This is a genomic window from Pseudomonas sp. GM_Psu_1 (assembly GCF_026544185.1).
GTDB lineage: Bacteria > Pseudomonadota > Gammaproteobacteria > Pseudomonadales > Pseudomonadaceae > Chryseomonas > Chryseomonas oryzihabitans.
In genome coordinates this window covers 226,830-452,691 of record NZ_JALNUX010000003.1, presented here as the reverse complement: position 1 = coordinate 452,691, position 225,862 = coordinate 226,830, and the positions used below count along the sequence as shown (strand labels likewise).

General features: G+C 67.7%; 201 protein-coding genes, 2 tRNA genes, 1 other RNA gene and 2 pseudogenes (1 of these 206 running past the window's edge). 100 read left to right on the top strand and 106 right to left on the bottom strand.

Features of this window, described 5'->3' with window-relative positions; translation table 11 throughout:
- Positions 1-105: 105 nt before the first annotated feature.
- The gene (locus OXS31_RS07210; protein ID WP_027599558.1) at positions 106-1,017 is read left to right on the top strand and encodes a LysR substrate-binding domain-containing protein; all 912 of its coding nucleotides are present in this window, start codon (positions 106-108) and stop codon (positions 1,015-1,017) included.
- Here OXS31_RS07210 and OXS31_RS07205 read toward each other — a convergent pair.
- Positions 1,014-1,895 (bottom strand): LysR family transcriptional regulator, encoded by an 882-nt coding sequence (locus OXS31_RS07205; protein WP_267398503.1) that lies wholly within the window; start codon positions 1,893-1,895, stop codon positions 1,014-1,016. The two genes, OXS31_RS07210 and OXS31_RS07205, sit on opposite strands and share 4 nt — an antisense overlap.
- Positions 1,896-2,023: 128 nt before the next feature.
- On the opposite strand from OXS31_RS07205, the gene OXS31_RS07200 reads away from it, so the two are divergent.
- Genes OXS31_RS07200 through OXS31_RS07190 form a run of 3 tightly spaced genes read left to right on the top strand, consistent with a single transcriptional unit; the run spans position 2,024 to position 4,998 of the window.
- The gene (locus tag OXS31_RS07200) at positions 2,024-3,334 is read left to right on the top strand and encodes a citrate:proton symporter (protein WP_027602144.1); all 1,311 of its coding nucleotides are present in this window, start codon (positions 2,024-2,026) and stop codon (positions 3,332-3,334) included.
- Positions 3,335-4,687 carry an acyclic terpene utilization AtuA family protein gene (locus OXS31_RS07195; RefSeq protein ID WP_267398502.1) on the top strand — a complete coding sequence of 451 codons (1,353 nt, stop codon included), beginning with the start codon at positions 3,335-3,337 and terminating at the stop codon, positions 4,685-4,687.
- Positions 4,684-4,998: a hypothetical protein gene (locus tag OXS31_RS07190; protein WP_027599562.1), complete on the top strand. Its 315-nt coding sequence runs from the start codon at positions 4,684-4,686 to the stop codon at positions 4,996-4,998. The genes OXS31_RS07195 and OXS31_RS07190 overlap by 4 nt, the downstream gene beginning before the upstream one ends.
- Before the next feature lie 9 nt (positions 4,999-5,007).
- Here OXS31_RS07190 and OXS31_RS07185 read toward each other — a convergent pair whose 3' ends face one another.
- Complete coding sequence (locus tag OXS31_RS07185; protein ID WP_027599563.1) at positions 5,008-5,289, bottom strand: hypothetical protein; 282 nt, start codon at positions 5,287-5,289, stop codon at positions 5,008-5,010.
- A gap of 214 nt (positions 5,290-5,503) precedes the next feature.
- Here OXS31_RS07185 and OXS31_RS07180 point away from each other — a divergent pair, with 214 nt between their 5' ends.
- The gene (locus OXS31_RS07180) at positions 5,504-5,956 is read left to right on the top strand and encodes a hypothetical protein (protein WP_044342033.1); all 453 of its coding nucleotides are present in this window, start codon (positions 5,504-5,506) and stop codon (positions 5,954-5,956) included.
- A 16-nt stretch (positions 5,957-5,972) separates the two neighbouring features.
- On the opposite strand, the gene OXS31_RS07175 is transcribed toward OXS31_RS07180, so the two are convergent.
- Both OXS31_RS07175 and OXS31_RS07170 read right to left on the bottom strand, forming a co-directional pair.
- A complete protein-coding gene (locus OXS31_RS07175; protein WP_044342032.1) occupies positions 5,973-6,944 on the bottom strand; it encodes an SDR family NAD(P)-dependent oxidoreductase in 972 nt (323 codons plus the stop codon).
- 172 nt (positions 6,945-7,116) lie between these two features.
- Positions 7,117-9,000 carry a sigma-54-dependent Fis family transcriptional regulator gene (locus OXS31_RS07170; RefSeq protein WP_267398501.1) on the bottom strand — a complete coding sequence of 628 codons (1,884 nt, stop codon included), beginning with the start codon at positions 8,998-9,000 and terminating at the stop codon, positions 7,117-7,119.
- 364 nt (positions 9,001-9,364) lie between these two features.
- On the opposite strand from OXS31_RS07170, the gene OXS31_RS07165 reads away from it, so the two are divergent.
- Genes OXS31_RS07165 through OXS31_RS07145 form a run of 5 tightly spaced genes read left to right on the top strand, consistent with a single transcriptional unit; the run spans position 9,365 to position 14,633 of the window.
- Positions 9,365-10,414 (top strand): NAD(+)/NADH kinase, encoded by a 1,050-nt coding sequence (locus OXS31_RS07165; protein ID WP_044342029.1) that lies wholly within the window; start codon positions 9,365-9,367, stop codon positions 10,412-10,414.
- Position 10,415: 1 nt separating this feature from the next.
- Complete coding sequence (locus OXS31_RS07160) at positions 10,416-11,393, top strand: thiamine pyrophosphate-dependent dehydrogenase E1 component subunit alpha (protein WP_007158560.1); 978 nt, start codon at positions 10,416-10,418, stop codon at positions 11,391-11,393.
- A gap of 25 nt (positions 11,394-11,418) precedes the next feature.
- On the top strand, positions 11,419-12,438 hold the full coding sequence (locus tag OXS31_RS07155) for an alpha-ketoacid dehydrogenase subunit beta (RefSeq protein WP_267398499.1): 1,020 nt from the start codon (positions 11,419-11,421) through the stop codon (positions 12,436-12,438).
- Positions 12,435-13,556, top strand: coding sequence for an acetoin dehydrogenase dihydrolipoyllysine-residue acetyltransferase subunit (locus OXS31_RS07150; protein ID WP_267398498.1), 1,122 nt, complete (start codon positions 12,435-12,437; stop codon positions 13,554-13,556). Before OXS31_RS07155 ends, OXS31_RS07150 begins: the two co-directional genes overlap by 4 nt.
- A 12-nt stretch (positions 13,557-13,568) precedes the next feature.
- Positions 13,569-14,633, top strand: coding sequence for a 2,3-butanediol dehydrogenase (locus OXS31_RS07145; protein WP_267398497.1), 1,065 nt, complete (start codon positions 13,569-13,571; stop codon positions 14,631-14,633).
- A 40-nt stretch (positions 14,634-14,673) separates the two neighbouring features.
- On the opposite strand, the gene OXS31_RS07140 is transcribed toward OXS31_RS07145, so the two are convergent.
- The 3 genes from OXS31_RS07140 to OXS31_RS07130 all read right to left on the bottom strand — a co-directional run bounded on the left by OXS31_RS07140 (position 14,674) and on the right by OXS31_RS07130 (position 17,826).
- Positions 14,674-15,252 (bottom strand): glutathione S-transferase family protein, encoded by a 579-nt coding sequence (locus OXS31_RS07140; RefSeq protein WP_267398495.1) that lies wholly within the window; start codon positions 15,250-15,252, stop codon positions 14,674-14,676.
- A 66-nt stretch (positions 15,253-15,318) separates the two neighbouring features.
- On the bottom strand, positions 15,319-16,281 hold the full coding sequence (locus OXS31_RS07135; RefSeq protein ID WP_267398585.1) for a class I SAM-dependent methyltransferase: 963 nt from the start codon (positions 16,279-16,281) through the stop codon (positions 15,319-15,321).
- A gap of 72 nt (positions 16,282-16,353) precedes the next feature.
- The gene (locus OXS31_RS07130) at positions 16,354-17,826 is read right to left on the bottom strand and encodes an iron-containing redox enzyme family protein (RefSeq protein WP_267398494.1); all 1,473 of its coding nucleotides are present in this window, start codon (positions 17,824-17,826) and stop codon (positions 16,354-16,356) included.
- Between the two features lie 269 nt (positions 17,827-18,095).
- Here OXS31_RS07130 and OXS31_RS07125 point away from each other — a divergent pair, with 269 nt between their 5' ends.
- Positions 18,096-19,016, top strand: coding sequence for a GGDEF domain-containing protein (locus OXS31_RS07125; protein WP_267398493.1), 921 nt, complete (start codon positions 18,096-18,098; stop codon positions 19,014-19,016).
- On the opposite strand, the gene OXS31_RS07120 is transcribed toward OXS31_RS07125, so the two are convergent.
- Positions 19,013-19,321 carry a hypothetical protein gene (locus OXS31_RS07120; protein ID WP_267398492.1) on the bottom strand — a complete coding sequence of 103 codons (309 nt, stop codon included), beginning with the start codon at positions 19,319-19,321 and terminating at the stop codon, positions 19,013-19,015. The genes OXS31_RS07125 and OXS31_RS07120 overlap by 4 nt on opposite strands.
- Before the next feature lie 154 nt (positions 19,322-19,475).
- On the bottom strand, positions 19,476-21,095 hold the full coding sequence (locus tag OXS31_RS07115; protein WP_027602129.1) for a methyl-accepting chemotaxis protein: 1,620 nt from the start codon (positions 21,093-21,095) through the stop codon (positions 19,476-19,478).
- Positions 21,096-21,323: 228 nt separating this feature from the next.
- Between OXS31_RS07115 and OXS31_RS07110 the strand changes: the two genes are divergently transcribed.
- A complete protein-coding gene (locus tag OXS31_RS07110) occupies positions 21,324-24,410 on the top strand; it encodes a response regulator (protein WP_267398491.1) in 3,087 nt (1,028 codons plus the stop codon).
- On the opposite strand, the gene OXS31_RS07105 is transcribed toward OXS31_RS07110, so the two are convergent.
- Positions 24,407-25,723 (bottom strand): APC family permease, encoded by a 1,317-nt coding sequence (locus OXS31_RS07105; RefSeq protein WP_267398490.1) that lies wholly within the window; start codon positions 25,721-25,723, stop codon positions 24,407-24,409. The two genes, OXS31_RS07110 and OXS31_RS07105, sit on opposite strands and share 4 nt — an antisense overlap.
- 394 nt (positions 25,724-26,117) lie before the next feature.
- On the opposite strand from OXS31_RS07105, the gene OXS31_RS07100 reads away from it, so the two are divergent.
- Positions 26,118-29,027 carry a PAS domain-containing protein gene (locus OXS31_RS07100; protein ID WP_267398488.1) on the top strand — a complete coding sequence of 970 codons (2,910 nt, stop codon included), beginning with the start codon at positions 26,118-26,120 and terminating at the stop codon, positions 29,025-29,027.
- A 9-nt stretch (positions 29,028-29,036) separates the two neighbouring features.
- Here OXS31_RS07100 and OXS31_RS07095 read toward each other — a convergent pair whose 3' ends face one another.
- Positions 29,037-29,969: a transporter gene (locus tag OXS31_RS07095; RefSeq protein ID WP_267398486.1), complete on the bottom strand. Its 933-nt coding sequence runs from the start codon at positions 29,967-29,969 to the stop codon at positions 29,037-29,039.
- Positions 29,970-30,058: 89 nt separating this feature from the next.
- The gene (locus OXS31_RS07090) at positions 30,059-31,051 is read right to left on the bottom strand and encodes a helix-turn-helix transcriptional regulator (protein WP_267398485.1); all 993 of its coding nucleotides are present in this window, start codon (positions 31,049-31,051) and stop codon (positions 30,059-30,061) included.
- A gap of 277 nt (positions 31,052-31,328) precedes the next feature.
- Between OXS31_RS07090 and OXS31_RS07085 the strand changes: the two genes are divergently transcribed.
- Positions 31,329-32,294, top strand: coding sequence for an alpha/beta hydrolase (locus OXS31_RS07085; RefSeq protein ID WP_267398482.1), 966 nt, complete (start codon positions 31,329-31,331; stop codon positions 32,292-32,294).
- Between the two features lie 15 nt (positions 32,295-32,309).
- On the opposite strand, the gene OXS31_RS07080 is transcribed toward OXS31_RS07085, so the two are convergent.
- The 3 genes from OXS31_RS07080 to OXS31_RS07070 all read right to left on the bottom strand — a co-directional run bounded on the left by OXS31_RS07080 (position 32,310) and on the right by OXS31_RS07070 (position 35,618).
- Positions 32,310-33,476, bottom strand: a complete 1,167-nt coding sequence (locus tag OXS31_RS07080; protein WP_267398583.1) for a D-alanyl-D-alanine carboxypeptidase family protein — start codon at positions 33,474-33,476, stop codon at positions 32,310-32,312.
- Between the two features lie 113 nt (positions 33,477-33,589).
- Complete coding sequence (locus tag OXS31_RS07075; RefSeq protein ID WP_144953598.1) at positions 33,590-34,963, bottom strand: HAMP domain-containing sensor histidine kinase; 1,374 nt, start codon at positions 34,961-34,963, stop codon at positions 33,590-33,592.
- On the bottom strand, positions 34,941-35,618 hold the full coding sequence (locus OXS31_RS07070; RefSeq protein WP_267398479.1) for a response regulator transcription factor: 678 nt from the start codon (positions 35,616-35,618) through the stop codon (positions 34,941-34,943). Before OXS31_RS07070 ends, OXS31_RS07075 begins: the two co-directional genes overlap by 23 nt.
- A 151-nt stretch (positions 35,619-35,769) precedes the next feature.
- On the opposite strand from OXS31_RS07070, the gene OXS31_RS07065 reads away from it, so the two are divergent.
- The gene (locus OXS31_RS07065; RefSeq protein WP_027599585.1) at positions 35,770-36,558 is read left to right on the top strand and encodes a substrate-binding domain-containing protein; all 789 of its coding nucleotides are present in this window, start codon (positions 35,770-35,772) and stop codon (positions 36,556-36,558) included.
- A gap of 157 nt (positions 36,559-36,715) precedes the next feature.
- Here OXS31_RS07065 and OXS31_RS07060 read toward each other — a convergent pair whose 3' ends face one another.
- The 3 genes from OXS31_RS07060 to OXS31_RS07050 form a co-directional block, all read right to left on the bottom strand.
- Positions 36,716-38,029: a citrate:proton symporter gene (locus tag OXS31_RS07060; protein WP_007158580.1), complete on the bottom strand. Its 1,314-nt coding sequence runs from the start codon at positions 38,027-38,029 to the stop codon at positions 36,716-36,718.
- Between the two features lie 114 nt (positions 38,030-38,143).
- Positions 38,144-39,457 (bottom strand): C4-dicarboxylate transporter DctA, encoded by a 1,314-nt coding sequence (gene dctA, locus OXS31_RS07055; RefSeq protein WP_267398474.1) that lies wholly within the window; start codon positions 39,455-39,457, stop codon positions 38,144-38,146.
- 56 nt (positions 39,458-39,513) lie between these two features.
- Positions 39,514-40,593, bottom strand: coding sequence for a 4-oxalomesaconate tautomerase (locus tag OXS31_RS07050; RefSeq protein WP_267398471.1), 1,080 nt, complete (start codon positions 40,591-40,593; stop codon positions 39,514-39,516).
- A gap of 146 nt (positions 40,594-40,739) precedes the next feature.
- Between OXS31_RS07050 and OXS31_RS07045 the strand changes: the two genes are divergently transcribed.
- The 5 genes from OXS31_RS07045 to OXS31_RS07025 all read left to right on the top strand — a co-directional run bounded on the left by OXS31_RS07045 (position 40,740) and on the right by OXS31_RS07025 (position 45,688).
- On the top strand, positions 40,740-41,639 hold the full coding sequence (locus OXS31_RS07045; RefSeq protein ID WP_007158583.1) for a LysR family transcriptional regulator: 900 nt from the start codon (positions 40,740-40,742) through the stop codon (positions 41,637-41,639).
- Positions 41,640-41,759: 120 nt separating this feature from the next.
- Complete coding sequence (locus OXS31_RS07040; protein ID WP_267398463.1) at positions 41,760-42,701, top strand: ubiquinol oxidase subunit II; 942 nt, start codon at positions 41,760-41,762, stop codon at positions 42,699-42,701.
- Complete coding sequence (locus OXS31_RS07035) at positions 42,694-44,757, top strand: cbb3-type cytochrome c oxidase subunit I (protein WP_267398461.1); 2,064 nt, start codon at positions 42,694-42,696, stop codon at positions 44,755-44,757. The genes OXS31_RS07040 and OXS31_RS07035 overlap by 8 nt, the downstream gene beginning before the upstream one ends.
- Positions 44,754-45,383, top strand: coding sequence for a cytochrome (ubi)quinol oxidase subunit III (locus OXS31_RS07030; protein WP_027602117.1), 630 nt, complete (start codon positions 44,754-44,756; stop codon positions 45,381-45,383). The genes OXS31_RS07035 and OXS31_RS07030 overlap by 4 nt, the downstream gene beginning before the upstream one ends.
- Complete coding sequence (locus OXS31_RS07025) at positions 45,380-45,688, top strand: cytochrome C oxidase subunit IV family protein (RefSeq protein WP_058791348.1); 309 nt, start codon at positions 45,380-45,382, stop codon at positions 45,686-45,688. Before OXS31_RS07030 ends, OXS31_RS07025 begins: the two co-directional genes overlap by 4 nt.
- Positions 45,689-45,733: 45 nt before the next feature.
- On the opposite strand, the gene OXS31_RS07020 is transcribed toward OXS31_RS07025, so the two are convergent.
- A complete protein-coding gene (locus OXS31_RS07020) occupies positions 45,734-47,029 on the bottom strand; it encodes a sorbosone dehydrogenase family protein (RefSeq protein ID WP_267398460.1) in 1,296 nt (431 codons plus the stop codon).
- Positions 47,026-47,454 (bottom strand): DUF2231 domain-containing protein, encoded by a 429-nt coding sequence (locus OXS31_RS07015; protein WP_027602114.1) that lies wholly within the window; start codon positions 47,452-47,454, stop codon positions 47,026-47,028. Before OXS31_RS07015 ends, OXS31_RS07020 begins: the two co-directional genes overlap by 4 nt.
- A 262-nt stretch (positions 47,455-47,716) precedes the next feature.
- Between OXS31_RS07015 and OXS31_RS07010 the strand changes: the two genes are divergently transcribed.
- Entirely contained in the window at positions 47,717-48,841 is a 1,125-nt protein-coding gene (locus OXS31_RS07010) for an MFS transporter (protein WP_267398450.1), read from the top strand.
- 55 nt (positions 48,842-48,896) lie between these two features.
- Here OXS31_RS07010 and OXS31_RS07005 read toward each other — a convergent pair whose 3' ends face one another.
- Together OXS31_RS07005 and OXS31_RS07000 are read right to left on the bottom strand one after the other, a co-directional pair.
- Entirely contained in the window at positions 48,897-50,222 is a 1,326-nt protein-coding gene (locus OXS31_RS07005; RefSeq protein WP_042133815.1) for a M20/M25/M40 family metallo-hydrolase, read from the bottom strand.
- Positions 50,223-50,578: 356 nt separating this feature from the next.
- Complete coding sequence (locus OXS31_RS07000) at positions 50,579-51,541, bottom strand: aromatic alcohol reductase (RefSeq protein WP_267398449.1); 963 nt, start codon at positions 51,539-51,541, stop codon at positions 50,579-50,581.
- Between the two features lie 92 nt (positions 51,542-51,633).
- On the opposite strand from OXS31_RS07000, the gene OXS31_RS06995 reads away from it, so the two are divergent.
- Positions 51,634-52,101 carry a helix-turn-helix domain-containing protein gene (locus OXS31_RS06995; protein WP_267398448.1) on the top strand — a complete coding sequence of 156 codons (468 nt, stop codon included), beginning with the start codon at positions 51,634-51,636 and terminating at the stop codon, positions 52,099-52,101.
- Between the two features lie 128 nt (positions 52,102-52,229).
- A complete protein-coding gene (locus OXS31_RS06990) occupies positions 52,230-52,853 on the top strand; it encodes a VOC family protein (protein WP_267398447.1) in 624 nt (207 codons plus the stop codon).
- Between the two features lie 33 nt (positions 52,854-52,886).
- On the opposite strand, the gene OXS31_RS06985 is transcribed toward OXS31_RS06990, so the two are convergent.
- The 6 genes from OXS31_RS06985 to OXS31_RS06960 all read right to left on the bottom strand — a co-directional run bounded on the left by OXS31_RS06985 (position 52,887) and on the right by OXS31_RS06960 (position 60,996).
- Positions 52,887-54,101, bottom strand: coding sequence for an HD-GYP domain-containing protein (locus OXS31_RS06985; RefSeq protein ID WP_267398446.1), 1,215 nt, complete (start codon positions 54,099-54,101; stop codon positions 52,887-52,889).
- Between the two features lie 186 nt (positions 54,102-54,287).
- The gene (locus OXS31_RS06980; RefSeq protein ID WP_267398443.1) at positions 54,288-55,916 is read right to left on the bottom strand and encodes a methyl-accepting chemotaxis protein; all 1,629 of its coding nucleotides are present in this window, start codon (positions 55,914-55,916) and stop codon (positions 54,288-54,290) included.
- Between the two features lie 139 nt (positions 55,917-56,055).
- Entirely contained in the window at positions 56,056-56,697 is a 642-nt protein-coding gene (locus tag OXS31_RS06975; protein WP_267398441.1) for a response regulator transcription factor, read from the bottom strand.
- Positions 56,694-57,752: an ATP-binding protein gene (locus tag OXS31_RS06970; protein WP_267398440.1), complete on the bottom strand. Its 1,059-nt coding sequence runs from the start codon at positions 57,750-57,752 to the stop codon at positions 56,694-56,696. The genes OXS31_RS06975 and OXS31_RS06970 overlap by 4 nt, the downstream gene beginning before the upstream one ends.
- A 26-nt stretch (positions 57,753-57,778) precedes the next feature.
- Entirely contained in the window at positions 57,779-59,086 is a 1,308-nt protein-coding gene (locus OXS31_RS06965; RefSeq protein ID WP_042133801.1) for a nitrate/sulfonate/bicarbonate ABC transporter ATP-binding protein, read from the bottom strand.
- Between the two features lie 155 nt (positions 59,087-59,241).
- Positions 59,242-60,996 (bottom strand): ABC transporter permease subunit, encoded by a 1,755-nt coding sequence (locus OXS31_RS06960; protein WP_267398438.1) that lies wholly within the window; start codon positions 60,994-60,996, stop codon positions 59,242-59,244.
- A gap of 278 nt (positions 60,997-61,274) precedes the next feature.
- Between OXS31_RS06960 and OXS31_RS06955 the strand changes: the two genes are divergently transcribed.
- The 11 genes from OXS31_RS06955 (at position 61,275) to OXS31_RS06905 (ending at position 71,735) form a co-directional block, all read left to right on the top strand.
- The gene (locus OXS31_RS06955) at positions 61,275-62,276 is read left to right on the top strand and encodes a substrate-binding domain-containing protein (protein ID WP_074582685.1); all 1,002 of its coding nucleotides are present in this window, start codon (positions 61,275-61,277) and stop codon (positions 62,274-62,276) included.
- On the top strand, positions 62,273-63,286 hold the full coding sequence (locus OXS31_RS06950) for an ABC transporter substrate-binding protein (RefSeq protein ID WP_150338762.1): 1,014 nt from the start codon (positions 62,273-62,275) through the stop codon (positions 63,284-63,286). The genes OXS31_RS06955 and OXS31_RS06950 overlap by 4 nt, the downstream gene beginning before the upstream one ends.
- A gap of 1 nt (position 63,287) precedes the next feature.
- Positions 63,288-64,145 (top strand): ABC transporter permease, encoded by an 858-nt coding sequence (locus OXS31_RS06945; RefSeq protein WP_267398434.1) that lies wholly within the window; start codon positions 63,288-63,290, stop codon positions 64,143-64,145.
- On the top strand, positions 64,142-64,936 hold the full coding sequence (locus tag OXS31_RS06940) for an ABC transporter permease subunit (protein ID WP_108582672.1): 795 nt from the start codon (positions 64,142-64,144) through the stop codon (positions 64,934-64,936). Before OXS31_RS06945 ends, OXS31_RS06940 begins: the two co-directional genes overlap by 4 nt.
- Positions 64,933-65,964, top strand: a complete 1,032-nt coding sequence (locus tag OXS31_RS06935) for an ABC transporter ATP-binding protein (protein ID WP_169853734.1) — start codon at positions 64,933-64,935, stop codon at positions 65,962-65,964. The genes OXS31_RS06940 and OXS31_RS06935 overlap by 4 nt, the downstream gene beginning before the upstream one ends.
- A 12-nt stretch (positions 65,965-65,976) precedes the next feature.
- Positions 65,977-66,804: a phosphodiesterase gene (locus OXS31_RS06930; RefSeq protein ID WP_027599607.1), complete on the top strand. Its 828-nt coding sequence runs from the start codon at positions 65,977-65,979 to the stop codon at positions 66,802-66,804.
- 179 nt (positions 66,805-66,983) lie between these two features.
- Positions 66,984-67,670 carry a GntR family transcriptional regulator gene (locus OXS31_RS06925; protein WP_027599608.1) on the top strand — a complete coding sequence of 229 codons (687 nt, stop codon included), beginning with the start codon at positions 66,984-66,986 and terminating at the stop codon, positions 67,668-67,670.
- 40 nt (positions 67,671-67,710) lie between these two features.
- The gene (locus OXS31_RS06920) at positions 67,711-68,517 is read left to right on the top strand and encodes an ABC transporter substrate-binding protein (RefSeq protein WP_267398430.1); all 807 of its coding nucleotides are present in this window, start codon (positions 67,711-67,713) and stop codon (positions 68,515-68,517) included.
- A 12-nt stretch (positions 68,518-68,529) separates the two neighbouring features.
- On the top strand, positions 68,530-69,297 hold the full coding sequence (locus OXS31_RS06915; RefSeq protein ID WP_007158607.1) for an amino acid ABC transporter permease: 768 nt from the start codon (positions 68,530-68,532) through the stop codon (positions 69,295-69,297).
- 2 nt (positions 69,298-69,299) lie between these two features.
- A complete protein-coding gene (locus OXS31_RS06910; RefSeq protein WP_007158608.1) occupies positions 69,300-70,076 on the top strand; it encodes an amino acid ABC transporter ATP-binding protein in 777 nt (258 codons plus the stop codon).
- A gap of 42 nt (positions 70,077-70,118) precedes the next feature.
- Positions 70,119-71,735: a gamma-glutamyltransferase family protein gene (locus OXS31_RS06905; RefSeq protein WP_267398428.1), complete on the top strand. Its 1,617-nt coding sequence runs from the start codon at positions 70,119-70,121 to the stop codon at positions 71,733-71,735.
- Positions 71,736-71,776: 41 nt separating this feature from the next.
- Here the strand turns inward: OXS31_RS06905 and OXS31_RS06900 are convergent, their stop codons facing one another.
- Together OXS31_RS06900 and OXS31_RS06895 are read right to left on the bottom strand one after the other, a co-directional pair.
- Complete coding sequence (locus tag OXS31_RS06900) at positions 71,777-73,978, bottom strand: OsmC domain/YcaO domain-containing protein (RefSeq protein WP_267398426.1); 2,202 nt, start codon at positions 73,976-73,978, stop codon at positions 71,777-71,779.
- Positions 73,979-74,075: 97 nt separating this feature from the next.
- A complete protein-coding gene (locus OXS31_RS06895; RefSeq protein WP_267398425.1) occupies positions 74,076-74,954 on the bottom strand; it encodes a LysR family transcriptional regulator in 879 nt (292 codons plus the stop codon).
- A gap of 106 nt (positions 74,955-75,060) precedes the next feature.
- On the opposite strand from OXS31_RS06895, the gene OXS31_RS06890 reads away from it, so the two are divergent.
- The 6 genes from OXS31_RS06890 (at position 75,061) to OXS31_RS06865 (ending at position 78,829) form a co-directional block, all read left to right on the top strand.
- A complete protein-coding gene (locus OXS31_RS06890) occupies positions 75,061-75,924 on the top strand; it encodes an NmrA family NAD(P)-binding protein (RefSeq protein WP_169853725.1) in 864 nt (287 codons plus the stop codon).
- A 154-nt stretch (positions 75,925-76,078) separates the two neighbouring features.
- Entirely contained in the window at positions 76,079-76,375 is a 297-nt protein-coding gene (gene bigR / locus OXS31_RS06885) for a sulfite-sensing transcriptional repressor BigR (RefSeq protein WP_007158613.1), read from the top strand.
- Positions 76,372-76,782 (top strand): YeeE/YedE thiosulfate transporter family protein, encoded by a 411-nt coding sequence (locus OXS31_RS06880; RefSeq protein ID WP_267398424.1) that lies wholly within the window; start codon positions 76,372-76,374, stop codon positions 76,780-76,782. Before bigR ends, OXS31_RS06880 begins: the two co-directional genes overlap by 4 nt.
- Positions 76,779-77,225 carry a YeeE/YedE family protein gene (locus tag OXS31_RS06875; protein WP_267398423.1) on the top strand — a complete coding sequence of 149 codons (447 nt, stop codon included), beginning with the start codon at positions 76,779-76,781 and terminating at the stop codon, positions 77,223-77,225. The genes OXS31_RS06880 and OXS31_RS06875 overlap by 4 nt, the downstream gene beginning before the upstream one ends.
- An 86-nt stretch (positions 77,226-77,311) precedes the next feature.
- Positions 77,312-78,022: an SOS response-associated peptidase family protein gene (locus OXS31_RS06870; RefSeq protein ID WP_027599618.1), complete on the top strand. Its 711-nt coding sequence runs from the start codon at positions 77,312-77,314 to the stop codon at positions 78,020-78,022.
- Positions 78,023-78,271: 249 nt separating this feature from the next.
- Positions 78,272-78,829, top strand: coding sequence for a histidine phosphatase family protein (locus OXS31_RS06865; RefSeq protein WP_267398420.1), 558 nt, complete (start codon positions 78,272-78,274; stop codon positions 78,827-78,829).
- Between the two features lie 9 nt (positions 78,830-78,838).
- Here the strand turns inward: OXS31_RS06865 and OXS31_RS06860 are convergent, their stop codons facing one another.
- The 9 genes and pseudogenes from OXS31_RS06860 to OXS31_RS06820 form a co-directional block, all read right to left on the bottom strand.
- Positions 78,839-80,242, bottom strand: a complete 1,404-nt coding sequence (locus OXS31_RS06860; protein ID WP_074582727.1) for an LLM class flavin-dependent oxidoreductase — start codon at positions 80,240-80,242, stop codon at positions 78,839-78,841.
- Positions 80,243-80,250: 8 nt separating this feature from the next.
- Entirely contained in the window at positions 80,251-81,204 is a 954-nt protein-coding gene (locus tag OXS31_RS06855; protein WP_267398418.1) for an ABC transporter permease, read from the bottom strand.
- Positions 81,201-82,190 (bottom strand): ABC transporter permease, encoded by a 990-nt coding sequence (locus tag OXS31_RS06850; protein ID WP_267398417.1) that lies wholly within the window; start codon positions 82,188-82,190, stop codon positions 81,201-81,203. The genes OXS31_RS06855 and OXS31_RS06850 overlap by 4 nt, the downstream gene beginning before the upstream one ends.
- The gene (locus OXS31_RS06845) at positions 82,174-83,712 is read right to left on the bottom strand and encodes a sugar ABC transporter ATP-binding protein (protein WP_267398416.1); all 1,539 of its coding nucleotides are present in this window, start codon (positions 83,710-83,712) and stop codon (positions 82,174-82,176) included. Before OXS31_RS06845 ends, OXS31_RS06850 begins: the two co-directional genes overlap by 17 nt.
- Positions 83,709-84,638 (bottom strand): sugar ABC transporter substrate-binding protein, encoded by a 930-nt coding sequence (locus tag OXS31_RS06840; protein ID WP_231501027.1) that lies wholly within the window; start codon positions 84,636-84,638, stop codon positions 83,709-83,711. The genes OXS31_RS06845 and OXS31_RS06840 overlap by 4 nt, the downstream gene beginning before the upstream one ends.
- 48 nt (positions 84,639-84,686) lie before the next feature.
- The gene (locus OXS31_RS06835) at positions 84,687-85,043 is read right to left on the bottom strand and encodes a hypothetical protein (RefSeq protein WP_027599625.1); all 357 of its coding nucleotides are present in this window, start codon (positions 85,041-85,043) and stop codon (positions 84,687-84,689) included.
- 4 nt (positions 85,044-85,047) lie between these two features.
- Entirely contained in the window at positions 85,048-86,274 is a 1,227-nt protein-coding gene (locus tag OXS31_RS06830; RefSeq protein ID WP_144944759.1) for an SfnB family sulfur acquisition oxidoreductase, read from the bottom strand.
- Between the two features lie 199 nt (positions 86,275-86,473).
- Positions 86,474-88,504, bottom strand: coding sequence for a PAS domain-containing sensor histidine kinase (locus tag OXS31_RS06825; RefSeq protein ID WP_267398412.1), 2,031 nt, complete (start codon positions 88,502-88,504; stop codon positions 86,474-86,476).
- A gap of 401 nt (positions 88,505-88,905) precedes the next feature.
- Positions 88,906-89,664 (bottom strand): annotated as a pseudogene (locus tag OXS31_RS06820) (helix-turn-helix domain-containing protein); the annotation flags it as partial.
- A gap of 5 nt (positions 89,665-89,669) precedes the next feature.
- Between OXS31_RS06820 and OXS31_RS06815 the strand changes: the two are divergent.
- Positions 89,670-90,152: pseudogene (locus OXS31_RS06815) on the top strand (cysteine hydrolase family protein); the annotation flags it as partial.
- Here the strand turns inward: OXS31_RS06815 and OXS31_RS06810 are convergent.
- Positions 90,149-90,757, bottom strand: coding sequence for a DapH/DapD/GlmU-related protein (locus tag OXS31_RS06810; protein WP_115945495.1), 609 nt, complete (start codon positions 90,755-90,757; stop codon positions 90,149-90,151). The pseudogene OXS31_RS06815 and the gene OXS31_RS06810 sit on opposite strands and share 4 nt — an antisense overlap.
- 80 nt (positions 90,758-90,837) lie before the next feature.
- A complete protein-coding gene (locus OXS31_RS06805) occupies positions 90,838-91,485 on the bottom strand; it encodes a TetR/AcrR family transcriptional regulator (protein ID WP_007158625.1) in 648 nt (215 codons plus the stop codon).
- A gap of 148 nt (positions 91,486-91,633) precedes the next feature.
- Between OXS31_RS06805 and OXS31_RS06800 the strand changes: the two genes are divergently transcribed.
- The 9 genes from OXS31_RS06800 to OXS31_RS06760 all read left to right on the top strand — a co-directional run bounded on the left by OXS31_RS06800 (position 91,634) and on the right by OXS31_RS06760 (position 100,823).
- Entirely contained in the window at positions 91,634-92,053 is a 420-nt protein-coding gene (locus tag OXS31_RS06800; RefSeq protein WP_115945494.1) for a DUF2147 domain-containing protein, read from the top strand.
- 21 nt (positions 92,054-92,074) lie between these two features.
- Entirely contained in the window at positions 92,075-92,959 is an 885-nt protein-coding gene (locus tag OXS31_RS06795; RefSeq protein WP_115945493.1) for a TorF family putative porin, read from the top strand.
- Positions 92,960-92,969: 10 nt separating this feature from the next.
- A complete protein-coding gene (locus tag OXS31_RS06790) occupies positions 92,970-94,604 on the top strand; it encodes an FGGY-family carbohydrate kinase (protein WP_115945492.1) in 1,635 nt (544 codons plus the stop codon).
- Entirely contained in the window at positions 94,601-95,257 is a 657-nt protein-coding gene (locus OXS31_RS06785; RefSeq protein ID WP_027599633.1) for a class II aldolase/adducin family protein, read from the top strand. The genes OXS31_RS06790 and OXS31_RS06785 overlap by 4 nt, the downstream gene beginning before the upstream one ends.
- A gap of 8 nt (positions 95,258-95,265) precedes the next feature.
- The gene (locus tag OXS31_RS06780) at positions 95,266-96,747 is read left to right on the top strand and encodes an aminotransferase class III-fold pyridoxal phosphate-dependent enzyme (protein WP_074582751.1); all 1,482 of its coding nucleotides are present in this window, start codon (positions 95,266-95,268) and stop codon (positions 96,745-96,747) included.
- Between the two features lie 8 nt (positions 96,748-96,755).
- On the top strand, positions 96,756-97,376 hold the full coding sequence (locus OXS31_RS06775; protein ID WP_267398408.1) for a hypothetical protein: 621 nt from the start codon (positions 96,756-96,758) through the stop codon (positions 97,374-97,376).
- A gap of 22 nt (positions 97,377-97,398) precedes the next feature.
- Positions 97,399-98,586, top strand: a complete 1,188-nt coding sequence (locus OXS31_RS06770) for a hypothetical protein (RefSeq protein WP_267398407.1) — start codon at positions 97,399-97,401, stop codon at positions 98,584-98,586.
- Positions 98,587-98,640: 54 nt separating this feature from the next.
- Positions 98,641-100,086: an aldehyde dehydrogenase family protein gene (locus OXS31_RS06765; protein ID WP_267398406.1), complete on the top strand. Its 1,446-nt coding sequence runs from the start codon at positions 98,641-98,643 to the stop codon at positions 100,084-100,086.
- 182 nt (positions 100,087-100,268) lie between these two features.
- A complete protein-coding gene (locus tag OXS31_RS06760; RefSeq protein WP_027599636.1) occupies positions 100,269-100,823 on the top strand; it encodes a ProQ/FinO family protein in 555 nt (184 codons plus the stop codon).
- Positions 100,824-100,877: 54 nt separating this feature from the next.
- On the opposite strand, the gene OXS31_RS06755 is transcribed toward OXS31_RS06760, so the two are convergent.
- Together OXS31_RS06755 and OXS31_RS06750 are read right to left on the bottom strand one after the other, a co-directional pair.
- A complete protein-coding gene (locus tag OXS31_RS06755) occupies positions 100,878-102,047 on the bottom strand; it encodes an ATP-binding protein (protein WP_267398405.1) in 1,170 nt (389 codons plus the stop codon).
- Positions 102,044-102,718 (bottom strand): response regulator, encoded by a 675-nt coding sequence (locus tag OXS31_RS06750; RefSeq protein WP_027602071.1) that lies wholly within the window; start codon positions 102,716-102,718, stop codon positions 102,044-102,046. The genes OXS31_RS06755 and OXS31_RS06750 overlap by 4 nt, the downstream gene beginning before the upstream one ends.
- 96 nt (positions 102,719-102,814) lie before the next feature.
- On the opposite strand from OXS31_RS06750, the gene OXS31_RS06745 reads away from it, so the two are divergent.
- From OXS31_RS06745 to OXS31_RS06725, 5 genes are all read left to right on the top strand, one after another.
- Positions 102,815-104,254 (top strand): TolC family protein, encoded by a 1,440-nt coding sequence (locus tag OXS31_RS06745; RefSeq protein ID WP_267398404.1) that lies wholly within the window; start codon positions 102,815-102,817, stop codon positions 104,252-104,254.
- 11 nt (positions 104,255-104,265) lie between these two features.
- Positions 104,266-105,051 (top strand): MipA/OmpV family protein, encoded by a 786-nt coding sequence (locus tag OXS31_RS06740; RefSeq protein ID WP_267398403.1) that lies wholly within the window; start codon positions 104,266-104,268, stop codon positions 105,049-105,051.
- A 14-nt stretch (positions 105,052-105,065) separates the two neighbouring features.
- Complete coding sequence (locus tag OXS31_RS06735) at positions 105,066-106,163, top strand: efflux RND transporter periplasmic adaptor subunit (RefSeq protein ID WP_267398402.1); 1,098 nt, start codon at positions 105,066-105,068, stop codon at positions 106,161-106,163.
- 3 nt (positions 106,164-106,166) lie between these two features.
- Entirely contained in the window at positions 106,167-109,172 is a 3,006-nt protein-coding gene (locus OXS31_RS06730; RefSeq protein ID WP_267398401.1) for an efflux RND transporter permease subunit, read from the top strand.
- Between the two features lie 142 nt (positions 109,173-109,314).
- Entirely contained in the window at positions 109,315-112,314 is a 3,000-nt protein-coding gene (locus tag OXS31_RS06725) for a chemotaxis protein CheB (RefSeq protein ID WP_267398400.1), read from the top strand.
- Positions 112,315-112,323: 9 nt separating this feature from the next.
- On the opposite strand, the gene OXS31_RS06720 is transcribed toward OXS31_RS06725, so the two are convergent.
- The 9 genes from OXS31_RS06720 to OXS31_RS06680 form a co-directional block, all read right to left on the bottom strand.
- Positions 112,324-113,880, bottom strand: coding sequence for an altronate dehydratase family protein (locus OXS31_RS06720; RefSeq protein WP_150338790.1), 1,557 nt, complete (start codon positions 113,878-113,880; stop codon positions 112,324-112,326).
- 73 nt (positions 113,881-113,953) lie between these two features.
- On the bottom strand, positions 113,954-115,138 hold the full coding sequence (gene uxuA, locus OXS31_RS06715) for a mannonate dehydratase (RefSeq protein ID WP_267398399.1): 1,185 nt from the start codon (positions 115,136-115,138) through the stop codon (positions 113,954-113,956).
- 1 nt (position 115,139) lies between these two features.
- A complete protein-coding gene (locus OXS31_RS06710; RefSeq protein WP_267398398.1) occupies positions 115,140-116,573 on the bottom strand; it encodes a mannitol dehydrogenase family protein in 1,434 nt (477 codons plus the stop codon).
- The gene (locus tag OXS31_RS06705) at positions 116,570-117,847 is read right to left on the bottom strand and encodes an MFS transporter (protein WP_044342545.1); all 1,278 of its coding nucleotides are present in this window, start codon (positions 117,845-117,847) and stop codon (positions 116,570-116,572) included. The genes OXS31_RS06710 and OXS31_RS06705 overlap by 4 nt, the downstream gene beginning before the upstream one ends.
- Before the next feature lie 70 nt (positions 117,848-117,917).
- Complete coding sequence (locus OXS31_RS06700; protein ID WP_169853705.1) at positions 117,918-118,946, bottom strand: Zn-dependent oxidoreductase; 1,029 nt, start codon at positions 118,944-118,946, stop codon at positions 117,918-117,920.
- Positions 118,947-118,960: 14 nt separating this feature from the next.
- Positions 118,961-120,172: a D-mannonate dehydratase ManD gene (gene manD, locus OXS31_RS06695; protein ID WP_027602060.1), complete on the bottom strand. Its 1,212-nt coding sequence runs from the start codon at positions 120,170-120,172 to the stop codon at positions 118,961-118,963.
- A gap of 4 nt (positions 120,173-120,176) precedes the next feature.
- Positions 120,177-121,160 (bottom strand): sugar kinase, encoded by a 984-nt coding sequence (locus tag OXS31_RS06690; protein WP_267398397.1) that lies wholly within the window; start codon positions 121,158-121,160, stop codon positions 120,177-120,179.
- Complete coding sequence (locus OXS31_RS06685) at positions 121,157-122,068, bottom strand: SMP-30/gluconolactonase/LRE family protein (protein ID WP_051398760.1); 912 nt, start codon at positions 122,066-122,068, stop codon at positions 121,157-121,159. Before OXS31_RS06685 ends, OXS31_RS06690 begins: the two co-directional genes overlap by 4 nt.
- Positions 122,055-123,350 (bottom strand): MFS transporter, encoded by a 1,296-nt coding sequence (locus tag OXS31_RS06680; protein WP_235389930.1) that lies wholly within the window; start codon positions 123,348-123,350, stop codon positions 122,055-122,057. Before OXS31_RS06680 ends, OXS31_RS06685 begins: the two co-directional genes overlap by 14 nt.
- Positions 123,351-123,543: 193 nt before the next feature.
- Between OXS31_RS06680 and kdgR the strand changes: the two genes are divergently transcribed.
- On the top strand, positions 123,544-124,326 hold the full coding sequence (kdgR, locus tag OXS31_RS06675; protein ID WP_115945478.1) for a DNA-binding transcriptional regulator KdgR: 783 nt from the start codon (positions 123,544-123,546) through the stop codon (positions 124,324-124,326).
- Between the two features lie 199 nt (positions 124,327-124,525).
- Positions 124,526-126,151, top strand: coding sequence for a methyl-accepting chemotaxis protein (locus OXS31_RS06670; RefSeq protein WP_267398393.1), 1,626 nt, complete (start codon positions 124,526-124,528; stop codon positions 126,149-126,151).
- A 139-nt stretch (positions 126,152-126,290) separates the two neighbouring features.
- On the opposite strand, the gene OXS31_RS06665 is transcribed toward OXS31_RS06670, so the two are convergent.
- From OXS31_RS06665 to leuC, 18 genes are all read right to left on the bottom strand, one after another.
- Positions 126,291-126,367, bottom strand: a tRNA-Asp gene (locus OXS31_RS06665).
- Between the two features lie 38 nt (positions 126,368-126,405).
- Positions 126,406-126,481 (bottom strand) — tRNA-Val (locus OXS31_RS06660).
- 79 nt (positions 126,482-126,560) lie between these two features.
- Positions 126,561-127,328 carry an SDR family oxidoreductase gene (locus OXS31_RS06655; RefSeq protein ID WP_077172631.1) on the bottom strand — a complete coding sequence of 256 codons (768 nt, stop codon included), beginning with the start codon at positions 127,326-127,328 and terminating at the stop codon, positions 126,561-126,563.
- Positions 127,325-128,536 (bottom strand): O-succinylhomoserine sulfhydrylase, encoded by a 1,212-nt coding sequence (locus tag OXS31_RS06650; RefSeq protein WP_044342554.1) that lies wholly within the window; start codon positions 128,534-128,536, stop codon positions 127,325-127,327. The genes OXS31_RS06655 and OXS31_RS06650 overlap by 4 nt, the downstream gene beginning before the upstream one ends.
- A gap of 10 nt (positions 128,537-128,546) precedes the next feature.
- Positions 128,547-130,055: an amidophosphoribosyltransferase gene (gene purF / locus OXS31_RS06645; RefSeq protein ID WP_007158654.1), complete on the bottom strand. Its 1,509-nt coding sequence runs from the start codon at positions 130,053-130,055 to the stop codon at positions 128,547-128,549.
- 81 nt (positions 130,056-130,136) lie between these two features.
- Positions 130,137-130,682, bottom strand: coding sequence for a CvpA family protein (locus OXS31_RS06640; protein ID WP_007158655.1), 546 nt, complete (start codon positions 130,680-130,682; stop codon positions 130,137-130,139).
- A 54-nt stretch (positions 130,683-130,736) separates the two neighbouring features.
- Positions 130,737-131,402 (bottom strand): SPOR domain-containing protein, encoded by a 666-nt coding sequence (locus OXS31_RS06635; protein WP_027599653.1) that lies wholly within the window; start codon positions 131,400-131,402, stop codon positions 130,737-130,739.
- A gap of 3 nt (positions 131,403-131,405) precedes the next feature.
- Positions 131,406-132,698, bottom strand: a complete 1,293-nt coding sequence (gene folC / locus OXS31_RS06630) for a bifunctional tetrahydrofolate synthase/dihydrofolate synthase (RefSeq protein WP_144958998.1) — start codon at positions 132,696-132,698, stop codon at positions 131,406-131,408.
- Positions 132,698-133,567 (bottom strand): acetyl-CoA carboxylase, carboxyltransferase subunit beta, encoded by an 870-nt coding sequence (accD, locus tag OXS31_RS06625; protein ID WP_007158658.1) that lies wholly within the window; start codon positions 133,565-133,567, stop codon positions 132,698-132,700. Before accD ends, folC begins: the two co-directional genes overlap by 1 nt.
- Before the next feature lie 210 nt (positions 133,568-133,777).
- A complete protein-coding gene (locus tag OXS31_RS06620) occupies positions 133,778-134,407 on the bottom strand; it encodes a phosphoribosylanthranilate isomerase (RefSeq protein ID WP_074582808.1) in 630 nt (209 codons plus the stop codon).
- 54 nt (positions 134,408-134,461) lie between these two features.
- Positions 134,462-135,313 (bottom strand): tRNA pseudouridine(38-40) synthase TruA, encoded by an 852-nt coding sequence (gene truA, locus OXS31_RS06615; RefSeq protein WP_007158660.1) that lies wholly within the window; start codon positions 135,311-135,313, stop codon positions 134,462-134,464.
- Between the two features lie 71 nt (positions 135,314-135,384).
- Entirely contained in the window at positions 135,385-138,063 is a 2,679-nt protein-coding gene (locus tag OXS31_RS06610) for a FimV/HubP family polar landmark protein (protein ID WP_267398391.1), read from the bottom strand.
- Positions 138,064-138,186: 123 nt separating this feature from the next.
- Positions 138,187-139,182 carry an aspartate-semialdehyde dehydrogenase gene (locus OXS31_RS06605; RefSeq protein WP_267398390.1) on the bottom strand — a complete coding sequence of 332 codons (996 nt, stop codon included), beginning with the start codon at positions 139,180-139,182 and terminating at the stop codon, positions 138,187-138,189.
- A gap of 76 nt (positions 139,183-139,258) precedes the next feature.
- The gene (asd, locus tag OXS31_RS06600) at positions 139,259-140,371 is read right to left on the bottom strand and encodes an aspartate-semialdehyde dehydrogenase (RefSeq protein WP_007158663.1); all 1,113 of its coding nucleotides are present in this window, start codon (positions 140,369-140,371) and stop codon (positions 139,259-139,261) included.
- 56 nt (positions 140,372-140,427) lie between these two features.
- Positions 140,428-141,510, bottom strand: coding sequence for a 3-isopropylmalate dehydrogenase (gene leuB, locus OXS31_RS06595; protein WP_027599659.1), 1,083 nt, complete (start codon positions 141,508-141,510; stop codon positions 140,428-140,430).
- A gap of 19 nt (positions 141,511-141,529) precedes the next feature.
- Entirely contained in the window at positions 141,530-142,294 is a 765-nt protein-coding gene (locus OXS31_RS06590) for a methyltransferase domain-containing protein (protein WP_027599660.1), read from the bottom strand.
- A gap of 45 nt (positions 142,295-142,339) precedes the next feature.
- Complete coding sequence (gene leuD, locus OXS31_RS06585) at positions 142,340-142,984, bottom strand: 3-isopropylmalate dehydratase small subunit (RefSeq protein ID WP_074582818.1); 645 nt, start codon at positions 142,982-142,984, stop codon at positions 142,340-142,342.
- An 11-nt stretch (positions 142,985-142,995) separates the two neighbouring features.
- Positions 142,996-144,420 carry a 3-isopropylmalate dehydratase large subunit gene (gene leuC / locus OXS31_RS06580; protein WP_027602049.1) on the bottom strand — a complete coding sequence of 475 codons (1,425 nt, stop codon included), beginning with the start codon at positions 144,418-144,420 and terminating at the stop codon, positions 142,996-142,998.
- A 141-nt stretch (positions 144,421-144,561) separates the two neighbouring features.
- Between leuC and OXS31_RS06575 the strand changes: the two genes are divergently transcribed.
- Positions 144,562-145,431, top strand: coding sequence for a LysR family transcriptional regulator (locus OXS31_RS06575; protein WP_027602048.1), 870 nt, complete (start codon positions 144,562-144,564; stop codon positions 145,429-145,431).
- 390 nt (positions 145,432-145,821) lie between these two features.
- On the opposite strand, the gene OXS31_RS06570 is transcribed toward OXS31_RS06575, so the two are convergent.
- From OXS31_RS06570 to edd, 13 genes are all read right to left on the bottom strand, one after another.
- Positions 145,822-145,995 (bottom strand): DUF1289 domain-containing protein, encoded by a 174-nt coding sequence (locus OXS31_RS06570; RefSeq protein ID WP_007158669.1) that lies wholly within the window; start codon positions 145,993-145,995, stop codon positions 145,822-145,824.
- 92 nt (positions 145,996-146,087) lie between these two features.
- Positions 146,088-147,488 (bottom strand): carbohydrate porin, encoded by a 1,401-nt coding sequence (locus OXS31_RS06565; RefSeq protein ID WP_144959002.1) that lies wholly within the window; start codon positions 147,486-147,488, stop codon positions 146,088-146,090.
- A gap of 64 nt (positions 147,489-147,552) precedes the next feature.
- Positions 147,553-148,764: an AGE family epimerase/isomerase gene (locus OXS31_RS06560; protein ID WP_267398385.1), complete on the bottom strand. Its 1,212-nt coding sequence runs from the start codon at positions 148,762-148,764 to the stop codon at positions 147,553-147,555.
- Positions 148,765-148,804: 40 nt separating this feature from the next.
- On the bottom strand, positions 148,805-149,710 hold the full coding sequence (locus OXS31_RS06555) for a carbohydrate kinase (RefSeq protein ID WP_007158672.1): 906 nt from the start codon (positions 149,708-149,710) through the stop codon (positions 148,805-148,807).
- Between the two features lie 128 nt (positions 149,711-149,838).
- On the bottom strand, positions 149,839-150,939 hold the full coding sequence (gene ugpC / locus OXS31_RS06550; RefSeq protein ID WP_267398383.1) for a sn-glycerol-3-phosphate ABC transporter ATP-binding protein UgpC: 1,101 nt from the start codon (positions 150,937-150,939) through the stop codon (positions 149,839-149,841).
- A gap of 11 nt (positions 150,940-150,950) precedes the next feature.
- Positions 150,951-151,781, bottom strand: coding sequence for a carbohydrate ABC transporter permease (locus OXS31_RS06545; RefSeq protein WP_007158674.1), 831 nt, complete (start codon positions 151,779-151,781; stop codon positions 150,951-150,953).
- The gene (locus OXS31_RS06540; protein WP_074582831.1) at positions 151,774-152,691 is read right to left on the bottom strand and encodes a sugar ABC transporter permease; all 918 of its coding nucleotides are present in this window, start codon (positions 152,689-152,691) and stop codon (positions 151,774-151,776) included. The genes OXS31_RS06545 and OXS31_RS06540 overlap by 8 nt, the downstream gene beginning before the upstream one ends.
- A 163-nt stretch (positions 152,692-152,854) precedes the next feature.
- Complete coding sequence (locus OXS31_RS06535; RefSeq protein ID WP_267398380.1) at positions 152,855-154,117, bottom strand: ABC transporter substrate-binding protein; 1,263 nt, start codon at positions 154,115-154,117, stop codon at positions 152,855-152,857.
- Positions 154,118-154,242: 125 nt separating this feature from the next.
- Positions 154,243-154,317: non-coding RNA, sX9 sRNA (locus OXS31_RS06530), on the bottom strand.
- Between the two features lie 65 nt (positions 154,318-154,382).
- Positions 154,383-155,831 (bottom strand): ATP-binding protein, encoded by a 1,449-nt coding sequence (locus OXS31_RS06525; RefSeq protein WP_115945466.1) that lies wholly within the window; start codon positions 155,829-155,831, stop codon positions 154,383-154,385.
- A complete protein-coding gene (locus tag OXS31_RS06520) occupies positions 155,821-156,561 on the bottom strand; it encodes a response regulator transcription factor (RefSeq protein WP_027599669.1) in 741 nt (246 codons plus the stop codon). The genes OXS31_RS06525 and OXS31_RS06520 overlap by 11 nt, the downstream gene beginning before the upstream one ends.
- A gap of 105 nt (positions 156,562-156,666) precedes the next feature.
- A complete protein-coding gene (locus OXS31_RS06515) occupies positions 156,667-157,644 on the bottom strand; it encodes a glucokinase (protein ID WP_007158679.1) in 978 nt (325 codons plus the stop codon).
- Positions 157,641-159,470 (bottom strand): phosphogluconate dehydratase, encoded by a 1,830-nt coding sequence (edd, locus tag OXS31_RS06510; RefSeq protein WP_007158680.1) that lies wholly within the window; start codon positions 159,468-159,470, stop codon positions 157,641-157,643. The genes OXS31_RS06515 and edd overlap by 4 nt, the downstream gene beginning before the upstream one ends.
- Before the next feature lie 136 nt (positions 159,471-159,606).
- Between edd and gap the strand changes: the two genes are divergently transcribed.
- A complete protein-coding gene (gene gap / locus OXS31_RS06505; RefSeq protein WP_007158681.1) occupies positions 159,607-160,611 on the top strand; it encodes a type I glyceraldehyde-3-phosphate dehydrogenase in 1,005 nt (334 codons plus the stop codon).
- Positions 160,612-161,244: 633 nt separating this feature from the next.
- On the opposite strand, the gene scpB is transcribed toward gap, so the two are convergent.
- A complete protein-coding gene (gene scpB / locus OXS31_RS06500) occupies positions 161,245-161,991 on the bottom strand; it encodes an SMC-Scp complex subunit ScpB (RefSeq protein WP_181083594.1) in 747 nt (248 codons plus the stop codon).
- 137 nt (positions 161,992-162,128) lie between these two features.
- Here scpB and OXS31_RS06495 point away from each other — a divergent pair, with 137 nt between their 5' ends.
- Positions 162,129-163,115, top strand: a complete 987-nt coding sequence (locus OXS31_RS06495; RefSeq protein ID WP_267398378.1) for a DJ-1/PfpI family protein — start codon at positions 162,129-162,131, stop codon at positions 163,113-163,115.
- Between the two features lie 16 nt (positions 163,116-163,131).
- On the top strand, positions 163,132-163,326 hold the full coding sequence (locus OXS31_RS06490) for a DUF1272 domain-containing protein (protein ID WP_346659869.1): 195 nt from the start codon (positions 163,132-163,134) through the stop codon (positions 163,324-163,326).
- A gap of 408 nt (positions 163,327-163,734) precedes the next feature.
- Here the strand turns inward: OXS31_RS06490 and OXS31_RS06485 are convergent, their stop codons facing one another.
- The 4 genes from OXS31_RS06485 to OXS31_RS06470 form a co-directional block, all read right to left on the bottom strand.
- A complete protein-coding gene (locus tag OXS31_RS06485; RefSeq protein WP_267398377.1) occupies positions 163,735-164,646 on the bottom strand; it encodes a bestrophin family ion channel in 912 nt (303 codons plus the stop codon).
- A 71-nt stretch (positions 164,647-164,717) separates the two neighbouring features.
- Entirely contained in the window at positions 164,718-165,242 is a 525-nt protein-coding gene (locus OXS31_RS06480; RefSeq protein WP_007158686.1) for a chromate transporter, read from the bottom strand.
- The gene (locus OXS31_RS06475; RefSeq protein WP_027602041.1) at positions 165,239-165,790 is read right to left on the bottom strand and encodes a chromate transporter; all 552 of its coding nucleotides are present in this window, start codon (positions 165,788-165,790) and stop codon (positions 165,239-165,241) included. The genes OXS31_RS06480 and OXS31_RS06475 overlap by 4 nt, the downstream gene beginning before the upstream one ends.
- Positions 165,791-165,803: 13 nt before the next feature.
- On the bottom strand, positions 165,804-167,171 hold the full coding sequence (locus OXS31_RS06470) for a gluconate:H+ symporter (protein ID WP_267398376.1): 1,368 nt from the start codon (positions 167,169-167,171) through the stop codon (positions 165,804-165,806).
- 184 nt (positions 167,172-167,355) lie between these two features.
- On the opposite strand from OXS31_RS06470, the gene OXS31_RS06465 reads away from it, so the two are divergent.
- Positions 167,356-167,988 (top strand): cyclodeaminase/cyclohydrolase family protein, encoded by a 633-nt coding sequence (locus OXS31_RS06465; protein ID WP_007158689.1) that lies wholly within the window; start codon positions 167,356-167,358, stop codon positions 167,986-167,988.
- Between the two features lie 6 nt (positions 167,989-167,994).
- Positions 167,995-169,251, top strand: coding sequence for a DUF2254 domain-containing protein (locus OXS31_RS06460; protein ID WP_144953456.1), 1,257 nt, complete (start codon positions 167,995-167,997; stop codon positions 169,249-169,251).
- Positions 169,252-169,258: 7 nt separating this feature from the next.
- On the opposite strand, the gene OXS31_RS06455 is transcribed toward OXS31_RS06460, so the two are convergent.
- The gene (locus OXS31_RS06455; protein WP_042133664.1) at positions 169,259-170,197 is read right to left on the bottom strand and encodes a cation transporter; all 939 of its coding nucleotides are present in this window, start codon (positions 170,195-170,197) and stop codon (positions 169,259-169,261) included.
- 228 nt (positions 170,198-170,425) lie between these two features.
- Between OXS31_RS06455 and OXS31_RS06450 the strand changes: the two genes are divergently transcribed.
- On the top strand, positions 170,426-172,132 hold the full coding sequence (locus OXS31_RS06450; protein ID WP_074582857.1) for an amidase: 1,707 nt from the start codon (positions 170,426-170,428) through the stop codon (positions 172,130-172,132).
- 204 nt (positions 172,133-172,336) lie between these two features.
- On the top strand, positions 172,337-172,876 hold the full coding sequence (locus OXS31_RS06445) for a nuclear transport factor 2 family protein (protein WP_108580977.1): 540 nt from the start codon (positions 172,337-172,339) through the stop codon (positions 172,874-172,876).
- Positions 172,877-172,892: 16 nt separating this feature from the next.
- Here the strand turns inward: OXS31_RS06445 and OXS31_RS06440 are convergent, their stop codons facing one another.
- Positions 172,893-173,504: a TetR/AcrR family transcriptional regulator gene (locus OXS31_RS06440; protein ID WP_108580978.1), complete on the bottom strand. Its 612-nt coding sequence runs from the start codon at positions 173,502-173,504 to the stop codon at positions 172,893-172,895.
- Between the two features lie 173 nt (positions 173,505-173,677).
- On the opposite strand from OXS31_RS06440, the gene OXS31_RS06435 reads away from it, so the two are divergent.
- Positions 173,678-174,823 carry an MFS transporter gene (locus OXS31_RS06435; RefSeq protein WP_190971377.1) on the top strand — a complete coding sequence of 382 codons (1,146 nt, stop codon included), beginning with the start codon at positions 173,678-173,680 and terminating at the stop codon, positions 174,821-174,823.
- Positions 174,824-174,852: 29 nt separating this feature from the next.
- Here OXS31_RS06435 and OXS31_RS06430 read toward each other — a convergent pair whose 3' ends face one another.
- The 5 genes from OXS31_RS06430 to OXS31_RS06410 are packed head-to-tail and all read right to left on the bottom strand — an operon-like array spanning position 174,853 to position 181,465.
- Positions 174,853-176,394 (bottom strand): APC family permease, encoded by a 1,542-nt coding sequence (locus OXS31_RS06430; RefSeq protein WP_027599684.1) that lies wholly within the window; start codon positions 176,392-176,394, stop codon positions 174,853-174,855.
- A gap of 58 nt (positions 176,395-176,452) precedes the next feature.
- On the bottom strand, positions 176,453-177,199 hold the full coding sequence (locus OXS31_RS06425; RefSeq protein ID WP_267398373.1) for a gamma-glutamyl-gamma-aminobutyrate hydrolase family protein: 747 nt from the start codon (positions 177,197-177,199) through the stop codon (positions 176,453-176,455).
- Between the two features lie 45 nt (positions 177,200-177,244).
- Positions 177,245-178,522, bottom strand: a complete 1,278-nt coding sequence (locus OXS31_RS06420) for an FAD-binding oxidoreductase (RefSeq protein WP_267398372.1) — start codon at positions 178,520-178,522, stop codon at positions 177,245-177,247.
- Between the two features lie 55 nt (positions 178,523-178,577).
- Positions 178,578-180,071: an aldehyde dehydrogenase gene (locus OXS31_RS06415; protein ID WP_074582868.1), complete on the bottom strand. Its 1,494-nt coding sequence runs from the start codon at positions 180,069-180,071 to the stop codon at positions 178,578-178,580.
- An 11-nt stretch (positions 180,072-180,082) separates the two neighbouring features.
- The gene (locus OXS31_RS06410; RefSeq protein ID WP_027599688.1) at positions 180,083-181,465 is read right to left on the bottom strand and encodes a glutamine synthetase family protein; all 1,383 of its coding nucleotides are present in this window, start codon (positions 181,463-181,465) and stop codon (positions 180,083-180,085) included.
- A 202-nt stretch (positions 181,466-181,667) separates the two neighbouring features.
- Here OXS31_RS06410 and OXS31_RS06405 point away from each other — a divergent pair, with 202 nt between their 5' ends.
- From OXS31_RS06405 to OXS31_RS06390, 4 genes are all read left to right on the top strand, one after another.
- Positions 181,668-182,555, top strand: a complete 888-nt coding sequence (locus OXS31_RS06405) for a LysR family transcriptional regulator (protein WP_267398370.1) — start codon at positions 181,668-181,670, stop codon at positions 182,553-182,555.
- Between the two features lie 294 nt (positions 182,556-182,849).
- A complete protein-coding gene (locus OXS31_RS06400) occupies positions 182,850-183,062 on the top strand; it encodes a hypothetical protein (RefSeq protein WP_169742406.1) in 213 nt (70 codons plus the stop codon).
- A 90-nt stretch (positions 183,063-183,152) separates the two neighbouring features.
- Positions 183,153-183,464 (top strand): hypothetical protein, encoded by a 312-nt coding sequence (locus OXS31_RS06395; RefSeq protein WP_267398369.1) that lies wholly within the window; start codon positions 183,153-183,155, stop codon positions 183,462-183,464.
- The gene (locus OXS31_RS06390; protein ID WP_077172604.1) at positions 183,461-183,697 is read left to right on the top strand and encodes a hypothetical protein; all 237 of its coding nucleotides are present in this window, start codon (positions 183,461-183,463) and stop codon (positions 183,695-183,697) included. The genes OXS31_RS06395 and OXS31_RS06390 overlap by 4 nt, the downstream gene beginning before the upstream one ends.
- A 24-nt stretch (positions 183,698-183,721) precedes the next feature.
- Here OXS31_RS06390 and OXS31_RS06385 read toward each other — a convergent pair whose 3' ends face one another.
- Positions 183,722-184,717 (bottom strand): LacI family DNA-binding transcriptional regulator, encoded by a 996-nt coding sequence (locus OXS31_RS06385; protein ID WP_267398368.1) that lies wholly within the window; start codon positions 184,715-184,717, stop codon positions 183,722-183,724.
- Between the two features lie 162 nt (positions 184,718-184,879).
- Between OXS31_RS06385 and OXS31_RS06380 the strand changes: the two genes are divergently transcribed.
- The 19 genes from OXS31_RS06380 to OXS31_RS06290 all read left to right on the top strand — a co-directional run bounded on the left by OXS31_RS06380 (position 184,880) and on the right by OXS31_RS06290 (position 201,891).
- Entirely contained in the window at positions 184,880-186,052 is a 1,173-nt protein-coding gene (locus OXS31_RS06380; RefSeq protein WP_267398367.1) for a Gfo/Idh/MocA family oxidoreductase, read from the top strand.
- Positions 186,053-186,054: 2 nt separating this feature from the next.
- Positions 186,055-187,125 (top strand): sugar phosphate isomerase/epimerase family protein, encoded by a 1,071-nt coding sequence (locus OXS31_RS06375; protein WP_267398366.1) that lies wholly within the window; start codon positions 186,055-186,057, stop codon positions 187,123-187,125.
- Positions 187,126-187,173: 48 nt separating this feature from the next.
- The gene (locus tag OXS31_RS06370) at positions 187,174-188,409 is read left to right on the top strand and encodes a nucleoside permease (RefSeq protein ID WP_042133637.1); all 1,236 of its coding nucleotides are present in this window, start codon (positions 187,174-187,176) and stop codon (positions 188,407-188,409) included.
- Between the two features lie 302 nt (positions 188,410-188,711).
- The gene (locus OXS31_RS06365; RefSeq protein ID WP_267398365.1) at positions 188,712-190,262 is read left to right on the top strand and encodes a sugar ABC transporter ATP-binding protein; all 1,551 of its coding nucleotides are present in this window, start codon (positions 188,712-188,714) and stop codon (positions 190,260-190,262) included.
- A gap of 37 nt (positions 190,263-190,299) precedes the next feature.
- Positions 190,300-191,286 (top strand): ABC transporter permease, encoded by a 987-nt coding sequence (locus OXS31_RS06360; protein WP_027602020.1) that lies wholly within the window; start codon positions 190,300-190,302, stop codon positions 191,284-191,286.
- A gap of 30 nt (positions 191,287-191,316) precedes the next feature.
- Positions 191,317-192,261, top strand: a complete 945-nt coding sequence (locus tag OXS31_RS06355; RefSeq protein WP_027599699.1) for an ABC transporter substrate-binding protein — start codon at positions 191,317-191,319, stop codon at positions 192,259-192,261.
- Positions 192,262-192,275: 14 nt separating this feature from the next.
- Positions 192,276-193,292 carry an aldo/keto reductase gene (locus tag OXS31_RS06350; protein ID WP_267398363.1) on the top strand — a complete coding sequence of 339 codons (1,017 nt, stop codon included), beginning with the start codon at positions 192,276-192,278 and terminating at the stop codon, positions 193,290-193,292.
- Positions 193,293-193,404: 112 nt separating this feature from the next.
- Complete coding sequence (locus tag OXS31_RS06345) at positions 193,405-194,415, top strand: zinc-binding alcohol dehydrogenase family protein (RefSeq protein WP_267398362.1); 1,011 nt, start codon at positions 193,405-193,407, stop codon at positions 194,413-194,415.
- Positions 194,416-194,444: 29 nt separating this feature from the next.
- On the top strand, positions 194,445-194,783 hold the full coding sequence (locus OXS31_RS06340; protein ID WP_027602017.1) for an L-rhamnose mutarotase: 339 nt from the start codon (positions 194,445-194,447) through the stop codon (positions 194,781-194,783).
- Positions 194,784-194,847: 64 nt separating this feature from the next.
- The gene (locus tag OXS31_RS06335; RefSeq protein WP_027599703.1) at positions 194,848-195,555 is read left to right on the top strand and encodes a FadR/GntR family transcriptional regulator; all 708 of its coding nucleotides are present in this window, start codon (positions 194,848-194,850) and stop codon (positions 195,553-195,555) included.
- 157 nt (positions 195,556-195,712) lie between these two features.
- Positions 195,713-196,597, top strand: a complete 885-nt coding sequence (locus OXS31_RS06330) for a MurR/RpiR family transcriptional regulator (RefSeq protein WP_074582913.1) — start codon at positions 195,713-195,715, stop codon at positions 196,595-196,597.
- Between the two features lie 201 nt (positions 196,598-196,798).
- Positions 196,799-197,647: a transporter substrate-binding domain-containing protein gene (locus OXS31_RS06325; protein ID WP_027602015.1), complete on the top strand. Its 849-nt coding sequence runs from the start codon at positions 196,799-196,801 to the stop codon at positions 197,645-197,647.
- Between the two features lie 8 nt (positions 197,648-197,655).
- The gene (locus OXS31_RS06320; RefSeq protein ID WP_074582917.1) at positions 197,656-198,273 is read left to right on the top strand and encodes an urea carboxylase-associated family protein; all 618 of its coding nucleotides are present in this window, start codon (positions 197,656-197,658) and stop codon (positions 198,271-198,273) included.
- A gap of 10 nt (positions 198,274-198,283) precedes the next feature.
- The gene (locus tag OXS31_RS06315) at positions 198,284-198,925 is read left to right on the top strand and encodes an urea carboxylase-associated family protein (RefSeq protein WP_150338821.1); all 642 of its coding nucleotides are present in this window, start codon (positions 198,284-198,286) and stop codon (positions 198,923-198,925) included.
- Between the two features lie 3 nt (positions 198,926-198,928).
- On the top strand, positions 198,929-199,582 hold the full coding sequence (locus OXS31_RS06310; protein ID WP_218125371.1) for an amino acid ABC transporter permease: 654 nt from the start codon (positions 198,929-198,931) through the stop codon (positions 199,580-199,582).
- Positions 199,582-200,241 (top strand): amino acid ABC transporter permease, encoded by a 660-nt coding sequence (locus tag OXS31_RS06305; RefSeq protein ID WP_267398359.1) that lies wholly within the window; start codon positions 199,582-199,584, stop codon positions 200,239-200,241. The genes OXS31_RS06310 and OXS31_RS06305 overlap by 1 nt, the downstream gene beginning before the upstream one ends.
- Positions 200,242-200,260: 19 nt before the next feature.
- On the top strand, positions 200,261-200,944 hold the full coding sequence (locus OXS31_RS06300) for an urea carboxylase-associated family protein (protein ID WP_108580997.1): 684 nt from the start codon (positions 200,261-200,263) through the stop codon (positions 200,942-200,944).
- 140 nt (positions 200,945-201,084) lie between these two features.
- The gene (locus OXS31_RS06295) at positions 201,085-201,354 is read left to right on the top strand and encodes a hypothetical protein (RefSeq protein ID WP_223855445.1); all 270 of its coding nucleotides are present in this window, start codon (positions 201,085-201,087) and stop codon (positions 201,352-201,354) included.
- A 120-nt stretch (positions 201,355-201,474) separates the two neighbouring features.
- On the top strand, positions 201,475-201,891 hold the full coding sequence (locus OXS31_RS06290; protein WP_108580998.1) for an NUDIX domain-containing protein: 417 nt from the start codon (positions 201,475-201,477) through the stop codon (positions 201,889-201,891).
- An 85-nt stretch (positions 201,892-201,976) separates the two neighbouring features.
- Here OXS31_RS06290 and OXS31_RS06285 read toward each other — a convergent pair whose 3' ends face one another.
- Positions 201,977-204,424 carry a DUF2309 domain-containing protein gene (locus tag OXS31_RS06285; protein ID WP_267398356.1) on the bottom strand — a complete coding sequence of 816 codons (2,448 nt, stop codon included), beginning with the start codon at positions 204,422-204,424 and terminating at the stop codon, positions 201,977-201,979.
- Positions 204,421-205,947 carry an NADH-quinone oxidoreductase subunit L gene (locus OXS31_RS06280; protein WP_267398355.1) on the bottom strand — a complete coding sequence of 509 codons (1,527 nt, stop codon included), beginning with the start codon at positions 205,945-205,947 and terminating at the stop codon, positions 204,421-204,423. The genes OXS31_RS06285 and OXS31_RS06280 overlap by 4 nt, the downstream gene beginning before the upstream one ends.
- Before the next feature lie 103 nt (positions 205,948-206,050).
- Here OXS31_RS06280 and OXS31_RS06275 point away from each other — a divergent pair, with 103 nt between their 5' ends.
- On the top strand, positions 206,051-206,950 hold the full coding sequence (locus OXS31_RS06275; RefSeq protein WP_027602005.1) for a LysR family transcriptional regulator: 900 nt from the start codon (positions 206,051-206,053) through the stop codon (positions 206,948-206,950).
- A gap of 68 nt (positions 206,951-207,018) precedes the next feature.
- On the opposite strand, the gene OXS31_RS06270 is transcribed toward OXS31_RS06275, so the two are convergent.
- Together OXS31_RS06270 and OXS31_RS06265 are read right to left on the bottom strand one after the other, a co-directional pair.
- Positions 207,019-207,888, bottom strand: a complete 870-nt coding sequence (locus OXS31_RS06270; RefSeq protein ID WP_267398353.1) for an NAD(P)-binding domain-containing protein — start codon at positions 207,886-207,888, stop codon at positions 207,019-207,021.
- Positions 207,889-207,903: 15 nt separating this feature from the next.
- Entirely contained in the window at positions 207,904-208,524 is a 621-nt protein-coding gene (locus OXS31_RS06265) for an RraA family protein (protein ID WP_144944660.1), read from the bottom strand.
- A gap of 97 nt (positions 208,525-208,621) precedes the next feature.
- On the opposite strand from OXS31_RS06265, the gene OXS31_RS06260 reads away from it, so the two are divergent.
- Complete coding sequence (locus OXS31_RS06260) at positions 208,622-209,521, top strand: LysR family transcriptional regulator (RefSeq protein WP_027602003.1); 900 nt, start codon at positions 208,622-208,624, stop codon at positions 209,519-209,521.
- An 81-nt stretch (positions 209,522-209,602) separates the two neighbouring features.
- On the opposite strand, the gene OXS31_RS06255 is transcribed toward OXS31_RS06260, so the two are convergent.
- Complete coding sequence (locus OXS31_RS06255) at positions 209,603-210,976, bottom strand: MFS transporter (protein WP_267398352.1); 1,374 nt, start codon at positions 210,974-210,976, stop codon at positions 209,603-209,605.
- A gap of 359 nt (positions 210,977-211,335) precedes the next feature.
- Here OXS31_RS06255 and OXS31_RS06250 point away from each other — a divergent pair, with 359 nt between their 5' ends.
- Positions 211,336-213,351 (top strand): U32 family peptidase, encoded by a 2,016-nt coding sequence (locus tag OXS31_RS06250; RefSeq protein WP_267398351.1) that lies wholly within the window; start codon positions 211,336-211,338, stop codon positions 213,349-213,351.
- Positions 213,352-213,409: 58 nt separating this feature from the next.
- Here OXS31_RS06250 and OXS31_RS06245 read toward each other — a convergent pair whose 3' ends face one another.
- Positions 213,410-214,114, bottom strand: a complete 705-nt coding sequence (locus OXS31_RS06245; protein ID WP_267398350.1) for a glutathione S-transferase family protein — start codon at positions 214,112-214,114, stop codon at positions 213,410-213,412.
- A gap of 305 nt (positions 214,115-214,419) precedes the next feature.
- On the opposite strand from OXS31_RS06245, the gene OXS31_RS06240 reads away from it, so the two are divergent.
- Positions 214,420-215,052, top strand: coding sequence for a pyridoxamine 5'-phosphate oxidase family protein (locus tag OXS31_RS06240; RefSeq protein ID WP_027602000.1), 633 nt, complete (start codon positions 214,420-214,422; stop codon positions 215,050-215,052).
- A 41-nt stretch (positions 215,053-215,093) separates the two neighbouring features.
- The gene (locus OXS31_RS06235; RefSeq protein WP_007158734.1) at positions 215,094-215,654 is read left to right on the top strand and encodes a DUF1993 domain-containing protein; all 561 of its coding nucleotides are present in this window, start codon (positions 215,094-215,096) and stop codon (positions 215,652-215,654) included.
- Between the two features lie 80 nt (positions 215,655-215,734).
- Here OXS31_RS06235 and OXS31_RS06230 read toward each other — a convergent pair whose 3' ends face one another.
- Positions 215,735-216,331, bottom strand: a complete 597-nt coding sequence (locus tag OXS31_RS06230; RefSeq protein ID WP_267398349.1) for an NUDIX domain-containing protein — start codon at positions 216,329-216,331, stop codon at positions 215,735-215,737.
- Positions 216,332-216,435: 104 nt separating this feature from the next.
- Between OXS31_RS06230 and OXS31_RS06225 the strand changes: the two genes are divergently transcribed.
- The 3 genes from OXS31_RS06225 to OXS31_RS06215 all read left to right on the top strand — a co-directional run bounded on the left by OXS31_RS06225 (position 216,436) and on the right by OXS31_RS06215 (position 220,516).
- On the top strand, positions 216,436-217,188 hold the full coding sequence (locus OXS31_RS06225; RefSeq protein WP_074582969.1) for a DeoR/GlpR family DNA-binding transcription regulator: 753 nt from the start codon (positions 216,436-216,438) through the stop codon (positions 217,186-217,188).
- Positions 217,189-217,321: 133 nt separating this feature from the next.
- On the top strand, positions 217,322-218,071 hold the full coding sequence (locus OXS31_RS06220; RefSeq protein ID WP_267398348.1) for a BPL-N domain-containing protein: 750 nt from the start codon (positions 217,322-217,324) through the stop codon (positions 218,069-218,071).
- A 786-nt stretch (positions 218,072-218,857) separates the two neighbouring features.
- Positions 218,858-220,516: a methyl-accepting chemotaxis protein gene (locus OXS31_RS06215; protein ID WP_267398346.1), complete on the top strand. Its 1,659-nt coding sequence runs from the start codon at positions 218,858-218,860 to the stop codon at positions 220,514-220,516.
- Between the two features lie 122 nt (positions 220,517-220,638).
- Here the strand turns inward: OXS31_RS06215 and OXS31_RS06210 are convergent, their stop codons facing one another.
- Both OXS31_RS06210 and rlmE read right to left on the bottom strand, forming a co-directional pair.
- Complete coding sequence (locus tag OXS31_RS06210; protein ID WP_027599722.1) at positions 220,639-221,010, bottom strand: hypothetical protein; 372 nt, start codon at positions 221,008-221,010, stop codon at positions 220,639-220,641.
- 352 nt (positions 221,011-221,362) lie between these two features.
- Positions 221,363-221,983 carry a 23S rRNA (uridine(2552)-2'-O)-methyltransferase RlmE gene (rlmE, locus tag OXS31_RS06205; protein WP_007158737.1) on the bottom strand — a complete coding sequence of 207 codons (621 nt, stop codon included), beginning with the start codon at positions 221,981-221,983 and terminating at the stop codon, positions 221,363-221,365.
- A 244-nt stretch (positions 221,984-222,227) separates the two neighbouring features.
- Here rlmE and OXS31_RS06200 point away from each other — a divergent pair, with 244 nt between their 5' ends.
- Both OXS31_RS06200 and OXS31_RS06195 read left to right on the top strand, forming a co-directional pair.
- A complete protein-coding gene (locus OXS31_RS06200) occupies positions 222,228-223,877 on the top strand; it encodes an NAD(P)/FAD-dependent oxidoreductase (RefSeq protein ID WP_267398344.1) in 1,650 nt (549 codons plus the stop codon).
- Entirely contained in the window at positions 223,877-224,602 is a 726-nt protein-coding gene (locus tag OXS31_RS06195; RefSeq protein WP_027601994.1) for an RNA methyltransferase, read from the top strand. The genes OXS31_RS06200 and OXS31_RS06195 overlap by 1 nt, the downstream gene beginning before the upstream one ends.
- 181 nt (positions 224,603-224,783) lie before the next feature.
- Here the strand turns inward: OXS31_RS06195 and OXS31_RS06190 are convergent, their stop codons facing one another.
- Positions 224,784-225,176, bottom strand: coding sequence for a helix-turn-helix domain-containing protein (locus tag OXS31_RS06190; RefSeq protein WP_144953373.1), 393 nt, complete (start codon positions 225,174-225,176; stop codon positions 224,784-224,786).
- 103 nt (positions 225,177-225,279) lie between these two features.
- Between OXS31_RS06190 and OXS31_RS06185 the strand changes: the two genes are divergently transcribed.
- A protein-coding gene (locus OXS31_RS06185; RefSeq protein ID WP_144944636.1) for an SDR family oxidoreductase crosses the window boundary here: on the top strand, positions 225,280-225,862 show its 5' portion. The gene runs 143 nt beyond the window's last position; only the first 583 of its 726 coding nucleotides appear in the window; the start codon lies at positions 225,280-225,282; the stop codon falls past the right edge of the window.

The window sequence follows — 225,862 nt, the reverse complement described above, 5'->3', positions numbered from 1 at the left end:
GCAGCCTGCGTCAGACCGTGCTGAATAAAATTCATGCCTGCGGCTTGGCAGTCGGGTCTTACCACCTGAGAATCGACCTCGAACTGGCCACAGGACCCGCAACTCATGGATTCCGGCAAGACGCTTTCCCTGCCACCCCTGAAAGCCCTTCAAGCCTTCGAGCAGACCGCCCGCTTCGCCAACGTCGCCCGCGCGGCCGAGCAACTGGCGCTGACGCCCTCGGCGGTCAGCCATCAGCTGGCCAAGCTCGAAGCCCTGGTGGGGCGCGCCCTCTTCGTCCGTGGCGCGCGCGGCATGACCCTGACCCCGGCCGGGGAGCAATACCTCGAAGAGGTCAGCGAGGTGCTGCACCGGCTGGCCATGGCCACGGATCGCGCCGCCAGCGATGCCGGCCTGGAATGCCTGCGCCTGCACTCGGCGCCGAGCTTCGGCCTGCTCTGGCTGATGCCACGGCTGGAACAGTTCCGCCAGAGCCATCCCGACCTGCAGATCAATCTCTCCTGCTCCTACGAATCCCTGCACTTCAGCCGCGACAAGGTCGACATCGACATCCGCCACGGCCTGCCCAGCTGGCCGAACCTGGAGATCCGCACCCTGCAGCGCGAGCGCCTGGCGGTCCTGGCCGCGCCGCAGTTGCTGGAAAAACGCCCGATCCAGTCGCCGGCGGATCTGCTGCACAGCGAGCTGATCCTGTCCGAGGCCACCCTGATGAAGTGGCCCAACTGGTTCGCCCAGCAAGGCCTGGCGCTGCCGGAACGCCCCTACACCCTGAGTTTCGATCGCTCCTACATGACCCTGGAAGCCGCCCGCCATGGCCTGGGCTTCGCCCTGGAGAGCACGGTGCTGGCAGCGGACTATCTGGCCCGCGGTGATCTGGTGCGGGTGCTGCCTCAGGATGACGACCTGCCGGTGGCCGCTCACCACCTGGTGTTTCCCCGGGCGCACTCGCGCTACGCCCGGGTGCGGCGCTTTCTGGACTGGCTGCAACAGGAGCTGGGCCAGCCCTTCGAGTACTAGAGCACCTGCAGCCGCTCCCTGAGCAAGTCGACGAAGGCCTGGGCCGTCGGGGTCAGGCTGCGGCCGGTGGGGGTCAGGATGCCCAGCGGCCGGGCCAGGCTCTCGCCGCGGACCGGCAGGGCCACCACCGGGGCCTCGCCACCCGCCGATTCCGGCAGCAGGGCCAGGCCCTGCCCGGCCGCCACCAGGGCCAGCAGGGTGCTCATGTAGTTGGCCTCCAGGGCCGCCACCAGGCGCAGGCCGGCGGCGGCGAAGGCGAAGTCCAGGCACTCGCGCACGCTGCTGTCACGCCCCGTGAGCAGCAGGGGCACGGCGTCGAGTTCGGCCAGGGTGATCTCGGTGCGGCCTGCCCAGGGATGGTCGCGGGGGACGAACAGCTGCAGGTGATCGACGTACAGCGGCTGGAAGTCCAGGCCCACGGCCCGTGGGCGGACGCCAATACCCAGGTCCACCTGCCCTTCCCTGACCAGCGCCTCGACCCGGCCGGCCACCACGTCCTGCAGGCGCACCTCGATGGCCGGATGACGGGCCTGGAAGGTCTTCAGCAACTCGGGAAAGGGTCCCATGAAAAAGGACGGCAAGGCCGCCAGGGTGATCCGCCCGCGGCGCAGGCCGGCCAGGTCCCGGGCGTGGGTCTGGACATCGCCCAGGTCAACCAGGATGCGCTCCAAGGGTCCGCGCAATTCTTCCCCGGCGGTGGTCAGCTGGACCCGCCGCGGGGTGCGCTCCAGCAGTTGCACCTCCAACCAGGCTTCGAGTTGCTGGATCTGCACGGTGAGCGCCGGGGGTGACAGGTGCAACTCCTCCGCCGCCCGGGCGAAGGAGCCCTGGCGGGCCACGGCGAGAAAGGCCTGCACATGCTGGAGCAGATTCTTCATTTTGTTTTTCTGAACGCTGCTTCGGAAGATTCCAATTTACAGGACATCGGACGTCTTCGAATACTGGACCCACAACAACAAAACCTCCCGTGCGCCCGCCTGCCGCGCCACGGTCCAAGGAGTCCGCCATGCTCGCCCTGCTCGGTGTCGTCACCATTCTCGCGTTACTCGTCGCGGTCATGAGCAAACGCGTCTCGCCCCTGGTCGCCCTGATCGTCATCCCCATCGCCGCGGCCCTGATCGGTGGCTTCGGCCTGGGCACCAGCGCCTTCATCATCGCCGGCATCAAGGGTGTCGCCCCGGTGATCGGCATGTTCGTCTTCGCCATCCTGTTCTTCGGCATCATGACCGACGCCGGGATGCTCGATCCCATCATCGACCGCATCCTGCGCACCGTCGGCACCCGGCCGACGCGCATCGTCTGCGGTAGCGCCCTGCTCGCCCTGCTGGTGCACCTGGACGGCTCCGGCGCGGTGACCTTCCTGGTGACCATTCCCGCCATGCTGCCGCTCTATACCCGCCTGGGACTGGACCGGCGCATCCTCGCCTGCGTGGCGGCCATGGCCGCCGGGGTCAACTTCCTGCCCTGGACCGGGCCGGTGCTGCGCTCGTCGGCCGCCCTGCACGTGCCGGTGGCCGATCTGTTCCAGCCGCTGATCCCGGTGCAGCTGGTGGGCCTGGCCTTCGTCTTCGCCAGCGCCTGGTGGCTCGGGCGGCGCGAGGAGAAGCGCCTGACCCTGGCCGGCCAGGCGCCCTGGCTGGCCGGCGGTGGCGCCGGTGCCGCGCCGGAGCGGGTGCTCAGCGAGGCCGAGCGTGCCTTGCGTCGCCCGCAGCGCTTCTGGATCAACCTGCTGCTGACCCTGGTGGTGATGGGCGTGATGATCGCCGGCTGGGTCGATCCAGTGGTGATGTTCATGCTTGGCACCGTGGCCGCGCTGTGCCTGAACTACCCCTCGGTGGACGCCCAGAAGGCGCGCATCGACGCCCATGCCAAGACCGCCCTGACCATGGCCAGCATCCTCTTCGCCGCCGGGGTCTTCACCGGCATCATGCAGGGCAGCGGCATGCTCAAGGCCATGGCCCAGGTGGCGGTGGCCGGCATCCCCGCCGGACATGGCCAGCTGATCCCGGCGGTGGTGGGTTTCCTCTCCATGCCGCTGAGCCTCCTGTTCGATCCGGATTCCTTCTACTTCGGCGTCATGCCGGTGATTGCGGAGGTCGGCCGCAACCTGGGCGTCGATCCGGTGCAGGTGGCCCAGGCCTCGCTGCTCGGGGTGCACACCACCGGTTTCCCGGTCAGCCCCCTGACCCCGGCGACCTTCCTGCTGGTGGGCCTGTGCAAGCTGGACCTGGCCGATCATCAGCGCTTCACCATCCCCTTCCTGTTCGCGGCCTCGGTACTGATGACCCTGACCGCCCTGCTCCTGGGAGTCTTCTAGATGAGCCGTCTTCTTCGCATCGGCTGCGGCGCCGGCTATTCCGGCGATCGCATCGAACCCGCCGTGGAACTGGCCGAGCATGGCCGGCTCGACTACCTGGTCTTCGAATGCCTGGCCGAACGCACCATCGCCCTGGCGCAACAGGCGCGGCTGGCCGATCCCGAGGCCGGTTTCGATCCGCTGCTAGAAGCCAGGATGCGCCGTATCCTGCCGCTGCTGAATAAGGCCGGACGGCCGCGCCTGCGAGTAGTCACCAACATGGGCGCCGCCCATCCCTCCGCCGCGGCGCGCAAGGTCGCGGCCCTGGCGCGGGAGCTGGGCGTAACCGGTCTGAAGATCGCCGCCGTGGCCGGCGACGACGTGCTGGCGCAATTGCCCGCCGACGCCCGGCTGGACAACGGCCAGACCCTGGCCGAACTGGGCGACCGATTGATCTCGGCCAACGCCTACCTGGGCGTGGAAGGCATCGTCCAGGCCCTGCAGGCGGACGCCGATGTCATCATCACCGGGCGGGTGGCCGATCCCTCGCTGTTCCTGGCGCCGCTGGTGCATGAATTCGGCTGGGCGGCAGATGACTGGGAGCGTCGCGGACGCGGCACCCTGGTCGGCCACCTGCTGGAATGCGCCGGCCAGGTCACCGGTGGCTACTTCGCCGACCCTGGCTACAAGGACGTCCCCGACCTCGCCCGTCTGGGCTTTCCCCTGGCCGAGGTGGACGCCGACGGCCAGGCGACCCTGACCAAGGTCGCCGGCTCCGGCGGCTGCGTAACCCCGGCGACCTGCACCGAACAACTGCTCTATGAGGTCCACGACCCGGCGGCCTACCTGACGCCGGACGTCACCGCCGACTTTTCCGGCGTCGCCCTGGAGCAGTCCGCACCCGACCGGGTCGCGGTCAGCGGGGCCCGGGGCAAGCCGCGCCCGGAACAGCTCAAGGTCTCGGTGGGCTATCGCGACGGCTGGCATGGCGAAGGCCAGATCTCCTACGCCGGTCCAGGTGCCGTGGGCCGGGCCAGGCTGGCGGCTGACGTGGTGCGCGAACGCCTGCAACTCTGTGGTGTACCGGTCGAGGAATTGCGCTGCGAACTGATCGGCTGCGACGCCCTGCACGGCGCCACCTTAGCGGGCCGGGCCAGCGGCGAACCCTGGGAGGTGCGCCTGCGCGTCGTCGGCCGCTGCGCCAGCCGGGCGGCGGCGGTGCAGATCGGCAACGAGGTGGAAACCCTGTACACCAATGGCCCGGCTGGCGGTGGCGGCGCCACCAAGGCGGTCCGCGAGATCATCGCCGTGGCCTCGCTGCTGTGGCCGCGTGCGGCCGTCACCCCTGCCCTGGAGCTGGAGACGCTGCCATGAAATTGCGCGAGATCGCCCACGTCCGTACCGGCGACAAGGGGGACATTTCGAACATGGCGGTGATCGCCTATCGCCGCGAAGACTTCGACCGCCTGCGCCAGGCGCTTACCGCGGAACGGGTCGCCGCCTGGTTCGCCGACAGTCGCCCGGCCGATGCCGCGCCGGTGCGCCGCTACGAATTGCCGGCCCTGGGCGCGCTGAACTTCGTGCTGCCCGGTGCCCTGCGCGGCGGCGTCACCCGCTCGCTGGCGCTGGACGCCCACGGCAAGGGCCTGGGTGCGGCGCTGCTGGATCTGGAGCTGGAGGACTAGAGACGCCGCTCAACCCGGAGTACCGACCCCCGCGCAGGGCAGCCGCGTCAGCAGAACGGTATCCTTGTCGAGGGGCACCTGGGCACCCTTGCGTCTGAGTTCGTTGATGGCGTGCAGCAGGATCAGATTGACCTGTTCCACCTCACGCATGTCGTCCGCCTTCAGCAGGCGCGACACCCGCACATTGCGATCGGCCTCGATGAGGGTGATCAGCAAGCCGTCGCTGCGCCGCTCCAGCTCGTGGCGCACGGGCGGATCGAGTTGGGCCAAGCGTTCATGCAACCTGTCCATCAGCAGGGCTCCCGGAGGAACGTCACCCTGTTCAGGCTAGCCGCCTCGGTGGAGAACGCAAGGCCTCTACTCGGGACCTGTCCGCCGACGGGAGATACCAGCGGGTTCTGAGCAGGCGCTGGCGCGGAAGCAGGACGCAAGGCTGTCACGAAGCTGCCATCCACTACCGGCACGCTGGACCTCTTGACCACCACGCCGTGGCAGAGGCCCATCCATGGATACTCGTCCCGCCATCCGTCCGCTCGATCCTTTCGCCACGCCATCGCAAAGGCTGGCGCTGGCTAACGACCTTGACCACTGCCGCTCCGCCGAGGCGCACGGCCAGTGCATCGCGCTGGCCACCCAGCGGCTGATCGTGCTCGGGCATCGGCGAATCCTGCTGGTCACCGCCGGGGAGCCGCCAATCGCCGACTTGCAGGCTCACAGTCAGATCATGCTGGCGGAGGGGTTGCCCCTGCTGCCCTGTATGGAGCTCGATCCGGCAGCCATCCTGTGCTGGCCCGAGCTCGCCATCCGCCTGCAAGGCGCTGCTCCGACCGCCCTGCTCTGCACCCGGGCCATCCTGGCCCAGACACTCCAGACCGCCCTATACCCTGGCGCGCTACCCTCGCTGACCATCACCGGTCCTGAAGCGCGTACAGGGGCAGATAGCGCGTCCTGGCACTAGCTGGGACGTCCATGCCTTAGAAATTCGAACCCCTGATCGTCCGTCCCGCCTGATCGGGCTGCTGCAGATTACCCGAGGTGGCGGCCTTGGCCGGATTCCAGTCGATCTCGGCGCGCTGGACCGCGGCCGCGGTGAAGCGCTCGTTGAGCTCCGGCGCCAGGCGATGCCCCCAGTAGGCCAGCTTGGCCTTGTAGCCCACGGTGATTTCCTTTTGTGGCTGCAGCAGCGCGCCGACGATGGCCTGCACCGCCTTGTCCGGCGAATCCTTGGTGGGCAGGTCGGCGCGGTGCCCGGTGTAGGTGGCGGCATGGCCCCAGATCGGCGTATCCAGCGCCCAGGGCAGCACTGTCGACAGCTGGATGTTCGGCTGGCGTCCACGGCGCAATTCCTGCTGCAGCACCCGACCGAGACTGAGCACCGCGGCCTTGGATGCCGAATAGGACGCCTGGTAGGCGTGGGGAATCTCGCCGTCCACCGAGGCCACGTTGACCAGCCGGCCGTAGCCCTGGCGGCGGAAACGCTGCAGGGCCAGGTGGCTGCCGATCACCACACCCTTCACATTGGTATCCAGCAGGCGCAGGTGGTCTTCCAGGGGCACCTCTTCGAAACGCCCCACCGCCACCACGCCGGCATTGTTGATCCAGCCGTCGATGCGGCCGAAGCGCTGCTCGGCCTGCTCGGCCAGGGCGGTCATCTGCGCCACGTTGGCCACGTCGGTGGGCACTGCCAGGGCGGCCACGCCCAGGGCCTGGACCTCGACCGCGAGGGCTTCCAGCGCCTCGCTGCGCCGCGCGGCCAGCACCAGGTTGGCACCGTGCCGGGCCAGCGCCAGGGCCACGCCGCGGCCGACGCCACTGGAGGCGCCGGTCACGACGATAGTCCGGCCATTCAGCTGCTGGTGATCGATCTGCGGCGAACGCCGGGACGAGGTGCGATTCAGCAGAGCCAGGGCGGCAGGCAGGGCAAGCAACAGCGGCAGGGTACGCATCAGGGGGGCTTCCTCAGGGTCTGTGTCTGAGGTGTGACTCCTGGGCGACCGCGCTGACGTCCCGCAGCGAGACGATCGGGGCCAGCGTTGCCGGCGCCCGCCGTTTCGGTTGTCTGCGGTAACCACCGTGCCAGGGCAGCCCCTGCTGGCCATGACCGTTCGGCGGAACGCCTCAGCCCTCGGACTGGCGATGCGGCATGGCGATGCCATGCAACTTGAGCCGCCGGTAGAGGGTGGCCCGGGACATCCCCAGCGCCCGGGCGGTCGGAATCGCCTTCCAGCGATGGCGGACAAGGGCCGCCAGGATCGCCCGCCGCTCGGGGCTGTCGATCTCGGGTGGCGGCTCGGCGGCCGGCGCGTCACCCATCCGCAGACTGACCGGCAGATGATCGAGGGTGATAAGGGCGCCATCGCACAGGGCGCAGGCGTAGCGCAGCACATTGCGCAATTCGCGCACATTGCCCGGCCAGTCATGGGCCAGGATGGCCTCCTGCACCTGGGGCGCCAGCTCTGGCGCCGGACGCTTGCCGCACTCTTCTTCGAGCAGCCGCCGCGCCAGCGCCAGGCGGTCGGCACGCGCGCGCAGCGGCGGCAGCTGAAAGACGGCACCATTGAGGCGATAGAGCAGGTCTTCGCGAAACAGCCCGGCGGCGACCTGCGCCTGGAGGTCGCGGTGGGTGGCGCAGACCAGCCGCACATCCACTCGCCGCGGCTGGGCGCTGCCCACCGGCAGTACCTCGCCCTCGGCCAGCACCCGCAGCAGCCGGGTCTGCAGCGCCAGGGGCATGTCGCCGATCTCGTCGAGAAACAGGGTGCCGCCATCGGCTGCCACGATCAGACCATCGCGACCCTGGCGCTGGGCGCCGGTAAAGGCCCCCGCGGCATGGCCGAACAATTCGCTCTCGATCAGGCTTTCCGGCAGCGCCGCGCAATTGAGGGCGACGAAGGGTCGCCCGGCACGATCGCCACCCTGGTGCAGGCCGCGGGCAAAGACCTCCTTGCCGGTGCCGGTCTCGCCGGTCACCAGGATCGGCAGGCCATGGCGATAGAGCCGCAGGGCGGTCGCGAGCGCCTGGCTGACCCGGGGCTCCTCCTCGGGGTCCGCCGCACGCGGCTCGCGGACCAGCGGGATCACCATCCCAAGACGCTGACGCGGCGCCCGTACCCGGGCGTGGAAATGCGCATCGCCCAGGCGCAGGGGTTCGCCATGGTCCTCCTGCAACCGCGCCGGGGCATCGCGACCGAAGAGCTCGTCCAGGCGCTGCGGCAGATAGCCCAGCTGAGCGAGGCAGAGTTGCCGGGCTGGGCGGTTCAGACCGGTCAGGCGTCCGCTCTGATCCCAGGCCAGCAGCAATTCCGGCTGGGTGTCGAGATAGCTGGCCTGGGCGTGGCCGCAGAGCACCCAGTCGCCCCGGGCGCTGTGCATGAAGTAGGCATTCTCGATGCGCTGGGCGCTGTCGCGGGTGAACTGCTGGATCAGCAGCTGGCTGCGGCGGTCGTCCGGCGAACGCGGCGCCGAGACGTCCAGTACCCCGAGCAACTCGCCGCTCGGCGCGAACACCGGCGCGGCGGTGCAGGTCAGGCCGGTAAAGGCCACGCGGAAGTGATCGGCCTTGTGCACCGTCACCGGCGCCCGGTCGGTGAGCACCGCGGCGACCCCGCAGGTGCCCTCCTCCTGCTCGGACCAGCAGGTGCCCAGGTAGAGCCCGGCGCGGCGGCATTCGTCGTCCAGCCGATCGCTGACCCGGTAATCCAGGGTATGGCCCTGGGCGTCGGCCAGCAGCACGCAGTAGTCGGCCGCCTCGACCCGCGCATGCAGGGCGCCCAGTTCGCCGTCGGCGACGCGCAGGAAGTCTTCCGCCGCCTGCTGGTGCTGGCGCAATTCGTAGCGCGAGAGGATGCGCGGACCGCGCAGGCTGCCCGGGTCGAGTTGATACTGCTCGAAGGAACGACGCCAGGAATCGAGGATGCGCCCGGGCGGACTGGCCGTGCGCAAGGGCGCGCGCAGGGCCTGGTCGATGGCGCGGGCGTGATAGCGGGCCTGGGTAGACAACATGGGCGTCTCTCCCTGAATTCCGGTCATGGCATGGAAGGCCGGTCATTGTTCTGCCCTTCATTTAGCGCCCCCTGGCCCCGGCCTTCAAGTCCGCCGCGCCGTGAGACGAATCGTCTCAGCGTCTCGCCCTGCCGTCGCAGCCCTGAGACGCCCCGGCGCAAAGCGCCCGTCCCGCCGGACCTTGCCATCCCCTGCAAAGCCGCACCCAGCCTGGCCTGCAGCGAAACTATAGCGACCTGGCACCCGCCTTGCTCAGGGCTCTGCGACGCTCCCAAGACAACGACAAGAGGGCCAGACCCATGAGCGCACCCCGGCATCGCCGCACGGCTGCCCTGACCGATGGTCCAGGCCTCGGGAGTCAGCCATGCCCATAACCGTCGGCATCCTGCCCAACCCCGCCTCGGGGCGTGACCTGCGCCGGCTGACCGGCAATGCCGCCCTCACCTCCAGCACCGACAAGGCCGGGGTGGTGATGCGCCTGCTGGCGGCCTTTGGTGCCACCGGGGTGGAGCGGGTGCTCCTGCCGCCGGACATGACCGGTATCGCCGCCGCCGTGCTCAAGGCCAGCGGCAGTCGCCAGGCCCGCGAGCAGCGCTGGCCGGAGCTGGTGTTTCTTAATCTGCCGCTGACCCAGACCGTGGACGACACCCGCCGCGCCGCGCGGCTGTTGCTGGCCCAGGGCGCGGCGGTGATCGCCGTGCTCGGCGGCGACGGCACCCACAAGGCGGTGGCCGCCGAGGTGGGCGACCTGCCGCTCTTGACCCTGTCCACCGGCACCAACAACGCCTTTCCCGAATTGCGCGAGGCCACCAGCGCGGGCCTGGCCGGCGGCCTGGTGGCGAGTGGTCGGGTCGATCCGGCGCTGGCGCTGCGGCGCAACAAGCGGCTGCGGGTGGAGGTGCCGGAGCGCGGCATCCGTGACTGGGCGCTGGTGGACGTGGCGGTCTGTCGCCAGGCCTATCTCGGCGCCCGGGCGGTCACCCGGGTGGAGGATCTGGCCGAGGTCTTCACCACCTTTGCCGAACCCTGGGCCATCGGCCTGTCGGCCCTATGCGGTCTCTGGCATCCGGTCGCCCGCAGCGCTCCCCATGGCGGCTGGGTGCGGCTGGAGCCCGAGGCGCCGGCGCAACTGACCATCCCCCTCGCCCCCGGCGTGCTGGCCCAGGCCGGGATCGCCGCCAGCGGCCTGCTGCTGCCAGGCGAGCCACGCACCCTGTCGCTGGCCGCCGGCACCCTGGCGCTGGACGGCGAGCGGGAAATCGAATTCGGCCCCGAGGCGCGTCCACAGGTGACGCTGGACCTCGACGGCCCCCTGAGCATCGACGTGGAGCGGGTGCTGGAACTGGCGGCGCAGCAGCGCCTGCTGGTCCGCCGCTGGCCCACGTCGGCCCTCGGCAATCCTGGAGAACAATAAGATGAGCGAGACCCCAAGCGTCGAAAACCTGAGCCATGCCTACCGGGTGATGCGCACCATCCGCGCCTTCGAGGAGCGGCTGCACGTGGAATTCGCCACCGGCGAGATTCCCGGCTTCGTCCACCTCTATGCCGGTGAGGAAGCCTCGGCCGCCGGCGTCATGGCCCACTTGGGCCACGAGGACAGCATCGCCTCCACCCACCGGGGCCATGGCCACTGCATCGCCAAGGGCGTGGACGTCTACGGCATGATGGCCGAGATCTACGGCAAGAAGACCGGGGTCTGCCAGGGCAAGGGCGGCTCCATGCACATCGCCGACCTGGAAAAGGGCATGCTCGGCGCCAATGGCATCGTCGGCGCCGGCGCGCCCCTGGCCGCCGGCGCCGCCCTGGCCGCCAAGCTCAAGGGCAGCGACGCCGTGGCCGTGGCCTTCTTCGGTGATGGCGGCTCCAACGAGGGCGCGGTGTTCGAGGCCATGAACCTGGCCTCGGTGTGGAATCTCCCCTGCATCTTCGTCGCCGAGAACAATGGCTATGCCGAGGCCACCGCCTCCAACTGGTCGGTGGCCTGCGACCACATCGCCGACCGTGCGGCCGGCTTCGGCATGCCCGGGGTGACGGTGGACGGCTTCGACTTCTTCGCCGTCCATGAAGCCGCCGCGGCCGCCGTGGCCCGCGCCCGGGCCGGCGAAGGCCCCTCGCTGATCGAGGTGAAGTTCACCCGCTACTTCGGCCACTTCGAGGGCGACGCCCAGACCTATCGCGATCCCAACGAGGTCAAGCAGGCCCGCGAGCAGCGCGACTGCCTCATGCAATTCCGCGAGCGGGTGACGCGCTCCGGCCAGCTGCAACCCGCCCTGCTCGACAGCATCGACCAGGAGGTGGAACAGCTCATCGAGGACGCCGTGCGCAAGGCCAAGGCCGATCCCAAGCCTGGCCCGGAAGACCTGCTCACCGACGTCTACGTCACCTACGCCTGATCGGAAAACAACAAGGAGCGCCACCATGGCCAGAAAGATCAGCTACCAGCAAGCCATCAACGAAGCCCTGGAACAGGAGATGCGCCGCGACCCCACCGTCTTCCTCATGGGCGAGGACAACGCCGGCGGCGCCGGCGCGCCCGGCGAACAGGACGCCTGGGGCGGCGTGCTCGGCGTCACCAAGGGGCTCTATCACAAGTTTCCCGGGCGGGTGCTGGACACCCCGCTGTCGGAGATCGGCTACGTCGGCGCGGCGGTGGGCGCCGCCGCCCGTGGCACCCGGCCGGTATGCGAACTGATGTTCGTCGATTTCGCCGGCTGCTGCCTGGACCAGATCCTCAACCAGGCCGCCAAATTCCGCTACATGTTCGGCGGCAAGGCGGTCACCCCGCTGGTCTTGCGCACCATGGTCGGCGCCGGCCTGCGGGCCGCGGCCCAGCATTCGCAGATGCTGACCTCCTGGTGGACGCACATCCCCGGGCTCAAGGTGGTCTGCCCGGCCACCCCCTACGACGCCAAGGGGCTGCTGATCCAGGCCATCCGCGACAACGACCCGGTGATCTTCTGCGAGCACAAGCTGCTCTATGGCATGCAGGGCGAGGTGCCGGAAGAGTCCTATGCCATCCCCTTCGGCGAGGCCAGCTTCCTGCGCGAGGGCGACGACGTCAGCCTCATCACCTATGGCCGGATGGTGCACCTGGCCATGGACGCCGCCGCCAACCTGGCGCGCCAGGGCGTCTCTTGCGAGGTGCTCGACCTGCGCACCACGAGCCCGCTGGATAGGGACAGCATCCTGGAAAGCGTGGAAAAGACCGGTCGCGCGGTGGTCATCGACGAAGCCAATCCGCGCTGCTCGGTGGCCACCGACATCGCCGCCCTGCTCGTCGAACAGGCCTTCGACGACCTGCGCGCCCCGGTGCAGCTGGTGACCGCGCCGCACACTCCGGTGCCCTTCTCCGACGCCCTGGAAGACCTCTACATCCCCGACGCGGCCAAGATCGAGCGCGCCGTGCTGAAGATCACCCAAGGGAGGCAGGCCGCATGAGCCAGATCCATACCCTGACCATGCCCAAGTGGGGGCTATCCATGAGCGAGGGCCGGGTCAACGCCTGGCTCAAGGCCGAAGGCGACCCCATCGCCAAGGGCGATGAGGTGCTCGACGTCGAGACCGACAAGATCAGCAGCAGCGTCGAGGCGCCCTTCTCCGGCACCCTGCGCCGCTGCCTGGCCCGCGAGGACGAGACCCTGGCGGTGGGCGCCCTGCTGGCCATCGTAGTGGAAGGCGAGGCCAGCGACGAAGAGATCGACGCCGTAATCGCACGGTTCGAGGAAGACTTCGTGCCCGGCGGCGAAGACGCCGCCGAGGCCGGTCCCCAGGCCCAGCGCATCGAACTCGACGGCCGGCCGCTGCGCTATCTGGAGCGCGGTGAAGGTGGCTTGCCCGTGATGCTGATCCATGGTTTCTCCGGCGATCTGGACAGCTGGCTGTTCAACCACGAGGCCCTGGCCGCCGAGCGCCGGGTGATCGCCCTGGACCTGCCCGGCCATGGCCAGTCCGGCAAGACGCTGGCCACGGGCGACCTCGCCGAGCTGGGCGCCGCGGTGCTGGCGCTGCTCGACCATCTGGACATCCCCCGCGCCGTGCTGGTCGGTCACTCCATGGGGGGCGCCGTGGCCCTGCACCTGGCGCAGGTGGCGCCGCAGCGGGTCGCCGGCCTGGTGCTGATCGGCAGTGCCGGGCTGGGTTCGGAGATCAACGGTGACTACCTCGAAGGCTTCATCGCCGCCACCAGCCGCAACCAGCTCAAGGGCCCGGTCAGCCTGTTGTTCAGCGATCCGGGCCTGGTCACCCGGCCGTTGCTGGAGGATCTGCTGAAGTACAAGCGGCTGGAAGGCGTGGACCAGGCGCTGCACCAGCTGGCGGGTAACCTCTTCGCCAATGGCCAGCAGGCCCAGGTAATGCGCCAGGTACTGGGCGGTGAAATTCCCGCGCTGCTGATCTGGGGCAAGGCCGACGCCATCATTCCGGTCCAGCATGCCGAAGGCCTGCCCGCGGCCGTCCAGGTCGAGATCCTGGAGGGCCAGGGCCATATGGTGCAGATGGAAGCCGCCGACCGGGTCAACGCCCTGATCCAGGCCTTTCTGCCCCGCTGCGAACGCTAGAGGAGCCTCGTCATGAAAGCAGCCCGTTTCCATGCCGCCCGCGACATCCGGGTGGAAGACGTCCCGCCGCCCGGCGAACCGGGCCCCACCCAGGTGCTGGTCAGAAACCATTTCTGTGGCATCTGCGGCACCGACCTGCACGAATACCTGGGCGGGCCCATCTTCATTCCCACCGCGCCGCACAGCTACACCGGCGGCCAGGTGCCGCAGATCCTCGGCCACGAGTATTCCGGCGTGGTGGAGGCCGTGGGCAGCCAGGTGACCGCGGTGAAATCCGGTGACCGGGTCTCCATCCAGCCCATGGTCTCGCCGCGGGACGACTACTACGGCCGCCGCGGCCAGTACCAGCTCAGCGAACAGCTGGCGATCATCGGCCTGTCCCATCCCTGGGGCGGCATGGCCGAGTACTCCCTGGTGGAGGACTACAACGCCATCCCCATGCCGGACGACCTCAGCACCGCGCACGCGGCGCTGATCGAACCCACGGCGGTCACCGTCTACGCCACCCACAGGGGCGGCGTGAAACCCGGCGACAGCGTGCTGGTGGCCGGTGCCGGACCCATCGGCCAGTTGCAGGTCATGGCCGCGCGCGCTGCCGGGGCCACCCGGATCTTTCTGGTGGATCTCAACGACAACCGCCTGGAGATGGCCCGGCGCCTGGTGGACGGCCTCATCACCCTCAATCCCGGCAGCACCGATGTGCTACGCGAGGTGCGCGCCCACACCGCCGGTGGCGTCGGCGTGGACGTGGCCTTCGAATGCGTCGGCGCCGAGGCCCCGCTGGGGCTGTGCCTGGAAGCGGTGCGCCGCCAGGGCGTGGTGGTGCAGGTGGGAATGCAGGGCAAGCCGCCAGCGCTGGACGGCTTCACCCTGACCTACAAGGACGTCGACCTGCGCGGCTCCTGGTGCTACTCGACGCTGATGTGGCCCCAGGTGGCGGCCCTGATCGCCAGTGGCCAGCTGCCGGCGGAAAAGGTGGTGACCCGCCATATCGCCCTGGACGACGTGGTGGAACAGGGCTTCGAGGCCTTGCTGGACAAGGCCGGGACCCAGTTGAAGATCCTGATCGAGTTGTAGGCCTTTCCCACGCGGCCGGCCGCGTGGGGTTTTTCTCGCCCTACTGGAAGGTCGTCGCGCTAAAGCTCGGGCGTGCGGTGAGGCGCTGGTGGAAGGCCACCAGCCGTCGGTGCGCGGACCAGTCGATCTCCGGCAGGCGAAAGCTCAGGTAGTCCAGGCCGACGGCCACCAGGTAGTGGCTGAAATCGAGGTCCTGTGCATCCAGCGTGGACGTCTCCACCAAGCGCGCCAGCAGCCGGTCGATGGCCGCCAGTCCGCGGGCACCCAGCACCGAGTCATCCTGAGCCGCACCGCCATGCTTGCGGGCGATCACCGTGCCGAAGGCGGCGTCGATCAGGCCCTGGCCCAGGCCGGCCAATTGCAGGCGTTCGGCCGCGAGCGGACTGCCGCCACCCAACTGGTGCAGATGGACACAGATCAGCAGGGTCTCGCTGAGGGCGATGCCCTCGTCGGTGATCAGGACCGGGACCTTGTTGCCCGGGTTGGCTGCCAGCAAGGTCGGATCGTCGTTCCAGGGATCGCTCCACACCAGTGTCAGTCGCGCGCCGAAGCCGGCTTCGAGGGCGGTGACGCGCGCAGCGCGGGCATAGGGCGAGGCCTGGTTCAGCAGCAGTTGCATGGCGGACTCCGGGACACGGGTGGGCAATAAAGACGTGCCCGCAAGTGTAGCCGCTGGCGTACGCCCTCAGTGCGGTCGGGTCACCGTTAGGACCACGGCGGCGATGCGATCGGTATGGGCATAGACGCCGCTCTCCAGTTCTTCACCGAAGACATCCGGGTCCAGCTCGCGATAGCGCCAAGCCACGTCCTGGTCGGCCAGACGCGTGCGGACCTCTTCCAGGAAGGGATCGCGCCCCTCGACCATGGCGACGCCGGTATAGAGCAGCAGGGTGCCACCCGGGGCCAGGCGCTCCAGCGCCGTGTCGAGGATGGCCAGCGACAGGCCAGCGCCCAGCGCGCCGCCGCCATGACGATAGGCGCGCTCGCCCGGATCGACCAGATAGGGCGGATTGGACAGGATGAAGTCGAAGTCTCCGTCCACGTCCTTGAGCAGATTGCTGTAGCACGCTTGCAGATTGTCGGCTCCGGCCAGCGCGGCATTGACCCGGGTCAGTGCCAAGGCGCGCTGGTTGATGTCCACCGCCAGCACCTCGGCATCAGGCCGCGCCAGGGCGACCAGGATGGCACCGGGACCGGCGCCACTGCCGATGTCCACCGCCCGGCGGATGGTGCCGGTCTCGAAGCGCAACTGGGCTTCCAGGGCATTGGCATAGCGATAGGTATCGGGGCCGAAGAACACCGCATCGGCTTCTTCGGTGGGATAGGCGGAATGCACGAACAGCTGATCGCCCAGGCTCGATACCCGCACCCGACTGCGCCAGCCGCCGGGCACCGGGGTCAGCAGCTCGGCCGCGGCCAGGGCGTCGATGAGGGACTCCGGCAGCACCTCGCGGGAAAACGGCCGGCTCCAGCCGAAGACGCCTTGCAGATCCCGCGCCCAGGCATTGCCGGATCGGGCATTGACCCGGGCGTGAGAGGCCGGGGTCGGGGTGATGAAGTGATAGTCGGCTGCACGCAGCGTCTCGACCAGCAGCTCCAGCGCCTTGGTCGGGTCCGGGGTCGTCGCGGGGTGTTCGGGGTGTTCCATGGCCGTCACGGGCAGGTCCTTAGGTGGCAATCGAAATGGAAAAAAGGACCCTCGCGGGTCCTGGCCTGGGCGTCAGCCCAACAGCGAGACGAACAGCCGCGTCGCCAGCAGGCCTGCGCGGCTGTGATGGCGCGCCGGCGACAGCTGCTCCACCAGCAGCGCCATGGCGGCAGCGCGACTGGGTTGGCTCGCCAGCCGTTGCTCCAGTGCGGCTTCCTCGCTGTCGAAATCGCTGCTCTGGGCCCTGCTCGCATTGGCCGCCCCGCCCTGCTCCGCTTCCAGCGCCGGGCACAGGCGTTCCTGCTGGCGCTGGCGGGCGCGAAAGCTCACCTCGCGGCGCGGCAGCACGGCCACTCGCTCGCCAGTGGCCTGCTTGCGGGCGCCGTTGTGCACGAAATCGCCGGCGATCCAGTCGTGGATCAGTTGCTGCTCGTAGGCGGTGAAGACGCCGAACATCTCCGCGCGTTCGCCCTGGATCAGCCGCCAGAAGCGGCTGTTGGTGGGGTCCTCGTGGCGCTTGATCCAGCCCTGTTCCTGCATCACCTGGAGGAAGTCCGGAATCTGCAACGGATCGTATAGCCAGTCGCTGACGCTGCGCCCGCCGATGCGGCAATAGTCGGAATGCACATAGCGGCCGACGCTGCTCTTTTCCGCCAGCACCTCGATCACCGCCTGCTCCAGGTCGAAGCCGGCGATCACCGAGGTGGTGCTGGCGCCCAGTTCGTTGAGCAGATAACCCTGCACCACGCGCTGGTAGAAGGCCGCGCGGCCTTCAGCGGGCATGGCGTCGTGCACCGCCTGCAGGGCCTTGCGCGCATGGCCGGTGCCGGCGTTGTCGACGGTCACGTGCAGGGTGAAGTAATAGGGGTCGATGCCCAGTTCGTTGAGCTCGTAAGAGGTGATCAACAGGTGCAGCGGCAGTTGCTCGTAGCCCAGGTTGAAACCCAGCACCTCGGGCAGGTAGTGATCGGCGTTATGGGCCAGGGCCAGTTGGATGGCGCCCTGCACATAGTGGTCGTCGCTCAGGTCGGCGAAGTCCTCGCAGCCGTGGCTGGCCAGCAGCTTGCGATAGAGCACCACGTGATTCTTGTCCGGTTGGCCGTCGCCCAGTTCTTCGAGGTAGATCTGGATGGCGGCGCGATAGCGCAGGTCGTCCCAGTGGGCCAGGGTGCCATAGAGCCAGGCGCCATCCACCAGTTTGGTCGGCGCCACGCCGCGCAGGAAATACAGCGCATGGGCCTTGCTGCCGAAATAGCGGCGCGGCGCCCCGGCCTTGCGTGCGGCCAGGTAGTCGCGGTACTGGGCGCCGACCCGGGCGTTGTTCTCCAGCACCCAGGCCTCCAGGCCGTCGGAGTCTTCCGGCAGGTCGGCGGTCATGCCGGCTACCGCCTGCAGCTGGTCGTCGAGAAAGAGACGGGCCCGCTCCTGCGCCTGGGCACCCGGGTGGTCTACCAGCAACGCCTGGTAGAGCGCCTTGGCGGGTTCGAGAGTGACCGGGTTCGAGGCGGCGTGCTGGCCGGTAACGGCTCTTGTCGTGGTCTGCATGAGGGGCACATCTGGCAGCTGATGAATACCTCATTCGGCCCATGGGAGAGACCTAGGTTCCTGACCGAACCCGCGCTGTAGCGTGCCGCCTCGCTTGTGGCCGTCAAAGGCGCAGGCTCGGGAACACTGCCATTCGTCGGCGGCCGGTCCGCGCCGCTTCGCCTGTTGCCACCTTCCTGGCCAGGCGACGGGTGACCCGACGAGGGACCTCATTTCCCACCCTGACAGGCCGATAGCCTGGAAACCCATGCGACCGCCAGGCCCTGCCCATGTCCCCCGCCGATTCCGACGTCGATCTGCGCACCCTCCTCGATTCGATCCAGGAGTTCATCGTCGCCAAGGACGGCCAGGGGCGCTGGCTATTCGTCAATCGCATCGTGCTCGAAGCCTATGCCATGGTCGGCTTCGACTATGTGGGCATCACCGATGTCGAGTTGATCGAGCTGTTTCCGACCCATGCCGAGGCCTTCCGCTACAACATCGACACCGACGAGCAGGCCTGGCAGAACGGCGCGCCCACCCAGATCGAAAAGTCCTTCCTGGGCCCGGACGGCCGCATCAACACCTGGGAAGTGGTCAAGACCCCGCACTTCGATGCCCAGGGTGGACGGCGGCTGCTGACCATCGTCAGTCGCAACGTCACCGAGCGCAAACTGGCCGAGACCGCCTTGCAGGAAAGCGAAAGGCGCTTCCGGTCACTGGCCTACCTGGACGCCCTGACCGGCATCGCCAACCGCCGCAGCATCCTCGACCAGATCGCCCATTACCGGGCTGGCGCTGCTGGCCACCTGCCCTGCGCCCTGTTCTATCTGGACCTCGACCGCTTCAAGGCCATCAATGACGAATTCGGCCACGAATTCGGCGATCTGCTGCTGGTGGCCTTCGTCGCCCGGGTCAGCGCCTGCCTGCGCACTGGCGATCTGCTTGGCCGGATCGGCGGCGACGAATTCATCGTCTTCCTGCGCGAGACCTCCGCCGATGCGGCCCTGGCCCTGGCCGAGCGCCTGTGCAGTGCCCTGCAGCGACCCTGGCAGCTGCAGGGCATCAGCCTCCAGACCACCTCCTCCATCGGCATCGCCCATTGCACCGATGGCAGCCTCAATGTCCATGAACTGATCCGCCGCGCCGACGGCGCCCTGTACCAGGCCAAGCGCGCCGGCCGGGCGCGGGTGGTGCTGGCCGAGGCCTAGAGGCGTTCGGTCGGCTGGGCGCGGATCAGGATCTCGCGCTGGCGAAAGGCCGTTTCCAGCCGGCGCCGATAGTCCGCCCACCAGGCCCTGTCCAGGGCCTCGGTCATGACCTCGTAGACCAGCAACTCGTCGTCCTCGACGCGCTCCGCCTCGTCCTGGCACAGGCCCTCCACCGGCGCCCGGCTGAAGGCGGTCAGCCCGCCGAAGCGCGCCACCAGTTCCTCACGGACCTCCTGGAACAGCGCCCCGGGCAGGCGCTGGCCGTCGTTGGCGTTCAGGGGTAGCAGCAACTGGATGAGGTACATGGCCGTCTCTCCTGGGATCTTTCGCTGCAGACCCCTTGGCACCCCGGACCGGTTCCCGGCCGTTGGTCCCGCCATGCCTGCCTGCTGGTAGGCAGGCAACAAAAAGGCCCTGCCGAGGGGCTCTCGGCAGGGCCTTTCCAGGCGTTCAGCTGGATCAGACCGAGAAGCGACCGACCAGGCGATTCATGTCCACCGCCAGGCGCGAGACCTCATGGGCGGCCGCGGCGGTCTGGTGGGCACCGGCCGAGGTCTGGATCGACAGATCGCGGATGCTGACCAGATTCTGGTCCACCGATCGGGCGACCTGGGCCTGCTCTTCCGACGCCGTGGCGATGAGGAAATTGCGCTCGTTGATCTCGGTGATGGAGCGGGCGATCTCCTCCAGGGCGGCACCGGCTTCGTGGGCGATCTTCAGGGTGGCGGTGGCCTCGTCGCGGCTGCGTTGCATGGCCTGCACGGCGCCTTCCGAACCGCTCTGGATGCCGCCGATCATCTGCTCGATCTCGCGGGTGGATTCCTGGGTTCGGTGGGCCAGGGCGCGCACCTCGTCGGCGACCACGGCGAAGCCGCGACCCTGTTCACCGGCCCGGGCGGCTTCGATGGCGGCGTTCAGCGCCAGCAGGTTGGTCTGCTCGGCGATGCCGCGGATCACATCGACCACGGTGGCGATGCCTTGCGCCTGTCCGGCCAGAGCGACGATCTGCTCGCTGGTGTGGGACACGGTACTGGTCAGGGAGTTGATGGCATTGACGGTCTCGGTGACGCGGGCCGCGCCCAGGCCGGTGGAGCGCTCGGATTGCTGCGCCGAGGTCGAGGCCGAGGCGGCGTTACGCGCCACCTCCTCCACGGCGGCGGTCATCTCGTTGACCGCCGCGGCAGCCTGTTCCACCTCGCCGTTCTGGCGTTGCAGGCCACGGCTGGCTTCTTCGGTCACGGCATTCATCTCTTCGGCGGCGGACGCCAGCTGGGTCGAGGCTTCGCCGATGTGGCTGACGGTGTCGCGCAGGGTCTGCTGCATCTGCACCGTGGCCCGCATCAGGTCGGCCATCTCGTCGCGACCCTCTGCCACAACCGACACCCGCAGATCGCCTTCGGCAATGCGCTTGTTGATGGCCAGCACCTGGCGCAGCGGCTGCAGGATGCTGCGGGTATAGAGCACGGCCAGCACCACGGTAAGGACCACGGCCACGGCGGAGATGACCCCGAGCAGCCAGAGGTTACGGCTATAGGTCTGGTTGGCCAGCTCGCCCGCCTGCTTGGCGCCGCGTTGGTTGAAGTCACCCAGGGCGACGATCTTCTCCTGCAGGTCGTTGGTCAGCGGACGGATGTTGGCGTTGACGTAGGCGGTCCCTTCGCTGGCCGGACGCGTCCGGGCGATGGCAACGATCTCGTCGAGCCGGGCGTCGTAGGCCTTGACGCCGGCGGACACGGCATCGGCCAACCGCTGCTCCTCAGGCGAAGCGACCAGGGCCTGATAGGCCGCCACCTCCTTCTGCAGCTGGCCGCGCGTCTGGGCGATGGTCGCCGCGGCGGTCTGCTTCATCTGGTCGTCCTCCGAGGCCACCATGCGCAAGGTCTCCAGGCGCAGACGGAGCACCAGGGTATCCATCTTGGCGGTCTGGGCGATGCTGGCCATCCAATTGGTCTCGACGTCCTGCTCCGCTTTATAGAGCGAATTCAGGCCGACGGCCGAGGTGACCGCCAGGACCAGCAGCAACAGGGTGACGGCGGCAAAACACACGGCCGAACGGGCCGACAATCTCAGGGTACGCATGGAATGACTCCGGGCAGACAGGGCAGATTCACCTCCTTCTGTTCGGCGTCACCGTCCCTTGACTGAATAGCCACCCATCGCCGATCAGCGGCACCCTCTCGATAAGCTGCAGGCTAGAGCTGGCGCGGCCTGCAGCGATATGCACCGGCCCGACGACGGGAGCTCAAGCCTGGCAAAGGACCACTCTAACTCAGGCTAGAATGAGCCTTCTCCACCATCGAAATGCCCATGTCGCCTATCAAGTCCCGCCCTGCGCACCTGGTCCCGCTGCGCAACCGCCTGCTGGCCATCGCCTTCGCCGGGATCGTGCCCCTGGCGCTGATTGCCGGGCTGGGGCTGTGGCTGCTCGTCCATCACCAGCAGCATGAAGCTGAACAGCGGGCGCTGGAATCCAGCCGCCAGGCCGCCACCACCATCGAGAGCGAACTGCGCCGTTCGGTGACCATCCTCCAGGCCCTGGCCGAGTCGCCCCTGCTGGCGGCGGGCGACCTGGAGGGCTTCGCCACCCTGGTCGAGCGGGTCCTGCCGCTGGCGCCGGGATGGCGCTCGGTGCTGCTCGCCACACCGGATGGGCAGGTCATCAAACGGATATCGAGCTTCAAACGGGCGCCGGGGGGGCCTGTCGCCGAGCCGGACAGCTTCGCCGAGGTGATCGCCCAGCGCCGGCCAGTGGTTGGGCAACTGGGCCGTGGCCCCTCCGGCCTGCTCGCCTTTCCGATTAGGGTCCCGGTGTTGCGTGAGGGTCAGCTGAGCTTCGTGTTGACCGCGGTGATGACACCGGAAAGCATCCGCGCGGCGCGTCTGGCCCGCGCCCTGCCCAAGGACTGGGTGGGCTCGGTATTCGATCGCCACGGCCTGCGCATTGCCCGTACCAGTCTGCATGAGGAAAGCCTGGGCGAGCCCGCCCTGCCAGGCCTGGCGGCGATCCTGACGCAACCGGGTGAGGAAGGCGTCGGCACCGCCCGTACCCGCGAAGGCCGCCAGGTCTATACCGCCTTCGTGCGCCTGCCCGATTCCGGCTGGACCGTGACCACCGCCATCCCCACCGAAGAGGTGACCGCGGCCGCCAATCGCTCCTTCGCCCTCTATGGCGGTGGCCTGGTGCTGTCGGTGGCTTTCGCCTGGGCGATGGCCCTGCTGCTGTCGCGGCGCATCAGCCAGCCGGTACAGGCGCTGCAGGCCGCCGCCCAGGCGCTGGGCCAGCGCCAGCCACCCGTGCTGCCGGACAGTGACGTCCTGGAGATCCGCCAGGTCGGCGAAGCCCTGCTGGCCGCAGCCGACGCCCGCCGGCTGCTGGAAGAGGAGCGGGACGACTACCTGCGGGGCCTGCAGCGGAGTCAGGAACAGTTGCAGCTGCAGGTCGCCGATCTGGAGGTCCTGCAACGGCTCAATCATCGCCTGCTGCAATTGCCCTCGCTGTCGCAACAGTTGCAGGAGATCCTCGAGGTCCTCTGCCACTTTCATCAGACGTCCCTGGGCTGCGTCTCGCTGCTGGAAGACGGCAAGCCGCCGCAACTGTATTTCGCGCCGGGCTTCGCGGCCGAGGAGCAGGACCAGTTGGCCGCCCTGCAGCCCGCAGACAGCGCCTGTGCCGCCGCCCTGCGCAGCGGTACCCGCGTGGTGATACCGGAGCTGGCGACCGCGCCGGAGTTCGCCGCCCTGGCCACGCTTGGCCGCCGCCTGGGCTTTGCCGCCCTGCATGCCGTGCCCTTGCGCAGTACCCTGCACGGCACCCTCGGCGCGCTCACCGTGCACCTGCCGGAGGCCGGGGAACCCACGCCGCGCCAGCAGCGCCTGGCCGATCTGTGCGCCTCCAAGGCGGCGCTGGTGATCGATCGCGCCCGGATCCAGGAGGCCGCGCTGCACTCGCAACGCCGCCTGCGGGTGGCGCTGGAGAGCTCGCAGGTGTCCTTTGGCATCGCCGTGCCCGCTGCCGAAGGCGGCTTCGTCTGGGACTATCTCAACCCCATCGGCGCCGCCACCCTGGGCCACGACGGCAGCGCCGCGCATCCCAGCCTGCCCTGGGCCGGTCCGCGCATCCTGCAGGCCTGTGGTGAGCACCAGGCCGACGAGGCGGCCTGGTCCGTCGAACTACAGGGCGCCGATGCCAGTGGCACCAGCCGCTGGCTGCAGATCAGCGCCACGCCCTTCGACGGCAACGTGGCGGTCTGGTTTCTCGACATCACCGAGCGCAAGCGCCAGGAACAGCAGCTGCGCGACAACGATCGGCAAAAGGATGAATTCCTCGCCGTGCTGGCCCATGAGCTGCGCAATCCCCTGGCGCCCATCCGCCATGCGGCGGCGCTGATCGCCGCGCCCCAGGCCTCGCTCGAACAGCAACAGCGCAGTTGCCAGACCATCGAGCGGCAGGTGGAACGCATGGGCGCCCTGCTCAATGACCTGCTGGACATCTCACGCATCACCTTTGGGCGCATCACCCTGCACAATGCCTTCGTTACCCTGCAGACGGTGCTCCAGGCGGCGGCCGACGCGGCCCAGGCGCCGATGCAGGACAAGGGTCAGAGCTTCATGCTGCAACTGCCCGAGGCGCCGCTCTGGCTTTACGCCGATACGCTGCGCCTGGAGCAGATCTTCATCAACCTGCTGGGCAACGCCGCCCGCTACACCCCGGCGGGCGGTCGGATCATCCTCTCCGTACAGGCGGGCGCCAAAGAGGTGCGGGTGGAGATCGCCGACAACGGCATCGGCATCGCGCCCGAACGCCTGACCGATCTTTTCCAGATGTTCGGCCAGATCGATCCGCGCCTGGCAGAACGCTCGCCGGGCCTGGGTATCGGCCTGGCGCTGTCCCGCGAACTGGCGCGGCTGCAGGGTGGCGACATCACCGCGACCAGCGCCGGCCTGGGTCAGGGCAGCCGCTTCACCGTGAGCCTGCCGCTGACCGTGGCGCCTCCGGCGACCGTTGCGGAGCCCGTCGCAGCGGCGCCAGCGCTGCCGGCCACCCGGCGGATCCTGGTGGCGGACGACAACCCCGACATCGCCGACACCATCGCCGAATTGCTGGAGCTGGATGGCCACGAGGTACGGGTCGTCTACGACGGCCAGGCGGCGCTCACGCTGTTCCAGAGCTATGGCCCCGACATCGTCATCTCCGACATCGGCATGCCGGGGCTCACCGGTCACCAACTGGCCCGGGCGATCCGCGAGATCCCGGCCGGGCAGGCCGTCAAGCTGATCGCCATGACCGGCTGGGGTCAGGCCCAGGACAAGGCCGAGGCCTTGGCGGCGGGCTTCGATCATCACCTGACCAAGCCGGCCGACATGCAGACCCTCTATGCGCTGGTGGGCGGCTAGGCGGTGACCCGGCGCGCGCCGGCCAGCCGCGTCAGCCCATAGAGCGCGGCGCCGACCAGCAGCATCAGCGCGGCGCGCCACCAGGTCGCCGCGCCCTGCTGGGCCAGGAGCAGCGCACAGGAGGCCAGGGCCAGCACCGGAAAGAGCCAGTGGACGCGGAAATGCGCGTGTTCGACCCGGTCGCGCTTGAGCACCAGCACCGCCAGGTTGGTGCTGATGAACACCACCAGGAGCAAGAGCACCACGGTCTCGGCCAGCACATCCAGGGTGCTGGTATAGGTCAGGGCGATGGCCACCGCGGTGGTGGCGAGGATGGCGACCCCCGGGGTCTGTCGCCGCGGCAGTACCCGACCGAGCACCGCCGGCAGCAGCCCCTGGCGGGCCATGCCGTAGGCCAGGCGACTGGCCATGATCATGGTCAGCAGCGCGCCATTGGCTACCGCGATCAGGGCGATGACGGCAAATAGCCGGGTCGGCACGCCCAGCCCCGAGGCGCCGAGGACGTCCATCAGCGGCGCGCCCGAGGCCTTGAGCTGCGCCACCGGCAGCACCAGCGCGGCGCCCGCCCCCACCAGCATGTAGACGATGCCGGCGATGACCAGGGCGCCAAACAGCGCCCGCGGATAGACGCGGCTGACATCGCGTACCTCCTCGGCCAGGTTGGCCGAGGTCTCGAAGCCGACGAAGGAATAGAAGGCCAGCAGCGAGGCGCTGAGAATGGCCACCGTGGCCGAGGGCGCATCCACCTCCAGCAGCCGCGCGGGCTCACCTTGCCCCTGGGCGACGAACCAGGCCGCCGCCACGATGACGATCACCAGGCCCGACAACTCGACCAGGGTCATCACCAGGTTGACCGACAGCGATTCCTTGATGCCCCGGGCATTGAGCAGGCCGATGAGCACCAGGAAGGCCAGGCAGACCCAGCCGGCCGGCCAGGGCACCAGGGCCTGCAGATAGCCACCGGCAAAGGCCACCGCCAGCCCCGCGGCACTGGTGACGCCAGCGGCCAGCATCGAGAAACCCACCAGAAAGGACAGCCAGGGCCGGCCGAAGGCGCGTTCGGCAAAGACCGCCGCGCCGCCCGCCCTCGGGTACTTGGTGACCAGCTCCGCATAGGAGGCGGCGGTCAGCAGGGCGAACAGCAAGGCGATCAGCAGCGGCGCCCAGATGGCACCGCCGACCCGCCCGGCGATCGTCCCCGCCAGGGCATAGACACCCGCGCCCAGCACGTCGCCGAGGATGAAGAACAGCAGCATGGGCAGGGTGATGGCGCGTTTGAGCGTGGTGGTTGCGGGAGAAGATTCCGTGACCATGGCGTGGTGCTCCTGGAGCGGTCGAAGAGACGGACGCGGGCCCTTGCCGAACCCGTCGCGTGCAACCGTAGAGAGCCCACGCGCCGACCGGGTTCCAGCCCCTGACCGTTCGTCCCCCGGGCCGGACGGTCAGGGGCGCGGGCACAGCGCGATCCTGGGCCCCGGCTGCCGGCCAGCCGCCGCTGCGCTTACCCTCGTCTAGCCCGGGAGCCCGCGCGAGCGTACCGTTTCGCTGGCAAGCAGCGGTTTTGCCCGGCCACCGGCAAGCCACCGATCCGCCGGGTTTGCCGATCAGCGGCAGGGCCTTTTCGCCCTCGCGGGCCCTTGCCACACTCTCCGACTTTTTGCGGTCGAACGACCCTGAAGATTCCTTCCCCCGAGGATGCCCAGCAAGATGAGTGAGGGACCCCTGGCCACGCTCACGCGCGCCGAACTCGAAGCCGAGGTGCTGCGCCTGCGCGCCGCCTTGCAGGAGGCCCTGCCGGACAAAGACGCCCCCCGCCGCCCCAGCAAGGCACGCAGCCGCGCCGTGCTGGAAAGCACCACCCAGTTCGCCATCGTGGTCTGCGACCGTGAGGGGCTCATCACGGACTGGAATCCGGGCGCCGAGCAGGTCATGGGCTGGACCGCCCAGGAGATGATCGGCCAGGATGCCTCGCGCTTCTTCACCCCTGAGGACCGGGCCAACCGTCGTGCCGCGTACGAGATGGCCAAGGCGTTGCGGGATGGCAGCGCCATGGACGAGCGCTGGCACCTGCGCAAGGACGGCCAGCGCTTCTGGGCCTCGGGCGAGATGATGGCCCTGACCGACGACGACGGCGAGCCCCTGGGGTTCGTCAAGATCCTCCGCGATCGTACCGTCGAACACCTGGCGGGCCTGGCGCTCAAGGAAACCCAGGAACGCTACCGGCTGGTGGCCGAAGCCACCAACGACGCCATCTGGGACTGGGACTTCAGCACCGGCCAGGTGCGCTGGAACGAAGCCCTGACCACGGCCTATGGCCACGCCCCGGAAGCGGTGGACTCTACCGGCAGCTGGTGGCTCGCCCAGATCCATCCGGACGACCGCACGCGAATCGACGCCTCAATCCATGGGGTGATCGATGGCGACGGCCTGGTCTGGACCGACGAATACCGCTTTCTGCGTGCGGACGGCTCCTATGCGCTGGTGTTCGACCGCGGCCGGGTGATCCGTGATGTCTACGGCCGCCCCACGCGGATGATCGGCGCCATGCTGGACATGAGCCAGCTGCAGACGGCGGAAACCGCCCTGCGCAAGAGCGAAGAGCGCTTTCGCGCCATCATCGAGACCATCGGCTCGGCCTTCGCCATCGTCCAGGTCAAGTTCGATGCCGACGACAAGCCCATCGACTACCGCTTCCTGGAGGCCAATCCGGCCTTCGAACGCCAAGCCGGGGTCAATCTGCGCGGCAAGTGGGTGACGGAGTTCGCCCCCAACCTGGAGCAGTTCTGGTTCGACACCTATGGCCATGTGGCCAAGACCGGCGAACCGGCGACCTTCGAGAATTACGCCAATACCTTCGAACGCTGGTTCGACGTGCGCGCCGTGCGGGTCGGCGACCCGGACGAGCGCCAGATCGCCATCCTCTTCAGCGACGTGACCGAGCGGCGCAACGCCGAGGAACGGCTGCGCGTCAGCGAAGCCCTGGCCCGGGAGAACATCGAGCGGGTGCAGCTGGCGCTTTCCGCGGGCGCCATCATCGGCACCTGGCACTGGGACCTGCCGACCGACAGATTCACCGTGGACGAAGCCTTCGCCACGGTCTTCGGCCTCGACCCGCAGCTGGGCCGCGAGGGCCTGAGCCTGGCGCAGGTGGTCACCAACGTCCATCCCGATGACAAGGAGGGCCTCGCCCGGGCCATCGAGGTGGTGATCGCCCAGGCCGGATCCTTCGCCCATCAGTACCGGGTGCGCCGCGCCGACGGCCACTACTACTGGATCGAGGCCAACGGCCGGGTCGACCATGCCGCCGACGGCACGCCGCTGCGCTTTCCCGGCGTGCTCATCGACGTCGAGGAGCGGCGCGCCATCGAGGCCGAGCGCGACAAGGCCCTGGCCGCCCTGCGCACCCTCAACGACACCCTGGAGGTGCGCGTGGCCGAACGTTCGGCCGAGTTGATGCAGGCCGAGGAAAAGCTGCGCCAGGCGCAGAAGATGGAAGCCGTCGGCCAGCTCACCGGCGGCCTCGCCCACGACTTCAACAACCTGCTGGCCGGTATCTCCGGCGCGCTGGAACTGATGGAGACGCGCATCGCCCAGGGTCGGCTGCGCGAACTCGATCGCTACCTGGTGGCCGCCCAGGGCGCGGCCAAGCGCGCCGCCGCCCTCACCCACCGGCTGCTGGCCTTTTCCCGGCGTCAGACCCTGGCGCCACGACCGGTGGACGTCAACCAGCTGATCGATGGCCTCACCGACCTCATCCAGCGCACCGTGGGTCCGAGCATCCAGGTCGAGACGGTCGGTGCCGCCGGCCTCTGGCCCGCCCTGGTGGATCCCAGCCAGCTGGAAAATTCGCTGCTCAACCTGTGCATCAATGCCCGCGACGCCATGCCCGACGGCGGCCGCATCACCATCGAGACCGCCAATCGCTGGATGGATCGCGAGACCGCCCGCGCCCAGGATCTGCCGGAAGGCCAGTACCTGTCGCTGTGCGTGACCGATACCGGGGTCGGCATCCCGCCCGAGGTGGCGGCCCGGGTGTTCGAGCCCTTCTTCACCACCAAGCCCATCGGCCAGGGCACCGGCCTGGGCCTGTCGATGATCTATGGCTTCGCCCGCCAATCGGGCGGCCAGGTGCGGCTCTACTCCGAAGTCGGCCAGGGCACCACCCTGTGCATCTATCTGCCGCGTTACCTGGGCGAGGCGCCGGCCGACGAAGACCTGGCCACGCGCCTGGACATGGCCGGCAGCGCCCAGGGCGAGACGGTGCTCATCGTCGACGACGAGCCAACGGTACGGATGCTGGTGGTGGATATCCTCGAAGACCTCGGCTACGCGGTGATTGAAGCCGCCGACAGCCTCACCGGCCTGAGGATCCTGCAGTCCGATGTGCACCTGGATCTGCTGATCACCGACGTCGGTCTGCCCGGTGGCATGAACGGCCGGCAGATGGCCGATGCGGGGCGTCAGTCACGCCCGGGGCTCAAGACCCTGTTCATCACCGGCTATGCCGAGAACGCCGCCATCGGCAACGGCCACCTGGACCCCGGCATGGAGATCCTGACCAAGCCCTTCGCCGTGGACACCCTGGCGGCGCGGGTGCGCGAGATGATGGGCGGCTAGCCCGCCCCGCTAGAAGCTGGCGCCGATCTTCAGCGCCACCGTATAACCCTCCGCCCGGTTGCGCGTCTCGAATTCCTTGTAGGCGTGCAGCCAGATGGCCGGCAGCCGCGAGGCGGGGTCGAAGTAGCTGAGCGCCGGCCCCAGCGCCAGGGTGCGGGCGCGGTTGCCACGGGTCAGGCCGGGGGCGTCGTCGTCGCTGAGCTGGCGGTAATAGTAGCCGCCCAGCCCCGCCGTCCAGGGACCGACGTGCTGGCCGACGGCGAATTCGTGGCGATACTCCACCCCGCTGCGGTAGTCGGTGGCCGAGTTGCGCGCATTGATGTCGACCTGGAAGCTGGACGACAGCTCCAGTCCGCTGGGGCTGATGTAGCTGGCGTTGAAGATCGGCGAGACCGTCCAGTGGTTGGTCCCGGGACTGACCAGGCGATTCTTGTCGTAGTCACCGGTGGGCGCCTGGATCGACAGCTGGGTGTTGATGCCGACGCCGGGCGCCGGCTCCCAGGCGAGGATCAGCGGAATCAGCTGCAGGTCGGCCGGGCGGAACAGCTCGGCGCTGTCGCTGAACACCCGCTGCCCGCCGGCGTTGATACCGAGGTCCGCATCCATGCGAAAGAACACCGAGACCGCGCCGAAGCCGTAGCGCGCCCCGAACAGCTGCTGATCGGTCATGCGCAGATAGGCCAGGCCGATGGCCAGGACGTTGATGTTGAAATCGTTGCCATCGTCCCGGCCATGGCTGTCCTTGATCACTCGCGCCTGGTAGTCGCTGAAGCGCATGCCGATCGTACCGACGGGCGTCGACGGCGGCATGAAGCCGGCGCCGAAGTCCTGTACCCCGGCGGCGGTGGTAGGCATGCCCTTCTCGGTGGCGTGGGTGGTGGCGGCCAGCGCCGCGAGTGACAGGACGGCGGCGCGGGTCAGCATTCCGGGCAGAGACGGCATGGCGGGATTCCTCAGGGCTTTCGAGCGGGCGAGCGAGGCCTCACCGGGCGCGCGAGGCGCCCGGTCTTGGCGTAGGGATCAGGGGGAGATCAGTCCGGCGCGGCGGCGACCTGTTGCGCGATCTGCGCCTTGCGGTTGACGCCGAGCTTCTCGTAGATGCGCCTCAGGTGATGACGGACCGTGGCCGGCGCCATGCCCAGGTTGCGGGCGACTTCCTTGTAGGTCTGGCCGAGGGCGAAGCACTGGGCCACTTCCAACTCGCGGGCACTGAGGCGTTCCGCCGAACTGCGCCGGCGCGCCTTGAGCAGCAGCAGATCGCCCAGCGGCTGGGCATCGAGCTGCAGGGTACGGCCCTGGTAGGTGCCCTGGGGATCGCAGGCGGGCGGCAGGCGATTGCCCTGCCAGCCCTCCCACTCCCCCGCCAGCAGGGCGGCGAAGCCGGGCTCCATGGACAGCAGCACGCCATAGCGATCGCACACCGCCAGGGCCAGCTCGTCGAAGCTGCCCTGGCTGTCTCTCAGGGTCGCCAGGGTGCGCAGGCAACTCTCACGCTCGGCATGCAGCAGATGCGGCATAAGCCACTCCACCAGCTGGCATTCCAGGGCGGTGAAGGGGGTGGCGGGATCTTCGCGGAACAGCGTGAGATGGACACCGAGGCGGGTCTGGTCGTCGGTGAGCACGATGCGCAGGCCATGGGCCAGGCCATACCGCTGCCCCAGGGCGGCCAGGCTCGGCGAGGCCGTCAGGTCCTGGCAGTCGAACACCTGGCAGCGTCCCTGCCCCAGGTGCAGGTCGCCAAGGGTGCGGTCGTCGGCCTTGAGGGCATCCCATTCGCGGGTATAGCTCCCGGGCAGCCCCAGCAGAAAGGTGCTGTGCGCCACGGGGACGCCGTCGCGCCAGGCGGAGTTGCCCCACCAGGCCTTGTCGAAGGCGACCAGGCGTTGCAGCTGCGCCAGGGCCTGGGCATGGAATTCGGTGATGGCCCCGCCCCGCAGGCGGGCTTGCAGCGCCAGGACGACCTGGCTGAAGCGGGCGACCACGTCGCTGGGCACACTGCAGGAAACGACGGCTGACTGATCCATGCTACCCCCATTGTTTTGATTGTCTGGGTAGGATGCCGGCCCCCTGACGGGGCCTGGCTTGGGTCCGAGTCTACCGTACCGCGGCGGCGCGCCTATCGTTCAGATGCAGGATAGGCCGCCCTCAGCCACGGGCGCGACCGCGCAACGGCCGCGGGCTAGCCGAGGTCCAACAGCCGCCGCCATCGTTCATCTGATCGATAGACCCGCCCCAAGCCTGCGGCGAGGCTGGCGGCGACCCGGCGTCCATCCTGGCGCCTGGGACCACAGGAGAAGCCCCATGCCCGACGTCTTCGCGCGCCTCACTCCCGAGGTGGCCGGCCTGCTGGCGCAGCTGGCCGCCCACCCGCAGCCGCCGCTGGACAGCCTCACCCCGGCGCAGGCGCGCGCCGCCTATGTGCAGCTAAATCGCGCCCTTGGCCTGCCGCCGGCGCCGGTGACGCGGGTGGACGAACTCAGCGCCCCCGGTCCGCTCGGCCCCATCCCGCTGCGCCTCTACCGCCCCTATGCGGAAGACGATCGACCGCGCCCGCTGGTGGTCTATCTGCACGGCGGCGGCTGGGTGATCGGCGATCTGGACAGCCATGACTCACTCTGCCGCCAGATCGCCCTGGGCACCGGCTTCGCGGTGCTGGCGGTGTACTATGCCCTCGCCCCCGAGCATCCGGCACCGGCGAGCCCCGACGATGTGCTGGCCGCCCTGCACTGGCTGGCCCAGGCCGGCAGCGCCTTGAATCTCGATCTCGACCGCGTCGCTGTGGCCGGCGACAGCGCCGGCGGCGGCCTGGCGGCCATGGCCGCGCTGCACCTGCGCGAAGGACCGCTCAGGCTCAAGGCCCAGGTGCTGATCTACCCCGGCGTCGACAACACGCCCGAGGCCTGGAACCACCCCTCGCGCATCGAGAACGCCCAGGTCCCGCCGCTGACCCGGCCGATGATGGATTACTTCTCGGGGATGTATCTCCAGGATGTGGACACCCGCGACCCGCGCGTCTCGCCGCTCTATGCCCCCTCCCACGCCGACCTGCCGCCGGCGCTGATCTTTGGCGCCGAATGCGACGCCCTGCGCGATGACGCGCGCCTCTACGCCCAGGCGCTGATCGGCGCCGGCAACGCCGTGGAGTACCACGAGTTGCCGGGCATGATCCATGGCTTCATCGAGATGCTCGGGGTGCTGCCAGGCGTGCGCTGGACCCTGGAAAGGATGAATGCCTTTCTGCGCGAGCACCTGCAGCAGGCGGCCTGAGGCCGCCCGCGCGGGTCAGACCCGGCCGAACCAGTTCAGCACCAGCCGGTAGAGGTGCTCCGGCCAACGCGACCACCAACCGCCCTGCGCCGCCGCCTCCAGGGCCACCAGCGGGCGGGTCTGCAGGACGCGGTCGCCCTCCACCAGCTCCAGGCGGCCGACCACCGCGCCCTGGGCGATGGGCGCCACCAGCGGCTCGTTCAGTACCAGGCGGCGCTCGGGCGGTTGCTGGCCCTTGGGACGGGTCAGCACCACGTCCTCGGTCACGCCCACCGGCAGGGTCGCCTGCTCGCCCTCCCAGATCGCCGGGGTGCCCAGGGCGACGCCGGCCTTGTCGAGGCTCAGGTTGTCGAAGAAGCGATAGCCGTAGGTCAGCAGCTTCTGGGTGTCCGCCGCGCGGTTGTTGATCGAGTTGGAACCGAACACCGCGGTGATCAGCCGGCGTCCGTCGCGCAGCGCCGAGGTGACCATGCAGTAGCCAGCCGCCTCGGTATGCCCGGTCTTGAGGCCGTCCACGGTGTGGTCGCGCCACAGCAGCAGGTTGCGATTGGGTTGGCGGATGCCGTTCCAGGTAAAGTACTTCCTGGCATAGAGCTCATAGTAGGCCGACTCGTCCTGGATGATGGCGCGGGCCAGCAGCGCCATGTCGTAGGGCGAGGAAAAGTGCTCGGGGTCGGGCAGCCCGGTGGGATTCATGAAGTGACTGTCGTGCAGGCCCAGGCGCTGCGCGGTGGCGTTCATCAGGCTGGCGAAGCTCTCGTTGCTGCCGGCGATGTGCTCGGCCAGGGCCACGCTGGCGTCGTTACCCGAGTCGATGACGATACCCTGCAGGAGATCGTGGACCGACACCTGGCTGCGCGGATCGAGAAACATCCGCGAGCCTTCGGTGCGCCAGGCGTGCTCGCTGACGGTGACCGGGTCGTTGGCCTTGAGCTGGCCGGCCTGGATGTCGCGGGTCGCCACATAGACGGTCATCAGCTTGGTCAGGCTGGCCGGCGGCAGGTGCTCGTGGGCATTCTCTTCGGCGATCACCTGGCCGGTGGTGGCATCCATCAGCACCCAGGCCTTGGCCGAGAGCTGGGGCGGCGAAGGAATCAGCACCGTGGTGGCGGGCGCAGCGGCGGGCGCGGCCTCGACCTGGCCGAGCCAGGCGAGACCCAGGGCGGCGAGGCCCAGTAGCAAGGGGTGTTTCACGAGCGGCAGATCCGGTGTGGCAGGAGGGGCCCGCCATCCTGGGAGAGCCCTGCCCCGGTCTCAAATGAAGCAAAATGAAGAAAAATTTAGGAAGGCGCGTCTCAGCCGGCGCTGGTGATGATGACCCGCGCGCCCACCGGTTCGGCCGCCTCGATGCTCAGGCTGAAACCATGCAACCGCACGATGGCCGCTACCAGCGACAGGCCCAGGCCATAGCCCGGTTGCTGGCGACTGGCATCGCCGCGATAGAGCCGGCGCAGCACGCTCTCGCGCTCGGCCTCGGGAATGCCAGGGCCGTCGTCGATCACCTCGATGCGCACCGCCAGGCCGACGCCACGCGCCACCAGCCGCACCCTGCCCCCCTCGGGAGCGAACTTGAGGGCGTTGTCGAGCAGATTGACCAGCGCCTCGAACAGCAACTCGGCGTCGCCCTGCACCTCTGGTAACCCCTCGCCCAATTCCAGGCTCAGGGTCTGGGCCTTTTCCTGGGCCAGGGGTTCGTAGAAGTCATGGGCCTGGCGCAGCAGCGCGGCCAGGTCCAGGGGCGCGAAGGCCATGCGCCGCCGGGTGTCCTCCAGCTCGGAGATGCGCAGCAGGCCCTGGAAGCGCGACATGATGGCCTCGGTCTCGGCCAGCGCCTCGCCGAGGCTGTCGGCCTGGGGTTCGGCCAGCGGCAGTTGCTGCAGCTGGTGCAGGCGCGCCCGCAGCCGCGTCAGCGGGGTGCGCAGGTCATGGGCGATGCCGTCGCAGACGCCCTTCACCTCGTGCATCGAGCGCTCCAGCTGCGCCAGGGTGGTATTGACCGCATCGGCCAGCATGTCCAGCTCGTCGTGGCGCGGCGACAGTGGCAGGCGTTCCTCCAGGTGACCGGCGACGATCCGTTCCAGGCTGCGTTGCAGTCGCTCGACGCGCCGCAGCGGTCGTCGCCGCAACAGGTGCCAGCCGACCAGGCCGGGGATCAGGGTCAGCGACAGGCCCCAGAACAGCGCCTGGCCGATGATGCCGCCCACCGCCGAAATGGAGCCGCCGTCGCGGGCCAGCACCAGGATGCGGCCGTCGGCGCGGCGCTGCAGAAAGGCATGGCTGCTGCGGGTCTCGTCCAGGGCGTCGGTGGTCCTGAGGCCGCGCTGCAGGTAGTGCACCCGGCCGTCGTCCGGCAGGTTGCGCAGGAGCTTGACCAGGTTGCCGGCCACATAGCGCCCATCGGCCTCGAACAGGCCGTAGGCGTCGATACCGGGCATGGAATAGACCTCGCTGGCCTGCAGCTCGCCCAGCAGGTCGGCATCGGCCACCTTGCCGTAGTAGTGCGCCCGCTGCAGCAAGGTGCGCTCCGCCACGGCGCCCAAGTAACCGGAGATCTGCCAGTAGAGCACCCCGGTGAAGACCGCGCCCCAGGCCACGAAGAGCAGCGCATAGAGCGCCAGCAGGCGGCTGCTGCCCGAGCGCCAGCGCCTAGTCCGGGACGACGAGGACATAGCCGGCTCCGCGAACGGTATGCACCAGCGGCCGCCCGGCCCGCTCGATCTTGCGTCTGAGCCGCCCCATGTGCACGTCGATGATGTTGGTGCCCGGATCGAAGTGATAGCCCCAGACCTGCTCGAAGAGCATGGTGCGGGTCACCAGTTGCCCGGCGTTGCGCATCAGGTAGGTGAGGATCTTGAATTCGGTGGGCAGCAGGGCGATGGCCTCGCCGGCCCGGGTCAGGGTGTTCTCGATCAGGTCCAGGGTCAGCTCGCCGACCCGCAACTGGTGACTGGCGGACTGCGCGCCCGGCCGTCTGAGCAGCGCCTCCAGGCGGGCCATCATCTCCACCAGGGAAAAGGGCTTGGTCAGGTAGTCGTCACCGCCGCATCTCAGGCCGCGCACGCGCTCGTCGACATCGGACAGGGCGCTGAGCATCAGCACCGGGGTGGCGATGCCGAGGCCACGCAGGGTGCTGACGATGGTCAGGCCATCGAAGTCCGGCAGCATGCGGTCGAGGGTGATGATGTCGTGGCCGCCGGCGATGGCCGCGGCCAGGCCCTCGCGGCCGGTGCTTTCCCAACGTACCTGATAGTCTTGCGCCCGCAATTCGCTGGCGATGGCGTGGGCGGTCACCTGGTCGTCTTCGATGACCAAAGCCTGGGTCATGATGGCCTCTGGATCTGGCGCCCGGTCTGGCGGACCGGACACCCTAGGGAAAACGACCAGGTCGGTAAATTAAATTTTTCTTCATTCGGACTAACGCGCTTCCGCCTCGCCCGCGGTCTATCGTCGGTCTTTTCACCCTGGAGTCTTCACCATGTTTCGACGTCTGCCCACCCTCGCCCTTGGCGCCCTGCTGCTGGCCTCCACGCCACTGCTGGCCGCACAACCCGTCACCACCCTCACGGTGCTGAGCTCGGGCGGCATCATGGGCGCCATCCGCGAAGTCGCCCCGGCCTATGAAAAGGCCACTGGCGTGAAACTGGACATCGCCGCCGCGCCGTCCATGGGCGACACGCCCCAGGCCATCCCCCAGCGCCTGGCCCGCAACGAGCCGGCCGACGTGGTGCTGATGGTGGGTTCGGCGCTGGACAAGCTGGTCGCCAACGGCCAGGCGCTCAAGGACAGCCGGGTCGACCTGGGGCAATCCTTCATCGCCATGGCGGTGCGCAAGGGCGCGCCCAAGCCGGACATCTCCACCATGGAGGCCTTCAAGCAGAGCCTGGAAAGCGCCCAGTCGGTGGCCTATTCCGACAGCGCCAGCGGTGTCTACCTGGCCCACATCCTGTTCCCGCGCATGCAGCTGAGCGATGCCTTCAAGGCCAAGGCGCGCATGATCCCCGCCGAGCCGGTGGGCGAAGTCGTCGCCCGCGGCGAGGCGCAGCTGGGCTTCCAGCAACTGAGCGAGTTGAAGCCGGTGCAGGGCATCGACATCGTCGGCCTGATCCCTGACCAGGCGCAGAAGATGACCCTCTACTCCGGCGCCGTGGTCAGCAAGAGCACGCACCCGGATGCTGCGCGCGCCCTGCTGCAGTACCTGGCCTCGAAAGACGCCGCCAAGGCCATCGAGGACAGCGGTCTCAAGCCCATTCCGGCGCAGCAGTAATAAGGCCGCTCCCACAGCGGATGATGCTTTTGTAGGAGCAACTGTCTTGATCGCATATCGCGGCCATGGGCCGCTCCTACAGGCACGGATGCCACCGTAGGAGCGGCCGCTACGGCGCACCGGCATGGCCGCGATAAAGACAGTTGCTCCACCGGCTTCAGACGAAGAAGGAGATGGCGCCGGTGAGCAGGGCGATGGCGGTGATGACCAGGGAGGTCAGCACCGCCCATTTGACGGTGGCCTTCTGGAAGTCGCCGATGTCGCGGTCGACCATACCCACCAGCAGCAGCGTCGAGGCCACCAGCGGACTCATCAGGTGCACCGGCTGGCCCAGCACCGAGGCGCGGGCGATCTCCACCGGATCGATGCCGTAGGCCGCGGCGGCGTTGGCCAGGATGGGCACCACGCCGAAGTAGTAGGCATCGTTGGACAGCACGAAGGTCAGCGGCATGCTGGTGATGGCCACCACCAGCGGGAACCAGTGGCCCCAGGCCGGCGGAATCCAGTCGACCAGGGTCTGGGCCAGGGCGTCGACCATCTTGGTGCCGGAAAAGATGCCGGCGAAGATGCCCGCGGCGAACACCAGCAGCACCACGGTCATGGCATTGCCGGAGTGGGCCAGGATGCGCTCCTTCTGCAGCTCCAGTTGCGGATAGTTGATCATCAGCGCCAGCACGAAGCCGATCATGAACAGGATGGCGGCGTGCATCACGCCCATGACCAGGGCGGTCATCACCGCGATCACCAGCACCAGGTTGACGTAGGCCAGGCGCGGCCGCTTGGTCGGCGAATCACCGAGGATCTCCTCGATGTAGCACTTGCCGCCGGCCGCCCCGCCGCTCTCCAGGGCGACGTTGCCGATGCGCGCGCGCTCGCGGCGACCCAGCAGGTAGGCGGTGAAGACCACCCAGGCCGCTCCGCCGATCACCGTGGGCAGCATGGGAATGAAGTAGGCGGTGGCGTCCAGCCCCAGCGCGGCGATGGCGCGGGTGGCCGGGCCGCCCCAGGGACTCATGCCGCTCATGATGCTCAGCGAGAGCATGGAGACGGTCGCCAGCACCATGGGATTCATGCCGATGCGCTTGTACAGCGGCAGCATGGCCGCGCAGGTGATCATGTAGGTGGTGGTGCCGTCTCCGTCCAGGGCCACCAGCAGCGAGAGCAGCGCGGTGCCGATGGCGATCTTGACCGGGTCGCCGTTGACGCGCTTGAGGATCTTGCGGATCAGCGGATCGAACAGCCCGGCGTCGATCATCAGGCCGAAGAAGAGGATGGCGAACAGCAGCAGCGCCGCCGAGGGCGCCACCATCTTCAGGCCGTCGAGCATCATCTTGCCGGTGGTGGGGGCGAAGCCGCCGATGAGGGCGAAGACGATGGGCACCACGGTGAGCGCCACGATGGGCGACAGACGTTTGCTCATGATCAGGTAGGTGAAGGTCACCACCATGATCAGACCGAGAAGCGCGAGCATAGGCATATCCCTTGTTCTTGTTGTGGGTCTGGCCGGCCGCGGGCCAGCCGATCCCCGCCTCCGGCCAGCTGACGGCGCGGAGGTGGGATTGCAGCGGTAGCGGGGTTGGAACGATCAGGCGTGGGGACGAACGTCCGGTGCCGTCCACTCGGCGGCCTCGGGCACCGCCACGGGTTCGGCCTTGCCACTGGCCAGGGTGCGCATCAGCTTGTCGCGATCGCAGGCGCCCTCGCCCAGCGCGATCACCACGGTGGCCACGGCGTTGCTGGCCAGGCTGGTGAGAGCGCGGGCCTCGGACATGAAGCGGTCGATGCCGATGAGCAGCGCCAGCCCGGCCAGGGGGATGTCGTGGATCACGGTGAGGGTCGAGGCCAGGGCGACGAAGCCGCTGCCGGTCACCCCTGCCGCGCCCTTGGAGGACAGCAGCATGATCGCCAGCATGGTCAGGGTCTGGCCGACGGTGAGGTCGATGTTGCAGGCCTGGGCGATGAAGACCGCGGCCAGCGACAGGTAGATGGCGGTGCCGTCCAGGTTGAAGGAGTAGCCGGTGGGCAGCACCAGACCGACCACGCCCTTCTTGCAGCCCAGGCCCTCGAGCTTCTGCAGCATGCGCGGCAGCACCGGCTCGGTGGACGAGGTGCCCAGCACCACCAGGAATTCCTCGCGGAAGTAGCGCAACAGCTTCCACAGGCTGAAGCCGCGCGAGCGGCACAGCGCGCCCAGCACCACGAAGACGAAGAAGGCACAGGCGATGTAGAGGGTGGCGATCAGCTTGGCCAGGGAGCCCAGCGAGGTGATGCCGTACTGGCCAACGGTAAAGGCCAGGGCGCCGAAGGCACCCACCGGGGCGAAGCGCATCAGGTAGCCGAAGATGCGGAAGACCATCTGCGACGCCGACTCCAGCACGTCCAGCACCGGCCGGCCGCGCTCGCCCATGGCGGACAGGGCGAAGCCGCAGAGCACGGCGATGAACAGCACCGGCAGCACCTCACCCTTGTTGAACGCCCCCATGAAGGTGTCCGGGATGATGTGCATGAAGAAGTCCACCACGCTGAGCTTGGCCGCCGACGCCGTGTACTGGGCGATGCTGGCGGTGCTCAGGGTCGCGGGATCGATGTTCATGCCAACGCCGGGCTGGAACAGATAGACCGCGCCGAGGCCGATGAACAGGCTGATGACGGTGAGCACCAGGAACAGCAGCAGCGTCTTGCCCATCAACCGGCCCAGGGTGCTCTTGTCGGTCATGCCGGCGATGCCGGTGACGATGGTGCAGAACACCACCGGGGCGATCATCATCTTGATCAGTTTGATGAAGGCGTCACCCAGGGGCTTGAGCGCGACGGCCTGTTGCGCCCAGAAGTGACCGACCAGCACCCCGAGGACCACGGCGCAGAGGATCTGGAAGTACAGCGATTTGGCAAGTTTCATGGGGCATCACCGTTTATTGAAGTTGTGCGGATGCGCTGGTGGTTGGGGGTGTCGCGTTAGCCGGCGAGCCTCCGCGCGGTAGGCGCATAGACATGACCGGAAAACAGACGGCGCGCGGTCCGGACGACCGAGGCCTGGATGGTAGTGCCGTCCGCGCCGCCGCGCGACAGCACCACGTCGATCCCGCCGCTGGGATGCTCCAGGCGGACGTGGGTCAGGTCACGCGCCGACTCGCCGAGCAGCGCCATCACCACGGTCTCCGGGGTGACGCAGGCGGTGGCCAGGCCGATGGAGCCGGTGATGGCCAGCGCCCGGTGGCAGCTGTGCGGCATGAAATAGCGCACCTGCAGGGTGCCGCCCTGCTGGGGCGCGGAAATCAGCACCGGCTTGGGGATCACCTTGCCGCTGACATCGCCCAGGCCCATGGCCCGACCCGCCTGCAGCCGCAGGGCTTCCAGCCGGGCCAGCAGCGCCGCGTTGGCGTCCAGTTCGGTCGGCCGCTCGCTGCCGGTCACGCCCAGGTGGCGGGCCTCGACGATCATCATCGGCATGGCCATGTCGATGCAGGTCACCGGCACGCCGTCGAAGACATCCGTGGCCTGGCCGGTGGGAAACAGCTGGCCGGTCTTGCTGCCCACGGCGTCGAGAAAGGTCAGCTGCACCGGCGCGGCGGTGCCGGGCACGCCGTCGATGGCGGTGTCGCCTTCATAGCGCACCAGGCCGCCGGGCGTATGCACCAGGGAATCGACGAAACTGTTGGTGTTGAGGTTGCGGATGCGGACCAGGGTCTTGCCGTCTCTCGCGGCAACCAGCCCCTGCTCCACCGCGAAGGGCCCCACGGCGCAGAGCATGTTGCCGCAGTTGGGTGCGGTATCGACGCGCCGCTCGGCGACCATCACCTGGACGAAGAGGTAATCCACGTCGGCATCGGGATGACTGGACGGGCTGATGATGGCGACCTTGCTGGTCTGCGGACTGCCGCCGCCGATGCCGTCGATTTCCAGCTCGTGGCCGGCACCCATGAGGTCGATCAGCATCTCGTCGCGCGCGGCGGGATCGCTGGGCAGGTCGCTGGCGTGGAAGAAGGGGCCCTTGGAGGTGCCGCCTCGCATGAGAACGCAGGGAATACGTTGCATGACTGCTGACTCTTGTTGATCAATAGCGGTTATTGATGTTCTGGGAACAAGATTGGCAGCCGGATATAAATCTATCCAATGCAAATATCAGCGCTATTATTCCACTTGGATAATCAATAAAGCCGGCTTTCCGAAACGGGGCGTTCATGGACTACGAGCTGCAAGACATTCGATCTTTCGTGAAAATCGCCGAACTGGGCAGCTTCCACGAGGCCGCCGATGCCCTGCACCTGTCGCAGCCGGCGCTGAGCCGGCGCATCAAGAAGCTGGAAGACGGCCTGGGTACGCCCCTGCTCGAACGCACCACTCGTCGCGTCGGCCTCACCAGCGTCGGCCGCGATTTCCTGCCCAAGGCGCGGCGGCTGCTGGACGACTTCGAGGACTCCATCCTCAGCATTCGCGAACTGGCCGAGCGCCAGACCGGCCAGGTCACCCTGGCCTGCATCCCCACCGCGGCCTTCTACTTCCTGCCCTCGGTGATCCGCCAGTACAACGAGCAATACCCCAAGATCCGCATCCGCCTGCTGGACCTCAGCGCCAACGACGGCCTGGAAGCCGTGCTGCGCGGCGAAGCCGACTTCGGCATCAACATGCTCAGCGGTCAGCACCCGGACATCGAATTCGTGCCCCTGGTGCAGGAGCAATTCGTGCTGGCCTGCCGGCGCGACCACGAACTGGCCGGGCGCCCGTCGATCAGCTGGGCCGAGCTGGTCGAGCACCGGCTGATCGGTGTGGGGCGCCTAAGCGGCAACCGGGTGCTGCTCGATCATGCCCTCTCCGCCCGCGGCATTCGCCCCAAGTGGTTCTATGAGGTGCAGCACCTGTCCACCTCCCTGGGCATGGTGGAAGCCGGCCTCGGCGTCTCGGCCATGCCCAGTCTGGCCATGCCGGATGCCGACCACCCGACCCTGGTCAGCGTGCCCCTCAGCGATCCGGAGGTGACCCGGACGCTGGGCCTGGTCTCGCGTCGCGGCGCCTCGCTGTCGCCCGCCGCGGAAAAATTCGTCGCCATCCTGCTCGGCCAGTGGAAGACCGAACAGCCCTAGCTCGCGGCCTGTACGCCAGCGCGTCCTGAGGCGGGGCGGCCAAGCGCCAGTATCCAGTGAACGGCTCGCCTGCTCGGGCGGTCTGTTGGCTGCAACAACTGGTTACGGTCGAGTCCGCTCATGTCCCTTGCGCGAAAGTCGCGTCCTTCTTCTCCCTGCCCGGGGAGCACCTCGAGGCGCCGCCTGGCGGTCGGGTCCCTGGCTGGCCTGCTGCTGGCCGCTTCGCTCACTGGCTGTTCGCCGCTACAGCACGGCTTTCTCGCCCCGGCCGGTCTCGCCGCCAGTGGCGAACGCGACCTGCTGCTGTGGATCGTCGGCCTGGCGCTGGTGGTGGTCCTGCCGGTGATCCTGCTCACCCCGCTGATCGTCTGGCGCTATCGCCACGGCAACACGCGCGCCGCCTACCGGCCGCGCTGGGAGTTCTCCTGGCTGCTGGACATCTTCGCCTGGGGCGTGCCGGCGCTGATCGTCGCGGTCCTGGCGGTGCTGGTCTGGACCCGCACCCACAGCCTCGATCCCTATCGCTCGCCGACGCCCAGCCTGGCGCCGCTGGAGGTCCAGGTGATCGGCCTGGACTGGAAGTGGCTGTTTCTCTATCCCGAACAGGGCATCGCCACGGTCAATGAACTGGTCCTGCCAGCCGGACGCCCGGTGCAGCTCAGACTCACCAGCGATACGGTGATGCAATCCCTGCTGTTGCCGCGCCTCGGTGGCCAGATCTACGCCATGGCCGGCATGCAGACCCAGCGCTACCTGCAGATTCCCGCGCCCGGCCAGTTCGAGGGCCGCAACGCCCAGTACAGCGGCGAAGGCTTCCAGGACCAGCATTTCCCGATCCGGGTGCTGGATGCGCAGGACTTCGCCAGCTGGACCCAGGGCGTCAGCCAGACCCGCGAGGCGCTGGATTGCGCCCATTACCAGGTGCTGTCCCGCCCCGGCACCCTGGAGCAGGCCGCCGCGTTGCGCCTGACCCAACCCGCCCTCTTCGCCTGGGTGCTGGCGCGCTATCGCCAGGATCCGGTACCCGCCTGCGCCACCTTCCAGGGAGCCACCCATGACTGATTCCTCGGCCCTCTGGCACCTGCTGTTCGGTCGCCTGGGCTACGATGCCCTGCCCTTCTACAGCCTGGTCGCCACCTGCGGCGCCAGCGTGGTGATCCTTGGCGCCCTGGCCACCGCCGGGGTGATCACCTGGCTCGGCAAGTGGCGCTATCTCTGGCAGGAGTGGTTCACCAGCCTGGACCACAAGCGCATCGGTATCATGTATGTGGTGCTGGCCCTGGTGATGTTCAGCCGCGGCGTGGTGGAAGGCGTGATGATGCGCACTCAGCAGGCTCTGGCCATCGATGCCCCGGGCTATCTGCCACCGGAGCACTTCGGCCAGCTGTTCAGCACCCACGGCACCATCATGGTGTTCTTTGTCGCCATGCCCTTCCTTACCGGGCTGATCAACTTCGTCATGCCGCTGCAGATCGGTGCCCGCGACGTGCGCTTTCCGCTGCTCAACGCCATCAGCCTCTGGCTGACCGTGGCCGGTGCGGCCCTGGTGATGGTCTCGCTGGTGCTGGGTCGCTTCTCGACCGGTGGCTGGAGCGGCTATCCGCCCTATACCGGCGCCGAATACCAGCCCGGCGTCGGCCCCGACTACTGGATCTGGGCGCTGACCCTCAGCTCCATTGGCAGCACCCTGACCGGCCTCAACTTCGCCGTCACCCTCTACAAGGAGCGGACGCCGGGCATGCGCCTGTTCCATATGACGCTGTTCAGCTGGACGGCGCTGTGCACCAGCATCCTGATGATCTTCGCCATGCCGCCGCTGACCGTGGCCACCCTGCTGCTGGCCCTGGACCGCTACCTGGACTTCCATTTCTTCACCAACACCCAGGGCGGCAACCTGATGAACTACATCAACTTGTTCTGGCTGTTCGGCCATCCGGAGGTGTACATCCTGATCCTGCCGGCCTTCGGGGTGTTCTCCGAGGTCTTCGCCACCTTCTCCACCAAGCGGCTCTATGGCTATCACTCCCTGGTCTGGGCCACCCTGGTGATCGCGGTGCTGTCCTTTACCGTCTGGCTGCACCACTTCTTCACCATGGGCCAGAGCCCGAGGATCAATGCTGCCTTCGGCATCGCCACCATGCTCATCGGCATTCCCACCGGGGTGAAGATCTACGACTGGATGGCGACCATGTTCCGCGGGCGCATCCGCCTGACCACGCCGCTGATCTATGCAGTGATGTTCATCATGCTGTTCGTCATCGGCGGCCTTACCGGCATCACCCTGGCCACACCGCCGGTGGACTATCAGGTGCACAACACCGTCTACCTGGTCGCCCACTTCCACAACATGCTGATCCCCGGGATGCTGTTCGGCATGCTGGCCGGCTATCACTTCTGGTTTCCCAAGGCCTTCGGCTTTCGCCTAGACGAGCGCTGGGGCCGCATCGCCGCCCTGAATTTCGGCCTGGGCTTCCTGCTCGCCTTCATGCCGCTGTACGTGCTGGGCGTCTCCGGCCTGCCGCGGCGCAGCCAGGCGATCCACAATCCCGACTTCGCCCCGCTGCTGTGGGTCGCCGAGCTGGGCGCGGTGATCCTGCTCGCTGCCCTGGCCAGCCTGGTGATCCAGCTGGTGGTGAGCATCCGCCGGCGCGACAGTGCCCGGGTGCCGGTGGGCGACCCCTGGAATGGCCGCACCCTGGAATGGGCCGTGACCGCGCCGCCGCCGGAATACAACTTCGCCGTGCCGCTGCCGATCAACGACCGCGACCCCTTCACCTGGCTCAAGGAGCACGACCTGGCCTATGACCGGCCGCGCACCTATGCCGACATCGAACTGCCAAAGAACAGCGCGGTGCCGGCCATCGTCGGGGGCGCAGGCTTTGCCTGCGCCTTCGGGCTGGTCTGGCACATCGGCTGGCTGGCCGTGTTCGGCCTGGGGGTGGCCTGGGGCGCGGTGATCGCCCGCAGCTTCCAGCGCGATACCGAGCGGCTGATTTCCGCTGCAGACATCCGGCGCGAGCACGAGGCCTGGCTGGATTTGGTCGCTGCGACGCGGGCGGTCAATCGGGACGAGGAAACAGGGCCGGGTAACCGTGGCCTGGCGGAGATGGGCCCATGAGTCCGCGCGACATGAACCACGCCGGCCTCAATGTCGGCGCCACCGATCACGCCACCCACGCCGAGGCCGAGTATTCGCTGTTCGGGTTCTGGATCTTCCTGATGAGCGACGCCCTGGTGTTCGCGCTGCTGTTCGCCATCTACGCGACGCTGCAGCACGCCACCGCCGGGGGCCCGGTCGCCCGGGACGTCTTCGAGATCGGCAGTGTCACCCTGCAGACCCTGGTGCTGCTGGCCAGCAGCTTCACCTATGGCCTGGCGTCCCTGGCCATGAAGTACCACGAGGGTCGCCTGCGGCCCCTGGTGACCTGGCTGCTGGTGACCCTGGCGCTGGGCCTGGTCTTTCTGGGTCTGGAGGTGCACGACTTCCTCGGCATGGCGGACAAAGGCGCCCTGCCCCAGCGCAGCGCCTTTCTCTCGGCCTTCTTCGCCCTGGTGGGCATGCACGGGGTGCACGTCGCCAGTGGCTGTCTGTGGCTGGTGGTGATGCTGGTGCAACTCAGGGTGTTCGGCCTGGATACGCCGGTGAAGACCCGGCTGATGCGGCTGGGCCTGTTCTGGCATTTTCTCGATATCGTCTGGGTAGCCATCCTCTCGGTGGTCTACCTGCAGGGGCTGCTGCCATGAAGAGAGATAACTATCGTCGGGAGCTGACGAGCTACGTGATCGGCCTGCTGCTGGCGGTGACGCTGAGTCTGATCCCCATCGGCCTGGTGCTCTTCCCGAGCTGGCCGCGCGGCACCACCCTGGGGGTCATCTTCGGCCTGGGTCTGCTGCAGATCCTGGTGCACCTGCGCTGCTTCCTGCATATCAGCCTGGGCCGCTCGCACCGGCACGACCTCTATCTGCTGCTATTCACCAGCCTGATCCTGGTGCTGATGGTGGTGGGCAGCCTGGTGGTGCTCGGCGATCTGCAGCATCGCATGCATTGATCGGCTTGCCGCCCGACTGCGCGGCAAGCCGATCTTTCTCGCACCTTACTGGGTACGCGTCACGCGCCAGACGGTGTTGGCCAGGTCGTCGGCGATGAGGACGCCACCGCGCTGATCCACGGCCACCCCGACCGGGCGGCCGCGGGTCTTGCCGTCGTCGCCGAAGAACCCGGTAGCGAAGTCGATGGGCTCGCCAGCCGGACGGCCCTGCTGGAAGGGTACGAAGACCACGCGGTAGCCCACCGGCTTGTCACGGTTCCAGCTGCCATGCTCGCCGACGAAGACGCCATCGGTGAATTGCCCACCCACCGCCGCGGTGGAAAAGGTCACGCCCAGGGCGGCGACGTGGGAGCCCAGGCTGTAGTCGGGCTTGATGGCGGCGGCCACCTTGGCCGGATCCTGCGGCTGGGCGCGGGTGTCGACGTTCTGCCCCCAGTAGCTGTAGGGCCAGCCATAGAAGCCGCCTTCGCGGATGGAGGTCAGGTAGTCCGGCACCAGGTCCGGGCCGATCTCGTCGCGCTCGTTGGCCACCGCCCAGAGCTGGCCGCTGTCGGGCTGTATGGCCAGGGCGGTGGGATTGCGCACCCCGGTGGCATAGTTCTTGTGCGCACCGCTCTGGGCATCGATCTGCCAGATCACCGCGCGATCCACCTCGACGTCCATGCCGCGCTCGCCGACGTTGCTGTTGGAGCCGATGCCCACATAGAGATAGCGACCATCGGCACTGGCAGCGAGGGACTTGGTCCAGTGGTGGTTGATCGCCGCCGGCAGCTCGACCAGCTTGTCCGGCGCGCCGCTGGCCTGGGTCTGGCCGTCCTGATAGGGAAAGCTGACCAGGGCATCCTGGTTGGCCACGTAGATCCGGCCGTTGGCGAAGGCCAGGCCATAGGGCGCGTTGAGATTCTCGGCGAACACCGTCTTGAGTTCGTACTTGCCGTCGCCATCGGCGTCGCGCAGCAGGGTCAGGCGATTGCCGCCCTTCACCTGGGTATTGCCCTGGGCCTTGATGTAGCCGGCGATGACGTCCTTGGGCTTGAGCTTGGGCGCATTGCCGCCGCGGCCCTCGGCCACGAGGATGTCGCCATTGGGCAGCACCAGCATCTGTCGCGGAATGCGCAGGTCGGTGGCGATGGCGGTGATGGTGTAGCCCTGGGGCACGCTGGGGGTGCGATCGCCCCAGGGGGCAGGCTCGGCGATCTTCATGCTCGGCAGGAGGCCGCGCTGAGGTTCGGGCAGCTTGGGATCGGGACCGCGGGCCTGGGTGTCGGCGCCGCCCTCGTTGCCGCAGGCGGCCAGCAGCACGGCCAGACCCAGGACGCTCAAGACTCGTGGAGTGCTCATCGGACCACCTCCGAACGCAGGTTGGAGAGACCGATCCAGGCAGCCACCAGGCTCAGCACCGACACGATCACCGAGAGGATCAGCCCGGCGGGCATCACCGCCCAGGCGTCCTTGGCATGTTCGAAGGCATTGACTAGCCCCAGCACCCAGGCCAGCAACAGCAGGAGGAAATAGGCCGCCGGCCGGCGACCGCGGAAGCGCGCGCCGAACAGATTGCCGAGGGCGAACAGCAGCGCCAGCCCGGACAGCAACAGCGCCCCGGCGATCAGCCAGGCGGCGAAGTTGGCCCACTGGATCTGCTGGGTCTGGTAGTAGGCGATATCGCTGAGCAGGCCGCCGATGAACAGCGGGACGGAGCCGGCCAGCAGCAGCGCGTGCAGCGGGCCGGGCCGGACAGGGTGGTAATGATGGGCAGCTACGGTCACTGACGACTCCTTTTCATGACGGGACGTGGCAGGGCCGGGCAGCCACTGCGCGGCGCAAGACGCACTGAAAAGGATTGCGCGCGCCCGCGGTTAGTTCAGCCGTTTCGCCTGGCGGACACCTCTTGCAAAAGAAGAGATAATGACAGTCTCGTTGCAGCCACGGCCTCTGCCTGGCGCCTGTAGGGCCGAGCCGTCACTGCAATCCGCTGTCCAGTCGCCGACCGCCGGGCTGGACGTCACCTCCCACAGGAATCTCTTGCGCATGACCTCTTCCCGGTCCGTCGACCAGGCCTCCCGGCGCGCGGCCATCGTCCTCGCCTGCTGCCTGCCCAGTGACGTGCTGCTCTATCTCGTCCTGCCCATGTACGCCCCGGTCTTCGGCATCACCCTGATCGAGGCCGGCATCCTGCTGGCCGCCAACCGGGTGATCCGCATCGTCGGCTACCGCTATGTGGTGCAGCTCTATGCCCGCTTCGGCGATCGCCGCAGTCTGGTGGTGGCTTCCGCAGTGGCCGCCCTCTGCGCCCTGGGCAACGCCAATCTCTCGGGTTTCTGGGCACTGGTGGGGTTGCGCCTGGCCTGGGGCCTGAGCTTCGCCACCTTCAACCTGTCCACCCAAGTGCTGGCCACCGCCGATCCGGCCGGCGCCGCCCGGCGCACCGGTACGTCCCGGTCGCTGATCGCCATCGGTCCCATGCTGGCGCTCTCGGTGGGCGCCTGGCTGACCCTGCAGTACGGACCGCGCGCCGTGCTGCTGCTGAGCAGCGGACTCTGCCTGATCGGCCTGCTGCTGGCCCTGGCGCTGCCCCGCGCCGGGCACGAATTGCCGGCGCCCGGACGGCGCCTGCGCTGGCCGGATCGCATCGTCACCTGGTCCTTCATCGAAGGGGTGACCCTGGACGGCCTGTTCATCTTCGGTCTATCGGCCTTTTCCCAGGCGGTACTGGGCGGCAATGCGGTGCTGGTCGCTGGCTTGCTGATGGCGCTGCGTTATCTGTCCGACATGCTGCTCAGCCCGCTCGGCGGGCGGGCGGCGGATCGCTATGGCGCGGCGCCCATGCTGGTGGTCTGCTCGACGCTGACCGCGCTGTTCCTGATCGCCTTCGGCTTTCACTGGCTGATCCTCGGCGCCGGCGGGGTGCTGATCCTGCGCGCCCTGCAGATCCCCCTGGTGGTGACCCTGGTCGCCACCCGCCATCCCGGTCAGGCCCGGCTGCCGGCGCTGGCCTCCAACGCCATGTGGCGCGACGTGGGCGCCAGCGTCGGTCCGCTGCTGGCCGGGGCGCTCATTCCGCTGGTGCCCTCGACCCTGCTGTATCCACTGTCCGGCCTGGCGATCCTGGTCAGCTCCCTGGCCTGCCTGCGACTGAAGCCGGCGAGCGAATGAACCCGCTGGCCCTGGCACCGCTCCCGTGCGGGGCGGTGCCAGGGCCGGCTGCGGGCTACTTGCCCTTGGCCTGCAGCACCGGCTCGCTGACGCCCTTGACGCCGACCAGGGTCAGGCTGGTCAGCAGCACGTTCTGCGGGCCTTGATAGGCGTCCACCGGCTTGTACCATTCCGCCAGCGAGTGGGCACTGCCACCCTCCCCCCCACCGCTGATGGTCATGGCCGGAATACCCAGCGACATGGCGGTGTTGGAATCGGTGCTGCCACCGCTGAGGGTGACCTTGGCGCCCTTGGTGACCGCCGCAATGGAGCGCTGCGCCGTCTGCACCATGGGCGAATCCTCCGCCGTACCGCCGGCCGGACGATCGCCGATCAGCTTGATGTCCACCGAGATCTGGTCGGTCTCCCAGCGCTGGTTCTCTTCCTTCACCGCGTCCTGCACCAGGGCCAGAATCTCCTTCTCTTCGGCCAGCAGCGCGGCCTCTTCGTTGGATCTCATGTCCAGGGTCAGGCGCGCCTCGCCGGCGATGGCATTGACCGAGGTGCCGCCCTGCACCGTGCCCACGGTGAAGGTGGTCTTGGGCTCCTTGGGCGGACGGACCTCGGCGATCTTGGCAATGGCGCGACCCATGGCGTGGATGGCGCTGGGCCGACCGAACTCGGCGAAGCTGTGGCCACCCGGTCCCTTGAAGGTCATCTCGTATCTGTGGCTGCCGGTACCGCGATTGACGATGCGGCGCACGTCGATGCCATCCACCGAGATGAAGCCGTCGATGCCCTGGCGATCCTTGAACAGCGCCTTCACCCCGCGCAGGTTGCCCAGCTCTTCCTCGCCCACGGTGCCGACGAAGACCAGGTCGCCCACCGTCTCGATGCCACTCTTGTTCAGGGCGTCGATCACCGACAGCAACGCCGCCAGGCCCCGGGCGTCATCGCCGATGCCGGGGCCGTAGGTCCTGCCGTCCTTTTCCTTGAGGGTCAGGTCGGTGCCCTCGGGAAACACCGTGTCCAGGTGCGCCGACACCACCAGCTGCGGCCCCTGGCCAGTGCCCTTGCGGGTAGCGATCACATAGCCTTCCGGGGCGATGCTGGCGTCCTTGAGACCCAGCTCCTGGAAGCGCTTGAGGTAATACTCGGCGCGCACCTTTTCCTTGAACGGCGGCGCGGGAATCTGGGCGATGTGCTTCTGTTCCGTGAAGGTCCGACCATCGTCGGCGCGCAGCGCTTCCAGCGCCTTGGCGACCCGGGCATCGCCCTGGACGGCGGACAGGGAACCCTCGACCCCCGGCGCGGCGGCCAGGGGCAGCGCCAGGGTAGCGGTTGCGGCGGTGAGCACTAGAGCGGAAAAGCGGTTGGCCAAGGCCGAACGAGCAAAAGACATCTGACACTCCCATTGCCTGAATTGGTATTCCGATCGAGCACAATCGTCAGACGAATGCGCCCTGCCTGACCCTAGGTGTCCGCGCACGAAAGGTCAAAGCACGGGACGCTCTCGGATATGTGGCGTCGTTCAGGGTGCTCTGCGCGACTCATGCGTCCAGAAACCTGCGCCCCTCGTCCGCCAGTCGCCGCTGCCGGGGGCAGATCTCGGTGCCGCGTTCGGCCAGGGCGGCATGCGGAAGGGTCGGCACAGGCAGAAGCGACGGGTAAGGCGTTATCGGAAATACCCGAAGCCGCCCTACGTCTTTAGTGAATCTTGGCGATGCAGGAAAGGAATGACCCGAAGTCCTGCATGCTTCACTCGGCCCGTCCGGCCTCGACCAGGTGCTCCCGCGCCCACTGCTCAGCACTGGTCACCGCGATCCCGTGCCGAGCATTGAAGGTGGTCTCCATCGGCCAGGCGACGCCGCGGCCCTGGGCGAAGACGGCGCGATACTTCCAGATGTGCTTGAGCTGCTCGTCAGGCTCTTTCTCCAGCTCATCGAGCAGCTGGGGAAGCGTCCACACCCGGGTGCTGAAGGGCCGCTGCAGCACCCGCTCCAGCAGCCCGGCCAGCTCGCCATAGGCCAGGGTGTCACCGGAGAGATAGACGATCTCGTTACGAAAGCGCGGCTCGAAAAACACGATCTCCGCCGTCAGCCTGCCGATATCCTCGGGCGTCGTCAGGGTCACCTGGGTATCCAGACTGCCCAGCGCTCTGACGGTATCCGTCACGAGATCGACGACCTCGAACGCGGGTTCGAACAGGAAGCTGGTAAACATCCCGGTGGAAATGATCACCCACTCGGTCTGGGTCTGGGCGCGCAGCAATTCGCGCACCTCGAGTTGCGCATCGAACAGGTCCTGGGGGCTGCCGCGGCCGATGACGTCGTAGTCCACCCCGAATTGCCAGGGGAAGTAGCGCTTCACACCCGAGGCGAGTGCCGCACGCGCCAGCTTCATGGGGGTTTCCCGGCCAGCGACCATGCCGGCGCAGCCAATGACGGTATCGAATCGCGCGAAGACCGCCGCCACTTCGGCGATGGAATCCTTGACCAGGTCGCCCGCCACCAGGGTGATGCCAAGCGCGCGCAGCTCGTCCAGCTCCCTTTTCTTGCCAGCGTCCTGGCTGTCGAGGGTGGACTGGCGCAGCAACACGCTCACCTTCGAACCAGGTTTCTCCTTGGCAAGCCGGGCGAGATTGCGCAGTACCGGCAAGCCGAGTTCACCCGCGCCAAGCACTAGAATGGATTGGGTAGCGGTAGGGAATGGGTTAGTCATCATGACTCCTGACGTCAGGTATAAGATGAGCGAATGCTGGCAGACGCCAGCGGCGCTCAGAAGAAGGCACACGCGTGATACCAGGGGACGAGATGACCGATCTGGAACTCCTCCAACAGTCCGAAGCCATCTGCCAGACACTCAGGCGGGACGAAGACGGCGTACGCCGCGAGGTGCTGACCCATGCGGGCAGTCGTTGGTCCCTGGGGGTCCTGCATGCGCTGGGGGTCTATGGCGTCATGCGGCACGCCGAACTGGCGCGGCAACTGTCGGGCATCACTCAGCGGATGCTGACCAAGACCCTGCGCGCCCTCGAACGCGACGGCCTGCTGCTGCGGCACGACTTCGACGAAGTCCCGCCCCGGGTCGAATACGAGTTGACGCCGCTGGGCATGAGCCTGCTGCTCCGGATGACGCCCATCTGGACCTGGGTTATCGAGAATGTGGAAGATTTTCGGGCCGCGCGCCGCGCCTTCGATGAGCGAGGCCCGGAGAAGCCGGCGTGGCAATCGCCCAGACCGTTGCCGAACGAGCCTACTGGCGAAGACCCTCGGACCTGAGTGGGACCGCCAGGACCACCGACCGCGCTCCACGGCAGCTGGTGTCCTGAGTCGGGCCCACCAGTGAGCCCTGGGCGGATCATGCCGCTTCTCTCGTGCTCCACCTTGTCCGCTCAGGAGCCTTCCCCATGAGACATTCCCGCCTGGATCACCTGGTCATCGTGGCCCCGACCCTGGCCGCGGGCGTCCGGTATGTCGAGGAGCGCCTCGGCGTGGCGCTGCAGCCCGGCGGCCAGCATGCGCGCATGGGTACCCACAACCTGCTGCTGGGGCTGGGGGACGGCTATCTGGAAGTCATAGCCCCGGACCCGGACGCGCCGCCGCCGACCAGACCGCGCTGGTTCGAGCTGGATCAGCTGGCACCGGACGCTGCGCCCCGCCTGGCCCACTGGGCGGCCGGGACCCAGGGCTTGGCGCAGGCGAATGCGCACCTCACGCGGACCTTCGGCCGCATCGAGTCGATGAGTCGCGGCGCGCTGGCCTGGCAGATCTCGATCCATGCCGATGGGCAGCTGCCACTGGGCGGGGTCCTGCCCAGCCTGATCGACTGGGGCAACGCCCGGCACCCGGCGGCTGGGCTGGTCGATCAGGGCTGTCGCCTGCAGCGCCTGGAGCTCAGGCATCCCGATGCCGCGGGGCTCGGGCAGCAGCTGGAGGCGATCGGCTTCTCCGGACCCGTCGCGGTGCTGCCTGGGGAGAGACCCGGCTTGTTGGCCTACCTGGAGACGCCGACGGGTCTGAAGACCCTCTGACGGTCGGCCCCCAAACGGCGACCCCTCATCCGTTCAGCCAGGCACCACCAGTCCCTTGGCGCGGTAGGCGTCGATGTCGATGCCATAGGCACCCGAGGGTTTCACCTCGCGAACGCTGACCAGGCGGCCCTGCTCATCGAGCGGATTGCGCGCCAGGTCGAGCACCCGCTCCGGGCGCGGCTGCTTGCTGGCGTCCAGCACGATCAGCACGCGCGGCTTCAATTTGCTGCCGGCATCGAAGCCGATGATGATGCCTACCTCGCCGGTGCTCAGCTCGACGATCTCGCCCGGCGGATAGACGCCGATCAGCTGGATGAAGGCCAGCACGACGACTTCGTCGAATTGCGTGCCCCGGGCTTCGAACAGTACGCGCAGGGCTTCCAGGCTGGAGCGGCCCTCGCTGTAGGGGCGATCGCTGGTGATGGCGTCGTAGGCGTCCACCACGGCGATGATCCTGGCCTTGAAGGGGATGCGGTGCGCCGGCAGCTGGCGGGGATACCCCTTGCCATCCATGCGCTCGTGGTGGGTATGGGCGACGTCGACGGCGGCCGGCGGCACCTCGCTGTTGGCCATCAGCAACTGATAGCCGTAGGTGGTATGGGCCTGCATGATGCGAAATTCTTCGTCGGTCAGGCGGCCTGGCTTGTTGAGGATCTCGTCGGGCACCTTGATCTTGCCGACGTCGTGCAGCATGCCGCACACCCCCAGTTCTTCCAGTTCGAGAGGCAGCAGGCCCAGCGCCTTGCCCAGGGCGATGGCATAGAGCGAGACGCGCAGGCAATGCTCCGCGGTGTAGTGGTCGCGCTGCTTGATGCGCGCCAGCCAGAGGCTGGCCGCGGGGTGCTTGAGCACGCTTTCGACGCACTCGCCGACCGCCCGGCGTACTTCGCCGACGTCGAGTTCCTTGCCGAACTTGACGGCGTCGAGCATGCGCATCGACACGGCCCGGGCTTCACGCCACACCGGTTCGGTGGTCTTGACCTCATCCCGGTAGTCGATGGCATAGGTCTTGGCCTGAGCGCCTGCCGACAGGCTGGCGGACAGCGGCGTCACCGTATGGCTCTGGCGGCGATCCACCCAGACGAATTCGCAGGTCTCCTGCAGGGTGCGCAGGTCGTGCGCGTTCTGGATGGGAAAGCCCTGGAACAGGAAGGGCGTGCCCGCCCAGGGTCGATCCAGTTCGCAGACGTACATGCCCAGCTGCAATTGGGAGACAGGTACTCTGAGACTGTATTGGGACAGCGCCATGGTTTCTCTGCGAGAGCGTCGAGGGACGAAACTAAATAGGTATTACAATAACCATTGATACCAAAAAGCCACTACTCGGGAAAGCGCCCGGCGGGTTCGGGCCGATGAGCCGGCGAAACAGGGTGGCCAAAGGTAACCGAATGTAAGAAGAGCGGGCGCGCGACCGCCGTCAGCGCGCCCTGCCCCTTACGCCAGCTTGAAGCGGCGCACCAGCGTCTGCAGTTCACCGGCCAGTTCCGACAGCTGCTCGCTGGCGCCCACGGTTTCGCGGTTGCCATCGCTGGTCTGCACCGACAGATCGCGGATGCTGATGAGGTTGCGGTCCACCTCGCGGGAGACATGGGCCTGCTCTTCGGAGGCGGTGGCGATCTGCAGATTGCGCTCGTCGATCAGGCGCACGGCCTGGAGGATGTCGCTCAGGGCCGTGCCGGCTTCCTGGGCGATCACATAGGTGGCCTGGGCCTGGGTAGTGCTGAGCTGCATGGAATCCACGGCTTCGGCTGAGCCCTTCTGGATCGCCTGGATCATCTGCTCGATCTCGCGGGTCGAGGTCTGGGTGCGGTGCGCCAGGGCGCGGACCTCGTCGGCGACCACGGCGAAACCGCGGCCCTGCTCGCCCGCGCGGGCGGCCTCGATGGCGGCGTTCAGCGCCAGCAGGTTGGTCTGCTCGGCGATGGCGCCGATCACGCTGAGCACCTGGCTGATGTCCTGGGCCTGCCCGGCCAGACCTTCGACCTGGACCGAAGTCGACTGCACCTGCTGGGTGAGACGCTGCATGGCGTCGAGGGCCTGGCCGACTTTGGTGTTGCCGTTTTCCGCCGCAGCACTGGATTCCCGCGCGGCCTGGGAGGTGGACGAGGCGTTGCGCGCCACCTCTTCCACGGCGGCGCTCATTTCGGTGACCGCGGTGGCGGCCTGGTCGATCTCGGCGTTCTGGCTGGCCAGGGCGCGACTGGCCTGGTCGGTGACGGCGTGCATGGTGCGGGCGGTATCGCTCAGGCGGTCGGACGAACGCGAGATGCCATGCAGGGTGTCCTTGAGATTGTCCTGCATCTGCGCCAGGGCGCGCATCAGGCCGGCGGCTTCGTCCTTGCCGGTGGGATCTATCCTGCCGGTCAGCTCACCCTGGGCGATGGCATTGGCCACGGCCAGGGAGTCGCCGATCGGCTGGGCCAGGCTACGGGTCAGACGCCAGGCCAGCAGCAGGGTCACCAGCACCGCCAGCAGCATGATGCCGACCACGATGCTGACGCTGCGGTCATAGATGCCGGTGGCCGCCTCCCCCGCGTGACGGGCGCCTTCGCCGTTGAAATCGCGCAGGCGGGTCAGTTGCTCCTGATAGCCTTCGGCCCGCTGGCGCTGCTCGCCATTGGCCAGCCTGAGGGCCTCGGCGCGATCGCTGGCGGCCAGGGTGACGATGCGATCCAGCCCGTCCAGGTAGCCTTTCATCTGCAGCGCGGCCTGGTCGAAATTGGCGCGCTCTTCAGCGGTGGAGATCAGATGGTCGCGGTAATAGGCCGTGCGCGCATTCATCAGATCGCGATTCTGCTGGATCTTCCGCGCTGCCATGGCCATGGCGGCGCTGTCCTCAGTGGCCAGCAGCCGAATGCTCTCCAGCCGGGTGTGCATCAAGGCGATCTGGATGTCATCGGTGGTCTGGACGCTTGCCAGCCACTCGGCCTCCATCGCCTGCTCGGTGGCGCGCAGGGCCTTGAGCTGGACCAGGGCGAAGGCCCCCAGCAGCATCACGAACAGGGTGACTGCACCGAAGCAGAGGATGGCGCGGGGGGCGATGCGTAGCTGACGAAGGTTCAAGACGGGCTCCTTGGATCGGCGAAAGGCGATCCTCTAAAACCCGTATCGACTGACTATTGCCTTTCTTTAGCGCGCAAGTGATTGGCGCGACAACCAGACTGCGGAGTCTGTCCAGCGGCTGTACGCCCGACAGGAAGGCCTAGCCGCGCGACGCCTCCAGCCGCTCGACCATCTTCACCAGTTCCGCCAGGGAACCGGCCTGCAGCTTGCGCATCAGGGCGGCGCGACGCACCTTGACGGTGATCTCGCTGACCCCCAGCTGGGCGGCGATCTGCTTGTTGAGCAGCCCGGTCACCACCCGCGCCAGCACCGCTCGCTCGCCGTCGTTGAGGGTGTCGAGGCGGCTCTGGAGGTCCTGCAACTGGCGGCGCTGGGCATGGGCGTCCTGCGCCTTGCGCAGTGCCTGGTCGATGGCATCGAGCAGGTCCTGGTCGCGAAACGGCTTGGTGAGGAATTCCAGGGCGCCCTGCTTCATCGCTCGGACCGACATGGGGATGTCGCCATGGCCGGTGATGAAGATGATCGGCAGCGCCAGGCCGCGGCGCTGCAACTCCTGCTGCAGATCCAGGCCGTTCATGCCGGGCATGCGCACGTCCAGCACCAGGCAGCCCGGCGCGTCCAGCCGGGCCCGCTCGAGAAAGTCGGCGGCCGAGACATAGCTGCGGGTATCGAGCCCCACGGACGCCAGCAGGTCTTCCACGGCGGCGCGCACCGAGGCGTCGTCGTCCACCAGGTGGACCAGGGTGGGCTGAGTTTGGTCGGTCATGCTCGCTGAGGTCATGGTTGTGGATCCTTGGGCAGGCTGCAGTAGACCCCAGTGCCGCCCTCCGGCAACGAGGTGGCCCAGATCCGCCCGCCGTGGGCTTCGACGATGGAGCGACTCAGCGCCAGGCCCAGGCCCATGCCCTGCGCCTTGGTGGTGTAGAAAGCCTCGAACATCTGCTCGCGCGCCACGGACGTCAAGCCACGACCGCTGTCTTCCACGCCGAGGCGGATGGCGCCGGCGGTGTCCTGCCCCACCTGGATGACCACCCGCCGCTGTTCGGGCGGTATCCCTTCGAGGGCGTCCAGGGCGTTGAGCAGCAGATTGAGGATGACTTGCTGCAGCTGGCTTTCGTCGGCCAGCAGCGGCGGCAGGCCCTCCTGCAGGCGCACCTCCACGGCGACCTGGCGCTGGCTCAATTCGGCGCGGACGAAATCCAGCACCTTCTCCACGGTATCGGCGACGTTGAGCCAATCCTTGGCCACCTGCGCCTGGCGCACCAGACTGCGCACCCGGGCGATCACCGCGCTGGCGCGGTGGGCGTCGTCGATGACCCGTTGCGCGGCCTGCACGGCACGCTCCACCTGCGGCGGCTGATTGCTCAGCCAGCGCTGGCAGGCGTTGCCACTGGCGGCGATGGCGGTGAGCGGCTGATTCACCTCGTGGGCGATGGACGCGGCCAGTTCACCCAGCTGGCTCAGGCGCCCGGCCTGCACCAGGCGCGTCCGGGCCGCATCGGCGGCGCGCTTGGCGGCCTCCAGGCGCAGCGACAGGGCGGCGACCGCGACGATGGCCAGCAGGCTGATGATGCAGTTGACCAGCCCCGCCTCCTGGTCGCCGCTACGGGTGGCGACATAGCTGCAGAGCACCAGCAGCGTGCAGCCCAGGGCGGTGACCGTGACCCCGCGCGCGGACAGAAAGCCGGCCGCCAGGAGCACCACCACCACCTGGAAGACGCCGATGGCGATCTCCCGGTCGGTGAGGGTGTCCAGCAGGGCGATGCCCAGCGCCAGGGCGCAGTGGCCCCCTAGCCGCAGCCAGTGGGTGGTGGTGGCGAAGGGTCGTCGATCCATGGCCAGTTTCTCGTTCGTGGTCGCTCTTAACCTGGATTTTCCAGGCTGAACATATCGGCCGCTTGATCATAGGCGAAGAGCTCACCATAGCGCCCCCACTGGATGGCGCTGCCCAGGGTGCGGGCGGCGTCGGCTTCGTCCATGAAGTCCTCCAGTTCGTCGCGGAAGCGCCGCGCCGGCGCCGTGTGGCCCTGGCGATCGTCCAGCACCCGGCGGATATGGGCCACCAGCGGCACGAAGTTGAGCAACTGGCGGGCGAACAGCTGCTTGCGCACGTCCACCCCCGCCTCGACGTAGGCGCGCCCGGCCGGCAGCAGGCGCAGATCGCCGCCTTCGAGGACCGCCAGGCGCAGCAGTTGCAGCACCTCGGCCAGGGGAAAGAGCTCGTCGAGCGCATAGCCCAGCCCGCCGGCCAGTTCCGGCAGGTCGGCGCGACCGTCGTAGGGCGCGGCCTGGACCGCCTCCAGCAGGCCGGCCAGGGCGTTGGTCGAGACCGTCGGCAGCCGCATGCCCAGGCCATTGCCGGGAACCCCTGCGTCGTGGGGTGCCGGGGTGGTCTCGCCGGTCATGCGCACATAGATCTCCTCCACCAGTTCGCGAAAGGCCGGATCGTGGCGATTGCGCGGCTGCGGCAGGTCGATGCGGATCTCGCTGGCGACACGCCCGGGATTGCTGGAAAAGATCAGCACCCGATCGCAGAGCAGCACCGCCTCGGCGATGTTGTGGGTGACCATGAGGATCGAACGGATCGGCATGCGCCCCTCGACCCAGAGGTCGAGCAGGTCGGTGCGCAGGGTCTCGGCGGTGAGCACGTCCAGCGCCGAGAAGGGTTCGTCCATCAGCAGCACGTCCGGGTGCACCACCAGGGCACGGGCCAGGCCGACGCGCTGGCGCATGCCACCGGAGAGCTCCTTGGGATAGGCGCTCTCGAAGCCGTCCAGGCCGATCAGGTCGATGGCGGCCAGGGCGCGACGACGGCGCTCGTCCAGCGGCACGTGCAGGGCTTCCAGGCCGATCTCGACGTTCTGCAGCACGGTCAGCCAGGGAAACAGCGCGAAGCTCTGGAACACCATGCTGACCCGGGCGCGCTGGCCGTCGTCCTTGGGCGGGAAGTCGACGGTGCCGCCACTGGGGGTGAGCAGGCCGGCGATGGATCTGAGCAGGGTCGACTTGCCCGAGCCGGAGCGCCCCAGCAGGCCAACGATCTCGTTTTCGTGCAGGGTCAGGGACACTTCGTCCAGCACGACCCGGGCCGGGCCGCCGGCGTTGCCATAGAGCTGGCGGACGTTTTGGACGTCGATGAGGGGACGGGCATTCAGCGCGGTCAGGTTCATGGCATTTCTCCTCTGGAGCCTGTTTAAAGGCTAGCGAGCTAGAGACAGACAAGGCGGAAATGGCTGAGGAAGCGGAGTTTACGAGTGGTAAATGAGCATTCCGAAGCCATTTCCAACGCAGTTCGGCCGACGCGCAGCAGCCTTTGAACAGGCTCTTAGTCGAGCCGTAGGCGCCGCGCGGCGTAGGCATACAGGGGCCGCCACAGCAGCCGGTTGAATCCGAGTACGAAGATCGACATCACCACGATGCCCAGGGCGACCCGCGGGAAATCGCCGGCGGTGGTCATCTGCGCGATGTAGGCGCCCAGGCCATGGGCCTGCAGGCGTTCATTGCCCCAACTCACCACCTCGGCGACGATGCTGGCGTTCCAGGAGCCGCCCGCGGCGGTCAGGGCGCCGGTGACGTAGTAGGGAAAGATCGCCGGCAGGGCCAGCTGCCGCCACCACTGCCAGCGCTTGAGACCGAACAGCCGGGCCGCTTCGCGCAGGTCGTTGGGCAGCACGCTGGCGCCGGCGATGACGTTGAACAGGATGTACCACTGGGTGCCCAGCACCATCAGCGGCGACAGCCAGATGTCCGGATTGAGGTGGAAGCTGACGATGCCCACCACCGCCACCGGGAACAGCACGTTGGCCGGAAAGGCGGCCAGGAACTGGGCCACCGCCTGCAGGCGCTGCGACCAGCCGGGGCGCAGGCCGATCCAGACGCCGATGGGCACCCAGATCAGGCTGGCGACGGCGATCAGCAGCAGCACCCGGGCCATAGTCAGCAGCCCCAGGCCGAGCACCGCGACCGCTTCCACCCAGTAGACGTCGGCGGCGATGAAGCGGTACAGCGCATAGACGCCATAGGGCAGCACCACCAGCAGCGCGCCGTACCAGAGCACGTCCAGCCCGCGCTGCAGCCAGGCGCGGCGGTGCGGCGCCAGGTGCCAGTGCGGCCAGGCGCGGCGGATCCGCGGGGTGGCGAGCTGGGTGCAGAAGCTGCCGAAGCCGCCCAGCATGCGTCCCAGGCGCGCACGCCGGACCAGGTCGTAGACCCAGGAGCGCGGCACCTGCTGGCTGGCGGTCTGCTCGACGCGGAAGCGATCGGCCCAGGCCACCACCGGGCGGAAGAACAGCTGGTCGTAGACCAGGATCACCAGGCCCATGGCCAGCACCGCCCAGCCGATGGCGGCGATGTCCTGCCGGGCGATGGCCAGCGCCAGCCAGGAGCCGATGCCCGGCAGGTTGATGGTGTTGTCGCCCACGGTGATGGCTTCCGAGGCCACCACGAAGAACCAGCCGCCGGACATGGACATCATGGTGTTCCACACCAGGCCGGGGATGGCGAACGGCAGCTCGAGGCGAAAGAACCGGCGCCAGGGCGACAGCCCGAACTGGCGGCTCACCTGCTGCAGGTCCTCGGGCACGGTGCGCAGCGACTGGTAGAAGCCGAACGCCATGTTCCAGGCCTGGCTGGTGAAGATGGCGAAGATGGCCGCGCACTCGGCGCCCAGCTGGCGACCGGGAAAGAGCCCCAGGAAGAAACTCACGGTAAAGGTCAGGAAGCCGAGGATGGGCACCGACTGCAGGATGTCGATGGCCGGCAGGATCAGCAGCTCCGCCTTGCGACTCTTGGCCGCCAGGGTGGCGAAGACAAAGGTGAACAGCAGCGAGGCGCCCAGGGCGATGAACATGCGCAGGGTGGTGCGCAGGGCGTACTCGGGCAGTCGCGCCAGGTCGAGGGTCATGGGATCGGCGTCGAGCACGGCCAGGGGCGCGCGCATCTCGGCGACGCCATGCCAGATCAGCGCCAGGGCGATCAGCCCGAGGACGAGGCAGAGGGCATCGGCCCACAGGGAGGTGGAACGTTGCCGCAGCGAGCGCGGCGCCACGGCGGGGGTGTAGAGGCCAGGAAGGGTCTTCATGGCGTACCTCTTTGAATGGGGGCCTTGGGAGAGCGGCCGGCCCTGCCGCGCAGGGTTCGGACACCGGGCTAATCTAGGCGCGCCATCCCGTCCCAGCCATCGAAACGATGGACGTTTGGCTATACCAAGGTATATCCCGCCCTCGCCTGCTGCCCTGCGCGCCGGAGGACCTACCGGCGCGCAGGGCCAGAGCAGAAGCTTCATGTCGCTGTCATCGTCCCGACATCTGCCGCCGGCATTGTCTGCCCCCAATGAGATCGATCTCAAACGAGGCCGGCATGACCGATCTGAAACAGGTAGCGCAACAGGCGGGAGTCTCCCGGGCCACCGCGGCACGTGCCTTCGCCACGCCCGAGCAGGTGCGCGAGAGCACCCGGCAGCGGGTGCTGGACGCCGCGCGCAGTCTCAATTTCCGCCCCAACCTGCTGGGCCGCCAGCTGCGCCAGCAGAGCACCCGGCTGATCGGCGTGGTGGTGCCGAGCCTGCTCAACCCGGTGTTCGCCGAACAGCTGCAGGCCATGGAGCGCACCGCGCGCAGCCAGGGCTATTCGCTGGTGATCGCCACCACCGACTACCAGCCGGAGCGCGAGGCGGCGGTGGTGGAGGAACTGCTGCGCCAGCGCGTCGCCGGTCTGGTGCTGACGGTGGCCGATGCCGACCGCAGCGAGGTGCTGGCCGAGCTGAGCCAGGAGCAGACGCCCTTCATCCTGGCCTATCACGAACCCCAGCGCCCCTATGCGGCGGTGGCGGTGGACAACCGTCAGGGCATGGCCATGGCCACCGAGCACCTGCTCGGCCTGGGACACAGCCGCATCGCCCTGGTCTCGGGGCCGGCCCAGCAATCGGATCGCAGCGAGCGCCGGTTCGCCGGCTATTGCCAGGCCATGGCCGCCGCCGGTCTGCCGACGCTGCCGCGCCTGGAACTGGCCAGTCACACCGACGCCGACTGGGCGGAGCTGGCGCCGCTACTGGAGCGCCACGCCCCGACCGCCCTGCTCTGCACCAACGATCTGCTGGCCATCAGCGTCATCGCCGAATTGCAGCGCCACGGGGTGCCCGTGCCCGCCGACCTCTCGGTGGTGGGCTTCGACGGCATCGCCATGGGCGCCCGCCTCGAACCCAGCCTGTGCAGCGTCATGCAGCCCTTGCAGAGCCTGGGCGCCGTGCTCGTCACCGAATTGCTGGCGCTGATCGCCGGCAGTGCCACCCACCAGCAGTGTCTGCCCTGCCTCGTCCGTCCCGGCACCAGTGCCGGCCCCTTGAAGGAGCCCTACCGATGAAATCACTCTTCCCCGTGCGTCGCCTTCTGGCCGGCGTGGCCCTGGCCTGCGGTCTGGCCAGCGCCCAGGCCGCCGAAACCGCCATCTGCTACAACTGCCCGCTGGAGTGGGCCGACTGGGGCGCCCAGCTCAAGGCCATCGCCGCCGACACCGGCATCGAAGTCCCCCAGGACAACAAGAACTCCGGCCAGTCGCTGGCCCAGCTGGTGGCCGAACGCGAAGCCCCGGTGGCCGACGTCGTCTACTACGGGGTGACCTTCGGCATCCAGGCCGCCAAGGCCGGGGTGCTGCAGCCCTACCAGCCCAAGCACTGGGACCAGGTCCCGGCCGGCCTCAAGGACCCCAAGGGTGAATGGACCGCCATCCATTCCGGCACGCTCGGCTTCATGGTCAATACCCAGGCCCTGGGCGGCAAGCCGGTGCCGCAGCGCTGGGCCGATCTGCTCAAGCCCGAGTACCGCGGCCTGGTGGGCTACCTGGATCCGTCCAGCGCCTTCGTCGGTTACGTCACCGCAGTGGCGCTCAACCAGGCCCTGGGCGGCAACCTCGACGACTTCGGCCCAGCCATGGCCTTCTTCAAGAAGCTGGCCGCCAACGATCCTATCGTGCCCAAGCAGACCGCCTATGCCCGCCTGCTCTCCGGCGAGATCCCGATCCTGGTCGACTACGACTTCAACGCCTACCGCGCCCGCTACAAGGACAACGCCCCGGTGGCCTTCGTCATTCCCCAGGAAGGCAGCCTGACGGTGCCCTACACCATGAGCCTGGTGAAGGGCGCGCCGCATCGCGCCAATGGCGAGAAGGTGCTGGACTACGTGCTCTCGGACAAGGGCCAGGCGCTCTGGGCCCAGGCCTATCTGCGCCCGGTGCGGGACGTGCCGTTGCCGGCCGAGGTGAAGGCGCGCTTCCTGCCCGACGCCGACTATGCCCGCGCCGGCACCGTCGACTACGGTCACATGGCAGCGGTCCAGGAAGCCTTCGCCAAGCGTTATCAGGCCGAGGTGCGCTGAGATGCAGGGCCTCGCCGTCTCCCTCGGGCGCCGCCGGGTGCCGCGCCGGCTGCCCTGGCCGGTGCTCGTCGCCCTGGCACCGGCGAGCGCCTTTCTGCTGGCCTTCTGGCTGCTGCCGCTGGCGCAGCTGCTGGTACTCGGTGCCCGTCCGGACGCTGCCGGCCGCTCCGGCTACTGGCAGGTGCTGACCAGCGCCGGCTACCTGTCCGGACTCGCCCAGACGGTGGCCCTGGCCGCCGTCACCACCCTGGCCACCCTGCTGGTGGCCGGCATCGCCGGCTGCTTCCTGGCGCGGCATGCCTTCGTCGGGCGCAGCCTGCTGGTGGCCCTGCTGACCTTTCCGCTGGCCTTTCCGGGCGTGGTGGTGGGCTTCCTGATCATCCTGCTGGGCGGCCGCCAGGGGCTGTTCGCCGGTCTCGGCCGCAGCCTGGTCGGCGAGCCCTGGGTGTTCGCCTATTCGCTGTTCGGGCTGTTTCTCGGCTATCTCTATTTCTCCATCCCGCGGGTGATCCTCACGGTGATGGCAGCCTGCGAGACCCTCGACACCAGCCTGGAAGAAGCCGCCCGCTCCCTGGGCGCCGGCCTCTTCGCCGTGGTACGCGACGTGCTGATCCCGGGCCTGACCCCGGCGCTGCTGTCCAGCGGCGCCCTGTGCTTCGCCACCGCCATGGGCGCCTTCGGCACCGCCTTCACCCTCGGCACGCGGCTGGCGGTGACGCCCATCGCCATCTACGACACCTTCACCAACTTCGCCAACTTCGGCGTGGCCGCGGCGCTCTCGGTGGTGCTCGGCCTCGTCACCTGGCTGGTCCTGCTGCTGGCGCGGCGCCTCGGCGGCGTCCAGGGAGACCTGCGATGAATCGACCCCTGCGCTTCTGGCTGCAACTGCTGTTCACCCTGCTGGTGGCAGCCTTCCTGCTGGTGCCGGTGCTGCTCTCGGTACTGGCCGGCCTCACCCGCAACTACTTCCAGGGCCTCGCCAGCGGCCTCACCCTCGACTGGGTGCTGCAGGTCTGGCAGGCCTATGCGCCCACCGTCTGGCTGTCGCTGCAACTGGCGCTGGGCACGGCGGTGCTCGCAGTCGTACTCGGCGTCCCGGCGGCCTATGCCCTGGTGCGTCTGGACAACCGCTTCGCCCGCGCCTTCGAGGAATTGCTGGTGTTGCCGGTGGCCATGCCCGGCTTCGCCTCGGCGCTGGCGCTGCTGCTGACCTACGGTCACCTGGGCGGCTTTCGCCGCAGCCCGGCGATCATCCTGGTGGGCCACCTGCTGTTCACCCTGCCCTTCCTCATCCGCCCGGTGATGGCGGTGCTCAGACGCAGCCAGCTGCCGCTGCTGGAGGAAGCCGCCGCCAGCCTTGGCGCCGGTCCCTGGCGGCGCTTCTTCGGCGTGGTGGTGCCCAATGCCCGCGCCGGCATCCTGGCCGGCAGCCTCATGGTGATCACCCTCTCGCTGGGTGAATTCAACCTCACCTGGATGCTGCACACGCCCCTGACCAAGACCCTGCCGGTGGGCCTGGCCGACAGCTACGCCTCGGCGCGGCTGGAGGTGGGCTCCGCCTACACCCTGATCTTCCTCTTGCTGATCGTGCCGCTGCTGGTCGCCCTCCAGGCCCTCAGCGCCCGCCTGTCCCGTGGAGCCCTGCGATGACCCAAGGTACCGCCGTCCGCCTGCGCCACTGCGCCAAGACCTTTGCCGGAGGCCGCCAGGTGCTGCAGCCCCTGGACCTCGACATCCACCCGGGCGAGACCCTGGTGTTCCTCGGCCCGTCCGGCTGTGGCAAGACCACCACCCTGCGCCTGATCGCCGGCCTGGAGCAGCCCGATGCCGGTGGCCAGGTGCTGTTCGACGACCGCGACGTCACCGGCCTGCCCATCGAGCGGCGCGACGTCGGCATGGTGTTCCAGAACTACGCCCTGTTTCCCAACCTGGACGTGGCCGGCAACATCGCCTACGGCCTGAAGATCCGTGGCCTGCCGCGCGCCGAGCGCGATGCCCGGGTCGCCGAGCTGCTGGCCATGATGCACCTGGAGCCCCTGGCCGAGCGGCGCATCCAGCAGCTGTCCGGCGGCCAGCGCCAGCGCGTGGCCCTGGCCCGGGCCCTGGCGCCGCGCCCCCGGGTGCTGCTGTTCGACGAACCCCTGGCGGCGCTGGACGCCCAGCTGCGCGAGCAGTTGCGGGCCGACATCGGCGCCCTGCTGCGCGAACTCGGCACCACCGCCGTCTACGTCACCCACGACCAGCAGGAAGCCCTGGCCCTGGGCGATCGCATCGTGGTGATGGGCGAAGGCCGCATCGCCCAGATCGGCACCCCGACGCAGATCTACCAGCGCCCGGCCAGTCGCTTCGTCGCCGGTTTCGTCGGCCAGCTCAACCGCTTCGAGGTGCGCGCCCACAGCGGCGCCGAGGTGGCGGTCGCTGGCGGGCGGCTGCCCTGGACCGGCGCGGCCAGCACCCTGTTCTGTCGTCCGGAGCACCTGGAGCCGAGCGCGACGCCCGCGCACCTCACCGGCATCCTGGTCGGGCAGTTCTTCCAGGGCGCCCATTCGCGGCTGCTGGTGGAGGTGGGCACCGGCCAGCCGCTGCTGGTGGACACCGCCCAGCCCCTGCGGGCGCAACCGGGCGACCTGCTGCACCTTAACGTGCGCCCCGACGCCCTCTTCACCCTGGCTTCCTGACTGGAGACCCTAATGCACGCGCCCTTCCTGCTGGCCCAGCTCAGCGACCTGCACATCAAGGCCGGCGGCCGGCTGTCCTACGGGGTGGTCGATACCCTCGGCGCCCTGCGCCTGGCGGTGGACCGCCTCAACGCCCTGCAACCGCGCCCGGATGCCCTGGTCATCACCGGCGACCTGGTGGACTTCGGCACCCCCGAGGAATACGCCACCCTGCGCGAGGTGCTGGCCGAGCTGGCCATGCCCTTCTTCGTCATCCCCGGCAATCACGACGACCGCGCCGCCCTGCGCGCCGCCTTCGCCGATCACCCCTATCTGCCTGCCCAGGGCACCCTGGACTGGCAGCAGGACTGCGGCCCGCTGCGGCTGATCGGCCTGGATACCCATATCCCGGGCGAGCACGGGGGGCGTCTCGACGCCAGGCAACTGGCCTGGCTCGACGACCAGCTCGCCCAGGCACCCGACCAGCCGACCCTGGTGCTCCTGCATCACCCGCCGTTCCCGGTCGGCATCGGCCATATGGATCGCATCGGCCTGGCCGGCGGTGCCGAACTGGAAGCGGTGATCCGCCGCCATCCCCAGGTGGAACGCCTGCTCTGCGGCCATCTGCATCGGCTGATCCAGCGCCGCTTCGGCGGCACCCTGGCCTGCGTCTGCCCTGGCGTGTCGCACCAGGTCGACCTGGACCTGCGCGAGGCGGCGCCCTCGCGCTTCCGCCTGGAGCCGCCGGGCCTGCTGCTGCATCGCTGGGCGGACGAGGCGCTGGTGACCCACCATCTGCCGCTGGGCAACTATCCCGGGCCCTATCCCTTCTTCGCCGCCGATGGCCAGTTGCTGGACTGACACCGCCCCGTTTCGGGTCCTGGAGTAGCAAGGCGGCGGCGACTGCGACCCAGGCTGGTGCAAAAGGTAACGCCGGCGCCGGACCGCCCTGACCCGCGGCCCAGCGCTGGCAAGCATTTAGCTCCCTGGCATGGGCCTTGCCTTGGCAGATTGGATACAAAAATCCAGGAAGCCAGCCCATGCCGCTCTCCGCCCTTTCCCGCTCCACCGCCCTGAGCGCCGAAGAAGAGGCCTATCGCCATCTGCTGCAGGCCATCTGCGCCGGGCACTATCGCAACGGCGAACGCCTGATCGCCGAGGACATCGCCACCACCCTGGGCATGAGTCGCATGCCGGTGCGCAGCGCCTTCCAGCGCCTCGCCGCCGAAGGCCTGGTGATCCTCCGGCCGCATCGCGGCGCGGTGGTGAGCGGCCTGGACCTGGACGACATGCGCGAGGTGTTCGAGATGCGCAGCGCCCTCGAAGGCCTGGCCATCCGCCTGGCCACGCCCCATGTCGGCCCCCGCGAGATGACGCGCCTGGAGCGTCTGCTGGAAGACCTGGACGACGAGCAGGAACCCGGCGCCTGGGTCGCCCAGCACCGCGCCTTCCACGAATACCTGTGCAGCCTGGCCGGCCGGCCGCGGCTGCTGCGCCAGATCAACGGCCTCTATGCGCTGATCGAACCGCACATGCAGCTCTGGCTGCACGCCGATCGCCCCCAGTCGGCCCGCGACGAACACGCACCCATCCTCGCCGCCCTGCGCGCCGGCGATGCCGCCGAGGCCGAGCGGGTGCTGCGCGAGCACATCGAGGGCACGGTGCCCGACCTGCTGACCTTTATCGAACGATCGGGCGACCAGACCCGAAGTGCGCCCCCGCGCTGAGCCATCCGCCCTGCCCACCCCCGTCCTTCCGGAGAAGACCATGACCCGCCACCGGCTTTCCTGCAGTCTGCTCGCCCTGACCCTCGCTGCCGGCTTCACCCAGGCCGCTCCCCAGATCCCCGAGCGCCTGGCCAAGGCCTCCAAGATCACCTATTGCGGCGCCCTCGATACCCCGCCGATCGGCTTCTTCGACGAAGCCCAGAAGCCCAAGGGCCTCACCGTCGACCTCGGCGCCGAGATCGCCAAGCGCCTCGGCGACAAGAAGGTCGACTGGCGCGTGGTGCCCTTCTCGGGCCTGATCCCGGCGCTGCTGGCCGGTCAGTGCGACCTGCTGATCGACCAGCTGTTCGACAAGCCCGAGCGCCGCCAAGTGATCGACATCGTCAACTACATGTACTCCAGCCAGGCGGTGGTGGTGCCGGCCGGCAACAAGGCCGGCATCCATACCCTGGATGACCTCGCCGGCAAGAAGGTGGCGGTGCTCAACGGCTCCACCATCCGCACCCTGCTCGACGCCCACAACGAAGAGCTGAAGAAGGCCGGCAAGGCGCCCATGAAGCTGGTGGCCTACAACAGCGACACCGATGCCTTCCAGGCGCTGCGCCTGGGCCAGACCGACGCCTACGGCACCACGGTGGAAACCGCCGCCTACTACCAGGGCGTGGCGCCCGGCCAATTCGAGACCGGCGTGCCGGCCTTCGCCCGCATCCTCACCGGGATCGGCGTGCGCAAGGACGACAGCCAGCTCAGCGCCGCCCTCACCCAGATCCTCGCCGACATGAAGGCCGATGGCAGCTACGCCGGCCTCATGGCCAAGTGGCACCTGGAAGGCGACAAGCTCGATTAAGGGACGGTCACGATGAACTTCAGCTGGGATGTGTTCTGGCAGTACCTGCTGCACCCGAGCGACGTCTACCTCTACGGCCTCGGGCTGACCTGCGTCATCGCCGTCGGCGCCATGCTGCTGGGTTGCGCGCTCGGCCTGCTGGCGGCGCTGGCACGGCTGTCGCGCTACCGGGCGCTGCAATACCCGGTGCGCTTCTATGTCTGGCTGATGCGTGGCACGCCGCTGCTGGTGCAGATCGTCTTCCTCTACACGGCCCTGGCGGCCGGCGGCATCTTCCGCTTCGAGGACCTGGACCTGGGTTTCCTGGTGATCCCGGGCAACATCCAGGCGGCCATCATCGCCCTGGGTCTCAATGAAGGCGCCTACATGGCCGAGATCATCCGCGCCGGCATCGGTGCGGTGGATCGCGGCCAGTATGAGGCGGCGCGCTCCCTTGGCATGACGCCGGCCAAGCTGATGCGGCGCATCGTGCTGCCCCAGGCGCTGCGGGTGATCATTCCGCCGCTCGGCAACGAGTTCAACGTGATGCTCAAGAACACCACCCTGGTCAGTGTCATCGGGGTGCAGGAGCTGCTGCTCAGCACCCAGATGATCACCTCGGCGACCTTTCGCGTCTTCGAGCTGTACCTGGTGGTGGCCATCTACTTCCTGGTCCTGACCACCCTCTGGGGCTTCTTCCAGGCCTGGCTGGAGCGGCGCTTCGGCAAGGCCGACGGTCACAGGCCCACCGCCACCGGCCGGCTGTTCAGCCTGCAGGGCTTCAAACTACGGGGACGCTAGCCATGACGACCACGCAAGAACCCGTGATCCAGGCGCTGGAGGTGCACAAGGCCTTCGGCGAGCTGGACATTCTCAAGGGCGTGAGCCTGGAGGTGCGCCGCGGCGAGGTGGTGGTGCTGATCGGCGCCTCCGGCTCCGGCAAGACCACCTTCATCCGCTGCCTCAACCACCTGGAGGACATCCAGGGCGGCACCATCCGCGTCAACGGCGAGCTGATGGGCTTTCGCGAGCGTCCCGACGGATCGAGGGTCAGGGACTCCGAGCGCAACATCGCCCGCCGCCGCCGCGACATCGGCATGGTGTTCCAGAGGTTCAATCTGTTCCCGCACATGACGGTGCTGGAAAACATCATCGAGGCGCCCATCCAGGTGCTCGGCGTGGCGCGCGCCGTCGCCGTGGAGCAGGCCCGCGCCCTGCTCGCCCGGGTGCGGCTGTCCGACAAGGCCGACCACTATCCGGCGCAACTCTCCGGCGGCCAGCAGCAGCGCGTGGCCATCGCCCGCGCCCTGGCCATGAAGCCCCAGGCCATGCTGTTCGACGAACCCACCAGCGCCCTCGACCCGGAAACCGTCGGCGAGGTGCTGCAGGTGATGAAGGAACTGGCCGAGGACGGCATGACCATGGTGGTGGTGACCCACGAGATGGGCTTCGCCCGCGAGGTGGCCGATCGCGTGGTGGTGCTGCACCAGGGCGAACTGATCGAGGAAGGCCCGCCCGCCCAGGTGTTCGGCAATCCCACCCATCCGCGCACCCGCGAATTCCTCAGTCGCGTGCTCTGAGCCGACGCACGCCGCTACCCGATTGAAGACGAAGAGCCTGCCATGCTGAATTTCTCCGCCCACGACTACCCCTATGCCTCGCAACGCCAGAGCGTCTTCGCGCGCAATGGCATGGTCGCCACCTCCCAGCCGCTGGCCGCCGAGGCCGGCATCGCCATGCTGCGCCAGGGCGGCAACGCCATCGACGCGGCCATCGCCACCGCCGCGGCCCTGACCGTGGTGGAACCCACCGGCAATGCCATCGGCGGCGATGCCTTCGCCCTGGTCTGGGTCAAGGACAGGCTGCACGGCCTGGACGCCAGCGGTCATGCCCCGGCCAGCCTGGACATCGCCACGGTCAAGGCCGCTGGCCACGAACGCATGCCGGTGCACGGCTGGCTGCCGGTCACGGTGCCGGGCTGTCCGGCGGCCTGGGCCGAGTTGTCGCGGCGGTTCGGCAAGCTGCCCTTCGCCACCCTGTTCGAGCCCGCCATCGCCCTGGCCCGCGATGGCTTCCCGGTCTCGCCGGTGGTCGCCCACCAGTGGCGCATCGCCCAGGCCGAGTACCAGGCCAGCCGGGATAAGTCGCCCGAACTGGAAGCCTGGTTCGACACCTTCCTCATCGACGGCAAGGCCCCGGTCGCCGGCCAGCTGTTTCGCAATCCGGCCCAGGCGCGCACCCTGGAAGACCTGGCGCAGACCCGCTGCGAAAGCTTCTACCGCGGCGCCCTCGCCCAACGCCTGGCCGCCCATGCCGCCGCGACCGGCGGCCACCTGACCGCCGCTGACCTGGCCGGCTACCAGCCGCGCTGGGTCGAGCCGATCAAGGTCGACTACCGTGGCTATCAGGTGTGGGAGATCCCGCCGAGCGGCCAGGGCCTGATCGCCCTCATGACCCTGAACATCCTCCAGGGTTACGACTTCGACCAGCGCGACAGCCAGCTCACCTGGCACCGCCAGCTGGAGGCTATGAAGAAGGCCTATGCCGACGGCCTGCACTACATCACCGATCCCGAGCACATGAGGGTCGCCGCCAGCGTCCTGCTGGACGACGCCTATGCCGAGCGCCGTCGCGCCGAGATCACCGACCGGGCCCAGCCGCCGCTGCACGGCGATCCCCAGGCCAGTGGCACCGTCTACATCGCCACCGCCGATGGCGAGGGCAACATGGTGTCCTTCATCCAGAGCGCCTACCACGGCTTCGGCTCCGGCGTGGTGCTACCCGACAGCGGCATCGGCCTGCAGAATCGCGGCTCGGAATTCAGCCTGGATGCCGCGCATTCCAACGCCTTGGCGCCGGGCAAGCAGACCTTCCACACCATCATCCCGGGCTTTTTGACCCGGGGTGACGTGCCCATCGGACCCTTTGGCGTCATGGGGGGCTACATGCAGCCCCAGGGGCATGTGCAGATGGTGATGAACCTGGTGGACTTCGGCCTGAATCCGCAGGCGGCGCTGGATGCGCCGCGCTGGCAATGGCTGGGGGAGATGAAGGTCGGCATCGAGCAGGCGGCTTCCCGCGCCCTGGCCAGTGGCCTGGCGCGGCGCGGCCACCAGATCGAGATCGCCCACGACTCCACCGACTTCGGTCGCGGCCAGATCATCGTCCGCGATCCGGAAACCGGCGTGCTCTGCGGCGGCACCGAGCCGCGCGCGGATTCCCATATCGCGGTCTGCTGACCGCTGGGAAGGCCCCGCCCCGCTACGGGCGGGGCGCTACCTCAGAGCGCGATGCCGGCAGCCCTGGCCCGCGCCGCGTGCAGCTTGCGATAGCTGTCGATCAGTCGCAGGTGCTTGTCGATGCCTTCCAACTTGAGGCTGGTGGGCGTCAGGCCGTGGAAGCGCACCTCGCCCGAAACCGAACCCAGGGCGGCGTCCAGTCGCTCATTGCCGAACATGCGCCGGAAGTTGACCTCGAAGTCGGCCAGTTCCAGTTCGTCGTCCATCTCCACTTCCAGCACCGCATTGAGCGCCTGGTAGAACAGGCCGCGCTCCAGGGTGTTGTCGTTGAACTGCAGGAAGGTCTCGACCTCTTCCTTGGCCTCTTCGAACTGCTGCAGCGCCAGGTGGATGAGCAGCTTGAGTTCCAGCAGGGTCAACTGGCCCCAGACGGTGTTCTCGTCGAATTCCACGCCGATCAGGGTGGCGATGCGGGTGTAGTCGTCCACCTGAGTATCGTCCAGGCGTTCGAGCAGGGATTCCAGGGCCGCATCGTCCAGGCGGTGCAGGTTGAGGATGTCCTCGCGCACCGGCAGGGCCTTGTTGGTGTTGTCCCAGATCAGGTCCTCGACCGGATAGATCTCCGAGTAGCCCGGCACCAGGATGCGACAGGCCGGCGCGCCCAGTTCCTCGTACACCGCCATGTAGGCTTCCAGGTCCCGCTCGGCGAGGATGCCGAACAGGGTGGCGGCCTCCTGGGCGGTGGCGTCTTCACCCTCGCTGGAAAAGTCCCAGTCGACGAACTCGTGATCGGCCTTGGCGCTGAAGAAGCGCCAGGAGACCAGGCCACTGGAATCGATGAAGTGCTCGACGAAGTTGTTGGGCTCCATCAGTGCCTGGCTCTCGAAGGTCGGCTGCGGCAGGTCGTTGAGGCCCTCGAAGCTGCGGCCCTGCAACAGCTCGGTGAGGCTGCGCTCCAGGGCGATCTCCAGGCGCGGATGGGCGCCGAAGGAGGCGAACACCCCGCCGGTGCGCGGATTCATCAGGGTTACGCACATCACCGGGAATTCACCACCCAGGGAGGCGTCCTTGACCAGTACCGGGAAGCCCTGGGCTTCCAGGCCGCGGATGCCCTCGACGATGGCGGGATAGCGGGCCAATACCTTTTCAGGCACATCCGGCAGCGCCAGCTCGCCTTCGAGGATCTCGCGCTTCACCGCCCGCTCGAAGATTTCCGACAGGCACTGCACCTGGGCTTCGGCCAGGGTGTTGCCGGCGCTCATGCCGTTGCTGAGGTAGAGGTTCTCGATCAGGTTCGAGGGGAAGTACACCACCTCGCCGTCGGACTGGCGCACGAAGGGCAGCGCGCAGATGCCGCGCGCCACGTTGCCGGAATTGGTGTCGTGCAGGTGCGAGGCGCGCAGTTCGCCTTCCGGGTCGTAGAGCTTGCGGCAGTAGCGGTCGAGGATCTCCCGGGGCAGCGCGTCCTTGGGCCCCGGCTGGAACCAGCGTTCGTCCGGATGGTGGACGAAGGCGGCGTTGCCGATGGCCTCGCCCCAGTACTGGTCGTTGTAGAAGAAGTTGCAGTTGAGGCGCTCGATGAATTCACCCAGCGCCGAGGCCAGGGCCGCTTCCTTGGTCGCGCCCTTGCCATTGGTGAAGCACAGCGCCGACTGCACATCGCGCAGGTGCAGCGACCAGACGTTGGGCACGATGTTGCGCCAGGAGGCGATCTCCACCTTCATGCCCAGCTCGGCGAGGATGCCCGAGAGCTTGGCGATGGTCTCTTCCAGCGGCCGGTCCTTGCCGGGAATGTAGGTCTGGCGGGTGCCATCGCTGGGCAGCAGCAGGGCCTGGGCATCGGCGTCGAGGCTTTCCACCGCCTCGATGATGAAGTCCGGACCGGCCTGCACCGCCTTCTTCACCGTGCAGCGGTCGATGGATCTGAGGATGCCCTGGCGGTCCTTGTCGGACAGCTCGGCGGGCAGCTCGACCTGGATCTTGAAGGTCTGCTTGTAGCGATTCTCCGGGTCGACGATGTTGCTTTGCGCCAGGCGGATGTTATCGGTGGGGATGTCGCGGGTCTGGCAATAGAGCTTGACGAAATAGGCCGCGCAGAGCGCCGAGGACGCCAGGAAATAGTCGAAGGGCCCTGGGGCCGAGCCGTCGCCCTTGTAGCGGATGGGCTGATCGGCGATCACCGAGAAGTCGTCGAACTTGGCCTCGAGCCTCAGGTTGTCGAGAAAATTGACCTTGATTTCCATGCACAGCATTCCGGTTTGGAGACAGAGTGGCCGCCATTATCCGGACAAAGGGCGGCGGGTGATACGCAGGCTGTCGTCTCGCCGCCAGCGGTGTCCGCTAGTCCAGCCGAAAGATGCCGTCCGGATAGAGCGCGCAGAGGAAATCGACGAAGGCCCTGACCTTGGGGCTCTGCAGTCGCCGCGAGGTGTGCAGCACCCAGAGTTCGGTCTCGCCGGCCTGGGTGCCCCAGCGGCTCAGCGCACCCTCATCCAGCTGCCGTTGCACCAGGGACAGCGGCAACAGCGCCGCGCCCGCCCCGGCGAGCACCGCCTCACGGATGGTCAACAGCGAGGTCAGCTGCACCACCGGCTGGGGCAGGAAGCGCGCCCCGTCCTCCGCGAGCGTCCAGACCTCGCCGTCGCCATGGCCGGGCATGACTACCGCCGGCAGGGGCATGGGTTCGGCAGCGGATTCCGGGGGGCGATCGAGGCCAGGTGCTGCCACCAGCACCCTTCGATCCCGGGCGAAACAGCGCCCCACCAGGCGGCTGTCGGCCGCCGGATTGATGCGGATGGCCAGGTCGAAATGCTCGTCCACCAGATCGGCCAGGCGATCCTCGCCCACCGCTTCGATCAGGATCTCCGGATACTGCCGGCGAAAATCCGCACTCAGACGTCCCAGCGCCACCTGGGAAAACAGCAGCGGCGCCGCGATGCGCAACCGCCCACGCGGCACCGCCACCCCCTCCTGCACCGCCGCCACCGCCTCCTGCACTTCGCGCAGCGGCCCCAGGGTCCTGGCCGCCAGCTCGGCACCGGCCGGCGTCAGCAGCAGGCTGCGCCCACCCCGCTCGATCAGCCTGACGCCCAGGGCCTCTTCCAGCTCGGCCAGCCGCCGCGACAGGCTGGCCTTGGGTCGGCCACTGGCGCGACTGGCCTTGCCGATGCCGCCGTGGGTGGCGATGAGCTGGAAGTCAAAGAGCAGACTGAAGTCCAAGGCAGTGTCTCGATTATGGAACGAAGTGTTCCTATTTTAGCGGCTATTGGCTCAAGGTGAGACGACTTAAGGTGGCTCCACCCCTCACCCACCTGGAGTTACCGACATGACCATCCTCGTCACTGGCGCCTCCGGCCGCGTAGGCCGCCACCTCGTGCAACAACTCGTGCAGCGCGATGCCAAGGTGCGGGTACTGACCCGCAATCCGGCCAGCGCCGATTTTCCTGCCACCGTCGAGGTCATGCAGGGCGACCTGCTCGATCTCGCCGCCCTGCGCCGCGCCTTCAGCGGCGTTTCCACCCTCTTCCTGCTCAACGCCGTGACCGGCGACGAATTCACCCAGGCGCTCATCACCCTCAACATCGCCTGGGAGAGCGGCGTCGAGCGGGTCGTCTATCTCTCGGTCTTCGGCGCCGACAGCGCGGTCAACGTGCCGCACTTCGCGGTGAAGTTCGGCGCCGAACGCATGCTCGCGGCCATGGGCTTTGGCGCCACCATCCTGCGGCCCAGCTATTTCATCGACAACGAAGCCATGCTCAAGGACGTCATCCTGCAGCACGGGATCTATCCCATGCCTCTCGGCGGCAAGGGCGTGGCCATGGTCGATGCCCGGGACATCGCCGAGGTCGCCGCCCTCGAGCTCATCCGCCGCGATCAGGCGCCGGGCAGGCTGCCCAGCACGACGCTCAACCTGGTCGGCCCGGACACCCTCACCGGCGAGGGCGCCGCGGCGATCTGGAGCGAACTGCTGGGTCGCCCCATCCTTTACGCCGGCGACGATCCCCAGGGCTTCGAGCAGAACATGGCGACCTTCATGCCGGCCTGGATGGCCTACGAGATGAGGCTCATGGCCGAGCGCTATGTCAGCGACGGCATGCTGCCGCAACCCGGCGACCGCGAGCGGCTGGTGCAGATGCTGGGGCGCCCGCTGCACGGCTATCGCGACTTCGCCCGGTCACTGATCGGCTGACGGGTACCACCCTGGCGCGGATCAACGCGCCACATCACGCTTGCCGGAGAGACAATATACATTATATAAATATGTATATTGTCCTCGCTCAGGCGTGCTTATGACGACTCTTCCTGCCCAACCCTCCCCCGGCGCGGCCCTCTCTGCCCAGGATATGCAGGTCCGCGCCCGGGAGGTGGCCGCCCTGCTCAAGACCCTGGCGCATCCGGTTCGCCTGCTGCTGGCCTGCGCCCTGGCCGAAGGCGAGTACGCGGTCGGCGAACTGGAAGCCCGCCTGGACATCCACCAGCCCACCCTTTCCCAGCAACTCGGCGTGCTGCGCGAAGCCGGCCTGGTCACCACCCGCCGCGAGGCCAAGCAGATCTTCTACCGCCTCACCGAAGACAAGGCCGCCCAGCTGCTGCAGGCGCTCTACCAGATCTTCTGCCAGGCGCAGGACACGCCAGCATGACCCTCGCCGCCTATCTCCCTGCCCTGGCGGGCGGACTGCTGCTGGGTGCGGCGGTCAGCCTGCTGTTGCTGGTCAACGGCCGGATCGCCGGCATCAGCGGCATCTTTGGTCGGTTGCTGGGCGGCCAGCAGGTCGGCACCGGTCTGGTTTTCCTGCTGGGCCTGGTCCTGGGTCCGCTGCTGATGCGCGGTCTGCACGACTTCCCCCAGCCGACCGTGAACGCGACCTGGCCGACAGTGCTGCTGGCCGGGCTGCTGGTGGGCTTCGGTACCCGGCTGGGCTCGGGCTGCACCTCGGGTCATGGCATCCTCGGCGTGGCTCGCGGCTCACGCCGTTCGCTGGCCGCCACCGCGGTATTCCTGGCCGTTGGCCTCGCGACCGCCAGCCTGACGGAGCTGCTGCGATGACGTCCTGGCGGCTGGTCGTCACCCTGCTGGCCGGGGTGATCTTCGGCAGCGGTCTGGCCCTCTCCGGCATGCTCGATCCCGCCCGGGTCCTGGGCTTCCTCGATCTCGCCAGCGGTCACTGGGATGCCAGCCTGCTGTTCGTTCTGGGCGGCGCCCTGCTGGTGGCCATGCCGGCGGTCCAGCTGCAGCGTCGCCTGGCCCGCTCCCTGCTCGATAACCAGTTTCATCTCCCACCTATCAGCCCCGTCGATCGCCGCCTGGTGCTGGGCGCCGCACTCTTCGGCCTCGGCTGGGGTCTGGCCGGCCTCTGCCCAGGGCCGGCGCTGGCGGCGCTGGGGTTGGGTATCGCGAAGATCTATGGCTTCGTCGCAGCCCTGGTCGCGGGGATGGTGCTGCACGACCGTGGTCTGGCCGGACGCGAGACGGCGGCGCCCAAGGCCTGAGCGCCAGGTACTTCACGCGTGGGGCGCGGTCCAAAGTAGGGACGCGCGGCGCTTCAGCCTGTGTCTCCCTCGCCCAGGAGCATCCCATGTGTGGCCGTTTCGCCCAGTACCGCTATGCCCTCGACTACCTGGACGCCCTGGGCGCCCAGCCCGCGGACGTCCGCACCGGCCTTGAGCCCCGCGCCCTGGGTCGCTACAACGTGGCGCCCGGCACCCGGGTTCAGCTGCTCCACCAGCAGGCCGATGGCCTGCACCTGGATCCGGTGCGCTGGGGCTACCAGCCCGCCTGGGCGCGCCAGGCCAAGCGGCCGCCGGTGATCAACGCGCGCGTGGAGACGGCGGCCACCAGCCGAATGTTTCGCGGCCTCTGGCAAAGAGGCCGCGCCTTGGTCATCGCCGATGGCTGGTACGAATGGAAGAAGGATTCCGCCGATCCCAAGCTCAAGCAGCCCTACTTCATCAGGCTGAAATCCGGCGAACCGCTGTTCTTTGCCGCCATCGGCCACTTCCGCCCGGCCGACCAGGCACCTCAGGACGATGACGGCTTCGTCATCATCACGGCTGCCTCCGACGCCGGCATGGTCGACATCCACGACCGCCGCCCGCTGGTCCTGCCACCCGCCGTGGCGCGCGAATGGCTGGACCCCGAGCTGCCAATGGAACGCGCCAGCGAGATCGGCGAGGTCGAGGGTACGCCGGTGGACGCCTTCGACTGGTACCCGGTGGGCAAGGCCGTGGGCAGCGTGAAGAACGATGGACCCGAGTTGCTGGAGCGGATCGCCGAACCGCTGGTGTAGGCGCTGCCCCAGGTCCGCCTCGTCCCCCAGCCGGCGGCACAGTGGGTTCGCCCCTGCGGCCTCCTGCCCTTGGCAACCGGACCAGCAAGGCGCCCGGAGCAAAGCTGGCGCAGCCTCGCCAACGCCGGAGTGCCCAGCGCACGATACGCTGGGAGTCGCCGTTATAATCACGGGATAGCCCTTGCCATGACCTAGTTGCAAGAGGCGTTCATATCCAAGCGTTTTTCTTCCGGCAACGACCCAGGTCCCATGAAAATCATACTGATGCGCCACGGCAAGCCGGCGCTGGAGAACTACCGTGCCGTCGCCGCGCGAGACATGGTCGACTGGATCGCGGACTATGATCGGTCCGATATAGGCACGGATGCCGCCACTCCGGAGGCGATAGCCGCGGCCAGGGATATCGGCCTGGCAGCCACCAGCACTGCACCACGCGCCCTGACTTCTCTCGCCGCATTGGGCAAGGCGCCAGCCATCGAGGACACGACCTTTCGCGAGGCGGCACTGCCCGTGGTGAGCGTTCCGCTGCTAAGCCTGTCACCCTTCACCTGGGCCCTCGTCTTTCGTCTGCTGTGGCTGTGCGGAGTGGCGAAAGACTCCGAGTCCTGTGCCCAGGCGAAACAGCGGTCGAGACAGGCAGCAGACAAGCTCGCCGCCCTGGCCGGTGGCCCGGACAGCATATTGCTGCTGGGCCACGGCTTCATGAATCGACTGATCGCCAGGCAGTTGCTACGCCAAGGCTGGCTAGAAGTCAGCAAGACCGGCAGTGGCTACTGGGGCTTTGCCGTCTATGAAAAGGCGGTATAACGGGGCGGACTAGGCCGGCACCCGTATCACGCTTTCCTCCCGCTGCCGCGCCAGGTCGCGATAGCCGGCGGCCGGGTGCTCCGCCGGCAGCCGCGGGCCGGCGCTGCCGAGCTTCTCGCGTAGCGTGCCCGGCTGATAGGCGCGCTTGTAGACCCCGCGCCGCTGTAGCTCCGGAACCAGCAAGTCCACCACGTCGGCGAAGGTCTCGTGGGTCACGGCATAGGCCAGGTTGAAACCATCCACGTCGGTCTCCTCAACCCAGCTCTGCAACTCGTCCGCCACCGTCGCCGGACTGCCTACCAACAGCGGCCCGAAGCCGCCGATGCCGACCCAGTCGGCCAGTTCCTGCACCGTCCATTGCTTGCCGGGATCGGCGGTGGAAAAGGCCTCCACGGCGGACTGGATGGCATTGGTGTGCAGGTGCTTGAGGACCTGGTCCGGGCGGTAGGCGGCGAAGTCGATACCGGTCCAGCCGGAGATCAGGGTCAGGGCGCCTTCGTAGCTCACGTAGCCCTTGTAGTCCTGCCACTTGGCCCGCGCCTGGGCATCGGTTTCGCCGACGATGACCGTCTGCAGGTTGAAGATCAGCACCTGGCGCGGATCGCGACCGGCCTCGGCAGCCCGGCGGCGGATATCGGCCACGGTTTTCTTCAGCACCGTCTTGGACGGGGCGGCGACGAAGACGCATTCGGCGTGCTCGGCGGCGAATTGCCGGCCACGGCTGCTGGCGCCGGCCTGGTAGAGCACGGGCGTGCGCTGCGGCGAGGGTTCGCAGAGGTGATAACCGGGCACCTGGAAGTGCCGACCGTGGTGGCCGATGGGATGCACCTTGGCCGGATCGGTGAAGCGGCCGGAGGCGCGGTCGCGCAGCACCGCGCCCTCTTCCCAGCTGCCTTCCAGCAGCTTGTAGACCACCTGCAGGTATTCCTCGGCGTAGTCGTAGCGGGCATCGTGATCGGCCTGCGCGGACTGGCCGAGGTTGCGCGCGCCGCTTTCCAGATAGGAGGTGACGATGTTCCAGCCGATGCGCCCCCGGGTCAGGTGATCCAGGGTGGAAAGCCGCCGGGCGAAGGGATAGGGATGCTCGAAGCTCAGGGAGGCGGTGAGGCCGAAACCCAGGTGACGGGTCACCGCCGCCATGGGGGTGATCAGCGCCAGGGGATCGTTGACCGGCACCTGGGTGGCCTCGCGCAGGGTCGCCGCCGGGCCGCCGCCATAGACGTCGTAGAGGCCGAGCACATCGGCGATGAACAGGCCATCGAACAGCCCGCGTTCGAGCAGTTGCGCCAGCTCCGTCCAGTATTCGAGGTCCTTGTACTCCCAGGAGCGGTCGCGCGGATGGCGCCACAGTCCGGGCGACTGGTGGGCCACGCAATTCATGTCGAAGGCATTGAGGCGTATTTCGCGGGACATGGGGACTCCTAGCGCGACGCGTCGCGGCGCCGTGCCAATTGGTTGAGGGTCAGCACCAGCAGGATCAGCAGCCCGGTGGCCACCTGCTGCCAGTAGAAATTCCAGCCCACCAGCAGCAGGCCGTTGGCGGCCACCGCCAGCAACAGCACGCCCAGCAGGCTGCCAGGGACATTGGGCCGGCCGTGGCGATTGAGGCTGGCGCCGATGAAGACGGCGCCGATGCCGTTGATGAGGTAGGCATTGCCCGAGAGCGGCACATAGGCATCGATACGCAGCGCCAGCAGGATGCCGGCGACCGCCGCCGCCAGGGCCGTGGCCAGGCAGGTCCAGAGCGCCAGGCGGCGCAGCGCCAACCCCGAATGACGCGCCACCAGCGGCTGGCTGCCCAGGGCCAGCAGGGCGCGACCCAGGCGGCCGCGCGCCAGTACCACCCCGTAGAGCAGTGCCAGCAGCGCCACCGCCCAGACCGCCGCCGGTGCGCCCAGCCAGCTGCTCGCAGGGGGTCGGAATTCGGGTTTGAGGTAGAGCGGCAGGCCGCCCTCGGACAGCAGCTGTTGCAGGCTGGTACCGATGAACAGCACGCCCAGGCTGGCCAGGAACGGCGACAGCCCCACGCCGGCCACCAGTAGGGCGTTGGCCAGCCCCACCAGCAAGCCCAGCCCCACCCCACCGGCGAGCGCCACGGCGAGCGGCCAACCGGCGTTGAGCAGGGCGATGCAACCGAAGGCCGCCAGATCCAGGGCGATGCCCACCGAAAGATCGATGCCGCCCCCGGCGATGGCGTAGGTCAATCCCAGGGCCACCAGCGCGGGGACCAGGCCATTGTTCAGCAACAGGCTGAGCAGGTTGCCCTGGCTGAGAAAGCCGGGCGCGGCCAGGGCGAAGACCACCACCAGCGCCAGGAACAGCAACGGCAATGCCAGGCGCAGACCGGACCGGCCGAGGGCAAGGGTCGCGTTCATCGATGGCCCTCCTGGCGCAGGCTGGCCGCGGCCACCACCAGCAGGATCAGCGTGCCCTGGACGCCATTGACCAGGAAGCTGCTCACCCCGAGCAACTGAAAGCCATTGCCGAGCATCCCCACCAGCAGGGCCGCCAGCAGGGTGCCGCCGACGCTGGGTTGCGAGCGCCAGGAGAACACCGTGCCGAGAAAGGCGATGGCCACCACCGGCAGCAGCAACTCGCCCGAACCCGGGGTGCTGCCGCTGAACCAGGCGACCGACAGCAGCGCCGCCAGGCCCGCGCAGCCGCCGGCCAGCAGATAGCTGGAAAACACCAGCCCGCGCACCGGTAGACCCGCCGCGCGGGCCGCCTCGGGATGGTCGCCCACCGCCGCCAGGCGCAGCCCATAGGGGGTGCGCTGCAGGAGCACCGCCAGCGCCAGAGCGGTCACCAGCAGCACCCAACCCGCGGCCGGTATGCCCAGCCAGCTGCCGAGGCCCAGCAGATCCAGCCAGGGCGCACTGGCCGGCAGCACGGTATTCTCGCTCAGCACCAGTTCCAGACCGGCTACCACGTTGAGACTGGCCAGGGTGGCCAGCAGCGGCGGCAGGCCCAGCAGGGTCACCGTCAGGCCGTTGAGCGCTCCGACCAGCAACCCGCAGACCAGGGTCAGGCCAATGGCCAGCGGCGCGCCGTAGCCGGCGTTGACCAGGGTCGCCTGTAACGCCGCGCAGAGTCCGAGATTGGCCGCCAGCGACAGGTCCAGGCCACCGGCAAGAACGTTACCTCCGCCGCCGACGATCACCAGGGTCAGGCCCAGGGCGAGAATGCCGGGAATGGCGGCCTGGGCCACGATGTTGGCCAGATTGCCGGCGCCGAGAAAGCCCGGTGCGCGCCAGGCGAACAGGACCGCGATCACTGCGAAGGCCAGCAGCGCGCCATGGCGCCAGAGGTCCGGGCGCCAGGTCAAGACCGGGATCGACAACCGCTCAGGAGGCGAGGCCAAGATCTGCCCTCCGCTGCTGTCTGGCGTGCCACTCACGGGCGCCGGTGGCGGCGGCCAGAAGCTCCTCCGCCGTCAACTCGGCCGCCGGGCGTGCCGGCAGCAGGCGGCCGCGGTGCATCACGTGGATGCGGTCGCAGAGATTGAGCAATTCGGGCAGATCCACTGACAGGATCAGGACGCCGGCGCCCTGCTCCACCAGCCGGGCGACCTGGCGATAGAGTTCGGCGCGGGCGGCGAGATCGATGCCCACGCTGGGTTCGTCGAGCAGATAGAGCCGCGCGTCCCGGGCCAGCCATTTGCCCAGGGCGACCTTCTGCTGGTTGCCGCCGCTGAGATGACGCACCGGCGTCTCCAGATCCGGGGTACGGATGTCCAGCGCCTCGCGTAGCCGTAGCGCCGCCTGGCGTTCGGCGCCTGGCCGGCGGAGACCGAACCAGCTGAAACGTTCCAGGGCGGCCAGCGTTAGATTCTCGGTCACGGTGAGATCAAGTGCCACGCCCTGCTGGCGGCGATTCTCCGGCAACAACGCCAGTCCTGCTCGCACCGCCGCGCGGGGACTGGCGAAGCGGTGCGGGCGACCGTCCAGCAGCAACTCGCCCTCGGCTACCGGCAACAGACCGAACAGCGTCTTGAGCAGCTCCTTGGCACCTGAGCCCACCAGGCCGGCGATTCCGACCACCTCGCCACGGCGCACCTGCACGTCGACCTCGGCGAAGGCCCCCGGACGGCCCAGCCTGCGGGTCTCCAGCAGCACCTCGCCCGGCGCGGTCCGGGCCTTGGGATAGGCCTCGCCCAGCTCCCGGTTGATCATCAACCGCGCCATGGCCGCTGCCGGCGTCACGCTGGGCGTCACCTCCGCCACCACCCGGCCGCCACGCAATACCGTGGCGCGATCGCAGAGGCGCTCGACCTCCTGCAGGTAGTGGGACACATAGAGCAGGGCCAGCCCCTGGTCGCGCAACTGGCGCAGCAGGCTCAGCAGGCGCTCCACCTCGCCATGGGCCAGGGCCACCGTGGGTTCGTCGAGCACCAGCACCTCCGGCGTGCCGAGCAGCGCCCGGCTGATCTGCAGCAGCTGCTGTTCGGCGCTGCTCAGCTCCGCCACCCGGGTTCGCGCGCGGCAGTCCAGGCCGAAACGCTCGGCCAGCAACCGCTCCGCCGCCCGTTCCTGCCCACGGCGATCCAGCAGCGGGCCGAGGCGCCGCTCCTGCCCGAAGAACAGCGCCTCGGCCAGGGTGAAGTTGGGCGGCAGCAGCCGCTCCTGGTGGATGATGGCGATGCCACGGCGGGCCAACTCGCGCGGCCCGACGCCCGTCAGGACTTCACCATGCAGGCGCAGCGCCCCGGTGTCGGGCGTCACCAGGCCGCCGAGCACCTTGATCAGGGTGGACTTGCCGGCACCGTTCTCGCCGATCAGGCCGTGGATCTCGCCGGCCCTCAGGGTCAGGTCCACACCGTCCAGCGCCCGGGTGGCGCCATAACGCCGGGAGATACCCTGCAGTTCGAGGATCGCCCTGCTCATGGATCACCTCGCAGCGCCGCGACCTGACTCAGGTTGCCAGGGGTGGTGAGCAGGGTCGCCACATGGGTCTCCCTGGGCAGGTCGCGCGCACCGGCCAGATAGCGGGCGACGTTCTGCACCGCGGTCCGGCCCATCAGCGCCGGTTGCTGGGCGACCACCGCGCCGACCGGACTGTCGCCGCGCTTGAGCAACTCCAGCACCTCGGGCGTGCCGTCGACGCCATAGGTCTTGATCTCGGTGCGGCCCGCTTCGATCAGCGCCTGGCTGGCGCCGAGCTGGGGAATGTCCCAGGCCGACCAGATGGCGGCGATCTGCCCCTTGGGATACTTGTTGAGTAGCGCCGCGATCTGGCCACGGGCGTCCTGCACGGTGTTGGGAATCACGTCGCGCAACTCGGGCTGGATGATCTTCAGTCCCGGATGGGCGTCGAGTACCTTGCGCAACTCGGCGTAGCGGATGGCGCAGACCGGCACGCCCTGGAAGCCGTTGAACACCAGGATGTCACCCTTGGCGCCGGTGTCCTTTGCCAGTTGCTCGGCCAGCTCCCGCCCAGCGGCGGCGTTGTCCGAGGTGGTGTTGTTGAGGCTGTACTGGGAGGGCGCATCGATGGTGAACAGCGGGATGCCGGCCGCCTGGATGCGGCGCAGCCAGGGGTCTATCACGCTCAGGGTGCCCAGGGTCTGGATCACCGCGTCCGGCTTCTGGGTCACCAGGGTCTGCAGCTGGGTCACCAGATTCTTGTCGTTGCGACCGGCGTCCAGGGTGATGGGCGTGCCGCCCAGCCGCTTGACCTCTTCCACCTGGGCCTGGAAGGCCTTGAGATCGAAGTAGTGACTGGTGCCGGTCATGCTGATGGCGATGCGCTTGCCGGCCAGCGACGGGATCTCGTCGGCAGCCGCCAGCGCGGTCGTGGCCAGCAGCGGCATTAGCAGGAGGGAACGAAGCAGTGTACGCAGTGACATGGCAGTCCTTTTCTAGTCGGTGATCGTCAGGTGGTGCTCGCCCAGCAGGCGCCGGAGGTCGCGAACGCTCGGCCCGGGCTGACGGGGCGCCGGGGCGTCCGTCAGCCATTCGCGCTTGAGTTCGGCCGCAAGCTGGCGGGCATGGTCCGCAGCCAGGCGCGCCTGGATCTGGCGTACCGGGGCGTCTTCGCTGCGGTGCGGTCGCTGCAGGGCGCGAGCGGCGGCCAGGCGCACCTGGAGGTCACCCACCGTGGCGATCACCAGCGGATCGCGGGCGCGGGCGTCCAGGGGCAGCGCCTCGCGCAGGTCAGCGAGTACCTGGTCGGCGAAGGCGAGTTCGGCTTGGATGGCAGGGGCGAGATCGGTCATGGCATCAGTTCCAGGCGTGACGGGGCGGCTCGACGCCGTTGAGCAGGTGGTTGCCGATCAGGTGGTACTTCCAGCGCACCGGATCGTGCAGGGTATGGGTGCGGGCATTGCGCCAGTGGCGGTCATGGCCGAAGCGCGCCGAGACGCTGCGGGTGCCGCCCAGCTCGCAGAGGCGATTGGCGGCGGCCAGGGCGATCTCGGTGGAGGCGATCTTGGCCTGCCCCACCACCACCGAGGCCTCGGCGACGCTGGCCGCGGAGGGCGCCGCCAGAGCCCGGTCGACGGCGGCGCCGGCGTCTTCCAGCAAGGCCTCGGCGGCGGCCAGCCGCCAGCTCAGGTCGCCGATCAGCGCCTGGCTCAGCGGATCCTGCCAGCCGTGCTCGAGTCCGCTGTCGGTCCAGGGCCGCGCCACCCGGGCAGCCGCCAGGGTGGCGGCAAAGGCGCCGCGGGCGATGCCGACGTCCACCGCCGCCTGGATGATCTGGGACACCGGGCCGTCCGCCGTCGGCCGTTCGAAGGCCTTCCAGGCCGGCAGCACCGCGCTGCGCCGGACACTGACGCCCTTGAGTTGCACCCGGCCACTGGCGGTGGTGCGCTGGCCGAAGCCGTCCCAGTCGTCGATCACCGTCAGGCCACCGGCATCGCGCGGGACCAGGGCGAGATGAGCCAAGCCCTCCTCGTCCAGCGCCACCGTGGGGACCACATGGGCGAACAGCGCGCCGGTGCAATAGGCCTTCTCGCCATCGATCCAGGCGGTGTCCCCGGTAAAGCGGATGCGCGTCTCGAACTGGGTAACGGTCTTGCTGCGCGCCTCGGAGAAGGCATTGCCGAAGCGATAGCCCTGGAGCACCAGGCCGAGGTAGTGACGCTGCTGGTCCGGGCTGCCGGTCAGCAGCAGGTTGTTGACCACGCCCAAGTGATTCTGCGGCAGTTGGCCCAGGGAGGGGTCTGCCGCGGAGATCCGAGCGATGACTTCCGCCACGGTGCCGAAGCCCACCCCGGCGCCGCCGAACGACCGCGGCACGGTGATGGCCCAGAGACCACTGGCCGAGAAACGCTCGATCTCGGCCCAGGGCAGGCGCCGCTCCTGATCGCGACTGAGCGCTTCGCGGGCGAAATCCTCCGCCAGCGCCGCCGCGGCATCGAGGGCCTCGGTGGCGTCGCGCAACACGGTGGCGGGACGTTCGGGTAAGGCGCGGGTAACGGCAGTGAGCGAGGGGGCGACGGCCATGCAGGGACTCCCTTAAAGGTGGCCCCTGAGCTGGAGCACATGCCGTGCCAGCGCGAAAATCTTGCTATATCAGTGACTTAAGTGAAAACCTCGCCGCCTGGAAGTCCCTGACCGAACAGTTCCCCGGACAACTGTTGCGCGGGGAACAGCCCGGATGGCCGAACGCGGGCAGTCGCGCAAGCCCGTCCCCGGGCTCTCCTCAACCCGCCGGATTCAACATCTCGCTGATCTTGTTCGCCAGCGCATCGATGGCGAAGGGCTTGGTGATGATCTGCATGTTGGCAGCGAGATAACCCTCCACGTTCGAGCCTTCCGCATAGCCGGTCGCCAGCAGCACCTTGAGCTCCGGGCGGTTGGCCTGGGCCAGATCGGCCAGCTGGCGGCCATTCATGCCGGGCAGGCCCACGTCGGAGATCATCAGATCGATGCGCTGGGGATTTTCCAGGAACGGCATGGCTTCCTGGGCATTCCCGGCTTCGAGGGTCTGATAGCCGAGTTCGCCCAGCACTTCCACGATCAGCGACCGCACCACGGCCTCATCCTCGACGACCAGCACCACCTCGCCGACGCCGAGGGGTGCGCTGCGGCTTTCTTCGCTGGGCAGGATGTCCAGGTCACCGCCCAGGCACGGCATGTACAGTTGCACCTGGGTGCCCTTCCCCGGCTGGGACAGGATGCGGACCCCGCCGTTGGCCTGACGCATGTAGCCGTACACCATGGACAGCCCCAGGCCCGTCCCCTGCCCGATCGGCTTGGTCGTATAAAAGGGCTCGAACACCTTGGCCAGCACCTCGGGCGTCATTCCCACCCCGGTATCGGCCACGGTAAGCGTCACGTAATCACCCTCGGCCAGATCCATCGCGGCACCCTCTTCCGGCGTGAGATGCACGGCTGCAGTGGTGATGGTGATGGTGCCGCCATCCGGCATGGCATCGCGGGCGTTGATGGCCAGGTTGATCACGGCGCTTTCCAGCTGGTTGGCGTCCATCCGCACCAGCGCCAGGCCCGCGGCCAGGTGCGTGGTGACGGTGATGTCTTCCCGGGTGGTGCGGTGCAGCAGGTCCTCCAGCGACGCCACCAGGGGATTGACCTCGAGCGGTTTCAGATCGAGGGTCTGGCGTCGGGAAAAGGCCAGCAGCCGCTGGGTAAGGGCCGCCGCGCGTTGCGCCGAGGTGACCGCCGCCGTGATGTAGCGCTCGTCATTCGTCTCGTCACCGCTGCGCCGACGCCGCTGCATCAGCTCCAGACTGCCGATGACCCCGGTGAGCAGATTGTTGAAATCATGGGCGATACCCCCGGTGAGCTGACCCACGGCCTCCATCTTCTGCGCCTGGTGCAGGGTGTCTTCCACGCGGGAACGCTCCGCCACCTCGGCCGCGACCCGCGCCTCGAGCGTTTCATTGAGGTCGGACAAGGCCTTTTCCGCCTGCTTGCGCGCGGTGATGTCCGCGCAGGTGCCGGTGACGTAGGACGGGTTGCCGGCGGCATCCCGGAAGACCTTGCCCTTGCTCAGGAGCCACTGTCTGCCTGCGTCGCGCTTCAGGCGAAACTCCACGACGAAATCCTTGCCATGGACGCATTCCGCCAGCGCCGCTCTGACGATGCCCCGGTCAGCGACATGCACATGGTCGAGGAAGCGCTCGACGGGTTCCGAGGTCAGGACGTCCGGCAAGCCGAACAGCTGCTGCAAGGCACTATCGCAATAGAAGCTGTGTTCATCGATGTACCAGTCGAAAATGCCTGCCTCGGAGGCCAGAAGGGCAGCGCGAAAGCGCTCGTCGGCAAGCTTCAGATGGGTGCGGGAATGTTGCTCGGCCAGCACCTGGTCAGTGACGTCTTCGGTCTGGTGGATGATGTAGCGAACCTCGCCCCGGTCATCCAGCACCGGGACATTCAGCGGACTCCAGTAACGGACCTCGAAACCACCCCCCTCGCTGGCTGGCCGGGGAATGTCGTACTTGGTGATCGCCATGCGATCCGGTCTGCCGGTCTGCACCACCCGCTCCAGCGAGGCCCGCAGCACACCGGCGCCGAACTCCGACTGCCCGTCCGGGTTGCGGCCGAACACCTCGAAAATCGAGCGACCTATGCAGTCCTCCCGTCGGGTATTGGTACCGCGAACCCGCCCTTCGTTGGCCGCCACCATGATGAAATCGGGACCAGGCGTCAGTACCAGGACCAGGTGAGGCAGCGCCTCGAACAGCAGCTGAAAGTTTGGATCTTGACTCATTGTTACCTGCATGGGGCTTGTCATCTCTGAGCGCGCGGCGCTCGGATCGATGCCTCGCGGAAGCTGGAGGCACCGTCATCTGTACTCTTTCTGTGGAGGAATGGATCAGGGCTCAGTTCAAACAGGGAGACGAATCGCCCGTTCCGCGCACCGGGCATCCGTCGGTAGATAGAGGGTGAACACCTGAGACCGGGCCTGCCCTACCGCTCTCGGCAGCTGCCCCAAAAGGATCGGTACCGGCAGATTCTACCGTTGCGCTTGGCGACAACGGATTCCTGCAGGCGGGCCTTTCCGATCACAGCTACGGCTTTCTGGACGAGCTGCGCTCAGCGGGTCCTTGGCCGTCCGAAAACCGCCCGTGGGACCGCCGGGGTGGCGGTCGGCTGGCCCCGCCCTCGCCCTCAGCGTCCGCTTCCCGCCAATCCGCCAAACCGCCGCCGGTAATCCCCCGGGCTCAGCCCCACGACCCGGGTAAAGACCTTGCGGAAGGCGCCTGGATCGCTGTAGCCGACCTCCCAGGCGACCCGTTCGAGCGGCAGGCGGCTGGCCTGGAGCAACTCGCGGGCACGGCCGACGCGCAGTTGCTGGCCGTAGGCGGTGGTGGTCATGCCGGTGGCCTGGCGAAAGCGGCGCAGAAAGGTACGAGGTTCCAGTCCGGCGCGTTGGGCCAGGGTGTCCAGGGCGAGGTCCTGGGCGCCGGTCGCCTGCAGCCATTCCTGTACGGCGAGGATGGCGCTGTCGCCGTGGTTCAGGCGCGGCGAAAAGGCGCTGTAGTAGCGCTGCTGTCGGCCAGGCGGGTCGATGACCAGGGTCCGCGCGGTGTCGAGCATCCGCCTGGCGCCGAGGTAGCGATCGACCAGACGCAGACCGAGATCGGTCCAGGCCATGAGACCGCCGGCGGTGACCAGATCCTCGCCGTCGATGAGCAACTGGTCGGCGTCCAGACTCACGCGGGGGAAACGGGTGGCGAAGCGCTCGACATGCAGCCAGTGGGTGGTGGCGGTACGGCCATCGAGCAGACCGGTTTCCGCCAGCAGGAAGGCACCGGCACAGATCGAGGCCAGGCGCACGCCTTCGCCATGCTGCTGGCGCAACCAGTCACGATAGGGCGCGGCGGCGGCCGGGGAAATCGGCTCGGCCAGACTGGGCGGCAGGATCAGTCGCCAATGCCGCGCGGATCATCGCCCACGCCCGCGACCAGGGCGTGCCGGTGATCCATGTGCAGCATCTGTCGCTGAGCGCCGAGGCGCCGATCTTCGTGCCCGGCAGCGATGACGTCGAGATCCAGGCCGCCGTCGTGCCCCGCGCCGGCGAACCGGTGGTGGTGAAGCACTATCCCAATGCCTTTCGCGAAACCAATCTCAAGCAACTGCTGGACGAGCGCGGTATCGAATCGCTGGTGGTGGTGGGTGCCATGAGCCATATGTGCATCGACGCCGGCGTCCGCGCCGTGGCCGATCTGGGCTACGCCGTGACCGTGATCCATGACGCCTGCGCCACCCTGGATCTGGACTTCAACGGGGTCCGGGTGCCGGCGGCCCAGGTGCATGCCGCCCTGATGGCGGCGCTGGCCTTCGCCTATGCGACGCTGGAAGCCACCGACGCCTATCTCGCTGGCCAGGGCACTGCGGCGCCCGACTCGCCTTAAGGCACGCCCTGGTCAACCAGCTCCAGCCGCGCGACCCGGGTGCCGGGCGACAGCAGCGCGCCCGGCGCGATGACCGCATTGGCGCCCAGCCGGCAATTGTCGCCGATCAGGGCGCCGAACTTGATCACCCCGGTGTCTATCACCCGGTCTCCGTGGCGGATGCGGATGACCGCGCCGTCACTTTCATTGCGGTAGTTGGCGACGATGGCGCCCGCCTCCAGATTCACCCCGCTGCCGATCAGCGAATCCCCGACGAAATTGAAGTGGGCGAGCTTGCTGCCGTCCAGCAGCAGGCTGCTCTTCAGCTCGCAGGCGGGCCCCACCACGCAGTGGGCGCCCAGATGAACACCGCCGCGCAGATAGGCGCCCGCCGCCACCAGGGTGCCGGGCCCGATGATGACCGGCCCCTTGAGCACCGCGCCCGCCTCCACCACCGCGGTCTCATGGATAGCGCTGTCGCCCTGGCGCCGATAGCCGGGACCGAGCCGCGCCAGTAGCAGCCTGACCTGGTGCTCGCAGGCACCGGTTAGCGTCCAGGGCGGGGCAGCTTCCAGGCGCAGGCTGGGCCAGGCGGCGATGTAGGTGGCGATATCCAGATCAGGCATGACGGGCCTCGACAGTGGTGAAACGCCTGCCGATTCTGACCTGAGTCCCCCACTGATGCTCGCTCCGGCGGGCGAACGGCTCAGCCGTCGCGCAGGCGCCCCAGATGACCGCTGAGCATGGCGGCGACGGTGCGGCAGGTGCTTTCCGCCGGCAGCTCTTCATCGAACAGCAGCTCCACGGTGGAGTGGATCAGCTCGACCACGATCCGCGCGACCTGGGCCACGGCGGCCGGCGGCACGCTGGGCAGCAGCAGCACCAGCAACTCCGTCTGCTGCGCCGCGACCCGGCGGTGCGAATCCAGGCGCACGTGCTCCAGCGAGGGCACCGCGCGCAGCGCCTTGAGGATCCACATGCCACCGGCGGTCTCGGCGGTGACCCGGTAGGTATCCAGCAAAAGCCCGGTCAAGACGTCTTCCACCCGCTCCAAAGGACCGGCCAGCAGCTCGGCATTGATCCGCCCGTCTATCTGCGCATTCTGCTTTTCCAGCAGGCGCCGACCCAGTTCCTCCAGCAGGGCGTACTTGTTGGGAAAGTAGCGGTAGAGCGCCGGCGGGGTCAGCCCGGCGCAGTCGCAGACCAGATTGGTCGACAGCCGCTCGATGCCGACCTGACAGAGCACCTCCGCCGCCGCGGCCAGGATGCGTTCGTAGGTTTCCGCTGCCCGCTGCTGGCTGGGGCGGGCCTTGGGCGTGGCGCGGGAGGATGGAGCGGACTCTTTGGCGACCATGAAAAAGCTCTCGTTTAGACGAAAAAACACCTTGATGGGCAGTAAAATGATAGTTATAACTATCGTGTAGCGATAACTATCATATCAGCAACCGCGTTGCCCTTACTGCCTCCAGCCACAACCACAACAAACAGCAGGAGCCACCTCCATGAAAACACCCCTCGCGCTCGCCGTCGCCCTCTGGGCGCTACCCCTGGCGCCCGCTCTGGCGGCTGACGCCGCACCGGTCCAGGGCCTCTGGCTGACCGCCGACCAGGGCGCCGCCGTCAGGGTCACGCCCTGCGCCGACAACGCCAGTGCCCTGTGCGGCACCATCGTCTGGGACAAGGACGCCGGCAAGGCCAGCGATACCTGCGGCACGCGGGTCTTCCAGATGACGCGTGACGACGGAGGTACCTGGCGCGACGGCTGGGTGTTCGATCCGCGCGATGGCAAGAAATACAAGGGCTACGTCCGCCGCAAGGGCGACGACCTCAACATCCGCGCCTATGTCGGCACCGAGGTGCTCGGCAAGACCGAACAGCTCACCCCGCTGAGCACCCTCCCCGCCACCCCGCACTGCAGCTAAGCCACCGCAAGGAGCGACCCCATGAACCGGATTCTTCACCGCACCCAGGCGGCGGCCCTGCTGTGCCTGAGCGTTCTCGGCAGCGCGGTCCAGGCCGATGACGACCTGGCCAGCTATGCGCTGACCATCACCCCGCGCCTGCTCTCGGACGTGCGCAACCGCGGCATCTCGGACTCGCTCAATCGGCCAGGGGCCAAGGTCACCGTGGAATTCGCCCATGAAAGCGGCCTGATCGGCCTGGCGGAAATCGGCAGCGTGAGCAAGAAGCAGTTCCTCGACGGCGATGGTGCCAACGTCCTGCTGGCTGGCGGCTACCGCTTCGGCGATCCGGAAGCCTGGCACTTCGGCGTGGGCCTGGCAGGGGAATTCTTTCCCGGCGCCCACTTCAAGGCGCCCAGCCGCATCGATCCGGAGACCGGCGCCCCCGATGGCTTTCGCAACACCAACTACAACAGCCAGTTCGCCGTGCTGGAGATCGGCTACGGGGCCCTGCAGGGGCGCATCCTCAACGTGCTCTCGGAAAACTACCGCGGCGCCAACACCGCCGGCGTCTGCGGCGCCCAGCTGCAATTCAACCCCGATCCCACCAAGGGCCTGGAGTGCTATGCCAAGGGCGAGCACAACTCCCGCGGCAGCCTGCTCTACGACCTGGACTATCGCTACGAGCTGACCCCGCGCACCAGCCTCAAGCTGCACGCCGGCTACCAGCAGATCCGCAATTTCTCCGAGGCCAACTTCAGCGACTACGGCGTCGGCCTGGTGCATCGCCACTGGGGCTTCGATTTTGGCCTGGACTACCTGAGCCCCCACACCCGGGCACGCGAACTCTACATCGCCGAAGACGGCGACCATCAGCGCGCGACGGACGAGGCCCGCTGGGTGCTGTCCGTGGCCCGTCCCTTCTGAGCCGACGCCCATGAAACCTCACGTCTTCGCCACGCCGCCCGCCCCGGCCCAGGCCACCGCCCTCGACGGCCTGGTGCTGGTGGTGGACCTCGGCACCTCCGGCTGCAAGAGCGCGCTGGTCACCCTCGGCGGCGAGGTGGTCGCCTGGACCTTCCACGGCGTCACCCTGCACGTCGAAGGCCACAGCGCCGAGCAAGAGCCGGAGGACTGGTGGCAGGCCTTCCTGCGCGGCGCCGGCGAATTGCTGGCGGCGGATCCGGCTCGGCGGCGGCGCGTGGTGGCGGTGTGCTGCTCGACCCAGACCGAGGGTACGGTGTGCGTGGACGCCAACGGTCAGGCCCTGGGCCGGGCGCTGCTCTGGCTGGACATGCGCGGCGCCGAATCGGTGGTGCGGCGGGTCGGCGGTGGCCGGCTGAAGGTGGCCGGGTATTCGCCCTTCAAGCTGTGGCGCTGGATCCGCCTCACCGGCGGCGCGCCCTCGCTGTCGGGCAAGGATTCCGCCGGGCACATCGCCTATCTGCAGGACCACCAGCCGGAGCGCTATGCGCGCACGGTGAAGTTTCTCAATGTCCTCGACTTCATGAATCTGCGCCTTACCGGTCGCTGCTGCGCCACCGCCGATTCCATCTGCACCGCCTGGATCACCGACAATCGCGATTCGCGCCAGGTGAAGTACGACGCCGGGCTGATCCGCACCCTGGGCTTCGACCGCGACAAGCTGCCCGACCTGGTGGATTCGGCGGAGGTGATCGGCACCCTGACCGGCGCGGTGGCCGACCAGCTCGGCCTGCCGCGCAGCACCCCGGTGGTGGCCGGCTCGGTGGACACCTCGGCGGTGGCGGTGGGTTCGGCGGTAGAAGACTTCGCGCCGCACCTCTATCTCGGCACCTCCTCCTGGCTGGGCGCCCATGTGCCCTTCAAGAAGTCCGATGTCTTGCGCCACATGGCCGCCGTGCCCAGCGCGGTCAAGGGCCGCTACCTGGCCATGGCGCTGCAGACCGCGGCGGGCGCCAACCTGTCGTTCCTGCGCGACAAGGTGCTCTACCACCCGGACGAACTCCTCAGCGACGAACAGCACCCGGATCTCTATGCCCTGCTCGACCGCATCGCCGCCCGGGTGCCGGCCGGCGCCCGCGGGCTGCTCTACACCCCCTGGCTGTATGGCGAGCGCAGCCCGGTGGACGATCCCAGCCTGCGCGCGGCGCTGATCAACCTGTCGCTGGAGCACACGCGGGAAGACATCATCCGCGCCTTTCTCGAAGGGGTGGCGCTCAACACCCGCTGGATGCTGGAACCCTTCGGCCGCTTCCTCGGCCGCCGGCCGGAGCGGATCACCGCGGTGGGCGGCGGCGCCCAGTCCAATCTCTGGTGCCAGATCATGGCCGACGTCACCGGCCAGGTGATCGCCCAGCCCGATGCGCCGATCCAGGCCAATGCCCGGGGCTCGGCCTATATCGCCGCCGCCGGCATCGGCGCCCTGGCCTTCAGCGACGTGCCGGCGCTGCAGCGACCGCCGCGGCTCTACCAGCCCTGCCCCCAGGCGCGGGCGCGCTACGACGACAGCTACGCCACCTTTCTCGAAGTCCGCCGGCGCCTGGCGCCGCTCTATCGCCGCCTCAACCCCAACCAGGGAGCCCGACCATGAGCGATACCCTCGAAGCGCGCGAACAGGTGGTCGATCTCTGCCTGCACCTGGTGCGCCGCGGCTTCTTCGCCGCCACCGGCGGCAACCTGGCCCTGCGCCTGGACGCCGAGCGCATCGCGGTGACCCCCTCCGCCCTCGACTACTACCAGATGGGCGCGGAAGACGTCTGCATCCTGCGCCTGGCCGATCTGCACCAGCTCGAAGGCGATCGCGCGCCCTCGGTGGAAACCGGGTTGCACGCCCGGGTGCTGCGGCGCTTTCCGGCGGCGGGCTGCAGCCTGCACACCCACCAGCCGCTGGCCAGCGCCTGCACCCTGCTGGGCGAGGCCCTGAGCGTCGACGATCCCGAGCGCTGGCCCGAACTGGGCCGCCGCCTGCCGCTGGTGGGCTATGCCCCCTCCGGTACCGGCTGGCTGGCCAAGCGCCTGGATCGCGCCCTGAGCGCCGAGAGCCCGGCCTATCTGCTGCGCAACCATGGAGTGCTCTGCTACGGCGCCAGCGCGCGCCAGACCCTGGCGGTGCTGGAGCAGCTGGAAGCCTTCTGCGAGCACTACCTGGTCGGTCGTATCGCCAGCCGCCCAGGTGTCTCCGCAGCCGACAGCCTGGCGCGCCAGCGCCTGCTGACCACCCTCACCGCCTCCCTCCCGTCCTGAGGTCCGCCATGAATCAGCCCCTGACCACCCCGCCGCCCCTGGTACCCACGCCTCCGGCGATTTCCGCCTGGCCGGATACCGAGACGCTCTATCGCCGTTTCGACGCCCTGGTCAAACAGCCCATGCGCCCGCTGCGCCGCGAGGCGCTGGCCAAGGTCATGGGCTATTTCGACGAGCGCTGCCAGGGCTCGCGGCGGCTCGCCGAAGAAGCCAAGCGCTTCATTCCCGGGGGCATCCAGCACAACCTGGCGTTCAACCATCCCTTCCCCCTGGCCATCGCCCGGGCGGAGGGCGCCCACCTCACCGACGTCGACGGCAACCAGTACATCGACTTCCTGCAGGCCGGCGGCCCCACCCTGCTCGGCTCCAATCATCCCGGCGTGCGCGACCAGGTGCAGCGCATCCTCGCCGAGTGCGGCCCGGTCACCGGCCTGCTGCACGAATACGAGGTCAAGCTCGCCGAACTGGTCTGCCAGAGCGTACCCGGCATCGACCAGGTGCGGCTGCTCGGCTCGGGCACCGAGGCGGCCATGGCCGCGGTACGTCTGGCGCGGGCCTATACCGGGCGCCGCTGGATCATCAAGATCGGCGGCGCCTACCACGGCTGGAGCGATCAGCTGGTGTACGGCATGCGCCTGCCCGGCACCGGGCGCATGGAGGCCCTCGGCATTCCCCGGGGCGCCACCGCCCACACCCAGGAAAGCCCGCCCAACGACCTCGAGGCCCTGCGCCGGCGGCTGCAATTCAATCGCCTGCGCGGCGGCACCGCGGCGGTGCTGCTGGAACCCTTCGGCCCGGAGAGCGGTACTCGCCCGGTGCATCCGCACTTCAACCGCGAGGTGCGCAAGCTCTGCGACGAATTCGGCGCCCTGCTGATCTTCGACGAGGTGGTGACCGGTTTCCGCGCCGGCATGGGCGGGGCCCAAGGCTACTTCAAGGTGCTGCCGGACCTCACCGTGCTCGGCAAATGCCTGACCGGCGGCTATCCCATGGCCGGGGCCCTGGGCGGCAAGGCCGAGGTCATGCAGCTGCTGGTGGGCGGCATCGGCACCTCGTCGAAGCGCGCCTTCGTCGGCGGCACCCTGTCGGCCAATCCGCTGTGCTGCGTGGCCGGCTACTACGCCCTCAAGGAGATCCAGCGCCTCGACGCAGCCGGCCAGGCCGGCCGCGCCGGCGATCGACTGCGCCAGGGCCTGGAGGAGATCATCCAGCGCCGCAACCTGCCCTATGTCGCCTACAACCTGGGCTCCATCGTCCACCTGCAGACCTCCGGGGTGCTGCTGCTCGACACCGGCAATCCGCTCAAGCTGCTGCGGGTGCGCAACGAGGCCAAGGCGCGCAAGCACATGATGGAAGAGATGGGCGCTGCCTACACCGCCCATGGCCTCATCACCCTGGCCGGCAGTCGCATCTATACCAGCCTGGCCGACACCGACGCCGTGATCGACGACGCCCTGGAGCGTTTCGACCGGGTCTTCCAACTGGTATGAGGCCGCCCATGAAAGCCGAATCGCGCCAGCAATGGCTGGATCTGCAGCAGCGTCTGGCCCGCCAGGGCGAGCGCTCGGCCCTGGCCCTGTCGGTGCGCATACCGGGGGCGGCGAGTCTCTGGTACGGCACCCTGGGCGATGCCGCACCCTGCGAGATCGAGCTGGCCCGCCGCAGCGGCGCCGCCCTGGATCATGCACTCGTCTACCGGTCGCGACCGGATGTCGGCGCCATCATCCAGGGCGCGGGGCGCTACGGGCAGCATGTGGCGGACTTCGGCGGCCAATTGCCGGAGCTGTTCGACGAGCAGGCCCGGCACCTGGGGCGGATGGCGCCCGCGGTGGCCCAGGGCGATGCCCTGGCGGAGGCCCTGGCCGCGCGCGGCAACGTCCAGCTGCTCGGCGGCCAGCCAATGTGCCTGGGGACCACCGCCAGTCGCGCCGCCCTCAATGCCGAGCTGTTCGAGAAATGCGCCAAGGCCTACACCCTGGCCCAGGCCACCGGCGCGGTGCTCACCCGCCTGCCCTGGTGGGTGGTGCTGATCGCCACCCGCCGACTCCAGCGCGACCAGCGCGCCGCCGCCGAGGCCTTTCGTCAGGGCCGGCTGCCGGCGGAAAGCCGTGGTTACTAGCCACTCTTCGAAGGTAGACCCCATGACCGTCACCGCGCCCGCTCCGCCTCGCCAGGTCCAAGCCGCGCTGCTGCTGGGCTCCCTGGCGCTGCTCATCCTCGGCCTGCAGCCGCTGCTGCTCGGCGAGCTGTTCACCAGTGGCCGGGCCAGCCTCGACGGCCTCGGCCTGGTGGCCATGGGCGAGATCGTCGCCCTGGGCCTGGGCGTGATCGCCGGTGAGGCCCTGGGCCCGCGCCTGGGGCTGCCAGCCGTACTGTGGCCGGCGACGCTGCTGGCGGTCGCCGCCGACCTGGCCAGCGCCCAGGCCAGCGGTGATCTGCCGTTGCTCGGCCTGCGCGCCCTCGCCGGCCTTGGCGAAGGCCTGCTGCTCTGGGCGGCGGTGGCGCTGATCGTCCGTCAACCCACCGCCGAGCGGCTGTCCGGCCTGTTCATGGCACTGCAGACCTTTTGCCAGGGCCTGCTGGCCGCCCTGCTGGCGCTGTGGATCCTGCCCCGGCTGGGCAGCGCCGGCGGCTTCCGGCTGCTGGCCGGCGTCACCGCCCTGGCCCTGCCGCTGACCGTCGCCCTGCCACGCCGGCTGGCGGCAGTGGACGTCCCTGGCAGCGCGCCGGTCCGCCATAGATGGCGACTGCCCCAGGCCCTGCTGCTGGCCTTCGTCGGTTGCCAGCTGGCGGCCATCGGCGCGCTCTGGGCCTATCTGGAACCCTATGGCGAAGCCCTCGGACTGGACGCCAGCCAGGCCCAGACCCTGATCGCCGCCAGCTTCGCCGCCCAGTTGCTCGGCGGCCTGGCCGGCGCGGTCCTGGTGGCCTGGCTGCCGGCCGCCACCACCCTGACCCTGGCGACCCTGACGCTGGGCAGCCTGGCCGCGCTGATCTATGGCCTGGCGCCGGGAGCGCACCTGAGCTTCGTGCTGCTGTGCCTGACCTTCACCTTTCTCTGGCAGACCCTCACCCCCTTCCAGATCAGTCTGGCCCTGCGACTGGACGCCAGTGGCCGCGTCGCCACCCTGGTGCCTTCGCTGCAACTGCTCGGCTGCGCCGCCGGCCCGGCGCTGGCGTCGCTCTGGCTGCAGGGCGCCGCGGTCCGACCGGCCGCGCTCACCAGCGCCCTGCTCGCCCTGCTGGCCCTGGGGCTGGCGGCCGTGCTCGCCCTCAGTGCCCGCCGCCCCCGGCCGGTACCGCGCTGGCGCTGGCAGCGCCCAGGCTGAATACTGCCGACGTCGCCGTATCGTCCCCTTCCTGCCCCCTTGCGGACTGCTGCCATGAATGCGCTCCTCCCCGATCCCGCTCCCGCCCTGGTCGACCCCGAGATGCTGCAGCGGCTGTTCGCCGCCCAGGGACCGCGTGCCCTGGCCCTGCGCGGTTCCAGCGCCGCCGAGCGCCTGAGCCTGCTGCAGCGCCTGCATGGCGCCCTGGTGGCGCGGCGGGGGGCGCTCTATGCCGCCTTTCGCCAGGACTTCGGCAAGCCCGAGGTGGAGGTGGAACTGTCGGAGATCATGCCGGTGCTGGAAGAGATCCAGCACGCGCGCCGCCACCTGCGCCGCTGGATGAAGCCACGGCGGGTGCGCCCGACCCTGACCTCCTTTGGCTGCCCGGCGCACATCCACAGCCAGCCGCGCGGGCGCTGCCTGATCATCGGCCCCTGGAACTACCCGGTCTCCACCCTGCTCGGCCCCCTGGTGTCGGCGCTGGCGGCTGGCAACAGCGTGATGCTCAAGCCCTCGGAATTCACCCCGGCGGTCAACGCGGTGCTGCGCGAACTGCTGGCCGAGGCCTTCACCCCGGACACCGTGGCCTTTTGCGAAGGCGATGTCTCCACCGCCCAGGCGCTCTTGGCGCTGCCCTTCGACCACTTCTTCTTTACCGGCTCCACCGCCGTGGGCCGCCTGGTGATGCAGGCCGCCGCCCGGCACCTGGCCTCGGTGACCCTGGAGCTGGGCGGCAAGTCGCCGGCGATCATCGACGCCAGCGCCGACCTGGACGCCGCCGCCGAGCTGCTGCTCTGGGGCAAATTCCTCAATGCCGGCCAGTCCTGCGTGGCGCCCGATCATGTCTTCGTCGCCCGCCGCCTGCTGCCGGCCTTCAAGGAGCGCTGTCGCGCCCTGCTGGTGCAGCGCTACGGCACCGATGCCGCGGCCAGCCCGGACTACGCCCGACTCATCCATCAACGCCACGCCAGCCAGCTGATCGGACTGCTGGAACAGGCCCGGGCCGCCGGTGCGCAGCTGATCCATGGCGGCGCGCACGATGTGGCCGGGCGCTATCTCGCCCCGACCCTGCTGGATTGCTCGGCCATCGACAGCCCCCTGGACAGCCAGGAGCTGTTCGGTCCGCTCCTGCCGGTGATCGCCTACGACGACCTGGAAGAGGTGCTGCAGCGCATCGACGCCGGGCCCAAGCCCCTGGCGCTCTATCTCTGGAGTCGCGACCGCGACATCCAGCAGCGAGTCATCGCCCGCACCAGCTCCGGCAGCGTCGGCCTCAATCTGTGCATGCAGCAGTACACCCAGCTGCACCTGCCCTTTGGCGGCGTCAATCACTCCGGCAGCGGCAGCGCCCATGGCCAGGCCGGTTTTCGCACCTTTTCCCACGAGCGCAGCGTGCTCGCCGCCGGTCCGCTGCTGGCCGTTCGTCTGCTGCTGCCGCCCTATTCGCCCTTCAAGCTGCGACTGGCGCAATGGGTGTCGCGCCTGACCGGAGGCGGCTAGAAAACGCCCAGCAGGGCACACCATCCGCCGGGAATGACGCCGCCAAGGATGCACGAGCGGCAAACCAGCCTTTAGAATGACGGGCCGCCAGCCTTGGACGTGCCGATCTGCGATTGGCGCGGTCCAAGCCCGGCATGGGTTACCCTTGCACGTGAATTCTATTTGGAGCGGTGAGCTGAACGATGGGCTTTGAGCAACTAGCTGAACTACGCGACCGCCTGCGGGCCGAAAAAGCGCAGGTAAAGACCGAGAGCAACGAGCGGCCGGCGCGGAGACCTTCACCGAAAGCCAAGCCCCGCGAGCAGAAGCCCCGCGAGCAGGATCCGGTGGTCGAAGGCATCCGCCGTCTGCAAAAGCACTTCCCGCTGGCCTTCCCGGTCAATCCGGCACCCAAGGTGCCGCTCAAGGAAGGCATCCTGAAGGACGCCGAGCAGCACCTGGAGCGCCTGGGCATCACCGGTGACCAGCTCAAGCAGTCGATCGCCACCTGGTGTCGCGGCACCCGCTACTGGGCGGCCATGACCGAAAACGCCCCGCGCCTGGATCTGGATGGCCAGCCGGCTGGCACCGTGACCGCCTCCCAGGCGGTCTATGCCAAGCAGCAGGCACGCCGCCAGCGCGCCCAGGCCCGCCGTGAGCAGGCCAAGGCCAAGGCGGACACCGCCGCGCCTGCCGAAGCGCAAGCGCCTGCAGCGGCCGAGACCGTTGCCGCTCCCGCAGACGACGCCTCCGCCTGAGCCCCGCTGCCCCTGTCGCCCAGACAGGGGAAGTCGTTCCAGACGTCCGCCGCGTTAGGACAGCCGTCCCGGCAATTCGATGCGCATGACCGTCCCCCCACCCTCGCGCCCCAGGGCGACGATGCGGCCCTGATGCGCCGCGCAGATGGCGCGGGCGATGGACAGGCCCAGGCCACTGCCGCCAAGGTGCCGTGCCCGGGAGCTGTCGGCGCGCCAGAAGCGGTGAAAGACCCGCTCGCGATCGGCTTCGGCGATGCCTGGGCCGCGATCCCGGAATTCCAGCACCAGGCCCTCGGCCAGGGCCAGCTGGACGATCTCCAGTTCGCCGCCGCTGGCGCCATAGCGCAGGAAATTTTCCAGCAGGATGTTGAGCAACTGGCCGATGCGATGGCGGTCGGCGTACAGCCGTTGGCGGGGATCCAGCTCCAGGCGCAGCTGGATGGCCTCGGCCTGCAGCTGGGGCGCGAACCAGGCCAGCCGCTCTTCCACCAATGCCGCCAGGGCGAAGGGCCGCTGATCCAGCGCCAGTTGCCCGGCCTCGGCCAGCGACAGGGTGTGCAGATCGCCCACCAGGGTGTTGAGCAGGTCGAGCTGGCGCTTGACCATCTGCAACTGGCGGGCATCGGCGGGAAAGACCTCGTCGAGGATGCCCTGCACCCGCACCGAGGCGGCGTTGAGCGGGGTGCGCAGCTCATGGGCGAGGATGGCGCTGGAATCCCGCACGTCGCGCTCGTATTGCTGCAGCCGCGCGGTGAGGCTGTTGAAGTCCAGCGCCAGGCGGCGCAATTCCGCCGGCGCCGTCTCGGCCACCTCCAGGCGGGTCTCCAGATCGCCGGAGGCCACCCGCCGCGCCGCCGCGGCGATGGCGGAGAACTGGCTCGACAGCGGGCGTGACAGCCGAAAGCCGGCCAGCAGGATCAGCGGCACGGCCGCCGCCAGCAGCCCCGCCAGCACCCACCAGTCGCGGCTGGCGATGCCGGGCAGGAAATAGCGCACCGGATAGTAGTGGCTGAACAGCGCCCAGAGTCGCGCCTCGTTTTCCTGTGGATCGGCGCGCAGCTGGAGGATTTCCGCCCGCGCCGCCTGGGGCACCTGGCGCAGCACCCACCAGTCGCCGAAGAGAAACCAGAGGTACATGCCGGCAGCGATCAAGAGAACGGCGCCCAGGGCCAGCAGGCTCATGCGCCAGCCGACCCAGCGCCCCAGCGGGGCCTGGCGCTTCATGAAAAGCGATAGCCGATGGCGCGCACCGTCACCGGCACGCCGGGAAGGCCCGCCGCTTCCAGCTTGCGCCTGAGGTTGTGCAGGTGGGTGTCCACCACCCGCGCCAGGGCTTCGCTTTCCGGCAGGCAGCGCTCCAGCAATTCCTCGCGGGTAAAGGCCTTGTGCGGAGTGCGCATCAGGGTGGCGAGCAGGCCGAATTCGGTGGGCGTCAGCTCCAGGGCCCGTGCCTCGACAGTGGCGCTGAAACGTTCCAGATCCACCGTCAGGGCGCCATGGCGCAGCCAGCGGTCATCGCGCGGCGCCTGGTGGCAGCGACGCAGCACCGCGTGCACCCGCGCCACCACCTCCTTGGGGTTGTAGGGCTTGACCACGTAGTCGTCGGCGCCATAGCGCAGGGCGCCGAGCTTTTCCGGCTCGTCGCCGATGGCGGTCACCATGATCACCGGGGTATCCCCGGCGCGGCGGATCTGTGCCAGCACCTCGGTGCCACCGAGGCGCGGCAGCATCATGTCGAGCAACACCAGATCGGGTCGCTCGCGCTGGAAGAGTTCCAGCCCCTGGCGGCCGTCTTCGGCGAGGACGACCGCGAAGCCATCGCGCAGCAGATAGGCCTCCAGCACGCTGGCGCTGTCGGCGTCGTCTTCGACGATGAGTATGAGTTTGTCGCCCACGTCCGCTCTCTTGATCGAATCTAGACAATTCGCCGAAGGAATCTTGATTCGGCGTCCCTAGGCTGCGACCCATGCCTTGCACCTGGTCCGCCTGCCATGCCTTCACTCGCCGCTTCCATCACCTGCCAGTTGCTGCTGATCGGTCTGCTGGGCCTCAGCGGTTGCTCGCTGATTCCCGACTACCAGCGGCCGCCCCTGCCGGTTCCCGCGCACCAGGGGCTGTGGCAGCGGCAGGACGCTGCCCCCGCGGCGGGCGTTGACCTCAGCCCTGACGAGCGCCAACTGCTGGCCGCGGTCAGCGCTGACGCTCTCCTGCCAGAGCTGGTGGGCCAGGCGCTGGCGGGCAATCGAGACTACCGGATAACCCAGCTCAGGGTCGAGCAGGCGCGGGCGCAGCTGGGCGCGCGCCAGGCCGACCGCTGGCCCACCCTGGGCCTGGCGGTGCAGCGGCCGCGCCAGCGCTTCGCCGACCAGGCGCTGGACGAGCGCTACCAGCAGGACCTGGCCACCGCCACCCTCGGCGTGGACGCCTTCGAACTGGACTTCTTCGGGCGGGTAGCCAGCCTCGGCGAAGAGGCCCGCCACCAGCTGTTGGCCAGCGCCTATGGCCAGCAGGCCGCGCGCGGCGCCTTGGTAGCCGAGGTGGCGCGCCTTTTCCTGCTGGCCCGCGAGGCCGATGCCCAGGTCTTCAGCGCCCAGGCCATGGCGGCCCTCAGCGATGAGCTGGTGCAGCGGACCCGGGCACGCATCGCCGCCGGCGACCTGGCCCCGGCTGCCCTGGAGCCCCTGACCCAGGCCGCCCTGGACGCACGCCAACTGGAGCAACAGCGCCTGAGCCAACGCACCCAGGCCTATGGGGCGCTGGCCTGGGTCACCGGCTACCGGCTGGCGCCCTCGCCCAGCGCTGCGCCTGCCCCGGCCGGTCCGCCGCCGGAACTGCCGGGCGAGCTGGCCGACCTGCCCTCCAGCCGCCTGCTGGAGCGTCTCGACGTACGCGCGGCCGAGGAGCGCCTGCAGGCGGCCAACGCCAGCATAGGCGCGGCCCGTGCCGCCTTTTTCCCGAGCATTCGCCTGAGCACCGCGGTGGGCCTGGCCAGTCCGCAATTGCAGGACCTGTTCAGCGCCGGTCAAGGGCTGCGCCTGCTGACGCCGTCGCTGTCCCTGCCGCTGTTCGACGGCGCGCGCAACCAGGCCAACCTGGACGCCGCCAGGACCGCTCGCGACCTGGCCCTGGCCGCCTACGAACGCACCCTGCAGGACGCCTTTCGCGAACTGGCCGAAGGCCTGGAAGAGCGCCGCCTGCTGCTCGCGCAGCGGCAGACCCTGGCCGCCCAGCTGCAGTTGAGCCAGGCGCGCCGACAGCGTCTGGCGCGCCAGTGGCAGGCCGGGGCCGGCGATCCCGGCGCCAGCCTGCAGGCCGGTCTCGACGGGTTGCGCGCAGGCGAGGCGCTGCGCCAGACCGGCCAGGCCCTGCGCCTCAATCGCCTGCGCCTGTACCGCGCCCTGCACGGCCTCGACCACCCTTCCGCCACCTGAGAGGACTCGCCATGACCCGCACCACCCTGCTGCCGCTGCTGCTTTGCCTGACACCCCTGGCCGGCCAGGCGGCCGACGCCTCGCCCTGGGGCGACCACACCGACGTCAGCCTCGGCCTGGTGGCCGGCGCGGTCAGTCGTTACATGGGTTCGGCTGCCTACCGGCCGCAGTTGCTGCCGCTGGTGGTGGTGCAGCATGAACCCTTCTTTGCCGACACCAGTCGCGGCCTCGGCCTGCAATGGCAGTCGGCCCAGGGACTGACCCTCAGCGGCGCCCTGAACTACGACTTCGGCCGCGATGACCGCGACAACGCCTCGCGGCCAGGCGCCGACCGCTTGAAGGGTATGGGCGAGGTCGACGGCGCCACGGTGCTGGACCTCAATCTGAGCCAGGCCCTGGCGCCCTGGCTCAGCCTCAACGCCGAGGGCGAATGGCGACTGGCCGGGGCCCAGCGCGGCAATCGCTATCGCCTGGGCGTGGAAGCCATCGGCCTGCACACCGACCAGGACACCCTGGCGCTGGATCTCGACGCCCACGCCGGTGACCGCCGCTTCAACCAGACCTATTTCGGCGTCACCGCCGCCCAGAGCGCCGCCAGCGGCTTCGCCCCGGCGCGGCTCGACCGGGGCATCTATGCCTATTCCGCCGCGCTGAACTGGTTGCACGCCTTCGATCCGCACTGGAGTTCGGTGGCGACCCTGACCACCACCTACTACGGCGACCAGGCACGCGACAGCCCGCTGCGGCAGCGCGCCACCGCCACCACCGCCCAAGTCGCCCTGACCTACAGCTTCTGATCCTGGAGCCCGCCATGCCCGGCCCGCGCCTGACCTCCGCCCTCACCTTCCTCTTGCTGCTGCCCCTGCTGGGCGGCTGTTCACCGGATGAACGCCCCGGTCCGGTGCCCCTGCGCACCGTCAAGCTCGCGCCGGTCGCGCGGCTTGCGGCCCAGGCCCCGCTGCTACCCGGCCTGGTGCGACAGCGGCACAGCTCGGCGCTGGCCTTCGAAAATGGCGGCCGGGTGCTGAGGGTGGCCGTAGACGTGGGTGCCCGGGTCGCGGCCGGGCAACTGCTCGCCGAGCAGGACGCCGAACCGGCACGTCTGCGCCTGGCCCAGGCCAGCGCTCGGGTGCAGGCCGCTCGGGTGGAGCTGGACCAGCGCCGCGCCGGGCAGCGGCGTGCTCGGCAGCTGTTCGCCGACGGCAACCTGGCCAAGGCCGAGCTGGAAGCCGCCGACGCCGCCCTGGGTGCGGCCCAGGCCCAGCAAGGAGGCGCCGAGGCGGAACTGGCCCTGGCGCGCCGCGCCCTGGCCCAGACCCGGCTGATAGCGCCCTTCGCTGGCCAGATCGTCCTGCGCGCGCCGGAGCCGCTGCGGCTGGTGGGCGCGGGCGAGACCCTGTTCGGGCTGCAGGCCGACGGCGAACGTCAGGTGGTGGTGCAGGTGCCGGCCGCCCTGGCCCAGGGGCTGGCGCCCGGCACTCAGGCCCAGGCCTATGCCACGCGCGACGGCGCGCCCCTGCCGCTCCGGCTGGTCGGTCTTTCGCCGCGTGCCGAGCAGGGCCTGCTGCAGGAAGCGGTCTTCGCCCTCGACCAGGAAGCACCGGCCCTGCCCAGCGGCAGCCTGCTGGACGTGCGTCTGCCGCTGCCGGCCCAGGCGCAGCTAGCGGTGCCCCTGGGCGCGCTGCTGCCCGGTCAGAGCGGCAGCGCCGGTCAGGTCTATGTCTACCAGCCGGAGACCCAGCAGGTGAAACCGCGCCCGGTCACGGTGGCGGCCCTGCAGCAGGGCCAGGCGCTGATCGCCAGCGGTCTCGCCGAGGGTGACCAGATCGTGGTGGCCGGCGCCGCCTTCCTGCGCGCGGGCGAGCATGTGCTGCCCTATCGGCCCGGCACCGTGCTCACGGGGGAGTAAGTTATGTCCCTGACCGCTTTCGCCCTGCGCCGGGGTCGCCTGGTGCTCTTTGTCGCCCTGGCCCTGCTGCTCGGCGGTCTCTATGCCTTTCTCGGCTTTCCCTCCCAGGAGGAGCCCAGCGTCACGGTGCGCGACGCCCTGGTCAGCGTCGCCCTGCCCGGCCTGCCCAGCGACCGGGTGGAAGAGCTGCTGGCCAAGCCGCTGGAAGACCGGCTGCGCGAATTGCCCGAACTCAAGACCCTGGTGACCACCCTGAGACCCGGCCAGGCCATCGTCCAGCTCACCGCACGGGACGAGATCACGGACCTGCCGGCGCTCTGGCAACGGGTGCGCAACAAGGTCGCCGAGGTGGCGCAAGAGCTGCCCGAAGGCACCCAGGGGCCGGTGGTGGACGACGACTTCGGCCGGGTGGCGGTGGCGTCCATCGCCGTGACCGCGCCCGGCTTCAGCCCGAGCGAACTGCGCAACGAAGCCGAACGGCTGCGTCGGGCGCTCTATGATCTGCCCGGGGTGGATCGCATCGCCCTCTATGGCCTGCAGGAAGACCGCGTCACCCTCGACCTGGACGCCACCGCCCTGGCGCGGACCGGTCTTTCGCCCCAGGCCCTGCTGGCGCAGCTGCGGGCGCGCAACGCACTGGTCAGCGGCGGCAGCCTGCGCCAGGGCGACCGTACGCTGAGCCTGGCCATCGGCGGCGAACTGGCCGATCCCGCCGCGCTGCGCGCCGTGCCGATCCAGCTGGCCGACGGCCGCGCCGTGCCCCTGGCCGAGCTGGCCCAGGTGCGGGTCGAACCCGCGCAGCCGGTGCGCAGCGCCGCCTTCTATCGCGGCGAGCGCGCCCTGGTGCTGGGCATCGCCATGACCCCGGGACGCAACGTGGAAGCCTTCGGCGCTGCGCTGCACGACCGGCTCAAGGCCCTGGAGGCCAGTCTGCCCGCCGGGTTCGCCCTGCACCGGGTGACCTTCCAGGCCGAGGTGGTCCATCACGCCATGGCGCGCATGCAGCACGTGCTGATGGAAACCATGGTGATCGTCATGGCGGTGGTCATGCTGTTCCTGGGTTGGCGCCTGGGACTGATCGTCGGCGCCATCGTGCCGCTCACGGTGCTGGCCACCCTGCTGGTCATGCGCGCCCTGGGCATCGAACTGCAGACGGTGTCCATCGCCGCGCTGATCCTGGCGCTGGGACTGCTGGTGGACAACGGCATCGTCATCGCCGAAGACATCGAACGACGCCTGCGCGCCGGCGAAGAGCGGCGCGCCGCCTGCGAGGCCGCCGGCCGGACCCTGGCCATCCCGCTGCTGACCTCTTCGCTGGTGATCATCCTGGCCTTCTCGCCGTTCTTTCTCGGCCAGACCAGCACCAACGAATACCTGAGGTCCCTGGCCGTGGTGCTGGCGCTGACCCTGCTGGGCTCCTGGGCGCTCAGCCTGACGGTGACGCCGCTGCTCTGCCTGCGCCTGGTGCCGGATCCCACCCATACCGGCGCCAGCACCGACAGCGCCCTGCACCGCGGCTATCGCCGGGTGCTGGAAGCCCTGCTACGGCACCGGCTGGCCTATCTGCTGGCCATGCTCGGGCTGCTGGTGCTGGCCACCCTCAAGGTGCTCAGCCTGCCCTACGACTTCCTGCCGCCTTCGGATCGCAATCAGTTCCAGATCCCCGTCCAGCTGGAACCCGGCACCTCGGCCGAGCGCACCCTGGACCTCATGCAGGGCTTCAGTCGCTGGCTGGGCGCGGATGCCGATATCGTCGAAAGCATCGGCTACGTCGCCGACGGCGGGCCGCGCATCGTGCTGGGACTCAATCCGCCGTTGCCCGGTCCCAATGTCGCCTATTTCACCGTGACCACTCGCCCGGACGCCGATCTCGCCCAAGTGATGACGCGCCTCGGGAATGAGCTGACGCGCGGCTATCCCGAGGTGCGCGCCCAGCCCAAGCGCTTTTCCCTGGGCACCACCGAGAGCGGCCTGGCGGTCTATCGCCTGAGCGGGCCGGACGAGGCGGTCCTGCGTCAGCTGGGCAGCGATCTTGCCGACCTGCTCGCCGCCGTCCCCGGGACCCGCGACATCCAGGACGACTGGGGTCCGCGGCTGCTGCGCTATCAGGTCGAGGTCGACCCGGCCCGGGCCCGCGCCGCCGGACTCGACCGGCGCGACCTGGCCCAGACGCTGCAACTGGCCGGCGACGGCCTGAGCGGCGCCCGGTTGCGCGATGGCCAGTATGCGGTCGAGATCGCCGCGCGCAGCCCTGCCCCTGACGGCGATCCAGGCAGCCTGCTGGTCTATCCCCAGGGCGGCGGCGCGCCGCTGCCGCTGGCGGCGGTGGCCCGGATCGAGCTGGCCAGCGAGGCCGGGGTCAAGGTCAGACGCAATCTGCAGCGCACCCTCACGGTCAGCGCGCGCAATCCCGGCATGACCGCCGCCACCCTGGTCGCCACCCTCGCGCCCCAGTTGCCGACCCTGCAGTTGCCGCCCGGCTACCGCCTGGAGCTGGGCGGAGAGAGCGAGGATTCCGCCGCCGCCAACGACGCCCTGCTGCGCTACCTGCCGCTGGCCGCCGTGGCCATGCTGCTACTGTTCCTCTGGCAATTCGACTCCTGGCGCAAGGTGCTCATCATCGTTGCCAGCATCCCCTTCATCCTCATCGGCGTGGCTCTGGCGCTCTGGCTGAGTGGCCATCCCTTCGGCTTCATGGCCACCTTCGGACTGCTGTCCCTGGCCGGCATCATCGTCAACAACGCGGTCTTGCTGCTCGAACGCATAGAAGCCGAACGCCAGGCCGGCAAGCCCCTGGTGCCGGCGCTGCTCGACGCCGCCGGCGAGCGCCTGCGGCCGATCATCATGACCAAGCTGACCTGCATCCTCGGTCTCATCCCGCTGATGCTCTTTGCCGGTCCCCTGTGGACGGGCATGGCCATCAGCATGATCGGCGGCCTGGCGCTGGGCACCCTGGTGACCCTGGGGCTGATCCCGGTGCTCTATGGCTTGCTCCATGGGCGCCGTTAGCGGGCAACCGGGCGCGAGAAGGCGCCGCTTCGCTGGCGCAAAGGCGGGGTGACGGTATGCTGGTAGGGATCCGGCGCCACCCGCTCCTGTGGCCGCCCCTCGCCCCGATGCCCCCGCCCGGGGCACCGCCAAGGACTCTCCCATGACCAGACTCCAGTCCCCATCGGAGGCTGTCGCGCTTCCCCCGCTCATCGTGATCGGCGCCTCCGCCGGCGGCATCACCGCGCTGCAGCAGCTGTTCGAGGCCATCGGCACCCAGCTGCCCTTCGCCTTCGTCGTGCTGCAGCATCTACCGCCCAGCAGCTCCAGTGGTCTGCGCAGCCTCCTGCAAAACTGGTCAGCCATGCCGGTCGAGACGGCCGCGAGTGACACCCACCCCAAGCCCGGCACTGTCCATCTGCCCTCGCCCGCCGCCATCCTGACCCTGGAAGACCAGCGTTTTCACACGCGCCCAGCCGAAGGTGGGCAGCGACGGCCGGAAACCGACGCCATCGATGCCTTCCTGGAGAGCCTTTCGCCGCAGGCGGCCGCCCGTACCATCACGGTGATCCTGTCCGGCAGTGGCATGGACGGCACCGCCGGGGCTATCCACATCCGCCAGTGCGGGGGCACGGTCATCGTCCAGGATCCGCTGACGGCCGCCCATCAGGGCATGCCCAACGCCATCGCCCAGCGCGGTCTGCATCATCTGGCCCTGCCCATCGCCGCTATCGCGCGCTATCTGATCGGCTGCGCCGCGCCGGAGTACCGCTGGCCGGAGCCCACGACCCAGCCGACCCCCCTGGCAACGACCCTGGAGCAGATCCTGGAACTGATCCGCCGCCAGGCGGCGTTCGACTTCAGCGGCTACAAGACGTCCCCCCTGCTCTGGCGCATCCAGCAGCGCATGGATGTACGCCGGGTCTGGGCCTTCGGCGACTATGCCGCGCTGCTGGAGGACGACCCCGCCGAGCTGGTGGCCCTGGTCAAGGGCATCCCTATCCATGTCACCGAATTCTTTCGCGATCCGGACGCCTGGGACGTACTCGGCGAAGAGGTGCTGCTGCCGCTGCTGAAGCGTCCGGCGACCGAGCCCCTGCGCATCTGGATCCCCGCCTGCTCCACGGGGCAGGAAGCCTATTCGATGGCGATGTTGCTCGACGAACTGCGTACCGCCCATGGCTGCACCACCGGAGCCCAGCTGTTCGCCACCGAGCCGGCCCCGGAGATGCTGGCCCAGGCCAGCCGTGGCGCCTATCGCGGCAGAGAGCTGGCGACGCTATCACCCGCACGTCTGGAAAGATTCTTCTATGCCGTCGATGGGGCCTATCGGGTTCGGCGCTCCTTGCGCGAGCGCATGGTCTTCGCGGTGCAGGACCTGCTGCTCGATCCGCCGTTCGCCGCGATGGATCTGATCAGCTGTCGGAATCTGCTGATCTACCTCGAACCCGAGACCATCGACTTCGTGCTGCAGCTATTGCACGGCGCGCTTCGGCCTGGCGGCTATCTGCTGCTGGGCAAGAGCGAGGCCTATCCCCTGCATCGCTTCGGCTTCGAACCCGTGGCCCTGCGCTGGAATCTCCATCGCAAGGCAGGGCCCTTGCCAGGCCCGCCGCCCACCCTGCCCCGGCGACGATCCGGCCGGACAGCGCGCGCCCTCGAAGCCGAGCGCACGGCCCTCGAACATTTCGAGCTGCCCTCGGTGCTGATCGACGTCGAGGGGCAGGTGCTGCGCCTGTACGGCAACACCGAGGCGTTTCTCGGCCTGCCGGTCGGCGAACCGAGTTACCGACTGCTCGATCTGGTGCCCCGCCCCTGGGTCGCCACCCTGCGCCATCACCTCACCGGCGCCCTGCACGGTGGCGAGCCAACGCTGGTCGCGGGCTTGCCGGATCGCTTCGACGCCACCTTGAGCGTCACCTTGCGCATCACGCCCCTGGACGGTCCGGGTCAACAGGATCAGGTGCTGGTGTCCTTCATCCGTCAGTCAGGGAGCGCGGGGACACCCGCGTCTCCAGACGTTTTCGATGACACCCGGGTGGTAGAGGAAGCGGACTGGCGTGAAGCGATCCGTCTTTCCCAGGAAGAGCTCGAAGCCTCGCGCGAGGAGCTGCAGGCGCTCACCGAAGAACTCAAGGCCTTGAACAACGAACTCAAGGACACCAACGACCAGCTGCAACTGAGCAACGAGGACCTGAACCGGGCGAACGATTCGCTGCAGGACCATATCGGGCAGTTGCAGATGCAGCGGCGGGTCCTGTCCTCCGGCGCCGTGATGACCCTCTGCCTGGATGCCGAGCTGAAGATCCTCTGGTTCACCCCGGCCATGACCGACCTGCTGCCGCTGCAACAGGCCGATACCGGGCGGCATGTGCGGGATCTGGTACCGAAATTCCAGGATCCCGAGCTGTTCGAGGACATTCGGCAGGTGTTGCAGGATGGCGAGCCCCGCACGGCGGTGGTGCAGTCCCGGGACAGCCGCTGGTTTTTGCGGCGAATCTACCCGGATACGGGCAATCCGCGAGCCGTCGCCGGTGTCGCCGTCACCTTCGCCGATATCACCCTGCGCACCCAGGCGGAGCTGGCACTGCGTGAACGCGAACGCCAGCTGAAACGCAGTCAGCAATGGCTTACCGCGCAGAAGGACGCCTTCCAGTCCGCCATGAGGGGAGAAGGCCTACGCCGGTCGCTGGGCATTCTGATCCAGGCCCTGATCGCCGAAGCGGGTGATCAGCGCCGGTGCGCCTTCTTTCTCTCCAAGAGCACGGGTCTGAGCCATGTGGTGGGTATGACGGAGCGCTACGCCCGGGACGTGGAGGGTTGCCCGATCTCCCTTGATTCGCTGGCCTGCGGGCTGGCCATCGCGCTGGGTGAGCCGGTCATCACCCGCGATGTGCTGGAGGAGCCGCTCTGGGAATCCCGGGCGTGGATGGCACGTCAATACGACTTCCGTGGCTGCTGGTCCTTTCCGGTCAAGACTGCGGACGGTGAGAGCCTCGGTTCCCTGGCGATGTATTTCCAACATCCCCGACTGCCGGATGCGATGGATCTCGAACTGGCCGCGGCCTTCACCCACACCGCGGCGATCATCATCTGGCGGCACCTGCAACCGGATGGCGAGGCCGTGACCAGCGGCATCGACACCGGGCTGGCAGAGCCCTGATCCCCCCACTCAGGTGGTGGCGCCCAGTTGCCAGGGGACGAATTCGTTCTGCCCGTAGCCGTGCAACTCGCTGCGGCTGCGCTCCCCCGAAGCCAGCGCCAGCAGGCGCTCGAAGATGAAGGCGCCCCGCTCTTCCAGGGTGGTGCTGCCGTCCACCAGGCCCCCGCAATCCACGTCCATGTCGTCGCGCTGGCTCTCCCACAGCCGGGTGTTGGTGGCGATCTTCAGCGACGGCGTCGGTGCGCAGCCATAGGCCGAACCCCGGCCAGTGGTGAAGGCGATGAGGTTGGCACCGCCCGCCACCTGGCCGGTGGCCGAGACCGGGTCGTAGCCGGGGGTGTCCATGAACACCAGGCCCGGGGTGCGCACCGGCTCGGCGTAGCCATAGACCGCCATCAGATCGGTGGAACCGGCCTTGATCACCGCGCCCAGGGATTTTTCCAGAATGGTGGTCAGGCCGCCGGCCTTGTTGCCCGCCGAGGGGTTGTTGTCCAGGCTGGCGCCGAAGCGGGCGCAATAGTCTTCCCACCAGCGGATGCGTTCCACCAGGCGCTCGCCCACCGCCGGGCTGGCGGCGCGGCGGGTGAGCAGGTGTTCGGCGCCGTAGATTTCCGGCGTTTCCGAGAGGATGGCGGTGCCCCCGGCGGCCACCAGCAGGTCCACCGCCCGGCCCAGGGCCGGATTGGCGCTGATGCCGGAATAGCCGTCCGAGCCGCCGCATTGCAGGCCCAGGACCAGATGCCGCGCGCTGACCGGTTCGCGCTGCACCGCATTGGCCGTGGGCAGCAACGCCTCGACCGCGGCGATGCCACGGGCCACGGTGGCGGTGGTGCCGCCGCTGTCCTGGATATTGAGGGTCTGCAGTCCCGCATGCTCGGCGAGGCCCTGGTCGGCCAGCAGTGAGGGGATCTGGTTGGCTTCGCAGCCGAGGCCGATGAACAGCACGGCGGCGAAGTTGGGGTGGGCCGCATAGCCACCCAGGGTGCGGCGCAGCACCGCCATGCCCTCGCCCTGAGTGTCGATGCCGCAGCCGACGCCATGGGTCAGGGCGACCACGCCGTCGACGTTGGGATAGGGCTCCAGCGCCGCGGGACGGACGTCGCGGCGGAAATGGTCGGCCACCGCCCGGGCCACCGTGGCCGAGCAATTCACCGAGGTGAGGATGCCGATGTAGTTGCGGGTCGCCACCCGGCCATCCGGGCGGACGATGCCGAGAAAGCTGCGCTCGATGGGCGCCGGGGCGCCACGCGCCTCGATGCCGAAGGCGTGTTCGCGGGTGAAGTCGCCCATGGCCAGGTTGTGCACGTGCACATGGCTGCCGGCGGCGATGGCCGCGCGGGCGAAGCCGATGATCTGGCCATAGCGGCGTACCGGCGCACCTGCGGCGATGGCGCGCACGGCGACCTTGTGCCCGGCGGGCACCGGTTCCCGGACCTGCACGCCCTCCTCCGGCAATTCCAGGCCGGGCACCAGCGCCTGGCGGGCGATGAGCACATCGTCTAGCGGGTGCAGACGCAGGGTGGCGCGGGCAGCGGCCGCGGCGCCGCTGCGGGTGATCAATTCCATAGGGGTCTCCATGTCAGCCTTCGAATTTGATCTGGACCACGCCCGAGGGGGGCCTGATAGCTGCCGATCCACATCAACCGCGCTCCTCTTCCAGTTGCCGCACGGCCTGTTCCACGCCGCGCAATTCCGCCAGGCCCTTGAGCCGGCCGATCAGCGAATAGCCCGGATTGGTCCGCCGCCCCTGGTCATCCAGCAGCTGATGACCATGGTCCGGCCTCATGGGCAGGCGCGCTCCGCCGTCGCGTGCGCGGCGATGCTCCTCGCGCACCAGTTCGCGGATCACCCCGACCATGTCGACGTCGCCATCCAGATGATGGGCCTCGTGGAAGCTGCGCGGATCCGCCTCGCGCCGGGTCGCCCGCAGGTGGACGAAATGGATGCGCGGCGCGAACTGGCGGGCCATGGCCACCAGGTCGTTGTCGGCGCGCACGCCATAGGAGCCGGTGCAGAAGGTGAGGCCGTTGGCCGGGCTCGGCACAGCATCCAGCAGCCACTGGGCATCGGCGGCGGTGGAGACCACCCGGGGCAGACCCAGCAGCGGTCGCGGCGGATCGTCCGGATGCACCCCCAGGCGGATGCCCACTTCTTCCGCCACCGGCACCACCGCCTGGAGAAAGGTCGCCAGGTGCTCGCGCAGCTGCGCGGCGTCGATACCGGAATAGGTGGCCAGCAGGGCCCGCAGGTCGGCCACCGTGTAGCCCTCCTCGGCGCCCGGCAGACCGGCGATGAGGGTGCGCACCAGTTCGTCGCGCCCGGCGTCGTCGAGCCCGGCGTGATAGCGGCGCGCCCGTTCGATCTCCGCGGTGCTGTACTCGGCCTCGGCGCCGTCACGCTGCAGGATGCAGAGATCGAAGGCGGCGAAGGCGTCCTGATCGAATCTCAGCGCCCAGCCGCCGTCGGGCAACCGATGGGCCAGCTGGGTGCGGGTCCAGTCGAGCACCGGCATGAAGTTGTAGCAGACCACGTCGATGCCGCACTGGGCGAGGTTGCGCAGACTCTGGCAGTAGTTCTCCAGATAGCGCTCGCGACCCGGCAGTCCGCGCTTGATGTCTTCGTGGACCGGGATGCTCTCCACCACCGACCAGGACAGCCCCGCCGCCTCGATCAGCGCCTTGCGCTCGGCGATGGCGGCCACCGGCCAGACCTCGCCATTGGCGATCTCGTGCAGCGCCGTGACGATGCCGGTGGCCCCGGTCTGGCGGATGTCGGCGAGAGAGATGGGATCGCGCGGGCCGAACCAGCGCCAGGTGTGTTCCATGTCAGACTCCTTGCTCGGTCAGATCGGCGATGGCCGCTTCGATACCCGCCGCGGCGATGCGCGCGTGGGCCCGTTGCACCGCGGCGCGAAAGACGGGGTGCGCGGCCAGGTCAGGGGGAAAGACCTCGGCCAGCGCCAGCACGGCGTCCACCCGCGCCGCGCCCGTAGGCAAGGCGGCCAGGGTGGCGCGCAGGGGATCGTCCAGCGCCTCGCCCTCGCCTTCACCATAGTGGATCCAGGCCGCCACGCCGAGGGCGGTGCAGGCCGGATCACCGCCCTGCTCCAGCAGCTGCCGGGCGCCCAGCAGCCAGCGTTGCGGCAGCTTCTGCGAGCCGTCCATGGCGATCTGCCGCAGGCGGTGCTGCAGGGCATCGTTGCGGAAGCGCGCGACCAGCGCCTGGGCATAGCCCGGCAGATCCACGCCTTCCGGCATGTCCTGGGTCGGCGCCGCCTCGCGACTCATATAGCGGTGCACCAGGGCCGCCAGGCGTTCATCGGCCATGGCCTCGGCCACGGTGCCGTGACCGGCCAGGCTGCCGACATAGGCCAGCAGCGAATGGCTGCCATTGAGCAGGCGCAGCTTCATGGTCTCGAAGGGGCGGACGTCCGCCACCATCTGCACCCCTTCCCGTTCCCAGTCCGGGCGCCCTTGCGGAAAGCGGTCCTCGACCACCCACTGGCTGAAGGCCTCGCCGACCACGGCGGCCGGGTCATCGCAGCCGAGATCGCGCAACCGCGCGAAGGCGGCTTCGTCCATGGCCGGAACGATGCGATCCACCATGCTGCAGGGAAAGGCCACCTCGGTAGCGATCCAGGCCGCCAGCCCGGCGTCCTGGGCCTCGGCGAGGGACACCACCGCCTGGCGGGTCCGCTGGCCGTTGTCCGGCATGTTGTCGCAGCAGAGGACGGTGAAGGGCGCGATGCCGGCCGCCCGGCGCCGGCGCAGGCCTTCCACCAGCAGCCCCGGCGCGGTGCGCGGCGCCCGCGGTTCGATTAGGTCGTGGACGATGCCGGGATCGTCGCGGCGCAGCGCGCCGCTGGCCGGACTCAGGCAATAGCCCTTTTCCGTCACCGTCAGAGTGACGATGCGCACCCCGGGATCGGCCAGCCGGGCCAGCAGGGCCTCGCGCCCGGCCCCGCCGTCGCCAGCGTAGAGCACCTCGCGCAGGACGCCGATCTCGCGCAGCACCCCTTCGCGCCGGTTGCGGTATTCGGCCACGTGATAGCGACCCTGCTGGGCGCTGAGGGTCTCCACCAGCGCCCGCCCCGATCTGAGGTTGGCGCTGCACAGGCCCCAGGCGCCGCCGCCATGGCGGGCCAGGTTGCGCTCCAGGTAGACCGCCTGGTGGGCACGATGGAAGGCGCCCAGGCCCAGGTGGACGATGCCGATGGCGGGCGCCGGATAGCGCGAAGGAATACGTTCGAAATCGCTCATCGGGCGCCTCCGGTGGCCAGCTCGGCGGGTGCGTCCGCCGGCCGCTCGGCCAGCGGCTTGACGAAGCGCGCCACGCACAGCGAACCGATCACGGTCAGGGCGCCGGCTAGCAGGAAGGCGCTGGTGAAGGCCCCGGTGAATTGCACCAGGTAGCCGGTCACCGCCGGGCCGATGATGCCCGAGGTGTTGGCCAGGAAGTGCATGAAGCCGCTGACCCCGCCCACCCGCGCCGCCGGCACCGTGTCCTGGATGATCGCCCAGTAGATGGCGCCGGTCAGGTAGAGGAAGAACACCGAGAGCGCCACCAGGGCCACCGCGGCATAGAGGGTGCTGACCAGGCCGGCCACGGCGATGCACAGGGCGCAGGCCAGCAGGCAGGTCACCAGCACCACCTTGCGCGAGAACATCAACCGGCCGGTCTTGCGGAACACCCAGTCGGACAGATAGCCGCCCACCGCCAGGCCGATGAAGCCCAGCACCCAGGGGATCACCGTGGCGATGCTCATGTCCTTCACGTTGAGGCCATAGGCCTGGATCAGGTAGCTGGGAAACCAGGTGAGGAAAAAGAACAGGGTGTAGTTGTAGGCGAAGAACGCCAGGGCGGTGAAGAGCACCGTGGGCTGGCGCAGGTAGTACTTGAGCGGCCTGACCTCGGTGTCCACCACGGCCACGGCGCGCTCCTCGGCGGCGATGTCGGCGGCCAGCTGGCCGGTTGGCTTGTCCTTGATCCAGAGGTACCAGACCACCGCCCAGACGAAGCCGATCAGCATGATGACGACAAAGGACACCTTCCAGCCGTAGGCCACCGCGATCACGCCGACGATGGGGCCGGAGATGGCGCCGCCCAGGGGGGTGCCCGACATCGACAGGCCCAGGGTGCGGCCGCGGTTGTGCGGCGCGTACCAGTTGTTGACCATCTTGCTGGTGGAGACGCTCAGGGGCCCCTCGGCCATGCCGAACAGCACCCGGATCACGATCAGCGCGGCAAAGCCCGAGGCCAGCACCGTCAGGCCGCTGAACGCCGACCAGAGCACCATGGCCAGCAGCAGCGTGGTCTTGGCGCCATAGCGGTCGGCGGCCCAGCCACCGATGAAGTTGAACGCCGCATAGCCGACGAAGAAGGCGCTGAACAGCAACCCCATCTCGCCGGCGCTGAGCGCGAAGTCCTTCTGGATCAGCGGCGCCGCCACCGACAGCGCCGAGCGATCCAGATAGTTGACGACCCCCGCCAGGAACAGCATGACGAGTACCAGTCCACGACCTTGTCCAGCCATTTGTTACCTCCCGCTCATTGTCTTTATTCGGTAAGGCATCGCAGCGGCGCCCCTTGGGGAGCCCGTGTTGTCAGGCGTTGCCACCCCATTGCACCAGCACCTTGCGGGTCTGCTCGGGGTGCCTTTCGATCAGCTCGATGGCGCCCGGCATCTCCTGGCTGGCCACCTGGTGGCTGATCAGCGCCGCGGCATCCAGCCGGCCCGTCGCCAGCAGCTCGATGACCCGCGGAAAGCGGCCGTTGTTGAGCCGCGAGCCCACCAGCGTCAGTTCCTTCTTGATGATCTCCAGCTGCACCAGCTCGCTGGGCGTGGCGCTGAAGCCCAGCAGGCCGATGCGCCCGGCCGGCGACGCCAGCCGGACGATCTCCGGCAGCAAGGCCGGATGGCAGGCGGCGTCGACGATCAGCGGCACGCCCTCGCCGCCGGTGGCTTCGCGCATGGCCGCCTCGACATTGGTCTCGCGACCATTGAGGGTGCGGGTCGCGCCCAGGGTCCGGGCGGTGGCCAGGCGATCGTCCAGCACATCGGTCACCGTGATGTCGGCGATGCCCAGCGCCCGGGCCATCTGCACCAGGGTCAGGCCGATCACGCCGGCGCCGTAGATCAGCAGGCCATCGCCGGGCAGGAACTGCATCCGCTCCAGCACATTGAGGGCGATGCTGTAGGGCTCGACCAGGGCGGCCTGGGCCAGCGGCAGACCGGGCGGCAGGCGATGGGCGTTGCCGGCGGGTACGCAGACCTCTTCGCTGAAGCCGCCATCGCGGTGCACCCCCAGCACCTGCAGGCGACTGCAGACATTGGGCCGGCCGATGCGGCAGGGATAGCAGCTGCCACAGGCGATCACCGGATCGACGCAGACCGGATCGCCCACCGCCAGGCCGCTCACGCCCGCGCCCACCTCGCGCACCACGCCGGCGAACTCGTGGCCGGTGACGCGGGGAAAGCGCACGAAGGCGTTCTGCCCATGGATGATGTGCATGTCCGAGCCGCAGATGCCGGCATAGGCCACTCCGACGCGGACCTCACCGGGCGCCAGCGTGGGTACCGCGACCTCTGCGATGCTGAATTCGTGGGGCGCTCTGACCTGAAAGGCTTTCATCCTGGACTCCTCCTTCACCAGTGCCACAGGGTGCCATCCACCAGCCGGTTCACCGGCAGGCTGGCGCGTTTGTACGGATAACGGGCGGCGAGGTCTTCATCGATGTCCACGCCATGGCCGGGCACCTCGCCCGGGGTGAAATGGCCGTCCGCGAAGCGATAGGCGTGGGGAAAGACCTCCTCGATGCGCGCCTCGTGGGGCATGTGCTCCTGGATGCCGAAGTTGGGCACCCAGGTGTCGAAGTGCAGCGCCGCGCCCATGCACACCGGCGACAGGTCGGTGGCGCCATGGAAGCCGGTGCGCACCTGGTAGAGCGCGGCCAAATCGGCGATGCGCCTCATGTGGGTGATGCCGCCGGCATGCACCAGGGTGGCGCGGATATAGTCGATCAGCTGCTCCTGGATCAGCTCACGGCAGTCGTGGATGGAATTGAACACCTCACCCACCGCCAGCGGCGTGGTGGTGTGCTGGCGGATCAGGCGGAAGGCCTCCTGGTTTTCCGCCGGGGTGCAGTCCTCCAGCCAGAACAGGTTGTATTCCTCGACCCTCTTGCCCAGCCGTCCCGCCTCGATGGGCGTCAGCCGGTGGTGCACGTCGTGCAGCAGGTGCAGGTCGTCGCCAAAGCGCTCGCGCACCGCGGCGAACAGCTTGGGCACGTGATTGAGGTACTTGGCGGTGTCCCAGACGTGCTCGGCCGGCAGGTCGCTGTCGGCCGGCTCGTAGCGCTCGCCCTCGCGCTTGGCCACGCCGTAGGTGGTGGGAATGCCCGGCACCCCGCACTGCACCCGCACCGCGCGATAGCCCTGCTCCACATGGCGGGCCACCTCGTCCAGGCAGCTCTCGATGTCCTTGCCGGTGGCGTGGCCATAGACCATCACCCGCTCGCGACTCTTGCCGCCGAGCAGCTGGTACAGCGGCATACCGGCGGCCTTGGCCTTGAGATCCCAGAGCGCCACGTCCACCGCGGCGATGGCGGTCATGGTGACCGGTCCGCGCCGCCAGTAGGCGCCGCGATAGAGGTACTGCCAGATGTCTTCGATGCGATGGGCGTCGCGACCGATCAGCGCCGGCAGCACGTGCTCTTCCAGGTAGGCCACCACCGCCAGTTCGCGGCCGTTGAGGGTGGCGTCGCCGAGGCCATAGAGGCCTTCGTCGGTGACGATCTTGAGGGTGACCAGGTTGCGACCGGGACAGGTGACGATGACGCGGGCTTCGGTGATCTTCATGGCTTCAGGCCTGGGCAGTGAGCGCGGGAATCAGGGGCGGCAGCGCCGGCATGGCGGCGCGCGGGATGAGTGCACCGGGATGCTGGATGACCGTGGCGGCGAGGCGATGCCCCCAGGCGGCGGCCACCTCGGGCGCCCCGCCCTGGAGGCGGCAGGCCAGGTAGGCGGCGCTGAAGGAATCCCCGGCGGCGGTGGTGTCCACCACTCGGGCCACGGCTTCGCCGGCCACCTCCTGGCGCCCCTGGCGATGCTGCAGCAGGCAGCTGCGCGCGCCGCGCTTGAGCGCCACCTCGGCCACGCCCCACTCGGCGTACTGGGCAAGCAGCGCCGCCTCGTCGGCGAAGCCGAACAGCGCGGCGTCGTCCTCCCAGGTCACCAGCGCCAGGTCGGCGAGCTGCAGCAACCGGTGATAGGCCGTGCGCGCCGCCTGCAGATTCGGCCATAGCCGCGGCCGGTAGTTGTTGTCGAAGACGATGCGGGTGTCGGCAGCGCGCGCCTGGCGCAGGGCCTCCAGCAGCCGCTCGCGACCGGTATCGGTCAGCACCGCCAGGCTGATGCCGCTGAGATAGAGCAACTGATACTCGGCCAGGGCCGCCAGCAGCGGCTGGGCCTCGGCGCCGTCGAAACACTCCCGCGCCGCCGCCTCGCCGCGCCAGTAGAGAAAGCGCCGCTCGCCGTCGGCATCGGTCTGGATCAGATAGAGTCCCGGCAGACGCCCGGGCAATACCCGCACCCGCGCGTCACTCACCCCCTCCTCCCGCCAGCGTGCGCGCATGGCCTGGCTCAGGCTGTCGTCGCCCACCGCGGTAAGGTAATCCACCTGCACCGGGTCGTCGCCGAGCAGCCGCCGCAGATAGACCGCCGCATTCAGGGTATCGCCGCCAAAGGCCTGGCCCAGCTGGCCATCTTCCTGACTGCGCAACTCGACCATGCATTCGCCGATGAGGCCGATGCGGGTCAGGGGGGACGAAACGAGGGGTAGCGTCATGCAGACTCCTGAGGATGGTCCGGAACCCGGACGCGGCAGGCGGACACTGCCAGGCCGGTCACGCCGGGATCGAGGCGAAAGCTGCGCCCGGCCAGGGGTTGCGCCTGGCGGGCGGAATCATCGAGACCCACCCGGGCGGTGGTGATCAGCAACTGCTCCAGGCGCGCGCCATAGAAGGCGCAGGAGGTGACCCGCGCCACCGGCAGCTCCACCCAGGCGAGCAATACGCCCTCGGCGCTCCAGCGACTCAGGCGATAGCCGTCCCAGTGGGCGATCCACAGCGCGCCCTCGCTGTCCACGGCCAGGCCATCGGGCACGCCGGGCTGCTCGCCGAAGTCGATGAGGGTGCGTCCGCGACCGAGCTGGCCACTGGCGAGATCGAAGTCGAAGGCCTGCACCCGGCGGGTGGGCGAATCTATGTAGTAGAAGGTCCGGTTGTCCGGGCTCCAGCCCAGGCCGTTGGACACGGTGATGCCGTCGAGGCGTTGATGCAGCTGGCCGTCCAGGTCCAGGCAATACAGCCGGCCGCCACCGGGCGCCTCGTCGAGCAGCGTGGTACCCAGCCAGAAGCGGCCGAGCGCATCGCACTTGCCGTCATTGAAACGGTGCTGAGGCCCATGGACCGCACGGGGCGGCTGCGCAACGGGCGTCGGCTGGGCGGCCCCGGCGGCCAGGCGCCAGACGCCGTCGCTCAGGGCCAGCCAGGTGGAACCGTCGACATGGGGCACGGCGCAGCCCAGCGGTCGGCCGAACTCCAGCACCTCGACCGGAGCCGCCGGCTGCGGCGCCGCGCGCAACAGGCGACCGGCCAGGATATCCACCCACAGCAGGCGCTGCTGTCGGGTATCCCAGACCGGGCCTTCGCCCAGTTCATCGCCATGATCGAACAGGCACTCAGGTGGCGCCATGCTGGGTCTCCTCCACGAAGCGCAGCGGTATCAGCACCAGCAGGCAGCTCAGGGCGAGCATGGCGTAGCTCCAGTGCCAGCCGAAATGCTCGATCACGTAGCCGGCCACCGGCCCCACCAGAAAGCCCGCCAGGCCCAGGCCCACGCCAATCAGCAGACCCAGGCCGCTGCCGGCCGCGCGGGGCGAGGAATCCACCGCCAGCGAATAGAGCACCACATAGGGCGAGTTGCGGAACAGGCCCCAGGCCAGCAGCAGGGTCCAGGCCATGGCGCGGCTGTCGATGAACATGCACAGCGCCACGCAGATCGAGAAACCGACGGTCAGGATGCCCAGCGCGAACTTGCGGCCGCGGTGATCGCTCAGCGTCCCCCAGAAGATCTGCCCCGCCCAGCCCACCAGCCCCGAGGCGCCGGAGATCACCGCGGCCTCGGCCAGGCTCAGCCCCAGCTGGCTGGTGAGCTGGTAGGTCAGAAAGGTGGCCACGCCCATCTCGGTCCAGAGAAACAGGAAGTTCATCACCAGGCAGAGGCGCACGTTGCGCTCGGCGAAGGCCTGGCGCAGGTTGCTCAGCGGATTGCGCGAGACCGGCGCGGCGGTGTCGACCGGCACGGTCAGCCGTTGCTCGCGGATCCAGGCATAGACCTGTTCCTCGTTGCGGCGGCGGCCCAGGTAGAGCTGCAGCAGGATGATCGGCAGACCGATCAGGGGAATCCAGAGAAAGGTGGCGCGCCAGTCGCCATTGGCCAGGATCAGCCCCATCAGGACCGGGCCGACGAATTGCCCCAGGGGCATGCCGGTATGGTGGACGCCCAGGGCGAAGCCGCGATTTTCCTTTTGCCAGAATTCGCTGGCCACGGCGATGTTGACCGGCTCCATGGCGCCGGTGCCCAGGCCCATGGTGAATCTCAGCACCTGCAGGGCGCCCAGCGAGCGCGCGTACACGGTGGCGAAGGCCGAGCCTATGGTCAGGGCGCAGGCTCCCACCCAGCTCCAGGCACGGCGGTGGCCGGTACCGACGCTGTCGGCCAGCACCCCCACCACCAGGGCGCCGACCAGGGTGCCGACGAAACTCAGCGAACTGAGCCAGCCGCCCTGGGCGGCGTCCAGTCCGAATTCCTGCATGATCGCCGGCAGCACGGTCGGCAACAGCTGGCGATCCACCGAAATCATCAGCATCGCCAGGGTGGTGATGCCCAGCATCTGCCAGGACACCGGATGGGCGCGGGGCAGCCAGCGGGGAGTATGAGCGGCAGGCGCCAATGCGCCCGGGGCCTTGGTCATGGATTTCATCGTCGCGGGTTCCGTTGTTGTTTTTGTTCGCACCGCCGGCGACTGCCAGCGGTGAGAGAAGACCCTTACGCGCGAAATGCTTTGGAACGTTGTTCCATTCGCTGGCGGACAGTGTTGCTGGCCTTTCCCGCATCCGTCAATCAGAATGGAACAGTGTTCCGGCAACCAGGCGACCGGCGGTCCCATGGAAAAGAATCAGCAACTCGGCAATGACATGGTCAGCGCCGTCGGGCGCACCCTGGCGGTGCTCGAAGCCCTCGGCGAGCGCGAGGACGACTGCGGCGTCTCGGAGCTGGCGCAGCAGCTAGACCTGTCGAAGAGCACCGTCCACCGCTTCCTGCAGACGCTCAAGGCGCTGGGCTATGTGGTCCAGGACGCCGAGGACCGCTACCGCCTCAGCGTCAAGCTGTTCGAACTGGGCGCCCGCGCCCTGCCCCAGCTGGAGCTGGTCCGCGAAGCCGAACCGGGCATGCGCCTGCTCAACGACCTCACCGGCGAGACCGTCCACCTGGGCATCTTCGACGAGGGCGCCATCGTCTATGTGCACAAGCTCGATTCGCGCTACACGCTGCGCATGTATTCGCGCATCGGTCGGCGGGCGCCGCTGTATTGCACCGGGATCGGCAAGGTGCTGATGGCCTGGCGCCCCGAAGCCGAGGTGCGGCAGATCCTCGCCCAGGAAACCTTTGTCCGTCGCACGCCCAACACCCTCGACAGCCTGACCGCCTACCTCGCGGAACTGGCGCGGGTGCGTGAGCTGGGCTTCGCCGAAGACCACGAGGAATTCGAGGCCAACATGAGGTGCCTGGCGGCGCCGATCCGCGATCGTTTCGGCCAGGTCATCGCCGGCCTGAGCGTGTCCTTTCCCTGCTTCCGCTTCCGAGAAGACCTCAAGGCCGAGTACGTCGAGCAGATGCTCGCCACCACGGCGCGCATCTCGGCGCAGATGGGCGCCCCGGCCAGCTAGCACCGCCCGGGATCGCCGCGTCTGAAGCGGCAGGCGCCGCTCCCGCGAGGTTACTGATTCGAGCGTCCAGCCATAGTCAGACCAATGGTCCTATGGCCGGCTCGGCCTTAAGCCGCCGCTAAGCCACCCCCTATAGCGTGTGATGCACATCACAACTCCAACCCGGTGTCCCGCCGGGGCTACCCTCACGGTGACTGTCATGATGATGCGCACACTCAAGGTAGGTCGCCGGTCGGCCTTGGCCTTCTCGGTTATCGTAGTAATCGTCATCGCGCTCGGGGCTATCGCCCTGATCCAGATGCGGCAACTCAGGCAGTCGGAAATCGAGGTGGAAACGGACTGGATGCCCAGCGTTCGCCAGGCCGGCCAGATGACCGCGGCGCTGCTCAGGTTGCGCCTCGAAAGCCTGAGAGCCCTGGGCACCCGGGACCCCGCGCGCCATCCGGAAATGGCCACGGCCCTGGTCGATCTGCGCAGCCGCTTCGCCACCGGGGTAAAGGACTATGCACCCCTGGTGTCCAGCGATGCGGAGCAACGGCTGTACCAGGCGGTGCAGGACGGGGCCACGGCTTATCTGGGCCTGCTGGACAGCTTCGAGACCCTTTACCGCACGGGGGATCTGCCAGGCGCCGAGGCCCTGGCCAACGGTGGCATGCGCGCGGCCGCCGACCAGTTGCAGACGCAGATCGAAAACCTGGCCGCGCTGAATGACCGGGGCGCCGTCGCCTCGGGCATCGAAGCGGGACGGATCTACGACCACGGCCTGGCCTGGGTCGTGGGGCTGATCCTCGCCACCCTGCTGGCCACCATCGCCCTGGCCTTCCTGCTGACGCGCAGCATCACCCTGCCCATCGGCGAAGCCCTGCGCATCGCCCAGCGGATCGCCAACAAGGATCTTGCCGAAGACATTCAGGTCACGGGTCGCGACGAGGCCGCCGGCCTGCTGACCGCCCTGGCCGGCATGCAGGCCAATCTGCGCGACACCGTGGCCCATCTGGCGGACAGCTCCAGTCAGCTGGCCGCCGCCGCCGAGGAGATGACCGCGGTGATCGACGCTGGCAATCGCGGCCTGCTCAGGCAAAACGACGAGATCGGCCAGGTGGCCACCGCGGTGACGGAAATGAGCGCCGCGGTGGACGAGGTGGCGCGCCACGCGGAGGAAAGCGCCGGCGCCTCGCAAAGGGGCAGCACCCTTACCCAGGCCGGCCTGCAACACGTAGCCGCGACCCTGACCGCCATCGAACGGCTGGCCACCCAGGTCGATCAGAGCAGCGGCCAGATCCAGACGCTGTCGGGGCGCGCCCAGGCCATCAGCAACGTGGTCGACGTCATCCGCGGCATCGCCGAGCAGACCAATCTGCTGGCGCTCAATGCCGCCATCGAAGCGGCACGCGCAGGCGATCAGGGTCGCGGCTTCGCCGTGGTCGCGGATGAGGTTCGCGCCCTCGCCCACCGCACCCAGCAGTCGACGCGGGAGATCGAGGCCATGATCGGCACCATCCAGCAGGATTCGACGGACGCGGTGAAGGCCATGCAGCAGAGCAGCCAGACCGCCGAGCAATCCCTGGCCGTTGCCCGGGAAGCCAATGGCGCCCTGCTGGCCATCGCCGGAGCCATGGGTGGCATCGACGAGCGTACGGCGCTGATCGCCACGGCCGCCGAAGAACAGGCCCTGGTGGCCAAGGACATCGACCGGGGGCTGATCAGCATCAAGGACCTGTCCGACCAGACCGCCGCGGGCGCCAGTCAGACCTCCAGCGCCAGCAACGAGGTGTCGCGCCTGGCGGCCGGTCTCCGTCAGATGGTGGCGGAATTCGTGATTTGACCGGGGCCGGCGCTGGCCGCCAAAACGGCGCCAGTCCGCGAAGGATCGGCCGGCCTTTTCTCCAGGCACAAAAAAAGCTGCCCTAGGGCAGCTTCTCTTGCGTCGTTCGGGCAGTTCAGAGGACCCGGAACGACTCGTATGGCGCGGCGGACGGGACTCGAACCCGCGACCCCCGGCGTGACAGGCCGGTATTCTAACCGACTGAACTACCGCCGCGCATTGCGTGTACCTTGCGGAACACTTCCCGAAGAGTTTGGTGGCTGATGACGGGATCGAACCGCCGACCCCCTGCGTGTGATGCAGGTGCTCTCCCAGCTGAGCTAATCAGCCATCCCCTTCGGGTGACGCGCATTCTCCTCGTAGCCCCTTGATCCGTCAAGGATTTTTCCAATTTTATTTTCTACGGGCGCTATTCCAGGTAGATCATCTTGCGGGTCATGCCGCCGTCCAGGGTGATGGCCTCGCCGGTGAGGAAACCGGCGTTGCCGCCGAGCAGCCAGGCCACGCAGGCCGCCACGTCCTCCACCGTCCCTACCCGTCCGACCGGATGCTGCTCGTGGTCGGCGGCGGACAGGGGTTCGGCCGCGCGGACATGGGCATCGCGGGCGTCGATCCAGCCCGGGCAGAGGGCATTCACCCGCACTTCCGGGCCCAGGCTGATGGCCAGGGCATGGGTCAGGGCCAGCAACCCGCCCTTGCTCGCGGCATAGGCCTCGCTGTGGGGCTCGGACTGCCGGGCGCGGGTCGAGGCGATGTTGACGATGGCGCCCTGCTGCTCGCGCAGATAGGGCGCGCAATGCTTGGCCATCAGCATGGGGCCGTCCAGATTCACCCCGAGCACCTTGCGCCACTCGGCCAGCGCCAGGCTTTCCAGCGGCTGGCCCTGGGCGGTGGCGAGACCGGCGTTGTTGACCAGGGCGTCCAGCCGACCGAACTGGCCGATCACCTGGGCCACGGCGGCCTCCACCTGACCCTCGTCAGCCACGTCCAGAGCCACGAACCAGGCGCGCTCGCCGAGTGCGGCGGCCACCTTGGCGCCGCGCTCCTGCTCGATATCGGCCACCACTACCCGCCAGCCTTCGGCTATTAGCCAGGCGGCGATACCCAGCCCGATCCCACGCGCCGCGCCGGTGACCAGGGCGACACGCAGCTCTACCGGTGCGAACGTCAGACTCATAGCGCCGCCAGTCCGCGGGCCAGGTCCTGGCGCAGATCGCCCAGGTCTTCGAGACCCACGGCGATGCGGATCAGGCTGTCGCTGATCCCGGCATTGGCGCGCTCGGCCGGCGACAGCCGCCCGTGCGAGGTCGTCGCCGGGTGGGCGATGGTGGTCTTGGTATCGCCCAGGTTGGTGGTGATGGAGATCATCCGGGTGGCGTCGATGAAGCGCCAGGCGGCGTCGCGCCCACCGGCCACCTCGAAGCTCACCACGGCGCCAAAGGCGCTCTGCTGGCGGCACGCCAGCTCATGCTGCGGATGGCTTTCCAGGCCGGCATAGTGGACCCGCTCGACGCCGGGCTGGCCTTCCAGCCACCGTGCCAGCTCCAGTGCGGTCTGGCTGTGCGCCTGCATGCGGATCTTCAGCGTCTCCAGGCCCTTGAGGAACAGCCAGGCGTTGAAGGGACTCAGGGTCGGGCCCGCGGTACGCAGGAAACCCACCACCTCTTTCATCTGCTCGGCACGACCGGCGACCACGCCGCCCATGCCACGACCCTGACCGTCGATGTACTTGGTCGCCGAATGGATGACGATGTCGGCACCCAGCGCGAGCGGCTTCTGCAGCGCCGGGGTGCAGAAGCAGTTGTCGACCGCCAGCAGCGCGCCCCGGGCATGGGCGATCTCGGCCAGGGCGGCGATGTCCACCAGCTCCGCCAGGGGATTGGACGGCGACTCGACGAAGAACAGCCGGGTGTTGGGCTTGCAGGCCGCCTGCCAGGCGTCCAGATCGGCCAGCGGCGGATAGTCCACCTCGATGCCGAAGCGCTTGAAGTACTTCTCGAACAGGCTGATGGTCGAGCCGAACACGCTGCGCGAGACCAGCACATGGTCGCCGGCGCTGCACAGACTCATGACCATGGCCAGGATGGCCGACATGCCCGAGGCGGTGGCCACCGCCTGCTCCGCGCCTTCCAGGGCCGCGATGCGGGTCTCGAAGGTACGGACCGTGGGGTTGGTGTAGCGCGAATAGACGTTGCCCGGCACCTCGCCGGCGAAGCGCGCCGCGGCATCCGCGGCGGTCCGGAACACGTAGCTGCTGGTCAGGAACAGGGCTTCGCCATGCTCGCCTTCCGGCGAGCGCTGCTGCCCTGCCCGCACCGCCAAGGTCTCGAAGGCCGCGCCCTCGAGATCACTGTCCAGGCGTCCGGCATCCCAGTCTTGGCTCATGTGCAGCTCCTTAGTCGTTGTAGAGATCGATGATGGCGCTGACCGCCTTGTGCTTGACCTTGGCCGCGTCGTTGCGCGCCTGCTCGATCCGGTTCAGATAGGCGGCATCGACATCGCCGGTGATGTACTCGCCATCGAACACCGCGCAGTCGAACTGCTCGACCTTGGGTGCCTTGCGGGTACGCACGGCTTCCTGCAGGTCCTGCAGATCCTGGTAGATCAGCCAGTCGGCGCCGATCAGTTCGCCGACTTCCTCGGTGGTGCGGCCGTGGGCGATCAGCTCGTGCACGCTGGGCATGTCGATGCCGTAGACGTTGGGGAAACGCACCGCCGGAGCCGCCGAGCAGAAGTAGACCTTCTTGGCGCCGGCTTCGCGGGCCATCTGGATGATCTGCTTGCAGGTGGTGCCGCGGACGATGGAGTCGTCCACCAGCATCACGTTCTTGCCGCGGAATTCCAGCTCGATGGCGTTGAGCTTCTGGCGCACCGACTTCTTGCGCGCGGCCTGGCCGGGCATGATGAAGGTTCGGCCGATGTAGCGATTCTTGACGAAGCCCTCGCGGAACTTGACGCCCAGGTGGTTGGCCAGCTCCAGCGCCGCGGTACGGCTGGTGTCCGGAATCGGGATGACCACATCGATGTCATGCTCGGGGCGCTCGCGCTGGATCTTCTCGGCGAGCTTCTCGCCCATGCGCAGGCGCGCCTTGTAGACCGAGATGCCATCGATGATGGAATCCGGACGGGCCAGGTAGACGTGCTCGAAGATGCAGGGCGCATACTGCGGATTCTGCGCGCACTGGCGGGTGTAGAGGCGACCGTCTTCGGTGATGTACACCGCCTCGCCCGGCTCCAGATCACGGATCAGGGTGAAGCCGAGTACGTCGAGGGCGACGCTCTCGGAGGCGATCATGTACTCCACGCCGTATTCGGTGTGACGCTGGCCGAAGACGATGGGACGGATGGCGTTGGGATCGCGGAAGCCGACGATGCCGTAGCCGGTGATCATGGCCACCACGGCGTAGCCGCCACGGCAGCGCTCATGAACCTCGGAGACCGCGGCGAAGACGTCGTCCTCGGTCGGCTGCAGCTTGTTGCGCACCGCCAGCTCGTGGGCGAAGACGTTGAGCAGCACCTCGGAATCGGAGGTGGTGTTGACGTGGCGCAGATCGGATTCGTAGATCTCGCGGGACAGCTGCTCGACGTTGGTCAGGTTGCCGTTGTGCGCCAGGGTGATGCCATAGGGCGAGTTGACGTAGAACGGCTGCGCCTCGGCGGAGCTGGAGCTGCCGGCGGTGGGATAGCGCACGTGGGCGATGCCCATATGGCCGACCAGGTGCTGCATGTGCCGCTGCTGGAAGACGTCGCGGACCAGGCCGTTGTCTTTGCGCAGGAAGAGTTTACCGTCCAGGCTGGTGACGATACCGGCGGCATCCTGACCGCGATGTTGAAGGACGGTGAGCGCGTCGTACAAAGACTGGTTGACGTTCGTCTTGCCCACGATACCTACGATGCCACACATGTGACGCGACCCCACTGTTTCAAGTGATGCGACGGCGGACCATCGCAGGATGACCCCGCAAGGCGAGGCCTGGAAAAGCGTTCAAGGAGCCTTGGGCCCCAGCTGCGGCAGCAGTTGCAGACTGGGCATGGGCGTCGCGCCCAGCCACTGGCCGGCAAAGCCCAACAGCAGATTCTTCGACCAATCGGCCACCAGCAGAAAATGTGGAACCAGCACCGACTGCTGCCACCAGCCATCCTGCTGGACCGGCCCCAGGCTCAACAGCCCCACGGCCACGGTGATCAGCAAGGCACCGCGGGCGGCGCCAAAGGCCATGCCGAGAAAGCGATCGGTGCCCGACAATCCGGTGACGCGGATCAGTTCGCCAAGCAAGAAGCTCACCAGGGCACCCACCAGCAGCGTCAGCACGAAAAGAATGACACAGGCGGCGATCACTCGCCCGGACGGCACCTGAATATAGTCGACCAGATAGGTGGACAGTGCCCCACCGAAGACCCAGGCCACGCCACCGGCAACGATCCAGGTGGCCAGTGACAACGCTTCCTTGACGAAGCCGCGCCTGAGACTGATCAGGCTGGAAACGATGACAACGGCGACGATCGCCCAGTCCACCCAGGTGAAGCCCACGGCAAGGTCCACTTACAAAAAGGCCCTGCATTCTAGCAGAGCCTTGTGACCGGGTTAACCGCGCTCCGGCTGAAAGCGCACGACGAAACCCTTGACGCCATTCTGCTTGTTGAGCTGATCGCGCAGCCGATCCGCCTCGCTGCGCTCTATCACCGGTCCGACGAAGACGCGATTCATGCCGTCGGCGGTGCGCACATAGGCGTTGTAGCCCTGGCTGCGGAGCTTGGCCTGCAGGGCGTCGGCGCTGGGCCGGGACGACAGGCTGGCGAGCTGGACCGACCAGCTGTTGGGCAGATTGGCCGCGCCCAGCCGCGAGTCCGGCTTGGCCGCCGGCGCCGGTGTAGCTGCGGGTGCCGCCGGCGCGCTTGCGACGGGCGCAGGGGTGGCGGGCGCCTTGGCGACCGGCGCGGCAGGCTGGGATTGGGCAGGCGCGGGACTTACCGGCGCATTCTGCGTCGGCGCCTGGCCGGCGGTACCGGCAATGGGGGTCTGCGGCTTGCCGAGCGGCTTGGCCGGCTCGTCCGGTACCACCACCACGGGCGGCGCCTCGGGCGTCTGCACCGGCTGCACCTCGGTCGCGGGCACCGTGGGTGCGGCCGGCTGGGGCGGCGCCTCGACCGCCACCTTGCGGGCGTCGTCCTGGCGATTGAAGAGCATGGGCACGAAGATGATGATCAGCGCCAGCAGCACCAGCGCTCCGATGACTCTTTGCTTGAGCATGGGTTATGCCTCCGCGGATTCGGATGGGGAAGAGAGCTGCGCGAGCACCTCGGCGACGCTGTAGAAGGAGCCGAACACGACCACCTCGTCGTCGGCCGCACTGGCGGCCAGTTGCGCCTCGAAGGCGGCCAGCAGGGAGGCATGGGCCTCGGCCTGGACACCGCGTGCAGCCAGGCGTGCGGCCACCTCGGCCCCGTCGCGACTGCGCGGGGTCGGCAGGGTCGCCACCGCCCAGCTGGCGAACAGGCCCTCCAGGGGCGCCAGGATGCCGTCCAGGTCCTTGTCGGCGAGAACGCCGAATACCGCGCGACGCACGCCGGCGATTGGCTTCATGGCCAGGCGCCGGGCCAGGTACTCGGCGGCGTGGGGATTGTGGGCCACGTCCAGCAGGACGCTACGGGTCTCCCCTGCCCGCTCGACCTGGCGGCGATCGAGTCGTCCGGTCATGCGCGTCGCCTGCAGGGCCGCGGCGATCTGCTCCGGCAGCCAGGGCTGGTCGAGCAAGGCGTAGGCCTGCAAGGCCAGGGCGGCATTTTCCATGGGCAGGTCGAGCAACGGCAGACCGGGCAGCGTCAGGGCGTTGCCCTGGGCATCGCGCCCGCGCCAGAACCAGCCGGCGCTCTCGATCTGCAGGTCGAAGGCTTCGCCGCGCAGCAGCAAGGGAGCACCCAGGCGCTCGGCGACTTGGATCAGTGGCGCGGGGGGCTCCAGATCGCCACAGAGGGCCGGCTTGCCGGCGCGGAAGATACCGGCCTTTTCCACGGCGACGCTTTCGCGGGTGTCGCCCAGCCATTCGGCGTGGTCGAGGCCGATGCTGGTGACCAGCGCCAGATCGGCGTCGATCAGATTGACCGCGTCCAGGCGTCCGCCCAGACCGACTTCGAGGATGGCGACGTCCAGCCGGGCACGCTCGAACAGCCAGAAGGCCGCCAGGGTACCCACTTCGAAATAGGTCAGGCTGATCTCGCCCCGCGCGGCTTCCACCGCGGCGAAGGCGGTGCACAGATCGCTATCGCTGGCCAGGGTGCCGTCCACATCGACGCGCTCGTTGTAGCGCACTAGATGCGGCGAGGCATAGACGCCGACCCGCTGTCCGCTGGCGCGCAGCAGACTGGCGAGAAAGGCGCAGGTGGAGCCCTTGCCGTTGGTGCCGGTCACGGTCACCACCCGCGGGGCCGGCCGGGTCAGGCCCAGCCGCTGCGCGACCTCGCGCACCCGGTCCAGGCCCATGTCGATCGCCGATGGATGCAGCTGCTCGAGATAGGCCAGCCACTGCGCGAGGCTGCGCGAAGCCATCAGGCCGCCGGTACCGGCTGGTGCTGGAAGGTCGCCAGCAGACGCGCCAGGCGATCACGCAATTCCTTGCGCGAGACGATGATGTCGACGGCGCCGTGCTCCAGCAGGAATTCGCTGCGCTGGAAGCCTTCCGGCAGCTTTTCGCGCACGGTCTGCTCGATCACGCGCGGACCGGCAAAGCCGATCAACGCCTTGGGCTCGGCGACGATGACGTCGCCCAGCATCGCCAGACTGGCGGAGACGCCACCATAGACCGGATCGGTCAGCACCGAGATGAAGGGGATGCCCTCTTCGCGCAGACGCGCCAGCACCGCGGAGGTCTTGGCCATCTGCATCAGCGAGATCAGGGCTTCCTGCATCCGCGCACCGCCCGAGGCGGAAAAGCAGATCAGCGGGCAACGCTCTTCCAGGGCCACGTTGGCCGCGCGCACGAAGCGCTCGCCGACCACGGCGCCCATGGAGCCGCCCATGAAGGAAAACTCGAAGGCGCAGACCGCCACTGGCATGCCCTTGAGGGTGCCGCGCATGGAGATCAGGGCGTCTTTTTCGCCGGTTTCCTTTTGCGCCGCGGTGAAACGGTCCTTGTACTTCTTGCTGTCGCGGAATTTCAGGCGGTCCACCGGCTCCAGCTCGGTGCCCAGCTCTTCACGACCCTCGGCGTCGAGGAAGATGTCCAGGCGGCGTCGCGCATTGATGCGCATGTGGTGACCGCACTTCAGGCACACGTCCAGGTTCTTTTCCAGCTCCGGACGGTAGAGGACCGCTTCGCAGGCCGGACACTTGTGCCAAAGACCTTCCGGCACCGAACTGCGCTTCACCTCGGACCGCATGATGGAAGGAATCAGTTTGTCGACCAGCCAATTGCTCATGCATCTCTCTCCACTTGCATGGGCTCCCAGCGCGACCGCGGCCGCGCCTTCCTTGAGCATCTGTAATAGGTTCGGCAGCGCCCGCTGTTGCCCGGGCCGCTACCCTGTTGTCTCATGCCGACTCCCGGGGAGTCGGACGGCAGGCCCACCAGGGCGGATCTGCTTGAATATGTCGCAGGTGTGGACGGCAACCACCCGACGAGGGTCACATCAGGCGACCGGCGCACCCCGCACGGCCGCCACGAAACGCACGATCTCGGCGGCATCCTTGATGCCCTTGGCCTGCTCTACGCCGCCGCTCACGTCCACGCCATAGGCGCGGGACGCGGCGATGGCGGTGGCGACGTTGGTCGCGTCCAGTCCACCGGCCACGATCAGCGGCAGCGACAGATCCCGGGGTACCCGCGTCCAGTCGAAGGCCTGCCCTGTCCCACCGGGTACGCCGGCGACATAGGTGTCGAGCAGCAGCCCGCGCGCGCCGGCATGGTCCCGGGAGATGGCGGCGAGGTCGATATCCTCGCGCATGCGCAGGGCCTTGATATAGGGACGGCGATACCGGGCGCACTGCGCCGGGGTCTCGTCGCCGTGGAATTGCAGGAGGTCCAGGGGCACGGCGTCCAGCGTCTCCTCGATCTCGCAGGGCGAGGCATCGACAAAGAGCCCGACACTGGTGACGAAGGGCGGCAGCGCCGCGACGATCTGGCGCGCCTGGGCAGCGCTCACCGCCCGTGGGCTGCGCGCATAGAACACCAGGCCGATGGCATCGGCGCCGGCGGCCGCGGCGGCCAGCGCATCCTCGACCCGGGTGATCCCGCAGATCTTCACTCGAACGTTAGCCAAACCGGAATGACCTCGTTCCAAATCGATGGATGTTAGCAGACCACCCGCGCAGCGTCAGCCTTGGGGGTCATCCAGCTCGGGGATGTGCCCCAGAAACAGCGGACCCAGCGGCCGCTTGGGCACCGGCGTGCTCTCGGGATATTCGGCGTCCACCAGGTAGAGGCCGTATGGGTGGGCGGTTACGCCACCCAGGCGCCGCTCCCGCGCCGCCAGGACCTCGGCGACCCACTCCACCGGTCGCTCGCCACAGCCCACCGCCATCAGCACCCCGGCGATGTTGCGCACCATGTGATGCAGGAAGGCGTTGGCGCGGATGTCCAGCACGATCAGCCGCCCGCTCTGCCAGAGGCGCAGGTGGTGGATGGTCTTGATCGCCGACTTGGCCTGGCAGGCCTTGGCCCGGAAGGAGGTGAAGTCATGGGTACCGAGCAGCACCTGGGCTGCCTCGCGCATGGGCTCGATGCGCAGCGGACGGTGATTCCAGGTGACCTCCTCCGCCAGGTGCGCAGGCCGGATCGGATCGTTGTAGATCACATAGCGGTAACGCCGCGCCATGGCGCTGAAACGGGCATGGAATTCGTTGCTGACCGGCTTGACCCAGGTGACGCTGATGTCGGACGGCAGATTGGCGTTGGTGCCCATCACCCAGGCCTTGAGTGGCCGCGCGACCGGCGACTCGAAATGCACCACCTGGCCGGTGGCGTGCACGCCACAGTCGGTACGCCCGGCGCAATGCAGCGCGATGGGCGCCGCGGCGACCTCGGACAGGGCGTCTTCCAGGGTCTCCTGAACGGAGCGCACGCCCGGCTGCTGGCGCTGCCAACCGCGATAGCGGGCGCCCTTGTACTCGACGCCGAGCGCGATGCGCTGCGGCGGGACGATGATGGTGGGGTCTAGAAAATCCAAGGCGACGGCCAGGCGAAAAAAAGGGGAGGCAGCTTATAGCGCCTCCCCTCCTCTGCCAAGTCCGGCCAGCCTCAGCTGAGCTGGGCGATGATCTCGCGCGCTTCCTGCTGTTGCCCGGCGTTACCCTCGGCCAGCACCTCGTCGAGGATGTCCCGGGCACCTTCCGGATCGCCCATGTCGATGTAGGCACGCGCCAGGTCCAGCTTGGTGGCGGTCTCGTCTTCGCCTGACAGGAAGTCGAAATCGTCCAGACCATCGCCCCCGGTGGTGCCGCTGGTGGTCTCCGCATCGAACTGGCGGGAGGCCTCCTGCAGGCGGGCGGCGAATTCCTCGTCGCTTTCGCGCTTGGGCGCCGGCTGCTCGTCGTCGAAGTCGGACAGATCGAAACTCGCGGGCAATTCGGCGTCGGTCGTCGAGGCCGCCGGCGGCGCCAGCGGCTCGTCGAAGGCCGAGACCGCACTGGAATCCGCAAGGGGCTCCTCGTGCGCCAGGTCGCCCTGCCGTTCGAATTCGCTGAAGTCCAGGGCGAAGTCGTCGTCCTTGGCGGCGGGAGTCGCCGCCGGGGTGGCCGCGGGTTCGGCATCGAAATTCAGATCGAAGTCGAAATCGTCGCGCGGGTCGGCCGCCTTGGCCTGAGCATCGGCGAAGGCCTCGCCGAACAGCGGCTCCTCGGCCGGACCGGCAGGCTGATGACCCTGGGTGTCCTCGCTGCCGAAGTCATCCAGGGACAGATCGAAGTCCTGGCTGTCTTCGGTGGCCGAGAAGCCCTGGTTGCGGGATTGCTCCTCGCTCAGTTCGTGGGCGGCGGCCAGGGCAGCCGCGCCGACCGCAGCGGAGGCTACCGCGACGGTGGCCATGGCCGGATATCGCGACTTCAGGTGCTCGACCGCCGGCTGGGCGCCGCCGATCTCCTTGAGTTCGCGCTCTTCGCGCTGGAAGCCGTCCTTGTCGCCCATCTCGGCATAGACTTCCATGAGCTTGAGGCGCAGATCGGCGCGATGGGGCTCCTGGTCACTGGCCTTCTTGAGCACCTCGGCCGCCTGGCTGAAGCGACCATAGGCCATGTAGATGTCGGCCTGACCCAGGGCATCGTCCTGGGCATCGGCGTCTCGTGCGGCGTCCTGGGTACCCTGGTTCAATTCCAGGCCGGCGAGCGCGTGGTGATCACCGAGTTCGGGATCGGCGTCGAACACCGTATCGCTGCGCGCGGCTTCGGCGTCGCGCTCACGCTCGGCCTCCTTCACGGCATTGCGGCGCGAGTTGATCATCAGCAGCACCAGCAGCGCCAGTAACGCGCTGCCGCCGATGATGCCCAGCCACAGCGGATTGCTGAGGATCTCGTCGAGGAAACTGTTGGTGGCCTCGGTCGGCTCGGTGGCCGGGGTGCTCGGCGTGACCGGAATGACCTTGGGCTCGCTGGCCGCGGGCGGCGCCGAGCCGGTACCCGCCTCGCTGGCCGGCGGCGTGGTGGCGGGCGCAGGGGTGGCCTCGACCGGCGTGGTCGGGGTCGCTGCCGTCGGCTCCTGGGGCGCCGGCGTGGCGGTGTTCTCGGTCGGCGCAGGCGCGACCGGCGCCGCGGCTTCCGGGGTCGCCGGCGGCTGGGCCGGCTGGCCCGCAGCCTGCGGATTGGCCATGTTGGCCTGCATCCGCGCCAGCTGGGCATCCTTGAGCTGCATGATCTTCTGCAGCTTGTCGAGCTGCGACTGCAGATCGCCCAGGCGGCTCTTGAGTTCTTCGTTCTCGCGGCGGGTGGTGTCCAGGCTTTCCTGGGTCACCGCCAGGCGATCGACGAGGGACTGGTCACCGCCCTTGCCACCGGCGGACTCGCCTGCGCGCCCGGCCGGCTGACCGGAGAGCAGCTTGAGGTTGTCCCTGGGGGCGGCGGCGGCCGGCGCCTCGTTGCCGCTCGGCTGGGCGGAGGCATCCACCTGACGGCGCGGCGTACCGGCTGGCGCGGCGGTGCCGCCCTGCTTCCAGGCGCGGGTCTGGCGAGCGATCTCGGCGACCGCCTCGCGCTGGGGTCGCGTACCGGCCTGGGCCTGATCGGGCAGGCGCAGCACCTGTCCGCTCTTCATCAGATTGATGTTGCGATCGATGAAGGCGTCGGGATTCAGATCCTGGATCGCCAGCATGGTCTGGTCGACGCTGACGCTGGAGGCCGGGCGATTGCGCGCCGCGACTTCCCAGAGGGTGTCGCGCGGCTCGGTGGTGTAGGTGCCAGGCGTCTGGGTCGTACTCGGCGCCGGCGCGGCTGGCGGCGTGGCCGGACGCGGTGCGCTCGGCGTGTTGACGCGTGCTCGCGGCGTGGCCGGGACCTGGGGTGCGAACGGCGCGGCGGCGGCCTGCGGGGTATAGAGCGGCGGATCCAGCAGCACGGTGTACTCGCGCAGGATACGGCCGCTGGGCCAGTTCACTTCCAGCAGGAAGTTGAGATAGGGCTCGCGCACCGGACGCGCCGAGGTCACGCGGATGACGGTGCGCCCGTTGCGCACCTCCGGGGTGAACTTGAGGTCGTTGAGAAAGAAGGCACGGTCGACGCCGGCCTTGCCGAACTCTTCGACGGACGCCAGATTGGGGCGCAAGTCGGCGGTGCCGAGGTCACGCAGGTCCGACAGATCGATGGTGGCATCGAAGGGCTGATTGAGGGCGGAGTTGAGGTGGATCTCCCCCAGGCTGAGCGCCTGGGCCGCGCCAGACATCAAGGCGCTCGCCGCTGCAATTGCCCGCACCAGTTTCTGAACTCGAACCATGACCGTCCCTTTTTAGAAGCTGTCGATCGCGCCACCGTGCGGGCGCCTGTGTCCATCGCTGCGTGCCACGTCCACTGCCCTTTTACTCAAGCCAAAAGGGCGAAGCATTTCACGAAGTATCTTTTAGGCCGACTGTTTAAGCAACAATTCGGCCAGCTGAACGGCCGTCAGTGCCGACAATCTGACATTGTCCGCCACCAGCCAGCATTCCAGCCGTCGCGCATCCCGCGGATGTCGCCGTACTCGCCCCACCAGCACCTCTTCCCGCCCCAGGGCATCGCCGACCGCCGACGGACAATCGACGTCTTCGTCGAGCGCCAGACCCGGCTCGTCACCCAGGGCCTCGAGCACCTGCTCCAGCTGCCATTGCTCCCTGCCCCTCAGACTCAGCGCCAGGCTGTCGCCAAAGAAGACCGGGGCCTGCAGGGCCGTGACATCCAGCACCGGCAAGGTCGCTCCCAGCACCTGCTGACATTCGTCCAGCAGGCGATGTTCCTGGGCAGTATAGCCATCCGCGGCCGGTGCACCGGTGCGACCGAGCAGATTGAAGGCTAGCTGGCCTTCGAACAGCCGGGCCTCCACCGGGCGACCATTGAGCAATTCGGTGGCCTGCCGCGCCAGTTCCTCGACGCCGCCACGGCCGGCGCCGGAGGCCGCCAGGCAAGCGGTCAGGGACGCATCGGTGAGCGCATTCAGGCGGGCCAGCACGGCGCCCACGCTGGCGGCGGCCTGGGCAGCCGCCAGGGGAACGCCGAGCCAGGCGTTCGCCGCGAGGCTGTCCAGGCGTTCGCCATTGATGCGCGGCAGTACGGACAGCGCGGCGGAGGCGCCGCTGAGATCGAGCACGGCGCAACCAGCGGCGGCCAGTTGCGGCCTCAGGCTTTCCACCACGGCGGCGGGCACGGCGAGGATGGCGATGCCGACCTGGGCGAAATCGAAGCCTTCGAGCCCGGTGACGCGCAGGTTGCTGCCTCGGAAGGGCAGATTCTGACCCGCCGACTCACCGCTGGCGAGCAGGTGCAGCCGCCCGAGGGGCACGTCGCGCTCGTCGAGGAGTTCACGAATGGCTTCGCCGTAGGCGCTGGTGGCGCCGACGAGGGCGATATCTCTGGCAGTCATGATGAGGCGTCCGCAACGAAAGAGGGCCGCACTTTACTGGCGGCCCTCCTCCCTAAGCAAACGTTTAGCCGTCGACCTACTGTTCCAGCAGGATCCGAAGCATGCGCCGCAGCGGCTCCGCGGCGCCCCACAGCAGCTGGTCGCCCACGGTGAAGGCGCCCAGGTACTGGGAGCCCATGTTCAGCTTGCGCAGGCGGCCGACCGGCACGCTCAGGGTGCCGGTGACGGCAGCCGGAGTCAGGTCGCGCATGCTGACGTCGCGGTTGTTCGGCACCAGCTTGACCCAGGGGTTGTGCTGGCTGATCAGACCATGGATGTCGGACAGCGGCACGTCCTTGTTGAGCTTGATGGTCAGCGCCTGGCTGTGGCAGCGCATGGCGCCGATGCGCACGCAGATGCCGTCCACGGGAATCGGATTCTTGAAGCGACCGAGGATCTTGTTGGTCTCGGCCTGGGCCTTCCACTCTTCGCGGCTCTGGCCGTTGGGCAGTTCCTTGTCGATCCAGGGAATCAGGCTGCCGGCCAGGGGAACGCCGAACTGCTCGGTGGGGAAGGCTTCGCTGCGCAGGGTCTCGGCGACCTGGCGATCGATGTCCAGGATGGCGCTGGCCGGATCGGCCAGGCTGTCGGCGACGGCGGCGTGGGTGGCGCCCATCTGGCGGATCAGCTCGCGCATGTTCTGCGCACCGGCGCCGGAGGCAGCCTGGTAGGTCATGGCGCTCATCCAGTCCACCAGACCGGCTTCGAACAGGCCGCCCAGGGCCATCAGCATCAGGCTGACGGTGCAGTTGCCGCCGATGAAGTCCTTGCGGCCATCGGCCAGGGCCTGGTCGATGACGCGACGGTTGACCGGGTCCAGCACGATGACGGCGTCATCCTGCATGCGCAGGCTGGAGGCCGCGTCGATCCAGTAGCCTTTCCAGCCGGCCTGGCGCAGCTTGGGGAACACCTCGCTGGTGTAGTCGCCGCCCTGGCAGGTGAGGATGACGTCGAGGGTCTTGAGCTCGTCGATGCTGTAGGCATCCTTGAGCGGCGCCACGCCCTTGCCAATGGCCGGGCCTTCGCCGCCGACGTTGGAGGTGGTGAAGAACACGGGCTCGATCAAGTCGAAATCCCGCTCTTCGAGCATGCGCTGCATGAGCACGGAGCCCACCATGCCACGCCAACCGATCAGACCTACACGTTTCATCGCTACTGCACCTTTGTTGTCTTGAGGACGGCCGCCTCCCCTGGCGGCCGATCAGATTAACGCCTAACGAGCGCCGCTACTACTGCTTCGCCCATCTCGCGGGTACCGACCCGCTGCTTGCCTTCCGACCAGATGTCGCCGGTCCGCAGGCCCTGGTCCAGCACCTGGCCCACAGCCGCCTCGATGGCCTCGGCCGCCGCGGCGGCACCGAAGGTGTATCTGAGCATCATGGCCACCGAGAGGATGGTGGCCAGCGGGTTGGCGACGCCCTGGCCGGCGATGTCGGGCGCCGAGCCGTGGCAGGGTTCGTACATGCCCTTGTTGTGCGCATCCAGGGACGCCGAGGGCAGCATGCCGATGGAACCGGTCAGCATCGAGGCCTCGTCGGAGAGGATGTCGCCGAACATGTTGTCGGTGACGATGACGTCGAACTGCTTGGGCGCGCGGACCAGCTGCATGGCGGCGTTGTCGACGTACATGTGGCTGAGTTCGACGTCCGGATAGTCCTTGGCCACCTCCTCCACCACTTCGCGCCACAGGCGGCTGGATTCGAGCACGTTGGCCTTGTCCACCGAGCACAGCTTGCGGCCCCGCAGGCGGGCCATGTCGAAGCCGACGCGGGCGATGCGGCGGATCTCGCCTTCGCTGTACGGCAGGGTATCGAAGGCCTGGCGCTCGCCGTTCTCCAGCACCCGGGTCTCGCGCGGCGAGCCGAAGTAGATGCCACCGGTCAGCTCGCGGACGATGAGGATGTCCAGGCCGGAGACCACTTCCGGCTTGAGGGTCGAGGCTTCGGCCAGTTGCGGATAGAGGATGGCCGGACGGAGGTTGCCGAACAGGCCCAGGGCGGAACGGATCTTCAGCAGACCGCGCTCGGGACGGATGTCGCGCTCGAGCTTGTCCCACTTGGGACCGCCCACGGCGCCCAGCAGCACGGCGTCGGCGGCGCGGGCACGCGCCAGGGTCTCATCGGCCAGGGGCACGCCGTAACGGTCGATGGCGGCGCCGCCCAGGTCGTCATGAACCAGTTCGAAGCCGAGGTCATGGTCGCGGTTGACCGCTTCCAGCACCTTGACCGCCTCGGCCATGATTTCCGGACCGATGCCGTCGCCCGGCAGGATGAGGATCTGCTTGCTCATTGTCTTTTCCTGTTCCAAATCAGATGGGCTGGGCCCAGAGAACCATGACGTCGACGGTGAAGGAGCCGTCGCGGTCGATTTCGAAATACTGGCGCACTTCCTGGCCGATCTTGCTCTGCAGGCTGCGGATGGCCTGGCACTGTGGCTCGGGGGTGCGCATGCGCGCAGTCCAGCTGGCGAAGTCCAGGCGCAGGCGCTGGCGACGGCAACGGGTCACGCCGAGGCGCGCCATGTCCAGCAGGCGGTGCCACTCGGCGAAGGAATAGTTACGCACGTGGCTGATGTCGCGCAGGATCTCCACCGTCTGCAGGTAGGTATCCAGGCGCGGGTTGGCTGGCGAGATCACGTCGATGATGGCCATCTCGCCGCCATGGCGCAGTACCCGGCGCACTTCGCGCAGGGCAGCACCGATGTCGCGCCAGTGGTGCGCCGAATAGCGGCTGAAGACGAAGTCGAAGCTGGCGTCGCCAAACGGCAGGTGCTCGGCCATGCCGGGCTGGACGCTGATGTTGTCCAGGCCCTGCTCGGCCGCGCTGCGCTTGACCACCGAGAGCATTTCCTCCGCCAGGTCCAGGGCGACAACCTGCCCGGCCACGGGCGCCACGTTGTAGCTGACGTGACCGCCACCGCAGCCGAGATCCAGCACCTTGGCGCCTTCGCGCTGGGCCACGGCGTCGCGCAGTTCGAGGAGTTCGGCGCCCTGCGCATGGACGGCACTGGTCAGATAGGCCTCGGCGGTGGCGCCGAATTGCTGCTGTACGTGTTGCTCGTGGTCACCGCTCATGGAGCCTCCGGAAAGAGCGCCGACCTCGCGGGCCGGCGACTGGGTTCAGGCGCTGGGGAACATCCAGGGACTGCTCTGGCGATAGCGGTCTTCGAAACTCGCGATGGCGTCGGCATCCTGCAGGGTCAGGCCGATGTCGTCCAGGCCATTGAGCAGGCAGTGCTTGCGGAAGGCATCGATCTCGAAGGACAGCGCCACGCCATCGGGACGGCGCACGGTCTGGCTCTCGAGATCGACCACCAGCCGGTAGCCCTCGCTGGCTTCGACCTGGCGGAACAGCTCGTCGACGTCGGCATCGCTGAGGATGATCGGCAAGAGGCCGTTCTTGAAGCTGTTGTTGAAGAAGATGTCGGCGAAGCTCGGCGCGATCACCGAGCGGAAGCCGTAGCCATCCAGCGCCCAGGGCGCGTGCTCGCGGCTGGAACCGCAGCCGAAGTTCTCGCGGGCCAGGAGGATGCTGGCGCCCTGGTAGCGCGGCTGGTTGAGCACGAACTCGGGATTCAGCGGACGCTTGCTGTGGTCCTGGCCGGGCTGGCCGACGTCCAGGTAGCGCCACTCGTCGAACAGGTTGGGGCCGAAGCCGGTGCGCTTGATCGACTTCAAGAATTGCTTGGGAATGATCTGGTCGGTGTCGACGTTGGCGCGATCCAGGGGTGCGACCAAACCGGTGTGCTGGGTAAAGGCTTGCATGGTCAGGTTCCTCAGGCGTTGGCGAAGTCGCGGACGTCGACGAAACGACCGGCGATGGCGGCGGCGGCGGCCATCGCCGGGCTCACCAGGTGGGTACGGCCACCGGCGCCCTGGCGGCCTTCGAAGTTGCGGTTGGAGGTGGAGGCGCAGTGCTCGCCACTCTCCAGGCGGTCGGCGTTCATCGCCAGGCACATGGAGCAACCCGGCTCGCGCCATTCGAAACCGGCTTCGATGAACACCTTGTCCAGGCCTTCACGCTCGGCCTGGGCCTTGACCAGGCCGGAGCCCGGCACCACCAGCGCCTGCTTGAGGGTGGCGGCGACCTTGCGGCCCTTGGCCACGGCGGCGGCGGCGCGCAGGTCTTCGATGCGGGAGTTGGTGCAGGAGCCGATGAAGACGCGGTCCAGCACGATGTCGGTGATCGGCTGGTTGGCCTTGAGGCCCATGTACTTCAGGGCGCGCTCGATGGAACCGCGCTTGACCGGATCGGCTTCGCGAGCCGGGTCCGGTACCTGCTGGTCGACGGCCAGGACCATCTCCGGCGAGGTGCCCCAGCTGACCTGCGGCTTGAGCTGGGCGGCGTCGAGTTCGACCACGGTGTCGAAGTGGGCATCGGCATCGGACACCAGGCCGCGCCACTGGGCGACGGCGGCTTCCCAGACGGCGCCGGTGGGCGCGAAGGGACGGCCCTCGACGTAGTCGATGGTGGTCTGATCCACCGCGACCATGCCGACCCGGGCACCGGCCTCGATGGACATGTTGCAGATGGTCATGCGGCCTTCCATGGACAGGGCGCGAATGGCGCTGCCGGCGAATTCGATGGCATGGCCGTTACCGCCGGCGGTGCCGATCTTGCCGATGACGGCGAGCACGATGTCCTTGGCGGTGACGCCGAAGGGCAATTCACCCTCCACCAACACCCGCATGTTCTTCATCTTCTTGGCCACCAGGCACTGGGTGGCGAGCACGTGCTCGACCTCGGAAGTGCCGATGCCATGGGCCAGGGCACCGAAGGCGCCGTTGGTGGAGGTGTGGGAGTCACCGCAGACCACGGTCATGCCGGGCAGCACGGCGCCCTGCTCCGGGCCGATCACGTGGACGATGCCCTGGCGGACGTCGTTCATCTTGAATTGAGTGACGCCGAAGTCGTCGCAGTTCTCGTCCAGGGTGCGGACCTGGATGCGCGAGATCTCGTCCTTGATGGAGTCGAGGCCTTCCTTGCGATCGGGGGTGGTCGGCACGTTGTGATCGGGGGTAGCCAGGTTGGCGTCCAGACGCCAAGGCTTGCGGCCGGCCAGACGCAGGCCTTCGAAAGCCTGGGGCGAGGTCACTTCGTGGATGATGTGGCGGTCGATGTAGAGCAGCGCGGAACCGTCGTCGCGCTGCTTGACCAGGTGCATATCCCAGAGTTTGTCGTAGAGCGTCTTGCCAGCCATGGATCGATTCCTCATCAGGCGTGGAACGGCACGGGCCTTTGCATGCCCTTGGTGCTTGTGGGGTCAAAGATACCGCGCTAGGCTCGCATGAAACAAATTCATCTTTTTCATGAAGCGCATAACCAACAGGAATTCGACGTCTTGGATCTCGCCAATCTGAATGCCTTCGTCGCAGTGGCCGAAACCGGCGGCTTTTCCGATGCGGGCGAGCGGCTGCACCTGACCCAGCCGGCGGTGAGCAAGCGCATCGCCGCCCTGGAGCTGCAGCTGGGGCTGCGGCTGTTCGACCGCATCGGGCGCGAGGTCAGCCTGACCGAGGCGGGACGCGCCCTGCTCCCCCGCGCCTACCAGATTCTAGGCGTGATCGATGACACCCGGCGTGCCCTGACCAATCTCAATGGTGCCATCGGCGGCCGGCTGACGCTGGCGACCAGTCACCACATCGGCCTGCACCGGCTGCCGCCGATCCTCAGGCGCTTCACCCGGGACTATCCCGACGTCGCCCTGGATATCCGCTTTCTCGATTCGGAAGCGGCCTACGACGAGATCCTGCATGGGCGGGTGGAGCTGGCGATCATCACCCTGGCACCCCAGACCGCGGCGCCGATCAAGGCGGTGCCGGTGTGGAGCGATCCGCTGGATTTCGTGGCGGCGCCCGAACATCCGCTGGCGAACCAGGCGGAGGTCACCCTGGCCGACGTGGCGCGGCATCCGGCGGTGTTTCCCGGTGGCAACACCTTTACCCGGCTGATCGTGCATGGGCTGTTCGATGCCCAGGGGCTGACACCCAATATCGCCATGAGCACCAACTACCTGGAGACCATCAAGATGCTGGTGTCCATCGGCCTGGCCTGGAGCGTGCTGCCGCGTACCCTGCTGGACGACCAGGTCCGTCGCCTGCCGTTGCCGGGGATACAGCTGGAACGCCGGCTGGGGTACATCCTGCACACTGAGCGCACCCATTCGAATGCGGCGCAGGCGTTCATGGGGTTGCTGGATGAGGCGGGTTGAGCCGTGATTGGGGACTAGCCGTGCCTGAGATCGCGGCCATGGGCCGCTCCTACAGGCAGGCTCTGTACTCATAGATACGTAGCGTGGAGACGGCACAGCCTTTTCCGCAAGGGGGGGTTTGATGGCGAGGAGCGCCCTCACCCCAACCCTCTCCCCAAGGGAGAGGGGGCTATCCGAGTAGGTGTTCAACTCCAGCAGCGCGGGCTCGACCTGGGCTGGATGTCTTCATCGCGGCCATGGCGGTCCGCCGATTCGGCCGCTCCTGTAATTCGGCCTGTGCTGTAGGAGCGGCCCATGGCCGCGATCAGCCGGCACTCGCATAAGGCACGCGGCCCGGCATTGTCGAGCTTCGCGGCGCTCAGACCAACCTACGGCGCCGTCAGGAACGCATCAGCCCTTCTTGAGCTTCTTCAGGCGCTTCCTGGACTTGTCGATGACTTCCTTGCGCTCCTTGTCCTTCAATTCCTTCCATCCCTTGATCTCTGAGCGTTTGCGGCCACATCCCTGGCAGACTTCGTCCTTGATCTTGCATTGGCTGATGCAGGGACTTTCGACCTTACCCACGGCAACCTCGGAAATGAAAAAGGCCCTGCAGTATAACCACTGCAGGGCCCTGTCCAGCGCCATCCGGCAGGATGGCGGGCTATGGGGGCGATTTAGAAAACCGCTTGAACCTTCAGGCCGCCGACCACGGCATTGTCGACTTCACGCACGCCACCCGGGCTCTTGATGTACTGGATGTTGGGGCGCACGGTCAGCCAGTTGGTCACGTGCACGCCGTAGTAAAGCTCGGCGTCGTACTCGTTGTGCTGCAGGGGCGTGTAGGCCGGATCGTCGTAGTCGGTGGCACCGGCGGCCTGGTTGAGGGCGCGCTGGTTGTCGCGGAAGTCGCTGTTGGTGCTGATGCGCGCGACGCCGAAGCCGATGTCATCCTTGGGACGACCATCGAAGGGGCCCTTGTACACCAGGCCGGCCTGGACGTAGTTGCTGACCTTGTTGACGTCCTTGGCATGGGCGGTGAAGTTGGCGAAGACCGACAGGCCGCGACTCGGGTCATCGTTGTGCGCGGTGATCTGCTGACGCGCCACGACCCAGTAGCCGTGCTTGCTGGAGTGCTCCTTGTAATCCAGCCCGGTGAGGGCGGCGGAATTGCCGTTGACGTCTTCGTAGACGTCGTTGGCCTTGGCGGTGCTGTAGTAGTAGCCGACGCGGTATTCGCCCGGCAGGCCGTTGACCTTGGGCGACCAGACCATTTCTACCGGCAGGACCGCACCCTTGGTGCCGCTGCCGTTGAGCTTGAAGCCGTTGCCGGTTTCCAGCAGCGACGGATTCTGCTCGTAGGCGCCGACCTGGACGAACAGCTCGGGGGTCAGGCTGTACTTGACGCGCAGGGCCCACTGGCTGACCGGCCAGTTGTACCAGACGCCTTCCCAGTTGCCGACCTGGGAGCCGCAGAACGCCAGGTTCTGGAAGTCGCACTCGAAGGAGTTGAAGTCCTCGCCCTCGCCGAAGCGACCGGCCTTGATGTCCAGACGGCCATCGAAGAAGCCCTTGGACAGCCACAGCTGGGTCAGACGCCAGGTCTGACCACGGCCATAGACTTCCTGCACCGAGGAGTAGCCGCCGACGCGCGGATCGGTGATGCGGTCGTCGGTCAGGTTACGGCCGTCACGGGAGGTGATGGCCAGCTTGAACACCGAGTTCTCCCAGCCGGCGATCTTGTTCATGTCGCCCCAGAGCCCGAACATGTACTGGGAGCTCCAGCGCCCGGTGCGGTCGTCGTCGTAACCGCCACGCAGGTTGGTCGCGCCCTCGCCGACGTATTCGAGCTTGATGTCCCAGCCCTTGTCGCGCAGGTCCTTGCGCACGCCACCCCAGTCACCGGTCATGGTGTTGCCCAGCGGCTCGAAGGCGGCCTCGGTGTTGTTGACGCCACTGAAGTTGCCACCCGGGTTGGCCTGGGGCGCCGCCTGGGCACCCGCGGCGACCGCCAGGGCCAGCAGCGACACCAGGGGCAGTGCGCGCCCCGGACGATTCTTGTGGTTTTGCTTGTTCATTACTGAGATCCCTTTTTATTGAAGTGATGACACCCCGGGTGCCCGAAACCCGCGTCTCTAATACTTACGGCAGGACGTTGAGGACTTCGTAACAGGCACCCATGGTGTGATAGTCGACCTTGCCGGCCGGACTCTTGTCGTCGGAGTACTTTTGGTTCCGACGGTCGAGCAGGCGCCACCACGCGCCGTGCTCGTGATCGATGAAATGCGTCCAGCTGTAGCGCCAGAGCGCCTCATAGTGTTCCCAGTAGCGCGCCTCGCCACTGCGCTCCGCGAGCAGCGCCGCGGCGGCCAGGGCTTCGGCCTGCACCCAGAAATACTTGTCCGGATCGCAGGGCGAGCCGTCCGGGGCGAAGCCGTAGTAGAGACCGCCGTGCTCGCTATCCCAACTCAGGCGCCAGGAGATGTCGAACAGCGCCTGGGCGCGCGGCAGCAGCCAGGGCTGCGGGCGATGACGCTCGAGGATGAGCAGCAGCTTGGCCCATTCGATCTGGTGCCCCGGCTGGAAACCCCAGGGCCGGAACAGGTTGGCCGGATCGTCGCGGTTGTAGTCCCAGTCGATGGACCAGTCGCTGTGGTAGTGCTCCCAGACCAGGCCGCCGGGGACCTCGTCGGCCACCCCGCCCTGCCCCAGGGTCAGTGCGGCCTGGCGCTGGGTCATGTTGCGCGCCAGGGTCTCGGCGCGGTCCAGGTAGCGCACCTCGCCACTGGCTTCGAAGGCGGCCAGGAGGGCTTCGCAGGCGTGCATGTTGGCGTTCTGGCCGCGATACGGCGCCACGGTCTGCCAGTCGGCGCTGATCTCGTCGACATAGAGGCCATCGGCTTCGCGCCAGAAATGGGTCTCCAGGGATTCCCAGGCTTCGCTCAGCCAGCCGCGGGCTTCCTCGATGCCGGCCTGCAAGCCGTGGGCATAGGCCAGCACCACGAAGGCCAGGCCATAGCAGTGATTGGTGCCATCCACCACGGTGTCGCCGTCGAGCAGCCAGGCATAGCCGCCATTGGCCTGGCGATGCCGCTCGCGCAGGTATCTCAGGCCATGGCGGGTCGCGTCCAGAAAGGCCGGATCGCCATAGTGCCGGTAGGCCATGGCGAAATCGAAGACGAAGCGGGTGCTGGAGACCAGATGGCGGGTCTGGCTGTCGTAGACCGTGCCGTCGTCCTTGAAGAAGTGATAGAAGCCGCCTTGCCGATCGACACAGCGGGGATGGTAGAACGCCAGGGTGTGGCGGACGTGCTCCAGCAGGGTGTCGCGACGACGAAAATCGGGGAAGTCCATCGGGTTTCCTTGGCGGCTATTGTTGTTGTGGGAACGCGGTCTAGAGGGGGCTCACCTGCAGCAGGGCTTCGACGTCGGCGCGGGTCGGCGCATAGGCGCCGGCATGGCGGCAGGACACCGAGGCACTGGCCGCGGCGAATCTCAGGCGCTGCTGCAGATCGGTCAGGCCCAGCAGGCCGGAGGCCAGCCAGCCGGCCATGCAGGCGTCGCCGGCACCCACGGTGTCGGCCACGTCCACGGCGATGGCGGCCTGCTGCCACTCGCCTTCCGGCGTATAGAGCACCAGGCCGTGTTCGCCGCGGGTGAAGAGGATGCGGGCGTGGGGATTGAGGGCGCGCAATTCGTCCAGCGCGGCACGCTCGTCCAGGCCCGGATAGATCTGGCGGATGTCTTCGTCGGACAGCTTGATGTCGTCGGCCAGGCGCACCAGCTCGGGAAAGGTCTGCTGGCGATAGCGATCGTCCATCAGGTTGCGCCAGTTGGGGTCGTAGCTCAGGCGCTTGCCGGCGGCCTTGGCCTGACGGGCCAGGTCCAGCAGGGTGTCGGCCAGCGGATAGCGGGCCAGGCTGATGCAGCTGAAATGGCAGACCTCGGCGGCCTCCAGCCAGCCTTCGGGCAGCAGCGCCGGATCGAACTGGAGATCGGCTTCGCCAGCGAAGAAATAGCGCGGCGGACGACTCGACGGCACGATGGCCACCAGCGGATCGGCGGCGACGCGCTGCAGGAAGCGGGTATCGAGGCCGGCGGTTTCCGACTGCCAGGCGATCTCGTCACCCAGACCGTCCTGGCTGATGGCGCCGCCAAAGGCGCTTTCCACGCCCAGCCGGGCCAGGCCACGCGCCACGTTCCAGGGGGCACCGCCCGGGTAACCCCGCCATTCGCCAGGATTACCCTGGACGATGTCGGTGAGGGCTTCGCCAAAGACCACAACGCGGGGTAGTGCCATTGTTGTTCTCCTGTCTGTCACGGCGGCCGGAGCTGCACTCCTGGCCTCTGGTAGGGCCGCGACCCGACGTCAGGCGCGGCGGCGGGCGGACCTTACCATTGCTGTAACGTTTCAGCCATGAGCTCCGTTCAAGAAAGTCGGCGACCGCTCGCAGGATCGAACAGCACCGCCCGTCGCGAATCGATCCGCCACAGCACCTGGTCGCCGGCCCGCGGCGCTTCACCCGGGGCCACCCGGCAGCAGACCTTGGTGCCGTTCCACTCGGCATACAGCAGGGTATCGGGACCGGTCGGCTCGACCACCTGGATCCGCGTCAGGATGCCTGGCACGGCGTTGTCCGCCGGATGCGCCGACTGGATCTGCTCCGGGCGCACCCCAAGGATAGCCTCTCGCCCCGCGAGCGCTGGATCCAGATCGGGCAGGTCCACCTGGCTGTCGCCGATATCACCGGTGACGCGGGCGACCACCCTGCCCTCGCGCGCTTCCAGGCGCACCGGCACGAAGTTCATCGGCGGCGAACCGATGAAACTGGCGACGAACAGATTGGCAGGGTCGTTGTAGATCTCCTCGGGGGTGCCGAATTGCTGCACCTCGCCGTCCTTCATCACCGCGACGCGATCGCCCAGGGTCATGGCTTCGATTTGGTCGTGGGTGACGTAGACGGTGGTGGTCTGCAGGCGCTGGTGCATCAGCTTGATCTCGGTGCGCATCTCCACCCGCAACTTGGCGTCGAGGTTGGACAGCGGCTCGTCGAACAGATAAAGCTTGGGCCGGCGCGCCAGGGCGCGGCCCATGGCCACCCGCTGCTGCTGGCCACCGGAGAGCTGCGCCGGCTTGCGCTCGAGCAGATGCTCGATCTGCAGGAGCTTGCTGACCCGCGCCACCTCGGCGTCGATCTGCTCCTTGGGCGTCTTGCGGATCTTCAGGCCGAAGGCGATGTTCTCGCGCACGGTCATGGTCGGATACAGGGCGTAGGACTGGAACACCATGGCGATATCCCGGTCCTTGGGCTCGACCTGGGTGACGTCCTCGCCGTCCAGGCAGATGGCGCCGCTGCTGATTTCTTCGAGGCCGGCGATGGCGTTCATCAGGGTGGATTTGCCGCAGCCGGAGGGCCCCACCAGGATGAGGAACTGGCCGGCGTCGATGCGGATGTCGATGCCCTTGAGGGCTTCCTGGGCGGCGTTGCCGTAGGTCTTGCGTACGCTTTTGAGTTCGAGAGCTGCCATGGTGGCCTTCCTTATCCTTTGACCACGCCCGAGGTCAGGCCCCGGACGAAATACTTACCCGCGAAGATGTAGACCAACAGCGTCGGCAACGCGGCGATCATGGCGGCCGCCATGTCGACGTTGTATTCCTTGGCGCCGGTGCTGGTGTTGACCAGGTTGTTCAGGGCGACGGTGATGGGCTGCGACGAGCCGCTGGCGAACACCACGCCGAACAGGAAGTCGTTCCACACCTGGGTGAATTGCCAGATCAGGCTGACCATCACGATGGGCGTGGACAGCGGCAGCAGGATCTTGAAGAAGATGGTGAAGAAGCCCGCCCCGTCCAGCCGCGCCGCCTTGATCAGGGCATCGGGGATGCCCACGTAGTAGTTGCGGAAGAACAGCGTGGTGAAGGCCAGGCCGTAGATCACGTGCACCAGCACCAGGCCGGCGGTGGTGTTGGCCAGGCCCAGCTGGCCGAGGGTGAAGGACATCGGCAGCAGGATCACCTGAAAGGGAATGAAGCAGCCGAACAGCAGCAGGCTGAACAGCAGATTCGACCCGCGGAACTGCCACTTCGACAGGGCGTAGCCGTTGAGCGCGCCGATGAAGGTGGAGATGAGCACCGCCGGGACGGTGATCATGAAGGAGTTCCAGAAGTAGCTGTGCACCACGTCCCAGGCCTTGAGCCAGCCGATGATCGTCCAATCCAGGGGCAGGCTCAGCAGGTTGCCGGTGCGGACGTCGTCCGGGGTCTTGAAGCTGGTCAGCAGCATCACCAGCAACGGCACCAGATAGACCGCGCAGGCGATGATCAGGGTGGCGTGGATGGCCACGCGATTGACGTTCAGAGCCTTAGCCATTTCGCTTGCTCCGCAATTCCGAGTAGAGGTAGGGCACCAGCACCGCCAGCACTGCGCCGAGCATCAGCACCGCACTGGCTGAACCCAGGCCCATCTGGCCACGGGTGAAGGTGTGCTGGTACATGAACACCGCTGGCAGGTCCGAGGCGTAACCGGGGCCGCCCGCGGTCATGGCCATCACCAGGTCGAAGCTCTTGATGGCGATGTGGGCAAGGATCATCACCGCGCTGAAGAACACCGGCCGCAGGCTGGGCAGGACGATGCGCAGGTAGATGGTCGGCAGCCCTGCCCCGTCGACCTGGGCGGCTCTGAGGATGGAGGAATCCACGCCGCGCAGGCCGGCGAGGAACATGGCCATGACGAAGCCCGAGGCCTGCCAGAGGGCGGCGATCAGCAGGCAATAGATGACCCGGTCGGGATCCACCAGCCAGTCGAAGCGAAAGCCCTCCCAGCCCCAGTCGCGCAAGAGCTTGTCCAGCCCCATGCCGGGGTTGAGCAACCACTTCCAGGCGGTGCCGGTGACGATCATCGACAGCGCCATGGGATAGAGGTAGATGGTGCGGATGAAGCCTTCGCGGCGGATGCGCTGGTCCAGCAGGATGGCGAAGAAGACGCCGATGGCCAGGCTGAGCAGGATGAACAGGCCACCGAAGATCGCCAGGTTCTTGCAGGCCACCAGCCAGCGATCGTTTTCCAGCAGCCGCGCGTACTGGGCGAAGCCGGCGAAATTGTAGCTGGGCAGGAAGCGCGAGTTGGTAAAGGAGATCACCGCCGTCCACAGCATGTAGCCATAGAGGCAGACGACCATGGCGATGGCCGTGGGCGCCAGCACCAGCTTGGGCAGCAGGCGCTGCAGCCGGTCCGGACGTCGACTGACGGTCGCGACGGGAAGGGTTTCGGTAAGAGCCATGGGGCGCTCCCAAGGGGTGGTATTATTTTTATGGAGCTGGCCGGTCTCAGAATGCATCGCGGCACAGCACCTGGGCTTATCGCGGCCATGGGCCGCTCCTACAGGCAGTTCGGGCGCCTGCAGGAGCGGCCGCAGCGGCGGACCGCCATGGCCGCGATTGGCCTTACTTGGCGGCCTGGATGGCGGCGACCAGTTGCTCGGTGGCCTTCTTCGGATCGGCGTTGGCGTCGTTGAAGAAGTTGGTCACCACGTCGAAGATCGCACCCTGCACATAGCTGGTGTTGGCCATGCTGTGCGCCATGCTCGGCTCGGCCTTGCCGTCGGCGTTGGCCGCCTGGAAGTCCTTGGCGGACTGCTGGGCGCAACTGTCGAACTTGGCCAGGTCGATGTCGTTGCGTACCGGGATGGAGCCCTTGTTGAGGTTGAAGACCTCCTGGAAGGGCTTGTCGATGACGGTGCGCACCAGGTCGTCCTGGGCCTTCTGGTTGTCCTTGTTCTTGATCTTGAACATGGCCAGGGAGTCGATGTTGTAGATGAAGTCGCCTTGGGTGCCCGGCATCACCACGCATTCGTAGTCGACGCCCGGCTTCTTGCCGGCAGCGGTGAATTCGGCCTTGGCCCAGTCACCCATGATCTGCATGCCGGCCTTGCCCTCGATGACCATGGCGGTGGCCAGGTTCCAGTCGCGACCGGCGGCATTGGGATCGACATAGCCCTTGATGCGCTTGAAGGTCTTGAACACCTCGACCATCTTGTCGCTGCGGATGGTGTCGGCATCGGTCTGGACGAAGACCTTGTCGTAGCCTTCCGGGCCCATGATGGCCATGACCAGGGATTCGAAGATGGTGCCGTCCTGCCAGTTCTGGCCGCCATGGGCCAGGGGCACGACGCCGGCGGCCTTGAGCTTGTCGGCGGCCTCGAAGAATTCGTCCAGGGTGGTGGGGACCTTGGCGCCGGCCTTCTTGAAGACGGCGGGGTTGATCCACAGCCAGTTGATGCGGTGGATGCCGGCCGGTACCGCGACGTATTCGCCATCGTGCTGCATGGTCTGGGCCACGCGCTTGGGCAGGATCCCGTCCCAGTTGCCCTGCTTAGCGATGTCGCTGATGTCGGCCAGGAAACCCATGCCCGCCCATTCCTGGATGTCGGGGCCTTTCAGCTGGGCGGCGGACGGCGGATTGCCGGAGACGGCGCGGGTCTTGAGCACGGTCATGGCGGCCTCGCCGGCGCCACCGGCCACGGCGAAGTCCTTCCAGGTATCGCCCTGCTTCTGCATCAGTTGCTTGAGGACATCGACGGCGCGAGCCTCGCCACCGGAGGTCCACCAGTGCAGCACCTCGACCTCACCGGCATGGGCGGTCAGGGGGGCGGCGAGCGCGGCGCAGGAAAGGGAAACGGCGAGAGCGAGACGATTCAACGCATTCATGAGGGGGTCGTTCCTTGTTGTTTTTTTATTGGAGCTGGGCCGAGTCTAGTCAGACGACTGCGGCCGTGGGTAACGAAGGGAAGGAGATTTGTCACGGGCTGGTGACATAGCGCAGGAGTCAGAGCGGTGAGAAAACGTAGCGAGCGGTTGGCAGGCGGGCGCGCGCGGCGCGCAGGAACCGCAGTGTACAAGCGGTACATGAGGATTCCGAGCACTGCACGCGCCTGCCTGGCGGACGCGCAGTAGTTTTATCAGCCGCTCTGACCTAGCTGCGCGGCAGGGTCAGGGTCACCCGCAGACCGCCCTCGCGGCGGTTGCGCAACTCCACCTCGCCACCATGGGCATGGGCCAGGTTGCGGGCGATGCCCAGGCCCAGGCCGTAACCCTGGCGGTCGGTGGCCAGACGGACATGGGGCTGGAACACCTGCTCCAGCTCCCGCTCCGGCACTCCCGGGCCTTCGTCGTCGACATGCAGGACGAAGGCCTGGCCGTCGTCTTCCACCTGCAGGTGGGCGCGATAGCCATACTTGAGGGCATTGTCCAGCAGGTTGCCGATGCAGCGTTTCAGCGCCAGCGGCTTGCCCAGCAGGGTGCCCCGGGCTTCTCCGGTGAGGCGCACCCGCGGTGGCTGCTCCTGGGTGAAGGGCTCCACCAACTGCAGCAGCAGCGCCTGCAGGTCGACCGGCTCCAGATTCTCGTGGATGTCGGTGTCCTTGACGCACTGCAGGGCGCCCTTGACCAGCAGGTCCAGCTCGTCGAGATCGCGCACCAGCTTGGCCTGCATCACCTCGTCGTCCACCAGCTCGGCGCGCAGGCGCAGCCGGGTAATGGGCGTGCGCAGGTCGTGGGAGATGGCGCTGAACAGCTGGGCGCGCTCGTCCAGGTAACGGGCGATGCGTTCCCGCATGGCGTTGAAGGCGCGGGTGACCTCGCGGATCTCCTGGGCGCCCTCCTCGCGCACCGGCGGCGTATGCACCTCCAGCGACAGCTCTCGCGCGGCACGCGACAGCCGCTTGAGCGGGCGACTCTGCCAGCGGATCAGCAGGCCGATGAACAGCAGCAGGAAGGCACTGCTGAAGACCATGAACAGCAGCTGCTGCAGCGGCAGCCAGGACTCGTCCAGGCTGTAGTAGGGCGCCGGCATCAGGGTGGCGAGATACACCCACTCCCCTTCGCCGATGCGGATCTGGGTCACCAGCACCGGCGGCTCCAGCGGCTCCAGACTCAGGGCGTAGTGCGCCCAGGAGCGCGGCAGTTCGTCGAGCGCCACGGCGCCGTTGAACAGCCGCAGCTGCTGCGGGCCGATGAATTCGACGTACATGGGCATGGCCGCGCCCAGGCGTTCGCGCAGTACCGCCTCGACCCCCTGGAGCACCGCCCGGCGGCCGGGCGTATCCGGCAGCGCCTGCATGGTCAGCGGCTTTTCGTTGAGCGAGACGAAGAAGCGCGTGCCGCCCATGTTGCGCAACTGCTCCAGCACCAGCGGCCGATAGGCCGGCGGCAGCAGGCTGAAGTAGCGCACGCTGGCGGCGATGGAATAGCCCAGGCTGCGGGCCGCCGTCTGCAGGCCCTGGTTGCGGTCGCTGCGCAGGGAGGCGGACCAGAACAGTGCCGAGGCACCCTGGGCCAGGAGCACCGCCAGCAGGGTCAGGAGCAGCATCCGCGCCAACAGGGAACGCGGCACCAGCCGCGCGAGCAGACCGCTACACCGCATCGGCGACCAGTCCGCTGACCTCGGCGGCGAGCAGGTAGCCGGAACCCCGTACGGTGCGGATCAGCCGCGGCGACTTGCCGGTGTCTCTCAGGCGCTGGCGCAGGCGACTCACCGCCATGTCGACGATGCGCTCCAGCGGCAGCACCTCGCGGCCGCGGGTGGCATTGGCGATGGTGTCGCGATCGAGGATCTGCTGGGGATGGTCGAGAAACAGCTTGAGCAGGGTGAAATCGGCGCCGGAGAGGATCACCTCCTCACCGTCGCGATGGAACAGCCGGTGGCTGACCGGATCCAGGCGCCAGTCGTCGAAGGTGAGCAGACCGGTGGCCGCCGGGCGCGTCTCGCCGAAGCCGGCCCGGCGCAGCAGCGCCTTGATGCGCGCCAGCAATTCACGCGGACTGAAGGGCTTGCCCAGGTAGTCGTCGGCGCCCAGCTCTAGGCCGATGACCCGATCGGCTTCGTCGGAACTGGCGGTGAGCATGATGATGGGCACCTGGCGGCAGCTCGACTGCTCGCGCATCCAGCGGCAGAGGGCGAAGCCGTCTTCGCCGGGAAGCATGACGTCGAGGATCAGCAGATCGGGGACGAAGTCGCCCAGCGCCCGGCGCAGTTCGCGGCCGTCGCCGACGGCGCGCACCCGATAGCCGGCACGGGTGAGATAGGCGTCGAGAAGCTCACGGATTTCCCCGTCGTCATCGACGACCAGGAGGGATTTGCCCAGGGTGGACATGGCGATGTTCGCTCTTGTTGTCTTGGCCGGAGGCCAGCTACCGGTAGTGCCGGCAGCATACCGGGGTCGGGCGACCTTGAGTAGTCGCCCGTCCCCGGGGATGGATCAGGCCTGCCGTGCCTCGGCGATGGTCTGATCCAGGGCGACGCCGGCACCGAACAGGCCCGGGTACTCGGCGGTCACCAGCCAGGCCGGGATGTCCTTGAGGTAGGCGCTGCTGGTCTTGCCCTTGTCGGCGAAGGCATGGGCGAAGGCCCCGCTCTGGAAGCGCTCGACGAAGCGCGGCAGGATGCCACCGGCGATGTAGACGCCACCCAGGGCGCCCAGGGTCAGGGCCGCGTTGCCGGCGACCCGCGCCAGCCAGATGAAGAACTGTTCCAGCACGGCGTCGGCATAGGGATCACCCTTGAGCGCCAGCTCGCAGATGTCCGCCGCGCTGTGCAGGGCGGCGGTCCGGCCGTCCAGTTCGCAACTCGCGTGATAGAGGTTGACCAGGCCGCTGCCGGACACCACGCGCTCGGCGGAGACGTGGTTGCCGAACTGGCGCTTGAGGATCTTCCAGATATCGAATTCGCGCTGGGTGTTGATCGGCAGGTCGACATGACCGCCCTCGCTGGGCAGCACGATCCAGCGATCCTTGCCGCTCGGCACCAGGCTGGCGAGACCCAGGCCGGTGCCCGGCCCGATCACCAGGCGCGGGCGGGTCGGCAGGGCAATGCCGTCGCGCACCTGGACGGAGTCCGCCGGATCCAGGCGGGCGATCGCCCAGGCCATGGAGGTGAAGTCGTTGATCAGCAGCAGATGGGTCAGGCCCAGCTCGCGGCAGAACTGCTCGCGCTTGATCACCCAGTGATTGTTGGTGAAGCGGAAGTCACCCTCGCCCACCGGGCCCGCACAGGCGAGGCACACGGCGGTGATGTCGTCCAGCGCCACGCCGGTCTGCGCCAGGTACTTGCGCACGGCGTCTTCCGGGCAGGCGTAATCCGCACAGGCGAAGACCTCGATGGCCTCCAGGCGACCGTCGCGCCACAGGGCGAAGCGGGCATTGGTGCCCCCGATGTCGCCAACCAAAGCCAAACTCATTTCAGCGCCTCCAGGCTGGAAGTAAATGCACTGGCACCCGATTCGGCCGTGCTCATGGCGCCGCGCATGAAGGCGAACAACTCACGACCACAGCCTACCCCGGTACCCTGGGGCGCTTCGACCGCCTGGCGGGCCATCCATTCGTCCGCCGGGACCAGAATCTTCAGCTCTCCGGTACGCCCATCGACGCGGATGAGATCGCCATCACAGACCTTGGCCAGCGGACCGCCATCGATGGCTTCCGGGCAGACGTGAATCGCCGCCGGAACCTTGCCCGAGGCGCCGGACATGCGGCCGTCGGTGACCAGCGCCACCTTGAAACCGCGATCCTGCAGCACGCCCAGGTAGGGGGTGAGCTTGTGCAACTCGGGCATGCCCAGGGCCTTGGGTCCCTGGAAGCGTACCACCGCGACGAAATCGCGCTCCAGCTCGCCGGCCTTGAAGGCGGCCGCCAGTTCGCTCTGGTCATGGAAGACCCGCGCCGGGGCTTCCACCAGCTGGTGCTTGGGCGCCACGGCCGACACCTTCATCACGCCGCGACCGAGGTTGCCCTGCATGACGCGCAGACCGCCCTCCTCGTTGAACGGGCGGCTGGCCGGACGCAGGATGTCCTCGTCCAGGCTCTCGGCCCGGCCGGTGCGCCATTCCAGCTTGCCGTCCACCAGGAAGGGTTCCTGCAGGTAGCGCGACAGGCCACGGCCCATGATGGTGTTGACGTCTTCGTGCAGCAGCCCGGCCTCGAGCAGGGTGTGCACCATGAAGTTGACGCCACCGGCGGCGTGGAAGTGGTTCACGTCGGCCTTGCCGTTGGGATAGACCTGGGCCAGGGTCGGGGTCACCGCCGAGATCTCGGCCATATCGTCCCAGGTCAGCTGGATGCCGGCGGCCTGGGCGATGGCCGGGATGTGCAGGGTGTGGTTGGTCGAGCCGCCGGTGGCGCTCAGGGCCACCACCGAGTTGACGATGGACTTCTCGTCGACGATCTCGCCCAGCGGCATGAAGTTGCCGCCCTGGTGGGTGATGCGGGTCACCTGGCGCGCCGCCTCGCGGGTGAGTTCGTCACGCAGCGGGGTATAGGGATTGACGAAGGAGGAACCCGGCAGGTGCAGGCCCATGACCTCCATCACCACCTGGTTGGTGTTGGCGGTGCCATAGAAGGTGCAGGTGCCGGGGCTGTGGTAGGACTTCATCTCCGATTCCAGCAGCTCTTCGCGGGTCGCCTTGCCCTCGGCGAAGGCCTGGCGCACGCGCGCCTTCTCCTTGTTGGAGATGCCCGACGGCATGGGGCCGCCCGGGACGAAGATCATCGGCAGATGGCCGAAGCGCAGCGCGCCGATCATCAGGCCGGGAATGATCTTGTCGCAGATGCCGAGCAGCAGCGCGGCGTCGAACATGTTGTGCGACAGGGCCACGGCGGTGGACATGGCGATGACTTCGCGACTCGCCAGACTCAGCTCCATGCCGGCCTCGCCCTGGGTCACGCCATCGCACATGGCGGGTACGCCACCGGCGAACTGACCGACGGAGCCGATCTCGCGCAGGGCCTGCTTGATGATCTCCGGATAGTGCTCATAGGGCTGGTGAGCCGACAACATGTCGTTGTAGCTGGAAACGATGGCGACGTTGGCTTGGTCCATCAAACGGAGGCGCTGCTTATCCGTCGAGGATCCACACCCGGCGACGCCATGGGCGAAATTGGCGCATTGCAGTTTGCCGCGCTGCGGACCGTCGCTGGCGGCGGCCCGGATCATGGCGAGGTAACGCTCACGGGTCGGACGACTGCGTTCCACCAACCGCTGTGTGACTTCGAGGACGCGAGGATGCATGGTTTCGATTCTCCACCGGGCTAAATTTGTTGTTATTTAAAACATTCACAGCCAAATTGGCGCTATTATTCCGCTTAGCACGCGTCATGTGTAATGTTTTTTACAACAAAACCCAGCTATCGCGAGGTTTCTCTCAATGAGTATTCGTATTGCCATCAATGGTTTTGGACGCATCGGCCGCAACGTGCTGCGGGCGCTGTATACCGAAGGCTATCGCCAGGACCTGGAGGTCGTCGCGATCAACGACCTGGGCGACGCCGCCATCAATGCGCATCTCCTACAGTATGACAGCGTTCATGACCGCTTCCCTGCCGAGGTGTCCGTCGAGGGCGACAAGCTGGTGGTCAATGGCGATCGCATCGCCGTGACGGCCATCCGCAATCCGGCCGAGCTGCCGTGGAAAGAGATGAAGGTCGACGTGGTGTTCGAGTGCACCGGTCTCTTCACCAACCGCGACAAGGCCGCTGCCCACCTGGAAGCCGGCGCCTCCAAGGTGATCATCTCGGCCCCGGGCAAGGACGTGGACGCCACCATCGTCTATGGCGTCAACGACAACATCCTGCGCCAGTCGCACCAGATCATCTCCAACGCCTCCTGCACCACCAACTGCCTGGCGCCCGTCGCCCAGGTGCTGCAGCGCGAACTGGGCATCGAGAACGGTCTGATGACCACCATCCATGCCTACACCAACGACCAGAACCTGTCGGACGTCTATCACTCCGACCCCTTCCGGGCGCGTTCGGCCACCCAGTCGATGATCCCGACCAAGACCGGTGCCGCCGAGGCCGTGGGCCTGGTACTGCCGGAGCTGCAAGGCAAGTTTAGCGGCATGGCCGTGCGGGTGCCGACCATCAACGTGTCACTGGTCGATCTGACCATCCTGACCGCCAAGGAAACCGACGCCAAGACCATCAACGCCTTCATGAAGGCCGCGGCCGAAGCCTCGCCGGTATTGGGCTACAACGACAAGCCGCTGGTCTCCATCGACTTCAACCACAACCGCCTGTCGTCGATCTTCGACGCCAACCACACCAAGGTGAGCGGCAAGCTGGTGAAGATCATGGCCTGGTACGACAACGAGTGGGGCTTCTCCAACCGTATGCTCGATACCTGCAAGGCGCTGGTCAACGCGCCGGCCTGAGGTCTGTAGGACTCAGCTGAAAAAGCGCCTTCGGGCGCTTTTTTCGTTTTCGTTTGCGGCAAGGTCGGTCCACGGATGCGGCCGCTCCTACGGGGGAGTTCCGAGGATAAGAGCCACTGTCTTTATCGCGGCCATGGGCCGCTCCTACAGCAGCTGGATCTTCTGTAGGAGCGGTCGCTACGGCGCACCGGCATGGCCGCGATACGAATCGGAGCCTGTTCCGGTCAAGCACCCATGGTGAGCCCTGCCCTCACCCCAACCCTCTCCCTAGGGGAGAGGGGTTGTTCGAGCGAGCGGTTGGTCTTCCGCGGCCAGGAAAGCACCGTAGCGTGGAAAACGGCGCAGCCTTTTCCGCCTGGGCCTTCATCGTGAAGCGTGCCCTCACCCCGGCCCTCTCCCAGAGGGAGCGGGGTTGTTTGAGCGAGCGGTTGGTCTTCCGCGGTCAGGAAAGCACCGTAGCGTGGAAAACGGCGCAGCCTTTTCCGCTTGGGCCTTCATCGTGAAGCGCGCCCTCACCCCGGCCCTCTCCCCGAGGGAGAGGGGGTTGTTCGAGCGAGGGGTCTGCTTTCGGCGGGAAAGGGGCGGTTCAGCGTGAAGGTTGGGTTGAGCAACGCGAAGCCCAACGGGCCCGACTCAACCCTGGTCTTCCTCGTCCGCCGCCTGCTGCAGATCATCGAAATCGGTCTTGAGGCCGGTTTCCATGGCGTCCAGCTCGGTGAGCAGGGTGCGGAAGCTGGTGCGTTCGGGAAGCACCAGGGTGCCCTCCTCCACTTCTTGCGCATCACCGACGCCCAGGGCCGCCAGACTCAGTTCGGGGTCTTCCAGCACCGAGGCCGGCTCGGGCTCCAGTTGGCGGACTTCGGCCAGGGGCGGCAGTTGGTCCAGGCTGCGCAGGTCGAAATAGTCGAGAAAGGTCTTGGTGGTGGCGAACATGGCCGGGCGCCCGGGCACGTCGCGATAGCCGACCACGCGGATCCAGTCGCGCTCCAGCAGCGTCTTGACGATCTGGCTGTTGACCGCCACCCCGCGCACCTCCTCGATCTCGCCGCGGGTGATGGGCTGGCGATAGGCGATCAGCGCCAGGGTCTCCAGCATGGCGCGGGAATAGCGCGGTGGGCGCTCTTCCCAGAGCCGTCCGACCCAGGGCGCGTACTTTTCGCGCACCTGTAGACGATAGCCGGAGGCCACTTCCTTGAGTTCGAAGCCGCGCTTGCGGCAGGAGCCGCCGAGCACCGCGAGACCAGCACGCAGGTGGGCGGGCTCGGGGCGTTCGTACTCTTCGAAGAGTTCGGCCAGGCGCTCCAGGGTCAGGGGTCGGCCGGCGGCGAGCAGGATGGCTTCCAGCAGCGGCGCCAGTTGCTTGGGATCGGTGTAGTTCATGGGCGGCGATGATAAGGCCGGGCGCGGGTGCCGCCAAATCCAACCTGTCGCAGGATGGCCAGATTCGTGGGGTGTTTGACCTTGTCGCCAGCCTGGCGGCCAGGGCATCCTCGGCAGATCGCTACGGAGAGCCACCCATGCCGCTGATCGCCGCCCTGCTCTATCCCGATGTCATGAGTCTGGACGTCACCGGTCCGCTGCAGGTGTTCGCCTCGGCCAATCTGGAACGGGAGCGCCAGGGGCTGCCCGCCCACTATCAGTTGCGCCTGCTGGGCGCCGCCGAAGGGCTGGTGCGTACCTCCGCCGGGATCGGCATCCAGGCCGAACAGTGCTGGTACGACCTCGACGTGGGCGAGGTGGACACCCTGCTCGTCCCCGGCGGCCTGGGCATCGAGACGCTGCGCCAGGACGCCGGGCTGCTGGCCTGGCTGCGCGACTTGGAACCCCGGATACGACGACTCGGCTCGGTATGTTCCGGCGCCCTGCTGCTGGCCAGTGCCGGGCTGCTGGACGGCCGGCGCGCCACCACCCACTGGGCCTATGTCGACGAACTCGCGACCTTTCCGGCCATCGCGGTGCAGGGCGATCGCCTGCATACCTACGATCCCCAGGGACGCGATGGCGATCCCCATGTGTTTACCTCGGCCGGTGTCACCGCCGGCATCGACCTGGCGCTGGCGCTGGTGGAAGCCGACCTGGGGCGTCCTCTGGCCCTGGCGGTGGCGCGCCGGCTGGTGATGTTCCTGCGCCGCCCCGGTGGCCAGGCGCAATTCAGCGCCTGCCTGGCCCCTGACCCGGGGCGGACGCCGCGACTGGCCGCCCTGCTCGACTGGATTCCCGGTCACCTGGGGGAAGACCTGGGCCTGGAGCGACTGGCCGAGCGCGCCCATATGGCGCCGCGCACCCTGTCGCGCCTGTTCAGCCGCGAGGTGGGCATGGGACCGGGGCGCTATGTCGAGCAGGTCCGCCTGGAGACGGCGCGGGTGCTCCTGCAGGACGGCCAGGCCTCCATCGCCACGGTCTCACGCCTGTGCGGCTTCGGCCATCCGGAAAATCTCCGGCGCACCTTTCACAAGCACCTGGCGGTCAGCCCCCAGGACTACGCGGCGCGTTTTGGCGCCTGATCAGGGAGAGACAGTCATGCTGGACATGCGTACCTCGTGTGAACACTGTGCCAAGGCGCTGCCGATGGAGAGCGAAGAGGCGCTGATCTGCTCCTATGAGTGCACCTTTTGCGCGGAATGCGCCGTGGGGCCGTTACAGCAGCGCTGCCCGAATTGCCAGGGGGAGTTGCTCAGGCGACCGCGGCGGGTACCAAAGGACACAATGGACTGAGTCGACGCCAGGAATATCGATAGCCGTAGCGTGGAAAACGGCGCAGCCTTTTCCACTGGGCGTCCGCGGTGAGGCGTGCCCTCACCCCAACCCTCTCCCACAGGGAGAGGGGGCTATTCGTGCAGGCGTTCGGCGCTTGCGGAACCGGTAGCTGCCGATCGGTCATCGGGCTATCACCGTGGGCGCACTGTCGTGCCCAGTGTCAGCGGTGAGGCGTGCCCTCACCCCAACCCTCTCCCACGGGGATAGGGGGCTATTCGTGCAGGCGTTCGGCGCTTGAGGAACCGGTAGCTGCCGATCGGTCATCGGGCTATCACCGTGGGCGCACTGTCGTGCCCAGTGTCCGCGGTGAGGCGTGCCCTCACTCCAGCCCTCTCCCACGGGGATAGGGGGCTATCCGCCCTGCCCTCACCGCAACAACCCCGCCTCCGCCCGGATCGGCTCGGGCGTAGGCTCGCCCAGCAGGTCCAGCACGGCGATCTCCAGGCCGCGGCTGAGGGCGTCCAGCGGCAGGTGGTTGGGCTGGGTGCCGAAGGGATCGGCGATCTGGTCGCCCAGGGCGTCCAGGCCGAAGAAGGTGTAGGCCAGCACCAGCACCGCCAGGGGCGTGAACCAGCCCAGGCTGTCCACCAGACAGAACGGCAGCAGGAAGCAATAGACGTGCACCACCCGGTGCAGCATCAGGATGTAGGGATAGGGAATGGGCGTCTGGCGGATGCGCTCGCAGCCGCTGAGCACCGCGGTCAGCCGGTCCAGCTGGCGGTCGAGGTTGGCGATCAGCGGATCGCCGAGGCCTTCTTCGCGGGCCCTGGCGACCAGGCGGGTGCCCAGCCGGCGGATCAGCGCGCTGGTTCGGTGCGGTGCCGCGAGCAAAGCATCCTCTCCCACCAACACGCGCTGCAGATCGGCCGACGGCGCTTCACGGCGCAGGTGGTCACGCAGGGCATAACCGAAGGCGAGCAGCGGAGTCAGCAGTTGGCGGCGCTCGGTCGAGCTCAGCCCCGGCAGCAGGGTCTCGACCTGGCGCGCCAAGTTGCGCCCGGCGATCAGCAATTCGCCCCACAGACCGCGCGCCTCCCAGAAGCGCTGGTAGGCGGTGGTGTTGCGAAAGCCGAGAAAGATCGCCAGGGTCAGACCCCAGAGGGTCAGCGGCGTGGTGGTCAGGCCGAAGTCGAAGCGCAGGAAGACGCCATGGCTCAGGGTCACCGCCAGGCTCAGCAGCACCACATAGAGCAGCTTGGGCCAGATCGCCTGGACGATGGAGCCGCGCACGGTGAACAGCAGCTCGCGCAGCGAGGGATTCTGGGGACGGGTGATCACAGCGGTGTTCTCGATTGAGGTAAGGACTTCGACGCTATCCGCGTCCGGCAGTGCCTGGGGCCCCTCGCGGTTCAGGGTCCGAACAGCACCCCGACCAGGGCCCCGCCGGCCAGCAGCCACAGCGGATGCCAGCGGGTGAACAGCGAGCCCAGGGCGCCTGCGGCCAGGATCAGCACCCACAGCGGCGCGGTGGCCACGCTGCTGCCCACCAGCCAGGCGCTGGCCGCCACCAGGCCGACGGTGACCGGCACCAGCCCGGCCTGCAGATGCCGCCGCCAGGGGCGATCGGCGAAGCGCTGCCAGAGGTGTAGCACGCCCAGGGTCAGCAGCGAGGACGGCACGAACTTGGCCAGGGAGGTCACCAGCAGCCCGGGCCAGCCGGCCACGTGCCAGCCGATCAGCGGCACGATCATGAGGTTGGGACCGGGCGCGGCCTGGGCCAGGGCGAACAGGGCGGCGAAGTCGGCAGCGCTCATCCAGCCGTGCACCGTCACCACCTGGCGCTGCATCTCCGGCAGCACCGAGTTGCCACCGCCAAAGGCCAGCAGCGAAAGCTGGGTGAAGATCAGCGCCAGGGCCAGCAGGGTCGTGCTCATAGGCCCTGCCGATAGCTGAGCAGCACGCTGATGGGGGTGAGCACCAGCATGGTCCAGAGCAGCGGCAGCTTGAGCAGCGCCAGGGCGAGAAACGCCAGGCAGGCGATGCCCAGGGCCAGCCAGCGACCGCGCAGGGGCTGGACCAGCTTGACGGCCATGGCCACCAGCAGCCCGGCCGCCGCGGCGGCGAGTCCGGCGAAGGCGCGCCCCACCAGCGGATCGTCGTGGTAGCGGTCATAGAGCACGCCCAGGCCGACCACCACCAGGGTCGGCCCCACCAGCAGTCCGGCGGCAGCGGCCAGAGCGCCGCTCCAGCCGGCGAATCTCATGCCCACCGCCACCGAGAGATTGATGATGTTGCCACCCGGCAGGAACTGACAGAGACCGAGCAACTCGGTGAATTCCTCCGCCGACAGCCAGCGACGCTTCTCCACCAGGTAGCGCCGCGCCAGCGGCAACACCCCGCCGAAGGCCGTGATACCCAGGCCGAAGAAGCCCAGGAACAGATCGCGGCGGCGCGGGCGGTTCAGGGTGGGAGCGGTCTCCATGGGCACCTCTCAGCTAGAGCCAGAGCGACAACAATAGCGTACCCGCGAGGCCGGTGACGGAAACCAGGGTCTGCAGCACCGACCAGACCCACAGCGTCTGCTTGAGCTCCAGGCCGAAGTATTCGCGCACCATCCAGAAGCCGGCGTCGTTGACGTGGCAGAAGAACACCGAACCGGCGCCGATGGCCAGGGCGATCAGCGAAGCCTGGGGACCGGCCAGCCCGGCCACTACTGGCGCGAGGATCCCGGCCGTGGTGGTGGTGGCCACCGTCGCCGAACCGGTCGCCTGGCGCAGCGCCACGGCGATCAGCCAGGCCAGCAGGATGTAGGGCAGATGGGCGCCTTCGGCCACCTTGGCCACGGTATGGCTGACGCCGGCGTCGAGCAGTGTCTGCTTGAGGCCGCCGCCGGCGCCGATGGTGAGCAGCAGCGCGGCGATGGGCGCCAGGCTCTTGCGCAGCACGCCACCGACGCGCTCGCGCGGCATGCCGCTGCCCCAGCCGAGCAGCACCGTGGCCGCCAGCACGGCGAGACCCAGGGCGATCAGGGGTTCACCAAGAAACTTCAGCCCCTCCGCCAGACCGCTGTGGGGATCCAGGGCGACCTTGGCGAAGGTGCTGCCCAGCATCAGCAGCACCGGCAGCAGGATCACCAGGAGCGACAGGCCGAAACCCGGCTGGCGGGCGTGCTGGTCGCGGGCGCTGAACAGCTCGCCCAGCTCCGCCGGCGGCTGGATGGTCATGCGCCGCGACAGCCAGCCGCCGTACAGCGGCCCGGCCAGGATCACCGCGGGGATGGCGATCGCCAGTCCCAGGAGCATGGTCAGACCGAGGTCCGCGTGCAGCGCCCCGACCGCAATGAGCGGACCGGGATGCGGCGGCAGCAGAGCATGCAGGGTGGTCATGCCCGCCAGCGCCGGAATGGCGATGCGCAGCAGCGGCTGCCCGGAGCGCTGCGCCATGACGAAGATGATGGGCACCATCAGCACCAGGCCCACTTCGAAGAACAGCGGCAGGCCGATGACCATGGCCACCAGCGCCATCACCCACGGCAGGCTGCGGCCCTTGCCCAGCCCCAGCAGGGTACTGGCGATGCGGTCGGCGGCGCCGGACTCGGCCATCAGCGCGCCGAGCATGGAGCCCAGGGCGATGATGATGCCGGCCTCGCCGAGGATGCCGCCCGCGCCCTTGCTGAAGGCCTTGGCCACGGCCTCGGCGGGCAAGCCGGCGCCCAGCCCGGCGATGAAGGTGCCGATGAGAATGGACAGGAAGGGGGGCAGACGGGTGACGCCGATGAGCAGGACGATGGCCAGGATGGCGGCCAGGCAGCAGAAGATCAGCCGGGTGTCATGGGCGACCCAGGCGAGCGCAGCAGGATCCACAGGTGACTCCTTGTAACTTATTGTTTCAGGATTACCTTAACCGAACGCCGGCCGAGGTACGACGTAAATCGAAATAAAGCCTGTCGCTTATTGCACTTAGCTTGCGAACCCCAGCCGTTTCGCACGATCCAAACAGCGTTCGGTCGTGACCGAATCCCTTACCCTTTGCTTGCAGGCGGTTGGCATGAACGAAACCTCTACTCTCTGGCAGCAGACCCTCGCCCAGTTCCGCGACGGCACCGGCTCCACCCTGCCCACCCCGGGCAGTGGCGCGGCGGCTACCGTGGCGGCCTGCCTGGGTGTCGCCCTGATCCTCAAGGGCCTCAAGCTCAGCCAGCAGCGCCAACCGGTGACCCGCCACGCCGACCTGATCACCGTCGGCGAGCGCCTGCAGGAAGCCCTGAGCACCTGTGCCGATGCCGATGTGCAGGCCTTCGCCAACTACCTGGAAGCCGATCGCCAGGCCAGCGGCGCCAGTGTCGAGGGCGAACGCCGCCAGCAGGCGCTCAATCTGGCCGCAGCCAATGCCGTGCAGATCCCCATCGCCACCGCCCAGCTGTGCCTGGAGGCCCTGGACCTGGCCGTCACGGCCACGCCGCTCACCGTCGAGCCGCTGCGCAGCGACACCCTGGCCGGTGGCCGCCTGGTGCATGGTGCCCTGGGCGCGGTGCTCACCACCGTGGACGCCGACCGCAATGGCCTGAAATCCGGCGACGCCCGCGAAGCCGCCCGGCAGATGCGCGACAAGCTCCAGCAGCAGGCCGACCAGCGTCTCGCCCAGCTGAGCGCCACCCCCGTACCGCCGGCCATGGGCTGACGCGCGGTGCTGGCCCGCCTGGGCTGGGTCCTGCGCGGACTGCAGCGACGCCTGTGGTTTCGCGCCACCCTGTTCTCGGTCGCCGGGGTGGCGACCGCCCTCCTCGCCCTGCTCCTGCGCGACCATATCCCGACCTCGCTGCCGGCCAAGGTCGGCGCCGATGCGGTCGACAAGATCCTCACCATCATCGCCAGCAGCATGCTGGCGGTGACCACCTTTTCCCTCAGCACCATGGTGACGGCCTACAACGCCGCCGCCAGCAGCGTGACGCCCCGTGCCTATCCGCTGCTCCTGGAAGACAGCACCACCCAGAACGCCCTGGCCACCTTTCTCGGCTCCTTCCTGTTCAGCCTGGTCGGCATCATCGCCCTGAGCACCGGGCTCTACGGCGACAACGGCCGGGTGGTGCTCTTCGCCGTGACCCTGGTGGTGATCCTGCTGATCGTCTTTACCCTGCTGCGCTGGATCGACCATCTCTCACGATTGGGCCAGCTGGATGCCACCAGCGACAGCATCGAGGACGCCGCCAGACACAGCCTGCAGCGCTGGCTGGCCCAGCCCTACCTGGGCGGGGTGGCGGCGCCCGTCGATGAGCCCGCCCGTGGTCGCCCGGTCATGGCCGATCGCACCGGCTATCTGCAACGGGTGGACATGCCGCTGCTGGCGGACCTCTGCGGCGACCAGGGTCGCCTGCGTCTGGCCGTTCTGCCCGGCGCCTTTCTCGATCCGGCGCAACCGCTGCTCTGGGTCGAGGGCCTGCCACCGGAAAAGGACCAGCGCCTGACCGCCGCCTTCACCCTGGATGCCCGCCGGGTACACGACCAGGATCCGCGCTTCGGCCTGACGGTGCTGGGCGAGATCGCCACCGGGGCGCTGGTGCCCTCGCGCAGCGACTCGGGTACCGCCATCGCCATCCTCGGTCGCGCGCAACGGCTGCTGACGGCGCTCACCGAGCCGCGGGAAGCGGTCGAGCCCCGCTATCCGCGGATCGAGGTGCCGGAGCTGTCGCTGGATGACCTGTTCGACGACTTCTTCCTGCCGGTGGGTCGCGATGCGGCGCCGCTGGTGGAAGTGGGCATGCGGCTGCAGAAAGCCCTGGCGCGCCTGGCGGTCCAGGGCGATGCCCGGATCAGGCGCGAGTGCCTGCGCCATTCGCGCCTGGCGCTGGCCCGCGCCGAGGCCACCCTTGGCCAGGCCGAGGACCGCGTCATCCTCCAGCAACTGGCCGCGGACGTCGAACGCCTCTGCACGGCGCGCCAGTAGTGCAGCGCTAGCGCGACCAGGCCGGATCGGTGGTGAAGGCGATGGTCAGCCAGCGGTCCGGCCCCTCGCCGCCAATGGCCTCGCCGATCTGGTCGCGGATGGCGTCCCATTCGTCCAGGGTCTTGGCCGGCCACCCCAGGGGCACGATGAAGTACAGCTCGATCTGCCGCGCCCGGCCGACCTTGGCCACATAGGCGCGATAGTCGAGAAAGCCGAAGCGCGTGACCATGCCCCGGGCGACTTCATCGACCTGCCGCTTGAGCTCCGGCGGGGTCACCATGAGGATCTCCCTGACGGCCTGCCAGACCAGCCTGAGCGGTATGGGGATGATCAGCACGCAGATGATCGACAGCACCAGGGGATCGATGTAGGGCGTGATCCAGGCATAGGCCGTGCCCTGGGCCAGGGCGCCGATCAGGAAGGCCACCACCAGGGCAGCCGAGATGCTGCCCGACATGATCCAGCTCTTGATGTCGAGCCTGAGGAAGTCCGACTGGATGTCGCGGTTCAACCGGTGCACCAGGGCGGCGAATCCAAAGCAACTCAGGGCCGCGACCAGCGCATAGAGCAGCGCCATGCCGAATGCCAGTGCCTTGCCGCCACTCATCAGGCTGATGATCGAGTTGACCAGCGCGTAACAGGCCACGATGCACAGCACGCTGCCGTTGAGCGCCAGGACCATGGGTTCGAGGTGCCAGAAACCCATGTTGAAGCGCTCGGCCAGTCGCCGATCGCCCTCCGGTTCCTGCGCATGCCGGTGGATCAGCATGGCCACCAGCAGCGCCACGCCGCTCATGAAGGCGTCGGTCAGCGAATAGAAGCCGTCGAAGACGATGGCATAGGAACCGGACAGCACCCCGAAGGCGATACCCACGGCCGCCAGCAGCACCGTGACGGCAATGGAAAAGCGCAGCACCCTGCGCTCGTTGCTCAGCCATTTCAGCATGATCGACTCCGGCCACGGGATCGCCTCCAGGCGTGGCCAACGGGTTGAGTTAACGCCAAGCATAGAGGCCGACAGCTCAACCTGCATGGGCGGTCCGGCAAGGCTTCCATGCACGGACGCAATCAAAAGGCGGTGGGCTTCGGGTGTACACTGCAGCGGTGCTTTTTTCTCCCGGGATCTCTGGCAGCCGCCTGTCCCGTACCGTGGAATCCTCAACGGCGACCCACCATGATCGAAGTTACCGAACGCTCCATCGCCGAGTTGCGTCGCGCACTCGAAACCGGCCAGACCACTGCGGTAGCGCTGGTCGAGGCCTACCTGGCCCGGATCGACGCCTACGATCCACCCACCAGCGCCACCGCGCTCAATGCCGTGGTGGTGCGCAATCCCGAGGCCCTGGCCGAAGCGGCCGCGTCCGATCGCCGGCGCGCCCGTGGCGAGACCCTGGGGCCGCTGGACGGCATCCCCTACACGGCCAAGGACAGCTACCTGGTCAAGGGCCTTACCGCCGCTTCCGGCAGCCCGGCCTTCAAGGACCTAGTCGCCCAGCGCGACGCCTTCACCGTCGAGCGGCTGCGTGCTGCAGGCGCCATCTGCCTGGGCAAGACCAACATGCCGCCCATGGCCAACGGCGGTATGCAGCGCGGCGTCTATGGCCGCGCCGAAAGCCCCTACAACGCCGGCTACCTGACCGCGCCCTTCGCCTCCGGCTCCTCCAATGGTGCCGGCACCGCCACCGCAGCCAGCTTCGCCGCCTTCGGTCTGGCCGAGGAAACCTGGTCCAGCGGCCGCGGCCCGGCGTCCAACAACGGCCTCTGCGCCTACACCCCCTCGCGGGGAATCATCTCGGTGCGCGGCAACTGGCCGCTGACGCCGACCATGGACGTGGTGGTGCCCTATGCCCGCACCATGGCCGATCTGCTGGAAGTGCTCGACGTGGTGGTGGCCGACGATCCCGATACCTCAGGCGATCTCTGGCGCCTGCAACCCTGGGTGCCGCTGCCGCTGGCCTCGGCGGTACGTCCGGCGTCCTACCCGGCCCTGGCCACCGGTCCCAATGCTCTGGCCGGCAAGCGCCTGGGCGTGCCGCGCATGTTCATCAACCAGGATCCGGACGCCGGCACCAGCGAGAATCCCGGCATCGGCGGTCCCACCGGTCAGCGCATCCAGACCCGCGACTCGGTGATCGCCCTCTGGGAACAGGCCCGCGCGGCGCTGGAAGCGGCCGGCGCCAGCGTGATCGAGGTGGACTTCCCGCTGGTCTCCAATTGCGAAGGCGACCGCCCCGGCGCACCCACGGTGTTCAACCGCGGCATCGTCTCCCGGGAATTTCTCCATGACGAACTCTGGGACCTGTCCGCCTGGGGCTTCGACACCTTCCTGCGCGACAACAACGATCCCAGGCTCAATCGCCTGGTGGACGTCGACGGCGAACTGATCTTTCCCCACGAGCCCGGCACCCTGCCCAATCGGGAAGGCGACCTGGCCGCCGGCATGGCCGAATACGTGCGCATGGCCGAGCGGGGGCTCAAGACCCTGGAGCAGATCACCACCCTCCCCGACGGCCTGCGCGGCCTGGAACGGACGCGCAAACTGGATCTGGAAGACTGGCTCGAGGCCCAGGGCCTGGACGCGGTGCTCTTTCCCACCGTGGCCGACGTGGCCCCGGCGGATGCCGAGATCAATCCCGCTTCGGCCGACATCGCCTGGAGCAACGGCGTCTGGGTCGCCAACGGCAACCTCGCCATCCGCCACCTGGGCGTGCCGACCGTGACCGTGCCCATGGGCGTGATGGCCGACATCGGCATGCCGGTGGGCCTGACCTTCGCCGGTCGCGCCTATGACGACGCCAACCTGCTGCGCCTGGCCGCCGCCTATGAGGCGACCGGCTCCAAGCGCCAGATACCGCCGCGGACGCCGCCGCTGGTGGGTTGAGACAGAAGGCGTGGACGCTGGCCGCCAGGCTTCACCCGACGGCCGGAATCGGAGGGTGACCCTGGCGTCAAGGCGCGCTAACCGGAGTGTCCAGCCCCGGGCCGGTTATGCGGACGCCGTCAGCGGCCTAAGGTGGGTTCCAGGCAGGTGCCGTTTGCCGGCGCCGCTGCCCACCTCCACTCCGTCCTGCACGAGGCTACCGCCATGAATCCAGCCAAACGTCTGACCGGAAGCGCGCTGCTGGCGCTCGCCCTTTTGAGTGTTCTCTGGAGCGGCGGCGCAGCCGCCGAATCCACCGCTGAACGCAACCAACGCCTGGTCGAACGGGCCTTCGCGAACTGGAGCGCGGGCCGCGGCAGTCTGTTCGACGACCTGCTCTCGCCCACGGTGGTCTGGACCATCCGGGGCAGCGGTCCGGCAGCGGGCACCTACCATGGCCGCGAGGATTTTCTGCAACGCGCCGTACGCCCCTTCGCGCAGCGCCTGGCCACGCCCATCGTGCCCCGGGTCGAGGGCATCTGGGCACGCGAGGATCAGGTCGTGGTGCGCTGGATGGGCACGGCCACCGCGCGCGATGGCGCGCCCTATCGCAACGAATACGTGTGGATCTTCAGGATGAACGGGGCACGGGCGACCCAGGTCGAGGCCTTTCTCGATCTCGTCCCCTACCAGGACGTCATCGACCGCATAGCCCTGGCAGCCCCCTCGCCAGCCATGCCCAGCGCAGAACGGCAGGCGCCCTGACGCCACCCCCGTGCGATCACGGCCGATGAGCGTCCCAGAGCGTCAGCGCCAGGGTGATGGCGCCCTCGATCACGGGCAACGCCACGCCATCCCGCGCCATGGGTGAAATGCCCAGCAGCAAGCCTTCGAACAGCGTCGCCAGGACAGGCGCTTCGGTGCCCGCCGCGAGATCGCCACGGTCGATACCGCGCCTGACGCAGGCCAGCAGACCGGCGCGGATCCGGGCACGGGCCTCGCGCAGGGGCAGCGGAATGCTGGAGTCTTCATCCGCATAGGAGCCCAGGGTGCCGAGCGCCACCAGGCAGCCCTTGGGCAGGCGCTCGTCGCACTGCATCCGCGCCGAGCGAGACAGGGCCGAGGCAATCGCCTCCCGCGGGGCCAGGGTCTCGTCGAACAGCGGATCGTTCACCCGGCCATGGGTCTCCATGTAGCGGGCGACTACCTCCTTGAACAGCGCCTCCTTCGAACCAAAGGCCGCATAGAAGCTGGGCGCGGTGATGCCGCCGCCGATCGCCGCCTTGAGCCGACTCAGGGAGGTCGCCTCATAGCCATAGCGCCAGAACAGCAGCATCGCGTCATCGATTGCCTGGGTGCGGTCGAAGGACCGCGGACGCCCCACCTGAGCCACAGCCGTACTCCTCGTCAAAATCGATTTTTATACTAGACGATACAGAATTCATTGACCAGCCCGAGGACCTGCTGCTTAGATATATACCGATCGATACATATCTAAGGAGCCTAGCCGTGACCGCGACCCCCAACCCTGAACGCCTGCCAGTGGCCGCGCTGCTGGCGCTGGCGATGACCGGCTTCATCTGCATCATGACCGAGACCCTGCCCGCCGGCCTGCTCCCCGGGATCGCCCAGGGACTCCAGGTCTCCAATGCCCTGGCCGGGCAGACGGTGACCGCCTATGCCGCCGGCTCGCTGACGGCCGCCATCCCCCTCACCCTGGCGACGGCGCACTGGCGGCGTCGCCGGGTGCTGCTGGCGACCATCCTGGGCTTTCTGCTGTTCAACACCCTCACCGCGCTCTCTTCCAGCTATCCGCTGACCCTGGTCGCCCGCTTCGCCGCCGGGGCCGCGGCCGGCCTCGCCTGGAGTCTGCTGGCCGGCTATGCCCGGCGTCTGGTAGTGCCGCGCCTGCAAGGGCGGGCGATGGCCATCGCCATGCTCGGCACGCCGGTCGCCCTGTCGCTGGGCGTACCCCTGGGGACCTGGCTGGGCGGGCTGCTGGGCTGGCGGCTGGCCTTTGCCTGCATGTCCGCCCTCACCCTCGGCCTGATCGTCTGGGTGCTGGCCAAGGTGCCCGACTATCCGGGGCAGACCGAGGGCCAGCGCCTGCCGCTGCGCCAGGTGTTCGCCACGCCCGGCATTCGCGCCATCCTCGGCGTGGTCTTTACCTGGATGCTGGCCCACAACCTGCTCTACACCTATATCGCCCCCTTCCTCGCCCAGGCCGGGCTGGGCGACCAGGTCGATCGAGTGCTGCTGACCTTCGGGGCGGCGTCACTGGCGGGGATCTGGATCACCGGGCGGATCGTCGACCACAGCCTGCGGCGAGCGGTGTTGCTGAGTCTCCTCGGCTTCGCCGCGATCGCGCTGCTGCTGGGACTCAATCGTGACTCGGCGCCGCTGCAGTACCTGGGCGTCTTTGGCTGGGGCCTGACCTTTGGCGGTGCGGCCACCCTGCTGCAGACCGCCCTGGCGGATACCGCGGGGAGTGGCGCCGATGCTGCTCTGGCGATGAACGTGGTGACCTGGAACAGCGCCATCGCCGGGGGCGGCATCCTCGGCGGCCTGTTGCTGGACGGCATCGGCCCCCAGGCGCTGAGCTGGGCGGTGGTGGCGCTGTCACTGAGCGCCCTGGCCATCGCCGCCAGTGCCCGGCGCCACGGCTTTCCCGCCGGCACCCGGGCGAGCGGCTCAGCGGTCATGGGTCACTGACCCTGGGTGCGGGCGCCCTGCCCGCCTCCTCAGCCCTGGTGCGGCTGTGCCTCCAGGGTCTCGCCCTGGAAGAACGCCGGCGCGCGCCAGCGGGCGAACAGCATCAGCACCAGGCCCAGTGCCAGGATCGTCACGGCGATGATGAACACCAGGCCGATGCCGCCGAGGTGGGAGCCGCTGCCGAAGTCCGGCGAGAGGCTGGCGATGGCGGTCTGCCAGAAGATCACCGAGAGGATGATGGCGCCCAGCAACGGGCAGAGGCCACGCAGCAGCGCATGGCGCAGGCTGTCGAACAGGCTGCGGCGGAAGTACCAGACGCAGGCGTAGGCGGTCAGCGAGTAGTAGAAGCAGATCATCATGCCCAGGGCGGTGATGGTGTCCGCCAGGACGTTGTCGCTCAGGGTGCGCATGACCACATAGAAGCCGCCGGTGGCGATGCCCGCGGCGATGGTGGCATAGCGCGGCGTGCGCGATCTCGGGCAGATGTGGGCGAAGCGCCGCGACACCGCGCCGTAGTACCCCATCGCCAGCAGGGTGCGCGCCGGGGAGATGAAGGTGGACTGCAGCGAGGCGGCGGTGCTGGCCAGCACCGCGATGGACATCAGGATCGCCAGCGGCCCCATTACCGGACCGGCCAGGTGGGCGAAGACGTTTTCCTGGATCTCCGGATTACCCAGGCCCAGGCCGGCTTCGCTGATGCCGGCGAATTGCAGGGTCGCCGCTGCGGTGAAGAGGTACAGCAGCAGGATCAGCAGCACCGTGACCGTGGCCGCCCGCCCCGGCACCTTCTGGCTGCCCACCGATTCCTCGCTCACCGTGAGGCAGACATCCCAGCCCCAGAAGATGAAGATCGACAGCGACAGCCCCGCCGCGAAGGCGGAAAAGGATTCGACGTTGAAGGGATTGAACCACTCCGGGTGGAAGACCACCGGCGCCGCCTCGGGCGCGGCATTGAAGGCCGCCAGGGAAAAGCCGATCAGTACCAGCAGCTGCAAGGCCACCAGGCCGTACTGGACGCTCATGGTCATGCCGATGCCGCGACAGCTGATCCAGACCGCGATGGCGATGAAGACGCAACAGGTGACGACGTTCACCAGCAGGTGCTGCGACAGCGCCGCCAGCTCCGCCCGGCCGCTAAGCTGGGCGAGGAACAGGTAGAAGAAGTCCACCGCCACCCCGGCGAGGTTGGACAGCACGATGGTGGTGGCCGTGACCAGGCCCCAGCCGCCGATCCAGCCGATCATGGGACCGAAGGCGCGGGTCGACCAGGTAAAGGAGGTACCGCTGTCCGGATCAACCGCGTTCAGCTCGCGATACCCCAGGGCCACCAGCAGCATCGGCAGGAAGCCGACGATGAAGACCGCCGGCAGATAGACGCCCACCTCGCGCACGGTGGGGCCCAGGGCGCCGGTCAGGGTGTAGACGGGGGCGATGGTGGAGATGCCCAGCACCACGCAGGCGAGCAGGCCGAGGGAGCCGGCGGCCAGGCCCTTGGCGGACGGATCGGCCAGGGCTGCCGGCCCGGCGGTGTCCGAGCCGCCGGCCGGCGTGCCCTTGCGCTGTTCAGTCATAGGTCTCTGTCCTGCTGTTGGTCTTGTTATTCAGAGTGCGGCGTGTGCGGCAAGGTGCCTAGCGCGCGGCGGCATGGCGCTGGCAGGCGTCGCGGAACGCGTCCAGCAGCGCCAGGGATTCGGGGTTGTCGCGGAAATTCCACTCGGGATGCCACTGCACCCCGACGACGAAGCCCGGAGCATTGGCCAGGGATACCCCTTCCACCAGCCCATCCGGCGCATGGGCCTCGATGCGCAGCCCGGGCGCCAGGCGCGCGATACCCTGGCTGTGCAGCGAATTCACCTGGAAGCTGGCCGGCAGGCCGAGGCGCTCGAACACTCCCCCAGGCGGCACGGTGACCGGGTGCGTGGGCGCGTACTGCTCGGCGAGCAGCTCGCTCTGGGGCTCGCGGTGATCGGCATGCCCGGGCAGCTCCTGGACGCGCTGATGCAGGCTGCCGCCCAGGGCCACGTTCAGCTCCTGAAAGCCGCGGCAGATGCAGAACACCGGAATGCCGCGGTCGATGGCCAGGCGCAGCAGCGGCAGGGTGTAGGCGTCGCGCGCGGCATCGTGGTGGGTGCCGGCGAGACTCGCCGGTCCCTGGTAGTGATGGGGCTCGACATTGGAAGGCGAGCCGGTGAACAGCAGGCCGTCAAGGTGCGCCAGCAGCGCCTGCGGATCGCTCGGCACGCTGCGCGCCGGCAGCACCACCGGCACGCCGGCATGACCCGCCGCCTCGACGTACTTGTCGCCGACGGTATGGGAATCGTATTTGCCGAGCGTCTGCCGGCACGCCGTCACGCCAATGAGGGGCATAGGGGACATGGCTTATCTCCAGAGTGGCCGCCGGTACGCGGCGGGCGGACAGGGTCAGATACCGAGGCGATCGCGCAACTGGTAGTAGGTCGCGCCCAGAGCGGTGAAGGGCACGCGCAGGAGCTGCCCGCCCGGGAAGGGATAGTGCGGCAGGCCGGCGAAGGCATCGAAGCGCTCGGCCTGGCCGCGCAGGGCCTCGGCCAGTACCTTGCCGGCCAGGTGGGTGTAGGTGACGCCGTGACCGCTGCAGCCCTGGGAGTAGTAGATGTTGTCGCCGAGGCGGCCCACCTGGGGCAGGCGCGACAGCGTCAGGAGGAAGTTGCCGGTCCAGGTGAAATCGATCTTCACGCCCTTGAGTTGCGGAAAGGTCTGCAGCATCTTCGGCCGGATGATGGCCTCGATGTCCGCCGGATCCCGCGCGCCATAGACCACGCCCCCGCCGTAGATCAGCCGGCGATCGGCGCTGAGGCGGAAGTAGTCGAGGAGGTAGTTGCAGTCCTCGACGCAATAGTCCTGGGGCAGCAGGCTGCGCGCCAGCTCCTCGGACAGCGGCTCGGTGGTGAGCACCTGGGTGCCGCAGGGCATGGACTTGGCGGCCAGTTCCGGCACCAGCCCGCCCAGGTAGGCGTTGCCGGCGACCACCACGAAACGCGCCTTCACCTGACCCTGAGCGGTATGCACCACAGGGTTGGCGCCGCGGTCGATGCGGGTGGCCGCGCTCTGCTCGTAGATCTTGCCGCCGAGGGACGCCACGGCCGCCGCCTCCCCAAGGGCCAGGTTGAGCGGGTGGATATGGCCGCCGCTCATGTCCAGCAGGCCACCCAGGTAGCGATCGGTGCCGACCACCCTGCCGATGCCGGCCTTGTCGAGCAGCTGCAGCTGGGTATGGCCGTAGCGCTCCCAGAGCTTCTGCTGGGCTTCCAGGTGACCGAGCTGCTTGCCGGTCAGGGCCGCGAACACGCCACCATCCTTCAGATCGCACTGGATGCCATAGCGAGCAATGCGCTCACGAATGATGCGACCGCCCTCGAAGGCCATTTCGCCCAGCAGTTGCGCCTGCCTGGGTGGCAGCTGGCGCTCGATGGTATCGATGTCGCGGCTGTAGCTGTTGACGATCTGGCCGCCATTGCGCCCGGAGGCGCCGAAGCCGACCCGCGCCGCTTCCAGCACCGTCACGCTGAAGCCGTGCTCCAGCAGGAACAGCGCGGTGGAAAGCCCGGTGTAACCGGCGCCGATGACGCAGACGTCGCTGTCGACATTGCCCTGGAGCACCGGGTATTCGGTGTGGATGTTGCGCGAAGCCGCGTAGTAACTGCCGACGTGTTGTTGCATGGTGAGATTCCTCTGCCTGCGGCTCCGGCGTGAACGCCCGGGCCGCCGCGCCTGTTCAGAGCTTGATCCAGGTCGCCTTAAGTTCGGTGTATTTGTCGAAGGCGTGCAGCGACTTGTCGCGTCCGTTGCCGGACTGCTTGAAGCCGCCGAAGGGCGCCGTCATGTCGCCGCCATCATACTGGTTGACCCAGACACTGCCCGCACGCAAGGCGCGGGCCACGCGATGGGCGCGGGAGAGGTCGCTCGTCCAGACGGCGGCGGCCAGGCCATAGGGGGTGTCATTGGCGATGCGCACGGCCTCCGCTTCGCCATCGAAGTCGATCACCGCCAGCACCGGGCCGAAGATCTCTTCCCGAGCGATGCGCATGGCGTTGTCCACGCCTTCGAAGATAGTCGGCGTGACGTAGCTGCCACCGGTTTCGCTCAGGGCCCGCTCGCCGCCGCTCACCAGTCGCGCCCCCTCGGCGCGGCCGGCCTCAATAAACTCCAGCACGGTGCGCAGATGGCCCTCGTCCACCAGGGCGCCGACGCGGGTATCGGGATTCAGCGCATGGCCGGGCGTCCACGCCTGCAGCGCCTCCGCCACCAAGGCCAAAAAGCGCGTCTTGATCGAGCGCTCGACCAGCAGCCGCGAGCCGGCGATGCACACCTCGCCCTGGTTGAAGGCGATGGCTGCGGCGGCTGCCTCGGCTGCGGCCCTAAGGTCCGGGGCGTCGGCGAAGACGATGTTGGGGCTCTTGCCACCCGCCTCCAGCCAGACCCGCTTCATGTTCGACTCGCCGGCATAGACCAGCAGCTGCTTGGCGATGCGGGTGGAGCCGGTAAAGACCAGGGTATCCACGTCCGGGTGCAGCGCCAGCGCCTGGCCGACGGTGTGGCCGTAGCCGGGCAGCACGTTGAACACGCCCGCCGGGATGCCGGCCTCCAGCGCCAGGGCAGCGATGCGAATGGCTGTCAGCGGCGACTTCTCGGACGGCTTGAGGATCACCGAGTTGCCGGTGGCCAGCGCCGGCCCCAGTTTCCAGCAGGCCATCATCAGCGGGAAATTCCAGGGCACGATGGCCGCGACCACCCCGACCGGTTCGCGGGTCACCAGGCCGAGCTGGTCGCGCGGCGTGGGCGCCACCTCGTCGTAGACCTTGTCGATGGCCTCGGCGCTCCAGCGGATGGCATTGGCCGCCGCCGGCACATCGATGGCGAGCGAATCGCTGATCGGCTTGCCCATGTCCAGGGTTTCCAGCAGCGCCAGCTCCTCGGCATGGGCCAGCAAGAGATCGGCGAAGGCGATCAGCACCCGCTTGCGCTGCGCCGGTGCCCGATGGGCCCAGTCGCCTCGCGCGAAGCTCGCCCGCGCAGCCTGCACGGCGAGCTCGGCATCCTCGGCCATGCAACTGGCCACCCGGGCCAGCGGGCGACCATCCACCGGACTCAGGTCGGCGAAGGTCGCGCCGCCCTGGGCGGCCTGGTAGCGGCCGTCGATGAAGGCACGGGCTTCGATGGTCAACGCCTGGGCACGCTGCTCCCAGTCCTGTTGCGTCAGCACGGTCATGATCAGGCCTCCTAGACGGTATGCAGGTACCAGTTGTATTCGAGGTCGGAGATGGTGGTCTCGAACTCCTCCAGCTCGGCTTCCTTGCAGGCGACGAAGATGTCGATGTACTCGGGGCTGATGTACTGGTTCATCACCGCGCTGTCGTCCAGCCGGCGCAGGGCGTCGCGCAGGTTGTTGGGCAGGCTCTGTTCGAGCTGCTCATAGGAGTTGCCACTGACCGGGGCGCAGGGCTCCAGGCGCTGGGTCATGCCGTGGTGAATACCGGCGAGGATCGAGGCCATCATCAGATAGGGATTGGCATCGGCCCCGGCGACCCGGTGTTCGATGCGGATCGCCTCGCTGCTGCCGGTGGGCACGCGCACCGCCACGGTGCGGTTATCGAGGCCCCAGCTCGGCGCATTGGGCACATAGAACTGGGCGCCGAAGCGGCGGTAGGAGTTGACGTTCGGGCAGAGAAAGGCCATCGACGCCGGCAGGGTTTCGAGAATGCCGGCGATGGCATGGCGCAGCGGCGCATGGTGCTCGGGATCGTCGGTGGCGAAGATGTTCTGCCCGGTCTGCTTGTCCAGCAGCGAAATGTGCACGTGCAGGCCGTTGCCCGCCTGGCCGGGATAGGGCTTGGCCATGAAGGTGGAATCCATCTCATGGTCGTAGGCGATGTTCTTGATCAGCCGCTTGAGCAGCACCGCGTAGTCGCAGGCCTTGATGGCGTCTTCGACGTGATGCAGGTTGACCTCGAATTGCGCCGGCGCGGATTCCTTGACGATGGCATCGGCTGGTAACCCCTGCTCCTTGGCGCCTTCCAGCATGTCCTGCAGGCAATCCACGTATTCGTCCAGGTCGTCGATCAGATAGACCTGGGTGGAGACCGGCCGCTTGCCGGAGATCGGCGAGCGCGGCGGTTGCGGCCGGCCGTTCACGTTCTCCTGGTCGATCAGATAGAACTCCAGTTCGAAGGCGGCGCAGATGGTCAGCCCCAGGTCGTCGAACTTCTTCACCACCCGGCGCAGCACCTCGCGCGGATCGGCGAAGAACGGCGAGCCGTCCTGTTCGTGCATGGTCATCAGCAGTTGCGCGGTCGGGCGCTTCTGCCAGGGCTCGTAGCTCAGGGTGCCGGGAATCGGAAAGCAGGTGCGGTCGGCGTCGCCGATGTGCAGGCCCAGGCCGGTGCTTTCCACCGTGGAGCCATTGATGTCCAGGGCGAACAGCGAGGCCGGCAGATTGATGCCGCGCTCATAGACCTTGGAGAGACTGGCCCGCTCGACGCGCTTGCCCCGGATGACGCCGTTCATGTCGGTGATCAACAGATCGACGTACTGGATCTCGGGGTGCTCCTTGAGAAAGCCGTTGGCTTCGGTGAGCTGGACGACGCGGGGGGATATCGAATTCATGGGAGGCATCCTTGACGCTGGCCCGCTTCGTTGTGCTTGCTCGTGCGGGTCTGGCAGCGTGGCTGTGGGCGGTGGTTGCTGCAGGCGCCGACCCTGTCTGCAAGGTCCGCCCTTCCACCTGATTGCCCTTGGAGGGCCGGGCCAGTATAAATTGGCATGAGCGCAACCCATATCGGCGAATCGGCAAAGGAAGAATGCACCGATGCAATATCAGATAGGTCATGCCGATCTCAAGCTGATCCTTGCCCTGGTCCGCGGCAGGACCCTGGCCCGCGCGGCGGAACAGTTGCAGGTGGACGTCTCCACGGTCTTTCGCGCCATCCGCAAGCTCGAAGCCAATCTGCAGGTCGCGCTGTTCGACAAGACCCGCCGCGGCTACACCCCGACCCAGAGCGCCAAGGCCCTCGCCGAACAGGCCGAGCGCGCCGAACAGGCGCTGGACGCGGCGCGCATCGCCCTCACCCAGGGCGAGAACGTCATCAGCGGCACGGTCCGCCTGACCTGCACCGATGCCGTGCTGCGCAGCCTGCTACTGCCCGGCCTCGCGGACCTCATGCCGCGCTATCCCGCGGTCGCCCTGGAAGTCGCCACCTCCAACACCTTCGCCAGCCTGAGTCGGCGGGATGCGGACATCGCCCTGCGCCTGTCCAACGCCCCGCCCGAACACCTCATCGGCCGCCGCCTCGGTCGCAGCTCGTATTTCGTTTGCGGTCACGAACGCTATCGCAGCGGTTACGGCCAGCTGGCCACCGAGCTGCCCTGGATCGCCCCGGACGACTCCCTGGCCGATCACGTCTCGGTGACCTGGCTGCGCCAGGCCTATCCCAGCCTCACCCCGCGCTATCGCTGCAGCAGCATGTCCTCGGTCGGCAGCCTGGTCGGCGCCGGTCTCGGGGTGGGCGCCCTCCCCGATTTCATGATCAGCAGCCTGGAGGGCGTCGAACGCCTGGGTCCGGCGCTGCATGGCTGCGACACCGATATCTGGCTGCTGACCCGCCCGGACAATCTGTCGCTGCGCTCGGTGCAGATCCTCTTCGATGAGTTGGCGAATCTGTTGAAGGCGCGGATAGCGGATGTCTGTCAGGCCTGAAACGAAGCGTTCGTTCGTCCGTTTTGCTGCCAACTTGCCTAAAACTTTTGAAACACCACGTCCCACTTAAACAACCACCTAAAAAGGTTTTAACGAATTTTTCACGCATTCTTCACGAGCTTTTTGAAGATAAGGTCGCTAATGCGACCAAGAGCCCTCAAGCGCTCTTCCGACAACAAGAGTCAAGCACCCAAGGCGCTCTTTCCAAGTAGATCGTCGGCGACGAATTGCCTTAAAAAACAAGCGGGTTAGGCGATATCGATGGGCGTGAGGAACCTGTCCATGGAGACAACGATGAGCCGCCTGTTCGTCATCCCCGAGAATCCCGATCGCGACTGCCTGCTGCAGATCCACAGATTGCTGACGTTGAGAATCGATCAACTGCGCAATGTGGATATGGGCAGTCCGCAACTACAGGACATGCTCTTTCAGTTCGAAGCCCTGACGGCGGAAACTATCCAACTGGTGGAGGAAGTCGCAGTTCGACTTGCCACGGAAACAAGCTAGCTGACGACTGACCGTGCAAGTCCGGACGGCGCGGCACTCCTAGGCGAAACGCCTCCTGGTGATCCGTGCCGCTGCCGGCAAAAGCAGACCTTGGGTAACGTCGCCCTCAAGGAGGAAGGCGCGCACGATCAGGCTCCGTCCAGCATGAGCGTCCATTCGCAGATCAAGAGCTACCGGCTCGATTCCGTTCTCGAAAAGCTGAACGACACGACCGGCAGCCGGCAGCCACCCGTCTTCGCCAGCGCCCTGGCGCGGCGCCACCCCGCGAGGCGTCCGACGCTGTCCAGACTGCTGGAGCGACTGCGCCGCACGGCTGGCTCGAGCACGTCCGGCGAGCGCGATGCCGAGCGGCGCCGAGCCCCCAATGAAGTCATCACCCAGCATCCAAGGCCAGACCGATGAAGAACGCCAAACTCGCCACGCTGCCCACGCAAACACTGATGCAGCGCCTGACGCGTGAACTGGACGGCTGGACCGTGCTGGTCAGCCCGACCTGCCCTGACGGCTCGATCTTCGCGCGCCTGTATTCGCGCGCCGACCGGCGCGCGATCGCCATCCCCTTCGATGTCCAGGCGATCGATAACGACAGCTATATCCGCGAACGGCTGGCGCTGGTGCGCGCCTCCCGCGACTGACCGGACCTCCGCGCAACCGACCTCTCAGCCAGGGCGGCAGGGGCCGGTACTGCCCCGCACCACCAGTTCGAAGGGCAGCACCACCTCCCGGCGGGGCGGTGGTGAACCGGCAAGGGTCTCCAGCAACAGGGCGACCGCGCGCTGGCCGAAGGCTTCCGCGGGCTGGGCGATGGTGGTCAGCGGCGGATCGCTGTAGGCGGCGAAGGCGATGTCGTCGAAGCCGGCCAGGGACAGATCCTCGGGCACCCGCAGTCCGGCGCCGCGAAGGGTCTGGAGGGCACCGATCGCCATTTCGTCGCTGCAGCAAAACAACGCCGTCGGCCGCTCCGAAAGCCCCAGCAGTGCCCGCGCCGCGGCGGCGCCGGCGGCCAGGGTGAAATCACCCGGGTGCAGCAGGTCAGGATCCAAGGGGACACCGGCCTGGCTGAGCGCCTCCTGATAACCCGCCAGGCGTTCCAGGGTCAGCGGACTGCGTTCCGGTCCCTTGATCAGGGCGATGCGCCTGTGACCGAGCGCCAGCAGGTGTTCGGTCAGGCGGCGGGCGGCGGCGCGATTGTCCAGCCGCACCTTGGGCCAGGAATGCTCGGCGAGCACCTCGCAGGCATTCACCGCCGGCGGTGCGTCGGGGTCACCGGCGAAGGGATCGAAGGCGCGCAGCTGGATCACCCCATCCGCCTGCCGCGCATAGACCAGTTCGGCGTACTCGCGCTCGCGGGCCTCGTCCCCCGCGGTATCGCACAGCAGCACCCGATACCCCGCCGCCTGGGCCGCCTGCTGAATCCCGGCGATGACGCGGGCGAAGAAGCTGTTGGCGATCAGCGGCACCAGCACCACCAGATTGCCGGTGCGGCGCGAGCGAAACTGCACCGCCATACCGTTGGGCCGGTAGTTGGCCGCGGTCACGGCGGCCTGCACCCGTTCGCGGGTCGCCGGCGCCACCACCTCGGGATTCTTCAGGGTGCGCGATACGGTCGCGACCGATACCCCGGCCAGTTCGGCGACCCTGCGGATATTGGACATGCGGCCTCGGTTGGCGTGGGAAAGGGTGCAACTGTGCGCAAAGCCCGGCGTGCGGGCAAGCCGTACGTCCGCCGGGCGCTTGACTAAAGCCCGGCGCAGGCTCCAAATACCCGCATATGTAACCGGTTACACTCAGCACAATAACAAACCGAGGGTAAGAGGATGCAGGCTGAAACCGACGGCAAGGTCCGTTACGGCATGATCGGTGGCGGCCAGGGCGCCTTCATCGGCGCGGCCCATCGGCGCGCCGCGGCCCTGGATGGCGCGCTCGAACTGGTCTGCGGCGCCTTCAGCCGAGATCCGGCCAACAACGAGGCGACCGGCCGCGAGCTGGGTCTGGCGCCCGAACGGGTCTATGCCTCCTGGGAGACCCTGCTGGCCAGCGAAGCCCGGCTGCCCCCCGAGCAACGGGTCGAGTTGCTGGTGATCGTCACGCCCAACGATCTCCATGTACCCATCGCCCAGGCGGCCCTGAGCGCCGGCTTCCACGTCTTTTCGGAAAAGCCCGCCGGCATCTCCCTGGCCCAGGTGCAGCGCCTGGCGGAAACGCTGGCCGCCCTGCCCCGGCCCCTGCGCTATGCGCTGGCCCATACCTACCTCGGCTATCCGCTGGTGTGGGAAGCCCGCGAGCGCGTCGCCCGCGGCGAGCTGGGGGCACTGCGCAAGATCCATGTGGAATACCCCCAGGGCTGGCTCGCCCAGGACCTGGCCGCTACCGGCAACCGGCAGGCGGCCTGGCGCGACGATCCGGCCCTCTCCGGCCCGGGCGGGTGCCTGGGCGACATCGGCACCCATGCCTTCAGCCTCGCCGAATTCATCGGCGGCCAGCCCATCACCCGCCTCAGTGCCCACCTGCGCAGCCACCTGCCCGGTCGGCGGCTGGACGACGATGTCATGGTGCTGTTCGAAACCGCCGCGGGCGCCAGCGGCAGCCTGCTGGCCAGCCAGGTCTGCATTGGCGAGGAGAATGGCCTGCGCATCCGCCTCTACGGAGAGCGCGGCAGTCTGGAGTGGCAGCAGCAGGCACCCAACAGCCTGCTGCAGCGCAGCCTCGACCAACCGCCACAGACCCTGCGCGCCGGCCTCGGTCTGCCCTGGCTGAGTGCCGGTACCCAGCAGCGCCTGCGCCTGCCCGCCGGGCACCCGGAGGGCTATCTCGAAGCCCTGGCCAATCTCTATCGCGAGCTGGCCGCGGCCATTCGCGATCCCGCCGATCCCGCGCCGGGCCTGCCCGGCATCACCACCGGCTGGCGCGGCCTGGCCTTTATCGAAACCGCCCTGGCCAGCCATCGGCGCCAGGGCGCCTGGACCCCCTTACCGAACCTAGGAGCCTGAACATGGCCGCCAACGCTCGTCCCGGCCTCAAGGGCCCGGCGATCTTTCTCGCCCAGTTTCTCGACGACAAGCCGCCCTTCGACACCCTGCCCAACCTGGCGCGCTGGGCGGCGGACCTCGGCTACCGCGGCCTCCAGCTGCCGACGCTGGGCCCCCAGTGCCCGAATCTGGAACGCGCCGCCGCCAGCCAGGACTACTGCGACGAACTGCTCGGGCAGTGCGCCGAAGCCGGAGTGGCCATCAGCGAACTCTCCACCCACCTGCAGGGGCAACTGGTGGCCGTGCATCCGGCCTTCAGCGAGGCCTTCGACGGCTTCGCCCCGCCGGCGCTCCGTGGCCGCCCGGACGAGCGCCAGGCCTGGGCGGTCAAGCAGCTCAAGCTGGCCGCCAAGGCCAGTCGCCGCCTCGGTCTCAAGGCGGTGGCGAGCTTTTCCGGTGCCCTGCTCTGGCCCTATGTCTATCCCTGGCCGCAGCGGCCCGCCGGCCTGGTGGACGAGGGCTTCACCGAACTGGCCCGGCGCTGGCGACCGATCCTCGACGTCTACGGCGAAGAAGGCATCGACCTCTGCTTCGAATTGCATCCGGGCGAGGACCTGCACGACGGCGCCACCTTCGAGCGCTTCCTGGCGGCCGTGGACGACCATCCCCGCGCGCGCATCCTCTATGACCCCAGCCATTTCGTCCTGCAGCAACTGGACTACCTGGGCTTCATCGACCGCTATCACGCGCGCATCGGCATGTTCCACGTCAAGGACGCGGAATTCCGTCCCGATGCCCGCAGCGGTGTCTATGGCGGTTACCAGGACTGGGCCGAGCGGCCGGGACGCTTCCGTTCCCTGGGCGATGGCCAGGTCGATTTCGGCGCCATCTTCAGCAAGCTCACCCAGTACGGCTTCGAAGGCTGGGCGGTGCTGGAATGGGAGTGCTGCCTCAAGGACGCGGCCCAGGGCGCGGCCGAAGGAGCGCCCTTCATCCAGCGCCACCTGATCCAGCCGGCCACCCGCGCCTTCGACGACTTCGCCGGCAGCGACGCCGACCCGGCGCGCAATCGGCGGATGCTCGGCCTGGAGTAAGGATCCGCCTCGTTTTTTCGTCACATAACCCACAACAAGGAATCGACGATGAACGCACTTTCGCTACGCCTGAGCACCCTGATGTTCCTGCAGTTCTTTATCTGGGGCAGCTGGTTCGTCACCCTGGCGACCTTTCTCGGCAATACCCTGGGCGCCAATGGCGGCCAGATCGGCCAGGCCTTCGCCACCCAGTCCTGGGGCGCGATCCTGGCGCCCTTCGTGATCGGCCTGATCGCCGATCGCTACTTCAACGCCGAGCGCATCCTCGGCCTGCTGCACCTGGCCGGCGCGGTGCTGCTCTACCAGCTCTATGCGGCGGCCGACTTCACCACCTTCTATCCACTGGTACTGGCCTACATGCTCTGCTACATGCCGACCCTGGCGCTGGCCAACTCCGTGGCCTTCCGCCACCTGGCCGATCCAGCCCGGCAATTCGCCAAGATCCGGGTTTGGGGCACCCTGGGCTGGATTGCCGCCGGCCTGGCGATCAGCTTCGTCTTCGCCTGGGACAGCCGTAGCGGCATCGCCGCCGGGGCCCTGCGCAACACCTTCCTGCTCGGCGCCGCGGCCTCGCTCATCCTCGGTCTCTACAGCTTCAGCCTGCCGCGCACCGCGCCGCTGCCGGCCACCCGCGGCGGCCTGGGCGCGATGCTCGGCCTGGACGCCCTGCGCCTGCTCAAGGACCGCAGCTTCGCGGTGTTCTTTGCCGCCTCGGTGCTGATCTGCATTCCGCTGGCCTTCTACTACCAGAACGCCAACCTCTTTCTCGCTGAACTGGGGGTGGCCAATCCCACCGGCATGATGACCCTCGGCCAGGTGTCGGAGGTGGGCTTCATGCTGCTGCTGCCGCTGTTCATCCGCCGCTTCGGCCTCAAGCGCACCCTGCTGGTGGGGATGCTGGCCTGGGCGGTGCGCTATGGCTGCTTCGCCCTGGGCGCCCAGGGTGACGCCCTCGCCTACCTGCTGCTGGGCATCGCCCTGCATGGCGTCTGCTATGACTTCTTCTTCGTTTCCGGGCAGATTTACACCGACGCCAAGGCCGGCGAAGCGAACAAGAGCGCGGCCCAGGGCCTGATCACCCTGGCCACCTATGGCGTGGGCATGCTGGTCGGCTTCCGGGTCGCCGGGATGGTCTCGGACCACTATGCCAGCGCCGCCGGCCATGACTGGCAGGGCATCTGGCTGTTCCCGGCGCTGTTCTCCCTGGGCGTGCTGCTGGCCTTCCTGGTTACCTTCCGCGACGCCCGCCCGACGCGCGCCACGGCGGCTGCGCCCGTGCGCTAGTACATTGCCATCGGAGGCCCGACTCGACTTGGGTCGGGCCTCCGATCAGCGCCTTCCTCCCCGACGATCCAGCTAGACCCGTGGCGCAGGCGCTGCGCCTGCCGGTCTGCGCTTTTGTGCTCTCTCCCGCGCCCATCGCCTGCCTTGGGCCGTGAGGCTTTCACCAACCAGACCGCAGTCTGGCAAGACCAATTCGAAAAAATCCAATTGGTCTTGCCAGCTATCCAGACTGGGGTGTAGCTTTCCCTGCCATGGATCTCACATAGGGCAGCGACCCTAGAACAACAACAAGAGAGAGCACCATGCTGGATACCCCATCGCCCCGCGGCGAAGGTGGCGGCCCCGTACCGGCTGCGCCCGCGCCCTGTCTGACGCTCGAAAACATCTCCAAGCGCTTTCCCGGCGTCGTGGCCCTCAACGATGTCAGCCTCAGCCTCTACCCGGGTGAAGTCCACGCCATCTGCGGCGAGAACGGCGCCGGCAAGTCCACCCTGATGAAGATCGTCAGCGGCCAGCAGCCGCCGGACGAGGGGCGGATCCGCTACCTGGGCGAAGAGCGGCAATTCAAGTCGGTGTCGGAAGCCGAGCAGGTGGGCATCGCCATCATTCACCAGGAGCTCAACCTGGTACCCCACCTCACGGTGGCGGAAAACATCTTCCTGGCCCGCGAGCCGGTGCGCTTCGGTCTGATCGACAGGCGCAAGATGCAGGCGGACACCGAAGCCTGCCTGGCGCGCCTGGGCGTGGCCATCAGCCCCCGCGCGCCGGTCTCCAAGCTGTCGGTGGCCCAGCAGCAGATGGTGGAGATCGCCAAGGCGCTGTCGCTGGACGCCCGGGTGCTCATCCTCGACGAACCGACCTCCTCCCTGACCGAAAGCGAGACCCAGGCGCTGTTCAAGGTCATCCAGGACCTCAAGGCGCGCGGCGTCGGCATGCTCTACATCTCGCACCGGCTGGACGAGATGCGCCACATCGTCGACCGGGTGACCATCCTGCGCGACGGTCGCTACGTCTCCACCCAGCGCTTCGCCGAGACCAGTGTCGACGCCATCGTGGCGGGCATGGTCGGACGCTCCCTCGACGAGAAATTTCCGCCACGCACCGCCGTGCCCACTGGCGAGGTGCTGCTGCGGGCGCGGGGCCTGACCCGCAAGGGGGTCTTCCAGGACATCAGCTTCGAGCTGCGCCGCGGCGAGATCCTCGGCTTCGCCGGCCTCATGGGCGCCGGGCGCACCGAGATCGCCCGGGCGATCTTTGGCGCCGAGCGGCTGGATGCCGGCGAGGTGGAGATCAACGGCCGCGCGGTCAGCATCCGCAGTCCGCGCGACGGGATCGATGAAGGCATCGCCTACCTGTCCGAGGACCGCAAGAAGGACGGCCTGGCGGTCAAGATGACCCTGGCGCACAACCTGACCCTGGCCAATCTGGACGCCCTCTGCGGGCCGCTGGGCTTCATTCGCTTCGGCGAGGAGGCGCGGGTCGCCCAGGACTACGTGCGGCGGCTGGACATCCGCACGCCCTCGATCGACAAGGTCACCCGCTATCTCTCCGGCGGCAACCAGCAAAAGATCATCATCGGCAAATGGCTGTTCCGCGACGCCCGGATCATGTTCTTCGACGAGCCCACCCGGGGTATCGACGTCGGCGCCAAGTACGCCATCTACGAAATGATGGACCAGCTGGCGGCCCAGGGCATCGGCGTCGTCCTGATCAGTTCGGAGCTGCCGGAATTGCTCGGCATGAGCGATCGGATCCTGGTCTTTCACGAAGGTCGCCTGACCGGCGATGTCGAGACCCGGGCCACCTCCCAGGACCAGATCATGCACTACGCCTCCGGCTGCACGTCGCACTGACGGCAGCTCGCCCACGCGTGTCGAGCGAGACAGAGAAATGACCGAAAAACAAAAAGAATTCCTGCAGAAGTTTGGCGCCCTGGTCAGCCTGCTGGCACTGATCGCGGTGTTTTCCTCCATGAGCAGCGCCTTCCTGACCATGGGCAATGGCATGAGCGTGGCCTTGCAGGTCACCTCCATCGCCTTTCTCGGCCTCGGCGCGACGGCGGTGATCATTACCGGCGGCATCGACCTCTCGGTGGGCTCGGTGCTAGCCCTGGCCGGCGTGGCCAACGCCATGGCGGTCAAGGCCGGCGCGTCCATCGAGGTGGGCATCCTGGTCGGCCTGATCGTCGGCGGGATCTGCGGGGCGATCAACGGGCTGTTCGTGACCCTGGTCAAGCTGCCGCCCTTCATCGCCACCCTGGGCATGATGCTGGTGGCCCGCGGCCTGGCGCTGAGACTGACCGATGCCCAGCCCATCTCCGGCCTCGGCGCCGCCTTCGGCGTGCTCGGCAACGGCACCCTGGGGCGCATCGAACGCATCGGCGACGACGGCTTTCCCAACGTGATCTTTCCCGGCATCCCCTACCCGGTGATCATCATGATCGTACTGGCCATCGCCCTGTGGCTGGTGCTCAGCCGCACCCGCCTGGGCCGCCACATCTACGCCGTGGGCTCGAACGCCGAAGCGGCCCGGCTCTCCGGGGTCAAGGTGCGCGCGGTCACCCTCTTCACCTACGTGCTGTCCGGCGTGCTGGCCGGCCTGACCGGCGCGGTGCTGATGTCACGCCTGGTCACCGCCCAGCCCAACGAAGGGGTGATGTACGAACTGGACGCCATCGCCAGCGCGGTGATCGGCGGCACCTCCCTTTCCGGTGGCATCGGCAGCGTGTCGGGCACCCTGATCGGCGCCTTCACCATCGGCGTCTTGCGCAACGGCCTCAACATGCTCGGCGTCTCCAGCTTCACCCAGCAGATCATCATCGGCCTGGTGATCCTGCTGACCGTCTGTATCGACCAGCTCCGCAACCGCAAGAAGTGAACCCTCGATAACAACAACAAGGAACGACCGATGAAAAACTTCAAGAAAGTGGTCCTGGGTGTCGCCCTCTCCGCCGCGACCTCCCTGGCGCTGGCCGGTAACGGCGAGATCGCCGTCATCGTCAAGAGTGCCAACTCCAACTACTGGCAGAACGTGCAGAAAGGCGTCCAGGAAACGGCCAAGCAGCACGCCAACTACAAGGTCACCTTCCAGGGACCGGCGTCGGAATCGGCGATCGCGGACGAGGTGAACATGGTGGTCAACGCCGTCAACCGTGGCGTCTCGGGCATCGTGCTGGCGCCGTCCGACCCCGATGCCCTGGTCCCGGCCATCAAACAGGCCTGGGAAGCCCATATCCCGGTGGTGCTGATCGACTCCTCGGTGGCGGAAAGCGGCGCGCCCTACTACCAGTCCTTTCTCTCCACCGACAACAACAAGGCCGGCGAGCTGTCCGCCCAGCGCATGATCGAAAAGGTCGGCAAGACCGGCAAGATCGCCATCATGTCCTATGTGCCGGGCACCGGTTCGGAAGTGGGCCGGGTCGGCGGCTTCCGCAAGTACCTGGAGCAGCATTCGCAGCTGACCGTGGTGGGCCCCTTCTATTCCCAGTCGCAGATGGCCAACGCCCTCAACCAGACCACCGACGTCCTGGCCTCCAATCCCGACCTCAAGGGCATCTACGGCGCCAACGAACCCACCGCGGTCGGCATGGCGCGGGCCATCGCCCAGTCCGGCAAGGCCGGCAAGCTGCAGGCCATCGGCTTCGACGGCAACGAGGACCTGCAGGGCTTCGTCCGCGACGGCACCCTGGACGCCATCGTGGTGCAGAGTTCCTATCGCATGGGCCTGGAATCGGTCGCCACGGTGATCAAGGTCATCGAGAAGCAGAAGGTGCCCAAGTTCATCGACACCGGCGTCCTGCTCATCGACAAGGCCAACCTGGACAGCCCTGACGCACGCAACGTGCTCTATTGAGCGGAGGCCTGGCGATGAATCTCTCCGAACGGCGTCCCCTGGCGAAAAGCCCGCTGGCCCTGCCGGTGCTCGGGCTCGGTTGCTCCCAGCTGGGCGGGCTGTACCGGGACATGCCGCTGCAGCAGGCCGTCGACACCCTGGCCGGCGCCTGGCAGCAGGGCATCCGCTATTTCGACACGGCGCCCTTCTATGGCTATGGCCGCTCGGAGCATCGCCTCGGTGCCTTTCTCGACGAACAGCCACGGGATGACTTCGTGCTCAGCAGCAAGGTGGGCCGGCTGCTCGCGCCCAATGGCAGCGAGCGCGCCAACGGCGACGGCTGGGAACGGCCGCTGCCCTTCAAGCCGGTCTACGACTACCGCTACGACGCCATCCTGAGGTCCCACGAAGACAGCCTGCAGCGACTGGGGCTGGCGCGGATCGACATCCTCTATGTGCACGACATCGGCCGCCGCACCCATGGCGAGCGGCACGACCTCCACTGGCAGGCGCTGACCCGGGGCGGCGGTTTCCGCGCCCTGGAAGAGCTGCGCAGCAGTGGCCAGATCCAGGCCATCGGCCTGGGCGTCAACGAATGGGAGGTGGTGGTCGACAGCCTCGAGGAGTGCCCGCTGGACTGCACCCTGCTGGCCGGTCGCTACACCCTGCTGGAACAGGAAAGCCTGAAGCCCCTGCTCGATCGCTGCCGGGCCCAGGGCCACGCCATCGTCGCCGGCGGAGTGTTCAACTCCGGGATCCTCGCCGGTGGCCAGCACTTCGACTATGGCGCCGCGCCGCCGGTGGTGGTCGCCAAGGTGCGGGCGCTGCAGGCGGTCTGCCAGGAATTCGCGGTCCCCCTGGCCGCCGCCGCCCTGCAATTTCCCCTGGCCCATCCGGCGGTCGCCTCGGCGGTCATCGGCGCACGCAGCGCCGAGCAGGTCGCCAGCAACCTGGCCTGGCTGCAGGCGCCCATTCCGGCGGAGTTCTGGAGCACCCTCAAGCAGCGCGGCCTGCTGGACGCCGACGCTCCCGTGGCGGGAGCCCCGGCATGAAGCCGCACCGCCCTTTCCACCCGCCTCTGTGGCGACGGACGCTCGCCGCCATTCCCAACGAGCGCCCGGCCCTGAATCCAACGTGCATCCCGATGCGATGCGGAGTCTTCCTATGCTGACCGTCATCTGTGAAAAACCCGGCCTGCTGGTCTCGCGCGATACGCCCAAGCCCGCCCGAGGCGAAGGCGAAACCCTGATCCGCATCCGCCGGGTCGGCGTTTGCGGCACCGACCTGCACATCTACGAAGGCAACCAGCCCTATCTGGAATACCCACGGGTGATGGGCCACGAGATTTCCGGCGTCGTCGAGGAAACCGACGACAGCGGGCGCCTGCAGGCCGGGGATATCGTCTACGTGGTGCCCTATCTGTCCTGCGGCCAGTGCATCGCCTGCCGCCAGGGCAAGACCAACTGCTGCACCAGGATCGCGGTGCTGGGCGTGCATCGCGACGGCGCCCTCACCGAATACCTCAGCCTGCCCGACCGCTTCGTCTTCAAGGCCGAGGGCCTCAGCCTCGACCAGGCGGCCATGGTGGAATTTCTCGCCATCGGCGCCCATGCCGTGCGCCGCTCGGGCCTGGGCCAGGCCCAGCGCGTGCTGGTGGTGGGCGCCGGTCCGATCGGCATGGCCGCGGCCATCTTCGCCGGTATCGCCGGGGCCCAGGTCACCGTCCTCGACACCCGCACCGATCGCCTGGCGTTCTGTCGCCAGCATTTGAAGGTCGCCGCCACGGTCACCGTCGGTGACGGCGACAAGGACGAACTGGCGCGGCTGACCGATGGCGAATTCTTCGATGTGGTGTTCGACGCCACCGGCAACGCCCGCGCCATCGAGCGGGGTTTCGAATTCGTCGCCCATGCCGGCAGCTATGTGCTGATCTCGGTGGTCAAGGACCACATCCGCTTCGCCGACCCCGAATTCCACAAGCGCGAGACCACCCTGCTCGGCAGTCGCAACGCCACCGCCGAGGACTTCCAGCACGTCGAGCGCTGCCTGCGCGAAGGCCTGATCCCGGACCAGGCGCTCAATACCCATCGCCTGCAACTGGCCGAGTTGCCTAATCGCTTCGCCGAGCTGCTGGACCCGGCCCGCGGTGTCGTCAAAGCCATCGTCGAAATCTAACGAGCCTGACCTGGCCGAGGAGCGAGACCATGACACGCTACTGCCTGTTGCTGGACCTGCGGGACGACCCCGAGCTCATCGCCGAATACGAACGCCAGCACGCGGCGGTCTGGCCCGAGGTCATCGCCCATCTGCGCGAAGCCGGCGTCGCCAACATGACGATCTGGCGCCTCGGCTGCCGCCTGACCATGCTGCTCGAAGCCGGGCCGGACTTCTCCTTCGCCCGCATGCAGGAGCTGGAACAGCGCAATCCGAAGGTCCAGGAATGGGAAACCCTGATGGCGCGCTATCAGCTGTCCTCGCCGGAGGCGGGATCGGAAAAGTGGCAGCTTGCGACCCCGCTGTTCGAACTGGCGGCCCTGCCCTAGGTCGCTGGCGCCGATCCGGGTAGCCCGTGAGATACTGAAGCCCTTGAAGATGCAGGTTTCATCGATGACGCTGCCCACTGCCACCACCGAAAGAAAGCTCTACCAGAAGATCGCGGATCGCCTGCGCCAGCATATCCGCGAGGGCGCCATCGAAGCCGGCACCCGCCTACCGCCGGAGCGCGACCTGGCGCAGTTGCTGGGCGTCTCCCGGCCGTCGCTGCGCGAAGCCCTGATCGCCCTGGAGATCGAAGGCAGCATCGAGGTCCGCCAGGGTTCCGGCATCTATGTGAACGCCGCCCTGCTCAACAACGGCGCGCGGACCTCCACCCTCGGCGAGAGTCCTTCGGAGCTGATGCACGCCCGGGCGATCATCGAAGGCGCGGCCATCGTGCTGGCCTGCTCCCTGGGCGGCAAGGCCGACTACCGCTACCTGGCGAAGTGCATCCAGAACATGAGCGACAAGATCGCCCAGGGGCTGTCGCCCATGGAGGACGATCGCAAGTTCCACTGCCGCCTGGCCCGGATGAGCGGCAACTCCACGCTGGTGCGCATCATCACCTCGCTGTTCGACGAGCGCCACAGCCCCATCTCCACCCATGTCGCCGAGCAGACCGAAAGCCAGAAGACCTGGGGCGTCGCCGTGGCCGAGCACGAGGCCATCCTGCGCGCCGTGGAAGCCCGCGACCTGATCGGCGCCCAGACCGCCATGCGCCACCACCTGCTCTGCTCGGAAGCGCGCTGGCTGGAGGGGTTCGCGTCCAGCGAGGAGTGAGGAAGAAGCAGGACAGCCAGGACATCCGCCGCGGCCATTGGCATCCACCCTAGGGCGCTTCGTCTCATGGCCTCGCCGAATGCCCGGGCGGAGCACTACGCTCGGCAACGCCTTTGCCGCTAGACTGCAGCCTCCCCTCGCAGATCAGAGCCGCTCGATGCTGCCATCCGACAAGACTCGGCTACCGACACCCACCTCCCTGGAGAGTCGGATCAAGGCACGCTACGAACAGATGTCGGTCGTGGAGCAGAAGCTATCCGACGTGATCCTGGCCGCCCCTGGCCAGCTCGCCATGCAAACGGCGACGGAGCTGGCTACCCGTGCCGGCGTCTCCAAGGCCACCGCCACTCGCTTCTTCCGGACGCTGGGCTATGCCTCCTACGACGAAGCCAGGCGCCAGGCCCGAGTGCTGCGTGGAGAGGGCTCACCGCTCTATCTGCAGGATCGCGGCGCCACCGAACGCACGGTGGATGACCTCCTGCAGCATCATCTGGAGCAGGAACTGGCCAACGTCCGGCAGACCTACCAGTCGCTGAACAGGGACGAACTCTTTGCTGCCGTGCACGCCATCGTGGGTGCCCGGCGGGTGGTCATCATCGGCTTTCGGCATAGCCAGACCATCGCCCACATGGTCCGCAGCCACCTGATCCAGGTTCGCGACGACATCCTGCTGCTGCCCTCGCCCGGCGATAGCCTGGCCGAATATCTCGCAGGCCTGGGGCCAGACGATGTGGCCATCTGCATCGGGCTGCGGCGACGGATGCCGCAACTCGAGAAGACCATGGTCGTGATGGGCCAGCTGGGGGTCCGCATGCTCTACCTGGCCGATGTCCTGGCCGGCAGCCCCGCACAACTGGCGACCTGGGTGATCCGCTGCCACACCGAAAGCACCCTGATGTTCGACAGCAACAGCAGCGTCTCGGCCATGACCAATCTGCTCTGCTCCCTGGTCGGCAAGGAACTGACGGCCCGCAAGACCTCCCACCTGGAAACTGCCGAGCGTCTGCACCAGCAGCTGGAAGAGCTGGATAACTCACGCTGACGCACCATTTCAATTCGTCATGCACCGGATCAAGGCAGCGGATCAGACGTGCGCCCAGGCATCAGAAACATAAATTTCAAATATAAATTATAAGAAACATTAGTTTCTTCAACAGGTTGCGGCAGTCGCTCCGCCGCTCGGCTGACGTGGCATGCTTTCTGCGATGACGCTTGGGTCACCCCACCCGACCAAGGCGCTCCCATGACTTCTCTCCCTTACCGCTGTGCGCTGACGCTTTCCGCCCTGGCCCTCGGGCTCGGCCTTCTGGGCGCCGCCAGCGCCGATACCCTCGATGACGTGAAAGCCAGGGGCAAGCTGGTCGTGGCCATAGATCCCACCTTCGCGCCCTACGAGTACACCGACGCCAGCGGCACCATCGTCGGCTACACACCGGAAATCATGCAGCGGGTGGCCGCCCGACTGGGCGTCGCACTCGAGTACCAGAAGATGGCCTTCAGCGGGATCATTCCGGCACTGATCGCCGGCTCCGTCGACGCCGAAGGCTCCTCGCTCAACGTCACCGCCGAGCGCGCCGCCAAGGTGCTCTTCACCGTGCCCTTCGGCAAGAGCGTCAACGCGGTCCTGGTGCGTGCCGACGAGACCCGGGTGACGGCCTCCCCGCTCACCGTCGAAGCCCTCTCCGGCCTGACCGCTGCGGTCAAGGCCACCACTGCGCCCGAGCAGTTGCTCAAGCAGTTCAACGTCCAGCTGAAGGCTCAGCAGCGCCCGCCGATCAAGATCATCAGTGTCGACAGCGTCGACCAGACCCTGGCCGCGCTCATGACCCGCCGTGCCGATTTCGTCTTCGACGATCTCACCGTGCTGGGCGGTCTGACCAAGCAACTGCCCGGCAAGGTCAAGCAGGTCGGCGAACTGGGCGACAGCCAATGGATCAGCTGGGCCACCCGCAAGGACGACGAGCGCCTGAACAAGGTGATCAGCGATGAAATCATCGCCCTCGAGCAATCCGGCGAACTGAAAACGCTGCAACAGCGCCACCTCGGGGTCAGCTTCGACCTGCCCACCACCGACTTCATCCCCCGCCAGTGAGTCTTCCCATGCCTTGCCCAACCCATCAGGTGCACGTCCCGGCCGGGCACGGCCGGACTTTCGAGGTTCGTGCCGGCCAGTACCTCACCATCATCGACATTGACGGGCAGCAGGCGGCGGACTTCGTCGCCGTCGTGCTGGGCCAGCTCGAGGAACAACTGTCCCCGGTACACACTCGCCGTCGCCTCAACTCGCTGTTCTTCACGGTCGGCGACTGCCTCTACTCTACGGCCGACGAGCCGCTGCTGGAGGTGATCGCCGACACCATCGGCGTCCACGATGCCAACGTGCCAGCTTGCGATCCGACCCGCTTCAGCGTGGATTTCGGCGTGGACGGCCACCGCAACTGCCTGGACAACCTGCACGAAGGTCTGGCCGGCTACGGCCTGCTGGCGGTAAACGTGCCGGAGCCCTTCAACCTGTTCCAGAACGGACCGGTGACCGCGGACGGCCGCATGCAGGTCACCGACCCCAGGAGCAGGGCGGGCGATCACGTGGTGTTCCGGGCGCTCAAGGACCTGGTCTGCGCCGTGTCCTCCTGTCCGCAGGACATCATTCCGGGCAATGGCCTGCACGTGACGCCCATTGATATCCGCATTGCCGACACCGCTCCCACCCCCGCCTGAGGACCGCCCCATGCTGTTGATGAAAGAACACCTCGCCGAGCGCGCGCCGCTGCCCTTGCAGCGGGTCGACGTCCCTGCCGGAAGTGCCGGTTCGATCGCTGTGAAGCGAGGTCAGTTGCTGCGGATCGAAGCCCTTGACGCCGGCACGGTGGCCAGCCTGTTCGGCTTCAGCGAGGAGGATCCCATGGTGCATCTCTCGGTCCACCACACCCGGGTATTCAGTAACTCCTATGTTCTAAGCTCGGGCATGCGGCTGGTGAACAACCGGCGGCGCCCGGTGATGGTCCTGGGCAAGGACAGCCTGGGCACCCACGACCTGCTGCTGCCCGCCTCCACCAGCGCCTTCCTACGCAGCCGAGGCTATACGCAACCCGGCTGCGTCGAGGCGGTACAGGCCGAACTCGCACGCCTGGGTCGACAACCGCCCAAGCTTCCGGATCCCATCAACCTGTTCATGCATGTCGTGCTGGAACGCGATGGCAGCCTGCATCCCCAGCCGAACCGGACGAAAGCGGGCGACCGGATCACCTGTCGCGTGGTGCAGGACATGCTCTTCGTCGTCTCAACCTGCTGCACCGGCATTCCCGGCAACGATCAGGTCGGCGCCGTGGCACTTTCGGTCGCGGAAAGCCTGAGCGACTTCCCGGAGTAACCCGTGCTGGAACAGATGCTCAAGATCCTGCCGGAGCTGGGTCCCGGATTGCTGGTCACGCTGGAGCTGACGCTGGCCGCAGCGCTGCTCAGCTTCAGCGTCGGCCACATCGTCTGGTGGCTGCGCCAGCGCCAGGCATGGCTGCCCAGCCGACTGGGACGCCTGTACATCAGTTTGATGCGCGGAACGCCCTCCATCGTTCAGCTGTTCCTGGTGTTCTTTTCGCTGCCGCTGCTCGGCCTGGGCGGCAAGCCGCTGCTGGCCGCGGTGCTCGCGCTCGGCCTGAACAGCGCCGCCTATACCGCGGAAATCCTGCGGGGAAGCTATCGCAACCTGGCCAGCGGCCAGACCGAGGCGTCCCTCGCTTTGGGACTCTCCCGCCTGCAGTGCTGGCGCCACGTCCTGGCACCCCAGGCGCTGCGGAGCAGCCTGCCAGCGCTGGTCAATGAATTCACGCTGATCGTCAAGACCACGCCCCTGGCGTCCGTGATCGCTGTGACCGAGCTGACCTATGCCGGACAGTTGATCATCGCCCGCACCTACGAGGCCGGACCGGTGATGCTACCGGTCGTCGCCGGCTACCTGCTGGTGTGCTGGCCGATCCTGCTGCTCGCGCGGCGCCTGGAAGGGCGTTTCGCCACCGCGAGGAACCCCTGATGGATTTGGGCATCATCCTGACCTACGCCCCATCGTTGCTCGCCGGACTGATCTACACGCTGCAGCTCTCCCTGGTCACGGCGCTGCCCGCCCTGCTCCTGGCCGCCCTGCTAGCCTGGATCCGGCTGCGCAGCCGCAATCCACTGCTGCAGACGCTGGCGCGCGGCTACACCGACCTCATCCTGGGCCTGCCGCTGCTGGTGCTGATCTATGTCCTCTTCTTCATCCTGCCGGAATACGGCCTCACCCTGTCCTCGCCCCTCGTGGGGGTGACGGCCCTGACCCTGTACTATGGTCCCTATCTGGCCCAGGTTCTGCGCGCCGCCTTCGCGGCCATTCCTCCCGGGCAATTCGAGGCCTGCAGCGCCCTGGGCATGTCGCGCTGGCAGAGCTTTCGCCATGTCGCCCTGGCCCAGGCGCTACCCGTGGCCCTGCCACCGGCGACGGGTCTGTTCATCGGCCTGCTGAAGGATTCGGCATTGCTGTCGGTGGTATCGGTCGAGGAATTCATGTACGCGGCCAAGCAGGCCATTTCGGAAAGCTACGCCCCCCTGGAAATCTATCTGGCGGTCGCCTTGAGCTACTGGCTGGTCACGCTCGCCATCGACGCGGCCGCCGGCGCCTGGGAGCGCCGCCTTGCCCGCCATCGTATCCCCTAGTCATCCACGAGGTTCATCCATGCCCTCTCCCGCCGCTTCCATCGTCATACCCGCCGGTCACGGTAAGGCCATCCGGCTACGCACCGGCCAAAGCGTGCAGGTCATCAATACCCACGGTACCCAGGTCGTCGACTGCTGGGCCTGGAACGCCTATGACCTTAACGAATACATGTGCATGGAGGCCACTCGGGTCTATACCCAGCACCTCAATCCCGTGGTCGGCGACAGCTTCGTCACCAGCGAGCGCCACCCGATCCTGACCGTGGTCGAAGACACCTCCCCGGGGGTCCACGATACCTTCATGGCGGCCTGCGACCGCCGGCGCTACGAGTTGCTCGGTTGCACCCACTACCACAGGAACTGCACCGACAACCTGGTCGAGGGCATGCTGGAACTGGGCGTCACGCCGCCCCGGCGCAGCCTCGCTTCCTTCAATATCTTCATGAACATCCGGGTACAGCCGGACAACATCCACCTGGCCACCCTGCCCACAGTGACCCGCCCAGGCGACTTCATCACCCTTCGCGCGGAAATGGATTGCTTCGTCGCCTTCTCGTCCTGTCCCCAGGATATCGTCAGCATTCAGGGGGAAGGCGACAACACGCCCAAGGACGCCGAGCTGCGCATCCTCGACGACGCCTATCCACACATCCCGCTCCGCGGTCCCTGGGTACCTGCGCATCTGGCAGCACGATCGGGCTGAGCCGCCAGATGCGCCGGTGTCACCTCGGGTGACGCCGGTCGCTGCCAGGTGACTCTGCCCTGGTGCCTGAGGTCGCGCTTTAACACTTGTTTACAAGCGTTCAGGAAGTTTTACACGCGGCCCTTTATCGATCGATACCCTTGACCCCCGGCGATGATTCGCTGAATGCCGTTTTCGCGCAGAGGGTTACCGAGGTGAGGCACGTCCTGAAGAGCATCGGCGCGATCGCCATGATATTGGGCCTGGCTATCGTCCTTCTGGGGTGGCTGATCGATCCCTCCCTTTCACTGCAACGTGGCATCAGGTTCGCTTCGATAAGGCGCGAATTCCTGCAGACGGACCTCTTCCTCTGGGGCGCCCTGCTGTTCGCGGCAGGGTTCAATGGCTATGCGCTACACAGCGATCGCTGAAATAGATCTTCGACGGCCGTCACGCGCCCTCATGACCAGGCGTAGCCAGGAGCGCCGACGATTGCCTTTTCGATCGGTTCACTGCAGGGTGATCCGCCCACGCTTACCGGGACGTATGCCTTGACCCCTACCCTCCACATCGCCGCTGCCATCCTCCTGAACGAACGTCAGCAGGTGCTGCTGGTACGCAAGGGCGGTACCACCGCCTTCATGCAACCGGGCGGCAAGGTGGATCCGGGGGAGCAACCCTTGGAAGCCCTAATCCGCGAACTGCGGGAAGAACTCGGCCTGGTCATCACCGCGGAGGCTGCGACCTTTCTCGGCAATCACCAGGCGCCCGCCGCCAACGAACCCGGGTTCAGGGTCGATTGCGCGCTGTATCAGGTCGCCCTGCGCGCGGGGGACCAGGCGGTGCCTGCCGCCGAGATCGAAGAGGCGGTATGGGTCGCAGTGGACGAGCCCGGCGATCTGCCGCTGGCGCCCCTGACCCGCGACGTGATCCTTCCACTGCTGAGGCAGCAACTGCTGACCCCTTAGCACCCGGTCTCGATCTCCAGGTCAAGGATGCCAGCCGTGCCATACCAGGCCGTCTGTAGCAGCAGGCGGCCGGCGCCGGCAAGCGTCAGACTCTGGGCAACGGCTGCCACCCCCCGGCCGTGCGCAGCTCGAGGCAGGCCGGCAGGCCATACAGACGCAGCAGGTGCAGCCAGCCGTTGCGCACCAGATCGCGCACGACGGCGTGGTTGGCGATCACCTGGTCGATCATCGCGCGCGGTGCCTCGATCACCACGTGCAGGCGTAGCGGCCGGTGCATCCATTGCTGGCCGTCGTGCAGCGACTGGCGCGCCAGACCGGTGCGCAGGTCGCCGCCGTTGCCTTCGAACACGCCGATATGGCCGCCCACCACGTTGTGCAGCAACTTGTTGCCGCTGCCGAAGCGCAGGTTGTCGGTGGTCGAGGTGAAGTACTGCAGGTTGATCCAGTGCGCCACCACCATGGGCGCCGTCATGATCAGCTCCAGCACCTTGCCCTCCTGGTCCTGCCGCCAGTCGTAGTCGTGCAGGAAGGCGCGGCCCTCCAGGTCAACCGCGCGGGTGCGCGCCCGCGGTGCGGCGATGAAGGCGGCATTGCCGGCGAGGCCCCATTCCGGCCGGGTCTGCGCCCAGTCACGGGCCCGCCGGCGCAGCTGGCCGAGCAATCTTTCCGGCTGCGCCGGCAGCGGCGCCAGGCCCAGTTTGCCCGCCCGCTGCCGCCGCACCTCGGCGCTGGCGCTGTCCAGTGCCAGCCGCAGGCGCTGCCAGCTGGGCTGGAGCTCTGCCGGAAGCGACTCACACCCGAAGACCTGCACCTCATCCGTCGTGGTGTTGTGCAGCCCGGCCAGTACCTGGCAGTGCGGCGGCAGGTCGAGTCCGCGCACCCGCAGCCCGGCGCGCACCTGGGCATCGTTGAGCAGGCCGGCCAGCAGCCGCGCATTGATCTCGCCGCTCTGACCACAGCAGGCGCCGCAATCCAGACCCGCCGCCTGAGGGTTGTTGGCGCTCTGGCTGCCATGGCCGAGCAGCACCAGCAGGGGCGGCACCGGTCCGTTCAGGCCCATGGCCTTGAGGATACGCTCGGCCAAGTCGACCCGCTGCAGCTGTGACATCTCCGGTAGCTGTGGTTGCAGCTGTTGCCGCTCATGGCGGCGCCAGGCGCTGAGTTCGGGCGAAGGCGCGCCACTGGCCAGGCCATATGTCCGTCCCAACAGCGCGCCGGCATAGCCCAGCCCGACGCTTTCCACCAGGGTGAAGGTCGAGGCCGGCAGCCGCTCGAACAGCCGCCAGCGACCCAGCCGCGCCAGACGACCTTGACGCACCTGTGCCAATTGCCGATCCCGTATGGCATCGCCACTGCCCTCGCTGACCTGCAGTTGCGGCGCGAGCAGGCCCGGCAATTGCGGGCGCGTGGCACCGGTACCCAGCGGGGTAAAGGCGATGGGCAGCCCGAAGAAGCCGGCGAAACCGCCGGTTTCCAGGGCCGGGCAAGTCTGCTCCAGGGCGCGCCTGAGGAGCTCGGAGCGGACGTCGATACAGAAGAACAGCTTGGCCAGTGGCACCGGGGGCAAGGCCGCCGGTACGCTGTGGCACAGCGCCTGCTGCAGGTGCTCCTGCCAGGCCAGCTCGTCGGCGCGCTGCCACAGCTGCAGGGCCTGCCAATTGGCCGAAGGCATCCGCTGCAAGCCCTCCTCCCAAGCCGCCCGCCAGCACTGCCAACGACTGTCGGCATCGCGCCGCCGATCATCCACCAGCCACTCCCAGGCCGCTCGAATGGCCAGCAACTCCAGCAGCGTGCGGTCGTCCTCTCCCTGTAGCCGGGCCTCCCAGCGCCGATAGGCGCACCAGGAGGCCCAGCCCAAGTTGCGCAGCAGCAGGCAGTCGAACCAGGCGGCCCAGTCTGATGCCGGCAGCCCCAGGCGGTCGACCGCCGCCTCCAGGGCCGCCTCGGGTAGTGCCGGCAATTCGGCGATCCGCTGGTGCAGCTCGCGACAACCGCTGAGTACGCTCAAGCCCCGGTCAACCAGCAGGCTGGCGCGCCAGGTCTGATAGAGCCCGCCACCGTCTGACGGACGCCAATCCGCCTGTTCACGATCGAACCAGGCTGCGCAACTCTGGCCGATCTGGTGGGTGATCAGCGCCGGCCAGCCCGGGAGCGGGATCCCTGGCTCGGCCAGATCTTCCAGCAGCGGCAGCCCTTGCCCGACCTCGGCGGGAGCGTCCAGCGCCTCCAGCAGCCAGGTCGGCTTGCAGGACGACCCCTGCTCGGCCAGCGCCTGCTGTAGATGACGTTCGGCGATACGCCCCTCCCGCCAGGCCTGGCAATAGTCGGCCGCTTTCAGGGTCAGGCGGCTGCCGGCCCGTTGCCAGAGTTGCGCGGCCACGGCCTGCCAGGCCTGGTCGCGCCGCTCCCACAGCGGGTTCACAGCGATCATGCGATCCAGCGGCCAGGTCGGTGCGATGCGCGCACAGGCCTGGCGGGCGGCCTCGTGCAGGGCCTGCTGCTCAAGGCTGGGAAGTGTTTCGAGGACGGTCATGCGCGGTCTCCAAGGGTTGCGTTCAGGGGCTGAGGCGCACGCGCCGGCCAAAGGCGAAAGGTCAGGCGGGTGAAGTGCTCGTCCAGGTAGAAACCGGCAAAAGCTAGGGGATAGAGCCGTTGCGCCAGGGCGCCGTGCGGCCGGGCCAGCAGCAGGCCCTGCACCAGGTAAAGTCCGACCAGCATGACCATCGCCACCACGGTCAGCGGCAGCGGCGCCGTGGCGAGGTGCTGGTCGAGCAGCCAGCCGGCTGCCTGGTGCCACAGCAGGTAAGCGCCGAGCAGCAGGCCGAACATGAGCAGGCCATGGGCGGGCTGGTCGCGGCGCAGGCACCAGGGCGCCAGGCCGATTGCCAATAGCGTCAGAGCCACCAGGGGCAGCTCATGGCTGGGCAGCAGCCAGCGCCAGAGTCCTTGCAACAGGAGCAGCGCCAGCGCGGCCGTGAGTAGCGCCCGCAGCAGGCCGCCCAGTTCGAGCGTGGGTGCCGGCGGCTGCAGGGCATGCTGGCGGGCGTGGGCCACCGTCTCGCCGGCGGCGAGGAAGGCATGGGCCTTGTAGAGCGAGTGGGCCAGCAGGTGCACCAGCGCCAGTTCGTACAGTCCTAGCCCGCATTCCAGCAGCATCAGGCCCATCTGCGCGCAGGTCGACCAGGCCAGGCGGACCTTGATGCTGATCCGGGTCATCATCACCAGCGCGGCCAGGACCGCGGTCAGGCCGCCAATCAGCACCAGCAGGCTCTGCGCCGGCACTGCGGCGGAAAACAGCGGGGCGAAGCGCAGCAGCACGAAGCCGCCCAGGTTGACCACCCCGGCATGCAGCAGGGCCGAGACCGGCGTGGGCGCCTCCATCACCTGGATCAGCCAGCCATGCACCGGCAACTGCGCCGACTTGAGGATCACCGTCAGCGCCAGCAGCAGCGCCGCGCCCTGCCATTCCCAGCCGAGCGGTCCCCCCGCCTGCACCTGGGCGGTCACGGCGGTGAGGATCAGCGAAATCTGGCTGCTCCCGCCGGCCTGCACCAGCAGCAGGGTCGCCAGCAGCAGACTGACATCGGCCAGGCGGCTGGCGAGGAATTTCTTGTGGGCTGCGACGACCGCCTGGGGGCGTTCGCGGTAGAAGGTCAGCAATAGATGCAGGTACAGACTGGACAGGATCCAGGCACCTGCCACCAGCACGAGGCTACCGCTGGTGACCACCGTGGCCACCGCCGCCAGGGTGCCCAGCAGCGCGAGCACATAGCGCCGCTGCCCGGCCTCCCCCTCCAGATAGCGTCGGGAATACTCGATGATCACCAGCGCCAGCAGGCTAACCAGTCCGGCCATCGCCAGACCCAGGCGGTCGGGGTGCCGGGTGTCGTGGAGCGCCTGCAGCCAGGCCGCCAGCACCAGGAAGACGCCCAGATAACCCGCGACCCGTGCGGGTAGCCAGAGTCGGCTGGGTGAAGCGAGGACGGCTGCGGGCAACAGCGCCAGGGCATAGACCCAGGGCAACAGGGGAGCCAAGGAAAACAGCAGGCTAGACATCGTGCACACTCCATGAACACCAGATACCGATAGTTTCAGGATGTGTACGAATTATTTAAAATAGATTGATCAGAACCTAACGTTCACTTTTGAAGAACGAATCATGCGCCGCCTCAATTTTCACCACCTGCACTACTTCTGGGCCGTGGCCAAGGAAGGCAATCTCACCCGCGCCGCCGAGGCGCTGCATGTCTCCCAGTCCGCCCTCTCCACCCAGATCCGCGTCCTGGAGGATCAGCTCGGCCACCCCCTGTTCATCCGCTCCGGACGCAGCCTGCGGCTGACCGAAGCCGGGCAGCTGGTGCTGGACTACGCCGAGACCATCTTCGCCCTGGGCAGCGAGTTGCAGGACACCCTGCAGAACACCCAGGAAGCCAACCAGACGCTGCGCATCGGCTCCGTGGCGACCCTCTCGCGCAACTTCCAGGAAAACCTGCTGCGCCCCTTCCTCGGTCGTGAAGACCTGGTGCTGACCCTCGAATCCGGCAGCGTGGACGAACTGCTGGAGCGCCTGGCGCTGCACAAGCTGGACGTGGTGCTGACCAACCAGGCGGTGAGCGCCGACAGCCAGCGCACCTGGCAATGCCGCCTGCTGCATCGCCAGCCGGTGTGCCTGATCGGCCCACCGCGCCAGGACAGTCGCCCCTTCGATCTCCACCGCGACCTGCAACAGGCCCGCCTGATCGTGCCGGGGCGCAGCAGCGACGTGCGCAGCCAGTTCGACGTCTATTGCAGCGGCCAGGGGCTGACGCCCCGCATCTGCGCCGAGGTCGACGACATGGCCTTGCTGCGCCTGCTCGCCCGCGACTCCGGCGACATGGCCCTGCTGCCCGCCGTGGTGGTCCAGGACGAACTGCGCAGCGGCGCCCTGCAGCTCTACGCCGAAGTCCCAGAGATCGCCGAGCGCTTCTATGCGGTGACCCTGCAGCGGCAGTTCAGGCTGAGCATTCTGGAGGAGTTGCTGGGGCAGCCAGCGGTGCCGGATACCGCCTTAGCGCCATAGGCATTTTGATCCCGGTTAACGAGATCGCCGAGCGGTGACATTCGCTCGGCGTCACATGGAGTGCCCCGCTACCTCACCACGCCATTGGCCTTGAACAGCCAATCGAAGGCCTGGCCAAGACTCGGCGATGCCGTGTCGATAGGCGCGTGTGCCAGCTGCGCGGATGTCCGAGCGAATACCTCCCTCACCCCAGGCAGCACCGCCACCGGTAGCTCGGCGGCCCGCAGTTGGCGTTCGGCCTCTTCCACTTCCTTGAGACGGCGCGGGGCATGCACGACATGCGTCCTGATGAGGGCGCCGAGAAAGTCTCTTAATGAGGCCTGGTCGATATCGCTCAGGGCGTCATGAAGCTTTTCCGTGACACCCTGCTTCTCGGCCGCCATGAAGCACTCGATGGTCAAGGCTTCCAGTCCCTTGGTGAACACGCTGCGCAGGATCTTCAGGGCGGCTGCATCGCCCGCGGCGCCGCCCTCGACGGGCTTGAGCGGTGCGCCGGCTTCGGCAAAGAGGACGACCGCGCGCTCCAGGCCGATACCGGCGGCCAGCAGATTGGTTTTCGCGTGCGTCAAGGCGATGGCCCCCAGGATGGCCACGTCCACATAGGGAATGGAGCGCTCGGCCGCAATGGCCGCGGCTCGTCTGATCTGCTCCGGATCCGCGGTGGTCATGTCGATGAACAGCGCACCCGTCCGCATAAGGGCGAGCGCCTGCTCGGCGACTGGCAGCGAGACAGTGCCGAATACGCAGGAGACGACGACATCGCAATCGGCTACCCCATCCTCCATCGAGGAGACGAGAGCCACGTCATGCTCTTTCGCGAAGGCCTGGGCCCTGGGTGAAGGCTTGAGGTCACACAAGAGGATCTCGTGGCCTGCTGCCGCCCAGGGGTGCGCGTAGGTAAGGCCCACTTCGCCTGCGCCGATAATCGCTAGTTTCATTTGCTTGTTCCGTAATCAGTGGGCCGCGTAGGCGCCCCGGTAGGTTCCCGCGGCAATCTGCGCGAGCATTTCCGCTTCCTTGCGCTCGGTCGCCAGGCAACGGTCGAGCAGCCCCGCCGCCTGGGCCAGGGGAAAGGCGACGATGCCGTCATGGTCACCCACGACGAGGTCTCCTGGTGAAACGATCATGTCGCCAATGCTCACCGGCACGTTGATCTCCCCCGGGCCGTTCTTGTAGGGGCCACGGTGATAGCCCCCGCGAGCGAAGATGGGGAAGCTGCCCTTGCTGATCGTCGCCAGGTCGCGAATCGCCCCATCGACAACGACGCCCGCGGCACCGCGTTTTTCCGCGATAGCCGCCATGATGTCGCCCATCAGGGCGCGACTCAGGTCGCCACCGCCATCGACCACCAGCACCTGGCCAGGGACGAGAAGCTCCAGCGCCTGGTGGATCGCCCGGTTGTCGCCGGCGGGTACTTTGACGGTGAGCGCAAGGCCGGCCATGGTGCCTTCGATCCGGTGGAAGGGCCGCAGCGGAGCGCCTGGAAGCCGGTCGAGACAGTCGCTGATGATCGAGGTGGAGGTGCGGGCAAAGGCTTCGACCAGCGAGGTCGGACTGGAAGCGTTGACGTTCATAAGGGCTCCTCTTGTTGGATAACGTCGAGGATAGGCCCGTGGCCAAATAGAAAAAGCGATATTAAGGTATGGCCATTCATGCCCTGGAGGAATGCCAATGGTCACGCTACGCCAGTTGCTGGCGCTGCACTGGATCGAACGTCTGGGTACCTTCGAAAGGGCCGCAGAGCATCTCAACACCACCCAGTCAGCCATCTCGAAACGGGTACAGGAGCTGGAGTCCTCCACCGGCCTGCAGTTGTTCGATCGCTCGCAGCGGGGTGCCCGCTTCACCGCCGAGGGCGAGGAACTGCTGGTCATCGCGCGCGAGATGCTCGATCTGAACGAGCGCATCACCTCGCTCAAGGACGGCAAGCACGTCACCACCCGCCGTCTGCGACTGGGCGTTACCGAACTTACCGCCTGGACCTGGCTACCGCGCCTGGTCACGCGCCTGGTTGCCGACTTCCCCGGGCTTACCGTGGAGCCGGAAGTCGACATGAGTCGCAATCTGCACGAGCGGCTGATGGACGATCTGGTCGACCTCATCGTGATACCGGACACCTTCACGGCGCCCGAGGTCACCAGCGTACCCCTCGCGACCGTGGAGAATGCCTGGATGGCCGCGCCGGGACTGGTCCGGAGTTCAGGCGTGGTGGGCCTGGCCGAGCTGGCCAAGTATCCCATGCTGATGCAGGGCAAGAAGTCAGGATCGGGCCTGTTCGTAAATCGCTGGCTGCATGCCCGCGGAATAGAGCTGCCCAGGATCCTCTCCTCCGACAGCCTCACCGCCATGCTCGGTCTGGCCTCGGCGGGCCTGGGCGTCACCTACCTGCCACGCGAATGTTTCCGCCCGCTGGTGGACGAAGGCAAACTCGTCATCGTCGAGACCGATCCCGAGCTGCCACCGGTTCCCTACATGGCGATGTACCGCAATGATCGGCCCTCGACCTTCGTCGCCGAGATCGCCACGCTGGCGACGCAACTCTGCGACTTCACGAAACAGTTGCAGCGTTAGCCCGCTATCGCCAGACCGTCCTGCGGCTACCAGAGCGACAGCGCAGCAGACGGCCGTGATCGTGAACCAAGGTTCCGCCCCCTAGTCAGCAGAGGCCTCGACCGGCGCGGTAGCCGGTTCGGAAATGGTCAGCACGAAGGCCAGCGCAGCCAAGGAGCAGACGCCGAGGAAGATGAACACCGCCGTCCAGCTGTAGCTATCCAGCAGGAAGCCGGTGATCAGCGGCGCCATGGCGCCCCCCGCCTGGCCCGCGCTGTTGACCACGGATGCAGCCACCGGATAGGTCGTTCTGGTGGTCAGTCCCATCGAATAGACCGAGAACGACGAGTAGCCGATGTTGAGCAGAAAGCCGGTACCGAACAGCAACAGACTGACCGCGAGCAGCCCATTGGGTGCGTAAACCAGAGCGACCATCATCACGCAGGTCGCTACCGCGCTGATCATCATGGTCGGTTTGCGACGGCGGTCCAGGATTCGATCCGACAGCCAGCCGCCGACGATATTGCCGAGCACCCCGCCAACAAAGGGCAAGGACGCCACGAAGCCGACCTGCATCAGTTCGAAGTGCTTTACCTCGCCCAGGTACTTGGGAAGCCAGGCCAGGAGCACGTTCACCACTCCGGTCATCAGCAGGTAGCCCAGCCCACAGCCCCAGATGTTCCAAGACCTGAACACGGAGCGGGACGTATCCAGGAGGGGGGTGCCCTCATAGCGCAGCGCGCGGTCGAGCCTGCCGAAATCCCGGTGCTTACGGACCGACTCGCTGTGCGCGGTCGTCTGGTCTTCGATGTGTTCGGCTTCGGCGTCACTGACCTGCTTGCAGGCTCTCGGATCATTGGGGACGAGCCACCACCACAGCAAGGCGAGCAGCACACCTGGCAGGGCGAAGGCGATGAACATGGTGCGCCAGCCATCGAGCAGAATCAGCGCTGCCCCCAATGGCGGTGCTATCACCGCGCCCATCTTGGCGGCGGACAGGAAGGCGCCGGTAGCCGTGCCCTTTTCCCGCGGCGGAAACCAGCGGTTGATGGTGCTCAACATCGACAGGGGCAAGGCGGCTTCTGCGACGCCCAGCGCCGAGCGATAGATCTTGAGCATACCGATGCTGTGGGAGGTGCCGATCAGCAGCGTCACGAGCGATGTCAGGCCAATCGCCGCGGGGGCGACCACGCGCACGCTGACCTTACTCAGCAGAAAGCCCGCCGGTATCTGACCGAGCGAGTAGAACAGGAAGAAGGCACTGACCAGCAGACCCACCTCGGCATTGGTTGCGCCGAACTCCTTCTGGATATAGGGCAAGGCGATCCCGATATTGGCCCGATCGGCTGCAGCGAGCATGTACACGACCACGATGACCGCCAGTACCACCCAGCGATAGCGGGTCCTGGACCGCGTCTGTAGCGCTGCCCGTTCCGCCACTGCCGGTGCCGGCTTTGAAGCCAGGGATTCGGTCATGAGTCCTCCGATTTTTATGTTTATTAAAGGTGACGGAGGTTTTACGACGGCCCATTAATGGAAAAAAGCGATAAAGAGGCACAGGCATTCATTCCTCTTAGGAATGAGCAGCGCCCCCAGTCGGCGGGATAGCGATGCTTGAGCCCTTGGCAGCCGGCTTGCGGGTCGCGATCACTGCACTCCCCGGGCAGGAATAAGGGTCGGAAACACGGATGACTGTCGGTCAGCCGGCGGGTCTGTGAATCCTCCCCCCGGTTGATGGACTGGCCCAACCACCCAGCACCCCAGGCGTGCCCTCCTCCCCCTCGCCCGCTACAATGCGCGCCTTGCCGTTCCACGCCTGATCGAGAAGAAACGCCATGTCCCTGCCCAAGCACCATCTGGAATTGCTCAGCCCTGCCCGCGATGTCGGTATCGCCCGGGAGGCCATCCTGCATGGGGCCGATGCCATCTACATCGGCGGGCCGAGCTTTGGTGCGCGGCACAATGCCTGCAACGAGGTCAGCGAGATCGCCGAGCTGGTGAAATTCGCCCGCCGCTACCATGCGCGGGTGTTCACCACGATCAACACCATCCTGCATGACGACGAGCTGGAGCCGGCGCGTAAGCTGATCCACCAGCTGTACGACGCCGGCGTGGATGCGCTGATCGTGCAGGACCTGGGCGTGCTGGAACTGGACATCCCGCCGATCGAGTTGCATGCCAGCACCCAGACCGACATCCGCACCCTGGCGCGGGCCAAGTTTCTCGACCAGGCCGGCTTCTCCCAGCTGGTGCTGGCGCGCGAGCTGAATCTGCAGGAGATCTCGGCCATCGCCGCCGAGACCGACGCGGCCATCGAATTCTTCATCCATGGCGCCCTGTGCGTGGCCTTCTCCGGCCAGTGCAACATCTCCCACGCCCAGACCGGTCGCAGCGCCAACCGCGGCGACTGCTCCCAGGCCTGCCGCTTGCCCTACACCCTGAAGGATGACCAGGGTCGGGTAGTGGCCTTCGAGAAGCACCTGCTGTCGATGAAGGACAACAACCAGAGCGCCAACCTGCGCGCCCTGGTCGAGGCCGGCGTGCGCTCCTTCAAGATCGAGGGGCGCTACAAGGACATGGGCTATGTGAAGAACATCACCGCCTACTACCGCCAGCTGCTCGACGAGATCCTCGAAGACCGCACCGACCTGGCGCGCGCCTCCAGCGGTCGCACGGCGCACTTCTTCGTGCCCGATCCGGACAAGACCTTCCACCGCGGCAGCACCGACTATTTCGTCACCGACCGCAAGATGGACATCGGCGCCTTCGACTCGCCGACCTTTACCGGTCTGCCAGTGGGTCGGGTGGAAAAGGTCGGCAAGCGCGACTTCATCGCCGTGACCGAGGAGCCGCTGTCCAACGGCGACGGCCTCAACGTGCTGGTCAAGCGCGAGGTGGTGGGCTTTCGCGCCAATATCGCCGAGCTCAAGGGCGAATTCGAGGAGGACGGCGCGAAGCGCTATCGCTATCGCGTCGAACCCAACGAGATGCCCGAGGGGCTGTTCCGTCTGCGCCCGAATCATCCGCTGTCGCGCAACCTGGACCACAACTGGCAGCAGGCCCTGCTCAAGACCAGCGCCGAGCGCCGCATCGGCGTGCGCTGGCAGGCCGAGCTGCGCGAGCAGCGGCTAGAGCTGACCGTCACCAGCGAAGAAGGCGTCAGTGTCTCGGTTGCCCTAGACGGTCCCTTCGGTGTGGCCAACAAGCCGGAGCAGGCGCTGGATGGCCTGCGCGATCTGCTGACCCAGTTGGGCACCACCGAATACCACGCCCTGGACGTGAGCCTGGATGCACCCCAGGCCTTCTTCGTGCCCAATTCGCAACTCAAGGCGCTGCGCCGCGAGGCCATCGAGCAGCTGACCGCTGCCCGCGTCGCCGCCCACCCGCGCGGCAGCCGCAAGGCCGAGAGCTGTCCCCCGCCGGTGTACCCCGAGTCGCACCTGTCGTTTCTCTACAACGTCTACAACCAGAAGGCCCGCGACTTCTATCATCGCCATGGCGTACAACTGATCGACGCGGCCTACGAGGCCCATGAAGAGCCTGGCGAGGTGCCGGTGATGATCACCAAGCACTGCCTGCGCTTCTCCTTCAACCTCTGCCCCAAGCAGGCCAAGGGCGTCACCGGCGTGCGCACCAAGGTCGCGCCGATGCAACTGGTCCACGGCGACGAGGTGCTGACCCTGAAATTCGACTGCAAGCCCTGCGAGATGCATGTGGTGGGCAAGATGAAGGGCCACATCCTCGACCTGCCGCTGCCCGGCAGCCAGGCCGCGGCCAAGGCGCTCGCCAGCATCAGCCCGGAAGACCTGCTCAAGACCATCCGCAACAAGCCGACTGGGTACAGTCACTGAGCCCTGAGGGGCTGACGTCGCTGCTGGCTAGCCAGCAGCGATCCGCCGGCTCGATTCGCTAGCGCTCGGCTGGCGCGGGTGTCTGCCGCGCCAGTCCGTTGTAGGCGTCGAGCATCCGCCCACACCAGGCGGTGATGGGGTCGTCCTGGGCCAGCAGGGGTTGGGCGCTGACGATTCGCGCCCACTGAAAGGCGCCGAAGACGATGTGATCGGCATAGGCCGGGGCTTCACCCGCCAGGTAATCCTGCAGGGCCAGGGTGCTGCGCAGGGGCTTCAGGACTTCGCGGAAGGCCTGCAACGAAGTCTCGCGCTGCCCAGCCAGGGCCTCCAGGGACACGCCAAACGCCGCTTCGCGGGTCCGCTTGAAATAGTCCTTATCGGCTTCATCCAGCACCGCATGGACGTCGGGCAGGATCACCCGCGCCAGCGCCGGATGGACACTGTCCGCGACCCATTGGTTGATGAAGCGCGTCGTAGCCTTGAGCGAAGCATCGCCCAGCAGCGAGGGCCGCTCGGGGTATTGGCGATCCAGGTACTCGGCGATGGCCCAGCTGTCGCTCACCCACTGCTCGCCATCCACCAGCACCGGTACCTTGCCCTGCCCCGAAGCGGCGATGGCCTCCTTCTCGTGAAAGCGCCAGGCAATGGTCTCGACCGGCAGCCCCTTGTGCGCCAGCGCCAGCCGTATGCGCCAGCAATAGGGGCTGAAGCGGCAGCTGTCGTCGGCACCGGTCAATTCGTACAGGCGTAGCGGAAGGCTCATCAGGATGTCTTCTCTTGGTTAACCAATGGGGATTCACGGGTGACGGTCGGGTCGCGCACAGCCACCGATCAGGTCTTCTGGGACCGCGGCAAACGGCTATAAGCACCCGACCGCTTGCGCTTTCTTTGGTCCGCCATGGCGAAGGTCGCTAGCCAGGCGACGCTTGCGGGAACCTGCTCACAGACCGAGCCCCCATCCCGCCTATCGGCTACAGTTCAGCCAACCCTTCGGCTGCCGCGAACGCCAGGCGCCGGAAAACCCGCGCGCGAGAAGGCGCGAAAAGCACCTCGAACCAGGAGTCGCACATGGAGCAGGACAACCCCGCGCAGGACTACCTCAGCTCGCTGGAGGCGCTGGAAAGCCTCTACGGCGAGGTCGCGGCACCCTCGATCCTCAAGGAGATCGATCACATCCACCCGGTTTACCAGCCCTTCATCGAAGCCGCGTCCTTCGTGGTCCTGGCCTCCTCGGGGCCTCAGGGACTGGATGCCTCGCCGCGCGGCGATGCGCCGGGCTTCGTGCATGTCGAGGATGCCAGGACGCTCTACCTGCCGGATCGCCGGGGCAACAATCGCCTGGATACGCTGCGCAATGTCCTCCAGGATCCCCGGGTGGCGCTGCTGTTCCTGATCCCCGGTATCGGCGAAACCCTGCGCATCAACGGCACCGCCCGGATAGCGGTCGATCCGGCCTTGCTGGCCCGCTTCGAGGTCAAGGGTCAGCGCCCGCGGACCGTACTGGAAGTCACGGTCACCAGCGTCTACTTTCAGTGCAGCCGCGCGGTGATCCGGGCCGGCCTGTGGGATCCCTCCAGGCACCTGGCGCGCAGCGCGCTGCCCTCTCCCGGCACCATCCTCAAGCAGCTCTGCCCGACGCAGGTGGACGGCGACGCCTACGACCAGGCCTTGCCGCAGCGTATCGCCAGCACGCTCTACTAGGGCTGCCCGGCCCTGCCTCCAGCCCCCATAAAGGACTCGCCATGACCTTCACCGATATCCTCGTTCCCACCTATACGAATCTGCTCGGCGCCCTGTCGGCCTGGCTCGGCAAGGCCGAGACCCAACGGCCGGACGGTGCCGCCGAGGCCTTGCTGGTCGCGCGCCTGGCGCCCGACATGTTCCCGCTCGCCACCCAGATCCGCTTCGCCTGCGTCCAGGCCCAGGAAGGGATGTTGCGACTGCACGACCAGGCCTTTCCGCCCGAACTGACGGACCTGCTCAACGAAGGCCGCAACGCCGCCGAACAACCGGGCACCCTCGCCCAGGCGCAGGCCCGCATCCGCGAAACCCTGGACCGGGTACAGGCCATCGCCGGCGAAGGGTCGCCCATCAAGGAGGGCGCGCCGGTCGCTCACGAACTACCCCAAGGACTGGTGTTCGACTTCACCGCCGAACAGTACGTCCGCGACTGGGCGCTGCCGCAGTTCTACTTTCACGTGATGACCGCCTACGCCATCCTCCGCGCTCAGGGCGTCGAGCTGGGCAAGGCCGACTACGTCGCCCATGTACTGCCCTTCCTGAGGCCCGGCGCGTCCTCCTAGTTGCCAGGCGGTCAGCGCCCGGAGCCACGTCTCCCGGATTCGAGAGGGGCTGCCAGAGCCCTGGTCGTCAGCCTTGGCGATCAGCTGACCGCCAGGTGTGGCCTGAGCTTCAGGGCCGCGTACTGCAGCAGCATGATGGTCTTGCCGTCACGAATGGTCCCGGCATCGATCATCGCCAGCGCCTCGTCCAGGTCGACCTCGAGCACGGCGATGTCCTCACCTTCCGCGACATTGCCACCTCCGGCCGACTTGCGATCGCCCGGCGCGTATTCGCCGACGAAGAAATACAGCCGCTCGGTCACCGAGCCGGGGCTCATGAAGGCATCGAACACCTGCCGCACCTCCCGCACCTGAAAGCCCGTCTCCTCCTCGACCTCGGCACGGATGCGCACCTCGGGCTCGGCCGCGTCCAGCAGGCCGGCGGGCGCCTCGATCAGCAGGTCGTCGTGGCCGTTCACGAAGGCCGGATAACGCAGCTGGCGCGTCAGCACCACGGTGCGCCGCCGGGGATCGTAGAGCAGGATGGTCGCGCCATTGCCGCGATCGTAGGTCTCTCGCGATTGCCGCTGCCAGGTGCCATCACTGCGCAGGAAGGCGAAGGTGGTCTTCTTCAGGACGAACCAGTCGTCAGACAACACCTCGACCTCTTCGACACGAATACGCGGGGCGATGCTCATGGGCGATCCTCTGGGTTGGCGAACGGTGTTTACCGCTCTGAGCCTTCGCGCTAGAATTCGTGCAGTTTCGTGCAACGTCAAGGATTTTCGTGCAGGAGTCTCCGATGCTGACCCGTGAACGCAAGGCGCTTATCCAGCAGGTGCTGCGCCAGGAAGGCCGACTGGTGGCCAAGGCCTTCAGCCAGCAGCTGGGGGTGTCGGAAGACACCATTCGACGCGATCTGCGGGAACTGGCGGCGGAAGGTGTGCTGCAACGCGTGCATGGCGGCGCCTTGCCGGCGTCGGCTGCCGTCGCGGACTACGCCAGGCGTGAAGAGACGTCCACGGCAAGCAAGGTGGCACTCGGCCAGGCGGGCATCCGCCTGATCCAACCGGGACAGATCGTCTTTATCGATGGCGGCACGACCAATGTCCAGCTCGTTCGCCACCTGCCCAAGGAGCTTGAGATCACCGTGGTAACCCATAGCCCGAACATCGCGGTGGAGCTGGTCGAGCATCCGCTGATCGAGGTTGAGCTCATGGGTGGCCGCCTGTTCAAGCATTCCATCGTGACCCTGGGCGCGGCCTGTGCGGAGGCCATCGCCCGGGTGCGGGTCGACAGCTACTTCATGGGCGTGACCGGACTGCATCCCGAGACGGGCGCCACCACCGGCAATGCCGAGGAAGCCGCGATCAAGCGCATCATCAGCCGCCAGGCGGCGGAGACCTTTGTGCTGGCGACGCGGGAAAAACTCGGCGCGGCCTCTCCCTACGGCATCATCCCGCTGGCCGATGTCAGCACCCTGGTAACGGACGCGGCGCCTGACGACGAGGCGCTCGGGGCGCTGCGTTCGGCGCTTTCCGTGATCCACGCCTGACGCCCCTACCGCCCTGGCACGCCCTTCGCCTGATAAGCTGACCCGTAACGGCGTGTTTCGGTCCTTGAATGGATGGGGCCAAAGCCTGATGCCGCTTGCCAATCCTAGAGCCCCCTGCAAAAGAGTCCAGCGGATGACGCTTTCAACTGGAGTAAGACGCGCCGCGCTGGCGCTCCTCTGTCTGGCCGGTCCCTTGCCACTGGCCCAGGCTGCCCAGGCGCCCACCGTGGCGGTGGCCGTCTACCGCGGCCCTGCGGGATGTGACGACTGCTCCGAAACGGTCCGGACGGCCATCGAACGGCTGGACCCGCGCTATCGCGTTGACTTCGTCGGCCCGGCGGAACGCATCGATATCACGCCTGCCAACCTGCGCCGCTACAGCCTCTATGTACAGCCGGGCGGCGGCCAGGACATTCCTGCCGCCCTGGCCAGCCTTGGCGATGCGCGCAGCGCCGCGCTGCGTGACTACGTCGCCCTGGGCGGACGCTATCTGGGACTGTGCATGGGCGCCTACCTTGCCGATGCCGGAAACCTCAGGCTCATACCCGACGATCTGGACTCGGAGGTGGGACGCCCCGGCTTTCCCGTGACCACCATCGACGACGCCGCGGTCGCCGTACGCTGGGCAGGCCACGACGACCACGTTTTCTACCAGGATGGGCCCTATCTACCGTCCAGTCATGCGCCTGGCGTTCGGGTGCTGGCGACCTATGCCAACGGGGACATCGCCGCGGCCCGCTATCCCTTCGGCCGTGGCGTGGTGGCCCTGAGCGGACCGCATCCGGAGGCCGATGCGAGTTGGTTCGAACAGGCCGACATCCCACCGGCGAGCCGGCCTCGGACGGCTCTGTTCAAGAGCCTGGTGGACGAAACCCTGCGCTGAGGCCGTGCTCTGGCGGTGAGACGTGTTGGCGGGCAGACCATCCTGCCCCTTTTGCGCAGGCCGGCGCAATTGACGGTCAGAGTGGCGAGATCAGTTGGACTATGTAGCGCCCAGGGGATGGACGCGGGCGAACATGACCTTACCACTCTTGCTGTGCCTCCCACTAACTGCCGAAGGCTCAAACACCAACTTTTCCGGCCAGCGGCTAGATATAAAAAGAACAATGGAAACGTTGTAGCCATATCCATCAAAATAAAACTTCCAACTAAAACTTTGGCAGATAGACCAATCTGATTGAGAGAACTGCCCCAGGGTTTAACTCGCTGCACTTACTCACAACTTTACTCGCTGAACCCGCGCGCAGTTGAACCATGATCCCGCCCACCTTCCGCGCTTCATCCGTACCGTTGCAGGATCCAAGACTCGTGGCTACGCAGAACGCCGCTGAGGCGCGATCCACCAAATGCGCGATTTGGACTGTCGAAACTGCCTTTCAACGCGCCGCCTACTGTCCGCTTCGCTTAGCCCTACGGGGTCGCGAGCGACTGTCGGCCCATTGCCCGAACACAACGCCCTGGAACTTCGCCACACGCCACCATTAGCGTGAAAACAATTATCGGAAGAATATTAACGCTAACTACAACAACTGTTTTTATTTATCGAAGTGGCGTTAGGCCACTATAAATTTAGTTAAGCCCGATCCGAAAGCCTGCCTATTGACGTCACTATTCCGTCGTCAGTCCTGGCTAGTCGCGAACACTAGCCTTCCTAAGCAGGAGCTTTCAGATGTTCAAGAATTTCCGGATTGGCACCCGCCTCATCGTGTCCTTTATCGCCGTGGCGTCCATCAGCCTGGTCGTGGGGTTGGCAGGTCTGAGCAACAGCAGCCAGATCAACGATCTGGCGACTCAGCTCTATCAGAACGAGTTGCTCGGGCTGTCCTATATCAAGGAGGCCAATCTGAACCTGGTCTTTATCGGCCGCGCGCGCAGCAACTACCTGCTGGCAACTTCCGAAGAGGATCGCAATCGGGCCCAGGCGGAGGTCAAGCTGGGCCTGGCCAACGTGCGGGACAATCTCGCCAAGGCCCGCCCCCTGTTCAGCAGCGAGGCGTCGGCCGCCAATTTCCGGCAGATCGACGAGTTGCTCGGCAGCTACACCTCTCAACTGGACCAGGCCATGGCGATCGCGGGCAAGCGGACGCTCCGTGACGCCGACCCGGAGCTGGACAACCAGCTGGTCAGTGTCCGCCGTTATGGCGACCAGGTGGGCGTGCTGATGACCGAACTGTCCAAGCGCAAGGAGCAAAACGCCAGCGACGCCAACGACCTCACCGACCAGATCTATGCCCGCAGCCGGGTCATGCTGATCGGCATCATCGCGGGGGGCGTGGCCTTTGGCATCCTGCTGGGCTTCCTCATGAGCCGCAGCATCACCCGGCCCCTGCGCGCCGCCGTCGAGATCGCCGATCGCCTGGCCGCCGGCGACCTCACCCAGCGCATCGACGCCGAGGGCCGTGACGAGACCGCCGCCCTGCTGCGCGCCATGGACGGCATGAACCAGCGCCTGTCGCAGATCATCAGCGATGTCCGCAGTGCCTCCGATGGGCTGGCTAGCGCGTCGGAAGAGATCTCTGCTACTGCCCAGAGCATCAGCCAGGCCAGCACCGAGCAGGCCGCCTCCGTCGAGGAGACCAGTGCCAGCGTCGAGCAGATGTCGGCCTCCATCGCCCAGAACACCGAGAACGCCAAGGTCACCGATGGCATGGCCGGCAAGGCCAATCGCGAGGCCAACGAAGGCGGCCAGGCCGTCAGGGACACCCTGGTGGCGATGAAGACCATCGCGGCCAAGATCAGCATCATCGACGACATCGCCTACCAGACCAACCTGCTGGCCCTCAACGCCGCCATCGAGGCGGCCCGTGCCGGCGAGCATGGCAAGGGCTTCGCCGTGGTGGCGTCCGAGGTGCGCAAGCTGGCTGAGCGCAGCCAGGTCGCCGCCCAGGAGATCAGCAACGTCGCCCAGGGCAGCGTGGCCCTGGCCGAGCGCGCCGGCTCGCTGCTGGACGAGATGGTGCCCTCCATCAGCAAGACCTCCGACCTGGTGCAGGAGATCACTGCCGCTTCGGAAGAACAGACCTCTGGCGTCGAGCAGATAAACAGCGCCATGCTGCAGCTGAGCCAGGTCACCCAGCAGAACGCCTCGGCCTCCGAGGAACTGGCCGCCACCGCTGAAGAGATGAGCAGCCAGGCCGAATTGCTCCAGCAACTGATGGAGTTCTTCACCCTGAACAGCACCCTGACTGGCCAAGACCTACCGCGCCCCGCTACCAAGCGCTCGGGACCGGGGCTGGCCAAGCGGGCGGCCGCTCTCGTCGACAACTCGCGGCAGGCCAGCCAAGGCGGCATCCCCGTCGGCTATGCCCGTTTCGAAGAGCCGGCCTGAGACCGGTCCGGCAATACGGTCCCCTTCGGCAGAGGTGCTCACCCCCGGGTGAGCACCTCTGCCTGCAAGACACCGGATGGACGCTGGTCAGGATCCCTGGCCAGTCTGTCTGCTGGAAAGCCTCAGCGGCCCACGCCGAGAAAGGCTTTGAGCTCGAGCACGATAGCCGTGACCTCTTCCTTATCGGTGAAGCCGATCCGCGGCCAGTCATAGCGACTGTCACGCTCGGTGGGGTGGCCGCTGGCGACTTTCAACTGCCTGAAGAAGTGTCGAGTTTCGACGACCCCTCGGCCTGCGCGCCTGGCATGGGATTCGATCTCGAAGGCGATCTCGCCCAGATTGCCCTCGGCCAGACCCGCCACGGGCCGATACAGGAAGATCTGACCTCGCTCGGCCTTCACGCATCTGAAACCATGCCCGCTTTCCATCTCGTACAAGGCGCCATAGATGTCCGTCAGCAATCTTCTGGCCGTCTCGAACACATAGGTATTCATCTCTTCCGCCCCCAGTTTTCGGCACGAGATCACCGCAACAACTGCTTGAGCGCAGATGAATAGGAAACCCTAGCAGCCGCCCAGGAATTAACTCCTGCCGGAAACATCCCTTCACAGTTGCGAGATAGCGCTGAAGAGCGACGCCAGTTCGCCTTGGCCCTGATTACGGGATTCTCAGCGTCTCCTGAGCAAGGGAGCGGCTTTTCGAAAGACGCGTCGATGTGCTGCAGCAGCTCCAGGAGCCGGCGCACATACTCGACGGGTAGCGGCAGGTATTAATGACGAAACAGCACGGCGGAAGATCATCTCGGCGGGCCATCTGGCAGGCCCGCGCCGGCGGCAAGGGCCAGAACTAGCCCTTGAAACCCTTGCCCACCAGATAGACCTCGCGCGAGCGGGGACGCGAGGCTTCGGGCTTGCGGATCGACACCTTCTCGAAGGAGGTGCGTACGTCTTTCAGGAAGACATCGGAGCCTTCGCCCTGGAACACCTTGACCACGTAGTTGCCACCGGGCTTGAGCACCTGGCGCACCATGTCGAGGGTCAGTTCCACCAGGTACATGGCGGCGGCCTGGTCGGCGGCCGCGACCCCGCTGATGTTGGGCGCGATGTCGGAGACGATCAGATCGGGCTGGCGGCCATCGAGCACGCCGAGGATCTTCTGGAAGACGGCATCGTCGGTGAAGTCGCCCTGGACGAAGTCGACGTTGTCGAGGGCTCCCATCGGCAGGATGTCGGTGGCCACCACGCGGCCCTTGTCGCCAACGATGCCGCCGGCCACCTGCGACCAGCCGCCGGGCGCGGAGCCCAGGTCCATGACCAGCATGCCGGGACGGATCAGCTTGTCCTTCTCGTTGAGCTCGATCAGCTTGTAGCTGGAGCGCGAGCGCAGGCCGTCTTTCTGAGCGCGTTTTACATAGGGATCGTTGACGTGTTCATCCAGCCAGCGACGGCTGCTTTTGGATCTTTTCATGTTGGAGCTACCACGGGAAAGCGGGTGAGGAGCGGACGCGCGCCAGGTCTGGCCGGCCGCAAAGTGGCGGCGATTATAAGCCGATAACGCCCGGGGACGAATCGGGGATCGCCCGAGCGACCGCCAGGCCGCCCAGTGGAGCGCCCATCGTCCCGGCCTGACAGCGCTGGAGCCGCCGGGTACAATCGCCGCCCTACCCCCCTCGTCCCTTCCTTTGCCGGAGTCACCGGCCAGGATTATTGTCATGATTCGCATCAACGAACTGTCTCTGCCGCTTGACCACACCCCCGCCGAGCTGCGCCAGGCCATCCTGGAACGCCTGAAGCTGAGCGACGCCGACCTCCTCGATTTCACCGTGTTCAAGCGCAGCTACGATGCGCGCAAGAAGAACAGCGTCATCCTGTTCATCTACATCATCGACCTGGAAGTGCGCGACGAGACGACGGTACTGGCGCGCTTCGCCAATGACCTGCACGTGCGTCCGGCGCCGGACACCGGCTATTACCCAGTCGGCCAGGCGCCGGCCAACCTGACCGAGCGCCCGCTGGTGGTGGGTTTCGGTCCCTGCGGCCTGTTCGCCGCCCTGCTGCTGGCCCAGATGGGCTTCAAGCCCATCGTGCTCGAGCGCGGCAAGGACGTGCGCAGCCGCACCAAGGACACCTGGGCGCTGTGGCGCAAGAAGGTGCTGAGCCCCGAATCCAACGTGCAATTCGGTGAAGGCGGTGCGGGGCTGTTTTCCGACGGCAAGCTCTACAGCCAGATCAAGGATCCGAAGTTCTACGCCCGCAAGGTGATGCACGAATTCGTCCGCGCCGGCGCGCCGGAAGAGATCCTCTACGTCAGCAAGCCGCACATCGGCACCTTCCGCCTGACCGGCGTGGTCGCCGCCATGCGCGAAGAGATCATCGCCCTCGGCGGCGAAGTCCGCTTCGAGAGCAAGGTGACCGACCTGGTGATCAACGACGGCCAGCTCGAGGGCGTGGTGCTCGCCAGCGGTGAGACCCTGCATAGCCGCCATGTGGTGCTCGCCCTGGGTCACAGCTCGCGAGACACCTTCCGCATGCTGCACCGCCAGGGCGTGTACATCGAGGCCAAGCCCTTCGCCGTCGGCTTCCGCATCGAACACCCCCAGGGCATGATCGACCAGGCCCGCCTGGGCAAGTACGCCGGCCACCCGGAACTCGGCGCCGCCGACTACAAGCTGGTCCATCACGCCAAGAACGGCCGCGCCGTCTACAGCTTCTGCATGTGCCCGGGCGGCACCGTGGTGGCCGCCACCTCAGAGCCGGGCCGCGTGGTCACCAACGGCATGAGCCAGTACTCGCGCAACGAGCGCAATGCCAACTCCGGCATCGTGGTGGGCATCAATCCCGAGCAGGATTTCCCCGGCGATCCGCTGGCCGGCGTCGAGTTGCAGGAGCGCCTGGAATCGCGCGCCTACGAACTGGGCGGCAGCGACTATTGCGCGCCCGGCCAACTGGTCGGCGACTTCATTCGCGGCGTGCCCTCCACCGAATTCGGTGAAGTCGAGCCCTCCTACAAGCCCGGCGTGCGCCTGGGCGATCTGGCGCCGTCGCTGCCCGCCTATGCCATCGAGGCCATCCGTGAAGCCCTGCCCGCCTTCGGCAAGCAGATCCGCGGCTTCGACCGCCATGACGCCATCCTGACCGGCATCGAGACCCGCACCTCTTCGCCAGTGCGCATCACCCGCGACAACGACAGCCTGCAGAGTTTGAATCTGCGCGGCCTGTATCCGGCCGGGGAAGGCGCCGGCTACGCCGGCGGCATCCTCTCCGCAGGCGTGGACGGCATCAAGGTCGCCGAGGCCCTGGCCAAGGCGATGCTCGCGGAAGGCGACGCGCAGGACGCGCCGCTGGTTCGGGCTGCGGGTTGATGAAGCTCGACGACATCAAGAAGCTCCACCAGAAGAAGTACCGCGCCGAATTCGGCCACTTCCTGGTGGAGGGCGAGCACCTGGCGCTGGAACTGCAAAAGGCCGCGCTGCAGCATCCCCCGCTGCAGCGCGCCGAACTCTATGTGACGGGCGCCTACGAACACTGGCAGAGTCCGTTCCGGACGCACCTGATCAGCGACCGCCAGATGGCGCAGCTCGCCGACACCAAGACCCCGCAGGGCATCCTCGCGGTGGTGCCCATGCCCCGGGAGCCCGTGGCAGCAGCGGTCGAGGGCGAGCGCGCCGTCTATCTGCACGAGATCCAGGATCCCGGCAACCTGGGCACCATCCTGCGTACCCTGGCCTGGTTCGGGCGCTTCCGCTGCCTGCTCAGCCCGGGCAGCGTCGATCCCTATAACCCCAAGGTGGTCCGCGCCAGCATGGGCGCCATCTTCCACACCCCGCTGGAACTCGACGTCGAACTCGCCGGCCTGCAGCAGCGCTTCCCCCGCCTCGCCTGCCTGGACATGCAGGGCACGCCGGTGCAGTCCGCTGATTTCGCAGCCTTCGACTGCTACCTGTTCGGCAACGAAGCCCGCGGCGTTCCGCGCGAGCAGCTGGCGGCGCTGAACGCCCAGCCCTTCACCATCGGCGGTTCGGGCGCCATCGAGTCCCTGAATCTGGCGGCCACGGTGAACATGTGCGCCTATGAGTTGAGTCGCTAGCGCTGGCGCACGCCGCGTGGTGGCCGCTCCAGAGGGCGGCGAGGCTCCTCCCAGGCGAAGAGAGGCCGTCCCGCCCGCGCTCATGACTCAGCAAGCCTCTTGCCGGGGATTCACTGGCAGTCCCTGAAGCACCACGCCCGTCCGCTGCGCTGGCAAGAGCGGCGAACCCAGATGACGGGCGCTAGAGGTCCTCGTCCTGCCCTTCTCCCTTTCGCGACTCGTCGTAGACCCGTTGCGCCTCTTCCATGGCGGCACCATTCGCCAGAGACCATTGATAAAGCGCGGCGAAGGGTTCGCGCAGCGAGCTGCCAAGCGGGGTGATGGTGTATTCGACGCCGATCGGCTGTGTCGGCAGTACCTTGCGACTGATCAGGCCGTTGCGCTCGAGCCGCTTCAGGGCTTCGGAAAGGGATTTGTGGGTGATGCCGTGGAGGCGGCGCTTGAGATCGTTGAAGCGCGCCGGCTGCGTACACAGGACGCTCAGGATCAGCACGGCCCACTTGTTGCCGATGTGTTCGAGGATGGGACGCGTCGCGCTGACGTCGAGCGGGAGTTCGAGCTCGTTGCTGGACATGGGTATCCGCCTGGACATCTAGGCACCCTCAGGTGCGTTCTTGCGATCAGATATACGAATGATACCGTGCTCCTGGACAGCCACAGCAACCGGGTGAGGATCCATGAGCATACTTTCAGCAAAAGTCGCCGTCGTGATCGGTGGTCATGGCGGGATCGGTGGGGCCATCGCGGAACGCTTCGCGACCGAGGGCGCCACGGTGTACGCCAGCAGTCGACGCACCCAGGCCCGCGACGTCGAACGCGGCGCGGGCAGGTTGCTCGAGCGCAGCCTCGATGCGTCCGATGTGACGGCCCTTGCCGCCTTCTTCGACAGCGTGCGGCGCGAAGCCGGGCGGGTGGATGTGCTGGTGGTGAACGCCGGCCTCTCGGAGTTCGCACCGCTCGAGACCCTTACCGCAGAGCACTTCGACCGCACCTTCGCGCTCAACGTACGCGCCCTGCTCTTCGCCACCCAGGCGGCGACGGCGATCATGCCCGCTGGCGGGGCCATCGTATTGATCGGCTCCATCGCCGCCGCGATCGGCACCCCGGGCTATGGCGTCTATGGGGCGAGCAAGGCGGCGGTACGCTCCTTCGCGCGGACCTGGGCCAATGAACTGGCGCCCCGCAACATCCGCGTCAACGTCGTCGCGCCGGGGCCCACGGACACCGCCATGATGGCGGCGACCTCGGCGGAGGTACGGG

What these genes read in the sequence shown, in the direction of transcription:
- OXS31_RS07210 (WP_027599558.1), top strand. Translation starts at nt 106, where the DNA reads ATGGATTCCGGCAAGACGCTTTCCCTGCCACCCCTGAAAGCCCTTCAA.
- OXS31_RS07205 (WP_267398503.1), bottom strand. Translation starts at nt 1,895, where the DNA reads ATGAAGAATCTGCTCCAGCATGTGCAGGCCTTTCTCGCCGTGGCCCGC.
- OXS31_RS07200 (WP_027602144.1), top strand. Translation starts at nt 2,024, where the DNA reads ATGCTCGCCCTGCTCGGTGTCGTCACCATTCTCGCGTTACTCGTCGCG.
- OXS31_RS07195 (WP_267398502.1), top strand. Translation starts at nt 3,335, where the DNA reads ATGAGCCGTCTTCTTCGCATCGGCTGCGGCGCCGGCTATTCCGGCGAT.
- OXS31_RS07190 (WP_027599562.1), top strand. Translation starts at nt 4,684, where the DNA reads ATGAAATTGCGCGAGATCGCCCACGTCCGTACCGGCGACAAGGGGGAC.
- OXS31_RS07185 (WP_027599563.1), bottom strand. Translation starts at nt 5,289, where the DNA reads ATGGACAGGTTGCATGAACGCTTGGCCCAACTCGATCCGCCCGTGCGC.
- OXS31_RS07180 (WP_044342033.1), top strand. Translation starts at nt 5,504, where the DNA reads ATGGATACTCGTCCCGCCATCCGTCCGCTCGATCCTTTCGCCACGCCA.
- OXS31_RS07175 (WP_044342032.1), bottom strand. Translation starts at nt 6,944, where the DNA reads ATGCGTACCCTGCCGCTGTTGCTTGCCCTGCCTGCCGCCCTGGCTCTG.
- OXS31_RS07170 (WP_267398501.1), bottom strand. Translation starts at nt 9,000, where the DNA reads ATGTTGTCTACCCAGGCCCGCTATCACGCCCGCGCCATCGACCAGGCC.
- OXS31_RS07165 (WP_044342029.1), top strand. Translation starts at nt 9,365, where the DNA reads ATGCCCATAACCGTCGGCATCCTGCCCAACCCCGCCTCGGGGCGTGAC.
- OXS31_RS07160 (WP_007158560.1), top strand. Translation starts at nt 10,416, where the DNA reads ATGAGCGAGACCCCAAGCGTCGAAAACCTGAGCCATGCCTACCGGGTG.
- OXS31_RS07155 (WP_267398499.1), top strand. Translation starts at nt 11,419, where the DNA reads ATGGCCAGAAAGATCAGCTACCAGCAAGCCATCAACGAAGCCCTGGAA.
- OXS31_RS07150 (WP_267398498.1), top strand. Translation starts at nt 12,435, where the DNA reads ATGAGCCAGATCCATACCCTGACCATGCCCAAGTGGGGGCTATCCATG.
- OXS31_RS07145 (WP_267398497.1), top strand. Translation starts at nt 13,569, where the DNA reads ATGAAAGCAGCCCGTTTCCATGCCGCCCGCGACATCCGGGTGGAAGAC.
- OXS31_RS07140 (WP_267398495.1), bottom strand. Translation starts at nt 15,252, where the DNA reads ATGCAACTGCTGCTGAACCAGGCCTCGCCCTATGCCCGCGCTGCGCGC.
- OXS31_RS07135 (WP_267398585.1), bottom strand. Translation starts at nt 16,281, where the DNA reads ATGGAACACCCCGAACACCCCGCGACGACCCCGGACCCGACCAAGGCG.
- OXS31_RS07130 (WP_267398494.1), bottom strand. Translation starts at nt 17,826, where the DNA reads ATGCAGACCACGACAAGAGCCGTTACCGGCCAGCACGCCGCCTCGAAC.
- OXS31_RS07125 (WP_267398493.1), top strand. Translation starts at nt 18,096, where the DNA reads ATGTCCCCCGCCGATTCCGACGTCGATCTGCGCACCCTCCTCGATTCG.
- OXS31_RS07120 (WP_267398492.1), bottom strand. Translation starts at nt 19,321, where the DNA reads ATGTACCTCATCCAGTTGCTGCTACCCCTGAACGCCAACGACGGCCAG.
- OXS31_RS07115 (WP_027602129.1), bottom strand. Translation starts at nt 21,095, where the DNA reads ATGCGTACCCTGAGATTGTCGGCCCGTTCGGCCGTGTGTTTTGCCGCC.
- OXS31_RS07110 (WP_267398491.1), top strand. Translation starts at nt 21,324, where the DNA reads ATGTCGCCTATCAAGTCCCGCCCTGCGCACCTGGTCCCGCTGCGCAAC.
- OXS31_RS07105 (WP_267398490.1), bottom strand. Translation starts at nt 25,723, where the DNA reads ATGGTCACGGAATCTTCTCCCGCAACCACCACGCTCAAACGCGCCATC.
- OXS31_RS07100 (WP_267398488.1), top strand. Translation starts at nt 26,118, where the DNA reads ATGAGTGAGGGACCCCTGGCCACGCTCACGCGCGCCGAACTCGAAGCC.
- OXS31_RS07095 (WP_267398486.1), bottom strand. Translation starts at nt 29,969, where the DNA reads ATGCCGTCTCTGCCCGGAATGCTGACCCGCGCCGCCGTCCTGTCACTC.
- OXS31_RS07090 (WP_267398485.1), bottom strand. Translation starts at nt 31,051, where the DNA reads ATGGATCAGTCAGCCGTCGTTTCCTGCAGTGTGCCCAGCGACGTGGTC.
- OXS31_RS07085 (WP_267398482.1), top strand. Translation starts at nt 31,329, where the DNA reads ATGCCCGACGTCTTCGCGCGCCTCACTCCCGAGGTGGCCGGCCTGCTG.
- OXS31_RS07075 (WP_144953598.1), bottom strand. Translation starts at nt 34,963, where the DNA reads ATGTCCTCGTCGTCCCGGACTAGGCGCTGGCGCTCGGGCAGCAGCCGC.
- OXS31_RS07070 (WP_267398479.1), bottom strand. Translation starts at nt 35,618, where the DNA reads ATGACCCAGGCTTTGGTCATCGAAGACGACCAGGTGACCGCCCACGCC.
- OXS31_RS07065 (WP_027599585.1), top strand. Translation starts at nt 35,770, where the DNA reads ATGTTTCGACGTCTGCCCACCCTCGCCCTTGGCGCCCTGCTGCTGGCC.
- OXS31_RS07060 (WP_007158580.1), bottom strand. Translation starts at nt 38,029, where the DNA reads ATGCTCGCGCTTCTCGGTCTGATCATGGTGGTGACCTTCACCTACCTG.
- dctA (WP_267398474.1), bottom strand. Translation starts at nt 39,457, where the DNA reads ATGAAACTTGCCAAATCGCTGTACTTCCAGATCCTCTGCGCCGTGGTC.
- OXS31_RS07050 (WP_267398471.1), bottom strand. Translation starts at nt 40,593, where the DNA reads ATGCAACGTATTCCCTGCGTTCTCATGCGAGGCGGCACCTCCAAGGGC.
- OXS31_RS07045 (WP_007158583.1), top strand. Translation starts at nt 40,740, where the DNA reads ATGGACTACGAGCTGCAAGACATTCGATCTTTCGTGAAAATCGCCGAA.
- OXS31_RS07040 (WP_267398463.1), top strand. Translation starts at nt 41,760, where the DNA reads ATGTCCCTTGCGCGAAAGTCGCGTCCTTCTTCTCCCTGCCCGGGGAGC.
- OXS31_RS07035 (WP_267398461.1), top strand. Translation starts at nt 42,694, where the DNA reads ATGACTGATTCCTCGGCCCTCTGGCACCTGCTGTTCGGTCGCCTGGGC.
- OXS31_RS07030 (WP_027602117.1), top strand. Translation starts at nt 44,754, where the DNA reads ATGAGTCCGCGCGACATGAACCACGCCGGCCTCAATGTCGGCGCCACC.
- OXS31_RS07025 (WP_058791348.1), top strand. Translation starts at nt 45,380, where the DNA reads ATGAAGAGAGATAACTATCGTCGGGAGCTGACGAGCTACGTGATCGGC.
- OXS31_RS07020 (WP_267398460.1), bottom strand. Translation starts at nt 47,029, where the DNA reads ATGAGCACTCCACGAGTCTTGAGCGTCCTGGGTCTGGCCGTGCTGCTG.
- OXS31_RS07010 (WP_267398450.1), top strand. Translation starts at nt 47,717, where the DNA reads ATGACCTCTTCCCGGTCCGTCGACCAGGCCTCCCGGCGCGCGGCCATC.
- OXS31_RS07005 (WP_042133815.1), bottom strand. Translation starts at nt 50,222, where the DNA reads ATGTCTTTTGCTCGTTCGGCCTTGGCCAACCGCTTTTCCGCTCTAGTG.
- OXS31_RS07000 (WP_267398449.1), bottom strand. Translation starts at nt 51,541, where the DNA reads ATGACTAACCCATTCCCTACCGCTACCCAATCCATTCTAGTGCTTGGC.
- OXS31_RS06995 (WP_267398448.1), top strand. Translation starts at nt 51,634, where the DNA reads ATGACCGATCTGGAACTCCTCCAACAGTCCGAAGCCATCTGCCAGACA.
- OXS31_RS06990 (WP_267398447.1), top strand. Translation starts at nt 52,230, where the DNA reads ATGAGACATTCCCGCCTGGATCACCTGGTCATCGTGGCCCCGACCCTG.
- OXS31_RS06985 (WP_267398446.1), bottom strand. Translation starts at nt 54,101, where the DNA reads ATGGCGCTGTCCCAATACAGTCTCAGAGTACCTGTCTCCCAATTGCAG.
- OXS31_RS06975 (WP_267398441.1), bottom strand. Translation starts at nt 56,697, where the DNA reads ATGACCTCAGCGAGCATGACCGACCAAACTCAGCCCACCCTGGTCCAC.
- OXS31_RS06970 (WP_267398440.1), bottom strand. Translation starts at nt 57,752, where the DNA reads ATGGATCGACGACCCTTCGCCACCACCACCCACTGGCTGCGGCTAGGG.
- OXS31_RS06965 (WP_042133801.1), bottom strand. Translation starts at nt 59,086, where the DNA reads ATGAACCTGACCGCGCTGAATGCCCGTCCCCTCATCGACGTCCAAAAC.
- OXS31_RS06960 (WP_267398438.1), bottom strand. Translation starts at nt 60,996, where the DNA reads ATGAAGACCCTTCCTGGCCTCTACACCCCCGCCGTGGCGCCGCGCTCG.
- OXS31_RS06955 (WP_074582685.1), top strand. Translation starts at nt 61,275, where the DNA reads ATGACCGATCTGAAACAGGTAGCGCAACAGGCGGGAGTCTCCCGGGCC.
- OXS31_RS06950 (WP_150338762.1), top strand. Translation starts at nt 62,273, where the DNA reads ATGAAATCACTCTTCCCCGTGCGTCGCCTTCTGGCCGGCGTGGCCCTG.
- OXS31_RS06945 (WP_267398434.1), top strand. Translation starts at nt 63,288, where the DNA reads ATGCAGGGCCTCGCCGTCTCCCTCGGGCGCCGCCGGGTGCCGCGCCGG.
- OXS31_RS06940 (WP_108582672.1), top strand. Translation starts at nt 64,142, where the DNA reads ATGAATCGACCCCTGCGCTTCTGGCTGCAACTGCTGTTCACCCTGCTG.
- OXS31_RS06935 (WP_169853734.1), top strand. Translation starts at nt 64,933, where the DNA reads ATGACCCAAGGTACCGCCGTCCGCCTGCGCCACTGCGCCAAGACCTTT.
- OXS31_RS06930 (WP_027599607.1), top strand. Translation starts at nt 65,977, where the DNA reads ATGCACGCGCCCTTCCTGCTGGCCCAGCTCAGCGACCTGCACATCAAG.
- OXS31_RS06925 (WP_027599608.1), top strand. Translation starts at nt 66,984, where the DNA reads ATGCCGCTCTCCGCCCTTTCCCGCTCCACCGCCCTGAGCGCCGAAGAA.
- OXS31_RS06920 (WP_267398430.1), top strand. Translation starts at nt 67,711, where the DNA reads ATGACCCGCCACCGGCTTTCCTGCAGTCTGCTCGCCCTGACCCTCGCT.
- OXS31_RS06915 (WP_007158607.1), top strand. Translation starts at nt 68,530, where the DNA reads ATGAACTTCAGCTGGGATGTGTTCTGGCAGTACCTGCTGCACCCGAGC.
- OXS31_RS06910 (WP_007158608.1), top strand. Translation starts at nt 69,300, where the DNA reads ATGACGACCACGCAAGAACCCGTGATCCAGGCGCTGGAGGTGCACAAG.
- OXS31_RS06905 (WP_267398428.1), top strand. Translation starts at nt 70,119, where the DNA reads ATGCTGAATTTCTCCGCCCACGACTACCCCTATGCCTCGCAACGCCAG.
- OXS31_RS06900 (WP_267398426.1), bottom strand. Translation starts at nt 73,978, where the DNA reads ATGGAAATCAAGGTCAATTTTCTCGACAACCTGAGGCTCGAGGCCAAG.
- OXS31_RS06890 (WP_169853725.1), top strand. Translation starts at nt 75,061, where the DNA reads ATGACCATCCTCGTCACTGGCGCCTCCGGCCGCGTAGGCCGCCACCTC.
- bigR (WP_007158613.1), top strand. Translation starts at nt 76,079, where the DNA reads ATGCAGGTCCGCGCCCGGGAGGTGGCCGCCCTGCTCAAGACCCTGGCG.
- OXS31_RS06880 (WP_267398424.1), top strand. Translation starts at nt 76,372, where the DNA reads ATGACCCTCGCCGCCTATCTCCCTGCCCTGGCGGGCGGACTGCTGCTG.
- OXS31_RS06875 (WP_267398423.1), top strand. Translation starts at nt 76,779, where the DNA reads ATGACGTCCTGGCGGCTGGTCGTCACCCTGCTGGCCGGGGTGATCTTC.
- OXS31_RS06870 (WP_027599618.1), top strand. Translation starts at nt 77,312, where the DNA reads ATGTGTGGCCGTTTCGCCCAGTACCGCTATGCCCTCGACTACCTGGAC.
- OXS31_RS06865 (WP_267398420.1), top strand. Translation starts at nt 78,272, where the DNA reads ATGAAAATCATACTGATGCGCCACGGCAAGCCGGCGCTGGAGAACTAC.
- OXS31_RS06860 (WP_074582727.1), bottom strand. Translation starts at nt 80,242, where the DNA reads ATGTCCCGCGAAATACGCCTCAATGCCTTCGACATGAATTGCGTGGCC.
- OXS31_RS06855 (WP_267398418.1), bottom strand. Translation starts at nt 81,204, where the DNA reads ATGAACGCGACCCTTGCCCTCGGCCGGTCCGGTCTGCGCCTGGCATTG.
- OXS31_RS06845 (WP_267398416.1), bottom strand. Translation starts at nt 83,712, where the DNA reads ATGAGCAGGGCGATCCTCGAACTGCAGGGTATCTCCCGGCGTTATGGC.
- OXS31_RS06840 (WP_231501027.1), bottom strand. Translation starts at nt 84,638, where the DNA reads ATGCCGCTGCTGGCCACGACCGCGCTGGCGGCTGCCGACGAGATCCCG.
- OXS31_RS06835 (WP_027599625.1), bottom strand. Translation starts at nt 85,043, where the DNA reads ATGACCGATCTCGCCCCTGCCATCCAAGCCGAACTCGCCTTCGCCGAC.
- OXS31_RS06830 (WP_144944759.1), bottom strand. Translation starts at nt 86,274, where the DNA reads ATGGCCGTCGCCCCCTCGCTCACTGCCGTTACCCGCGCCTTACCCGAA.
- OXS31_RS06825 (WP_267398412.1), bottom strand. Translation starts at nt 88,504, where the DNA reads ATGAGTCAAGATCCAAACTTTCAGCTGCTGTTCGAGGCGCTGCCTCAC.
- OXS31_RS06810 (WP_115945495.1), bottom strand. Translation starts at nt 90,757, where the DNA reads ATGCCTGATCTGGATATCGCCACCTACATCGCCGCCTGGCCCAGCCTG.
- OXS31_RS06805 (WP_007158625.1), bottom strand. Translation starts at nt 91,485, where the DNA reads ATGGTCGCCAAAGAGTCCGCTCCATCCTCCCGCGCCACGCCCAAGGCC.
- OXS31_RS06800 (WP_115945494.1), top strand. Translation starts at nt 91,634, where the DNA reads ATGAAAACACCCCTCGCGCTCGCCGTCGCCCTCTGGGCGCTACCCCTG.
- OXS31_RS06795 (WP_115945493.1), top strand. Translation starts at nt 92,075, where the DNA reads ATGAACCGGATTCTTCACCGCACCCAGGCGGCGGCCCTGCTGTGCCTG.
- OXS31_RS06790 (WP_115945492.1), top strand. Translation starts at nt 92,970, where the DNA reads ATGAAACCTCACGTCTTCGCCACGCCGCCCGCCCCGGCCCAGGCCACC.
- OXS31_RS06785 (WP_027599633.1), top strand. Translation starts at nt 94,601, where the DNA reads ATGAGCGATACCCTCGAAGCGCGCGAACAGGTGGTCGATCTCTGCCTG.
- OXS31_RS06780 (WP_074582751.1), top strand. Translation starts at nt 95,266, where the DNA reads ATGAATCAGCCCCTGACCACCCCGCCGCCCCTGGTACCCACGCCTCCG.
- OXS31_RS06775 (WP_267398408.1), top strand. Translation starts at nt 96,756, where the DNA reads ATGAAAGCCGAATCGCGCCAGCAATGGCTGGATCTGCAGCAGCGTCTG.
- OXS31_RS06770 (WP_267398407.1), top strand. Translation starts at nt 97,399, where the DNA reads ATGACCGTCACCGCGCCCGCTCCGCCTCGCCAGGTCCAAGCCGCGCTG.
- OXS31_RS06765 (WP_267398406.1), top strand. Translation starts at nt 98,641, where the DNA reads ATGAATGCGCTCCTCCCCGATCCCGCTCCCGCCCTGGTCGACCCCGAG.
- OXS31_RS06760 (WP_027599636.1), top strand. Translation starts at nt 100,269, where the DNA reads ATGGGCTTTGAGCAACTAGCTGAACTACGCGACCGCCTGCGGGCCGAA.
- OXS31_RS06755 (WP_267398405.1), bottom strand. Translation starts at nt 102,047, where the DNA reads ATGAAGCGCCAGGCCCCGCTGGGGCGCTGGGTCGGCTGGCGCATGAGC.
- OXS31_RS06745 (WP_267398404.1), top strand. Translation starts at nt 102,815, where the DNA reads ATGCCTTCACTCGCCGCTTCCATCACCTGCCAGTTGCTGCTGATCGGT.
- OXS31_RS06740 (WP_267398403.1), top strand. Translation starts at nt 104,266, where the DNA reads ATGACCCGCACCACCCTGCTGCCGCTGCTGCTTTGCCTGACACCCCTG.
- OXS31_RS06735 (WP_267398402.1), top strand. Translation starts at nt 105,066, where the DNA reads ATGCCCGGCCCGCGCCTGACCTCCGCCCTCACCTTCCTCTTGCTGCTG.
- OXS31_RS06730 (WP_267398401.1), top strand. Translation starts at nt 106,167, where the DNA reads ATGTCCCTGACCGCTTTCGCCCTGCGCCGGGGTCGCCTGGTGCTCTTT.
- OXS31_RS06725 (WP_267398400.1), top strand. Translation starts at nt 109,315, where the DNA reads ATGACCAGACTCCAGTCCCCATCGGAGGCTGTCGCGCTTCCCCCGCTC.
- OXS31_RS06720 (WP_150338790.1), bottom strand. Translation starts at nt 113,880, where the DNA reads ATGGAATTGATCACCCGCAGCGGCGCCGCGGCCGCTGCCCGCGCCACC.
- uxuA (WP_267398399.1), bottom strand. Translation starts at nt 115,138, where the DNA reads ATGGAACACACCTGGCGCTGGTTCGGCCCGCGCGATCCCATCTCTCTC.
- OXS31_RS06710 (WP_267398398.1), bottom strand. Translation starts at nt 116,573, where the DNA reads ATGAGCGATTTCGAACGTATTCCTTCGCGCTATCCGGCGCCCGCCATC.
- OXS31_RS06705 (WP_044342545.1), bottom strand. Translation starts at nt 117,847, where the DNA reads ATGGCTGGACAAGGTCGTGGACTGGTACTCGTCATGCTGTTCCTGGCG.
- OXS31_RS06700 (WP_169853705.1), bottom strand. Translation starts at nt 118,946, where the DNA reads ATGAAAGCCTTTCAGGTCAGAGCGCCCCACGAATTCAGCATCGCAGAG.
- manD (WP_027602060.1), bottom strand. Translation starts at nt 120,172, where the DNA reads ATGAAGATCACCGAAGCCCGCGTCATCGTCACCTGTCCCGGTCGCAAC.
- OXS31_RS06690 (WP_267398397.1), bottom strand. Translation starts at nt 121,160, where the DNA reads ATGACGCTACCCCTCGTTTCGTCCCCCCTGACCCGCATCGGCCTCATC.
- OXS31_RS06685 (WP_051398760.1), bottom strand. Translation starts at nt 122,068, where the DNA reads ATGGCGCCACCTGAGTGCCTGTTCGATCATGGCGATGAACTGGGCGAA.
- OXS31_RS06680 (WP_235389930.1), bottom strand. Translation starts at nt 123,350, where the DNA reads ATGACCAAGGCCCCGGGCGCATTGGCGCCTGCCGCTCATACTCCCCGC.
- kdgR (WP_115945478.1), top strand. Translation starts at nt 123,544, where the DNA reads ATGGAAAAGAATCAGCAACTCGGCAATGACATGGTCAGCGCCGTCGGG.
- OXS31_RS06670 (WP_267398393.1), top strand. Translation starts at nt 124,526, where the DNA reads ATGATGATGCGCACACTCAAGGTAGGTCGCCGGTCGGCCTTGGCCTTC.
- OXS31_RS06655 (WP_077172631.1), bottom strand. Translation starts at nt 127,328, where the DNA reads ATGAGTCTGACGTTCGCACCGGTAGAGCTGCGTGTCGCCCTGGTCACC.
- OXS31_RS06650 (WP_044342554.1), bottom strand. Translation starts at nt 128,536, where the DNA reads ATGAGCCAAGACTGGGATGCCGGACGCCTGGACAGTGATCTCGAGGGC.
- purF (WP_007158654.1), bottom strand. Translation starts at nt 130,055, where the DNA reads ATGTGTGGCATCGTAGGTATCGTGGGCAAGACGAACGTCAACCAGTCT.
- OXS31_RS06635 (WP_027599653.1), bottom strand. Translation starts at nt 131,402, where the DNA reads ATGCTCAAGCAAAGAGTCATCGGAGCGCTGGTGCTGCTGGCGCTGATC.
- folC (WP_144958998.1), bottom strand. Translation starts at nt 132,698, where the DNA reads ATGGCTTCGCGCAGCCTCGCGCAGTGGCTGGCCTATCTCGAGCAGCTG.
- accD (WP_007158658.1), bottom strand. Translation starts at nt 133,567, where the DNA reads ATGAGCAATTGGCTGGTCGACAAACTGATTCCTTCCATCATGCGGTCC.
- OXS31_RS06610 (WP_267398391.1), bottom strand. Translation starts at nt 138,063, where the DNA reads ATGGTTCGAGTTCAGAAACTGGTGCGGGCAATTGCAGCGGCGAGCGCC.
- OXS31_RS06605 (WP_267398390.1), bottom strand. Translation starts at nt 139,182, where the DNA reads ATGACTGCCAGAGATATCGCCCTCGTCGGCGCCACCAGCGCCTACGGC.
- asd (WP_007158663.1), bottom strand. Translation starts at nt 140,371, where the DNA reads ATGAAACGTGTAGGTCTGATCGGTTGGCGTGGCATGGTGGGCTCCGTG.
- leuB (WP_027599659.1), bottom strand. Translation starts at nt 141,510, where the DNA reads ATGAGCAAGCAGATCCTCATCCTGCCGGGCGACGGCATCGGTCCGGAA.
- OXS31_RS06590 (WP_027599660.1), bottom strand. Translation starts at nt 142,294, where the DNA reads ATGAGCGGTGACCACGAGCAACACGTACAGCAGCAATTCGGCGCCACC.
- leuD (WP_074582818.1), bottom strand. Translation starts at nt 142,984, where the DNA reads ATGCAAGCCTTTACCCAGCACACCGGTTTGGTCGCACCCCTGGATCGC.
- leuC (WP_027602049.1), bottom strand. Translation starts at nt 144,420, where the DNA reads ATGGCTGGCAAGACGCTCTACGACAAACTCTGGGATATGCACCTGGTC.
- OXS31_RS06565 (WP_144959002.1), bottom strand. Translation starts at nt 147,488, where the DNA reads ATGAACAAGCAAAACCACAAGAATCGTCCGGGGCGCGCACTGCCCCTG.
- OXS31_RS06560 (WP_267398385.1), bottom strand. Translation starts at nt 148,764, where the DNA reads ATGGACTTCCCCGATTTTCGTCGTCGCGACACCCTGCTGGAGCACGTC.
- OXS31_RS06555 (WP_007158672.1), bottom strand. Translation starts at nt 149,710, where the DNA reads ATGGCACTACCCCGCGTTGTGGTCTTTGGCGAAGCCCTCACCGACATC.
- ugpC (WP_267398383.1), bottom strand. Translation starts at nt 150,939, where the DNA reads ATGGCAGCTCTCGAACTCAAAAGCGTACGCAAGACCTACGGCAACGCC.
- OXS31_RS06545 (WP_007158674.1), bottom strand. Translation starts at nt 151,781, where the DNA reads ATGGCTAAGGCTCTGAACGTCAATCGCGTGGCCATCCACGCCACCCTG.
- OXS31_RS06540 (WP_074582831.1), bottom strand. Translation starts at nt 152,691, where the DNA reads ATGGCTCTTACCGAAACCCTTCCCGTCGCGACCGTCAGTCGACGTCCG.
- OXS31_RS06535 (WP_267398380.1), bottom strand. Translation starts at nt 154,117, where the DNA reads ATGAATGCGTTGAATCGTCTCGCTCTCGCCGTTTCCCTTTCCTGCGCC.
- OXS31_RS06525 (WP_115945466.1), bottom strand. Translation starts at nt 155,831, where the DNA reads ATGCGGTGTAGCGGTCTGCTCGCGCGGCTGGTGCCGCGTTCCCTGTTG.
- OXS31_RS06520 (WP_027599669.1), bottom strand. Translation starts at nt 156,561, where the DNA reads ATGTCCACCCTGGGCAAATCCCTCCTGGTCGTCGATGACGACGGGGAA.
- OXS31_RS06515 (WP_007158679.1), bottom strand. Translation starts at nt 157,644, where the DNA reads ATGAGTTTGGCTTTGGTTGGCGACATCGGGGGCACCAATGCCCGCTTC.
- edd (WP_007158680.1), bottom strand. Translation starts at nt 159,470, where the DNA reads ATGCATCCTCGCGTCCTCGAAGTCACACAGCGGTTGGTGGAACGCAGT.
- gap (WP_007158681.1), top strand. Translation starts at nt 159,607, where the DNA reads ATGAGTATTCGTATTGCCATCAATGGTTTTGGACGCATCGGCCGCAAC.
- scpB (WP_181083594.1), bottom strand. Translation starts at nt 161,991, where the DNA reads ATGAACTACACCGATCCCAAGCAACTGGCGCCGCTGCTGGAAGCCATC.
- OXS31_RS06495 (WP_267398378.1), top strand. Translation starts at nt 162,129, where the DNA reads ATGCCGCTGATCGCCGCCCTGCTCTATCCCGATGTCATGAGTCTGGAC.
- OXS31_RS06490 (WP_346659869.1), top strand. Translation starts at nt 163,132, where the DNA reads ATGCTGGACATGCGTACCTCGTGTGAACACTGTGCCAAGGCGCTGCCG.
- OXS31_RS06480 (WP_007158686.1), bottom strand. Translation starts at nt 165,242, where the DNA reads ATGAGCACGACCCTGCTGGCCCTGGCGCTGATCTTCACCCAGCTTTCG.
- OXS31_RS06475 (WP_027602041.1), bottom strand. Translation starts at nt 165,790, where the DNA reads ATGGAGACCGCTCCCACCCTGAACCGCCCGCGCCGCCGCGATCTGTTC.
- OXS31_RS06465 (WP_007158689.1), top strand. Translation starts at nt 167,356, where the DNA reads ATGAACGAAACCTCTACTCTCTGGCAGCAGACCCTCGCCCAGTTCCGC.
- OXS31_RS06455 (WP_042133664.1), bottom strand. Translation starts at nt 170,197, where the DNA reads ATGCTGAAATGGCTGAGCAACGAGCGCAGGGTGCTGCGCTTTTCCATT.
- OXS31_RS06450 (WP_074582857.1), top strand. Translation starts at nt 170,426, where the DNA reads ATGATCGAAGTTACCGAACGCTCCATCGCCGAGTTGCGTCGCGCACTC.
- OXS31_RS06445 (WP_108580977.1), top strand. Translation starts at nt 172,337, where the DNA reads ATGAATCCAGCCAAACGTCTGACCGGAAGCGCGCTGCTGGCGCTCGCC.
- OXS31_RS06435 (WP_190971377.1), top strand. Translation starts at nt 173,678, where the DNA reads ATGACCGGCTTCATCTGCATCATGACCGAGACCCTGCCCGCCGGCCTG.
- OXS31_RS06430 (WP_027599684.1), bottom strand. Translation starts at nt 176,394, where the DNA reads ATGACTGAACAGCGCAAGGGCACGCCGGCCGGCGGCTCGGACACCGCC.
- OXS31_RS06425 (WP_267398373.1), bottom strand. Translation starts at nt 177,199, where the DNA reads ATGTCCCCTATGCCCCTCATTGGCGTGACGGCGTGCCGGCAGACGCTC.
- OXS31_RS06420 (WP_267398372.1), bottom strand. Translation starts at nt 178,522, where the DNA reads ATGCAACAACACGTCGGCAGTTACTACGCGGCTTCGCGCAACATCCAC.
- OXS31_RS06415 (WP_074582868.1), bottom strand. Translation starts at nt 180,071, where the DNA reads ATGACCGTGCTGACGCAACAGGACTGGGAGCAGCGTGCCCAGGCGTTG.
- OXS31_RS06410 (WP_027599688.1), bottom strand. Translation starts at nt 181,465, where the DNA reads ATGAATTCGATATCCCCCCGCGTCGTCCAGCTCACCGAAGCCAACGGC.
- OXS31_RS06405 (WP_267398370.1), top strand. Translation starts at nt 181,668, where the DNA reads ATGCAATATCAGATAGGTCATGCCGATCTCAAGCTGATCCTTGCCCTG.
- OXS31_RS06400 (WP_169742406.1), top strand. Translation starts at nt 182,850, where the DNA reads ATGAGCCGCCTGTTCGTCATCCCCGAGAATCCCGATCGCGACTGCCTG.
- OXS31_RS06390 (WP_077172604.1), top strand. Translation starts at nt 183,461, where the DNA reads ATGAAGAACGCCAAACTCGCCACGCTGCCCACGCAAACACTGATGCAG.
- OXS31_RS06385 (WP_267398368.1), bottom strand. Translation starts at nt 184,717, where the DNA reads ATGTCCAATATCCGCAGGGTCGCCGAACTGGCCGGGGTATCGGTCGCG.
- OXS31_RS06380 (WP_267398367.1), top strand. Translation starts at nt 184,880, where the DNA reads ATGCAGGCTGAAACCGACGGCAAGGTCCGTTACGGCATGATCGGTGGC.
- OXS31_RS06375 (WP_267398366.1), top strand. Translation starts at nt 186,055, where the DNA reads ATGGCCGCCAACGCTCGTCCCGGCCTCAAGGGCCCGGCGATCTTTCTC.
- OXS31_RS06370 (WP_042133637.1), top strand. Translation starts at nt 187,174, where the DNA reads ATGAACGCACTTTCGCTACGCCTGAGCACCCTGATGTTCCTGCAGTTC.
- OXS31_RS06365 (WP_267398365.1), top strand. Translation starts at nt 188,712, where the DNA reads ATGCTGGATACCCCATCGCCCCGCGGCGAAGGTGGCGGCCCCGTACCG.
- OXS31_RS06360 (WP_027602020.1), top strand. Translation starts at nt 190,300, where the DNA reads ATGACCGAAAAACAAAAAGAATTCCTGCAGAAGTTTGGCGCCCTGGTC.
- OXS31_RS06355 (WP_027599699.1), top strand. Translation starts at nt 191,317, where the DNA reads ATGAAAAACTTCAAGAAAGTGGTCCTGGGTGTCGCCCTCTCCGCCGCG.
- OXS31_RS06350 (WP_267398363.1), top strand. Translation starts at nt 192,276, where the DNA reads ATGAATCTCTCCGAACGGCGTCCCCTGGCGAAAAGCCCGCTGGCCCTG.
- OXS31_RS06345 (WP_267398362.1), top strand. Translation starts at nt 193,405, where the DNA reads ATGCTGACCGTCATCTGTGAAAAACCCGGCCTGCTGGTCTCGCGCGAT.
- OXS31_RS06340 (WP_027602017.1), top strand. Translation starts at nt 194,445, where the DNA reads ATGACACGCTACTGCCTGTTGCTGGACCTGCGGGACGACCCCGAGCTC.
- OXS31_RS06335 (WP_027599703.1), top strand. Translation starts at nt 194,848, where the DNA reads ATGACGCTGCCCACTGCCACCACCGAAAGAAAGCTCTACCAGAAGATC.
- OXS31_RS06330 (WP_074582913.1), top strand. Translation starts at nt 195,713, where the DNA reads ATGCTGCCATCCGACAAGACTCGGCTACCGACACCCACCTCCCTGGAG.
- OXS31_RS06325 (WP_027602015.1), top strand. Translation starts at nt 196,799, where the DNA reads ATGACTTCTCTCCCTTACCGCTGTGCGCTGACGCTTTCCGCCCTGGCC.
- OXS31_RS06320 (WP_074582917.1), top strand. Translation starts at nt 197,656, where the DNA reads ATGCCTTGCCCAACCCATCAGGTGCACGTCCCGGCCGGGCACGGCCGG.
- OXS31_RS06315 (WP_150338821.1), top strand. Translation starts at nt 198,284, where the DNA reads ATGCTGTTGATGAAAGAACACCTCGCCGAGCGCGCGCCGCTGCCCTTG.
- OXS31_RS06305 (WP_267398359.1), top strand. Translation starts at nt 199,582, where the DNA reads ATGGATTTGGGCATCATCCTGACCTACGCCCCATCGTTGCTCGCCGGA.
- OXS31_RS06300 (WP_108580997.1), top strand. Translation starts at nt 200,261, where the DNA reads ATGCCCTCTCCCGCCGCTTCCATCGTCATACCCGCCGGTCACGGTAAG.
- OXS31_RS06285 (WP_267398356.1), bottom strand. Translation starts at nt 204,424, where the DNA reads ATGACCGTCCTCGAAACACTTCCCAGCCTTGAGCAGCAGGCCCTGCAC.
- OXS31_RS06280 (WP_267398355.1), bottom strand. Translation starts at nt 205,947, where the DNA reads ATGTCTAGCCTGCTGTTTTCCTTGGCTCCCCTGTTGCCCTGGGTCTAT.
- OXS31_RS06275 (WP_027602005.1), top strand. Translation starts at nt 206,051, where the DNA reads ATGCGCCGCCTCAATTTTCACCACCTGCACTACTTCTGGGCCGTGGCC.
- OXS31_RS06270 (WP_267398353.1), bottom strand. Translation starts at nt 207,888, where the DNA reads ATGAAACTAGCGATTATCGGCGCAGGCGAAGTGGGCCTTACCTACGCG.
- OXS31_RS06265 (WP_144944660.1), bottom strand. Translation starts at nt 208,524, where the DNA reads ATGAACGTCAACGCTTCCAGTCCGACCTCGCTGGTCGAAGCCTTTGCC.
- OXS31_RS06260 (WP_027602003.1), top strand. Translation starts at nt 208,622, where the DNA reads ATGGTCACGCTACGCCAGTTGCTGGCGCTGCACTGGATCGAACGTCTG.
- OXS31_RS06255 (WP_267398352.1), bottom strand. Translation starts at nt 210,976, where the DNA reads ATGACCGAATCCCTGGCTTCAAAGCCGGCACCGGCAGTGGCGGAACGG.
- OXS31_RS06250 (WP_267398351.1), top strand. Translation starts at nt 211,336, where the DNA reads ATGTCCCTGCCCAAGCACCATCTGGAATTGCTCAGCCCTGCCCGCGAT.
- OXS31_RS06245 (WP_267398350.1), bottom strand. Translation starts at nt 214,114, where the DNA reads ATGAGCCTTCCGCTACGCCTGTACGAATTGACCGGTGCCGACGACAGC.
- OXS31_RS06240 (WP_027602000.1), top strand. Translation starts at nt 214,420, where the DNA reads ATGGAGCAGGACAACCCCGCGCAGGACTACCTCAGCTCGCTGGAGGCG.
- OXS31_RS06235 (WP_007158734.1), top strand. Translation starts at nt 215,094, where the DNA reads ATGACCTTCACCGATATCCTCGTTCCCACCTATACGAATCTGCTCGGC.
- OXS31_RS06230 (WP_267398349.1), bottom strand. Translation starts at nt 216,331, where the DNA reads ATGAGCATCGCCCCGCGTATTCGTGTCGAAGAGGTCGAGGTGTTGTCT.
- OXS31_RS06225 (WP_074582969.1), top strand. Translation starts at nt 216,436, where the DNA reads ATGCTGACCCGTGAACGCAAGGCGCTTATCCAGCAGGTGCTGCGCCAG.
- OXS31_RS06220 (WP_267398348.1), top strand. Translation starts at nt 217,322, where the DNA reads ATGACGCTTTCAACTGGAGTAAGACGCGCCGCGCTGGCGCTCCTCTGT.
- OXS31_RS06215 (WP_267398346.1), top strand. Translation starts at nt 218,858, where the DNA reads ATGTTCAAGAATTTCCGGATTGGCACCCGCCTCATCGTGTCCTTTATC.
- OXS31_RS06210 (WP_027599722.1), bottom strand. Translation starts at nt 221,010, where the DNA reads ATGAATACCTATGTGTTCGAGACGGCCAGAAGATTGCTGACGGACATC.
- rlmE (WP_007158737.1), bottom strand. Translation starts at nt 221,983, where the DNA reads ATGAAAAGATCCAAAAGCAGCCGTCGCTGGCTGGATGAACACGTCAAC.
- OXS31_RS06200 (WP_267398344.1), top strand. Translation starts at nt 222,228, where the DNA reads ATGATTCGCATCAACGAACTGTCTCTGCCGCTTGACCACACCCCCGCC.
- OXS31_RS06195 (WP_027601994.1), top strand. Translation starts at nt 223,877, where the DNA reads ATGAAGCTCGACGACATCAAGAAGCTCCACCAGAAGAAGTACCGCGCC.
- OXS31_RS06190 (WP_144953373.1), bottom strand. Translation starts at nt 225,176, where the DNA reads ATGTCCAGCAACGAGCTCGAACTCCCGCTCGACGTCAGCGCGACGCGT.